Annotated in this window: 202 protein-coding genes, 1 tRNA gene, 1 pseudogene and 2 riboswitches; of the genes and pseudogenes, 84 read left to right on the top strand and 120 right to left on the bottom strand. The window is 70.9% G+C overall.

Annotated features, from left to right (window positions below; all coding sequences use genetic code 11):
- Together HCN51_RS22855 and HCN51_RS22850 are read right to left on the bottom strand one after the other, a co-directional pair.
- Positions 1-201 (bottom strand): roadblock/LC7 domain-containing protein (locus tag HCN51_RS22855; RefSeq protein WP_168011501.1); only part of this gene is annotated, 201 nt, incomplete at its 3' end.
- 15 nt (positions 202-216) lie between these two features.
- A complete protein-coding gene (locus HCN51_RS22850; protein WP_168011500.1) occupies positions 217-2,970 on the bottom strand; it encodes a nitrate- and nitrite sensing domain-containing protein in 2,754 nt (917 codons plus the stop codon).
- 622 nt (positions 2,971-3,592) lie between these two features.
- Here HCN51_RS22850 and HCN51_RS22845 point away from each other — a divergent pair.
- From HCN51_RS22845 to HCN51_RS58150, 7 genes are all read left to right on the top strand, one after another.
- On the top strand, positions 3,593-4,594 hold the full coding sequence (locus HCN51_RS22845) for an ABC transporter substrate-binding protein (protein ID WP_168011499.1): 1,002 nt from the start codon (positions 3,593-3,595) through the stop codon (positions 4,592-4,594).
- Entirely contained in the window at positions 4,591-5,403 is an 813-nt protein-coding gene (locus HCN51_RS22840) for an ABC transporter permease subunit (protein ID WP_168011498.1), read from the top strand. The genes HCN51_RS22845 and HCN51_RS22840 overlap by 4 nt, the downstream gene beginning before the upstream one ends.
- 43 nt (positions 5,404-5,446) lie before the next feature.
- A complete protein-coding gene (locus tag HCN51_RS22835; protein ID WP_168011497.1) occupies positions 5,447-6,250 on the top strand; it encodes an ABC transporter permease in 804 nt (267 codons plus the stop codon).
- 76 nt (positions 6,251-6,326) lie between these two features.
- Complete coding sequence (locus tag HCN51_RS22830) at positions 6,327-7,562, top strand: flavin-dependent oxidoreductase (RefSeq protein ID WP_240973123.1); 1,236 nt, start codon at positions 6,327-6,329, stop codon at positions 7,560-7,562.
- A 160-nt stretch (positions 7,563-7,722) separates the two neighbouring features.
- Positions 7,723-8,493, top strand: a complete 771-nt coding sequence (locus tag HCN51_RS22825) for an ABC transporter ATP-binding protein (protein WP_206067459.1) — start codon at positions 7,723-7,725, stop codon at positions 8,491-8,493.
- Positions 8,494-8,536: 43 nt separating this feature from the next.
- Positions 8,537-9,388 (top strand): DUF4429 domain-containing protein, encoded by an 852-nt coding sequence (locus tag HCN51_RS22820; RefSeq protein ID WP_168011496.1) that lies wholly within the window; start codon positions 8,537-8,539, stop codon positions 9,386-9,388.
- Between the two features lie 95 nt (positions 9,389-9,483).
- A complete protein-coding gene (locus HCN51_RS58150; RefSeq protein WP_206067458.1) occupies positions 9,484-11,046 on the top strand; it encodes an alpha/beta fold hydrolase in 1,563 nt (520 codons plus the stop codon).
- 110 nt (positions 11,047-11,156) lie between these two features.
- On the opposite strand, the gene HCN51_RS22810 is transcribed toward HCN51_RS58150, so the two are convergent.
- Positions 11,157-11,792, bottom strand: coding sequence for an NAD(P)H-binding protein (locus HCN51_RS22810; protein WP_168011495.1), 636 nt, complete (start codon positions 11,790-11,792; stop codon positions 11,157-11,159).
- Entirely contained in the window at positions 11,789-12,244 is a 456-nt protein-coding gene (locus HCN51_RS22805; RefSeq protein ID WP_168011494.1) for a DUF6640 family protein, read from the bottom strand. The genes HCN51_RS22810 and HCN51_RS22805 overlap by 4 nt, the downstream gene beginning before the upstream one ends.
- Positions 12,245-12,346: 102 nt before the next feature.
- Between HCN51_RS22805 and HCN51_RS22800 the strand changes: the two genes are divergently transcribed.
- The 4 genes from HCN51_RS22800 to HCN51_RS22785 all read left to right on the top strand — a co-directional run bounded on the left by HCN51_RS22800 (position 12,347) and on the right by HCN51_RS22785 (position 15,568).
- Complete coding sequence (locus HCN51_RS22800; protein WP_168011493.1) at positions 12,347-12,985, top strand: TetR/AcrR family transcriptional regulator; 639 nt, start codon at positions 12,347-12,349, stop codon at positions 12,983-12,985.
- 206 nt (positions 12,986-13,191) lie between these two features.
- Entirely contained in the window at positions 13,192-13,668 is a 477-nt protein-coding gene (locus tag HCN51_RS22795; protein WP_168011492.1) for a helix-turn-helix domain-containing protein, read from the top strand.
- A gap of 30 nt (positions 13,669-13,698) precedes the next feature.
- Positions 13,699-14,361 carry an alpha/beta fold hydrolase gene (locus tag HCN51_RS22790; protein WP_168011491.1) on the top strand — a complete coding sequence of 221 codons (663 nt, stop codon included), beginning with the start codon at positions 13,699-13,701 and terminating at the stop codon, positions 14,359-14,361.
- Positions 14,362-14,791: 430 nt separating this feature from the next.
- Positions 14,792-15,568 (top strand): MerR family transcriptional regulator, encoded by a 777-nt coding sequence (locus HCN51_RS22785; RefSeq protein WP_168011490.1) that lies wholly within the window; start codon positions 14,792-14,794, stop codon positions 15,566-15,568.
- 442 nt (positions 15,569-16,010) lie between these two features.
- Here the strand turns inward: HCN51_RS22785 and HCN51_RS22780 are convergent, their stop codons facing one another.
- The 6 genes from HCN51_RS22780 to HCN51_RS22755 form a co-directional block, all read right to left on the bottom strand.
- A complete protein-coding gene (locus HCN51_RS22780) occupies positions 16,011-16,541 on the bottom strand; it encodes a GTP-binding protein (protein WP_230465528.1) in 531 nt (176 codons plus the stop codon).
- A gap of 28 nt (positions 16,542-16,569) precedes the next feature.
- Positions 16,570-16,977: a DUF742 domain-containing protein gene (locus HCN51_RS22775; RefSeq protein ID WP_225272260.1), complete on the bottom strand. Its 408-nt coding sequence runs from the start codon at positions 16,975-16,977 to the stop codon at positions 16,570-16,572.
- A 21-nt stretch (positions 16,978-16,998) separates the two neighbouring features.
- Positions 16,999-17,421 carry a roadblock/LC7 domain-containing protein gene (locus HCN51_RS22770; protein ID WP_020546551.1) on the bottom strand — a complete coding sequence of 141 codons (423 nt, stop codon included), beginning with the start codon at positions 17,419-17,421 and terminating at the stop codon, positions 16,999-17,001.
- Positions 17,418-20,735: a nitrate- and nitrite sensing domain-containing protein gene (locus tag HCN51_RS22765; protein ID WP_168011489.1), complete on the bottom strand. Its 3,318-nt coding sequence runs from the start codon at positions 20,733-20,735 to the stop codon at positions 17,418-17,420. The genes HCN51_RS22770 and HCN51_RS22765 overlap by 4 nt, the downstream gene beginning before the upstream one ends.
- Before the next feature lie 176 nt (positions 20,736-20,911).
- Complete coding sequence (locus tag HCN51_RS22760) at positions 20,912-22,309, bottom strand: aminobutyraldehyde dehydrogenase (RefSeq protein WP_168011488.1); 1,398 nt, start codon at positions 22,307-22,309, stop codon at positions 20,912-20,914.
- 43 nt (positions 22,310-22,352) lie between these two features.
- Positions 22,353-23,624: a glycosyltransferase gene (locus HCN51_RS22755; RefSeq protein ID WP_168011487.1), complete on the bottom strand. Its 1,272-nt coding sequence runs from the start codon at positions 23,622-23,624 to the stop codon at positions 22,353-22,355.
- Between the two features lie 125 nt (positions 23,625-23,749).
- On the opposite strand from HCN51_RS22755, the gene HCN51_RS22750 reads away from it, so the two are divergent.
- Positions 23,750-24,355, top strand: coding sequence for a TetR/AcrR family transcriptional regulator (locus tag HCN51_RS22750; RefSeq protein ID WP_168011486.1), 606 nt, complete (start codon positions 23,750-23,752; stop codon positions 24,353-24,355).
- On the opposite strand, the gene HCN51_RS22745 is transcribed toward HCN51_RS22750, so the two are convergent.
- From HCN51_RS22745 to HCN51_RS22730, 4 genes are read right to left on the bottom strand one after another with little or no spacing between them, the layout of a single operon-like run.
- The gene (locus tag HCN51_RS22745; RefSeq protein WP_168011485.1) at positions 24,349-25,398 is read right to left on the bottom strand and encodes a polyamine ABC transporter ATP-binding protein; all 1,050 of its coding nucleotides are present in this window, start codon (positions 25,396-25,398) and stop codon (positions 24,349-24,351) included. The two genes, HCN51_RS22750 and HCN51_RS22745, sit on opposite strands and share 7 nt — an antisense overlap.
- Positions 25,385-26,164: an ABC transporter permease gene (locus HCN51_RS22740; RefSeq protein WP_080042378.1), complete on the bottom strand. Its 780-nt coding sequence runs from the start codon at positions 26,162-26,164 to the stop codon at positions 25,385-25,387. The genes HCN51_RS22745 and HCN51_RS22740 overlap by 14 nt, the downstream gene beginning before the upstream one ends.
- A complete protein-coding gene (locus tag HCN51_RS22735; protein WP_346433753.1) occupies positions 26,157-26,996 on the bottom strand; it encodes an ABC transporter permease in 840 nt (279 codons plus the stop codon). Before HCN51_RS22735 ends, HCN51_RS22740 begins: the two co-directional genes overlap by 8 nt.
- A gap of 39 nt (positions 26,997-27,035) precedes the next feature.
- Positions 27,036-28,157: a polyamine ABC transporter substrate-binding protein gene (locus HCN51_RS22730; RefSeq protein ID WP_080042379.1), complete on the bottom strand. Its 1,122-nt coding sequence runs from the start codon at positions 28,155-28,157 to the stop codon at positions 27,036-27,038.
- A 520-nt stretch (positions 28,158-28,677) separates the two neighbouring features.
- Between HCN51_RS22730 and HCN51_RS22725 the strand changes: the two genes are divergently transcribed.
- Together HCN51_RS22725 and HCN51_RS22720 are read left to right on the top strand one after the other, a co-directional pair.
- Positions 28,678-29,448 carry a hypothetical protein gene (locus tag HCN51_RS22725; protein ID WP_168011484.1) on the top strand — a complete coding sequence of 257 codons (771 nt, stop codon included), beginning with the start codon at positions 28,678-28,680 and terminating at the stop codon, positions 29,446-29,448.
- Positions 29,445-30,404: an SIS domain-containing protein gene (locus tag HCN51_RS22720; protein ID WP_168011483.1), complete on the top strand. Its 960-nt coding sequence runs from the start codon at positions 29,445-29,447 to the stop codon at positions 30,402-30,404. Before HCN51_RS22725 ends, HCN51_RS22720 begins: the two co-directional genes overlap by 4 nt.
- Before the next feature lie 51 nt (positions 30,405-30,455).
- Here the strand turns inward: HCN51_RS22720 and HCN51_RS22715 are convergent, their stop codons facing one another.
- The 4 genes from HCN51_RS22715 to HCN51_RS22700 are packed head-to-tail and all read right to left on the bottom strand — an operon-like array spanning position 30,456 to position 34,456.
- The gene (locus HCN51_RS22715; protein WP_168011482.1) at positions 30,456-31,022 is read right to left on the bottom strand and encodes an ATP/GTP-binding protein; all 567 of its coding nucleotides are present in this window, start codon (positions 31,020-31,022) and stop codon (positions 30,456-30,458) included.
- Entirely contained in the window at positions 31,003-31,371 is a 369-nt protein-coding gene (locus HCN51_RS22710) for a DUF742 domain-containing protein (protein ID WP_080042383.1), read from the bottom strand. Before HCN51_RS22710 ends, HCN51_RS22715 begins: the two co-directional genes overlap by 20 nt.
- Before the next feature lie 14 nt (positions 31,372-31,385).
- Positions 31,386-31,808 carry a roadblock/LC7 domain-containing protein gene (locus tag HCN51_RS22705; protein ID WP_080042384.1) on the bottom strand — a complete coding sequence of 141 codons (423 nt, stop codon included), beginning with the start codon at positions 31,806-31,808 and terminating at the stop codon, positions 31,386-31,388.
- Positions 31,805-34,456, bottom strand: a complete 2,652-nt coding sequence (locus HCN51_RS22700) for a sensor histidine kinase (protein WP_346433752.1) — start codon at positions 34,454-34,456, stop codon at positions 31,805-31,807. Before HCN51_RS22700 ends, HCN51_RS22705 begins: the two co-directional genes overlap by 4 nt.
- A gap of 340 nt (positions 34,457-34,796) precedes the next feature.
- Between HCN51_RS22700 and HCN51_RS22695 the strand changes: the two genes are divergently transcribed.
- The 5 genes from HCN51_RS22695 to betA are packed head-to-tail and all read left to right on the top strand — an operon-like array spanning position 34,797 to position 41,293.
- Positions 34,797-35,837, top strand: coding sequence for a quaternary amine ABC transporter ATP-binding protein (locus tag HCN51_RS22695; RefSeq protein WP_346433751.1), 1,041 nt, complete (start codon positions 34,797-34,799; stop codon positions 35,835-35,837).
- Positions 35,834-37,750 carry an ABC transporter permease gene (locus tag HCN51_RS22690; RefSeq protein WP_168011480.1) on the top strand — a complete coding sequence of 639 codons (1,917 nt, stop codon included), beginning with the start codon at positions 35,834-35,836 and terminating at the stop codon, positions 37,748-37,750. Before HCN51_RS22695 ends, HCN51_RS22690 begins: the two co-directional genes overlap by 4 nt.
- Entirely contained in the window at positions 37,747-38,724 is a 978-nt protein-coding gene (locus HCN51_RS22685; RefSeq protein WP_168011479.1) for an ABC transporter substrate-binding protein, read from the top strand. The genes HCN51_RS22690 and HCN51_RS22685 overlap by 4 nt, the downstream gene beginning before the upstream one ends.
- Complete coding sequence (locus HCN51_RS22680) at positions 38,709-39,665, top strand: ABC transporter substrate-binding protein (RefSeq protein ID WP_346433750.1); 957 nt, start codon at positions 38,709-38,711, stop codon at positions 39,663-39,665. The genes HCN51_RS22685 and HCN51_RS22680 overlap by 16 nt, the downstream gene beginning before the upstream one ends.
- On the top strand, positions 39,662-41,293 hold the full coding sequence (gene betA / locus HCN51_RS22675) for a choline dehydrogenase (RefSeq protein ID WP_168011477.1): 1,632 nt from the start codon (positions 39,662-39,664) through the stop codon (positions 41,291-41,293). Before HCN51_RS22680 ends, betA begins: the two co-directional genes overlap by 4 nt.
- A 13-nt stretch (positions 41,294-41,306) precedes the next feature.
- Here the strand turns inward: betA and HCN51_RS22670 are convergent, their stop codons facing one another.
- A complete protein-coding gene (locus HCN51_RS22670; protein WP_080047187.1) occupies positions 41,307-42,077 on the bottom strand; it encodes a TetR/AcrR family transcriptional regulator in 771 nt (256 codons plus the stop codon).
- A 78-nt stretch (positions 42,078-42,155) separates the two neighbouring features.
- Between HCN51_RS22670 and HCN51_RS22665 the strand changes: the two genes are divergently transcribed.
- Both HCN51_RS22665 and HCN51_RS22660 read left to right on the top strand, forming a co-directional pair.
- Positions 42,156-43,094 (top strand): ATP-binding cassette domain-containing protein, encoded by a 939-nt coding sequence (locus HCN51_RS22665; RefSeq protein ID WP_168011476.1) that lies wholly within the window; start codon positions 42,156-42,158, stop codon positions 43,092-43,094.
- Positions 43,091-43,903: an ABC transporter permease gene (locus HCN51_RS22660; protein WP_168011475.1), complete on the top strand. Its 813-nt coding sequence runs from the start codon at positions 43,091-43,093 to the stop codon at positions 43,901-43,903. Before HCN51_RS22665 ends, HCN51_RS22660 begins: the two co-directional genes overlap by 4 nt.
- A gap of 9 nt (positions 43,904-43,912) precedes the next feature.
- Here HCN51_RS22660 and HCN51_RS22655 read toward each other — a convergent pair whose 3' ends face one another.
- Positions 43,913-44,362 (bottom strand): MarR family winged helix-turn-helix transcriptional regulator, encoded by a 450-nt coding sequence (locus HCN51_RS22655; RefSeq protein ID WP_168011474.1) that lies wholly within the window; start codon positions 44,360-44,362, stop codon positions 43,913-43,915.
- Positions 44,363-44,436: 74 nt separating this feature from the next.
- Here HCN51_RS22655 and HCN51_RS22650 point away from each other — a divergent pair, with 74 nt between their 5' ends.
- Complete coding sequence (locus HCN51_RS22650; protein ID WP_168011473.1) at positions 44,437-45,237, top strand: nitroreductase/quinone reductase family protein; 801 nt, start codon at positions 44,437-44,439, stop codon at positions 45,235-45,237.
- A 49-nt stretch (positions 45,238-45,286) separates the two neighbouring features.
- On the opposite strand, the gene HCN51_RS22645 is transcribed toward HCN51_RS22650, so the two are convergent.
- The 7 genes from HCN51_RS22645 to HCN51_RS22615 form a co-directional block, all read right to left on the bottom strand.
- Complete coding sequence (locus tag HCN51_RS22645) at positions 45,287-45,865, bottom strand: GTP-binding protein (protein ID WP_230465534.1); 579 nt, start codon at positions 45,863-45,865, stop codon at positions 45,287-45,289.
- The gene (locus HCN51_RS22640; protein ID WP_080042390.1) at positions 45,846-46,208 is read right to left on the bottom strand and encodes a DUF742 domain-containing protein; all 363 of its coding nucleotides are present in this window, start codon (positions 46,206-46,208) and stop codon (positions 45,846-45,848) included. Before HCN51_RS22640 ends, HCN51_RS22645 begins: the two co-directional genes overlap by 20 nt.
- Before the next feature lie 26 nt (positions 46,209-46,234).
- Entirely contained in the window at positions 46,235-46,657 is a 423-nt protein-coding gene (locus HCN51_RS22635; protein WP_043616017.1) for a roadblock/LC7 domain-containing protein, read from the bottom strand.
- A gap of 21 nt (positions 46,658-46,678) precedes the next feature.
- Positions 46,679-49,546: a nitrate- and nitrite sensing domain-containing protein gene (locus tag HCN51_RS22630; protein ID WP_168011472.1), complete on the bottom strand. Its 2,868-nt coding sequence runs from the start codon at positions 49,544-49,546 to the stop codon at positions 46,679-46,681.
- A 252-nt stretch (positions 49,547-49,798) separates the two neighbouring features.
- Complete coding sequence (locus HCN51_RS22625) at positions 49,799-52,024, bottom strand: [protein-PII] uridylyltransferase (protein WP_168011471.1); 2,226 nt, start codon at positions 52,022-52,024, stop codon at positions 49,799-49,801.
- A gap of 100 nt (positions 52,025-52,124) precedes the next feature.
- Complete coding sequence (locus HCN51_RS22620; protein ID WP_080042393.1) at positions 52,125-52,463, bottom strand: P-II family nitrogen regulator; 339 nt, start codon at positions 52,461-52,463, stop codon at positions 52,125-52,127.
- Positions 52,460-53,812, bottom strand: coding sequence for an ammonium transporter (locus tag HCN51_RS22615; protein ID WP_168011470.1), 1,353 nt, complete (start codon positions 53,810-53,812; stop codon positions 52,460-52,462). Before HCN51_RS22615 ends, HCN51_RS22620 begins: the two co-directional genes overlap by 4 nt.
- A gap of 210 nt (positions 53,813-54,022) precedes the next feature.
- On the opposite strand from HCN51_RS22615, the gene HCN51_RS22610 reads away from it, so the two are divergent.
- On the top strand, positions 54,023-54,949 hold the full coding sequence (locus tag HCN51_RS22610; RefSeq protein ID WP_168011469.1) for an ABC transporter substrate-binding protein: 927 nt from the start codon (positions 54,023-54,025) through the stop codon (positions 54,947-54,949).
- Positions 54,950-55,018: 69 nt separating this feature from the next.
- Here HCN51_RS22610 and HCN51_RS22605 read toward each other — a convergent pair whose 3' ends face one another.
- Positions 55,019-55,780: an MOSC domain-containing protein gene (locus HCN51_RS22605; protein WP_168011468.1), complete on the bottom strand. Its 762-nt coding sequence runs from the start codon at positions 55,778-55,780 to the stop codon at positions 55,019-55,021.
- Positions 55,781-55,814: 34 nt separating this feature from the next.
- Positions 55,815-56,567, bottom strand: coding sequence for an alpha/beta fold hydrolase (locus HCN51_RS22600; protein ID WP_206067456.1), 753 nt, complete (start codon positions 56,565-56,567; stop codon positions 55,815-55,817).
- A 130-nt stretch (positions 56,568-56,697) separates the two neighbouring features.
- On the opposite strand from HCN51_RS22600, the gene HCN51_RS22595 reads away from it, so the two are divergent.
- Positions 56,698-57,267: a TetR/AcrR family transcriptional regulator gene (locus HCN51_RS22595; RefSeq protein WP_168011467.1), complete on the top strand. Its 570-nt coding sequence runs from the start codon at positions 56,698-56,700 to the stop codon at positions 57,265-57,267.
- Positions 57,268-57,351: 84 nt separating this feature from the next.
- On the opposite strand, the gene HCN51_RS22590 is transcribed toward HCN51_RS22595, so the two are convergent.
- From HCN51_RS22590 to HCN51_RS22570, 5 genes are all read right to left on the bottom strand, one after another.
- Positions 57,352-58,293 carry a sigma-70 family RNA polymerase sigma factor gene (locus HCN51_RS22590; RefSeq protein WP_080042398.1) on the bottom strand — a complete coding sequence of 314 codons (942 nt, stop codon included), beginning with the start codon at positions 58,291-58,293 and terminating at the stop codon, positions 57,352-57,354.
- A 106-nt stretch (positions 58,294-58,399) separates the two neighbouring features.
- Positions 58,400-59,548 (bottom strand): imidazolonepropionase, encoded by a 1,149-nt coding sequence (gene hutI / locus HCN51_RS22585; protein ID WP_168011466.1) that lies wholly within the window; start codon positions 59,546-59,548, stop codon positions 58,400-58,402.
- Complete coding sequence (locus HCN51_RS22580) at positions 59,545-60,870, bottom strand: formimidoylglutamate deiminase (protein WP_168011465.1); 1,326 nt, start codon at positions 60,868-60,870, stop codon at positions 59,545-59,547. The genes hutI and HCN51_RS22580 overlap by 4 nt, the downstream gene beginning before the upstream one ends.
- On the bottom strand, positions 60,861-62,258 hold the full coding sequence (locus HCN51_RS22575; protein WP_168011464.1) for an allantoate amidohydrolase: 1,398 nt from the start codon (positions 62,256-62,258) through the stop codon (positions 60,861-60,863). The genes HCN51_RS22580 and HCN51_RS22575 overlap by 10 nt, the downstream gene beginning before the upstream one ends.
- A 33-nt stretch (positions 62,259-62,291) precedes the next feature.
- Positions 62,292-62,978 carry an SDR family oxidoreductase gene (locus tag HCN51_RS22570; RefSeq protein ID WP_168011463.1) on the bottom strand — a complete coding sequence of 229 codons (687 nt, stop codon included), beginning with the start codon at positions 62,976-62,978 and terminating at the stop codon, positions 62,292-62,294.
- Positions 62,979-63,145: 167 nt separating this feature from the next.
- Between HCN51_RS22570 and HCN51_RS22565 the strand changes: the two genes are divergently transcribed.
- Complete coding sequence (locus HCN51_RS22565; RefSeq protein ID WP_346433749.1) at positions 63,146-64,102, top strand: ATP-binding cassette domain-containing protein; 957 nt, start codon at positions 63,146-63,148, stop codon at positions 64,100-64,102.
- A gap of 34 nt (positions 64,103-64,136) precedes the next feature.
- Complete coding sequence (locus tag HCN51_RS22560; protein WP_080042403.1) at positions 64,137-64,886, top strand: ABC transporter permease; 750 nt, start codon at positions 64,137-64,139, stop codon at positions 64,884-64,886.
- Here HCN51_RS22560 and HCN51_RS22555 read toward each other — a convergent pair.
- From HCN51_RS22555 to HCN51_RS22545, 3 genes are all read right to left on the bottom strand, one after another.
- A complete protein-coding gene (locus HCN51_RS22555; protein WP_080042404.1) occupies positions 64,866-65,711 on the bottom strand; it encodes a MurR/RpiR family transcriptional regulator in 846 nt (281 codons plus the stop codon). The two genes, HCN51_RS22560 and HCN51_RS22555, sit on opposite strands and share 21 nt — an antisense overlap.
- 46 nt (positions 65,712-65,757) lie before the next feature.
- Positions 65,758-67,407, bottom strand: a complete 1,650-nt coding sequence (gene hutU / locus HCN51_RS22550) for a urocanate hydratase (protein ID WP_168011462.1) — start codon at positions 67,405-67,407, stop codon at positions 65,758-65,760.
- A 69-nt stretch (positions 67,408-67,476) separates the two neighbouring features.
- Positions 67,477-69,201 carry an ABC transporter ATP-binding protein gene (locus tag HCN51_RS22545; protein WP_346433748.1) on the bottom strand — a complete coding sequence of 575 codons (1,725 nt, stop codon included), beginning with the start codon at positions 69,199-69,201 and terminating at the stop codon, positions 67,477-67,479.
- Between the two features lie 216 nt (positions 69,202-69,417).
- Here HCN51_RS22545 and HCN51_RS22540 point away from each other — a divergent pair, with 216 nt between their 5' ends.
- The 4 genes from HCN51_RS22540 to HCN51_RS22525 all read left to right on the top strand — a co-directional run bounded on the left by HCN51_RS22540 (position 69,418) and on the right by HCN51_RS22525 (position 74,139).
- A complete protein-coding gene (locus HCN51_RS22540) occupies positions 69,418-70,794 on the top strand; it encodes a DUF4331 domain-containing protein (RefSeq protein WP_168011460.1) in 1,377 nt (458 codons plus the stop codon).
- A gap of 152 nt (positions 70,795-70,946) precedes the next feature.
- On the top strand, positions 70,947-72,146 hold the full coding sequence (locus tag HCN51_RS22535) for a tetratricopeptide repeat protein (RefSeq protein ID WP_168011459.1): 1,200 nt from the start codon (positions 70,947-70,949) through the stop codon (positions 72,144-72,146).
- On the top strand, positions 72,143-73,582 hold the full coding sequence (locus HCN51_RS22530; protein ID WP_206067453.1) for a nickel/cobalt transporter: 1,440 nt from the start codon (positions 72,143-72,145) through the stop codon (positions 73,580-73,582). Before HCN51_RS22535 ends, HCN51_RS22530 begins: the two co-directional genes overlap by 4 nt.
- A gap of 86 nt (positions 73,583-73,668) precedes the next feature.
- Positions 73,669-74,139, top strand: coding sequence for an SRPBCC domain-containing protein (locus HCN51_RS22525; protein WP_168011458.1), 471 nt, complete (start codon positions 73,669-73,671; stop codon positions 74,137-74,139).
- Here HCN51_RS22525 and HCN51_RS22520 read toward each other — a convergent pair.
- The 4 genes from HCN51_RS22520 to HCN51_RS22505 are packed head-to-tail and all read right to left on the bottom strand — an operon-like array spanning position 74,136 to position 76,657.
- Complete coding sequence (locus HCN51_RS22520; RefSeq protein ID WP_168011457.1) at positions 74,136-74,828, bottom strand: nucleotidyl transferase AbiEii/AbiGii toxin family protein; 693 nt, start codon at positions 74,826-74,828, stop codon at positions 74,136-74,138. The two genes, HCN51_RS22525 and HCN51_RS22520, sit on opposite strands and share 4 nt — an antisense overlap.
- Entirely contained in the window at positions 74,828-75,151 is a 324-nt protein-coding gene (locus HCN51_RS22515; protein ID WP_240973120.1) for a hypothetical protein, read from the bottom strand. Before HCN51_RS22515 ends, HCN51_RS22520 begins: the two co-directional genes overlap by 1 nt.
- A 3-nt stretch (positions 75,152-75,154) precedes the next feature.
- Positions 75,155-75,907: a hypothetical protein gene (locus HCN51_RS22510; RefSeq protein ID WP_168011456.1), complete on the bottom strand. Its 753-nt coding sequence runs from the start codon at positions 75,905-75,907 to the stop codon at positions 75,155-75,157.
- 45 nt (positions 75,908-75,952) lie between these two features.
- Entirely contained in the window at positions 75,953-76,657 is a 705-nt protein-coding gene (locus HCN51_RS22505; protein ID WP_080042413.1) for a FadR/GntR family transcriptional regulator, read from the bottom strand.
- Between the two features lie 124 nt (positions 76,658-76,781).
- Between HCN51_RS22505 and HCN51_RS22500 the strand changes: the two genes are divergently transcribed.
- The 8 genes from HCN51_RS22500 (at position 76,782) to HCN51_RS22465 (ending at position 84,374) form a co-directional block, all read left to right on the top strand.
- On the top strand, positions 76,782-78,152 hold the full coding sequence (locus HCN51_RS22500; RefSeq protein WP_168011455.1) for a type I glutamate--ammonia ligase: 1,371 nt from the start codon (positions 76,782-76,784) through the stop codon (positions 78,150-78,152).
- A gap of 9 nt (positions 78,153-78,161) precedes the next feature.
- Positions 78,162-79,505, top strand: coding sequence for an aldehyde dehydrogenase family protein (locus tag HCN51_RS22495; protein WP_168011454.1), 1,344 nt, complete (start codon positions 78,162-78,164; stop codon positions 79,503-79,505).
- A 2-nt stretch (positions 79,506-79,507) separates the two neighbouring features.
- Complete coding sequence (locus HCN51_RS22490) at positions 79,508-80,272, top strand: 3-oxoacyl-ACP reductase (protein WP_346433747.1); 765 nt, start codon at positions 79,508-79,510, stop codon at positions 80,270-80,272.
- A 14-nt stretch (positions 80,273-80,286) separates the two neighbouring features.
- The gene (locus HCN51_RS22485; protein ID WP_168011453.1) at positions 80,287-80,976 is read left to right on the top strand and encodes a gamma-glutamyl-gamma-aminobutyrate hydrolase family protein; all 690 of its coding nucleotides are present in this window, start codon (positions 80,287-80,289) and stop codon (positions 80,974-80,976) included.
- A gap of 73 nt (positions 80,977-81,049) precedes the next feature.
- Positions 81,050-81,147: riboswitch (glycine riboswitch) on the top strand.
- Positions 81,148-81,244: riboswitch (glycine riboswitch) on the top strand.
- A gap of 34 nt (positions 81,245-81,278) precedes the next feature.
- Positions 81,279-82,364 (top strand): glycine cleavage system aminomethyltransferase GcvT, encoded by a 1,086-nt coding sequence (gcvT, locus tag HCN51_RS22480; RefSeq protein WP_168011452.1) that lies wholly within the window; start codon positions 81,279-81,281, stop codon positions 82,362-82,364.
- Complete coding sequence (gene gcvH, locus HCN51_RS22475) at positions 82,361-82,750, top strand: glycine cleavage system protein GcvH (RefSeq protein ID WP_168011451.1); 390 nt, start codon at positions 82,361-82,363, stop codon at positions 82,748-82,750. The genes gcvT and gcvH overlap by 4 nt, the downstream gene beginning before the upstream one ends.
- A gap of 54 nt (positions 82,751-82,804) precedes the next feature.
- Positions 82,805-84,181, top strand: a complete 1,377-nt coding sequence (locus HCN51_RS22470; RefSeq protein ID WP_080042420.1) for an L-serine ammonia-lyase — start codon at positions 82,805-82,807, stop codon at positions 84,179-84,181.
- A gap of 16 nt (positions 84,182-84,197) precedes the next feature.
- Positions 84,198-84,374 (top strand): type II toxin-antitoxin system Phd/YefM family antitoxin, encoded by a 177-nt coding sequence (locus tag HCN51_RS22465; RefSeq protein ID WP_168011450.1) that lies wholly within the window; start codon positions 84,198-84,200, stop codon positions 84,372-84,374.
- Positions 84,375-84,504: 130 nt separating this feature from the next.
- On the opposite strand, the gene HCN51_RS22460 is transcribed toward HCN51_RS22465, so the two are convergent.
- Together HCN51_RS22460 and HCN51_RS22455 are read right to left on the bottom strand one after the other, a co-directional pair.
- Entirely contained in the window at positions 84,505-84,999 is a 495-nt protein-coding gene (locus tag HCN51_RS22460) for a hypothetical protein (RefSeq protein ID WP_168011449.1), read from the bottom strand.
- Positions 85,000-85,021: 22 nt separating this feature from the next.
- Positions 85,022-85,621: a DUF6286 domain-containing protein gene (locus HCN51_RS22455; RefSeq protein WP_168011448.1), complete on the bottom strand. Its 600-nt coding sequence runs from the start codon at positions 85,619-85,621 to the stop codon at positions 85,022-85,024.
- Positions 85,622-85,758: 137 nt separating this feature from the next.
- On the opposite strand from HCN51_RS22455, the gene HCN51_RS22450 reads away from it, so the two are divergent.
- Complete coding sequence (locus HCN51_RS22450) at positions 85,759-86,946, top strand: amino acid deaminase/aldolase (protein ID WP_168011447.1); 1,188 nt, start codon at positions 85,759-85,761, stop codon at positions 86,944-86,946.
- 49 nt (positions 86,947-86,995) lie between these two features.
- Here HCN51_RS22450 and HCN51_RS22445 read toward each other — a convergent pair whose 3' ends face one another.
- Positions 86,996-87,328, bottom strand: a complete 333-nt coding sequence (locus HCN51_RS22445; protein WP_080042424.1) for a DUF3618 domain-containing protein — start codon at positions 87,326-87,328, stop codon at positions 86,996-86,998.
- A 150-nt stretch (positions 87,329-87,478) separates the two neighbouring features.
- Here HCN51_RS22445 and bcp point away from each other — a divergent pair, with 150 nt between their 5' ends.
- The 3 genes from bcp (at position 87,479) to HCN51_RS22430 (ending at position 88,613) form a co-directional block, all read left to right on the top strand.
- On the top strand, positions 87,479-87,952 hold the full coding sequence (gene bcp, locus HCN51_RS22440) for a thioredoxin-dependent thiol peroxidase (protein WP_168011446.1): 474 nt from the start codon (positions 87,479-87,481) through the stop codon (positions 87,950-87,952).
- A gap of 112 nt (positions 87,953-88,064) precedes the next feature.
- Positions 88,065-88,550: an HNH endonuclease gene (locus HCN51_RS22435; protein ID WP_168011445.1), complete on the top strand. Its 486-nt coding sequence runs from the start codon at positions 88,065-88,067 to the stop codon at positions 88,548-88,550.
- Positions 88,541-88,613: transfer RNA gene (locus HCN51_RS22430), tRNA-Leu, on the top strand. The genes HCN51_RS22435 and HCN51_RS22430 overlap by 10 nt, the downstream gene beginning before the upstream one ends.
- 15 nt (positions 88,614-88,628) lie before the next feature.
- Here the strand turns inward: HCN51_RS22430 and HCN51_RS22425 are convergent.
- Entirely contained in the window at positions 88,629-89,102 is a 474-nt protein-coding gene (locus HCN51_RS22425) for a hypothetical protein (RefSeq protein ID WP_168011444.1), read from the bottom strand.
- Between the two features lie 191 nt (positions 89,103-89,293).
- Here HCN51_RS22425 and HCN51_RS22420 point away from each other — a divergent pair, with 191 nt between their 5' ends.
- From HCN51_RS22420 to HCN51_RS22405, 4 genes are all read left to right on the top strand, one after another.
- The gene (locus tag HCN51_RS22420) at positions 89,294-90,439 is read left to right on the top strand and encodes a sensor histidine kinase (protein ID WP_206067502.1); all 1,146 of its coding nucleotides are present in this window, start codon (positions 89,294-89,296) and stop codon (positions 90,437-90,439) included.
- Positions 90,440-91,093, top strand: coding sequence for a response regulator transcription factor (locus tag HCN51_RS22415; protein WP_168011442.1), 654 nt, complete (start codon positions 90,440-90,442; stop codon positions 91,091-91,093).
- Between the two features lie 126 nt (positions 91,094-91,219).
- Positions 91,220-91,972 (top strand): ABC transporter ATP-binding protein, encoded by a 753-nt coding sequence (locus HCN51_RS22410; protein WP_346433746.1) that lies wholly within the window; start codon positions 91,220-91,222, stop codon positions 91,970-91,972.
- Between the two features lies 1 nt (position 91,973).
- Positions 91,974-94,454 (top strand): FtsX-like permease family protein, encoded by a 2,481-nt coding sequence (locus HCN51_RS22405; protein WP_168011440.1) that lies wholly within the window; start codon positions 91,974-91,976, stop codon positions 94,452-94,454.
- A 195-nt stretch (positions 94,455-94,649) separates the two neighbouring features.
- On the opposite strand, the gene HCN51_RS22400 is transcribed toward HCN51_RS22405, so the two are convergent.
- The 5 genes from HCN51_RS22400 to rph form a co-directional block, all read right to left on the bottom strand.
- The gene (locus HCN51_RS22400) at positions 94,650-94,919 is read right to left on the bottom strand and encodes a hypothetical protein (protein ID WP_080042431.1); all 270 of its coding nucleotides are present in this window, start codon (positions 94,917-94,919) and stop codon (positions 94,650-94,652) included.
- Entirely contained in the window at positions 94,916-95,824 is a 909-nt protein-coding gene (locus tag HCN51_RS22395; protein WP_168011439.1) for a toxin glutamine deamidase domain-containing protein, read from the bottom strand. The genes HCN51_RS22400 and HCN51_RS22395 overlap by 4 nt, the downstream gene beginning before the upstream one ends.
- A gap of 115 nt (positions 95,825-95,939) precedes the next feature.
- Positions 95,940-97,730 carry a molybdopterin-dependent oxidoreductase gene (locus tag HCN51_RS22390; RefSeq protein WP_168011438.1) on the bottom strand — a complete coding sequence of 597 codons (1,791 nt, stop codon included), beginning with the start codon at positions 97,728-97,730 and terminating at the stop codon, positions 95,940-95,942.
- Between the two features lie 47 nt (positions 97,731-97,777).
- Complete coding sequence (rdgB, locus tag HCN51_RS22385; protein WP_168011437.1) at positions 97,778-98,368, bottom strand: RdgB/HAM1 family non-canonical purine NTP pyrophosphatase; 591 nt, start codon at positions 98,366-98,368, stop codon at positions 97,778-97,780.
- Positions 98,365-99,084 carry a ribonuclease PH gene (gene rph / locus HCN51_RS22380; RefSeq protein ID WP_080042435.1) on the bottom strand — a complete coding sequence of 240 codons (720 nt, stop codon included), beginning with the start codon at positions 99,082-99,084 and terminating at the stop codon, positions 98,365-98,367. Before rph ends, rdgB begins: the two co-directional genes overlap by 4 nt.
- Positions 99,085-99,137: 53 nt before the next feature.
- On the opposite strand from rph, the gene HCN51_RS22375 reads away from it, so the two are divergent.
- Complete coding sequence (locus HCN51_RS22375) at positions 99,138-100,391, top strand: MFS transporter (RefSeq protein ID WP_346433745.1); 1,254 nt, start codon at positions 99,138-99,140, stop codon at positions 100,389-100,391.
- Positions 100,392-100,398: 7 nt separating this feature from the next.
- Here the strand turns inward: HCN51_RS22375 and HCN51_RS22370 are convergent, their stop codons facing one another.
- The 3 genes from HCN51_RS22370 to HCN51_RS22360 all read right to left on the bottom strand — a co-directional run bounded on the left by HCN51_RS22370 (position 100,399) and on the right by HCN51_RS22360 (position 102,904).
- On the bottom strand, positions 100,399-101,151 hold the full coding sequence (locus HCN51_RS22370; protein WP_168011435.1) for an MBL fold metallo-hydrolase: 753 nt from the start codon (positions 101,149-101,151) through the stop codon (positions 100,399-100,401).
- Positions 101,148-101,972 carry a glutamate racemase gene (murI, locus tag HCN51_RS22365; protein WP_168011434.1) on the bottom strand — a complete coding sequence of 275 codons (825 nt, stop codon included), beginning with the start codon at positions 101,970-101,972 and terminating at the stop codon, positions 101,148-101,150. Before murI ends, HCN51_RS22370 begins: the two co-directional genes overlap by 4 nt.
- Positions 101,973-102,112: 140 nt before the next feature.
- Positions 102,113-102,904 carry a thioesterase family protein gene (locus HCN51_RS22360; RefSeq protein WP_168011433.1) on the bottom strand — a complete coding sequence of 264 codons (792 nt, stop codon included), beginning with the start codon at positions 102,902-102,904 and terminating at the stop codon, positions 102,113-102,115.
- A 102-nt stretch (positions 102,905-103,006) separates the two neighbouring features.
- Between HCN51_RS22360 and HCN51_RS22355 the strand changes: the two genes are divergently transcribed.
- Positions 103,007-103,333 carry a hypothetical protein gene (locus HCN51_RS22355; protein WP_168011432.1) on the top strand — a complete coding sequence of 109 codons (327 nt, stop codon included), beginning with the start codon at positions 103,007-103,009 and terminating at the stop codon, positions 103,331-103,333.
- 85 nt (positions 103,334-103,418) lie between these two features.
- Complete coding sequence (locus HCN51_RS22350) at positions 103,419-105,371, top strand: DUF3352 domain-containing protein (RefSeq protein WP_168011509.1); 1,953 nt, start codon at positions 103,419-103,421, stop codon at positions 105,369-105,371.
- 57 nt (positions 105,372-105,428) lie between these two features.
- Here the strand turns inward: HCN51_RS22350 and HCN51_RS22345 are convergent, their stop codons facing one another.
- The 5 genes from HCN51_RS22345 to clpS all read right to left on the bottom strand — a co-directional run bounded on the left by HCN51_RS22345 (position 105,429) and on the right by clpS (position 108,061).
- Positions 105,429-106,376, bottom strand: coding sequence for a PLP-dependent cysteine synthase family protein (locus tag HCN51_RS22345; RefSeq protein ID WP_080042442.1), 948 nt, complete (start codon positions 106,374-106,376; stop codon positions 105,429-105,431).
- Position 106,377: 1 nt separating this feature from the next.
- The gene (locus tag HCN51_RS22340; protein WP_168011431.1) at positions 106,378-106,650 is read right to left on the bottom strand and encodes a MoaD/ThiS family protein; all 273 of its coding nucleotides are present in this window, start codon (positions 106,648-106,650) and stop codon (positions 106,378-106,380) included.
- A gap of 141 nt (positions 106,651-106,791) precedes the next feature.
- Positions 106,792-107,193, bottom strand: a complete 402-nt coding sequence (locus HCN51_RS22335) for a M67 family metallopeptidase (RefSeq protein WP_080042444.1) — start codon at positions 107,191-107,193, stop codon at positions 106,792-106,794.
- Positions 107,194-107,202: 9 nt separating this feature from the next.
- On the bottom strand, positions 107,203-107,727 hold the full coding sequence (locus HCN51_RS22330; protein WP_346433744.1) for a DUF2017 domain-containing protein: 525 nt from the start codon (positions 107,725-107,727) through the stop codon (positions 107,203-107,205).
- A 40-nt stretch (positions 107,728-107,767) separates the two neighbouring features.
- On the bottom strand, positions 107,768-108,061 hold the full coding sequence (clpS, locus tag HCN51_RS22325) for an ATP-dependent Clp protease adapter ClpS (RefSeq protein ID WP_080042446.1): 294 nt from the start codon (positions 108,059-108,061) through the stop codon (positions 107,768-107,770).
- Positions 108,062-108,107: 46 nt separating this feature from the next.
- Between clpS and HCN51_RS22320 the strand changes: the two genes are divergently transcribed.
- The 3 genes from HCN51_RS22320 (at position 108,108) to HCN51_RS22310 (ending at position 110,718) form a co-directional block, all read left to right on the top strand.
- Complete coding sequence (locus HCN51_RS22320) at positions 108,108-109,391, top strand: nicotinate phosphoribosyltransferase (RefSeq protein WP_206067447.1); 1,284 nt, start codon at positions 108,108-108,110, stop codon at positions 109,389-109,391.
- A gap of 15 nt (positions 109,392-109,406) precedes the next feature.
- On the top strand, positions 109,407-109,976 hold the full coding sequence (locus HCN51_RS22315; protein WP_168011428.1) for a nicotinamidase: 570 nt from the start codon (positions 109,407-109,409) through the stop codon (positions 109,974-109,976).
- Positions 109,977-110,115: 139 nt separating this feature from the next.
- A complete protein-coding gene (locus HCN51_RS22310) occupies positions 110,116-110,718 on the top strand; it encodes a hypothetical protein (RefSeq protein ID WP_168011427.1) in 603 nt (200 codons plus the stop codon).
- Positions 110,719-110,737: 19 nt separating this feature from the next.
- Here HCN51_RS22310 and HCN51_RS22305 read toward each other — a convergent pair whose 3' ends face one another.
- From HCN51_RS22305 to HCN51_RS22270, 8 genes are all read right to left on the bottom strand, one after another.
- Complete coding sequence (locus HCN51_RS22305; RefSeq protein ID WP_168011426.1) at positions 110,738-111,115, bottom strand: STAS domain-containing protein; 378 nt, start codon at positions 111,113-111,115, stop codon at positions 110,738-110,740.
- Between the two features lie 183 nt (positions 111,116-111,298).
- Positions 111,299-111,523: a hypothetical protein gene (locus HCN51_RS22300; protein WP_080042451.1), complete on the bottom strand. Its 225-nt coding sequence runs from the start codon at positions 111,521-111,523 to the stop codon at positions 111,299-111,301.
- Between the two features lie 260 nt (positions 111,524-111,783).
- Positions 111,784-113,535 (bottom strand): DEAD/DEAH box helicase, encoded by a 1,752-nt coding sequence (locus HCN51_RS22295; RefSeq protein ID WP_346433743.1) that lies wholly within the window; start codon positions 113,533-113,535, stop codon positions 111,784-111,786.
- Positions 113,536-113,659: 124 nt separating this feature from the next.
- The gene (locus HCN51_RS22290; protein ID WP_168011425.1) at positions 113,660-114,706 is read right to left on the bottom strand and encodes a hypothetical protein; all 1,047 of its coding nucleotides are present in this window, start codon (positions 114,704-114,706) and stop codon (positions 113,660-113,662) included.
- An 82-nt stretch (positions 114,707-114,788) separates the two neighbouring features.
- Positions 114,789-116,174, bottom strand: coding sequence for an MFS transporter (locus tag HCN51_RS22285; protein WP_168011424.1), 1,386 nt, complete (start codon positions 116,172-116,174; stop codon positions 114,789-114,791).
- Positions 116,175-116,201: 27 nt separating this feature from the next.
- Positions 116,202-117,173 carry a zinc metalloprotease gene (locus tag HCN51_RS22280; RefSeq protein ID WP_168011423.1) on the bottom strand — a complete coding sequence of 324 codons (972 nt, stop codon included), beginning with the start codon at positions 117,171-117,173 and terminating at the stop codon, positions 116,202-116,204.
- A 77-nt stretch (positions 117,174-117,250) separates the two neighbouring features.
- Positions 117,251-117,508: a DUF3039 domain-containing protein gene (locus tag HCN51_RS22275; RefSeq protein ID WP_168011422.1), complete on the bottom strand. Its 258-nt coding sequence runs from the start codon at positions 117,506-117,508 to the stop codon at positions 117,251-117,253.
- A 91-nt stretch (positions 117,509-117,599) separates the two neighbouring features.
- Entirely contained in the window at positions 117,600-119,195 is a 1,596-nt protein-coding gene (locus HCN51_RS22270) for an MFS transporter (RefSeq protein WP_168011421.1), read from the bottom strand.
- A gap of 160 nt (positions 119,196-119,355) precedes the next feature.
- Between HCN51_RS22270 and HCN51_RS22265 the strand changes: the two genes are divergently transcribed.
- A complete protein-coding gene (locus HCN51_RS22265; RefSeq protein WP_168011420.1) occupies positions 119,356-119,964 on the top strand; it encodes a TetR family transcriptional regulator in 609 nt (202 codons plus the stop codon).
- Positions 119,965-119,967: 3 nt separating this feature from the next.
- Here the strand turns inward: HCN51_RS22265 and HCN51_RS22260 are convergent, their stop codons facing one another.
- On the bottom strand, positions 119,968-120,546 hold the full coding sequence (locus tag HCN51_RS22260) for a YqgE/AlgH family protein (protein ID WP_080042458.1): 579 nt from the start codon (positions 120,544-120,546) through the stop codon (positions 119,968-119,970).
- A 111-nt stretch (positions 120,547-120,657) separates the two neighbouring features.
- On the opposite strand from HCN51_RS22260, the gene HCN51_RS22255 reads away from it, so the two are divergent.
- A complete protein-coding gene (locus tag HCN51_RS22255) occupies positions 120,658-121,185 on the top strand; it encodes a hypothetical protein (RefSeq protein ID WP_168011419.1) in 528 nt (175 codons plus the stop codon).
- Between the two features lie 16 nt (positions 121,186-121,201).
- On the opposite strand, the gene HCN51_RS22250 is transcribed toward HCN51_RS22255, so the two are convergent.
- The gene (locus HCN51_RS22250; protein ID WP_168011418.1) at positions 121,202-121,813 is read right to left on the bottom strand and encodes a TetR/AcrR family transcriptional regulator; all 612 of its coding nucleotides are present in this window, start codon (positions 121,811-121,813) and stop codon (positions 121,202-121,204) included.
- Positions 121,814-121,904: 91 nt separating this feature from the next.
- Between HCN51_RS22250 and HCN51_RS22245 the strand changes: the two genes are divergently transcribed.
- The 4 genes from HCN51_RS22245 to HCN51_RS22230 all read left to right on the top strand — a co-directional run bounded on the left by HCN51_RS22245 (position 121,905) and on the right by HCN51_RS22230 (position 126,310).
- Entirely contained in the window at positions 121,905-122,651 is a 747-nt protein-coding gene (locus HCN51_RS22245; protein ID WP_168011417.1) for an IclR family transcriptional regulator domain-containing protein, read from the top strand.
- 73 nt (positions 122,652-122,724) lie between these two features.
- Entirely contained in the window at positions 122,725-124,203 is a 1,479-nt protein-coding gene (gene glpK / locus HCN51_RS22240) for a glycerol kinase GlpK (RefSeq protein WP_168011416.1), read from the top strand.
- Positions 124,200-125,759: a glycerol-3-phosphate dehydrogenase/oxidase gene (locus tag HCN51_RS22235; RefSeq protein WP_206067443.1), complete on the top strand. Its 1,560-nt coding sequence runs from the start codon at positions 124,200-124,202 to the stop codon at positions 125,757-125,759. Before glpK ends, HCN51_RS22235 begins: the two co-directional genes overlap by 4 nt.
- A 47-nt stretch (positions 125,760-125,806) precedes the next feature.
- Positions 125,807-126,310 carry a hypothetical protein gene (locus tag HCN51_RS22230; RefSeq protein ID WP_080042463.1) on the top strand — a complete coding sequence of 168 codons (504 nt, stop codon included), beginning with the start codon at positions 125,807-125,809 and terminating at the stop codon, positions 126,308-126,310.
- 122 nt (positions 126,311-126,432) lie between these two features.
- Here HCN51_RS22230 and HCN51_RS22225 read toward each other — a convergent pair whose 3' ends face one another.
- From HCN51_RS22225 to HCN51_RS22210, 4 genes are all read right to left on the bottom strand, one after another.
- On the bottom strand, positions 126,433-127,842 hold the full coding sequence (locus HCN51_RS22225) for a malic enzyme-like NAD(P)-binding protein (protein ID WP_168011415.1): 1,410 nt from the start codon (positions 127,840-127,842) through the stop codon (positions 126,433-126,435).
- Positions 127,843-127,919: 77 nt separating this feature from the next.
- Positions 127,920-128,549 (bottom strand): cytidylate kinase-like family protein, encoded by a 630-nt coding sequence (locus HCN51_RS22220; protein WP_168011414.1) that lies wholly within the window; start codon positions 128,547-128,549, stop codon positions 127,920-127,922.
- A gap of 9 nt (positions 128,550-128,558) precedes the next feature.
- On the bottom strand, positions 128,559-129,500 hold the full coding sequence (locus HCN51_RS22215) for a tetratricopeptide repeat protein (RefSeq protein ID WP_168011413.1): 942 nt from the start codon (positions 129,498-129,500) through the stop codon (positions 128,559-128,561).
- Positions 129,484-130,035, bottom strand: a complete 552-nt coding sequence (locus tag HCN51_RS22210) for a MarR family winged helix-turn-helix transcriptional regulator (protein ID WP_080042467.1) — start codon at positions 130,033-130,035, stop codon at positions 129,484-129,486. Before HCN51_RS22210 ends, HCN51_RS22215 begins: the two co-directional genes overlap by 17 nt.
- A gap of 228 nt (positions 130,036-130,263) precedes the next feature.
- Between HCN51_RS22210 and HCN51_RS22205 the strand changes: the two genes are divergently transcribed.
- From HCN51_RS22205 to HCN51_RS22195, 3 genes are all read left to right on the top strand, one after another.
- A complete protein-coding gene (locus HCN51_RS22205; protein ID WP_168011412.1) occupies positions 130,264-132,060 on the top strand; it encodes a hypothetical protein in 1,797 nt (598 codons plus the stop codon).
- A gap of 28 nt (positions 132,061-132,088) precedes the next feature.
- Complete coding sequence (locus HCN51_RS22200; RefSeq protein ID WP_168011411.1) at positions 132,089-132,760, top strand: DUF4230 domain-containing protein; 672 nt, start codon at positions 132,089-132,091, stop codon at positions 132,758-132,760.
- 153 nt (positions 132,761-132,913) lie between these two features.
- Entirely contained in the window at positions 132,914-133,066 is a 153-nt protein-coding gene (locus HCN51_RS22195) for a hypothetical protein (protein WP_168011410.1), read from the top strand.
- Between the two features lie 302 nt (positions 133,067-133,368).
- On the opposite strand, the gene HCN51_RS22190 is transcribed toward HCN51_RS22195, so the two are convergent.
- From HCN51_RS22190 to HCN51_RS22180, 3 genes are all read right to left on the bottom strand, one after another.
- Positions 133,369-134,472, bottom strand: coding sequence for a terpene synthase family protein (locus HCN51_RS22190; protein ID WP_168011409.1), 1,104 nt, complete (start codon positions 134,470-134,472; stop codon positions 133,369-133,371).
- A 155-nt stretch (positions 134,473-134,627) separates the two neighbouring features.
- Positions 134,628-135,962 (bottom strand): PI-PLC domain-containing protein, encoded by a 1,335-nt coding sequence (locus HCN51_RS22185; RefSeq protein ID WP_240973117.1) that lies wholly within the window; start codon positions 135,960-135,962, stop codon positions 134,628-134,630.
- 298 nt (positions 135,963-136,260) lie between these two features.
- On the bottom strand, positions 136,261-136,824 hold the full coding sequence (locus HCN51_RS22180; protein ID WP_168011408.1) for an NUDIX hydrolase: 564 nt from the start codon (positions 136,822-136,824) through the stop codon (positions 136,261-136,263).
- A gap of 144 nt (positions 136,825-136,968) precedes the next feature.
- On the opposite strand from HCN51_RS22180, the gene HCN51_RS22175 reads away from it, so the two are divergent.
- Complete coding sequence (locus HCN51_RS22175) at positions 136,969-137,343, top strand: hypothetical protein (RefSeq protein ID WP_168011407.1); 375 nt, start codon at positions 136,969-136,971, stop codon at positions 137,341-137,343.
- A gap of 30 nt (positions 137,344-137,373) precedes the next feature.
- On the opposite strand, the gene HCN51_RS22170 is transcribed toward HCN51_RS22175, so the two are convergent.
- Entirely contained in the window at positions 137,374-137,994 is a 621-nt protein-coding gene (locus HCN51_RS22170) for a TetR/AcrR family transcriptional regulator (RefSeq protein WP_346433742.1), read from the bottom strand.
- A 135-nt stretch (positions 137,995-138,129) separates the two neighbouring features.
- On the opposite strand from HCN51_RS22170, the gene HCN51_RS22165 reads away from it, so the two are divergent.
- Positions 138,130-138,504 (top strand): nitroreductase/quinone reductase family protein, encoded by a 375-nt coding sequence (locus HCN51_RS22165; protein WP_168011405.1) that lies wholly within the window; start codon positions 138,130-138,132, stop codon positions 138,502-138,504.
- A 188-nt stretch (positions 138,505-138,692) separates the two neighbouring features.
- On the opposite strand, the gene HCN51_RS22160 is transcribed toward HCN51_RS22165, so the two are convergent.
- Positions 138,693-139,874, bottom strand: a complete 1,182-nt coding sequence (locus HCN51_RS22160; RefSeq protein ID WP_168011404.1) for an acetyl-CoA C-acetyltransferase — start codon at positions 139,872-139,874, stop codon at positions 138,693-138,695.
- Between the two features lie 86 nt (positions 139,875-139,960).
- Here HCN51_RS22160 and mce point away from each other — a divergent pair, with 86 nt between their 5' ends.
- The 3 genes from mce to HCN51_RS22145 all read left to right on the top strand — a co-directional run bounded on the left by mce (position 139,961) and on the right by HCN51_RS22145 (position 143,237).
- Positions 139,961-140,386 (top strand): methylmalonyl-CoA epimerase, encoded by a 426-nt coding sequence (gene mce, locus HCN51_RS22155; protein WP_168011403.1) that lies wholly within the window; start codon positions 139,961-139,963, stop codon positions 140,384-140,386.
- Between the two features lie 200 nt (positions 140,387-140,586).
- Complete coding sequence (locus tag HCN51_RS22150) at positions 140,587-141,879, top strand: DivIVA domain-containing protein (protein ID WP_080042482.1); 1,293 nt, start codon at positions 140,587-140,589, stop codon at positions 141,877-141,879.
- 137 nt (positions 141,880-142,016) lie between these two features.
- On the top strand, positions 142,017-143,237 hold the full coding sequence (locus HCN51_RS22145) for an AI-2E family transporter (RefSeq protein ID WP_428981546.1): 1,221 nt from the start codon (positions 142,017-142,019) through the stop codon (positions 143,235-143,237).
- A 1-nt stretch (position 143,238) separates the two neighbouring features.
- Here the strand turns inward: HCN51_RS22145 and HCN51_RS22140 are convergent, their stop codons facing one another.
- On the bottom strand, positions 143,239-144,024 hold the full coding sequence (locus HCN51_RS22140; protein WP_168011401.1) for an alpha/beta fold hydrolase: 786 nt from the start codon (positions 144,022-144,024) through the stop codon (positions 143,239-143,241).
- 176 nt (positions 144,025-144,200) lie between these two features.
- On the opposite strand from HCN51_RS22140, the gene HCN51_RS22135 reads away from it, so the two are divergent.
- Positions 144,201-144,674 carry a CAP domain-containing protein gene (locus HCN51_RS22135; protein ID WP_168011400.1) on the top strand — a complete coding sequence of 158 codons (474 nt, stop codon included), beginning with the start codon at positions 144,201-144,203 and terminating at the stop codon, positions 144,672-144,674.
- On the opposite strand, the gene HCN51_RS22130 is transcribed toward HCN51_RS22135, so the two are convergent.
- The 5 genes from HCN51_RS22130 to HCN51_RS22110 form a co-directional block, all read right to left on the bottom strand.
- Positions 144,675-145,433 carry a glucose 1-dehydrogenase gene (locus tag HCN51_RS22130; RefSeq protein WP_168011399.1) on the bottom strand — a complete coding sequence of 253 codons (759 nt, stop codon included), beginning with the start codon at positions 145,431-145,433 and terminating at the stop codon, positions 144,675-144,677.
- 115 nt (positions 145,434-145,548) lie between these two features.
- Positions 145,549-151,782, bottom strand: coding sequence for an RHS repeat domain-containing protein (locus tag HCN51_RS61445; RefSeq protein WP_168011398.1), 6,234 nt, complete (start codon positions 151,780-151,782; stop codon positions 145,549-145,551).
- 31 nt (positions 151,783-151,813) lie between these two features.
- Positions 151,814-155,029 (bottom strand): LamG-like jellyroll fold domain-containing protein, encoded by a 3,216-nt coding sequence (locus tag HCN51_RS22120; protein WP_346433741.1) that lies wholly within the window; start codon positions 155,027-155,029, stop codon positions 151,814-151,816.
- Positions 155,030-155,268: 239 nt separating this feature from the next.
- On the bottom strand, positions 155,269-155,973 hold the full coding sequence (locus tag HCN51_RS22115; RefSeq protein ID WP_168011397.1) for an alpha/beta fold hydrolase: 705 nt from the start codon (positions 155,971-155,973) through the stop codon (positions 155,269-155,271).
- A gap of 12 nt (positions 155,974-155,985) precedes the next feature.
- On the bottom strand, positions 155,986-156,276 hold the full coding sequence (locus HCN51_RS22110; RefSeq protein ID WP_080042489.1) for an ATP/GTP-binding protein: 291 nt from the start codon (positions 156,274-156,276) through the stop codon (positions 155,986-155,988).
- 92 nt (positions 156,277-156,368) lie between these two features.
- Here HCN51_RS22110 and nucS point away from each other — a divergent pair, with 92 nt between their 5' ends.
- The 5 genes from nucS to HCN51_RS22085 all read left to right on the top strand — a co-directional run bounded on the left by nucS (position 156,369) and on the right by HCN51_RS22085 (position 161,188).
- A complete protein-coding gene (nucS, locus tag HCN51_RS22105; RefSeq protein ID WP_080042490.1) occupies positions 156,369-157,031 on the top strand; it encodes an endonuclease NucS in 663 nt (220 codons plus the stop codon).
- Positions 157,032-157,134: 103 nt separating this feature from the next.
- Positions 157,135-158,436: a carotenoid oxygenase family protein gene (locus tag HCN51_RS22100; protein WP_168011396.1), complete on the top strand. Its 1,302-nt coding sequence runs from the start codon at positions 157,135-157,137 to the stop codon at positions 158,434-158,436.
- 5 nt (positions 158,437-158,441) lie between these two features.
- A complete protein-coding gene (locus HCN51_RS22095) occupies positions 158,442-158,990 on the top strand; it encodes a GNAT family N-acetyltransferase (RefSeq protein WP_168011395.1) in 549 nt (182 codons plus the stop codon).
- A gap of 38 nt (positions 158,991-159,028) precedes the next feature.
- Complete coding sequence (locus HCN51_RS22090; RefSeq protein WP_168011394.1) at positions 159,029-160,501, top strand: aldehyde dehydrogenase family protein; 1,473 nt, start codon at positions 159,029-159,031, stop codon at positions 160,499-160,501.
- Between the two features lie 144 nt (positions 160,502-160,645).
- The gene (locus HCN51_RS22085; protein ID WP_240973116.1) at positions 160,646-161,188 is read left to right on the top strand and encodes a TetR/AcrR family transcriptional regulator; all 543 of its coding nucleotides are present in this window, start codon (positions 160,646-160,648) and stop codon (positions 161,186-161,188) included.
- A 121-nt stretch (positions 161,189-161,309) separates the two neighbouring features.
- On the opposite strand, the gene HCN51_RS22080 is transcribed toward HCN51_RS22085, so the two are convergent.
- From HCN51_RS22080 to HCN51_RS22065, 4 genes are all read right to left on the bottom strand, one after another.
- Positions 161,310-161,627: an STAS domain-containing protein gene (locus HCN51_RS22080; protein ID WP_168011393.1), complete on the bottom strand. Its 318-nt coding sequence runs from the start codon at positions 161,625-161,627 to the stop codon at positions 161,310-161,312.
- A gap of 82 nt (positions 161,628-161,709) precedes the next feature.
- Positions 161,710-162,879, bottom strand: a complete 1,170-nt coding sequence (locus HCN51_RS22075) for a sensor histidine kinase (RefSeq protein ID WP_168011392.1) — start codon at positions 162,877-162,879, stop codon at positions 161,710-161,712.
- Positions 162,880-163,989, bottom strand: coding sequence for an ABC transporter permease (locus tag HCN51_RS22070; RefSeq protein WP_168011391.1), 1,110 nt, complete (start codon positions 163,987-163,989; stop codon positions 162,880-162,882). It abuts the gene before it with no gap.
- The gene (locus HCN51_RS22065; protein ID WP_168011390.1) at positions 163,986-164,882 is read right to left on the bottom strand and encodes an ABC transporter ATP-binding protein; all 897 of its coding nucleotides are present in this window, start codon (positions 164,880-164,882) and stop codon (positions 163,986-163,988) included. Before HCN51_RS22065 ends, HCN51_RS22070 begins: the two co-directional genes overlap by 4 nt.
- A gap of 159 nt (positions 164,883-165,041) precedes the next feature.
- On the opposite strand from HCN51_RS22065, the gene HCN51_RS22060 reads away from it, so the two are divergent.
- Positions 165,042-165,632, top strand: coding sequence for a cob(I)yrinic acid a,c-diamide adenosyltransferase (locus tag HCN51_RS22060; RefSeq protein ID WP_168011389.1), 591 nt, complete (start codon positions 165,042-165,044; stop codon positions 165,630-165,632).
- 407 nt (positions 165,633-166,039) lie between these two features.
- Here the strand turns inward: HCN51_RS22060 and HCN51_RS22055 are convergent, their stop codons facing one another.
- From HCN51_RS22055 to thrC, 24 genes and pseudogenes are all read right to left on the bottom strand, one after another.
- Positions 166,040-166,405 (bottom strand): DUF2550 domain-containing protein, encoded by a 366-nt coding sequence (locus HCN51_RS22055; RefSeq protein WP_346433740.1) that lies wholly within the window; start codon positions 166,403-166,405, stop codon positions 166,040-166,042.
- Positions 166,406-166,450: 45 nt separating this feature from the next.
- Positions 166,451-166,852: a F0F1 ATP synthase subunit epsilon gene (locus HCN51_RS22050; protein WP_080042501.1), complete on the bottom strand. Its 402-nt coding sequence runs from the start codon at positions 166,850-166,852 to the stop codon at positions 166,451-166,453.
- Positions 166,853-166,921: 69 nt separating this feature from the next.
- Complete coding sequence (gene atpD, locus HCN51_RS22045; protein ID WP_168011388.1) at positions 166,922-168,370, bottom strand: F0F1 ATP synthase subunit beta; 1,449 nt, start codon at positions 168,368-168,370, stop codon at positions 166,922-166,924.
- Between the two features lies 1 nt (position 168,371).
- A complete protein-coding gene (locus HCN51_RS22040; RefSeq protein WP_080042503.1) occupies positions 168,372-169,274 on the bottom strand; it encodes a F0F1 ATP synthase subunit gamma in 903 nt (300 codons plus the stop codon).
- Between the two features lie 3 nt (positions 169,275-169,277).
- Positions 169,278-170,927, bottom strand: coding sequence for a F0F1 ATP synthase subunit alpha (gene atpA, locus HCN51_RS22035; RefSeq protein ID WP_168011387.1), 1,650 nt, complete (start codon positions 170,925-170,927; stop codon positions 169,278-169,280).
- 24 nt (positions 170,928-170,951) lie between these two features.
- Positions 170,952-171,761, bottom strand: coding sequence for a F0F1 ATP synthase subunit delta (locus HCN51_RS22030; protein WP_168011386.1), 810 nt, complete (start codon positions 171,759-171,761; stop codon positions 170,952-170,954).
- Positions 171,761-172,315, bottom strand: coding sequence for a F0F1 ATP synthase subunit B (locus HCN51_RS22025; protein ID WP_206067440.1), 555 nt, complete (start codon positions 172,313-172,315; stop codon positions 171,761-171,763). The genes HCN51_RS22030 and HCN51_RS22025 overlap by 1 nt, the downstream gene beginning before the upstream one ends.
- A gap of 34 nt (positions 172,316-172,349) precedes the next feature.
- Positions 172,350-172,580 (bottom strand): ATP synthase F0 subunit C, encoded by a 231-nt coding sequence (gene atpE / locus HCN51_RS22020; RefSeq protein WP_103955992.1) that lies wholly within the window; start codon positions 172,578-172,580, stop codon positions 172,350-172,352.
- 72 nt (positions 172,581-172,652) lie between these two features.
- On the bottom strand, positions 172,653-173,447 hold the full coding sequence (atpB, locus tag HCN51_RS22015; RefSeq protein WP_168011385.1) for a F0F1 ATP synthase subunit A: 795 nt from the start codon (positions 173,445-173,447) through the stop codon (positions 172,653-172,655).
- A gap of 67 nt (positions 173,448-173,514) precedes the next feature.
- Complete coding sequence (locus tag HCN51_RS22010; RefSeq protein ID WP_230465544.1) at positions 173,515-173,730, bottom strand: AtpZ/AtpI family protein; 216 nt, start codon at positions 173,728-173,730, stop codon at positions 173,515-173,517.
- A gap of 65 nt (positions 173,731-173,795) precedes the next feature.
- Entirely contained in the window at positions 173,796-174,218 is a 423-nt protein-coding gene (locus HCN51_RS22005) for a Cg1360 family ATP-synthase-associated protein (RefSeq protein ID WP_168011384.1), read from the bottom strand.
- Positions 174,219-174,360: 142 nt separating this feature from the next.
- Positions 174,361-175,653: an MraY family glycosyltransferase gene (locus HCN51_RS22000; protein WP_168011383.1), complete on the bottom strand. Its 1,293-nt coding sequence runs from the start codon at positions 175,651-175,653 to the stop codon at positions 174,361-174,363.
- A gap of 57 nt (positions 175,654-175,710) precedes the next feature.
- A complete protein-coding gene (locus HCN51_RS21995; protein ID WP_168011382.1) occupies positions 175,711-176,976 on the bottom strand; it encodes a serine hydroxymethyltransferase in 1,266 nt (421 codons plus the stop codon).
- Between the two features lie 63 nt (positions 176,977-177,039).
- Positions 177,040-177,408 (bottom strand): hypothetical protein, encoded by a 369-nt coding sequence (locus HCN51_RS21990; RefSeq protein ID WP_080047197.1) that lies wholly within the window; start codon positions 177,406-177,408, stop codon positions 177,040-177,042.
- Entirely contained in the window at positions 177,408-179,843 is a 2,436-nt protein-coding gene (locus HCN51_RS21985; RefSeq protein WP_168011381.1) for a hypothetical protein, read from the bottom strand. Before HCN51_RS21985 ends, HCN51_RS21990 begins: the two co-directional genes overlap by 1 nt.
- Positions 179,844-179,931: 88 nt before the next feature.
- Positions 179,932-180,579, bottom strand: a complete 648-nt coding sequence (locus tag HCN51_RS21980; RefSeq protein ID WP_168011380.1) for an L-threonylcarbamoyladenylate synthase — start codon at positions 180,577-180,579, stop codon at positions 179,932-179,934.
- A gap of 9 nt (positions 180,580-180,588) precedes the next feature.
- A complete protein-coding gene (prmC, locus tag HCN51_RS21975) occupies positions 180,589-181,443 on the bottom strand; it encodes a peptide chain release factor N(5)-glutamine methyltransferase (RefSeq protein WP_080042514.1) in 855 nt (284 codons plus the stop codon).
- On the bottom strand, positions 181,440-182,492 hold the full coding sequence (gene prfA, locus HCN51_RS21970; RefSeq protein WP_168011379.1) for a peptide chain release factor 1: 1,053 nt from the start codon (positions 182,490-182,492) through the stop codon (positions 181,440-181,442). The genes prmC and prfA overlap by 4 nt, the downstream gene beginning before the upstream one ends.
- 89 nt (positions 182,493-182,581) lie before the next feature.
- The gene (gene rpmE / locus HCN51_RS21965; protein WP_043616312.1) at positions 182,582-182,800 is read right to left on the bottom strand and encodes a 50S ribosomal protein L31; all 219 of its coding nucleotides are present in this window, start codon (positions 182,798-182,800) and stop codon (positions 182,582-182,584) included.
- Positions 182,801-182,927: 127 nt separating this feature from the next.
- A pseudogene (locus tag HCN51_RS21960) lies at positions 182,928-183,433 on the bottom strand (response regulator transcription factor).
- Positions 183,434-183,442: 9 nt separating this feature from the next.
- Complete coding sequence (locus HCN51_RS21955) at positions 183,443-183,646, bottom strand: hypothetical protein (RefSeq protein WP_168011364.1); 204 nt, start codon at positions 183,644-183,646, stop codon at positions 183,443-183,445.
- Positions 183,647-183,779: 133 nt separating this feature from the next.
- Positions 183,780-185,825 (bottom strand): transcription termination factor Rho, encoded by a 2,046-nt coding sequence (gene rho / locus HCN51_RS21950; RefSeq protein WP_168011378.1) that lies wholly within the window; start codon positions 185,823-185,825, stop codon positions 183,780-183,782.
- A gap of 457 nt (positions 185,826-186,282) precedes the next feature.
- Entirely contained in the window at positions 186,283-187,212 is a 930-nt protein-coding gene (gene thrB / locus HCN51_RS21945; RefSeq protein ID WP_168011377.1) for a homoserine kinase, read from the bottom strand.
- A 28-nt stretch (positions 187,213-187,240) separates the two neighbouring features.
- Positions 187,241-188,299 (bottom strand): threonine synthase, encoded by a 1,059-nt coding sequence (thrC, locus tag HCN51_RS21940; RefSeq protein WP_080042519.1) that lies wholly within the window; start codon positions 188,297-188,299, stop codon positions 187,241-187,243.
- Positions 188,300-188,540: 241 nt separating this feature from the next.
- Between thrC and HCN51_RS21935 the strand changes: the two genes are divergently transcribed.
- Positions 188,541-189,941, top strand: coding sequence for a glycosyltransferase family 2 protein (locus HCN51_RS21935; RefSeq protein WP_346433739.1), 1,401 nt, complete (start codon positions 188,541-188,543; stop codon positions 189,939-189,941).
- A gap of 210 nt (positions 189,942-190,151) precedes the next feature.
- On the opposite strand, the gene HCN51_RS21930 is transcribed toward HCN51_RS21935, so the two are convergent.
- Together HCN51_RS21930 and HCN51_RS21925 are read right to left on the bottom strand one after the other, a co-directional pair.
- Complete coding sequence (locus HCN51_RS21930; RefSeq protein ID WP_168011375.1) at positions 190,152-191,780, bottom strand: glycosyltransferase family 2 protein; 1,629 nt, start codon at positions 191,778-191,780, stop codon at positions 190,152-190,154.
- Positions 191,777-192,865, bottom strand: coding sequence for a glycosyltransferase family 2 protein (locus tag HCN51_RS21925; protein WP_168011374.1), 1,089 nt, complete (start codon positions 192,863-192,865; stop codon positions 191,777-191,779). The genes HCN51_RS21930 and HCN51_RS21925 overlap by 4 nt, the downstream gene beginning before the upstream one ends.
- 251 nt (positions 192,866-193,116) lie before the next feature.
- Here HCN51_RS21925 and HCN51_RS21920 point away from each other — a divergent pair, with 251 nt between their 5' ends.
- Genes HCN51_RS21920 through HCN51_RS21905 form a run of 4 tightly spaced genes read left to right on the top strand, consistent with a single transcriptional unit; the run spans position 193,117 to position 198,727 of the window.
- Positions 193,117-193,554 (top strand): hypothetical protein, encoded by a 438-nt coding sequence (locus tag HCN51_RS21920; protein WP_080042522.1) that lies wholly within the window; start codon positions 193,117-193,119, stop codon positions 193,552-193,554.
- Positions 193,551-195,050 (top strand): glycosyltransferase family 2 protein, encoded by a 1,500-nt coding sequence (locus tag HCN51_RS21915; RefSeq protein ID WP_168011373.1) that lies wholly within the window; start codon positions 193,551-193,553, stop codon positions 195,048-195,050. Before HCN51_RS21920 ends, HCN51_RS21915 begins: the two co-directional genes overlap by 4 nt.
- Positions 195,047-196,990, top strand: a complete 1,944-nt coding sequence (locus tag HCN51_RS21910; RefSeq protein ID WP_168011372.1) for a glycosyltransferase — start codon at positions 195,047-195,049, stop codon at positions 196,988-196,990. The genes HCN51_RS21915 and HCN51_RS21910 overlap by 4 nt, the downstream gene beginning before the upstream one ends.
- A gap of 60 nt (positions 196,991-197,050) precedes the next feature.
- The gene (locus HCN51_RS21905) at positions 197,051-198,727 is read left to right on the top strand and encodes a glycosyltransferase family 2 protein (protein ID WP_168011371.1); all 1,677 of its coding nucleotides are present in this window, start codon (positions 197,051-197,053) and stop codon (positions 198,725-198,727) included.
- Here HCN51_RS21905 and HCN51_RS21900 read toward each other — a convergent pair.
- From HCN51_RS21900 to HCN51_RS21885, 4 genes are all read right to left on the bottom strand, one after another.
- The gene (locus HCN51_RS21900) at positions 198,724-200,019 is read right to left on the bottom strand and encodes a homoserine dehydrogenase (protein WP_168011370.1); all 1,296 of its coding nucleotides are present in this window, start codon (positions 200,017-200,019) and stop codon (positions 198,724-198,726) included. The genes HCN51_RS21905 and HCN51_RS21900 overlap by 4 nt on opposite strands.
- Positions 200,016-201,398 carry a diaminopimelate decarboxylase gene (lysA, locus tag HCN51_RS21895; protein ID WP_168011369.1) on the bottom strand — a complete coding sequence of 461 codons (1,383 nt, stop codon included), beginning with the start codon at positions 201,396-201,398 and terminating at the stop codon, positions 200,016-200,018. The genes HCN51_RS21900 and lysA overlap by 4 nt, the downstream gene beginning before the upstream one ends.
- Before the next feature lie 126 nt (positions 201,399-201,524).
- Positions 201,525-202,133: a DALR anticodon-binding domain-containing protein gene (locus HCN51_RS21890; protein ID WP_168011368.1), complete on the bottom strand. Its 609-nt coding sequence runs from the start codon at positions 202,131-202,133 to the stop codon at positions 201,525-201,527.
- Positions 202,134-202,143: 10 nt separating this feature from the next.
- The gene (locus tag HCN51_RS21885) at positions 202,144-203,958 is read right to left on the bottom strand and encodes a hypothetical protein (RefSeq protein WP_240973115.1); all 1,815 of its coding nucleotides are present in this window, start codon (positions 203,956-203,958) and stop codon (positions 202,144-202,146) included.
- A gap of 107 nt (positions 203,959-204,065) precedes the next feature.
- Between HCN51_RS21885 and HCN51_RS21880 the strand changes: the two genes are divergently transcribed.
- Positions 204,066-205,703, top strand: a complete 1,638-nt coding sequence (locus tag HCN51_RS21880) for an asparagine synthetase B family protein (RefSeq protein ID WP_168011367.1) — start codon at positions 204,066-204,068, stop codon at positions 205,701-205,703.
- A 264-nt stretch (positions 205,704-205,967) separates the two neighbouring features.
- Entirely contained in the window at positions 205,968-207,680 is a 1,713-nt protein-coding gene (gene treS, locus HCN51_RS21875) for a maltose alpha-D-glucosyltransferase (RefSeq protein ID WP_080047201.1), read from the top strand.
- On the opposite strand, the gene HCN51_RS21870 is transcribed toward treS, so the two are convergent.
- The 3 genes from HCN51_RS21870 to HCN51_RS21860 are packed head-to-tail and all read right to left on the bottom strand — an operon-like array spanning position 207,667 to position 211,162.
- Complete coding sequence (locus tag HCN51_RS21870) at positions 207,667-209,934, bottom strand: ABC transporter permease (protein WP_168011366.1); 2,268 nt, start codon at positions 209,932-209,934, stop codon at positions 207,667-207,669. The two genes, treS and HCN51_RS21870, sit on opposite strands and share 14 nt — an antisense overlap.
- The gene (locus tag HCN51_RS21865; protein WP_080042531.1) at positions 209,931-210,659 is read right to left on the bottom strand and encodes an ABC transporter ATP-binding protein; all 729 of its coding nucleotides are present in this window, start codon (positions 210,657-210,659) and stop codon (positions 209,931-209,933) included. The genes HCN51_RS21870 and HCN51_RS21865 overlap by 4 nt, the downstream gene beginning before the upstream one ends.
- A complete protein-coding gene (locus HCN51_RS21860) occupies positions 210,656-211,162 on the bottom strand; it encodes a PadR family transcriptional regulator (protein WP_080042532.1) in 507 nt (168 codons plus the stop codon). Before HCN51_RS21860 ends, HCN51_RS21865 begins: the two co-directional genes overlap by 4 nt.
- Positions 211,163-211,292: 130 nt before the next feature.
- On the opposite strand from HCN51_RS21860, the gene HCN51_RS21855 reads away from it, so the two are divergent.
- From HCN51_RS21855 to HCN51_RS21840, 4 genes are read left to right on the top strand one after another with little or no spacing between them, the layout of a single operon-like run.
- Complete coding sequence (locus HCN51_RS21855) at positions 211,293-212,540, top strand: ABC transporter substrate-binding protein (protein ID WP_346433738.1); 1,248 nt, start codon at positions 211,293-211,295, stop codon at positions 212,538-212,540.
- A gap of 7 nt (positions 212,541-212,547) precedes the next feature.
- Positions 212,548-213,876 carry an ABC transporter substrate-binding protein gene (locus tag HCN51_RS21850; protein ID WP_168011365.1) on the top strand — a complete coding sequence of 443 codons (1,329 nt, stop codon included), beginning with the start codon at positions 212,548-212,550 and terminating at the stop codon, positions 213,874-213,876.
- Positions 213,877-213,888: 12 nt separating this feature from the next.
- The gene (locus HCN51_RS21845) at positions 213,889-215,268 is read left to right on the top strand and encodes an ABC transporter permease (protein WP_080042534.1); all 1,380 of its coding nucleotides are present in this window, start codon (positions 213,889-213,891) and stop codon (positions 215,266-215,268) included.
- Positions 215,265-216,176, top strand: coding sequence for a carbohydrate ABC transporter permease (locus HCN51_RS21840; protein ID WP_080042535.1), 912 nt, complete (start codon positions 215,265-215,267; stop codon positions 216,174-216,176). Before HCN51_RS21845 ends, HCN51_RS21840 begins: the two co-directional genes overlap by 4 nt.
- Positions 216,177-216,351: the final 175 nt, after the last annotated feature.

The raw sequence follows: 216,351 nt of genomic DNA, 5'->3' as shown, positions 1-216,351 counted from the left end.
GGCCGCGCCCTGCGTCAGGGAGACCAGACCCGACGCGATCGCGGCGAGCTGATCGGCCCGATCGGCCGGAAAACCCGCCGACGCCGCCAGCGGCAACCCGTCGGACGAGACGACCACCGCGTGCGCCACGCCCGGGACCGTGCTGACGAAGTCCGTGATCAGCCAGTCGACGCCGCGTGCCGCGTGGCTGAGGTCGTTCATGCGCCCTCCTCTCTCTCACTCTGCTTCGGGCCCGCCGGCGGGAGCGCCCGGCCCTCGCTGATGTCGTCGCGTGCCGCGCGGAAGCCCTGCTGGAAGCTGGACAGCCGGTTGCGCACCCGGTCCGGGGAGACCGACGGCAGCGGGATCACGCCCTGCGGGGAGGCCGCGGTGTCCGCCGAGCCGGGCACCAGGTTGGCCTTGGGCACCCGCTTGGGCAGCCCGGCCGCCGTCGCGCCGTCGCGTACCGGTTCCACCACTGCCTCCGCCGCGCTCCAGCCCGCGTCCGCTTTCGAGGAGCCCCAGCTCGCGCCGTTCGTGTCGCGGCCGAACCAGGCGGACTCGACGGCGGCGAAGATCGGCAGGTAGTCGTCGCCGGCGGACGCGGGCGGTGCCGCCGGCATGGGGTCGGTGCCGGGGTCGGGCTCGGAGTCCTGCAAGCCGAAGCCCGGCCGTTGTGGCGGGTTGGTGTCCTGGCTCCAGCCACCTGGGGGCGGCGCGGGCACGGGCCGCCGGGGCAGGCTCCGGTCGCCGTTCTGGGCGGGGCCACGTGGCGGCGTCCAGATGTCGCCGCTCTGGAAGCCGGTGCGCGGCTCGGCCGGCCACGCGGAGGGGTCGGGCTGCCAGGAGTCGGGCTGCCAGGGGCCGCCCCAGTTGCCGCCGCCTTCGGGGTTCGACGGGAACGACGGGTGCCCGGGGCCCATCTGGAACGTGGGCTGCGGCCAGTCGGTGGCCGGCGGGGCGGGATGCGGCCCCGCGTACGGCTCGCCGCCCGGCTCCCCTGCCCCGGCTCCCGCTCCGGCGAAGGCCGGCGGCTGGTCGCCGGAGAACGGCGGTGGCTGGTTGCCCGAGAAGGACGGCGGCTGGTTGCCGGAGAAGGACGGCATCCCGGCGAAGGCCGGAGCCCAGCATGTTCTCGGGGATCAGCACCATCGCGGTCAGCCCGCCGGAGCTGTGCGGGCGCAGCTGGACGCGGATGCCGTGCCGGTGCGCCAGCCTGGCGACCACGAACAGGCCCATCCGCCGCGAGACGGACACGTCCACGCTGGGCGCCTCGGTCAGCCGCTCGTTGGACTGGACCAGCTCCTCCTGGGTCATGCCGATGCCGGAGTCGGTGATCGACAGCATCACGCCGCCGCCGTCGATCCGGCTGCCGGACACCGTCACCCTGGTCTCACGCGGCGAGAACGACAGCGCGTTCTCCACCAGCTCGGCCAGCAGGTGGATGACGTCGTTGACGGCCTGCCCGGCCACCGACACGCCGTCGGGCACCTGGAGCACGACCCGCTCGTAGCTCTCGACCTCCGACAGGGAGGCCCTGGCCACGTCGACGAGCTTGACGGGCTGGCTCCACCGGCGGGGCGGGTCCTGGCCGGCGAGGACCAGCAGGTTCTCGCTGTTGCGCCGCATGCGGGTGGCGAGGTGGTCGAGCTTGAACAGGTTGCCGAGCCGCTGCTCGTCCTGCTCGCCCTGCTCCAGCCCGTCGATCAGGGTGATCTGCCGCTCCACCAGCGTCTGGCTGCGCCGCGACAGGTTCACGAACATCGCGTTGACGTTGGACCGCAGCCGCGACTCCTCACCCGCCAGCCGGACCGCCTCGCGGTGCACCTCGTCGAACGCCCGCGCCACCTCGCCGATCTCGTCGTGAGTGTCCACGCCTATCGGCACCACGGGGCCGACGCTGCCGTCACCGCTCTCGCGCAGCTGCCGGACGGTCTCCGGCAGGCGCTGCCCGGCGATGTCCAGCGCCTCGCGGCGCAGCCGGCGCAGCGGCCTGATGAGCGAGCGGGCGATGAGCGAGATGATCGCGAGCACCACGATCAGCAGGAGCAGGATGAGGACGCCGGAGATCAGCGCCGAGCGGTTGGCCCCCTCCTCCAGCGCTCGGGCGCGCAGGATGACGGAGGAGGACAGCTCCTTCTCCACGGTCCGCAACGCGTCGATCTTGCCGGTGCTGACCTCGAACCAGGTGGCCACGTCCCGGTCGGGGCGCAGGCCGATGCTCAGCTCCTTGCCCTCGGACGCCTGCGCCATGGCCCGCAGCCGGAACAGGTCGGTCTGGTCGACGTCGCGGCCCACGACGGTGTTGCGGTAGAGCTCGAGCTGGTCGAGATTGGCGAGGACGCCGAACAGCGTCTCCTCGCTCTCCTCGCGCGACTTGGCGTCGGTGAGCGCGTCGAGCTCGCCGCTGTCGAAGCCCTTCTTGTCCAGCGCGCTGGCCAGGATGCCGCGCTGCTTGGACGCCTGCTCCTTGGCCCGCGAGATGGCGGACATGGCGCTGGCGCTGTCGGCCACCTGGTCGTCCACCGCGACCTGGCCGACCTGGTCGTGGAACTGCAGCAGCCGCGCGATGATCTGCGAGTACTTCTCGATCATCGGCAGCGGCTGGATCTTGCCCTTGACGGCCGTCTCGCGCAGCGTCGGCACCTCTTCGAGCCGGCGCAGCACCGGGCGCACGGCCTCGGCGTGGGTGTCGGTGAGGGCGAGCGCGCGCTGCTTGGCGCCCTCGATGAGGCTGTTCACCTCGTTGTGGGTGGTGTTGAGCTGCGCCTCGCGGTCCTTCGGCCGGCCCTGGGCGATGTAGAGGGCGGTCTCGTCGCGTTCGAAGGCCAGCTCGTGGGTGACGGCCCCGAGCTGCTCGCTGAGCTCGGCGACCTCTCTGAGGGTCTGGTACGTGTTGGCGTCACTGAGTGAGGTGACGACGCTCAGCCCGCCCAGGCCCACGGCGACGGCCGTCGGGACGACGATCAGCGCGACGAGGCGCGATCGCACATGCCAGTTGCCCAATCCGAATCTCTTCGATGGCGGATCGGACAGCCGTCGCTTCTGATGGCCGTGCGGCTCGCGGTCAGCGGAAGCTTCAGCGCTCTGCGTTCTCACTTGCCTTCGCAACCTCTCGCCCTTGGGGGGGATTTCTCGGGGACATGCGGGGTTTCACGTAGGGCAATTGCGTTCCGTCGAGATAAGCGTCATTTGAGCACACGAGTCGACCATGGCCAACCACTACTAGTGCCTTGATGAGGTGTTTATCCCTAGATGTCCAGAAAATCTGGCGGAATCGGTAAATGGCCTTCTACCAGCGGATATGCGGCAAGGATCGATCGTTCCGCGAGCCCCATCCTGACTCGCAGAAAAGATCGTGTGAACACCACGTCAGTAACCGCGGCCCCGCAGTCACCTCCTTTCCCAAACCGGACAAACGCCAACTTTCTTACGGGTCGTCAAATTTTCACGATATAGCGGCAATCGGACATTGCAACCACAAGTGTTATCTTCGCGATAATGACCACCTATTAGGTGCTACGGTCAATCCCTGTTGTGCGTCAGGCACACAGCCCCCGGGAGCAGAAGCCACCCGGTCCCCCCCTGGCTCCATCTGAAGGGAGTCCCTGACATGAGGCTTGGCCGTTCCGCCAGAGCCGCCATCATCGGGTTCGCTTTGACACTCGGCGCCGTGGCGTGCAGCACGGGCACCGAAACCGCCGCCAGCGCCCCGCCCTCCGCCTCCGCCGGCGGCGGCCTGGAGAAGACGAAGCTCAAAGTCGCGACCCTGCCCGCCATCGACAGTGCCGCCATCTACGTCGCCATCGACCAGGGCCTGTTCAAGCAGGAGGGCCTCGACGTGACGCCCGAGGTCGTCCAGGCCGCGCCCGAGGCCATCCCCATGCTGGTGAAGGGCGAGATCGACGCCATGTTCGGCAACTACGTGTCGATGTTCGCCGCCCACGACAAGCAGGCGCTGAAGCTGCGCATCCTGGCCGAGGGCTCTCGCGCAGCCCCCGACTCGCTGAGCATCATGGCCCTGCCCACCTCGCCCATCAAGACGCCCAAGGACCTGGAAGGCAAGACGATCAACGTCAACGTCCTGCACAACTTCCAGGAGCTCGCGCTCACGCAGGTGCTCAAGGCCAACAACGTCGACCCCGCGACCATCAAGTACGTCCAGGTGACGTTCCAGAACATCATGCCCTCGTGGAAGGGCGGCCAGATCGACGCCGCCTACCTCGGCGAGCCCATGGTCACCGCCGCCACCTCCACCATGGGAGCCCGCAAGATCCTCGACCCCGCCTCCGGCCCCGCCGCGGAGTTCCCCATCTCCGGCTACGTCAGCAGCCAGGAGTGGTACGACAAGAACCCGAAGACGGCGGCCGCCTTCCAGCGCGCCATCCACAACGCGGCCAAGCTCATGGAGAACAACCGCGAGGTGGTGGCCAAGGTGCTGCCGAACTTCACCCAGATCGACGCCGCCACCGCGGCCACCGTGACCTTCCCGTACTTCTCCAGCAGCGACAACCCGGTCCGGCTGCAACGGGTCGCCGACTGGATGTGGGAAGCCAAGTGGCTCTCGAAGCAGATCGACGTCAAGTCGCTCATGTCGCCCACCACGTCCGGGTGAGCACTGAGACCCTGCCCCGTCCCCGCCCGGCGGCGTCCTCCCGCTGGTACCGCCGGGCGGCCGGGGCCCTCGCCTTCGCCGCCCTGATCGAGCTGGTCAGCAGGACCGGGCTGGCCGACCGCGAGTTCCTGCCGCCCGCCTCCGAGATCGTCGGCCGGGCCGTCGCGCTGCTGCTCGACCCTGCCTTCCGCGCGCACGCCCTGACCAGCCTGCTCGCGTGGGCGATCGGCTTGTGCCTCGCGGCCCTGCTCGCCGTGCCGCTCGGCCTGCTGCTCGGCAGCGTGCCGATCATCGACGCGGCCACGCGCTCCGTCGTGGAGTTCCTGCGGCCGATCCCGTCCGTGGCGCTGATCCCGCTGGTCGCGCTCGTGATCGGCACCGGCCTGCAGCACCGGATCACGCTCGTCGTCTACGCCTCGCTGTGGCCGATCCTCTACAACACGATGTACGGCCTGCGCGGCGTCGATCCCCTGGCCAAGGAGTCCCTGCGCGCCTACGGCTTCGGCCCCCTGGCGGTGCTGCTGCGCGTCTCGCTGCCGTCGGCCGCGCCGTTCATCACCACCGGCTTCCGGCTGGCCGCCGGCGTGGCGCTCATCCTGACCGTCAGCACGGAGATCGTGGCCGGCCGCGGCGAGGGCATCGGCGTGTTCGTCTTCTTCGCCGGCATCGCCGTGCCCGCGCGCATGACCGACATCCTGGCCGGGGTGTTCTGGGTGGGGCTGTTCGGCGTCGCGGTGAACGCGCTGCTGGTGGCCGTGGAGCGGCGGGCGTTCCGCTGGCACCACGCCCGGCTCGGGGAGCGGTCATGAGGCCGGCGTTCCGCCGGCACCACGCCCGGCTCGGGGAGCGGTCATGAGGGGGCGCGGCATGCGGGCCGCCGTCTTCCGGACGCTGGTGCTGGTCGTGCTCGTGCTGCTCTGGGAGGCCGCCACCCGGCTCGCGGCCAGCGCGTTCTTCCCGCCGCCCAGCACGATCGTGACCCGCATGCACGCCATGTGGTTCTCCGGCCCGGCCGGCCAGGGCTTCCTCACCGACCTGGCCGTGGCGAACATCCTGCCGAGCCTCGGCCGGATGGCGCTCGGGTTCGCCGGGGGCGCGCTGGCCGGGGTCGTGCTTGGGCTCGCGGTCGGGCTGTCGGCGCGGGCGTACGACTACCTCGACGGCGTGCTGCAGTTCCTGCGCGCCATCCCACCGCCCGCGCTGGTGACCGTCTTCCTGGTGGTGTTCGGGTTCGGGCTGCGGATGCAGCTCGCGTTCATCATGTTCAGCATCGTGTGGCCGGTGCTGCTCAACACCGCCGACGGAGCCCGCTCGGTCGAGCCGCTGCACCTGGACACGTGCCAGGCGTTCCGGCTGTCGCGCGCCGAGCGGCTGCTGCGGGTCGTGCTGCCCTCCGCGCTGCCCAAGATGTTCGCCGGGCTGCGGCTGGCCCTGTCGCTGTCCCTGATCGTCATGGTCTTCTCCGAGCTGCTGCCCGGCACCACCAACGGCATCGGCTTCCAGCTCACCGACGCGTACGCGACCTTCGACCTGCCCGCCATGTGGGCCGGGATCGTGCTGCTCGGCATGCTGGGCTACCTGCTCAACGAGCTGTTCCTGATCGCCGAGCGCCGCGTGCTCGGCTGGCACCACGCCGCCCAGCAACTCGTCGACTAGAGTCCCCGACGGGGACGACATCGGGAACGGCGTCTGGCACGGCATCGGGGACGGCAGCGCATCCGGGGGCATGACCATGAAGACGATGATCGTGGGCGGGGGCATCGGGGGTCTCAGCACGGCGCTGAGCCTGCACGCCGCCGGTCTTGACTGCGTGGTGATCGAGGCGGCCCGCACGCTGCGGCCGCTCGGCGTGGGCATCAACGTGCAGCCGCACGCCGTACGCGAGCTGTCCGAGCTCGGGCTCGGCCCCGCGCTGGCGGAGCTGGGCGTGGAGACGACGTTCATGTCGGTGGCCGACCGGCACGGCAACATCATCATGGCGCTGCCACGGGGGCGGTCGGCCGGCTACCGGTGGCCGCAGTACAGCGTGCACCGGGGCGAGCTGCAGATGCTGCTCCTGGCGGCGGTCGAGCGGCGCATCGGGCCCGTGCGCACCGGCGTCCGGTTCGAGGGCTTCGAGCAGGACGGCGACGGCGTGCTCGTCACGCTCCGCCAGGACGGGCGGGTGTCGCGGGAGCGGGTGGACGTGCTGGTCGGGGCCGACGGCGTGCAGTCGTCCGTACGCGCCCGGCTGCACGACCCGGCCGGCGACCCGCTGCGGTGGGGCGGCATCAGGATGTGGCGCGGGATCGGCGAGAGCGACCAGGTGCTCGACGGGGCCACCGTGCTGGCCGGCGGCTCGAACTCCGCCGCGAAATTCGTCACTTATCACATCTCGGCGCGCAATCCGCGGCTGCTCAATTGGGTGGCCGAGGTAAAGGTGGCCGAGCCGGGCATCGTCGCCGACGCGGATTGGTCGCGCACCGGCAGCCACGCCGATGTCGCCCGGCATTTCGCATCGTGGAAGTACCCGCTCGTCGACATCCCGGCATTACTCGCCGCCACGAAGCGGATACTCGAATACCCGATGGTCGACCGCGACCCGCTCCCCCGCTGGGGCGAGGGCCGCGTCACCCTGCTCGGCGACGCCGCCCACCCCATGTACCCCATCGGCTCCAACGGCGGCTCCCAGGCCGTGCTCGACGCCCGGTTCCTGGCCCGCTGCCTGGCCACGCACGACGACCCGGCGGCGGCGCTGGCCGCGTACGAGGCGGAGCGGCGCCCGCCCACGTCGGCGCTGGTGCTCGCGCACCGCTCGCTGCCCATCGAGAAGACGATCAGCCTGGTCACCGAGCGGGCACCCGGCGGGTTCCGCCACGTCAGCGACGTGCTCACGGCCGAGGAACTGGCCGCCATGGAGGCCGCCCAGCGCGGCATCTCCGACGCCGACGTGCGGGCGCTGAACGAAAGGGAGTCGTGGAGTGTTTGAGCCTGTGGCTCCCATGACAGGCCCGATCGTGCGAGAGTAAGATCGCGCCAGAATAGGTTTACCTGACTGACATGTCCAGCATTTACCGCTCCGCTAGAGTCAATTCCGACTCTCAAAGAGTTGCCCGTGCTGACCGCGGTCTCGCCCCCTAGGAATTCCATTGCTCGAGATAGACAACCTTTCCCATGTGTACGGCGGCGGTACTCCCAACGCGCACCACGCCATCGAAGGACTCAACCTGAGCGTCGCCGCGGGCGAGCTGCTCTGCATCGTGGGGCCCTCGGGCTGCGGGAAGTCGACGCTGCTCCGCTCCATCGCCGGCCTCATCCAGCCGACGGGCGGGCAGGTCAGGGTGGAGGGCAACCTCGTCCGCCAGACGCCGGACAACCTCGCCGTGGTCTTCCAGGACTACAGCCGCTCCCTGTTCCCCTGGATGTCGGTCGCCGACAACGTCGCGCTGCCGCTGCGCCGCAAGAACATGGACAAGAAGCAGCGCCGCGAGGCCGCCGCCGAGGCACTGGAATCCGTCGGCCTGGCCGGCGCGGGCCGCAAGTACCCGTTCCAGCTCTCCGGCGGCATGCAGCAGCGGGTCGCGATCGCGCGCGCCCTGGCCTACCGGCCGACGCTGATGCTCATGGACGAGCCGTTCGGCTCCGTCGACGCACAGACCAGGGAAGACCTGGAGGACCTCGTCCTCAAGGTGCGCGGCCACCACCAGATGACGATCGTGCTCATCACCCACGACATCGACGAGAGCGTCTACGTCGGCGACCGCGTGGTCGTGCTGTCGAAGGCGCCCGCGCACGTGGTGGGCGACCTGAAGGTCGACCTGCCCGCGCCCCGCGACCAGATCTCCACCCGCGAGCACCCCGACTTCGTGCACCTGCGCGCCGAGGTCGGCCGCCTCGTCCGCGGCCACGCCACCGTGTAACGCCCCTCGCGTACGCTGGGGTGCCCTCGCGTACGCTGGGGTGATGGAGGATGTCTTAGCGGGCCTCGGCGGCACCTGGACCTTCAGGTCGGAGACGCTGACCATCACCCCGGGGCAGCGCGGCGCGCCCCGGCTCGTCGCCGCGCTCGGCGAACGCGTCGTTCCCTACGCGGCCCTCGCCGACGTCACGCTCACCCGAGGCCGGCGCCGCACCGTGGTGCTGCGCGTGGTGCCCCGTCAGGGCGCCGATCCCGTGCTGACCGCCGCGGCCGGGCAGCTCAAGGCGTCCGCCGACCCGTTCCGGCTGGTCCTGCCCGCCGCCAAGGAGACGCTCGCCGACTACTACGCCGACGAGCTGCGCGCCGCCCTGACCGGCCGCGACCCCGCCGACCGCTTCCTCATCGCCGCTCCCCCGGTGCCGCGCGCCTTCAAGGGCTGGGACGGCGCCGCCTCCTTCGACGGCGACGCCGTCACCTTCACCTGGTTCTGGTCCGGAGCCTCCGCCGCCAAGTACGCGGCCGGCGACCAGCGCTACCGCGTCACCGACCTCGACGGCGTCGAGTGGCACGCCCCCGAGGGGGCCAGCGGCTCGCTCCGGCTGAAACTGCGCGGGCGGCGCATGCCCTCCGACCCGAACAAGGATCCCGCCTCCGTCACCTTCAGCCTCGGATGGGGGGCCACCCACCACTCGCTGCCGTTCGCCGCCGCCGTCCTGGCCGCCATCCCCTCCCCCTCCCCCGCCGCCTCCGCCCCTTCGCGCCGTCCGCAGGCTTCGGTGGATCGCGGGCTCCAGGTGGCCGAGCTGATCGCCAAGCTGGGCGAGCTGCGGGACGCGGGGGTGCTGTCGGAAGAGGAGTTCCAGGCCAAGAAGGCTGAACTGCTGTCACGCATCTGAGCGTGCCGTCCGGTGCTGGATCGGCCGGACGGACGAGCCGGATCGGCCGTTCGGCCGAATCCCTGTGACGTCGTACGCGAGCAGCATGGTCGACCGTGAACCACGCACTGCTCGCGCTCCTCCTGACCCTGCCCCCGGCACCCGCGCCCGCGCCGGCGTCCGCCTTCACGCCCTCGTTGCCGCCCGGCTACACCGCCGGCTCCGCGCCCGCCCTCACCTCTGACTCCGCGCCCGCCCTCACCCCCGCCTCCGCTTCCGCCCCCACCCCCACCCCCACCTCCGCGTCCGCCTTCACACCCCCGCCCATCTCCTGGCGGCCGTGCGGTGAGCGGCAGCAGGCCGAGTGCGGTTCCGTGGAGGTGCCGCTCGACTGGGACGTCCCGGCCGGCCGCACGATCAAGCTGTCCGTGGCGCGCCGCAAGGCCACCGGCGATCGGATCGGCACGCTGTTCTTCAACCCGGGCGGCCCCGGCGGCCAGGCGGCGATGCTGGTGCGCGACTACCCCCAGTACGCGGTCAGCGCCGAGTTGCTGCGCCGGTTCGACGTGGTCGGCATCGACCCGCGCGGGGTGGGCGAGAGCGCGCCCGTCACCTGTGACCGCCCGGTCCACGACCCGTCCGTGACGCAGTTCCCGGAGACCAGGGCCGGCTACCGGGAACTGGTCGCGCACAACCGGGCCGTCGGCCGGAGCTGCCTCGCCGCCACCGGCCCGCTGCTGCGCGAGATCGACACCACGAGTGTGGCCCGCGACTTCGACGCCGTCCGAGCCGCCCTGGGCGAGTCGAAGATCAGCTTCCTGGGCAAGTCGTACGGCACCATGCTCGGCACCGAGTACGCCCGGATGTTCCCCGGCCGGGTCCGCACGATGGCCCTCGACGGCGCGGTGGACCACAGCATGGATTCCGACCGGCTGGTCACCGACGCGGCGGTGGCCGTCGAGGACTCTTTCGACCAGTTCGTCCGCTGGTGCGCCGCAACGCCGGCGTGCGCGCTGCACGGCCGCGACGTCGCCCGGCTGTGGGACGACCTGCTCCTCAGAGCCGAACGCGAGCCCATCCCCGTCAAGGGCGGCCGCCCGCTGACCGGCGAGGAGCTGCGTCACGTCACCTACGTCTTCCTCAACCAGCTCCCCGAGTACGGCAACGGCCTGGCCAACGCCCTCGTCCAGGCGGAGCAGGGGGACGCGCAGATCCTGGCGTCCATGCGCGCCTCGGTCCTGGACGACGCGGCGAGCACGTCGGCGTACCGGTCGATCCTGTGCCTGGACATCGCGCCCGGCGTCACCGGCTACCGCGACCTGCGCGCCCGGCTCGACCGCGTCAGGCGGCTCGCCCCGCACATGAAGGGCACCTCGGAGTTCTGGGACATGACGGCGGGCTGTCTCGGCTGGCCCGTCCGGCCGACGAACCCGCAACGCCCGCTGCACGTCCGCGGCGTCCCGCCGGTGCTCGTGGTCGGCAACACCCACGACCCCGCCACCCCGCTGTCGTGGGCACGCAGCCTGTCGTCCCACATCGACGGCTCCGGCCTGCTCGTGAACGACGAGAACGGCGGCAACGGGCACAGCGCCTACCTCAGGACGTCCTGCGCCACGTCCCGCATCGACGACTACCTGACCTCGGGCACCCTGCCCCCAGCGGGGACGGTCTGCCGCTAGCTGCACCCACCCGGTGGGGCGCCGGCACGGGTGACCGGTCGCTGACCTGTCAGGTCGCCGGCACGGATGGTCGATCGCTGACCCGATGGGTCGCCGGCACGGGTGACCGGTCACCGGCCGCCGAGCTCGACGATGGCCCTCCACGTCGCCCGATCCTCCAGGTGACCGAGCAGGTAATGCGCGAGGTCGGCCCGCGACAACGCGCGGGCGCGTGGCAGGGGCCCGTCGGCGGATATCCGGTAGGTCCCCGTGAGCGCCCCGTCGGTCAGCCTCGGCGGCCGGACGATGGTCCAGTCGAGGCCGCTGTCTCTGACGATGCCCTCCATCCGGGTCATGTCGGCGTACATGTGCCTGTAGAGCGGCCGCACCGCCCCTCCGATCAGCAACCGGCGCCACAGCGGCGCCGAGGGGGACAGCGCGAGGGCGGCCGACGTGACGCAGGCCAACCGGCGCACCTCACCGTCCCGCATGGCCGCGATGACCCCGATCATGCCCTGCGAGTAGACCGTGGTGGGCCGCCGGTGCGCGCTCCCCAGGCACGACAGCACGGCATCGTGCCCCGCCACCTCCCGCCCCCAGCCGCCTTGGGGCTCCAGCACGTCCCCATGCACGACCGTCAGGCGGTCGCGCCCAGGGATGGCGGCGGGGTCGCGGACCAGGGCGGTCACGTGGTGCCCGGCGTCGAGCGCCTGCGCGACGAGCTGTGCCCCCGTGCCCCCGCTCGCCCCGAGCACGAACAGCCTCACACGCTCACCCGCCCCCGCCGCGCCGCCGACGCGAGGAACACCGCGACCGCCAGGACGACGAGCGTGACCAGGGCCATGAACATCTGTCCGTGCAGGCCGAGGACGAACTGCGTCTCGTCCCTGAACTCCGGGTCGTAGGTGGCGGTGCCGGGGAACAGCAGCGCGGGGAACATGCTCGCCCACGGCACCGCCACGATCCCCGCCGCCCACAGCAGCCGGGAGTGCGTGTCCCCGCGCCGCCCGGCCAGCAAGGCGAGGGCGAGTCCGCCGAACGCCAGCGACGTGACGATGTACTGCGCGTCGTGGAACTTCGCGTGCGGCGGCCAGGCCGGATTGAACAGGTGCTCGTGCGCGGTGTCGTACAGGACCAGGTCGAACAGCAGGGCGCCCAGGGCGGTCTCGACCGCCATGAGCGCGATCAGAACCCTGGGCAGCGTCCAGTGCCGTGTCATGCGCATCCCCTTCAAATGTAGTGGCTACATCACTATAGTCACTACATTGATAGAACATTTACAACGATGTAGCGACCAACCCCCACCCCCTACGCTGGGACCATGCACCAGACCTCGCCCCCGACCCGGCGCGACCGCAAGAAGCAGCAGACGCGGCAGTCCATCGGCGAAGCGGCGATGCGGCTCTTCCTCGACCGCGGCTTCGACGCCGTCACGGTCGCCGACGTCGCTCGCGAGGCCGACGTCGCCGTCCAGACCGTCTTCAACCACTTCCCGACCAAGGAAGACCTGTTCTTCCAGGAACGCGACGCCTACGTGTCGCTGCCGAGCACGGCCGTCCGAACCCGCCGCCGCGAGACGGAATCGGTCGCGCAGGCCCTGGCCCACGGCTACCTGCGGCTGCTCGCCGACTACCACGTGGCCGGCCTGCTCGGGCACGGTGTCGAGTACCAGCGCACCCTGGACGCCAGCCCCGCCCTGCGGGGCAGGGAGCTGGAGCTGCGCCAGGAACGCGAGCACCTGCTCGCCGCCGCCCTGACCGAGGAACCGCCGCCGCTGGGCGAAGGGCTGCGCCCGAACCTCATGGCCGCCTTCGCCTCGGCGGTCGATCGCGTCCTGGACACGGAGATCCGCCGCCGCCTCCTCTCCGGCGAACCGGCCGAGCAGGTGCAGGCGGCGGTGGAGCCGAGGGTCACGGAATTGTTCGGCGCCGCCGAAGCCGCCTGCCGAAATACTTCGTGACTTCGTGTTCACGCCTTCGCGCCTTCGTGCCTTCACGCGTTCGTGCCTTCACGCCTTCACGCCTTCACGCGTTCGCGCCTTCGAGACGAGACCGGGCTCCCCCTGATTGCCGTTCGGCAAGGTAAACGTCTCGCCGGAGCTCGAATTGGCTTACTCCACGCGAATTCCTCGGATAATGCGTCAGAGCCGCAACTTAATCTCGTCCTATGGTTCGCGTCAGGGCGCATGAGCGGCGCCTCAAGAGCGGCAAGGTCACCCGAGTCAGATCCCACGAGCGCCGCGCCCCCGGCCCGTCCTCCACCTCGTCCAGCCTGTTCCTGATCGTGCCGGGCGTGCTGGTCTTCTTGGGGCTCGTGTTCGTCGGCGTCCAGGCGCTGGGCCCTTCCACCCCGGTCGCCTCCGAGACGGAAAAGCCGGCGCATTCCCAAACCGCCGCGCCGGCCGCCCTCCCGCCCGGCCCCGAAGGAGTTCTGGCCGGCAAGCTCCGGCAGGCCCGTACGAATATCGGCCTGTCACAAAGCGAGGTGAGTGCGCGCACGGGAATCGCCGAATCGACCATCAACGATTTCGAGCAGGCCCGCGCCGCCCCGAGCGCCGACACCCTGAAGAAGCTGTCCAACGCCTACCAGCTCTCGCTCAACGAATGGACCGCACTCGAAATCGCACGGGCCGAGCTCCGATGAGTTAGCGCGCCGCCGGCAGTCTCCATCATCATGACAACCTTCGCCCTCATCCACGGCGGCGGCGCAAGCGCCTTCGACTGGCACCTTGTCGAGAAGGAGCTGCGCGAGCGCGGGCATGACACGGTCGCGATGGATCTGCCCATGTCCGATCCCAAGGCCACTCTCTGGGACTATGCCGACGCGGTCGTCCAGGCAGCCGGCGGGCGCGGCCCGCTGGTGGTGGTCGCCCATTCCTGGAGCGGCTTCGTCGGCCCGCTCGTCTGCGCCCGCACCAACGTCTCGGCGCTCGTCCTCCTCACCGCCATGATCCCAACCCCGGGCGAGACACCGGCGGCCTGGTGGGAGCAGAGCGGCTGGCACTCGCCCGGCATCGAGGACGAGTACGAGCTCTACTTCCACGACGTCCCCCGCGATCTGGCCGACCGGGTGCTGACCCATGACCGCGCACTCAGGACGGACCTGGACATGGACCTGGCCTGTTCCGAGCCCTGGCCCCTGACCGCCTGGCCGGACGTCCCCACCAGGTACCTGCTCTGCCGCGACGACCGCCTCTTCACACCCGAGTTCGTACGGCAACACGCGAAGGAACGCCTCGGCCTCATCCCCGACGAGATGCCCGGAGGACACATGGCGATGTTGTCCCGACCAGGCGAGCTGGCCGACCACCTGCTACGGGCCCTCCCCACCGGCTGACACTGAGGACGGCCCGGGCGAGCAGACCGACCAGCCAGCACGGGCCCTCCCCACCAGCCGGCCGCGCCAATTACCGCCACTGCCCGCACCAATTTCCCACCGGCCCCCATCAATGACCGGCTGGCCTGCGCCGTTCAAGGCCACGAGCACGGCGCACCATCCCCGCAGCGGCGCCATCCTCGTAGCAGCGCCATCCTCGTAGCAGCGCCATCCTCGTAGCAGCGCCATCCTCGTAGCAGCGACAAAAGCGATGAGAAGCGACAAATGCGCGCTACCCTCACCCCTGTGATCGCCCGACACCCGCACCCTGAGATGAGCACGAAGGCTGGCGGCGGCCCGAGCCCGCTCCCGTGCACGTCCGCCTGCGCCCTGATCAACGCGGTAGTGCGCGAGACCGTGCCTACCCACGATCCGGAGGTGCACTGAGCCGATGGCGGACGGGCTCACGATCGGCCAGGCGGCGGCGTTCGTCGGCGTCACGATCAAGACGGTGCGGCACTATCACCGGCTCGGCCTGGTCAAGGAGCCGGAACGGGACAGCTCCGGCTACCGGCGTTACCGCTCGGCCGACCTGCTCCGCCTGGTTCAGGCCCGCACCCTGGCGGGGGCGGGCGTGCCGCTGGCGGAGATCGGCGACCTGCTCGACGCCGACCCCGAGCGGTTCGCCGCCACGTTGGACGAGGTCCACCGCCGCCTCACCGAGCAGATCGAGGACCTGATGGCCCGCCGCGACACCCTCGACCGGCTCGCCCACGGCGACCGCGCCCTGCTCCCCGACCGTGCCTGCGCCGTCCTGGACCGCCTGGCCGATCTCGGCTTCAGCCCCGACTACGTGGCCACCCAACGCGAGGCGATGGTCCTGGCCAGAGCGCTCATCCCCGCGATCTTCGACAGCTTCCTGACCCAGCTCGAGCATTCACTGGACGATTCCGAGCTCATCGAGCTGACCAAGCGCGGCATCGAAGCACGATCCTGGAACCCCGACGACCCGAGGATCGAGGAGCTGGCGTCGGCGCTGGCGGACAAGCTGCTGTCCAACCGGGCAGCGCTGAAGATGCCCACCACCCCTGGGAACCGGTCGGACACCGCCGCCCGGTACGGCCTGGTCAATCACCATGGGGAGGAGCAGGAGCCGTCCATCGCCCGGCTGAACGCGCTGGTCGAGGCACGCCTGCGTGCGGCCGGCATCACCATCCCGTACCAGTGACGTCCCCGCCCGGCACGCTCGCCATCTCTCCGGGCTGGACAGCCGCTATCTCTCCGGGCTGGACAGCCAGCCGGCAGCCTGAGTAGTCGCGGCATCCCGGCCAGCGCCGACTCCCGTCCGGGGTGCCCATTCCTGTTCCCCACGGGGCAAGATCGTCCCTGGGAGGCCGTCCCTGCTAGGACGGCGTCTCAGCCATGCGGCTTCCCTGGGCGACAACTTTGCCAATGCCTCGACGGCAGGGTGGGCAGAAGACGGCCGACCACCTACACGGGCAAAGGGTGGTCACGATGGCGCCGTCAGGCGCGGGGGGTTGCGCCGCAAGGCGCCAGGCAAGGCGCCCGAGCGGAGCGAGGTCCGATCGGAGCGGGCATTCACCGGCAACCGCCCCATCGGGCAACGGGTGGGTGCCGCCTGTGTGGGAGGCGGCACCCGCGGGGACGGCCTAGACCGGGGTGTGCATGTGGCGGGTCAAGGCGTGTTCCACCAGCGTGATCAGGGTGGACTTGACTGATTCGCGTTGGCGGGCGTCGAGGCGGACGATCGGGATGTGGTCGCCGATCGACAGCGCCTCCCTGATCTCCTCCTCCGCGTGGGCGAAGTGGCCGTCCCAGCCGTTGATGCCGATGACGAACGGCAGCTTCGCCTCTTCGAAGTAGTCGATGGCGGGGAAGCTGTCGGCCAGGCGGCGGGTGTCGACGAGGACGACCGCGCCGATGGCGCCGCGGACGAGGTCGTCCCACATGAACCAGAAGCGGTGCTGTCCGGGGGTGCCGAACAGGTACAGGATCAGGTCACGGTCGAGCGAGACCCGGCCGAAGTCCATGGCCACGGTCGTGGTCGTCTTGTTCGGGGTGAGGGAGACGTCGTCGACGTGCGCCGAGGCGTCCGTCATGACCGCTTCGGTGGTGAGCGGCAGGATCTCCGAGACCGCTCCCACGAACGTCGTCTTGCCCACGCCGAAGCCCCCGGCCACGACGATCTTCGTCGAGGTTAGGCCGGGGCTAGAGCCTGCGAAGTCCACTGAGAACCCTTTCGAGCAAGTTGAGGTCCGGCTTTCCCGCGTCCAGCGCAGGCTGGTGCACGCGGATCAGGCCCTCCGACGCCATGTCGGCGATGAGCACCCGGACCACACCCAGAGGCTGGCGTAAAAGGGCGGAGATCTCGGCGACCGACCGGACGTTCCGGGTCAGGTTAATGATCGCCTGATACTCCGGACTTAGTAGGGAAATGTCTTGGTATTCCGACGTCACGGAGGACACGAGTGCCTCCATGGCGAACTTCATCCGCGGAGCGGTGCGCCCCCCGGTCACGGCATAGGGCCGTACCAGGGAACTCGGCTTCTGCGGACGGGGAGCCGCCGGATGCGGCGGAGTGCTATCACCAGCCCAACCCTGCTGACCTGACACCATTCTTCTCCTGTCACCGCCCCGCTATCGGGGGCGGGCCGCTTGCAGCTCAGCGCGTACGGCCGGAGTCAGTACCTGACCCGCCCGCTCGACCAGCAAGGTCATCTGGTACGCGACCAGACCCATGTCACAGTCGGGAGCAGCCAGGACCGCCAAGCAGGATCCATCACTGATCGACATGATCATCAAGAGCCCACGCTGCATTTCGATAACGGTCTGCGTCACCATACCGCCCTCGAAGACCCGCGCAGCGCCCTGGGTCAGGCTGATGACGCCGGACGCGACCGCGGCGAGCTGGTCGGCCCGGTCTTTGGGGAAGCCCTCGGAATAGGCCAGCGGCAACCCGTCGGACGACACCACGACCGTGTGGGCGACGCCCGGCACGTTGTTCACGAAGTCCGTGATCAACCAGCTTATGCCGCGCGCTCCCTGGCTCATTTCTCTCATTTGTCCTCCTGCTGATTCTCTTCACCGCGCGTGAACGCCCGGCCTTGCCGGACGCCCTGCTGGAAGCTGGAGAGCCGGCTGCGCAGCCGCTCGGGTGAGATCTGCGGCGCCGGTGACGTGGGCTGAGGCTCGGCGAGGCTGGCCGTGCCGGGCACCAGGTTCGCCTTGGGGACCCGGCGGGGCAGGCCCGACGGCGTGGTGCCGGCCTGCTGCGGCTGCGCGGCCGCCTGCGCGGCCTGGAAGCCGGAGTCCGCGGGCGACGACCAGGAGGGGGCGCTGACGCCCGACTGCCCGGGCTTGCGCTGCGGGAGCGCCGGCTTGCCGCTCGCGGAGGACGCGGCGGACGCGGCCGGTGGCTGCTGCGGCTCGCCGGGCACCGCCGGGTGCACGGCGGTGATCTCGTGCTCGCCCTCGGGCTCGTGGCGCTGCTGCAGGACCTCGGGATCCGGACGGCGGAACCAGTCGGACCCGACCGACGAGAAGATCGGCAGGAACTCCTCGCTCTGTTCCTCCAGCGGCGAGTTGCGCACCACGGGGAGCGGGCCGGTCATGTCCTGGGAGGAGTACTCGCCGGGGCCGAACGGGTTGTAGCCGGAGTGACCGTTCTGCTCGAACTGGTCGGCGGGCTTGGGCTCGTCGGCGAACGGGGAGCGGTAGGTGTCGCCGAACTGCGGCCGCTGCCGCTCTTCCGCGTCGAACAGGGACCTGCGGGGCAGCGGGTCGGCGAAGGACGTCCAGCGCTGGTCGTCCTGCTGCGGCTGCGGCGGGGGCGGCTCGGTGGCGAAGGACGGCCAGCGCGGCTCGTCGTCCTGCTGCATGGGCGGCGGCTGCTCGGCGAACGACGGCCACCGGTTCTCGGCGAACGGCGAGGGCTGCTCCGCAGGGGGCGCGGGCGGCTCCTCGGCGAAGGAGGACCAGCGCGGCTCGCCGAAGGCGGCGGGCTGCTGCGGGACGGCGGGCGGCTCCTCGGCGAACGACGGCCAGCGCGGCTCGTCGGCCTTCGGCTGCTGCTGATCGCCGAAGGGATCGCCGAAGCCCGGCCGGTCACCGAAGGAGTCGCCGAAGCCGGACCCCGACGCGGGCGCCGGCTGGTCGCCGAACACCGACGGCTGGTCGCCGAACGCGGACGGCTGCGGGTCGGGGGTGGCGGGCTGCTCGCCGAACGAGGGCCAGTTGCCCGTGCCGGGCGCCGGCACCGAGCCGGGCCACTGGGTGTCGACGATGTGGCCGGGCATGTCGTCGAACGACGGGTGCGAGCCGTTGCGCGAGGGCGGCTGCTGCTGGAACATGCTCGGGTCGAACGAGGTGAACGCTTCGTACTGGCCGCCCTGCTGCGGCAGCCCCTGCCCGTTGCTGATGAGCATGTCGGGCATGAACACCAGGGCGCTGAGGCCGCCGGTCTCGCGCATGCTGAGCTGGACGCGGATGCCGTGGCGCAGGGCCAGGCGGCCGACCACGAACAGGCCCATGCGCCGGGAGACGGACACGTCGACGACGGGCGGGTTGGCCAGGCGCCAGTTGGCCTCGGCCAGCTCCTCCTGGCTCATGCCGATGCCGAGGTCGTTGATCGTGACCAGGACGCCGCCCTCGGCGGGGGTGCTGGTGACGGTGACCTTGCTCTCGCGCGGGGAGAAGGAGATGGCGTTCTCGATCAGCTCGGCGAGCAGGTGGACGGCGTCGGTGACGGCGGGGCCGACGATGAGGGTGCCGGACGGGATCTGGATCTGGACCCGCTCGTAGTTCTCGACCTCCGACAGCGAGGCGCGGGCGATGTCGACCAGCGGCACCGGCTCGCTCCACTTGCGCGCGGCCTCCTGGCCGGCGAGGACCAGGAGGTTCTCGCTGTTGCGGCGCATGCGGGTGGCCAGGTGGTCGAGGCGGAAGAGGTTCGCGAGCCGCTGCTCGTCCTCCTCGCCCTGCTCCAGACCTTCGATGAGCTGGAGCTGCCGTTCGACCAGCGTCTGGCTGCGGCGGGAGAGGTTGACGAACATCGAGTTGACGTTGGCGCGCAGCTTGGCCTCGTCGCCGGCCAGCCGGATCGCCTCGCGGTGGACCTCGTCGAAGGCCCGGGCCACTTCCCCGATCTCGTCGCGGGTGTTGATGCCGATGGACGGCACTTCGGGCACCTGGGCGCCTTCGCCGGACTCGCGCAGGATGCGGACGGTGTCGGGCAGGCGGCTGGTGGCGACCTGGAGCGCTTCGGCGCGCAGCCGGCGCAGCGGCCGGACCAGCGAGCCGGCCACGCGGGTGGTGATGACCAGGACGAGGAGCAGCAGGACGAGGATGAGCGCGCCGGAGATGATGGCGTCGCGCTGCTCGGTGTTGCTCAGGTCGGTGGCGGTGGTCACGATCTTGCCGGCGAGGTTGCCCTCGACCTTGCGCATGGCGTTGACGGTCACCGTCGTGCTCTCGAACCAGTCGTTGAGGTCGCGGTTCGTGGTGACGTCGAGGTCGGTGATGCGGTTGCTCTGGCGGACCTGGGCCAGGGCGCGCTGGCGCATGGCGTCGGCGAGGTCGACCTGGAGGCCGCGGACGTTCTTGTGGTAGGCGTCGAGGTCGGCCTTGCTCGCCTCGGCCTCGAAGGAGGCCAGGTCGGCCTGCTGGGCGTTCCAGGAGCCGAGGAAGTCGGCCCAGTCGGCGCTGTCGACCCTGCGGTTGGGCTGCAGCAGCGTCACGATGAGGATGATCTGCTGCTTGGAGACCTCCTCCTTCATCCGCTGCAGCGAGCCGAGCGCGGCCACGTCGCCCTGGAGGACGTCGTCGTTGACGCCGTCGCCCAGGTCGGCCTGGATGCCGGAGAAGATCTCGATCATCGTGCTGTAGGTGCTGATCGAGGCCCGCGCGGGCACGTTGTCGACCATGGAGTCGCGCAGGCTGTCGAGGCCCTCCAGCCAGCGGCGGGTGTCGGCGACACCTTCGCGCACGCGCGCGGAGTGGGAGGCGTCGATGGCGTTGGCCGCGCTGAGCACGGCCTGCTTGGTCTTGTCGGTGGCCTGGCGCTGGGTCTTGAGCTGGACGAAGCGCCCGCCCCTGCGGCGGTCGGCGACGTACCACGCGGTGAGCGTGCGCTCCTTGGCGAGCTCGTGGTTGAGCGCGCCGATGCGCTGCACCAGCTCGGCCACCTGGGTGAGCCGGCGGTACTCGGCACTGGTGCCGATGGCGTCGGCCAGCTGGACGCCGGCGAGCAGCACGCCCACGACCGTGGGGATGAGGATCAGCGCGACCAGCCGGGAGCGCACACGCCAGTTGGCCAGCCGGAACCGTCCGCCTGTGTACTCCCCTGACCTCGTGTGCCTGGGGTCTTTCGTCCTCACTGAGTCTCGCAACCTCTCGCCGGTACGTGCTCGAAGAAAATCAGACACGCGTGGGGCGCATGGGATTCTGTCCGGCTGGGTAATTGGAACACAACCCGTACCAGATCGGCCAACCGAACATATCCCATCACGCGCACCCAAAGAGGCACTTTGGGTGCATATCGCCGTACGTGTTTTCAGGCCGGACGGAACGAGTCCCGCTCTACCGGAGCCGCGTGCTTGATCATCAGGTGTCGCGTCACTGAATACTCCTGCACTGCTTCCTGGCTCATGTCCTTGCCGAACCCGCTGCCCTTCACCCCGCCGTGCGGCGCCTCGCTGGCGATGGGCAGGTGATCATTGACCCAGGTCACACCCACATCGAGCCGATGCGAGACGCGCATCGCCCGCCCCACGTCACGTGACCACACCGACGAGGCCAGGCCATATCTAGTGTCGTTGGCCAGCCGGACCGCTTCGTCCTCCCCATCGAACGGGAGCGCTACCAGAACGGGTCCGAACAGCTCTCCCTGCACGATCTCGCTGGTCTGTGCGACATCGGTCACAAGGGTAGGCGGGTAGAAAAACCCGGGGCCCCCAATTGGGGAGCCGCCGTGCAGCACCCGCCCACCGGCCCGCTGCACGAACCCGTGCACCCGCTCCCGGTGCGCCGCGGAGATCAGCGGGCCGATGTCGGTGGCCGGGTCCCAGGGGTCGCCGACCGAGATTTCGGCAAGAGTTGCCCGAAGCGCCTCCACGGCTTCGCCGTAGATCTGCCGGGCGACGTAGACGCGGGTGGCCGCCGTGCAGTCCTGCCCGGTGTTGTACGTCGCCCCCATGGCCACGCCCCTGGCCATCTCCGCCAGGTCCGCGTCCTCGAACACCAGCGCCGGCGCTTTGCCGCCGAGCTCCAGGTGGACCCGCTTGAGCGTGGCCGCCGCGCCGCTCATCACGGCGCGGCCGGTCTCCGTCGAGCCGGTGACGCTGACCATGTCCACGCCGGGATCGGTGACCAGCGCCTGGCCGGCCTCGGCGTCACCGGTGATCGCCTGGACGAGGTGGTCGGGCGCGCCCGCCTTGGTGAACAGCTCGGCCAGGCGCAGCGTCGTGCGCGGCGTCTGCGGCGCCGGCTTGATCACCACGGCGTTGCCCGCGGCGACGGCCGGGCCGACCTTCCAGACGGCCATGACGAACGGGAAGTTCCACGGCGCGATCGACCCCACCACCCCGACGGGGCGGCGCTGCAGGACCGAGGTATAGCCGGGGCTGAACACCCCGGCGCCGGTGCCCTCCAGCGAGCGGGCCGCCCCGGCGAAGAAGCGCAGGTTGTCCACGGCGAACGGCAGCTCGCCGTCCCTGAACACCGCGGCCGGCTTGCCGGTCTCCTCCACTTCGAGCCTGGTCAGCTCCTCGGCGTCGGCCTCCACCAGGTCGGCCACGCGCAGCAGCAGCCGCTGGCGCTCGGCGGGCGTGGTCTGCGACCACTCCTCGAACGCGGCGCGGGCGGCCCGTACGGCCGACGCCACACCCTCCACCGGCGTATCCGGAATTTCGGCACACGGGAGGCCGGTGGCGGGGTTGATCAGTTCGCGCATCAGGAAGACTTCATCTCTCAGGGTCGTGCTCAGGACTGCGTGACTACTGGCCGAGCTGCTCGATCAGGTCGGCGGCCTTGCGCAGGCCGTCGCGGCGCCGGATCTCCTCGCCCGCGGCGGCCAGCCGCGCCCGCAGCTCGGTGTCGCCGAGCAGCTTCGCGACCGCCCCCTTCAGCTCCTCGTCGGTGAAGGTGTAGGTCGAGAGCCTGACACCATAGCCGAGTTCATCGACCCTCTGGGCGTTGTCGTACTGGTCCCAGAACAGCGGCAGCAGGATCATCGGCTTGCCGAAGTGCAGCGCCTCGGTGGTCGTGTTGTTGCCGCCATGGGTGATGACCAAGTCACACAATGGGATGATCTTAGTCTGCGGAAGGAACTCCGCGCCCCACATGTTGTCGGCCAGCTTGATCTCCTCGTGCAGCGGGCCCTTGGAGACGATGTACTGGTGCGGGGTCGTGGCCAGCACGTCGATCACCCGCTGCATCAGCTCCACGTCGGAGGAGCCGAGCGAGCCGAGCGAGAAGTAGATCAGGGCCTCGCCGTTGCGCTCGAAGGGCAGCGTGAAGTCCTCGTCGGTCTCGCGCACGGAGGAGTCGAGGCGGTGCCAGGTCGGGCCCAGGGGGCGCCGGTCGGTGTAGTCGAGGATCTCCGGGTAGACGTAGAGGTTCAGGTCGCCCTCGTGGATGAAGTCGAGGTCGGGCAGCGGCTCGGTGCCCTGCTCGACGCACCACGCGTTGAAGGCGGACCAGAGCTCGCGGTGGGTGCGGTCGTACTCGGCGCGGAAGGCGTCCCACTCGGAGCGGTCGTCGGCGGGCAGGCCGGAGAAGACCGGCGGGATGTTCTCGCCGCGCATCTCCAGCGGCTGGCAGGAGACGATGCGGACGAACTTCTTGCCCGCGGTGAGCAGCGCCGGGAAGGTGATCACGTTGTCCTCGATGATCACGTCGGGGTTCACGCGCTCGATGATGGCCTTGAGCTGCGGCTCGCAGTACTTGACTCCGTCGATCAAGCTCTCCCAGATGGGCTTGGTGACGGTCTCCTGCTGCTCCAGGGTGGACTTGCGGTACTCCGGCGCGGTCTCGCGGATGAAGTCCTTCCAGAACTGGCCGGGGTCCTGCTCCTGCTCCTCCTCGGCCGGCGGGGCCAGGTCGACCAGGTCCTCCTCGAAGCCGAGCGCTTCGAGCTTGCCCTTCCAGGACGCCTCGGCCGCGAAGACGACGCGGTGGCCGCGGCGGCGCAGGATGTCACCGATGCCGATGGAGTTGTTGGTGGGACCGTAGGCGCTTTCCGGCATGAACAGGAACGTGAGAGACATGGCGACTCCGGGGGAACTCGTCAATTTGAAGAGGAATTCAAAAACTGATCTAGCGGGAAGGTCAACTTAAGGGCACTATGGTCACGGCTAACTGAACAGCAGCCGAACGAGTGAAGGTGGTGAGGGTGGCTCAGCGCAAAAGCCGCGACGATCGGCGGCTCGACCTGATCGAGGCCGCACGCAGGGCCATCATCCGCCATGGCATCGACGGTGTACAGCTCTCGCACGTCGCCGAGGAGGCGGGCCTGACCTCGGGCGCCGTCCTCTACCACTACCCCGACCTCAGCGAGCTGCTCGTCGAGGCGCAGCACGCGGGCATGGAACGTTTCTACGAGCAGCGGCTGCGCCAGCTCGCCACGCTCACCGACCCCGTCGAGAAGCTGGTGGTCACCATCAGGTCGGGGCTGCCGACCGGGCCGCTCGACCCCGACGTGCGGCTGCTGAACGAGCTGGGCGGGGCCGCGGGCCGCAACCGCGTCTACGGCGTGCTGCTCACCTCTCTCTACGACCGGCAGGTGTCGATGTACCAGGCGATCCTCGACACCGGGGCCGCGCTGGGCGTGTTCAGGCTGAGCGCCGACTCGGTGACGATCGCCCGCAACCTGGTGGCCCTGGAGGACGCCTACGGCTACCGCATCACGGCCAGGCACCCCCTGATCGGGCCCGGCGAGGCGGCCGAGCTCATCCTGTCCTACGCCCGCGCGGCCACGGGCAACGACCTGAATCACTGACCGGCCGCCATGATCACGGCGTCCTCCGCGTCCCAGCGCACCTTGACCTTGGCGCCGGGACGCACGGAGGCGGCTCCCTGCACGGCCACGAGCACGGGCTTGGGGTGGCCGGGCACGTCCACGGAGATGTGCGAGACGCCGCCGTAGAAGCTGACGTCGAGCACCTCTCCGGCCAGGCCGCGGGTGGCGCTCGCGTCGGCCAGCTCGATCTTCTCGGGCCGCACCGCGAGCAGCGCGCCCGCGCCGGCCTCCAGCTCCTCCAGCGGGGTGCCGGCCAGCATGCCGAACTTCTCGCTCTTGATCCCGTCGAGGCCGCTGGCCTCCCCGCTGAAGAGGTTGTTGGCGCCGACGAAGTCGGCCACGAACGGCGAGCGCGGGCGCTCGTACAGCGAGATCGGCTCGTCCACCTGGCGCACGGTGCCGCGGTCGAAGACCGCGATGCGGTCGGCCAGCGACATGGCCTCCTCCTGGTCGTGCGTGACGACCACGAACGTGATGCCCACCTCGTGCTGCAGCCGCTTGAGCTCCAGCTGCATGTCGGCGCGGACCTTCTTGTCCAGGGCCGACAGCGGCTCGTCGAGCAGCAGCAACCGGGGCCGCTTGACGATGGAGCGGGCCAGCGCCACCCGCTGCCGCTGCCCGCCGGAGAGCTGGGCGGGCCGGCGCGCGGCGTGCGCGGACAGCCCGACCGTCTCCAGCACCTCGCCCACGCGCTGCTTGATCTCCTGGCGGGGCAGCTTCTCCCGCTCCAGCCCGTAGGCCACGTTCTTGGCCACGGTCATGTGCGGGAACAGGGCGTAGGACTGGAACATGAGGCTGATCGGCCGCCGGTTCGGCGGCCTGGACAGCAGGTCCTCGCCGTCGAGCGTGACCTTGCCCGCGTCGGGCGTCTCGAACCCGGCGATGATGCGCAGCAGCGTGGTCTTACCGCAGCCGGAGGGGCCGAGCAGGGCGAAGAACTCGCCCTGGCCGATCTCCAGCGAGACGTCGTCGAGCGCGGTGACGTCCCCGAACCTGCGGGAGATCCCGTCAATCTTGAGCACGCGTCTCCCCGATCTTGGTCAGGCGCTGCCCGGCGATCACGGCCGTGAAGCTCACGAGGAGCAGGATCGCGGCCAGCGCGTTGATCTTCGGGGTGACCCCGAATCGGATCATTGAGTAGATGACGATCGGCAGCGTCTGGTCGTTGTTGCCGATCGTGAAGAAGGCGATCACGAACTCGTCCAGCGACAGCGTGAACGCCAGCATCGCCCCCGCCACGATGCCCGGCATGAGCTGCGGCAGGGTGACCTTCATGAACGTCGTCACCGGCCCCGCCCCGAGGTCGCGCGACGCCTCCTCCAGCGAGGTGTCGGTGCCGGTCAGCCGGGTGCGCACGACGGCCGCGACGAACGCCATCGCGAACAGGCCGTGGGCCAGCACCACGGAGTACAGGCCGAGCGTGAGCTGGATCGTCCCGTAGAAGACCAGCAGCCCGATGGCGAGCACCAGGTCGGGCAGCACGGCGGGCATGAGCGCCAGCGCGTCCATGATCTTGGACTTGGTGTACCTGGCCAGGCCGACGGCCATCATCGTGCCGAGCACGGTGGCGATCACAGTGGAGCCGGTGGCCACGATGAGCGTGTTGACCAGGCCGTCCCTGATCCGCTCGTCCTCGGCCAGCACGCCGTACCACTTGAGGCTGAAGCCGTCGAAGCTGTAGGCGGACTCGCCGGAGTTGAACGACATGACGACGAGCACGACGATCGGCAGGTACAGGAAGACGAACGTGAGCCAGAACGGCACGTACAGCAGCTTCGGTCTACGCACGGCGCGCCGCCCAGGCCTGCACGATGAGCAGCACGACCAGCACCGCGATGAGCGCCAGCGACAGCGTGGCCCCGAACGGCCAGTCGCGCGCCGACAGGAACTGGTTCCTGATGAGGTTGCCGACCATGATCGACTTGTTGCCGCCCAGCATCTCGGGAATGACGAAGTTGCCGAAGCTCGGCACGAACACGAACAGGCTGCCGGTCAGCACGCCCGGCACCGTCAGCGGCAGCGTCACCTTGCGGAACGTGGTGAACCCCGACGCCCCGAGATTGGCCGACGCCTCGCGCAGCTGCGGGTCGAGCTTCTCGATCGCGGCGTACAGCGGCAGCACCATCAGCGGCAGGTACGAGTACAGCAGCCCCGCCACGATCGTGCCCTGGTTGTAGAGCAGCTCGTACGGCCCCAGCCCCACCTTCGCCAGCGCCGAGTTCACCAGCCCCGGCCCGCTGAGCAGGATCGTCCAGGCGTAGACCCGGATGATGAAGTTCGTCCAGAACGGCAGCACGATCGCCACCAGCGCCAGCGTCTTCCACTTCTTCGGGAGCTGCGCGATCAGGTACGCCGTCGGGTACCCGATGAGCAGCGCGACCAGCGTGGTGATCGCGGCGATCTTCAGCGAGTCGAGCAGCACGCTCAGGTAGAGCGGGTCGAACAGGCGCTCGAAGTTCTCGGTGGTGAACTCGTAGACGACACCGCCGAAGCGCCCCCGCTGGAAGACGGTGTAGCTGAACACCAGTGCCAGGGGCACCAGCATGAGCACGACCAGGTACGCGAGCCCTGGTGACAGGAAAACGAACGCGCCCAGCCAGCGTCCGCGGGGGCGGGACACTGGCTGGGTCTTGACCTCGGACTTCACAGCGGCAAGGGCTTAACTGGCCGTGACGTCCTGCTGGAGCCGGGTGTACTTGGTCGACGCCTGGCCCAGGTCGATGGCGGCCTCACCGTTGAGCAGCTCGGCCGGCGTGGTGCCGAGGAGCGAGCCCTTGGCGATCTTGACCTGCTCCATGGCGGCCTTGTTCGGCACCTTGTAGTTGATGTTCTCGGCGGCCCAGGAGTGGATCTCGGGGCTGAGGATGTAGTTGATCAGGGCGTGCGCGGCCTCCTTGTTCTTGGAGGACTTCATGATCACCATGGTGTCCACCCAGAGGTCGCTGCCCTCCTTCGGCACCGCGAACTTGATGTTGCCCTTCGGGTCGGTGGTGGGGCACCAGCCGTCCCACGCCTCGGCCATCACGGCCTCGCCCGACACCAGCCGGTCACCGAAGGTGGTGTCGTCGTAGCGCAGCAGGTGCGGCTTCTGCGCCATGAGCAGCTCCTTGGCCTTCTCGAGCTCCTCGTCCTTGTCGGTGTTGATCGAGTAGCCGAGCGACTTGAGCGCGGGCAGCGCGAGCCAGCGCTCGGTGGCCAGCATGGTGACCTTCTTGTCGGCCCAGGCCGGGGGCTTCAGCAGATCGTTCCAACTCTTCGGCTCGGACTTCACCAGGTCGCTGCGGTAGCAGATGCCCGTCGTGCCCCAGGTGTAGGGCACGGAGTACTTGTTGCCCTTGTCGTAGGAGAGCTGCGTGGCCTCGGGGTAGAGGTTGGCCAGGTTGGGGATCAGCTCGTGGTGGATCGGCTCCAGCAGGCCCTGCTCGTTGAGCGCCTGGGCGTACTGGCCGGAGACGAACGCCACGTCGATGCCGCTGTCACCGGGGGCGGTGAGCTTGGTCATCGCGACCTCGTTGGTGTCGTGCAGCTGGATCTGCACGTTCTTGATCTTGAGCTTCTCCATGGCCTTCTGGGGGAGCTCCTTGGGCGTGTAACCGTCCCAGACCGTGATTTGCAGGGACTGCTGCGACAGGTCCGCGTTGGGCTTGAGCTGGTCGGCCGCCGCCGGCGCCTGGTCAGCTGAGCTTGACGACGACCCACCCCCGCACGCCGCGACGGCAAGCGCGAGTCCGGCCGCCGCCGCGGCGGCCGGGAGACGACGGGTGAACCGGGTACGGGACACGGCCGCTACTCCTTCTGAAATTTGTGCTGTTTGAGGGGTCGCGCGACCTTACCGGACACAGCGGACCAGACCAGGAGTGTTGCAGCAGAAATCAACATGAGCAAGACTTTTGATGACATTGCTACCTGGAAGTTTGGTCCACGTGTTGAATTGGGATTCAATAAGTCGCCGCTTGATCTCTCTCGGTGAGAGGCCCCTCACCGCACGAGATCGAGGGCTCACCACCGCGCTCCTGGCGCGGTTGGCGGACGAGGTGCCGCCGCCCTTCGCCGTGCGACGCTTCCTCCCGCTGCCCACCTTCTCGCACGGTCCTGGAGATCTCCACACTGGGGCCCCAGGTGAACGGGATTTCGGATCGCACGTCGACCAGACGAACTACTCGGTCGTGGTCGGCGAACGCGTCGTGGTCAAGTGGCTCACGCCGCCGGTCCCCCTTCCGCATCCCACTCCTGACATCTTCGCGCACCTCGTTGATTCAGGATTCAACGACACAGCGCCTCCTTACGCCGCACTGACCGGAATGTTGCGGGGCCGCGAGCACCTGCTGGCACTGATCACCGGCTACCTGCCCGAGGCGCGGGACGGCTGGGAGTGGTGCGTGGACGAGGCGGTGGCCGGCTCGACCGCCTTCGCCGGCGAGCTCGGCCGCCTCACCGCCGACCTCCACCTCGCGCTGTCCACCTTCCCCCGCTCGCAGCAGGACGGTCCGGGCGACGCGGCGGGCAGGGCGGACGGGGCGCTGGCGGAGGCGCTGGAGCTGACCGGCGGCGACGACGGCGCCTGGCTGGCCTCCCAGGCGCGGGCCATGCGCCAGGAGCTGGCCCCCTTGCGGAACGGCATCGAGACCCCGCTGATCAGGATCCACGGCGACCTCCACGTGGGCCAGATCCTCCGGTGGCGCGACGGCTACGCCGTCATCGACTTCGACGGCAACCCCACCGTCGCCGGCGCCGACCTCCACCAGCCGGCCGCCCGGGACGTCGCCCAGCTCACCACGAGCCTCGACCACGTGGCCCAGGTGGCGATCAAGCGCAGGTCCATACCGCCGGACCACGCCACGGCCTGGGCGGGCAGGGCCCGACAGGCCCTCCTCACCGCGTACCGGGCCCGGCTGGCCGCGCGGCACCGGCCGGACCTGCTGGATGAGAGCCTGATCCGCCCGTTCGAGGTGGAGCAGGAGTGCCGGGAGCTGATCTACGCCGCCCGCCACCTCCCCCGCTGGCGTTACGCCCCCATGGGCGTCCTGCGCACCTGGTACGGGGCAGAAAAGCACAAGGAGAACATCGCGTGAATTCTGAGCTCTACCTCTCCGACCTGGAGTCCAAGCCGGAGCACCTGACCGCCCTGGCCGACTCCCTGCGCTCCGGGGACCCGTTCGGCGACCTGCCGGACGGCATCGACCGGGTGCTGTTCCTCGGCATGGGCAGCTCCCGCTACGCCGCCGGCGTCGCGGCGCTGCGCCTGCGCACGGCCGGCGTGAACGCGTACGCCGAGTACGCCTCCGCCGCCGCGAGCCTGCCCGGCACCGAGGGCACCCTGGTCGTGCCGATCTCGGCCACCGGCTCCAGCCGGGAGACCCTCGACGCGATCGCCCGGTACGCCGGCGGCCCCTCGTACGTGGCGGCGCTCACCAACCGGCCGGACTCCCCGCTGGCGCAGGCCGCCGACCTGGTGGTGGACCTGCGGGCGGGCGAGGAGCGCGGCGGCGTGGCGTGCCGGACGTTCCAGCACACCCTGGCCCTCCTCCTCGCCCTGGAGTCCAGGCTGACGGGCCGGGCGAGCGACCTGCCGGCCCTGCTCGACCGGGCCGCGAAGGCGTCGGCGGACCTGCTCGACCGCAGGGACGAGTGGCTGCCGCTGGCGCTGGAACTGCTCGACGGCCCGCACGGCGTCTACACGATCGCGCCCGCCGAGCGGCTGTCGTCGGCGGAGCAGTCGGCGCTGATGTTCCGCGAGGGCCCGCGCCGCCCGGCCGACGCGTGCGAGAGCGGCGACTGGTCGCACGTGGACGTCTACCTGACCAAGACGCTCGACTACCGGGCGCTGCTGTTTCCCGGCTCCCGCTACGACGAGCAGGCCATGGACTGGGTGCGGCAGCGCGGCTCCACCGTGATCACCGTGGGCCCCGAGGTCCGGGACGCGACGGCGGCGATCCGCTACGCCGGCGACGACGAGCCGGACGTCGCCCTGCTCACCGAGACGCTGGTCGCGGAGCTGGTGGCCGCCTACTGGTGGTCGGAACAGTGACCAGGCCGGGGCGGTGACCAGGCCGGGGCGGTGATCAGGATGGGGCGGTGATCAGTACGACCGCACGGTCAGCGCGTGCTCGACCAGCGTGATCAGGGTGTTCTTGACGGCCTGGCGGGCCCGCGCGTCCGTGCGGACGATCGGCACGTGGGCCGAGAGCGTCAACGCCTCCCGCACCTCGCTCTCGACGTGCGGGAACTCCCCGTCCCAGCCGTTCAGCCCGATGACGAACGGCAGCCCCGAGTCCTCGAAGTAGTCGACGGCGGGGAAGCTGTCGGCCAGCCGCCGCGAGTCGACCAGCACCACGGCCCCGATGGCGCCTCGCACGATGTCGTCCCACATGAACCAGAACCGCTGCTGCCCCGGCGTGCCGAACAGGTAGAGGATCAGGTCCTGGTCGAGCGAGACCCGGCCGAAGTCCATCGCGACGGTGGTGGTGGTCTTGCCGGGGGTGTGGCCGAGGTCGTCGATGCCGTGCGAGGCGTCCGTCATCACCGCCTCGGTGGTCAGCGGCATGATCTCCGAGACCGAGCCCACGAACGTGGTCTTCCCCACGCCGAACCCGCCCGCCACGACGATCTTCGTGGAGGTGAGCCGGCTAGAGCCTGCGAAGTCCACTCAGCACCCTTTCGAGCAGTCCCCTGTCGGGCAGCCCCGCGTCGAGCTGCGGCTGGTACACCTTGACCAGCCCGTCCGCCTCCATGTCGGCGACCAGCACCCGCGCCACGCCGAGCGGGACGCTGAGCAGCGCGGAGATCTCCGCCACGGAGCGCACCTGCCGGCACAGCTCGCTGATCGCGCGGTACTCGCGCGCGTACGTGGTGCCGAGCTGCGCCGACGTCGCCGACGACACCAGCGCCTCCATCGCCAGGTCCGTACGCGGGGTGGTGCGGCCGCCGGTGACGGCGTACATGCGGACGAGCGAACTGCGCTCCGGCTCCTGCTGCCCGTTGTGCCACGATGCCATGGTTCACTCCCCCTTCACCACGGGCGCGTGGCGGACAGCTCCGCCCGTACGGCAGGTGTGAGCACCTGTCCCGCGCGCTCCACCAGGATCGTCATCTGGTACGCGACCAGGCCCATGTCGCAGTCGGGCGCGGCCAGCACCGCCAGGCAGGACCCGTCGCTGATCGACATCACCAGCAGCAGCCCGCGCTCCATCTCGATCAGGGTCTGCGTGACCCCTCCGCCCTCGAAGACTCGCGCCGCGCCTCCGGTGAGGCTCACCAGGCCGGCCGCGATGGCGGCGAGCTGGTCGGCGCGGTCCTTCGGGAAGCCTCTGGAGTAGGCCATGGGCAGCCCGTCGGCGGAGACGACGACGGCGTGCGCCACGCCGGGGACCTCCTCGACGAAGGCGCTGACCAGCCAGTTGACGTCCCTGGCGGCCTGGCTGAGCTCCTTCATGAGTCCTCCTCGAGCTCGGCGCGTCCCTTGCGCATGCCCTGCTGGTAGCTGGCCAGCCTGCTGCGGAGACGATCGGGCGACACCGGAGGCCCGGGGACGGGTGGCGGCGGCTGCGGGCTCGCGGTGCCCGGTACCAGGTTCGCTCGCGGCGTGCGCTTGGGCAAGCCCGAGCTCGTGGTGCCGCTCTGGACCGGCTCCGCCGTCGCGTCCGCGGCCTGCCAGGCCTGGTCCGAGGGGGTGGTCCAGGCGGTGTCGCGGTGGTCGGCGGTGGGGGCGGGCTTGCTGAACCAGCTGCTGCCCTCCTCGATGGAGGCGTAGATGGGCAGGTACTCGTCGCCGGCGGGCGGGGCCGGCGGGGCGGCCGGCTCCGCCGGCGGCAGGTCGGCGGAGCTGGGCTGCGCCGAGCTGAACCAGGAGGACGGCTCGGGCGCGGGCGGCACGGTGTCGAACGACGGGTGCCCGGATGGCGGTCCGGACGGCGGCCCTCCGGGGGTGGCGAACGACGGGTACCCAGAGGGCTCGTACGAAGGCGGCCCAGATGGCGGCCCAGATGGCGGCCCGGACGGCGGGCCTGATGGCGGCCGGAGCACGGAGCCGGGCCGGGGCACGTCCAGCGGCCCTTCCTGGGGAACGTCCTGGGTCCCGTACGAGCCACCCTGCCGCGGCACCTGCACGCGCGGGTTCGCCCCAGGCACCGCGGTCAGCAGCATCGGCGGGATGAGCACCATCGCGGTGAGCCCGCCGATGTCCTGCCGCCTGAGCTGCACGCGGATGTTGTGCCGCAACGCCAGCCGCCCGACCACGAACAATCCCATCCGCCGCGACACCGACACGTCCACGACGGGCGGGTTGGCCAGCCGCCAGTTGGCCTCGGCCAGCTCCTCCTGGGCCATGCCGATGCCGTGGTCGGTGACCGACAGCATGAGGCTGCCGCCGTCGATGCGGCTGCTGGAGATGATCACCTTGGTGTCGCGGGAGGAGAACGACACGGCGTTCTCGACCAGCTCGGCCAGCAGGTGCACGACGTCGGTGACGGCCTGCCCGGCGATGGCGACGTCCGACTGCACCTGGATGCTGACCCGGTCGTAGCTCTCGACCTCGCCGAGCGCGGCGCGCACGATGTCCATCAGCTCGACCGGCTCGCTCCACTTGCGGGCCGCCTCCTGGCCGGCCAGGACGAGCAGGTTCTCGCTGTTGCGGCGCATGCGGGTGGCCAGGTGGTCGAGCTTGAACAGGTCGCCGAGGCGGGCGTCGTCGCGCTCGCCCTTCTCCAGCTTCTCGATCAGCGTGAGCTGCCGCTCGACGAGGGTCTGGCTGCGCCTGGACAGGTTGACGAACATGGCGTTGACGTTGGAGCGCAGCGTGGCCTCGTCGCCGGCCAGCCGGACGGCCTCGCGGTGCACCTCGTCGAAGGCGCGGGCGACCTCGCCCACCTCGTCCTTGGAGAAGATGCCGATGGGCGGGACCTCGGCGGTGACCACGCCGTCGCGCGACTCCCGCAGGTGCTGGACGAACTCGGGCAGCCGCCGGCCGGCGATCTCCAGGGCCTCGCCGCGCAGCCGGCGCAGCGGCCGTACCAGGGATCTGGCCACGCCGGTGGTGATGAGCAGGACGGCGACGAGCAGCGCGAGCACGGCGCCGGCGGTCAGGAACGCCCGGCCCCGCTCGTCGGCGCTGAGCGCCTCGCTGCGGGAGACGATGCCCTGGGCCTGGCGCTCCTCGACCTTGCGCATGGCGTCGATGACGACGGTGGAGGCGTCGAACCACTCCTTGGCGTCGTCGCGGTGCGCCTGGTCGAGGCCGCGCAGCGGCAGGCCCTTGGTGGCTCTGATCAGCACCAGCTCGCGCAGGAACAGCATGCGGTCGGCGGATCTGCCGTTGACGGTCTCGTCGAAGAAGCGCCGCTCGGCCGCGGTGGCCTCGGCGGCGAAGCCCTTGCGCTCGGTGGCCTCCACGGACTGCTGGCCGAGGAAGCGCTTGAGCTGGTCCTGGTCGAAGGCGCCCTCGACGAGGACGACGGTGACCAGCGCCTGCTGGTAGGACAGGCTCTCCTTGGCGCGGGCGAGGCCGTCGAGCATGCTCGTCTGGCGGAAGAGCTCGTCGTCCACGCTGCCCTTGACCAGCTCCTTGTGGACGGAGAGCAGGTCGTTCACGACCGTGGTGTAGAGCTCGACGGCCGGGCCGGGCAGCAGGTTTGCCTCCAGCGCCTGCTTGCGCAGGGAGGTGAGGTCGTCGAGGCGGTTGAGCAGGTTCTCGAGCTGGTCGGCGGTGCGGCCGGTGGACTCGGTCATGAGCTGCCCGGCGATACCGCGTACGGTCCTGGCGGCCAGGTCGACCTGGTCCATCTGGGAGCGCACCTCGGACAGGCCGTCGGCTGGCCGGTTGCGGGCGATGTACCAGGCGGTCCTGGCGCGTTCCCCGGAGACGAGGTGGGTGAGGCCGCCCAGCTCGGCGGACAGGCGCGCGAACTGGTTCGTCCGCGCGTAGTCGGAGGCCGCGGACGTGGAGGCGAGCACCTGGATGCCGCCCAGCAGCACGGCCGCGGCGGTGGGCACCATGATCAGGGCGACGAGCCGCGCGCGGACGCGCCAATTGCGCAGCCGCCAGCGGCTCTCGGCGCCCTGCTTGGCGCCCAGGTCTCTACTCACCGAACGCACCTCGCCCGGAATCGGCATATTTGAGGGATCTGTGTCCTGGGAGAAATCAGCAAGTGCCGGTTATTTGAACACATCACGTGGCCCGTGGCCAAGCGAACATAACGCGACAAATGATGGTTCGCGTGACTCATGAGGATAGAACCTGGCGCTCCATCCCGGAAGCACCCCAGGCGTGAAATAAACCTTTAACACAATAAATGTCCACTTATGGGCGATTAGCGCGTTCCAATCGGGTAACACGGTTGACGCTCCGCGATCTCTTGACAGTCACGGCGTTGAGAATCGCGCCATTGGCGACATATGTTGAGCGACGTCAAACGAGGAGGCGAGTGTGGGAGTTTCTCCCGACAACGCGGCAATCACCGTTGCGGGCCTGTGGAAGATCTTCGGCTCCAAGGCACAGAAAGTGCTGGACAGCGAGGACAGACACCTCGATCCCGCCGCGCTGAGGGAGAAGACCGGCTGCACCGCCGCCGTACGAGACGTGAGCTTCGAGGTACGCCCCGGCGAGGTCTTCGTCGTCATGGGCCTGTCGGGCAGCGGCAAGTCCACCCTCGTCCGCTGCCTGACCAGGCTCATCGAGCCGACCGCCGGTGAGATCAGGATCGGCGGCGAGGACATCCGCGCCGCCTCCCCCGCCCGCCTCCGGGAGATCCGCCGCCACCAGGTCAGCATGGTCTTCCAGCACTTCGGCCTGCTCCCGCACCGCAAGGTGATCGACAACGTCGCGTACGGGCTGGAGATCCAGGGCACTCCCAAGCCGGCCAGGCACGCGCGGGCGGCGGAGATCCTCTCGCTCGTCGGCCTCGACGGCTACGCCGACGCCTACCCCGACCAGCTCTCCGGCGGCATGCAGCAGCGGGTGGGGCTGGCCAGGGCGCTGGCCGTGGAGCCCGAGGTGATGCTGTTCGACGAGCCGTTCAGCGCGCTCGACCCGCTGATCCGGCGCGACATGCAGGCCGAGGTCGTGCGGCTGCACCGCGAGGTCGGCAAGACGATGGTGTTCATCACGCACGACCTGTCCGAGGCGCTCAAGCTGGGCGAGCGCATCGCGATCATGCGGGCCGGCGCGATCGTGCAGCTCGGCACCGCCGAGGAGCTGGTGGGCGCGCCGGCCGACGACTACGTGGCCGACTTCGTCCGCGACGTGCCCAGGAGCCACGTGCTGACCCTGCGCTGGATCTCCCGCGACCCCGAGCCGGGCGAGTCGCTGGACGGGCCCGAGCTGCCGGCCGGCACGCTGATCAAGGACGCGCTCGGCGCCGCCTCCACCTCGTCCCGGCCGATCAAAGTGGTGGACGGCGGCGAGCTGGTCGGCGTGGTGGACCGGGTGGACCTGCTCGCCTTCCTGTCGGGGCAGGCCGCGGCATGAGCAGCGCGGCGGTGCCGACGCCCTCGCGGCTCGCGGGCCTGCCGCGGTGGGTGGCGCCGGCGGGGGTGGCGGTGCTGTTCGTGGCGGCGTACCTGGTCTTCCGCGGCACGGCGACGCTGCCGCACGACAAGGAGGCGCCGCAGTTCCTGGCCGTCACGGAGCTGCGCGAGTGGATCGACGACCACCGCAACGACAACCCGCTCTTCCTGTACTTCCTCAACTACATCCGGCTCTTCGTGGGCTCGCTCTACGACCTGTTCGAGACCGTCCTGTACGGGCTCGGCTGGCCCGGCATCACCGGGATCATGGGCGCGCTGGCCTGGCTGGCCGGCGGCTGGCGGATCGCGTTGCTGGCGGTCGGCGGCGTCAGCGCGTTCGGCGTGCTGGGCCTGTGGGCGTCGAGCGTGGACACGCTGGCCCTGGTCGCGGTGGCGGTGCTGCTGTCGCTGGCGATCGGGATCCCGGTGGGCGTCTGGGCGGGGCTCTCGGGCCGCGCGCGGCGGGCGATCACCCCGGTGCTGGACGTCATGCAGATCATGCCGACGTTCGCGTACCTGGCGCCGCTCGCCCTGTTCTTCCACATCGGCGCGCCGGCCGGGGCGATCGCGACGATGATCTACTCGATCCCGCCCGCCATCCGCATCACGGCGCTGGCCGTCTCGGAGGTCTCGCCCACGGCGGTCGAGGCGTCCGCCTCGCTGGGGGCCACGCGCCGCCAGACGCTGTTCAAGGTCTATCTGCCGCTGGCCAGGTCCACGATCGCGCTGGCGATCAACCAGACGATCATGATGGCGCTGTCCATGGTGGTCATCGCGAACCTGATCTCGGCGCCGGGGCTGGGCGGCGACATCATCCGCGGCCTGTCCAGGGCCCAGGTCGGCATCATGCTCCCGGCCGGCATCGCCGTCGTGGTCATGGCGGTGCTGCTCGACCGGATGATGATGGCGCTGGCCCGCCGCGACCCGCACGCGAAGCTGCGCCGGACCGACCTCGCCGCCGCGGGCGTGCTCGCGGCGGCCGGCCTGGCGCTCATCCCGGTGCTGCCGAAGGTCTGGCCCGACAGCCTGACGATCAACATGGTCGCCGAGGTCAACGACGCCGTGCACTGGGCCGAGACCAACTGGTACGCGGTCACCACCTGGATCAAGGACACCACCTCCCACCTCCTGCTCAACCCCCTGGAGTCGCTGCTCACCACGGCCCCGTGGTGGCTGGTCGCGCTGGCCGTGCTGGCCGTCGCCTGGCGGGTCAGCGGTGCCCGCCCCGCGCTGGTCGCGCTGGGCTGCCTGCTGGCCATCGCGCTGCTCGGCGTGTGGGAGCACACCATGCAGACGATGACCACGGTCGCCGTCGCGGTGCTGGTCACGCTCGTCATCGGCCTGCTGCTCGGCGTCGCCGCGGCCCGCTCGCCGCGCTGGTCGGCCGTGCAGCGGCCGCTGCTCGACGCCGCGCAGACCATGCCCGCGTTCGTGTACCTGCTGCCCGCGCTGGCGCTGTTCGGGACGACCAGGTTCACCGCCATCTTCGCCTCCGTCATCTACGCGGTGCCGCCGGTGGTGCGCCTGGTCGAGGACGGCATCAAGGCCGTGCCCGCCACCGTCGTCGAGGCCGCCACCTCCGCCGGCTCCACCCCCGGGCAGCTCCTGTGGAAGGTGCAGCTCCCGATGGCCAGGCAGGCCATCCTGCTGGCGGCCAACCAGGGCATCGTGATGACGCTGGCCATGGTGGTCGTCGGCGGCCTGGTCGGGGCGGGGGCACTCGGCTACGACGTGGTCACCGGATTCTCCCAGCGCACCGACTTCGGCATGGGCTTCGTCGCCGGCATCGCGACCGTGCTCCTCGGAGTCATGCTCGACCGCATCACGCAGGGCGCCGACAGGCGCCCGTCCCCCCGAAAGAGGAAGTTCACATGAAGATTCGCCTGCTCGCAGGCCTCGTCGTGCTGGGGCTCGCCGCCGCGGGCTGCGGCGGGGCCAAGGTCGACAGCGGCACCACCGGCTCCTCCGCCCCCGCCGCCGGCTCCAGTGCCTCGGCGTCCGGCGCCGGCACCGTGAAGATCGCGATCAACCCCTGGGTGGGGTACGAGGCCAGCGCGAACGTCGTCGCGTACCTGCTGAAGAACGAGCTCGGCTACACCGTGGAGCTGCCCGAGATCAAGGAGCAGCTCGCCTGGGAGGGCTTCGAGACCGGCGACGTAGACGTCATCATCGAGAACTGGGGCCACCCCGACCTGAAGAAGAAGTTCATCGACGAGAAGAAGGTCGCGCAGGTGGCCGGCTCGACCGGCAACAAGGGCGTCATCGGCTGGTACATCCCCAAGTGGATGGCCGACGAGCACCCCGACATCACCGACTACAAGAGCCTCAACAAGTACGCGAGCCTGTTCAAGACCTCCGAGTCGGGCGACAAGGGCCAGCTGCTGTTCGGCGACCCGTCGTACGTCAGCAACGAGGAAGCCCTGATCAAGAACCTCAAGCTGAACTACAAGGTCGTCGTCGGCGGCAGCGAGGCGGCCCTGATCAAGAGCGCCCAGCAGGCGCAGGAGCAGAAGAAGCCGCTGCTGTTCTACTTCTGGGACCCGCACTGGCTGTTCAGCAAGACCGACCTGGTCCGGGTCAACCTGCCCGCCTACACCGAGGGCTGCGACGCCGACCCCAAGAAGGTGGCCTGCGACTACCCGGAGATGGACCTCGACAAGATCGTGAGCACGAAGTTCGCGCAGACCGGCGGCAAGGCGTACGAGCTGGTCAAGAACTTCCACTGGACGAACGAGGACCAGAACGCCGTGGCCGACGACATGACCAACAACGGCATGACCGGCGAGCAGGCCGCCAAGAAGTGGGTGGAGGCCAACACCGCCAAGTGGCAGGCGTGGATCCCGAAGTGATCACCTCCCGGCCGCGCGCGCTCTGCGGGCTGCTCGTCGTGACCCTCCTGCTGGGGGGCTGCTCCAGCGGTGAGCCGGAGACCGCGGCGAGCGCCAAGGGGACGGTCAACATCGACATCCACGGCTGGATCGGGTACGAGGCGCAGGCCGCGGTGCTGGCGTACCTGCTGGAGCACGAGCTGGGATACAAGGTCAACAAGCGGACCGCGAAAGAGGACCAGTCCTGGAAGGATTTCGAGACCGGCAAGGTCGATGTGATCGTCGAAAGCTGGGGTCACAACGACTGGAAGAAGGAGTACATCGAAGAGAAGAAGGTGGCGCTGTCGGCCGGGCTCACCGGCAACAAAGGGGTGATCGGGTGGTACGTGCCGGAGTGGATGGCCAAAAAGTACCCCGACATTACGGACTACCGAAACCTCAATAAGTACGCCTCCCTCTTCCGGACCGAAAAAACCGGAAATGCCGGACAGGTGCTCGACGGGGATCCGACATTCGTGACGAATGACGAGGCTCTCGTCAAGAACCTCAAGCTCAATTACCGGGTCGTCTACTCCGGCAGCGAGGCCGCGCTCATCAAGGCCGCCCAGGCCGCGACGAAGAATCGGACACCGCTGCTCATGTATTTCTACGAGCCGCAATGGCTGTTCAGCAAGGTCAAGCTCGTCAAGGTCGCCCTCCCGCCCTACGCCGTGGGCTGCGACGACGACCCGGCCACCGTCGCGTGCGACTATCCGCCGTACCTGCTGGACAAGATCGTCAGCCGGCGGTTCGCGGAGCGCGGCGGGCAGGCGTACGAGCTGGTGCGCAACTTCACCTGGACCAACGACGACCAGAACGCCGTGGCCGCCGACATGGTCAACGAGAAGCTGAGCGCCGAGGACGCCGCCGAGCGGTGGGTCCAGGAGAACAAGATCGTGTGGAAGGACTGGATCCCCCGTTGAGGTTCGACTACGTCATCGTGGGCGGCGGCTCGGCCGGCTGTGCCCTGGCCAACCGGCTGAGCGCCGACCCCTCGACGTCCGTGCTGGTGCTGGAGGCCGGGCGGCCCGACTACCTGTGGGACGTCTTCATCCACATGCCCGCCGCGCTGATGTTCCCCATCGGCAGCCGCTTCTACGACTGGAAGTACGAGTCCGAGCCCGAGCCGTACATGCACGGGCGGCGCGTCTACCACGCCCGCGGCAAGGTGCTGGGCGGCTCCAGCAGCATCAACGGCATGATCTTCCAGCGCGGCAACCCCCTCGACTACGAGCGCTGGGCCGCCGACCCCGGCATGAAGCACTGGGACTACGCGCACTGCCTGCCGTACTTCAAACGCATGGAGAACTGCCTGGCCGACCCCGGCACCGACTTCCGGGGCGGCGCGGGCCCGCTCAAGCTGGAGCGCGGCCCCGCGCGCGGCCCGCTGTTCGAGGCGTTCTTCGAGGCGGTGCAGCAGGCCGGGCACCCGCTGACCGACGACGTCAACGGCTACCGCCAGGAGGGCTTCGCCGCCTTCGACCGCACCATCCACCGGGGCCGCCGTCTCAGCGCCGCCCGCGCCTACCTCCACCCCGTCCGCCGCCGCCCCAACCTGACGGTCAGGACCCGCGCGTTCGTGGAGAAGGTGCTCTTCGAGGGCACCCGCGCGGTGGGCGTGCTGTGCGACGGCAAGCGCGTCGACGCCAAGGAGGTCATCCTCTGCGGCGGCGCCATCAACACCCCGCAACTCCTCCAGCTCTCGGGCGTGGGGCCGCGCGCCCTGCTGGAGCCCCTCGGCATCAAGGTCGTGCACGACCTGCCGGGCGTCGGCGAGAACCTTCAGGACCACCTGGAGGTCTACGTCCAGCACGCCTGCAAGCAGCCCGTCTCGCAGCAGCCCTCCCTCGCCCTGTGGCGCCGCCCCCTCATCGGCGCCACCTGGCTCTTCCTGCGCCGCGGCCCCGGCGCCACCAACCACTTCGAGGCCGGCGGGTTCATCCGGTCCAACGACGACGTCGCCTACCCGAACCTGATGTTCCACTTCCTGCCGATCGCCGTCCGCTACGACGGCTCCGCCCCCGCCGGCGGGCACGGCTACCAGGTGCACATCGGCCCCATGTACTCCGACGCGCGCGGCTCCGTCCGCATCACCTCCGCCGACCCGCGCCGCAAGCCCGCCCTGCGCTTCAACTACCTGTCCACCGAGCAGGACCGCCGCGAATGGGTCGAGGCCATCAGGCACGCCCGCCGCATCCTGTCGCAACCCGCGTGGGCCGACCTCGACGGGGGCGAGCTCTCCCCCGGCCCGTCCGTCCAGACGGACGAGGAGATCCTCGCCTGGGTCGCCAAGGACGGCGAGACCGCACTCCACCCGTCGTGCACCTGCCGCATGGGCACCGACGACCGGTCCGTGCTGGACCCGGAGACGATGCGCGTGCACGGCGTGGACGGCCTGCGCGTGGTGGACGCCTCGGCCATGCCGTACGTGACGAACGGCAACATCTACGCGCCGGTCATGATGCTCGCCGAGAAGGCCGCCGACCTCATCCTCGGCAACACCCCGCTGCCACCCGAGCCGGTGGAGTTCTACCGGCACGAGCGGGCGTAGCGCCCCACCGAGGCTACTGGCCGGCCTTGCGGCGGTTGACCAGGGCCTCGATGCCGTCGAGCACGCGTTGCAGCCCGAACTCGAAGGCGTGCTCCGGGCTGTAGGCCGCGTTCAGCGCCTCGCCCGCGGCCTGCCCGACCCGGGCGGCCGTGGGGTAGCGGGTGGTGTCGGCGATCCGGCTGAGGAAGGGGGCGTGCGCGGCCCACCACTGCTCGTCCGTCAGCCCCGTCAGGCTCTCCGCCTGCGCCGCCTCCACCGCGCCCCTGGCCGTGCCGTGCACGAAGCCGGTGATCAGGGTGATGACGGAGTCCATCTCCAGGTCCGACAGGCCGATGCCGTCGACGGCGGCCAGCTCGTAGTCGTACTTCGCGGTGACGTTGGGGCCGAGCACCGGGCGGTTGGCGGCCACCTGGAGCAGCCACGGGTGGCGCAGGTAGAGCGCCCAGTTCTCCCTGGCGATCTGCTCCAGCCGGCCGCGCCAGCCGCCCGGCACGTCGGCGGGCCTGGCGGTCTCGCCGTAGACCGTGTCGAGCATGACGTCGAACAGCTCCGGCTTGCCCGGCACGTACGTGTAGAGCGACATCGTCCCCACGCCCAGCCGCTCGGCCACGCGGCGCATGGACAGCGCCTGCAGCCCTTCGGCGTCGGCCACCTCGATGGCGGCGCGCACGATGCGGTCGACGCTCAGCTCCGGCTTGCCCTTGCGGCTGGTGCGCTCGCTGGTGCGCCAGAGCAGGGCCAGGCTGCGGGCGGGGTCGCCCTTTCCCGAGTACTCAACAGTCACCTTCGTACGGTACACCGTACGGTTGCCGACTTTGGTCGTATTGTGTACGGTACGGCGTACGATTCGGAGGGTGACAGCATGACGGCAGTACTCGCGCAAGGACTGCGCAAGACGTACGGCGACCAGGCCGCGCTGGACGGCATCGACCTCGACGTGCCCCGAGGCACGGTCTGCGGCCTGCTCGGCCCCAACGGGGCGGGCAAGACCACCACCGTGCGCATCCTGACCACGCTCCTGCGCGCCACGGGCGGGCGCGCGGAGGTGGCCGGCTTCGACGTGACCACCCAGCCCCGGCAGGTACGCCGCCACATCGGCCTGGTCGGTCAGCACGCGGCGGTCGACGAGCTGCTGACCGGCCGACAGAACCTGGAGCTGTTCGGCCGCCTCTACCACCTGAGCGCGGCCGAGGCCCGATCGCGGGCGTCGGAGCTGCTGGAGCAGTTCGGGCTGCGACACGAGGGGCCGGCCAAGGAGTACTCCGGCGGCATGCGCCGCCGGCTCGACCTGGCGGCCGGCATGATCCTCGCACCGCCCGTGCTCTTCCTGGACGAGCCCACCACGGGCCTCGACCCGCGCAGCCGCGCGGAGATCTGGCGCACGGTGCGCGAGCTGGTCGCGGGCGGCACCACGGTGCTGCTGACCACCCAATACCTGGAGGAGGCCGACCAGCTCGCCGACCGCATCTCCGTGATCGACGCCGGCCGGGTCGTCGCCGAGGGCACGCCGGACGAGCTCAAGTCCAAGCTCGGCGGCGACCGGCTCGACCTGGTCGTGCACGACCCCGCGCACCTGGCGCGGGCCGCCGAGATCATCGGCCGGGCGGCGTCCGGGCCCGCGGAGATCGACCGCGACACCCGGCACGTGAGCGCGCCGGTCAGCGAGCGCGTGCAGGCGCTCACCGGCGTCCTGACCGCCCTGGCCGCGGCCGGCATCGAGGTCGAGGACGTCGCGGTGCGCCGCCCCACCCTCGACGAAGTCTTCCTCAACCTCACCGACGCCTCCGGAGGCACCCGATGACGACCACCGTGGAAGGCCCGCTCACCCGGCTGCGCCGGCCACTCGCCGACGGCTGGACGGTCGCCCGCCGCGACCTCGTCCACTGGGCGAACCAGCCCATGACGGTGGTGTTCGGGATCGCCTTCCCGATCATGATCACCCTGGCCTTCGGCTACCTGTTCGGCGGCGCCGTACGGGTGCCCGAAGGGGCGGACTACTTCGCCTTCCTCATGCCCGGCATGTACGGCATGACGATGCTCTTCGGCCTGAGCGCCACCATGATCGCGGTCACCACCGACGCCTCCAAGGGCGTCACCGACCGCTTCCGCTCCATGCCCATGGCCCCCTCGGCCGTCCTCATCGGGCGGGCCATCGCCGACCTGCTCAACTCCGTCCTCGTCCTGGCCGGCCTGCTCGCCTGCGGCCTCGCCGTCGGCTGGCGCCCCGCCACGCTCTCCGGCGCGCTCGCGGCCGCCGGCCTGCTGCTGCTCCTGCGCTTCGCCCTGCTGTGGGCCGGCATCTACCTGGGCCTGCTCACCAAGGACCCGGGCGGTGTGGTGGCGATCCAGACCCTGGAGTTCCCGATCGGCTTCCTCTCGAACGCCTTCGTCGCCCCCTCCACCATGCCGGGCTGGCTGGGGGCGGTCTCGGAGTGGAACCCGCTGTCGTCCACGGTCGCGGCGACCAGGCAGCTGTTCGGCAACCCGGGATGGGGCGGGGAGTCGTGGGTGGCCCAGCACGCGATCCTGATGGCACTGCTGTGGCCGGCCCTCATCACGGCCGTCTTCTTCACCCTGTCCGTCCGCCTGTACCAGCGCCTGGACCGCTGACCCGGAGGCTCACCCCGACAGTGCCTGCTCGTAGGCGAGCAGCGTGTTCACGAACATGCGGCGCTGCTCGGGCGTGAGCGGCTCCAGGGCCTGGCGCCATGCCTTGGCGCCGTAGCCGAGCCATTCGTTGATCGCGCCCTGGTGCCGGTCGGCGATGCTGACGATGGTGCGGCGCCGGTCGGCGTCGTCCTCGCGGCGGGCCAGGACGCCCTTCCTGCTGAGCTCCCCCACCATGAGGCTGACCGTCGCGGGGGCGACCTCCAGCCGGGCGGCGAGCTCGTTGACCGTCATCGCGCCGTCGAACAGCAGGTAGGCCAGCAGTGACAGGTGCCGGGGGGCGAGCGAGAGCTCGCGCAGCTCCTCCGGCACCTTCAGGCGTTTGGCCCGCCCCACCATGCGGGGCATCAGGAGCAGCAGTGTCCTGATGCCGTCGTCCACGCTCAAGCCGTCAGTTGACATCCCGAATACCTTGCTGTCTAAATTAGCTTTGGTTGCAAAGCAAATACATCTGGGTCCATCCAAAGGATAGTGAGTTGACGGACTTCAACCAGCAGGTGATCGAGGAGTTCCGGGCGAACGGCGGCAAGGTGGGCGGCATGTTCGAGGGCGCTCCCCTCGTGCTGCTGACCACCGTGGGCGCGAAGACCGGGCGCAGGCGGACGAACCCGGCCGTCTACCTGCGCGACGGCGAGCGCATCCTGGTCTTCGCCTCCAACGCGGGCGCCGCCACCCATCCGGCCTGGTACCACAACGTCCTGGCCGAGCCGAGGGTGACGGTCGAGCTGGGGACGGAGACGTTCGCGGCCAGGGCGGTGCCGCTCGAAGGGGAGGAACGCGAGCGCATGTACGCCCGCCAGGCCGCCCTCGACCCGGCCTTCGCTTCGTACCAGGAGCAGACCGAACGCGTGATCCCCGTCGTCGCGCTCTACCCGGAGCGGGAGCGGCTGCGGGCGTTCGGGGACGAGCTGGTCAGGATCCACGACCACCTCAGGGGCGAGCTGGCCAGGCTGCGGGCCGGCGAGGCGGGCGCAGGAGACGACCTGCGTACGCACTGCCTGGCCTTCTGCGAGGCGCTGACCTTCCACCACTCGGGCGAGGACCGCGTGGCGTTCCCGCACCTGGAGCGGCTGTTCCCGGAGCTGAAGGCGGCTCTCGACCGGCTGCGCGAGGAGCACGCCGTGCTCGCCCGGCTGGCCGGGGAGCTGCGCGCGGCCTCCGACCCGGCGACACTCGACCGCGTCGCGACGGAGATGGAGGCCCACTTCGCCTACGAGGAGGAGCGGCTCGTGCCGGTGCTCAACTCCCTGGAGGAGGTGCCCTGGGCCGTGCGTTAGTGGACGGCCATGGCGCGCAGGCGTACGAGGAGGTGCCCTGGGCCGTGCGTTAGTGGACGGCCGTCGCGCGCAGGCGTACGACGTGCTCGACCAGCGAGATCAGCGTCGCCTTGACCGACTCGCGGTTGCGGGCGTCGGTGCGCACGATCGGCACCTGCGGCGAGAGCGCCAGCGCCTCCCTGACCTCCTCGTCGGAGTGCGGGAACTGCCCGTCCCAGCCGTTCACGCCGATGACGAACGGCAGCTTCGCCTCCTCGAAGTAGTCGATGGCCGGGAAGCTGTCGGCCAGGCGGCGCGTGTCGAGCAGCACCACGGCGCCGATCGCGCCGCGCACCAGGTCGTCCCACATGAACCAGAAGCGGTGCTGGCCGGGCGTGCCGAACAGGTACAGGATCAGGTCGCGGTCGAGCGAGAGCCGGCCGAAGTCCATCGCCACGGTCGTGGTCTGCTTGTTCGGCGTCAGACCGAGGTCGTCGATGCCCGCGGACGCGTCGGTCATGACCGCTTCCGTGGTGAGCGGAAGGATCTCGGACACCGCCCCCACGAACGTCGTCTTCCCGACCCCGAAGCCGCCGGCGACGACGATCTTCGTCGACGTCAGACCGGCGCTAGAGCCTGCGTAGTCCACTGAGCACCCTTTCGAGCATGTTGAGGTCTGGCTGTCCCTGGCTGAGGCGTGGCTGGTGCAGGCGGACGAGCCCTTCGTCGGACATGTCCGCCACGAGCACCCTCGCCACGCCCAGCGGGACGCGGAGCAGGGCCGAGATCTCGGCGACCGACCGGAACGACCTGCACAACTGCATGATGGCCTCCTGCTCGGGGGTGAGCAGAGCCATCTCGTCGTCCGGGATCGACATCGACGAGATCAACGTCTCCATCGCGAGGTGATAACGCGGCTCGGATCTGCCGCCTGTCACCGCGTAAGGACGGAACAGGGGCTCTTCGTCCCCGGTCCCGTCAGCGCCGTACACGGCCCTCTCCCATCAGTTCCATCACATCACCGGGTCCTGGCGGCCTGGAGCTCCGCGCGCAGGGCCGGTGTGAGCGCCTGCCCCGCCCTGTCTACCAGCAACGTCATCTGATACGCCACCAGGCCCATGTCACAATCCGGACCCGCCAGAACCGTCAGCACCGACCCGTCGCTGATCGCCATCACCAGCAGCAGGCCGCGCTGCATCTCCACGACGGTCTGCGTCACCGCACCGCCCTCGAACACCCTGGACGCACCCACGGTCAGGCTCAGCAGACCGGCGGAGACCGCGGCGAGCTGGTCGGCCCGGTCCGGAGGGAAACCCTCCGAGGCGGCCAGGCAGAGCCCGTCCGCCGAGACCACGACGGCATGCGCGACTCCGGGCGTGTTGCGTACGAAGTCGGTGATCAGCCAGTCGAACCTGTGCGCCTCATGGCTAAGGGTTGTCACGCATCCTCCCCGGCGGGACGCTTACTCACTTCGTTCCTCCTGTCCACGTACTTCCTGGCGACCCCGGCGGACACCCTGCTGGAAGCTGGCCATCCTGCTGCGCATCCGGTCGGCTGAGACCGGGGGCGCGGGCGCCTGCCGCTGCGGCTGCTGCGCCGGCGCGGGCTGGCTCGCCGTGCCCGGCACCAGGTTGGCCTTCGGGGTCCGCTTGGGGAGCCCGGCGGCGGTGATGCCGCCGAGGCTGGGCTCGCTGGCTTTGGCCGCCGCCTGCCATCCGGCATCCGCGGCCGTCCGCCACGCTTCCTCCCCAGAGGGTACGGCTTGCGCGGAGCCGGACTCACCACCAGGCCCGTCCGCACCGGGCCGCTGCGGCCCGCCCTCGCCCGGTGGCCTGCGGAACCAGGCCGACTCCACCGACGCGAAGATCGGCAGGAACTCCTCCTGCTCCTGGTCGAGCGGCGACACGTCCACCGACGGCGCGGGATCCGGCTGCCGGACGTCGTTCGTGGGGTACGCCGGAGGCGGCGTCTGGAACGCGCCATTACCAGACGGTTGCGAAGGCGCGCTCGGGAACGAAGGGTAGGACCCGGAGTCCTGCGGGAGCGGCCGGCCCCGGTAGGAGCCGCCGTCGGTGTCGGCGGTGAACCCGTTGATGCCTCCGTTGACGCCTCCGTTGATGCCTCCGTTGATGCCCGTGGCACCGGGGTCGGAGTTGAACGCCCCGCGCCTGGGCAGGCCGGGCGTGCTGTCGTACGTCCGCGGCGCGTGCCTGCCGGGGCCGGCCGTGGGGGGGCCGCTGGCGAAGGAGCCGCTGTCGAACGGGGCGGCGGGCTCCGAGGGCGGCCCGGCGTGCCGCGGGCGGCCGTTCTCGACCGGCGGCGGTCCCTGCCTGGCCGGGCCGCCGTCGAAGGAGTCGAAGCTGCCGAACGACCGGAACGTCCCGTTCGGGCTGGGCGGCGCGAACGGGCCGGGCTGGCTGGGCACGGTGCCGCCGCCGAACGCGGGCCGCTGCGGCAGCGGCTGCTGCTGCGTCCCGTCGGCGATGAGCGTGGGCGGCAGCAGCACCATGGCGATCAGGCCGGCGCCCTCGCCCTTGCGCAGCTGCACGCGGATGCCGTGGCGCAGCGCCAGGCGGCCGACCACGAACAGGCCCATGCGGCGGGAGACCGACACGTCGACCACGGGCGGCTCGGCCAGGCGGCGGTTGGCCTCGGCCAGCTCCTCCTCGGTCATGCTGATGCCGGTGTCGCTGACCGACAGCAGCGCGCCGCCGCCCTCGATGAGGCTGCTGGTGACGGTGACCTGGGAGTTGTTCGGGGAGAACTGGATGGCGTTCTCGACCAGCTCGGCGACCAGGTGGACGAGGTCGTTGGCGCAGCTCCCGAGCACGGACGTGGCGCGGTGCACCTTCACCTGGACGCGCTCGTACCCCTCGACCTCCGACAGGGCGGCGCGGACGACGTCGACGAGCTTGGCCGGCTGGCTGCGCCGGCGGGTGGCCTCGTGGCCGGCCAGGACCAGGAGGTTCTCGGAGTTGCGGCGCATGCGGGTGGCCAGGTGGTCGAGCTTGAACAGGTCGGCCAGCCGCTTGCCGTCCTCCTCGCCCTTCTCCAGGCCGTCGATCAGCGAGATCTGCCGTTCGACCAGCGTCTGGGTGCGGCGGGAGAGGTTGACGAACATCGAGCTGATGTTGCTGCGCAGCTCGGCCTCCTCGCCCGCGAGGCGGACGGCCTGCCGGTGCACCTGGTCGAAGGCGCGGGCCACTTCGCCGATCTCGTCGTTGCCCTCGACCTCGATGGGCGCGACGTCGCGGACGGTCGTGTCGCCGCTGACGCGTAGCTGGCGCACCACGTCGGGCAGCCGGAAGCCGGCGACCTCCAGCGCCTCGGTGCGCAGCCGGCGCAGCGGGCCGACCATGGAGCGGGCGATGGCGACGGTGAGGAGCAGCACGACGATGAGCAGCGCGACGATCAGGATGCCCGCGATGATCGCGTTGCGGGTCTCGGCGGAGCGCAGCTCCTGGCTGCGCAGGCCGACCCGGCCGGCCAGGTCCTTCTCGATGCCCTGCAGCACCTCGATGGCGGCGGTGTTCTCGTTGAACCAGTCCTCGCGCTCGGCGCGCGCGGAGATGAGGTTGTCGGTGATGCGGGCGCCCGGCTCGCGGCTGCTGACCAGCGTGATCGCGCGGGCCTTGGTGAGCTGGACGTTGACGTACTCCCGCTTGGACGTCAGCGCCTTCGACAGCTCCAGGCCGATCTCGACGCCGGCCTCGGCGCCGACGGAGGCGATGTCGGCCTGCTGGCGGGCGTTGGAGGCGATGAAGTCCTCGACGTCCTTGGCGTCCGTGTTGTTCGGGTTGTACGAGTTCTGGATCAGCTGGACGCGCTGGCGGGACATCTCCTCCTTGGCCGACGCGAGCGCGCTCAGGGCGCGGAACCCACCGATGATCTGGGTGTCGTCGGACAGCAGGGCCAGCTCGTCGTGCAGGTTGAGCAGGGTGTCGGTGAGGAAGTTGTACCGGATGGTCTCGGTCTGGCCCTCGTCCCTGATCTTCTTCAGGCGGCTCAGGTCGTACTTCGCCTGGGCGGCGGCCTTGACCACGCGCGGGCCGTAGGAGTCGTCCATGGTGGCGAGGTCGGCGCTCACGGTCTTGACCAGCGTGTCGACGGCGGCCTGGCGCTGCTTGTAGGCGGCGGCGAGTTGCTTGCGCATCGCGCGGTTGGCGCCGATCCAGCCGCCGGTGTCACGCTCCAGGCCGAGTGCCTGGACGAGGTCGCGGATGTGACCTGCCTGCTCCGTCGCGGTGGCGGTGCGGTCGTAGACGTCGATGCTCTGCACCGACTCCACCACTCGTGTTCCCCCGAGCACGACGGCGGCGATGGTGGGCACCAGGATGAGGGCGGTGAGCCGCCACCTGACGCGCCAGTTCCTCAGCCCCAGACGCGACAGCGGCCGCTTGCCGCGGTCCTGTCGCGCGGCTGGGCCACTGCCCGAATTCCCCGTAGTCACCGCTCCCGCTACCCCTCAATCGTCCCGTCCGCAACGGGTCATAAGCCGTCCACAAGGTATCCGCAGCATCTGACTTAACAGGCATATCGGACACAATTGTTACAAACGTGACCGGTAGTTGTGTGCTGTTGGTTATCGCAGTGCGGCAAGGACTTGATCGCGGACTTGTGCCCTTTGCGCGTCGTCGCTGAGGGGGCGACCAGCGCGGTCCACAACGTAGAAGACGTCCACTGCCTCCGCGCCGAGAGTCTCTACGCGAGCGGCCCTCACGTCAAGACCGCACTCGCCGAACGCCCGCCCGATGCGCCACAGGAGTCCCGGCCTGTCATGGGCCCTGACTTCCACCACAGTGGCCGTCGCGGAGGCGTCGTCGACCAGCGTCACCCGAGGTGGAGCCACGGGTACGCGCGGCGGCCTGACCGAGCGCGTCCGGCGGGCCAGCCGCTGCTCGATGTCAAGACGCCCAGCAAGGACGAGACGGAGGTCGGACTCCAGCGTCGCCGGGTCCGGCGGGGAGCCGTACTCGGGGATGACCGAGAACTCGATCACCGCCGTGGACCCCGCGGAGGCGGACGAGGCGGAGCGCACGACGAGCCGGTGCGCCGACAGCACGCCGGCCGCGCTCCACAGCAGCCCCACCCGGTCGGGGGCGACGACCGTGACCGCGCCGCCGTTGACGCGCACGGCGCCGCCGCCGTGCCGGGCCAGCGCGGCCTGCTCGGCCGAGAGCGTCGGCGGCTTCGGCGGCGGCGAGCCCGCCAGCACCGACCTGACCCGGCGCACGAGGTCGGCCACCAGGCCGGCCTTCCAGGAGTTCCAGGCCGCGGGGCCGGTCGCGTTGCCGTCGGCGACCGCCAGCGCGGCCAGCAGGTCGAGCACCTCGCGCGAGCCGACGGTCGCGGCGACCTTCTCGATCGTGACCGGGTCGTCGAGATCTCTGCGCGTGGCCGTCTCGGGCAGCAGCAGGTGGTGGCGGACGACGGTGGCCAGCGTCTCGACGTCGTGCGGCGGCAGGCCGATCCGGGTCGCGATGTCACGCACGACGACCTCGCCCGTCGCCGAGTGGTCGCCCGGCCAGCCCTTGCCGACGTCGTGCAGCAGCGCTCCGATGAGCAGCAGGTCGGGGCGGGAGACCTCGCGGGTGTGGCTGGCGGCGTTCGCGGCGGCCTCGATCAGGTGGCGGTCGACCGTGAAGCGGTGGATCGGGTTGCGCTGCGGGCGGTGCCGTACGCGCTCCCAGTCAGGAAGCAGCTTGACAAGGATGCCCGCCTGGTCCAGCTCCTCCCACACGGGCACGGCGGCGCGGCCCGCGCCGAGGATCGACACCAGCGCGTCACGGGCCTCGTCCGGCCACGGCACCGGCATCGGAGCCGACTGAGCTGCGAGGACGGACACCGTCGCGGGCGCGAGCGGCAGCCCCGAGTCGGCCGCCGCGGCGGCGGCGCGCAGCACCAGCACCGGGTCCTTGCGCGGGTCGATGCCGCGGGCGAGCACCACCTCGCCGCCGTGCTCGACCACGCCGTCGGCCAGCGGGCGGCGCCCGCGCGGGGCCGGCCCTGACACCAGCCTGTCAACGGTGCGCCAGGTCGCGTCGAAGGCGTGGGAGATCGTGCGGCCGGCCTCGGCGAGCCGGCGCATCAGCGCCTCGGCGTCGAGCAGGCCGAGCAGCCCGGCCACGGCGTCCTGCTCCTGCAGCACCAGCCGGTCGGTGCCGCGGGCGGTGACGACGTGCAGCGCGTGCCGCACGTCGAGGATGAACTCGTACGCCTCCCGCGCCCGCGGGCCGGGCGCCGAGGCGACCCAGGCGGCGGCCACGGCCTGCATCGCCTGGACGTCGCGCAGCCCGCCGCGCCCGTCCTTCAGATCGGGCTCCAGGAGGAAGGCCAGCTCGCCGCTGACCTGGGCCCGCTTGTCGGCCGCCTCGCGCAGCTCGCCGAGCCTGCGCCGGGAGTCGGCGCGCCATTCGGCCAGCACCGCCTCCCTGGCCTTCCTGGTCAGGTCGGGGTCGCCGGCCACGTGCCTGGCCTGGATGAGGCCGAGCACGGCCTTGAGGTCCTGCCGGGCGACGGAGACGGCCTCCTCGACCGTGCGTACGGAGTGGTCGAGGTTGACCGCCGAGTCCCAGATCGGATACCAGATCCGGTCGGCGATCCGCGCCACGTCGGCCCGGCCGTTGTGCAGCAGCACCAGGTCGAGGTCACTGCCGGGCGCCAGCTCTCCCCTGCCGAGGCTCCCGACGGCCACCAGTGAGACGTGGTCGCCGTCGCTCGCCGTGCGGAAGAGATCCTTGAGCCAGCGATCGGTGTCCGCGGTCCGCTCCTTGCGGGCCGCGGCGTACGAACGGGCCTCTCCCCTCACTGTCGTGCCCCCTTGCCGAGCTCCGCCAGGACGCCGTTGTCCTGGCTTCGCCACGGATCCATGAAGAACCTGTTCACCCGGACACCTTTGGCCGGCCTCATCACAGGGCTTCCGGACCCCTCTCTCCGGTACGCACCCGGATGACCGTGTCGACAGGAACGGACCAGACCTTGCCGTCGCCGATCTTGCCGGTGTGCGCCGCCTTGACGATGACGTCGATCACGTCCTCGGCGTCATCCTCGTCGGCGAGGACTTCCAGGCGGACCTTCGGCACCAGGTCCACCTGGTACTCGGCGCCGCGGTAGACCTCGGTGTGGCCGCGCTGGCGGCCGTAGCCGCTCGCCTCGCTGACCGTCATGCCCTTGATGCCGAACTGTTCGAGTGCGGCCTTCACGTCATCGAGCTTGAAGGGCTTGATGATCGCCGTGATGAGCCTCATGCGTCCACCTTCTTAGGAGCCGGGGCGGCGGGGCCGTTGGAGGAGCTCACGCCCGAGGCGTAAACGGTGCCGAGGTCGTAGCCGGTCTCGGCGTGGGTGGCGATGTCGACGCCGGTGACCTCGGCCTCCTCGCTGATGCGGAAGCCCATGGTCTTGTCGATGATCTTACCGATCACCCACGACATCACGAAGGAGTAGCCGCCGACCGCGACCGGGCCCAGCACCTGGAGGCCGAGCTGGCTGATCTGCCCGCCCTCGATCAGGATGCCCTTGTTCTGGCCGGGCAGGAACGGGTAGGCCGCGACGAAGCCCAGCGCGACGGCGCCGATGACACCGCCGACCAGGTGCACGCCGACCACGTCGAGGGAGTCGTCGAAGCCCAGCTTGTACTTCAGGCCCACGGCGTAGGCGCAGCCCACGCCGGCGAGCAGGCCGATGACGACGGCCGCCCACGGGTCCACGAAACCACAGGCGGGCGTGATGGCGACCAGGCCGGCCACCGCGCCGGAGGCGACGCCGAGCGTGGTCGCGTGACCGTCGCGCAGCTTCTCCACCACGAGCCACGCGCCGGCGGCGACGGCCGTGGCGACCTGGGTGTTCATGAACGCCAGACCGGCGGTCTGGTCGGGGGCCAGCTCGGAGCCGGCGTTGAAGCCGAACCAGCCGAACCACAGCAGGCCGGTGCCGAGCAGCACCAGGGTCAGGTTGTGCGGCCGCATGGGCTCCTTGCGCCAGCCCTGGCGCTTGCCGAGGACGAGGGCGAGCGCGAGCGCCGCGGCACCGGCGTTGATGTGCACGACCGTGCCGCCGGCGAAGTCCTCGATGCCGAGCTGCGTCAGCCAGCCGCCGCCCCAGACCCAGTGGGCCACGGGGAAGTAGACGACCGTGGCCCACACCAGGGAGAACAGCACCCAGGCGCCGAACTTGGCCCGGTCGGCGATGGCGCCGCTGATCAGCGCGACGGTGATGATGGCGAATGTGAGCTGGAAGGCGGAGAACACCATCAGCGGGAAGTTGTCGGCGGCGGCGGCCTCGGCCGTCACGTTGCCACCCTCGACGATCAAGCCCTCATAGACAGCGTTGAAGACCCCGCTCAGACCGACGTAGTCGAGCCCTCCGATGATCTGGTTGATACCGCCGCCTTCGCCGGCGGTGTCGAACGCTAGGGAGTAGCCGTAGAGGACCCAGGCGATCGTCACGACGATGATGGCGACGAACGACATCATCATCATGTTGAGAACGCTCTTGGCCCGGGTCATACCCCCGTAGAAGAACGCGAGGCCCGGAGTCATCAGCAGCACCAGGGCGGTGCAGACCAGCATCCAGGCGGTAGTGCCGCTGTCGATCATCGAAGCGACCCTCCTTCTTACATGTGACGTGTGGCCACAGCGTGTTCGCCTGGGGTTTCGTGGCTCGACCAGGCGTGTTTCACATTCGTGAATCTCGCCGCGCGGGTGTTTCGCGTTCGTTTCGGGCTTCTCACAGGGCCGTTTTTGTCGTCGCTAAATCGGACATGCGATACTTAGGCTTGCCTTACCTAAGCGATCAAGGACTACTTCATGCGCCTCCGCCTGGCCATCGCCGCCATGCTCCCCCTGTTGACGCTGACCGCGTGCGGGACCTCGACCACCACCCAGGACGCCGGCCCCACCAGGACCGTCAAGCACGCCATGGGCGAGACCAAGGTGCCCATGACCCCGCAGCGCGTCGTCGTGCTCGACACGGACAAGCTCGACACGATGGTCTCCCTCGGCCTCACCCCCGTCGGCGCGGCCCAGGCCCAGGAGAACCAGACCTGGCCGGAGTACCTCGGCGCCTCCCTGGCGGGCACCAAGCCGGTCGGCACGCTCCAGCAGCTCAACATCGAAGCCATCATGGCGCTCAAGCCCGATCTCATCCTCGGCTCCAAGTTCCGGCAGGCGGCCTTCTACGACAAGCTCTCGAAGATCGCCCCGACCGTGTTCACCGAGAAGGTCGGCATCACCTGGAAGGAGAACTTCCTGCTCGACGCCGAGGCGCTGGGCAAGAAGGACCAGGCACGGCAGCTCCTGTCCGCGTACGAGACGCGCGCCAAGGAGGTCGGCGCCAAGTTCTCCAAGCTGCAGGTCGGCATCGTGCGTTTCATGCCGACCGAGATCCGCCTGTACGGGCCGGAGTCGTTCAGCGGCATCGTGCTGGGCGACGCGGGCATCCCGCGGCCGCAGGCGCAGCAGCTCGCCGACCAGGAGGACAAGCGCTTCGGCAAGATCAGCCAGGAGAACATCGCCAAGGGTGACGCCGACGCGATCTTCTACACGGCGTACGGCGAGGCGGCGGCCAAGTCGCAGGCCGAGGTCACGGCCGGGCCGCTGTGGAAGAACCTCAAGGCGGTCAAGGCGGAGCACGCCTTCAACGTGGACGACGAGATCTGGATGACCGGAATCGGCGTCACGGCGGCCGGCAAGATCCTCGACGACCTCGACAAGTACCTGACGCCGCTCGTCTGAGCCGCCCTCATGGGCGCCGCTCGTGCGCGCCGCACCGGGGGGCGTCCCGGTGCGGCGTCCCGGTGCGGCTCAGGCGAGCCGTACCTCGTCGCCCTTTCTGATGACACCGGGCCGCAGGACCCGCGCGTACACGCCCGCGCACGCCTGCGGCCCCATGTCGAACACCGGCACCCGGTTGTGCCTGGCCACGGTCCGCAGCGCGTCGGTGTCGCGCTCCAGCTCCCCGTGCGCCAGCGTCGGCACCGCGCAGCGCGGGCTGGCCACGATGACGTGCAGCACGACGTCCGCACCGACGTGCAGCTCCCGCCCGGCCCAGTCGTTCTCCACGAACCCGTCGGGCTCGGTGGCGATCACCAGGTTCGGCCGGTAACGCAGGGCCTCGACGTGCCCGCGCGGGCCGAGCGCGCCGATCCGCTCGACGGTGGAGGTGGTGATCAGGTGGAGCGGCGCGAAGTCGAAGAACGTGCCCTCGGGCGAGCCCGCCCCGATCGTGGTGATGGTGTGCGGCACCTCGGCCTCGATGCCCTCGGCCAGCACCCGCTCCGGCACCGACCGTTCCAGCTCGGCGCCCTCCGGCGGCACGTCGATCACCCGGACCTCGCGTCCGAGCAGCTCGGACAGCGTGGCGTCGTCCGGCACCCGCGCGCCCTCGACGGTCAGCAGCGCGCGCCAGAGCCGGGGGTTCTTGGCGCTGGCGATCTTCCCGGTGGCGACGTCGAGCACGGCGCGCGCCCGGTCCCCGGCGAGCCCCCGCTCGGTCACCGGGCTCTCGTCGACCTCTTCCCCCAGCATGGATTTGACCGGATAACGGCGCAGTGTCTCGACCCGCATGCCGCCGATCTTACGTGTGGGCCCAGAACCGCTCTTACGTGTGGGCCCAGAACCGCCGCAGGTGAGGCACCAGCTCGGCGGCCCGCTCCTCGGGGAAGAACAGCCGCCCGCCCTCGATCTCCACGATCTCCCTGACGCCGGGGATCGTGTCGCGCAGCCAGCGCGCCCAGCTCACGTCGAAGAACGGGTCGCCCGTGCCCCACACCAGCAGCGTCGGCACGGTGAGCACGGTGAGCTGCGGCTCGATGGCGATCATGTCCTTGGCGTCGATGCCGGCCAGCAGCCGCTCGAACGCCCGCCCGCCGCCCGGCTTGCTCAGGATCGGCCTGATGTAGGCGTCCACCACCGCCTTCGGGTCGTGGATGCGCTCGTAGCCCTCGCCGAGAGCGGTCTGGGCCAGCAGCTCGGGGTGGTCGAGCAGCACCTCGGTGAGGGCGGCCAGCTCTCCCTTGGCGGCCAGCTCGACGGTGGGCTTGAACGGCTCGGGCGGGGTGTTGGTGTGCACGTCGCAGTTGGTGAGGGTGAGCGTGCGCAGGCGTTCGCGGTGCCGTACGGCGAAGATCTGGCACACCGCGCCGCCGGTGTCGTTGCCGACGAGGTCGATCCCGGTGAGGCCGAGGTGCTCGCACAGCTCCTCGACGGCCTCGGCCAGCGCGGGCAGCGACAGGTCGTCGCGCGGGTCGCTGCCGCCGTGCAAAGGCAGGTCGATGGCGATGCAGCGGCGCTCGCCGCGCAGCTCGGCGATGACGTCGCGCCACAGGTGGGAGCCGGTGCCGACGCCGTGCACGAACAGGGCCGGCCGGCCCCTGCCCCTCGTCCACGTAATTGATGCCGTCCATGGGTGATCCCCTCGTTTACAAACCGACTGTCGGTCTATGAAATTACCGACCGATAGTCGGTTTGTCTAGAGTGGGTCCATGAACCTCAAGGCGGAGCGCGGCGCGGCCACCCGCGACAAGGTCCTGGCCATCGCCACCCGGCTGTTCGCCGAGCGCGGCTACGACGACACCTCGATCGAGACGGTGCTGCAGGAGTCAGGGCTGAGCAGAGGAGCGCTCTACCACCACTACGCGGGCAAGGAGACCCTCTTCGAAGCCGTGCTGGAGGCCACGGAGGCGGCCGTGGGCGCGAAGATCGTGCAGGCGGTGCGCGGCGCCGAGAGCCCCGAGGCGGCCCTGCGCATCGGCATCCGCACCTGGATCCGGCTCGCCGGCGACCCGGTCATCCAGCGCATCGTGCTCATCGACGCGCCCGCCGTGCTGGGCTGGGAGCGCTGGCGCGCCCTGGAGGAGCGCTACTCGTTCGGCATGCTGAAGGCCGCGCTCGACGCCACGAAGGCGGTGCCGGCCGCGTACGTGGACCTGCACGCGCACATGCTGCTGGCCGCGATCAACGAGAGCGCGCTGCTGGTGGCGCGGGGCGGCGACCACGCCACGGCCGAAGCCGCCGTCGAGGAGTTCCTGCGCCGGCTCCTCCGCACCGACTGAACACCGGAAAACCAGGACGGGCCGCCGCCGACGTACCACCTCCCCAGGTGCGTCGGCGACGGCCCGTCCGTGAAGATCGGGACGTCAGGCGGCCGCGGTGGCCATCTTCCGCAGGCGGGCCAGCGCGTCACGCTCGATGCGGCGGGCCCGGTCGCGGCCGATGCCGTAGCGCTCCCCCACCTCGGTCAGCGTGTGCTCGCGCCCGTCGACCAGCCCGTAACGCCAGCGCAGCATCTCGCTGGTGGCGCCTTCGAGCCCGGTGAGCCACTGGTCGAGCCGCTCCCGCTCCAGGATGTCGATCGCCTGCTGCTCGGGGTCGGCCCACGTCTCGTCGGCGATCATGTCGCCGAGCTCGGTCTCGTCCTCGTCGCCCACCCCGAGCTGGAGCGAGACCGGGTCGGAGGCCCAGCGGCGCAGCTCGCGCACCCGCTCGATCGGCAGGTCGAGGATCTCGGCGAGGTCGTCGTCGGTGGGCTCGGCGTCGAACTCGGCGAGCATGTCGCGCCGCACCCGCATCAGCCGGGTCATCTGCTCCCCGGCGTGCGTGGGCAGCCGCACCGGACGGGCCTGCTCGTGAATGGCCCGCCCCACCGACTGCCTGATCCACCACGTGGCGTAGGTGGAGAACTTGTAGCCCCGGCGGTAGTCGAACTTCTCCACCGCACGGACAAGGCCCAGGTTTCCTTCCTGGACCAGGTCGATGAGCGGCATCCCCCGCCCCGAATATTTCCTGGCCACCGCCACCACGAGGCGCAGGTTGGCCTGAATGAACTCCTCCTTGGCCCGCTGGCCCGAGATGGCCAGGCGCTCCAGCTCCTCGTCGGCCGCGTCCCCGATGCGCGGCTCCGAGCCCCCGCTGTCGAGCAGCTGCTCGGCGAAGAGACCCGCCTCGATCCGCTTGGCGAGCTCCACCTCTTCCTCCGCCGTGAGCAGCGGGACCCGGCCGATCTCGGCCAGGTATGTCCCCAGCAGATCGCGATCAGCGACGTGCTGCTCCTGCGTGCGACTCCCCGTAGGCCTTGCCATCCCCAGGCACCTCGTTCCGCAGCTGCGTTCTATACCCGGCCAACGTCCGGCCAGAAGCAAAGATTCCCTCAACAACTACGCCTGCGGGATGGTTCTGGATGTCCTCCTAAAGGAGGAGACCGCCGTGAAACACCTGGTGAACGAGGGGAACGCCGGGCCGGTAGGCCAGGTGGACGTAGGAGGGGGCGTCGAGGACGACGAGGTCCGCGCGAGCTCCGCGCCGCAACCAGCCTACGTCCGTACGGCGCAGCGCGCGGGCCCCGCCGTACGTCGCCGCCCTGATCGCCTCCAGCGGCGTCATCCGCATCTCGCGCACGGCCAGCGCCACGCAGAACGCCATCGACGAGGTGAACGAGGAGCCCGGGTTGCAGTCGGTGGCCAGCGCCACGGTCACGCCCGCGTCGATGAGCCGCCGCGCGTCCGGGTACGGCGAGCGGGTGGAGAACTCGGCGCCCGGCAGCAGCGTCGCCACCGTTCCCGACGAGGCGAGCGCGTCCACGTCGGCCGCGCTCAGGTGCGTGCAGTGGTCGGCGGAGGCGGCGCCCAGCTCGCACGCGATGCGCACGCCGGGGCCCTCGCCGAGCTGGTTGGCGTGCACCCGCACCCCCAGCCCGGCCTTCAGCCCGGCCGACAGGATCTCCCGCGTCTGGTCCCCGTCGAACGCGCCGCGCTCGCAGAACACGTCCACCCACTTCGCGTACGGGGCGCACGCCTCCAGCATCTCCCCGGCCACGAGCCGCACGTAGGAGTCGGCGTCGATGTCGGCGGGCACCACGTGCGCCCCCAGGAAGGTGGTCTCGTCGGTGAGCGTGGTGGCGATCTCCAGCGAGCGCCGCTCGTGCTCGACGGTCAGGCCGTAGCCGCTCTTGATCTCCACGGTGGTGGTGCCCTGCGCGCGCATCTCGCGTACCAGGGAGAAGGCGTGCGTGGCCAGCTCGGCCTCGCCGGCCGCGCGGGTGGCGGCGACCGTGGTCCTGATGCCGCCGCCGGTGTACGGCTCGCCGGACATGCGGGCCTCGAACTCGGCCGTGCGGTCGCCGGCGAAGATCAGGTGGGCGTGGCTGTCGACGAAGCCGGGGATGACGGCCCGGCCGCCCGCGTCCACGCGCTCGTCGGCGGCGGGGGCCTCCGCGGCGGGGCCGGTCCAGGCGACGAGGCCGTCCTCGATGACGAGCGCGGCGTCGGCGATCTCCTCCCGCTCGGGGTCGCCGGTGTAGAGCAGCCCGATCCGGTCGATCAACGTGGTGGTGGTCATCTCAGCTCCTCGATCGCCTTCTTCAGCAGGGCGGCGACGTCGCCCAGCACGTGCCTGCCCTGCGCGACCACGCGCCGCCCCCCGGACACCACGGAGTGCACGTCGGCCGCCGAAGCCGCGTACACCACGGCCTCCAGCCCGGACGTGCCCGCCGTGCGGACGGAGTCGAGGCGTACCGACACCAGGTCCGCCCAGGCGCCGGGCACGAGCTGGCCCGCGCCCGGGAAGCCGAGCGAGGCGTGGCCCGTGCACGTGGCGGCGGCCAGCAGGTCGGCGGCCGACCAGTGGCCGCGTCTCCTGCTGGCCAGCCGCTCGTTCAGCTCCATGCCCCTGGCCTCCTCGAACAGGTCGATCACCGCGTGGCTGTCGGAGCCCAGCGTGATCCGCGCGCCCCGGTCGGCGGCGGCCCTGGCCGGGCCGATGCCGTCGGCGAGGTCGCGCTCAGTGGTGGGGCACATGCACAGGTACGTGCCCGACTGCCCGAGCAGCTCGACGTCCACGTCGGTCAGGTGCGTGGCGTGCACGGCGGTCGAGCGCGGCCCCAGCGCCCCGCGCTCGTGCAGGAGCTGCACGGGCGTGGCCGCGTACATCTCCACGCACGCCGTGTTCTCCGCCCGCTGCTCGGACACGTGCACGTGCAGCGGCGCCGCGTGCCGGTGCGAGAACTCCGCCACGACCGGCATCTGGTCGGGCGGCACCGCCCGTACGGAGTGGATGGCGGCGCCGATCTCCACGTCGGGCTGCCCCTCGTAGGCCGCCGCCAGCAGCTCGGCGCGGGCCGCCCACCGCTCGGAGTCGCCGTCGCTGAAGCGCAGCTGCACCTCCGACAGGGGCACGCCGATGCCGCCCGACAGGTAACAGGTGTCGAGCAGCGCGATGCGCAGCCCCGCGGCGCGGGCCGCCCGGATCAGCGCGTGCCCCATCGCGTTGGGGTCGTCGCCGTACGGGCGCCCGCCCTGGTCGTGGTGCAGGTAGTGGAACTCGCCCACGCACGTGACGCCCGCCAGCGCCATCTCGGCGTACACGGCCGTGGCCAGCCGCTCGTAGGAGTGCGGGTCGAGGCGGCCGGCGACCTCGTACATGCGCTCGCGCCAGGTCCAGAAGTCGCCCTCGCCGCGCTGGGTGGCGCCGCGCAGCGCGCGGTGGAAGGCGTGGGAGTGGGCGTTGGCCAGGCCGGGGATCGTCAGCCCGGGCAGGCGCTCGGCCGAGCCCGGCGGGCCCTGCTCGACGCGGGTGATCCTGGTGCCGTCGATCTCGACGAGCACGTCGCCCGCGACCCCGTCGGGCAGCCAGGCCCACTCGCACCAGTAGGTCAGCGACACAGCTCCTCCAGCACGTCCGCGAGTGCCACGACTCCCGCCTCGCAGTCTGCCCGTTCGGCGTGCTCATCGGGGGCGTGGGACACGCCGGTGGGGTTCCTGACGAACAACATCGCGCTCGGGACGCCTGCGGCGGCGAGGATCCCGGCGTCGTGGCCGGCGCCGGTCGGCAGGATCGGCGCGGGCGTGTCGCCCCCGGCCGCCCTGGCGACCCGGTCCCTGAGCGCCGCCTCGAACGCGACGACCGGCGTCCACGACTCCTCCCGCACCACCACCCCACCGGTCCCCGCCGACCGAGCACGCCCAGCCGGATCACCGGCGCCCGCCCGTGTGGCGAGCGCCTGCGCATCGCCCGCACCCGCCGCACGAGCGGGTGCCGCCGCGTCGTCCAGACCCGCCGCACGGGCGGGTGCCGCCGCGTCGTCCAGGCCCGCCGCAGCACGGGCAGCAGCAGCCGCGTCGTCCGGGCTCGCCTGCGGGGCGAGTGCCGGCCAGGTGGCGCCGGCGGCTTCGGCGAGCTCGGCCACCAGGGCGCGCACCGCGCGCTCGTCGGGGCCGCGCGCGTCGAGCCAGGCCGAGGCCAGGCCGGGGATGGCGTTGGCGTTTCCGGGCGAGACGCGGACCTTGCCGACCGTGGCCACCACCCCGCGCCGCTCGGCCGCCTCCCGCGCCGCCAGCACCATGCGGGCCAGCGGCAGCATCGGGTCGTCGCGGTCGGCCAGCCTGGTGGTGCCCGCGTGGTCGGCCCGCCCACGGAAGTCGAACCGCCACCGCCCGTGCGGCCAGATCGCGCTCGCCACCCCCACGGGCCGCCCCTCGCCGGCCAGCCCGCGGCCCTGCTCCACGTGCAGCTCGACGAACGTGCCGACGCAGGCCAGCGTCTCGTCGTCGCGCCCCAGCGCGTCGGGCCGGCGCCCGGCCCGCTTCAGCACGTCGGCGAGGGTGTCGCCGTCGTCGTCGGTGAGCGCGAGCGCCCGCTCGGGCGCGAGCACGCCGGTGAGCAGCCGCGACCCCACGCACGGCACGCCGAACCTGGCGCCCTCCTCGTCGCTGAAGCAGGCCACGCCCACGGGGACGGCCGGCGTCACGCCCCGCTCGCGCAGCAGGTCGAGCGCGGCGAAGGCGGACACGACGCCGAGCGGGCCGTCGTACGCGCCGCCCTGCCGTACGGAATCGAGGTGGCTGCCGGTGACGACGCCGGGGCGCCGCGGCGAAGGGGTGCCCCACCAGGCCCAGAGGTTGCCGTTGCGGTCTTCGCGCAGGTCGAGCCGGCGCCGCCCGGCCTCGCCCGCGAACCATTCGCGTAGCTCCAGGTCTGCTCGCGACCATGCGTCCCGTACGTAGCCGCCGGTCTCCGGATCTCGTCCCACGTGCGCGAGTTGCTCAAGCATGCGGCCAACTCTAGTGAATGGATCCATTCACTTTTAGTTGACTGGCCCTCCTCTGGGGCGCAGGGTCAGCTCGGTGAGGTGCGCGTCGGGCCCGGCCATGACGGCGGCCAGCACCGCCCTGGCCACGGTTTCCGGTTCGAGGTATTTCTCGGGCTCGAACGCGCCTCCCTCGAAGGCACGTACGCCGCGCTGCATGTCGGTGGCGATCCGGCCGGGGTAGATGGTGGTGACGCGGAGCGCGGGCTCCTCCAGCCGCAGCGCGTCGGCGAACGCCTTGAGCGCGAACTTGCTGGCCGCGTACGACGCCCAGTCGGGGTTGGCCCGCTGCCCCGCGCCCGAGTTGACGCACACGACGTGGCCCCCGGCCCGCCGCAGCGCGGGCAGCAGCAGCCGGGTCAGCTCGGCGACCGCGATGACGTTGACCTCCATCGTGCGCCGCCACACGTCGGCGCCCTGGTCGGCGATGCGGCCCAGCACGCTGATCCCGGCGCTGTGCACGAGGACGTCGAGCCGTTCGACGCCTTCGACGTCGGCCGCCGAGACCCGGGTCAGCTCCACCGGCCAGGGCCGGGAGCCGGGCAGCTCGCCGGCCAGCGCCGCGAGCGCGGCCGCGTCGCGGCCGCCGAGCAGCACGTCGTGGGTGGGGGCCAGCGCCCTGGCGACGGCCGCGCCGACACCTCTGGAGGCGCCTGTGACCAGCGCCTTCGGTCGATCAGTCATAGGAGGAGCTTATTGATCCCGCCGCACCGCCCCGAAGAGCCCGCCGCACCACCGCGAGAAGCCCGCCGCACCACCCAGAAAAAGCAGGAGATATCGGCCGGGCCGCGTGGCAGTATGGCCCGGCTCGACCGGCTGCACCGAAGGCGACCCCCAGCGACCCAAGGAGCATGATGATCATCGAGGCGCAGGGCCTGCGCAAGACGTTCACCACCAGGAGCAGGAAAGGCACCCAGACCGTCGAGGCCGTGCGCGGCGTGGACCTCGAGGTGAAGAAGGGTGAGATCTTCGGGGTGCTCGGGCCGAACGGCGCGGGCAAGACCACCACGATCAGGATGTTGTCCACGCTGATCGCGCCCGACGCGGGCACGGCCACCGTCGCGGGCCACGACCTGCTGAAGGAGCCCGCCGACGTGCGGCGCAACCTCGGCTACGTCAGCCAGGCCGGCGGGGTGGAGGACACGACCAGCGCGCGGGCGCAGATCATGATGGCGGCGAGGATCCACGCCGTCCCCGACCCGGGGCGCGCGACCGCCGAGGTGCTGGAGCGCTTCGACCTGGCCGAGCTGGCCGACCGGCCCGGCCGTACGCTGTCGGGCGGGCAGAAGCGGCGCGTGGCCATCGCCATCGGGCTCGTGCACAACCCGCCGCTGCTCTTCCTCGACGAGCCCACCACCGGCCTCGACCCGCAGAACCGCGCCAACCTGTGGGAGCGCATCAGGCAGCTGCGCGAGGCGGGCACGAGCGTGCTGCTCAGCACCCACTACCTCGACGAGGCCGACGCCTTGTGCGACCGGCTGATGATCGTGGACCACGGCCTGGTCGTGGCCGAGGGCACCCCGTCCGACCTCAAGCGCGAGGTCTCGGGCGATGTGATCACGCTCAGGCTGGACGAGCCGGAGCGCGCGGCCGAGACCGTCGGGCCGCTGGCCCGCGAGACCCGCGTGGACGACGACCTGCTGCGCGTCTACGTGGACGACGGCGAGCACACGCTGCCCGTCCTGCTGCGCGCGCTGGAGGAGCGGGGGCTCGGCCTCAGCTCCATCGCCCTCGACCGCTCCACACTGGACGACGTCTTCCTGGCCAAGACCGGCCGCACCCTTCGCGACGCGGGAGCCGGCGCATGATCCGCCACGCCCTTCGCCCTACGGGAGCCGACGCATGATCCGCCACACCCTCCTGTTCACCGGTTACGAGCTGCGCAAGTCGTTCAGCAACCCCGTCTGGCCGCTGTTCGGGATCATGCAGCCGGTGCTGTACCTGCTGATGTTCGCGCCGCTGCTGAAGACGATGACGCCGGGCGGCACGACGGTGGAGGCGCTGCGCATGTTCACGCCGGCGTCCATGATGATGATCGCCGTCTTCGGGTCGCTGTTCTCCGGCTTCGGCCTGATCGCCGAGCTGCGCAACGGCTCGCTGGAGCGCTACGCCGTCAGCCCCGCCTGGCGGCCGGCCATCGTGCTCGGCCGGGTGGCCAAGGACATGGTGGTGCTGGTCCTCCAGGCGGTGCTCGTGCTCGTCGTGGCCATCGCCATGGGCGTGCGGATCGGGGCCGTGGAGCTGGTGCTGGTGCTGCTGCTCATGGCCGCGACCGGGTTGTTCGCCTCGGGCCTGTCGCAGGGGCTGGCGCTGACCGTGCGGGACGAGAACGGCATGTCGCAGACGCTCAACCTGTTCATGCTGCCGATCATGCTGCTGGCCGGGCTGTTCGTGCCGATCTCGTTCGCGCCCGACTGGATGAAGCTGCTCGCGCCCGCCAACCCGCTCTACCACGCGGTCGAGGCGGGGCGGGCGCTGTTCGACGGGCGGCTGGGGGACGCGTCGATCCCTATCGCGTTCGGCGTGTTCGTCGTGCTGGCGGTGCTCACCACGATGTGGTCGATGCGCTCGCTAAGCAAGATCGCCGGGTAGGCCCCCGGGGAGGAACGTGCCGGTCTCCTCGGTCATCCGCTCGTACTCGTCGAGCCTGGCCTGGGTGCGCAGCGGCGCCGCGTCGGCCATGGCCTCCACCAGGGCCATGGCCAGCGCGAGCGGCGCCGCGTGCGAGTCGAACACGAGCCGGTCGCCCACGGGCGCGTCCAGCACGATCTCGGCGGGGAAGTCGGACTTGTCGGTGATGGCGGCCACCCGGAGACCCAGCTTCTCGGCGTACTCCAGCCCGTGCAGCGCCTCGGCCGGGTAGCGCGGCAACACGACGGCCACCAGCCACTCGGCACCGGCCCGACGGGCCGCGTGCAGCCCGTCGACCAGCTCGGAGCCGCCGTGCGTGAGCAGCCGCACGTCAGGGTGGATGCGCCGGGCGTAGTACGCGAACGTGGTGGCCAGCCCGCACGAGACGCGCAGCCCGAGCACCGGCAGCGGCTCGGTGGCGGCCAGCTGCTCGCCCAGCTCCTTGAGCGGGAACGCCGCCAGCCGCTCCCTGACCAGGGCGAGGTTGCGGATCTCGCAGTCGATCGCGCCGCGCAGCAGGTTCTCCTGCGGCGCCTCCACGCCACCGCCGAGCACCAGCGGCCGCAGCGCCTGGCGCAGCTCGGGGTAGCCGCCGAACCCCAGCACCATGGCGAACCTGGTCACGGAGGGCTGGCTGACGCCCGCCCGCTCGGCCAGCTCCACGCTGGACAGGAAGATGGCCTCATCCAGGTGCTCGGTGAGGTAGTGCGCGATCCTGCGTTGTACGGGCGACAGCCTCCGGCCATCCAGGAGCACGTCGAGCCCACCGTGATATCCGTCCGCCACGCCACCTCCAACGCCGCGTACCCGGCATTCTCATCCCGTTGCAGAGTCACGACTCCCGCATCGGAATACGTACACCCTTGTCGTCGGCGACGCGCGCCGCCTCCTCGTAGCCCGCGTCCACGTGCCGCATGACGCCGGTGCCGGGGTCGTTGGTGAGCACGCGGTTGAGCTTCTCGCGGGCCAGGGCCGTGCCGTCGGCCACCGTCACCTGGCCGGCGTGGATGGAGCGGCCGATGCCGACGCCGCCGCCGTGGTGGATGGAGACCCAGGCGGCGCCGGAGGCGGTGTTGAGCATGGCGTTGAGCAGCGGCCAGTCGGCGATCGCGTCGGAGCCGTCGGCCATCGACTCGGTCTCGCGGTAGGGGGAGGCGACGGAGCCGCTGTCGAGGTGGTCGCGGCCGATCACGATCGGGGCCTGGAGCTCGCCGGAGGCGACCATGTCGTTGAAGCGCTCGCCGGCGACGTCGCGCTCGCCGTAGCCGAGCCAGCAGATGCGCGCCGGCAGGCCCTGGAAGTGCACCTTCTCCCCCGCCTTGGTGATCCACCTGGCCAGCGCCTCGTTCTCGGGGAACAGCTCCAGGATCGCCCGGTCGGTGGCGGCGATGTCGGCCGGGTCGCCGCTCAGCGCGGCCCACCGGAAGGGGCCCTTGCCGGCGCAGAACAGCGGCCTGATGTAGGCGGGCACGAAGCCGGGGAAGTCGAAGGCGCGCGCGTAGCCGGCCAGCTTCGCCTCGCCCCTGATGGAGTTGCCGTAGTCGAACACCTCCGCCCCCGCGTCCTTGAAGCCGACCATGGCCTCGACGTGCCTGGCCATCGAGGTGCGGGCGCGCTCGGTGAAGCCGGCCGGGTCCTTGTCGCGCTCGGCGGCCATGTCCTCGAAGGCGACGCCGAGCGGCAGGTACATCAGCGGGTCATGGGCGGAGGTCTGGTCGGTGACGATGTCGATCTCGGCGCCGCGGGCCAGCAGGTCGGGCACGGCCTCGGCGGCGTTGCCGACCACGCCGATCGACAGCGGCCTGCGGGCGTCGCGGGCCTCGTACGCCAGCCGCAGCGCCTCGTCCAGCGAGGCGGCCTCGACGTCGAGGTAGCGGTGCTCGATGCGGCGGGCGACCGAGCGCGGGTCGCAGTCGACGCAGATGGCCACGCCGCCGTTCATGGTGATGGCCAGGGGCTGGGCGCCGCCCATGCCGCCGAGCCCGGCGGTGAGCGTGATCGTTCCGGCGAGCGTGCCGCCGAAGCGTTTGGCGGCGACGGCGGCGAACGTCTCGTAGGTGCCCTGGAGGATGCCCTGAGTGCCGATGTAGATCCAGGAGCCCGCGGTCATCTGCCCGTACATGGTGAGGCCGGCCGCCTCCAGCCGGCGGAACTCCTCCCACGTCGCCCAGTCGGGCACCAGGTTGGAGTTGGCGATGAGCACCCGGGGCGCCCACTCGTGGGTGCGGAAGACGCCCACGGGGCGCCCCGACTGCACCAGCAGCGTCTCGTCGCCCTCCAGCGTGGTCAGCGTCCTGACCAGCGCGTCGAACGAGGCCCAGTCGCGCGCCGCCCGGCCCGAGCCGCCGTAGACGACCAACTGCTCGGGATGCTCGGCCACCTCGGGGTCCAGGTTGTTCTGGAGCATGCGCAGCGCGGCCTCCTGCGGCCAGCCCTTCGCGGTGATCGTGGTGCCTCGCGGGGCGCGGACGGTCCTGCTCATCGGTGGTCCTCTCCGTGAATGAACCCATTCACGGAGAGACTAACCCGGAATGCCGGCCGCGGGGGATGCTCAACCGCTCACCAGGAACTGGGTGGCCGCCAGCTCCCGGTACAGCTCGTCGCCGCCCACCAGCTCGTCGTGCGTGCCCACGGCCCGCACGCCGCCGCCCTCCATGACCACGATCCGGTCGGCGCCCGTCACCGTGGACAGGCGGTGCGCGATGACCAGCACCGTCGTCTCCCGCGCCACCTCGGCGACGACCTCGCGCAGCCGCAGCTCGTTGACCGCGTCGAGCTGCGAGGTGGCCTCGTCGAGCAGCAGCAGCCTGGGTTTGCGCAGCAGCGCCCTGGCGATCGCCACGCGCTGCCGCTCGCCGCCCGACAGCAGCACGCCCCGGTGCCCGACCGGCGTCTCCAGCCCTTCCGGCAGCCGGGCCACGAGGTCGTCGAGCCGCGTCCGCGCGATCGCCGCGCGCAGCTCCTCCTCCGTGGCGTCCTTGGCGGCGAACAGCAGGTTCTCCCGCAGCGTGCCGGCCAGCACGGGCGCGTCCTGCTCGACGTAGCCGAGCGCGGCGCGCAGCTCGGCCAGCGGCCAGTCGCGGATGTCCCGCCCGTCCACCAGAATGTTGCCGGACTGGTGGTCGTAGAAGCGCTCCAGCAGCGCGAACACCGTGGACTTGCCCGCCCCCGACGGCCCCACCAGCGCGGTCAGGCCGCCCGGCGGCACCTCGAAGCTCACGCCGTCGTGCACCAGGGGCCGGTCGTCGCCGTACCGGAAGACGACGTCCTCGAAGCGCACCCCGGCGGGCCGCCCGTCGCGCGGCGCCGCGACGCTCACCGGCTCGGCCGGCAGCTCCTCGATCTCCTTGATCCGCTTCATCGCCGCCAGCCCCTGCTGGAGCTGCACCCCGCCCTGGACGAGCTGCCCGATCGGCGGCACCAGGTAGAACAGGTACAGCAGGAACGCGATCAGCGACGACACCTCCAGCGTGCCGGAGGCGACCCGCGCGCCGCCCACCGCCAGCACGGCCAGGAACGCGATCTGCACCGCCATCCACGTCGCCACCCCCGCGAGCGACGTCCAGCCGGCGACCTGCAGCCCGCGGTCGCGGGCGCGCGTCGCGGCCTCGGCGACCACACCGATCTCCCGCTCCTCCGCGCCGCTGGCCTTGACCGTCCGGTACGCCTGCAGCGCCCGGTCCAGCACGGCCCCCATCTCGCCCATGGCCTCCTGGGCGTGCGACTGCGCCCGCTGGATGCGCGGCATGATGAGCGCGACCAGCCCGCCGATCAGCGCCACGATCAGCAGCGTGACCAGCAGCAGCACGCCGTCCATCGCCGCCATCATGATGATCGCGCCGACCAGCATGAACGCCGCGCTGACGGACTCCACGATGCCGTTGGTCAGCACGGCGCGCAGCAGCGTCGTGTCGCCGGTGACGCGGGAGAGCAGGTCGCCGGGCTTGAGCCGGTCGACGTCGGCGACCTTGAGCCGCAACATCCGGTCCACCAGCCGGCGCCGGGCGCCGAGCACGATGCCCTCGCCCGTGCGCTCCATCAGGTAGCTTCCCCCGGCCGAGACCACCGCGCCCACCAGCACCGCCACGGTCAGCCAGATCAGCGGCCCGGCCATCGAGCCGCCCTGGCCGAAGGCGTCCACCACGTACTTGGCCAGCAACGGCATCGACAGGCCCGCCGCGGAGCCGATGAGGCTCAGTAACCCGCCCAGGACCAGGATCTTCCGGTAGGGGCGGACGTAGGCGAGCAACTCCTTGACCACCGCATCCCCTTTCACGATATTGCTCAACTTCTCCTCAACGAACGGGACGCCACGATCGGCACCCGCACGCCAGGGTCAACCTAAATTGACGACCAAAGTATGTCAACTTTAGTTGACCCTCCTTCTTGAGGAGGAGACCGACATCCGGCGGCGGCCCACGGACGAATAGGGCGTCGAGGAACCCGGCCGGAACCTCGAACGTCACGATCAGCCCTTCCGAAAGGACCGAACATGGAGCTCCGGATCAACCGGCGCGCTCTGGTCGGACTCGGTCTCGCCGTAGCGGTCGCCGCCTCGTCGATGGCCGTGCTCCGCACTGATTCCGGTGTCGCTTCCTCACACCGCGAGGCCCCCGCCATCTCCAACGACCCGCAGCACGACAACACCGACGTGTACGCGTTCGTCAGCCCCGACAAGCCCGACAGCGTGACCCTCATCTCCAACTGGATCCCGTTCGAGGAGCCCAACGGCGGCCCGAACTTCTACCCGTTCGCCGTGAAGTCGCGGCACAACATAAAGATCGACAACGACGGTGACGGCAAGACCGACATCACGTACGAGTGGACGTTCCGCAACGAGGACAAGCGCGGCAACGACACGTTCCTCTACAACAACGGCCCCGTCACCTCGCTCAACGACGAGAACCTGCTCTTCCGCCAGCGCTACACGCTCAAGCGGATCACCCCCGGCGGCTCCAAGACCCTGGTCAGCGACGGCATCGTCGCCCCCAGCAACGTCGGCGCCGCCTCCATGCCCAACTACGCGACCCTGCGCAACCAGGCCATCAGGAGCCTGCCGGGCGGCGGCAAGACCTACTCCGGCCAGGCGGACGAGGCCTTCTTCCTCGACCTGCGGGCCTTCGACCTGCTCTACGGCGGCGACCTGTCCGAGGTCGGCCAGGACACGCTGAAGGGCTACAACGTCAACACCGTGGCCCTCCAGGTGCCGCAGGCCGACCTGGCGCTCAAGGGCGACCCCAAGCGCAACCCGGTCATCGGCGTCTGCTCCACCACCGACAAGTTCAACGGCAGCTCGTACGTGCAGGTCTCCCGCCTGTGCAACCCGCTGGTGAACGAGCTGGTGGCGGCCGCCGGCATGAAGGACGCCTACAACGCCCTCGACCCGTCGCAGGACGCGGACGTGAAGGCGCTGGTCAACCGGGTCACCAACCCCGAGCTGGCCAGGCTCCTCGAAACCTTCTACGGCATCAAGGCGCCCGCGACCCCGCGCAACGACCTGGTGCAGATCTTCCTGACCGGCCTCGCCAAGAACAACGGCCCCATCAAGGCCGACCTCAACGCGCAGTCGCTCAACAAGGACGCCGGCAAGCAGCGCGGCTCCGAGCAGCTGCGGCTGAACATGTCGATCCCGGTCACCAAGGACCCGAACCGGCTCGGCGTCCTCGGCGGCGACCTCCAGGGCTTCCCGAACGGCCGCCGTCTCTCCGACGACGTCGTGGACATCGAGCTGCAGGCCGTGGCCGGCGCCGCCCAGAGCGGCAAGCTCATCCCCGGCCTGACCGACAAGGTGGACGCGAACGACAAGCCCTTCGACAAGACGTTCCCGTACATCCCGCTGCCCAGCAACGTGGCCGTCAACCAGCGATGACTCCTGACCGGCCGGTTCCCTCTCCAAGCCGGCCGGTCCTCCCCCGGCGGCAGACCACCCGTCTCCCATCGTCTGCCGCCACACCAGGGCCGGCCGGCCGTGCTCCCCGTCACGGCCGGCCGGCCCCACTCCCAGCTCTGGAGCCTGTGCCCATGCGCGCGTTCGCGATCTTCGCCGGCATCGCCCTCGTCGGGGCGGCGCTCTTCACGATCGTCTCCTTCACCTCCGCCCCCGCGACCCCGCCGGCGGCCGGGCAGCCGCACCGCGAGACCCTCCAGGAGCGGCTCAGGCGCCTGCCCGGCGACCACCGCGCCTGGGCCGCGCTCGGCCTCCAATACGTCGACCAGGCCCGCGTCACGGGCGACCCCGCCTACTACACCAAGGCCGAAGGCGCGCTGGCCACCGCCGCCAAGCTCAACGACGGCGACGACACCGTCCTGACCGGCCAGGCCGCGCTGGCCGCCGGCCGCCACGAGTTCGCCGACGCCGTCCGCCTGGCCCGGCGCGCCATCGACGCCAACCCGTACGGGGCCCCCGCCTACGGCATCCTCGCCGACGCCAGAACGCAGCTCGGCGACCTCAAGGGCGCCAAGGAGGCCGTGGACCGGATGCTGGGCCTGCGCCCCGGCGTGGCCGCCTTCGCCCGCGCCTCCTACGCGGCCGAGCTGCGCGGCGACCGGGACGGCGCACGCAGATACCTCGAATACGCCCACGCCGACGCCTGGTCGCCGGCCGACCTCGCCTACAGCCGCTACTACCTGGGCGAGCTGGCCCTGCACGCCGGCGACCTGAAGACCGCCTCCGACTGGTACGCCAAGGCGCTGCGCGCCTACCCCGCCTACACGCCCGCCCTCGCCGGCCAGGCCAGGGCCGCCGCACTCGCCGGCCGCCTCACCGAGGCCCTCGACCTGTACGACACCGTCGTCCAGCGGCTCCCCCTGCCCCAGTACCTCATCGAGCAGGGCGAGACCCGCATCAAGGCCGGGCAGCGGGCCGACTGGACGCTGCTCGAAGCCCAGCGCAAGCTCTTCCAGGCCGCCGGCGTGCGCGACGACCTGACGTGGGCCGAGTTCCTGGCCGACCACGGCGACCCCGCGCAGGCCGTCGTGCACGCCAGGGCCGAGTACGCCCGCAACCCCAACCTCGTCGCCGCCGACGCCCTCGCGTGGGCGCTGTTCAAGGCGGGCAAGCCGGCCCAGGCCCTCCGGTACGCCAAGCAGGCCACCGCCACCGGCTGGCAGAACCCGCTCATCACCTACCACCGCGCCAGGATCGAGCAGGCCCTGGGCCGCTCCGCTCGCGTGGACCCCGACTTCGACCCGACGCTGCCGGCCCTGGCGAGGTTCTCATGAGACTGCTCCCCCTCATCCTGCTCCTCACGCTGGGCACGACGGTCCTGCTCACGGGCCCCGCCCAGGCAGAGACGGCGGTGCACCCGCTGGGGCGTTTCACCGTCAACCACTACAACGGCCTGCGCGTCTCGCCCGACCGGATCACCAACCACGCCGTCGAGGACCTGGCCGAGCTGCCCACCCTCCAGGCCAAGGCGCAGGTGGACGCCGGCTACGCGACCCGCCGCTGCGCCGCCCTGGCGCGGGCCCAGCGGCTGGAGGTGTCCGGCCGGGTGGTGCCGTGGCGCGTGCGCACCGCCGCCTTCGCCTACGCCTCCGGCGAGGGGGGCCTGCGGACCAGCCGCCTGTCCTGCGAGCTCGTGGCGGAAGTTCGCGCCTCGGGGGCCGTGAGGTTCACCGACGGGTTCGACCAGGACAGGATCGGCTGGCGGGAGATCACCGCGACCGGCGACGGCGTGCGTCTGACCGGCTCCTCGGTGCCCGCGAGCAGCGCCAGCCAGGAACTGCGCACCTACCCGCGGGACCTCCTGGCGGACCCGCTCGACCAGCGCGTGGCCACCTTCACAGCGGCCGGCCCCGCCCTGGGCACTCCTTCCACGACGGGCCCGGCCGCTGGGGGAAGCGGGCTCGGGATCGAGGTCGGCGGCCCCATCGGCGAGGCACTGTCCGCCCTGGACCGCACGTTCACGGGCCTGATCGGCTCGGACGCGCTGACGCTCCCGCTCGGGCTGCTGGCGGTGGGCCTGGCCGTGGTGCTCGGGGCCGGGCACGCGCTCATCCCCGGGCACGGCAAGACCATCATGGCGGCGTACCTGGCGGGCCGCCGCGGCCGCCCGCGCGACGCCCTGGTGGTGGGCGCGACCGTGACGGCCACGCACACGGCGGGGGTGCTGGTGGTGGGCCTGCTGCTGACGGCGTTCACGGCGCTGGCCGGGGAGTCGGTGCTGGCCTGGCTGGGGGTGGCCAGCGGCGTCCTGATCGCCGCCATCGGCCTGCGCCTCCTCCTCAACCTCCGCCGCCCCACCGCGCACGGCCACGGCCACGGCCACGGGCATGGGCATGGGCATGGACACGCGCCCGGCTACGGCCATGGACATGAGAACGCCGCCCCCACCGAACGAGCCGGCCTGATCGGCCTCGGCATCGCGGGCGGCCTCGTCCCCAGCCCCTCGGCCCTCATCGTCCTGCTGGGCGCGATCGCCCTCGGCCGCACGTGGTTCGGCGTGGCGCTGGTGACCGCGTACGGGGTCGGCATGGCCGCCACCCTCACCGTCACGGGCCTGCTCCTGGTCAAGCTCGTGGACCGCCTGGAGCACCGCGCCTCGGCCGGCCGCCGCCTGGCCGCCCGCCTCTCGGGCCTGGCCCCGCTGGGAACGGCCGCCATGGTCGTCCTCCTGGGCATGGGCCTGGCCCTCCGCTCGGTGGCCGCCCTATAGCCCGCCCGACCGATGCCTTCCGCTCCCCCGCCTGGTCCATATGCCTGAGAGGACCCGATACAGAACGGCATAGGAGCACGCGCACCATGAGCCAGGACACCATGAACGCCACTTTGACCGTCGCCGTCCCCGCCGCGAAGCTGTTCGCGGCGCTGGCGGACCCGGCCACGCACGCCTCGATCGACGGCACCGGCTGGGTGCGGGAGCCCGTCGACCGGGCGCCGCTGACCGAGGCGGGGCAGGTCTTCCGGATGAACATGCACCACGACAACCATCCCGACGGCGACTACCGGACCGCCAACCAGATCCAGGTCTTCGAGCCGCCGCACGCCATCGGCTGGCGGACGGGGACGGAGGGCGACGACGGCGAGCTGCGGTTCGGCGGCTGGTGGTGGCGGTACGACCTCGTGCCGCTCGACGAGTCGAAGACGGAGGTGACGCTCACCTACGACTGGTCGGCGGTGCCGCAGCCGATCAGGCAGCGCATCCAGTTCCCGCCGTTCGGCCCTGAGCACCTGATCGATTCGCTGCGGCACCTGGCCGATTTGGTCTCCTAGTCGATCTCAGGCAGGTCGGGGTGGTCGTAGTCGGCGTCGCCGTCGTCGGCCCGGCGCAGCTGGATGTCCTGCAGCCACGCCTGCGCGAACCTCCGCACCTGCCTGATCTGCTCCTCCCCGAGCCCGTAGCTCTCGAACTCCTCGTCGCTGATCGAGTCGACGAAGCTCAGCCTCGTCGCCAGCTCGTAGATCGAGAAGTAGTCGTTGTGCGGCTTGGCAAGCCCTTCGAGCCCGCGGAAGGTGTAGAGGTGCCCGACCGCGGCGACGTCGATGATGTCGCGTGCGTAGCTGCGCTCGTGCAGGGCCCGGATCTTGAGCCCGATCGCGTCTTCCACGCTGAGCACCCGCAGCTCGCCGCACGTGGCCGGGTGCTGCTGGAACGCCTCGCGCAGCAGGTCGAACTCGCACTCCTCGCCGGTCTGCGGATCCTCGATCATGAGGCGGGCGGAGCGCGGCGACACGCTGATGATCGTGGCGTGGAGGCCCGCCGCTTGGAACGCTCCAATCACGCCCGCCACCACCTCGGCCAGCGGTAACTCCTCGGCCGTGGCGAAGTCGAGGTCTTTGCTGGGCCGGTCGGTGAAGCCGTGCGCCTTGATCGCGTAACCGCCCGCGAGCACCAGCCCGTACCGCTCGCACACGGGCGACACCGCTTGCAGCAACCGCTCCTGGAAGGGCGGGAAGTACATCAGGCGACCGTCTCCCGGCGCAGGCTGAGCTTCTTCTCCAGCGCTCGCCGGTAGCCGGGCCCGAGCCCTCTGCGCAGCTCCGGCCAGTCGTTGACCAGGTGCTCGGCGTTGAGGTAGGTCTCGTAGTCGCTCTTGCGGCCGGCGGTGATCACGATGCGGTACATCGACATCCGGATCATGGGCTTGGCGAGGTCGAACTCGGTCATCCCCGACCACGCCAGGTACGGCGGCAGGGGGACGACCCCTTCGGCCGGGCCATGGAGGTCGGCCAGCGAGTCGGGGATCTTCTCGTCCAGGCCCGCGTACAGGTCAGGAAGTGCCATGACTCAAGTATGCCGACGGCCGCGCCGAGTGGAAGGCAGATCATGACGCCCGGAGAGAAACTCCTGGAAGGCGATCTTCGCCTTGATCACCGGCCGCCGCCACCGCTCCTCGCGGTGGATCGCCTTGGCCATCTTGCGGGGCGACTGCTTGGCGAAGAACCAGTGCGCCCAGGGCGATCCGGGCCGGGCCAGGCGGATGGCGCCCACCAGCAGCATCGGCGGGACGAACAGCCCGGCCATCCCCGTCCAGATCTTGCCTTTGAGCAGGGTGACGACGGCCAGTGCCAGGTTGGCGACGATGAGCGCGGCGGGGTTGACGGGGGTGCCGTAGTTCCAGGTGAGCGGGCGCAGGCCGATGAGGAGCAGGCCGGTGACGGCGACGGCGATGAAGACGGCGTCGACGGAGGTGCGGCCCTCCTCTTCCCAGTACACGTCGTGCAGGTGCAGGATGAGCGCGAACTCGTCGAGGACGAGGGCGGAGCCGACGCCGAAGACGGAGGCGGCGACGGCGGTGCCGACCTGGGAGCCGGGCGAGACGATGAGCGTCACGCCGCCGACTAACATCAGCACGACGCCGAAGACGACGTGGTGGATGTGCATCTCGCCCACGTTGACGTTGCGGAACCAGCCGACCTTCGCCCGGATGAGGCGGACGTTGATGCGGGTAGCGATGAAGGCGGCGATGAGCATGATGAAGTAGCAGAACAGCGGGAGCCGTCCCGTGGCGACGATGCTTTGCTGGAACCAGTTGCCCATGACCCTGGTTTCGATGGTACGAGTCGCGCGGACGTACCCGGCCTCTCAGGACAGGAAGCCACGTAAGAGGGCGGCGGTGCCCTCCAGGTGTTCGGCGACCGCCCGCCGGGCGGCCTCGGGGTCGCCGGCGAGGATGGCGTCGACGATGGCGCGGTGCTGGACGGCGGCGTGGTCGAGGTTGACCTGCAGCATGGGGATGGCGTTGAGCAGGTCGCTGACGCGGGAGCGGGCGTCGGCGCAGGTGGTGGCGAGCAGGGTGGAGCCGGTGAGCTCGGCGATGGACAGGTGGAAGGCGGTGTCGAGGCGGCGGTAGTCGTCGAGGCCGGCCTGGTTGAGCTCGGCGAGCCTGCGGGTGAGCACGTCCCGCTTGTCGTCGGGGAGGCCGGCGGAGGCGAGCACCTGGGCGGCGCCGCACTCGACGGCGAGCCGGAAGGTCAGGGCGTCCGACAGCTCGGCCGTGCCCATCTTGTTGACGGCCTGGCGCAGGTCGCCGGCGTCGGGGGTGGGCGGGACGTAGGTGACGAACGCGCCGCCGTAGCGGCCGCGCCGCACGTCGAGGTAGCCCGCCTCCGACAGCGCGCGGATGGCCTCGCGCAGCGTCACGCGGCTGATGCCGAGCTGGACGGCGAGCTCGCGCTCGGGGGGCAGCTTGTGCCCGGGCGGGACGACGCCCAGCTTGATGGCCTGGAGCAGCCGTTCCACGGTCTCCTCGAAGGCGTTGCCGGCCCTGACCGGGCGCAGCACCGTCATCAAACGCGCCGACTCGTCCAAGGTGTCCTCAGGTCTTGACAAGCGATCCCGCCATGCTGATCAATGGTCTGAGACTAGCCCAATTAACGGGAAAGCGCTTCAGTCCAGATCGGAGCTGCGCAGCGTGGACGATCGAGCGAGCACCGGGTTCCTGTCCGTCGCCGAGCTGCGCGACGAGGTGGCGGCGGGCCGCATCGACACCGTGCTCCTGGCGATCGCCGACATGCAGGGCCGGTTGCAGGGCAAGCGGCTGTCGGCGCGGTACTTCCTCGACGAGGTGCTGCACCACGGCTCCGAGGGCTGCAACTACCTGCTCGCGGTGGACGTCGACATGAACACCGTCCAGGGCTATGAGATGTCGTCCTGGGATCGCGGGTACGGCGACTTCGTGATGAAGCCCGACCTCGGCACGCTGCGCCGGGTGCCCTGGCACGAGGGCACCGCGCTGCTGATGGCCGACCTGGCGTGGGAGGGCGGCGGCGAGGTGACCGCGTCCCCGCGCCAGATCCTGCGCAGGCAGCTCGCCCGCCTGGCCGACCGGGGGCTGGCCGCCTACGTGGGCACGGAGCTGGAGTTCGTGGTCTACGACGACAGTTACGAGGACGCGTGGCGGCGCGCGTACCGCGACCTGACGCCCGCGAACCTCTACAACGTCGACTACTCCCTGCTCGGCACGGCCCGCGTCGAGCCGCTGCTGCGGCGGGTGCGGCGCGAGATGGAGGGGGCGGGCCTGTACGTGGAGTCCGCCAAGGGCGAGTGCAACCTGGGCCAGCACGAGATCGCCTTCCGCTACGACGAGGCGCTGCGCACCTGCGACAACCACGTCATCTACAAGACCGGCGCGAAGGAGATCGCCGCGCAGGAGGGCCGGTCGATCACGTTCATGGCCAAGCCGAACCAGCGTGAGGGCAACTCCTGCCACATCCACATCTCGCTGCGCAGCGTGGAGGGGGACCTGGTGATGGCGGGCGACGGCCCGTTCGGGTTGTCGCCGCTGGGGGCGCGCTTCGTCGCGGGCCAGCTCGCGTGCCTGCGGGAGCTGACCCTCCTGTACGCCCCCAACATCAACTCCTACAAGCGGTACGTGCCGGGCAGTTTCGCCCCCACGGCCGTCAAGTGGGGCGTGGACAACCGGACGTGCGCGTTGCGGCTGGTGGGCCGTGGCAGCTCGCTGCGGGTGGAGAACCGGGTGCCGGGCGGCGACGTGAACCCGTACCTGGCGGTGTCGGCGCTGGTCGCGGCCGGCCTGTACGGCATCGACGCGGAGCTGCCGCTGGAGGACCCGTACGAGGGCAACGCCTACGACTCGGGCGCCGAGACCGTGCCGCACACGCTGCGTGACGCGCTGGCGCTGTTCGAGGGGTCGAAGCTGGCCAGGGAGGCGTTCGGCGACGACGTGGTGGCGCACTACGCGAACAACGCGCGGGTGGAGCTGGCCGCCTTCGACGCGGCGGTGACGGATTGGGAGCTGTTCCGTGGTTTCGAGCGGATGTGACGGGAACGCATGAAGATCGTCAACCCGGCGACGGAGGAAGTGATCGCCGACGTCGAGCTCGCCGACGCGGCCGAGGTCGATCGGGCCGTGGAGCGTGCCAGGCGGGCGCAGGCGGCCTGGCGGGAGGTGGCGCCGGGCGAGCGGGCGCGGCTGCTGCGCAGGTTCGCCGGCCTGGTGGACGAGCACGGCGAGGAGCTGGCGCGGCTGGAGCTGGCCAACGCCGGGCACACCATCGGCAACGCCCGGTGGGAGGCCGGCAACGTCCGCGACGTGCTGCACTTCTACGCGGGCGCGCCCGAGCGCAACCACGGCAGGCAGATCCCGGTGCCCGGCGGCGTGGACGTCACCTTCCAGGAGCCGCTGGGCGTGGTGGGGATCATCGTGCCGTGGAACTTCCCCATGGTGATCATGATGTGGGGCGTGGCTCCGGCCCTGGCGGCGGGTAACACGGTGATCGTGAAGCCGGCCGAGTGGACTCCGCTGACCGCGCTGAGGCTGGCAGAGCTGGCCCTGGCGGCGGGCCTCCCCGAGGGGGTGCTCCAGGTTCTGCCTGGGGTAGGGGAGGTCGCGGGAGCCCGCCTGGTGGAGCATCCCGGCGTCGCCAAGATCGTGTTCACCGGCTCGACCGAGGTGGGCAAGGAGATCGCCTCGAAGGCGGGGCGTCACGTGAAGCGGCTGACGCTGGAGCTGGGCGGCAAGTCCGCCAATATCGTCTTCGCCGACGCGGATCTCGAAAAAGCGGCCAAAACCGCGCCTTATGCGGTGTTCGACAACGCCGGGCAAGACTGCTGCGCCCGCTCCAGGATCCTCGTCCAGTCCAGCGTGTACGACGCGTTCATGGAGCGCCTGGCCGAGGCCGTCCACGGCGTCAAGGTCGGCGACCCCCTCGACGAGGCCACCGAGATGGGCCCCCTGATCAGCGCCGAGCACCTCAAACGCGTCCGCGGCTTCGTCGACGGCGCCCCCCACCTCCAGGGCTCCTGCCCCGAGGGCAAGGGCTACTGGTTCCCGCCGACCGTCCTGACCCCCGAGGTCACCGACCGGGCGTTCACCGAGGAGATCTTCGGGCCGGTCGTGTCGGTCGTCAGGTTCGAGGACGAGGCGCAGGCCGTACGGATCGCCAACGACACCCCGTACGGGCTGAGCGGCTCCATCTGGACCCGCGACGTCGGCCGGGCGCTGCGCGTGGCCAGGGCCGTCGAGTCGGGAGCCCTGTCGGTCAACTCCCACTCCTCGGTCCGCTACTGGACCCCGTTCGGCGGCTTCAAGCAGTCCGGCCTTGGCAGGGAGCTCGGCCCTGACGCGCTCGCGGCGTTCACCGAGACCAAGAACGTCTTCATCTCCTGGGAGTGACAGTGCAGCGGTTGCAGGATCGGGTGGCGGTCATCACCGGCGCCGGCAGCGGGATCGGGCTGGCCACGGCCCGCCGCTTCGCCGACGAGGGCGCCAGGGTGGTCTGCGCGGACATCGACGAGGAGGCGGGCGTCAAGGCCGCGGCCGAGGTGGGCGGCCTGTTCGTCAAGGCCGACGTCACCAGCGAGGACGACGTCGTGCGCATGTTCGCGACGGCGCACGACACCTACGGCAGCGTGGACATCGCCTTCAACAACGCCGGCATCTCGCCGCCCGACGACGAATCGATCCTGGAGACCGGCCTCGACGCTTGGCGCCGCGTCCAGGAGGTGAACCTGACCAGCGTCTACCTGTGCTGCAAGCACGCCATCCCGTACATGCGGCGGCAGGGCAAGGGCTCGATCATCAACACCGCGTCGTTCGTGGCCGTCATGGGCTCGGCGACCTCGCAGATCTCCTACACCGCCTCCAAGGGCGGGGTGCTGGCGATGTCGCGGGAGCTGGGGGTGCAGTTCGCCAGGGAGGGCATCCGGGTCAACGCCCTGTGCCCGGGCCCGGTGAACACGCCGCTGCTGCGGGAGCTGTTCGCCAAGGATCCCGAGCGGGCGCAGCGGCGGCTGGTGCACGTTCCGGTGGGCCGCTTCGCCGAGGCGTCGGAGATCGCGGCCGCGGTGGCGTTCCTGGCCAGCGACGACGCCTCGTTCATCACGGCCAGCGAGTTCCTGGTGGACGGCGGCATCTCCGGTGCCTACGTCACGCCGCTCTAAGAGGGAGGACGGTCGTGGGCCCCGTCATCGGCATCACGTCCTACGTCGAGACCGCCTCGTTCACGGTGTGGCAGGACACCCGGGCGGCGCTGCTGCCGTACTCGTACGTGGAGCAGGTCGTGCGCGCGGGCGGCCAGCCGGTGCTGCTGCCGCCGGCCGGCTCGCCGGCCGGGCTGGCCGGCCGCCTCGACGGGCTGATCCTGGCCGGGGGCGGTGACATCGATCCGGCGAGGTACGGCGCGGAGCCGCACGAACGCAGCGGCTACGTCCGGAAATTTCGGGACGAGGCGGAGTTCGCCCTGCTGGCGGCGGCCCTCGACGCCGGGCTGCCGTTCCTGGGCATCTGCCGCGGCCTCCAGGTGCTCAACGTGGCCCTCGGCGGCAGCCTCCACCAGCACCTGCCCGACCTGGTCGGCCACACCGACCACTGCCCGGGGCCGGGCCGCTTCGGGCACCTGCCCGTCACCCCGGTCCCCGGCACCCGCCTGGCCAAGGTGCTGGGCGAGGAGCCCGTGGCGGTCGCGCACTACCACCACCAGGCGGTGGACCGCCTCGCCCCCGGCCTGACCGTCACCGCCACCGCCGCCGACGGCACGATCGAGGCCGTGGAGAGCACGTCGGGAGCGTTCACCATGGCCGTGCAGTGGCACCCCGAGGCGGCCGAGGAGCACGCTCTGTTCGAGGCGCTCGTCCAGGCGTGCTGACGGCGCCGGATCCCGTACGGCCCAGAACGCGACAACAGCCCCGTAACGGCACTAGGCTGACGGACATCACCGACGAAACCGCGCGGGAGAGTGCCCTGACAGCCGGTCAGGGTCCCTGAAGGAGCAAGCCCTCCCCGCGAACCTCTCAAGGCAAAGGACCGCGCGGACGAGGTGTCCTCTGGAAAGCAGGCCCATGGGGCCTCGCCGAAGGTGAAAGTCCGGCAAAAGTCGGGTGAAGCTCTCAGGCATCGATGACAGAGGGGGAGGATGCTGGCATCCACTCCTGTCCTGAGGTGCGACAAATGTCCCGACCGACACCGCTACGAGACGTTCACGAGAGCCTCGGCGCCACGCTCACCGACTTCGCCGGATGGCTCATGCCGCTGCGGTACGGCAGCGAGTCCGCGGAGCACCGGGCCGTCCGCGAGGCGGCCGGGCTGTTCGACCTCTCCCACATGGGCGAGATCTTCCTGACCGGCCCCCAGGCCGGCGAAGCGCTGGACTACGCGCTGGTCGGGCACCTGTCGGCACTCGCACCCGGACGCGCCAGATACACGATGATCGTGAACGAGCGGGGCGGCGTCCTCGACGACCTCATCGTCTACCGGCTCGGTGACGAGGAGTTCATGGTCGTGGCCAACGCCTCGAACTCCGAGAAGGTCGCGCAGGAGCTGCGGGAGCGGGCCAAGCCGTACGAGACGGTCGTGACGGACCGGTCGGCGGAGTACGCGCTCATCGCCGTCCAGGGCCCGCGCTCCCAGGAGATCCTCGCCACGCTCACCGACGCCGACCTCGCCGGGCTCAAGTACTACGCCGGCCTGCCCGGCCAGGTGGACGGCCGGCGGGCGCTCATCGCCCGCACGGGGTACACCGGCGAGGACGGGTTCGAGCTGTTCGTGGCCAACGAGGACGCCGTGCCGCTGTGGCACGCGCTCACGGCCGCCGGGGAGCCGTACGGGCTCAAGCCCGCGGGCCTGTCCAGCCGCGACACGCTCAGGCTCGAAGCCGGCATGCCGCTGTACGGCAACGAGCTGAGCGCGCAGCTCACCCCGTTCGACGCGGGGCTGGGCAGGGTGGTGAAATTCGACAAGCCGGGTGACTTCGTCGGCAGGTCTGCGCTCGAGGCGGTCAAGGACGACCAGCCACGACGCAGGCTCGTCGGCCTGGTCGCGCGGACCCGCCGGGTGCCGCGCCACGGTTACCCGGTCACCAAGGACGGCGCCGTCGTCGGCGAGGTCACCAGCGGTGCGCCTTCCCAGACCCTGGGAAAGCCCATCGCGATGGCCTACGTGGACACCGGCGCCGATTCAGGCCTGGCTGTGGACATCCGGGGCAGCCATGAACCTATGGACCTGGTCGAGCTGCCCTTTTACAGGAGGAACAAGTGAGCAACATCCCTGACGACCTGAGCTACACCAAGGAGCACGAGTGGGTGGCCGGGCTGGACGACAGCACCACCGTGACGGTCGGCGTCACGGCGTTCGCCGCCGACTCCCTTGGTGACGTCGTCTACGTGCAGCTCCCCGAGGTCGGCGCGAACGTCGAGCAGGGCGACTCCGTCGGCGAGGTGGAGTCGACCAAGTCCGTGAACGAGATCTACTCCCCGGTCGGGGGCGAGATCACCGAGGTGAACCAGGCCGTCGTCGACGACCCCAGCCTCGTGAACAGCGACCCGTACGGCGAGGGCTGGATGTTCAAGGTGCGCGTCGAAGGCGACCCTGAGGACCTGCTCTCGCCGGAGGAGTACACCGCTCTCACCTCAGGCGAGTCCTGATCTGTCCGCCGGGGCCCCGCGCGGGCCCCGGCCTCTCATGAAGGGCGCACATCAATGGCGATCAGCGTCTTCGACCTCTTCAAGATCGGCATCGGCCCGTCGAGCTCGCACACCGGCGGCCCGATGGCCGCCGCGCACAAGTTCGTCCGGGCCCTGCACGAGGACGGCCTGCTGGAGCGCGTCGCCCGCGTCGAGGCCATCCTGTACGGCTCGCTCGGCCTGACCGGCAAGGGCCACGGCAGCGACAAGGCGGTCCTGCTCGGCCTGTCCGGCGAGAAACCCGAGCTGGTGGACGTCGACACCGTCGACGCCCGCATCGCCGCCATGCGCGAGTCGGGCACCGTCAAGCTGTACGGCACCCACGAGATCCCCTTCGTCGTCGGCGAGCACCTCGTCTTCGAACGCAAGATCACCCTTCCCGAACATCCGAACGGCATGCGCTTCACCGCCTACGACGCCTCCGGCGAGCGGCTGCGCGAGAAGGTGTACTTCTCCGTCGGCGGCGGCTTCGTGGTGGACGAGAAGGCCACCGGCGCCGGCCGCATCAAGGCCGACGACACCGTGCTGCCCTACCCGTTCACCACCGGCGAGGAGCTGCTCAAGCACTGCTCGAACACCGGCCTGTCGATCTCCGCCCTGATGCTGCAGAACGAGATGGCCTTCGGCCGCAGCGAGGAGGAGATCCGGCAGGGCCTGCTCAACCTGTGGCGGGTCATGTCCGAGTGCGTGCGCCGCGGCATCTCCAGCGAAGGCGTGCTCCCCGGCGGCCTGAAGGTCAAGCGCCGCGCCAACCAGCTCTACCGCCGCCTCCAGACCGAGCCCGCGGAGAAGGACCCGCTGCAGGCGATGGACTGGGTCACGCTGTTCGCCCTGGCCGTCAACGAGGAGAACGCCGCCGGCGGCCGCATCGTCACCGCCCCCACCAACGGCGCCGCCGGCATCATCCCCGCCGTCCTCACCTACTACACCCGCTTCGTCCCGCACGCCGACGACGACGGCGTGGTCCGCTTCCTCCTGACGGCCGGGGCGATCGGCGTGCTGTTCAAGGAGAACGCCTCCATCTCCGGCGCCGAGGTCGGCTGCCAGGGCGAGGTCGGCTCCGCCTGCTCCATGGCCTCCGCCGCCCTCACCGAGGTGCTCGGGGGCACGCCCGAGCAGGTCGAGAACGCCGCCGAGATCGGCATCGAGCACAACCTGGGCCTGACCTGCGACCCGATCGGCGGCCTCGTCCAGATCCCCTGCATCGAACGCAACGCGGTCGCCTCCAACAAGGCCATCACGGCCGCCAGGATCGCGCTGCGCGGCGACGGCCGCCACTACGTGGCCCTGGACAAGGCCATCAAGACGATGCGGGACACGGGGCGGGACATGCTCGACAAGTACAAGGAGACGTCACGGGGCGGGCTCGCGGTCAACGTGATCGAGTGCTGAAGAGACCGCTCGCGCCGTGGAGATCGTCTTCAAGGGCGGCTACGCTTTGCCGGTGGCCGCCGACGAGTACGAAACCCATGGGGAGACGGCCTACCTGCTCCAGTCCCCTGCCAACGCCCGCCGGTTGATGGAGTCCTACCACGCGGCGGCCGAGGGCCGGCACGGGCTGCACGAGCTGCTGGACGACGAGTGAAGGTCCGCGCACTGGCATTCAGCCGACCGGCAGCTCCTCAAGCACGTGCCGGCCGGCGCCTGCTCGCGGCGCATCACCGCTGAGCATCGCCTGATCTGCCTCCCGGCCCGCTACCACCACTGAGCGGCGCTCAACGCCGTACGTGCAGCCGTACCACCGTGGGCGTTTCGTCGTCGCGGACCTCGCGGCGGATGCGGCCCACGATGTCCTGGTCCAGCTTGCTGACCACCGCGCCCACGTCGGCCGCCGCCGGGCACGACAGGCCGATGCGCAGGCGGTCCTCGGCGACCCGGACGCCCGCCCTGCTCAGCCCGTCCACCCCCTTGAGCCCGACGAACAGCATGGCCGTGCCCGTGCCGTTGTGGGTGCCGCGGCGGCCCCAGCCGAGGCCGACGAGCAGCCAGCGCAGCGTCATCATGGCGAGGAGCAGCAGGCCGAGCGCCAGGAACCACAGCGGCCACGGGTCCTCCGCCAGCGCCTTGTGCGCCGGGGCGGGCAGGAGCTTGGCGGTGGGCGGCAGGCCGAAGAAGCGGTCGTGGCCGCGCAGCCACGCGTAGACCCCGGCGCCCAGCAGCGTCGCCCCCACGGCGGCCAGGCCGACGCGGTGGCCGCCGTACTGGCGCATCACCGGATCCTCCAGTAAGACATCAGGCGCCCCTCCTGCGCAGGCGGACCACGACCTCGCCGGTGCCCAGCGTGCCCACGCCGGCCAGGCGGTCCCCCACGGCCGTGCCGACCTGCCTCAGCATCTGGCCCGAGCTTTCGGCGCCGGTCGTGACCGTGACCTCGATGGTGCGGCGGCGCAGGCGTACGCGGGCCTTGTCCACGCCCGCCACCTGCTGCGCCGCCGCGCACAGGGTGCGGCGCAGGCCGGAGCGGGTGATACCGATGACGATCAGCGGGTCGGACGTCTCCACCGGCACGAGCGAGCAGCGGCCGGGCACGATCGCGAGCAGCAGCATCAGCGTGCCCGCCACCGCCGGCAGCAGGGCCACGGAGGCGGTGTCCTGCCAGGTGGTCCGGCCGGCGAGCGCCACCGCCTCGTCCACCGGGACCCAGCCGAGCGGCGCGCCGAGCAGCGCCGACACCACCTCGGCCGCGGTCGCCCCCAGCCCGGCGGTCAGCGTCAGCGCGACCAGGGCTCCCGGGAGGGTGCGGGCCGGCCTGAGCACCCTGCTCGCCCGTCGCAGCCCGGTGTCCCGAGGGGCGACGACGGCGCCGGGCAGTATCTGCTGAAGCGTGGTCATCACAACGACAGACGTACATGGAGGGCGCATGGGCTGAACCGCACCCTCGCCGCCGATTTGCCCGAACATTACGGGGACGGCGGCAAACACGAACAACCCTCATGTTCTTTTGCCCCTTATGCGGTTACGCTGCCGGTATGGATGACGGCCAGCGCTACGACCGCGCCACAGCGGCCCTCGAACCACCGCTCGCGATCGTCGACCTCGCCGCCCTGCGCGCCAACGCGGCCGACCTCGTCCGCCGGGCCGCCGGCAAGCCCATCAGGGTGGCCAGCAAGTCCATCCGCAGCCGGCCCCTGCTCGAACGCATCCTGGCCATGGACGGCTTCCGCGGCGTCATGGCGTACACGCTGCCCGAAGCCCTCTGGCTGGCCGCGAACGGCTTCACCGACATCCTCGTCGCCTACCCCACCGCCGACCGCCACGCGCTGGCCGCCCTCGCCGGGGACGCCCGCGCCGCCGGGCGCGTCACCGTCACCATCGACTCCCCCGCCCACCTCGACCACATCGAGGCCGCCGTCAGCGGCGTGCACCCGCGCGCCGAGCTGCGGCTCTGCCTCGACATCGACGCCGCCTACGTCGCCCTCGGCCGAAGGATGGGCGCGCTGCGCTCCCCCGTCCGCGAGCCGCACGAGGCCGCCGACCTGGCCGCCGCCGTCGCCAAACGGCCGGGCTTCCGGCTGGTGGGGCTGCTGGCGTACGAGGCGCAGATCGCCGGCGTCGGCGACGCCCCGCCCGCGAACGCCGCCCGCACCCGCCTCATCAGGATCATGCAGACCCTGTCGGCGCGCGAGCTCGTCCTGCGCCGCGGCCGCGTCGTGAACGCCGTGCGCCGGCACGCCGACCTCGAGTTCGTCAACGGCGGCGGCACCGGCTCCGTCGACCTCACCGCCCGCGAGAAGGCCGTCACGGAGCTGGCGGCGGGCTCCGGCCTCTTCCATCCGCGGCTGTTCGACTTCTACCGCCGCTTCACCGGGCGCCCGGCCGCGATGTTCGCCCTGCCCGTGGTGCGCCGCCCCGCCCCCGGCGCGGTGACCGTGCTCGGCGGCGGCTACATCGCCTCCGGCCCGGCCGGCCCGTCACGGGCGCCCCAGCCGTACCTGCCGGCCGGCCTGCGCTACGCGCCCGAGGAAGGCGCGGGCGAGGTGCAGACGCCACTGCTCGGCCCCGCCGCCGACGACCTGCGGATCGGCGACCGCGTGTGGTTCAGGCACGCCAAGGCGGGCGAGCTGTGCGAGCACTTCGACGCGCTGCACCTCGTGGACGGCGACACCGTGACCGAATCGATCCCGACGTACCGCGGCGAAGGCCGCACGTTCCTCTGACGCGCCCTCAGCCCTCCGACGCGCCCTCAGCAGCTGACGCGCACCCCCCTTAGAGGCGCTTGCGGCGGCGCCGCCACAGCACGATGGCCGCCCCCACGACCAGCACCGCGCCGACCCCGATGAGCAGCGGCCCCAGCTCAGGCCGCTCCTCCTCCCACACCCGCTCCTGATCGTCGCCGTACTCGACCGGCCGCGGCGTCACCCCGAGCGCGTCACCCACGGACGCCACGAAATGCCCTGCCCTGCTCTTGACGTCGGCCACCGTGCGCTCGGCGACCCGCTTGGGGCTCACCCGGTCGGCAATGGCGTCGACCGTCTGCGCCAACTCCGCGCGGGTCCGCGCGATCCGCCGCTCCAGCTCGTCGGGATCGGTGTCAGCCATGGCTCTCCTTTCGACCGTACGCGTGCGTGCCCCGCACCGCGTGCCGAGCGGGCTCCGTCCGTTCTGGTCGTGATCAGTCTGTCAGGTCGGCGCGCCGTCCGGCACAACGGCCGGGCCGGTAGGTTGGCGGGAAGAACCCAGGAGGGCCCATTGACCGAGACCAGACTCACACCGGGCGACGCCGCGCCCGAGTTCACGCTACCCGCTGCCGACGGCGGCACCATCTCGCTCGACACCTACCGCGGCAAGCGGGTGATCCTCTATTTCTACCCCGCCGCGATGACTCCCGGCTGCACCAAGCAGGCCTGCGACTTCCGCGACAACCTCGCCCAGCTCACCGCCGAGGGCTTCGTCGTCCTCGGCGTGTCGAAGGACAAGCCGGAGAAGCTGGCCAAGTTCGCCGAGCGCGACGCCCTGACCTTCCCGCTGCTGTCCGACCCCGACCTGACCGTCCACCAGGCGTACGGCGCGTACGGCCCGAAGAAGCTGTACGGGAAGGAGATGGTGGGGGTGATCCGCTCGACCTTCGTCATCGACGGCGACGGGAAGGTGGAGCAGGCGCTCTACAACGTGAAGGCCACGGGGCACGTCGCTTCGCTCAAGAAGAAGCTCGGCCTGTCCTGATCGCCCGCGGGCCCTTGGCAGTCACAAGGGCCCGCCTTCCGGACCATTAACGCAAAGCTCCCCAATTGGCTTTCCGCCCGCGAATGTCGGAGCCTTTTTCTAAGCTTTGCCCGTGGCAGCATATGTCAAGTATTCTCGCGAGTTGCTCTCCGAGGCCGCCGCCGAGTCACTGAGCGTCGCCGACGTGCTCAGGCGCCTGGGAGTCAAGTGGACGGGCGGCAGCCACGCCCACATCAGCCGCCGGCTGAAACACTTCGGCATTGACACCTCGCACTTCGTCGGTCAGGCGCACGGCAAAGGGCGGCGTTCCGTCACCCTTCGGTCCTACCAGGAAGTTCTCGTGCTGCGACCGCCTGGTTCCATCCGCGAGAAGGCTCCGGCGCTGCGGCGGGCTCTGTGTGAAGCAGGGGTCCCGTACGCGTGCGCAGGCTGTAGGATTGGCGGCACGTGGCAGGGAAGGCCGCTGACGCTCCATGTCGACCACATCAGTGGCGATTGGCTGGACAACCGAATGGAGAATCTCCGCTTCCTGTGCCCGAACTGCCATTCCCAAACCGATAATTTCGCTGGCAAGGGAAAGGCAAAAAAGGGGTCGTAGCCCAATGGCAGAGGCGCAGTCTTTAGGTGGCTGTTAGTGTGGGTTCGAATCCCACCGGCCCTACAAATACCTTCTCGCCTAACCTGTCCAGGTGGGCTCGCCGGGGTCCACCTCGGCGGGCGGTGGCAGGACGCAGAGCCCGCGGTCGTCGATCTCGTAGCACGGCATCCGCAGCTCGGGCCCCCACTTGCGGTGGTGGCTCCACCCCGGGGCCTCCGTCCACATGTCGTAGCGGCCGTGGTCCTCGCGCAGGTCGTTGAAGGCGGCGACGGTGACGCCGCCGAGGATGCCGCCGACGAGCAGCCCGATCAGGCCGGCGGCCGTGACCTGGGTGCGGCGGCGGCGCAGGAAGTCGCCGAAGGGCGTGGCCGCGCGTTCGCCTGGGGCGGGGATGGGCTGGGTGGGCGGGAGGTAGGTGTAGGGGCGGTCGGCGTGCTCGCCGTACTTGAGTGGACCGGGCTCCTGAAGCTCCTGTGTCGGCTCCGACGGGGTCGGGTCGCGCGGCGCTTCCTCTTCGCCGCGCGACCCGGCGTCGCGATCATGATCCGCCATCACGATCTCCCTTTACTCGCCCCACTGGGGCGCTCCCAGTCATAGAGACTGCCAGAGTCACCGTAAGCCCCATGTAAGAGCTGGTCGATGTAAGACCTGGGTCGTACTCTCACTTCCGCCTCCAGGCGGACCAATGTCCGGCTCGCGCTACGTATCGTGATGATGTGTTCGGCAGGGTACGGGCGTGGTCCATGCGCCACTCGAAGCTGGCGGGTGTCCTCCGGGTGGCTCCCTTGGGGGTGTTGTGCGCCTTCATGGCGATTCCGTACGCGTCGGTGACGCCGCCGGAGGGGCACGTCTACCTGCGGGTGGGCGGTTATCTGGCGCTGGCGGCGGCGCTGGTCGTGCCGTTGTGGTGGCGTGACAGGCTGCCGTTGGTCACGTTCGCGGTGGTGTCGCTGATCAGTTTCGGGCAGTGGGTGGCGGACGTCGATCCGCAGCCCGCCAACTTCGCGGTGCTGGTGGCGTTGTGGGGGGTGGCCTGCCAGTGCGCGTTCCGGTGGGCGCTGGCGGCGTGCCTGGTGGCGGAGCTGGGGGTGTTCCTGGCGCTGCTCAACTGGGAGGTGCCGACGTTCGGGATGTTCTTCAGCGGTTCGATCCTGGTGGTGACGGTCTGGGTGACCGGCCTGTACGCGAACACGCGCCGGCGCTATCTGGAGGGCCTGGAGGAGCGCGCGGAGCGGGCGGAGCGCGAGCGCGACCAGCAGGCGAGGATGGCGGCGGCGGCGGAGCGGGCGAGGATCGCCCGTGAGCTGCACGACGTGGTGGCGCACAACGTGAGCGTCATGGTGGTGCAGGCCGACGGCGCCGGTTATGCCCTGGACAGCGATCCCGAGCAGGCCCGCCTGGCGGTCAGGAACATCTCGAAGACCGGCCGGGCGGCGCTGGCCGAGATGCGCCGGCTGGTGGGCGTCCTGCGCGAGAACGAGGGCGGGAGCACCGACTACACGCCGCAGCCGGGCCTGGGGCAGCTGGAGGAGCTGGTCAGGGGCTCGGCGGTGCCGGCGAGCCTGCGGGTCGGCGGCGCGCCGGCGGAGCTGCCGGAGGGCCAGCAGCTCACGGTCTACCGCATCGTCCAGGAGGCTCTGACGAACGCGCTCAAGCACGGCGGCCCCGGCGTCGAGGCCGCCGTGGAGATCGACTACCTGGGATCGGAGCTGGTCGTGCGGGTGACCGACAACGGCCGGGGCGCGGCGGCCCCGGCGAGCCCCGGCGGGCACGGCCTGATCGGCATGCGCGAGCGGGTCGGCATGTACGGCGGCGCCGTCTCGGCGCGGCCCCGGCAGGGCGGCGGCTTCGAGGTGCTGGCCAGGCTGCCCATGGCGAAGGCGGCGTAGATGATCCGGGTGATGCTGGTCGACGACCAGGAGCTGTTGCGGGCGGGCTTCCGGATGGTGCTGGGGGCGCAGCCGGACATCGAGGTGGTGGCGGAGGCGGGAGACGGCGTCACGGCGCTGGAGCTGCTGAAGAGCGTCGAGGTGGACGTCGTGCTGATGGACGTCCGCATGCCGGGCATGGACGGCGTCGAGGCCACCCGGCACATCGTGGGGCCGAAGGTGCTCATCCTGACCACGTTCGACCTCGACGAGTACGCGTTCGCGGCGGTGAAGGCGGGCGCGGCCGGGTTCCTGCTGAAGGACGTGCCGCCGGCCGACCTGGTCAACGCCATCAAGGTGGTGCACGCGGGCGACTCCGTCGTCTCGCCGGCCACGCTGCGGCGGATGCTCGACCGCTTCGCCGCGCAGCTCCCGTCCGAGGAGCCGCCGGCGTCGGCGGCCGACCTGACGCCGCGTGAGCGGGAGGTGCTGCTGATGGTGGCGCGGGGCCTGTCCAACATGGAGATCGCGGGCCGGCTGGAGGTGGCGGAGGCGACGGTGAAGACGCATCTGGGGCGGGTGCTGTCCAAGCTGGGGTTGCGGGATCGGGCGCAGGTGGTGGTGTACGCGTACGAGGCCGGCCTCGTGGTGCCGTCACACCGGCCGCAAGCCTAAAATCGGCCGAAAGTCTGACGCGGGGTCATCTGCCGGCGCACACGAAGTCCCTCCTCAAGGCCCACGGAAAGCGAGATTTCCGCTTCTAGCGTGAGTCGCGGCTGCGAATCACGACAAGGAGTGAAAGTGACGCTCATCGAGACCCGGCGCCAGGCCCCGCCCGCCGTGGTGGCGACCGATCTGACCAAGGTGTACGGCCAGGGGGACGCCGAGGTGCACGCCCTGCGCGCAGTGAACGTGTCCTTCGCCACGGGGGCGTTCACCGCCATCATGGGGCCGTCGGGCTCCGGCAAGTCCACGCTCATGCACTGCCTGGCGGGCCTCGACGCGGCCACGTCCGGCACGGTGCACATCGGGGACGTGGAGCTGACCGGCCTGAGTGACCGGCAGCTCACGCTGCTGCGCAGGGAGCGGATCGGGTTCATCTTCCAGGCGTTCAACCTGCTGCCCACGCTCACCGCCGAGCAGAACATCCGCCTGCCCCTCGACATCGCCGCCCGCCAGGCGGACCAGGTGCTGTTCGACCGGGTGATCGAGACGGTGGGGCTGCGGGACCGGCTGGCGCACCGGCCGACGGAGCTGTCCGGCGGCCAGCAGCAGCGGGTGGCGGTGGCCAGGGCGCTCATCAGCAAGCCTCAGGTGATCTTCGCCGACGAGCCGACGGGGAACCTGGACTCGCGCAGCGGCGCCGAGGTCCTGTCGTTCCTGCGGGCCTCGGTGCGCGAGCTGGGCCAGACGATCGTCATGGTGACGCACGACCCGGTGGCGGCCTCGTACGCCGACCGGGTGGTGTTCCTGCGCGACGGCGAGCTGGTCACCGAGCTGGCCGCGCCGACGCCGCAGAGCGTGCTGGACACCCTCGTCCGGCTGGAGGCGTGAGGTGCTGAGGACCGCGCTGGCCGGGCTGCGCGCGCACCGACTCAGGCTGCTGCTCACGTCGCTGGCGATCATGCTGGGGGTGGGGTTCATCGCGGGCACGTTCGTGCTGAACGACACCGTGCAGGCCGGCTTCGCCCAGCGGGTCACGGCCGACGCGGGCAAGGTGGGCGTGGCCGTGCTGCCCGCCAAGGCGGACGGGACGATTCCGCGCAAAGTGCTGGAGCGCATCCGCGCGCTGCCGGGCGTGACCGACGCCCAGGGCCTGATCAGGGCGAGCGCGCCCGTCCTCGGCAAGGACGGCAAGGCCGCCGGCAACCTGCCCACCACGGCCCTGTCCATCGTCCGCGGCCCGCTCGACCGCACCGACGTCGTCTCCGGCACCGGCCCGGGTACCGACGACGGAGCCGCCGTCCTCGACGAGAACACCGCCAAGGCCCAGGGCTTCAGGATCGGCGACACGATCACGGTGCTCGACCCCGGGCAGGGGCGCCACTCGTTCCGGCTGGTCGGCCTGATCGACACCGGCGTGGACCAGATGCTCGCCTACACCGGCGCGGTCGGCTTCACGCCGGCCGTCGCGCGGCGCATGACGGGCGCGAAGGGGTTCGCGGAGATCGACGTGGCCGGCGCGGTCACGAAGCAGGCCGTCGCGGCGGCCACCGGCGGCGCCTACAAGGTCAAGACGGGCGCCGAGCTGGCCGACGACCTGGCGAGGGCCGCCGGCGTCGAGACGAAGATGTTCACGCTGGGGCTGCTGATGTTCGGCGTCGTGGCGATGATGGTGGCCGCGCTGGTCATCTACAACACCTTCAACATCCTCGTCGCGCAGCGCACGCGCGAGATGGCGCTGCTGCGCTGCATCGGGGCGACGCGGGGGCAGGTGTTCGGCTCGATCGTGCTGGAGTCGGCCGCCGTGGGCCTGCTGGCGTCCGTGCTGGGCCTGCTCATCGGGTACGGCCTGGCGGCGCTCACGCTGACCGTGCTCGCCGCGTTCGACGCCCCGCTGCCCACGGACGCGGGCGTCTCGCTCACCCCGGTCACGATCGCGATCGGGCTGGCCGTGGGGCTGGCCGTCACGGTGTGCGCGGCGCTGCTGCCGGCCCGTTCCGCCACCCGCGTGCCGCCGATCGCGGCGCTGCGCAGCCAGCCGGAGGAGCGGACGTTCCGTGCCGGCCTGGTGCGGGCGGGATTCGCGGCTCTGTTCCTGGTCGCGGGTCTCGGCACGACGGGCGCCGGCGTGTTCGTGCTGGGGCCTGGGGAGGCGGCGCTGTTCGTGGTCATGGCCGGGGGCGCGCTGACCTTCCTCGCGGTGCTCGTCCTGGGGCCGGTGCTGGTGCGGCCGCTGAGCGCGGTGGTGGGCTGGGTCCCGAGGCGGCTGTTCGGCGTGCCGGGCCGGCTGGCGGTGGACAACTCCGGACGCAACCCGAAGCGGGCCGCCACCACGACGGTCGCGCTGACGATCGGCGTGACGCTGATGACGCTGATCACGGTCGTCACCGCGTCCACCCGGCTGACGATGACGGTCAAGCTGGACGAGCAGTTCCCCGTGGACTACCTGCTGGCCAGCCAGGAGCGCGACTCCGTCATCCCCAGGTCCGTGGCCGAGGAGCTGCGGGGCCGGCCCGAGCTGGCCTCGGTGGCGCAGATCCGCGAGGTCGAGGCCACGGTGTCGGGCAAGCGCGCCGACGTGGGGACGTTCAGCGGCGGGATCGAGCCGTACGTCACCGCCGGCTCCATGAAGGCGTTCGGGGCGGGCCAGGTGGCGCTGGACGACGTGACGGCCGAGCGGCTCGGCGCCCGGCTCGGCGGCACGGTGACGATGCGGACCAGGCACGCGGGCACCGTCGCGCTGAAGGTGGTGGCGCTGCTCGACGGCAACCAGTCGTCGCTGCCGCCGGTGACGGTCGCGGAGCAGGCGTTCGAGTCGTACTTCGGCGCGGTGCCCGACTCCCGCGTGATGGTCACCATCGCGGACGGCGTGCCGCCGGAGCGGGCCCGCGCGGTCGTGGACGCCGCCGCCGCGCCGTACCCGACCGTGCAGGTCAGCAGCTCGACGGAGGTACGCGGGCAGTTCGACGAGACCCTCGACATGATGCTTATGATCATTACGGGGTTGCTCGGGCTGGCGATCCTGATCTCGTTGCTCGGCATCGCGAACACGCTCTCGCTCTCCGTCCACGAACGGACCAGGGAGTCCGCCCTGCTGCGGGCCCTCGGGCTCACCCGGCCGCAGTTGCGGCGCATGTTGTCCGTCGAGGCACTGATCCTCGGGCTCATCGGGGCGCTGGTGGGGGTCGTGCTGGGCGTGGTGTTCGGGTGGGCGGCGATGCGGGCGATGGTGGACGGGGCGCTCTTCACGGCGCCGGTCGCGCAGATCGTGCTGTTCGTCGTGCTGTCGGGGGTGGCGGGCGTGCTCGCGGCGGTGCTGCCCGCCCGGCGGGCCGCGCGGGCCTCGATCGTGGGGTCGCTCGCCACGGGCTGATCCCGGACGAAGATCGTGGGGTCGCTCGCTACGCGGCGATCCCGGACGAACGACCCGAAGCCGAATAAATACGAAATACCCGGATAGAGGGAACGTGCGGGTCGGGCGTCTTATGGGGGCGGCGCCCGGCCCACCCTCACGGGGGTCAGGCCCCTCCCCCATGCACCACCCGGGGCCGGCCTTCCCCCGCGGACGTCAGCGGGGGGTGCGGCCCGGCCAGAGCTCGGCCACCGTCTCCGGATCCAGCAACGGCCTGGCCACCACCTCACCCGTGAACCGGTCGATCACCACGCACCCGCCCCCCACCGTCTCCGGCAGCCGGGCCGGATCATCGGGCTCCAGATCCCGCACCCACGCCACGTACCCGCCGTCGAACCCGAACACCCCTACCGGCAGCGACTCCCCCGGCGACCGCACCCCGTTGTAGTACTCCTCGGCCAGCGCCCTGGCCTCCTCCAGGTTCATCGCGGCCGCCCCCGGCGATCGAGTATCACGCAGAACACCCCGGTCACGGTCCGGTACGGCGGCTCCACCGACATGTGCCCCCGCTGGGCGTCGATCCAGATGACCTCGCCCTCGAAGTTGACCGCGTTCCAGGCGTGCGAGCCGCCGCCCGGCCAGCGCACCACGATGACGGCCGCCGCGCCGTGCCCGGCGTCGAGCAGCCGCCGCGCGATCAACGGGTAGGCGTGCCGGCCCTGGCCGGCGTACTGCAGGCGGTGCCCGGCCCACTCCTCGATCCTCGCCACGCTGCCCTGCTCGCCGGTCAGCACCGGGCGGCCGATCCGGTCGTACTCGGGCAGCCTCGGCGCGGCCGTCGCGGGCTCGCCGTGCCAGGTGGACAGCACCGCCAGCGCGCAGTCGGCGGCGTTCGACGAACGGAACGGATCGTCCGCGGGCCCGCCGCCGTTCACCAGCCGCACCCACGTGCCGCGCGGGTCCGGGAAGCGGGCGCCGGGCCGCAACGCCTCCTCGAGGTCCCGCTCCACCTGCGGGTCCGGCTGCGCGAGCCCGCCCGGCACGCCGTACGGGCGGCTGTCGGCCAGCCTCGGCGGCCGGCCCGGCCCGTCGAACCAGTCGGGCTCCACGGCGGAAACGACCTCCGGCCCCGAGCCGCCGTCCCACACCAGGCCACCCGGCTCACTCCCGGCTCGTCTCCGGCCGCCCCACCCCTCACCGAGCCCATCACGGAGCCCATCGCCGGGCCCATCGCCGGGCCCATGACCGGGCTGGCCAGCGGGCTCGTCAACGGCCCGGGCCGGGCCGGCGGCCAGCTCGTAGTCGAGCCACCGCACACCATCGGCCACCACGGGGTTGTACTGCCCATCCTGAAGGGCCCACCGGACACTCGGCTTGCGCTCGCGGAACACGGCCTGCCTCCTGTCATGCTCGACGACCGATCGTAGAGGCGGCACCGTGTCAAGGGGGCGAACTCGGCGGAGAATCTCCAACCCCGCCACCTGCGAAAACACCCCAAACCAGGGCTCAGGCCACCGATACGGTGACCGAGTGCCAGCCGGTCGCCCCGTCGGGCGCGGGCGCCGCGCGCCGGTCCGTCTGGGTACGCCCGGCGGCGTCGGTGGCCCGCACCTCGATCGTGTGCCGGCCAGGAGTGGCGGCCCAGTCGATCGCCCACTGCCGCCACGTGTCGGGGCCGGGCACCTCGGCCAGCCGCGCCTGACGCCACTGCCCGCCGTCCACCCGCACCTCCACCGCGTCCACCCCGGTGTGCTGCGCCCACGCCACCCCGGCGATCGTCGTGTCGCCCGCCTTCAGCGAGCCGCCGTCCTTCGGCACGTCGATGCGCGACTGCGTCTTAATCGGGCCCTTCGCCGACCAGCCGCGCGGCGTCCAGTACGCCTCGTCCCGGTCGAACCTGGTCACCTTGATGTCCACGACCCACTTGGTGGCCGAGACGTACCCGTACAGGCCCGGCACCACCTGCCGCACCGGGAAGCCGTGATCGACGGGCAGCGCCTCACCGTTCATCGCGACCGCGAACAACGCGTCCCGGCCGTCCATCACCACGTCCACCGGAGTACCGCAGGTGAAGCCGTCGGCCGAGGTGGACAGCAGCATGTCCGCGTCCGCCCGCAACCCGGCCCGGCGCAGCACGTCGGCCATCCGCGCGCCCAGCCACCGGGCGTTGCCGACGTACGGGCCACCCACCTCGTTGGACACGCAGGTCAGCGTCACATCCGCCTCGGTGAGCGGCAGCTTCAGCAGGTCGGCGTACGTGAGCTCGACGGGACGATCCACCATGCCGTGAATGCGCAGCGTCCAGTCGGCCGGGTCCACCTGGGGGACGACGAGGGCGGTGTCCACGCGGTAGAAGTCCCTGTTCGGCGTGACGAACGGCGACAGGCCCCCGATCCGCAGGTCCGCACCGGCGGGAACGGCCTTCGCGGGCACCGCCGGCCGGGGCAACGCCACCCCGACCCTTGCCGCGTCCACGGCTTGCCGCCCACCGAGCTGCCGCCCCAGCACCACCCCCACCCCGGCCACCACCACGCCCCCGGCCACCCCGGTCAGCAACCGCCGCCGATCGAACCCGGGCGCTCCACCCCCCGCCCGCATCACCGCCGGCCGCTCAGCCTCGCCCTGCGCGGACGCACCGGGGACAGCCTGACCGCTCGCCACAGAACCGTCAGAAGGGGCCACGCGAGCCGCAGCGTCCCGAACCCCAGCCTCCCGGAGCGGGACGTCACCGGCCGCAGGTACAGCGTCCTTGGACGCATCAGCGCGAGGCCCGGAGGCAGCGGCCTGGGACGCGTCCGCGTGCGGCGCGGCAGCGGGAGGCTCGGCGGCCTGCGGCGCGGTGGTTGTGGCAGAGGTGGCGAGGCCGCGGTGGAGGAGCCGGCGCAGCGCCCAAGCCCCCACCGCCACCCCCACCAGCGTCGGCACCACGTCCAGGGGCGCGGCGTCCGGGCGGGTGAGGACGGCGGTCACGCCGATGGCGCCGATCACGGCGAAGCCCGCGTAGCCCCAGGCGGGGCGGTGGCGGGAGAGGGTGCCGAGGAGGGCGGCCAGGGCGGCGAGGACCACGAGGACGCCGCCCAGCAGCACGGCCTTGTCGTTCGAGCCGAACGCCCTGATGGCGAAGTCCTTGACGGGCAGGGGCGTCAGGTCGACGGCCGCGTCGCCGACGGCGACCACGGGGAACGTCGTGGGGCCGACGATCCCGGCCACGAGTTGCGCGACCCCGAGGGCGACGGCTCCGGAGACGAGCCCGACGAGGGCCCCCGCCCACGCGGGGACCGGTGAGTTGCTCTGCACAGGAACGACGGTACGTCCCCCTGGGCCGGGCAATTCTTACGCGGGGGTTACGACGCGAGCAGGTCCCGCACCATGGGCGCGAGTGCGCGGAAGGCGCGGCCGCGGTGGCTGATGGCGTCCTTCTCCTCGGGCGTCAGCTCGGCCGTGGTGCGGCTCTCGCCTTCGGGGACGAAGATGGGGTCGTAGCCGAACCCGCCGGACCCGCGCGGCGTGCGGACGAGGCCGCCCTGCAGCGTGCCCTCGACGACGCGGGACTCCCCGGACGGCAGGGCCAGCGCGGCGGCGCAGGCGAAGGAGGCGGTGAGCTTGTCGGAGGGCACGTCGGAGACCTGGGCGAGGAGCAGCTCCAGGTTGGCGCGGTCGTCGCCGTGCCGGCCGGCCCAGCGGGCGGAGAAGACGCCGGGCATGCCGTTGAGAACGTCGACGCAGAGCCCGGAGTCGTCGGCCACGGCGGGCAGGCCGGAGCCCTGGGCGACGGCGTGCGCCTTGATCAGCGCGTTTTCCTCGAAGGTGACGCCGGTCTCGGCGATCTCGCCGATGGCGGGGAACTCTTCGAGCCCGACGATGTCGAAGCCGGTGAGGATGCGGCGCAGCTCCTCGATCTTGCCCGCGTTGCGGGTGGCCAGCACGATCTTCATGACTCCAGGGCCTCCTGCTGGATGAGCGTCAGCTCCTCGCAGCCGGCCACGGCGAGGTCGAGGAGCCGGTCGAGCACCGCGCGGTCGAACGGCGCGCCCTCGGCCGTGCCCTGCACCTCGACGAACGTGCCGTCGCCGGTCATGACGACGTTCATGTCGGTCTCGGCGGCGACGTCTTCGGTGTAGCAGAGGTCGAGCATCGGGACGGAGCCGACGACGCCGACGGAGACGGCGGAGACGGAGCCGATCAGCGGGTCGCCGGGGCACATGCGGCGCTCGCGCATCCAGGCGACGGCGTCGGCCAGCGCGACGTAGGCGCCGGTGATGGCGGCCGTGCGGGTGCCGCCGTCGGCCTGCAGCACGTCGCAGTCGAGCAGAATGGAGTTTTCGCCCAACGCTTTGTAATCGACGCAGGCGCGCAGTGAGCGGCCGATCAACCGGGAAATCTCGTGGGTGCGCCCGCCGATTTTGCCGCGGACCGATTCACGATCGTTACGGGTATTGGTCGCGCGGGGCAACATGGCGTATTCGGCCGTGACCCAGCCCTGCCCGCTGCCTCTGCGCCAGCGGGGCACGCTGTCCTGCACGGATGCGGCGCACAGCACGCGGGTGCCACCGAATTCGACCAGCACGGACCCCTCGGCGTGCGCCAGCCAGCGCCTGGTGATGGTGATCGGGCGCAGCTGGTCGGGGTTGCGGCCATCCTGTCGGGACATGCAGATCACCCTATCTCCGGGGCGCGACACTCTTGACCAAATGTGTCCGCCACATGGATCCTTACGCAATGACAACGGGGGTGTTGCGAAACCCTGACTTCCTCCGGTTCCTCAGTTCGCATGTGGCGAACGAACTCGGGGCGAATATCTCACGCGTGGCCCTTCCCCTGGTCGCCGTGCTGGTGTTGCACGCCGGGCCCGCGGAAGTGGGGGTGCTGTCGTCGCTGCAGACGGCGGCGTTCTTGGTGATCGGCCTGCCCACGGGGGTGTGGGTCGACCGGATGCGCAAGCGCCGGGTGATGATGGCGTCCGACCTGGTGAAGTTCGTGGCGCTGGGGAGCATCCCGGTGGCGGCCACACTCGACGTGCTGACCATCGAGATCATGTTCGGGGTGGCGGTGGTGGCGGGGGTGTCGCAGGTCTTCAACGACGTCGCCGACCAGACGTACCTGCCGAACCTGGTCAGCACCACGCAGCTCAGCGACGGCAACGCGAAGCTGGAGGTGGTGCGGTCGGGGGCGTTCCTGGCGGGCCCGGGCGTGGGGGGCGCGCTGGTGCAGCTGCTCGGCGCGCCGCGCACGATCGTGGCGACCGCGATCGGCGCGCTGGCGTCGGTGGTGCTGCTGCTGTCCATCAAGGTGCCGGACAAGCCGCCCGCCGACATCGAGCGCGGGCCGCTGTTGCGGGGCATCCGCGAGGGCCTGGTGTACGTGTGGCGCGACCGGCTGTTACGCGGCTTCATGGCGTCGTCGGCGATCAACAACCTGTGCGTGAGCGGGGTGCTGGGCCTGTCGGTGCTGTTCCTGGCCGAGACCGTCAAGCTGGCGCCGGGGGCGATCGGCCTGCTGCTCATGTCGGGCGGCATCGGCGGCGTGCTGGGCGGGCTGAGCGGCGCCTGGCTGTCGAGGAGGCTGGGCAGCGCCCGGGCGACGTGGACGGCCATCCTGGTCGGCGCCCCGGCCGGCCTGCTCCTGCCGATGACGCAGGCCGACTGGCGGGTGGCGTGCTTCGCGGCGACGTCCATCATGATCTCGTGGGCCGCGGCCATGTCGAACGTCGGCCAGACCACCTACCGCCAGACCGTCACCCCCGACCACCTGCTGGGCCGGGTCAACGCGTCGGTGCGCTTCGTGACGTGGGGGGTGATGCCGCTGGGCGCGCTGGTCGGCGGCCTGGTGGCGCAGCAGATCGGGGTGCGGGAGTCGCTGTGGCTGCTGATGCTCGCGCGGGTGACGGCGTTCGTGCCGCTGGCGTTCTCGCCGCTGCCGCGCGTCCGCGACTTCACCGAGCTCCAGGCCAACACGTGAACGCCCGTCAGGTGAGGTCGTAGACGGCGCCGCTGCGCGCCAGCTCCACCGGCCCCGAGTAGCCGCCGCCCAAGGCTTCTTCCAGGACTGTGGCCTGGTCGTTCCACGGCACGAGGTGGGTCAGCACGAGCTTGCCCACGTCGGCCTTGGCGGCGTGCTCGGCCGCCTGGCGGCCGGTCAGGTGCAGGCCGGGCGGCAGGTCGGGGCCCTCGACGAACGACGCCTCGCACAGCAGCAGGTCGGTGCCGGCGGCCAGCTTGACCAGCTCGTTGGACTCGCCGGTGTCGCCGGAGTAGGCCACGCTCGCGGCGCCGTTGGCGACGCGGAACCCGTAGGCCTCGACGGGGTGGTTGACCAGGCCGGCGGTGAGGGTGAACGGCCCGATCTCGTACGAGCCGGGCGTGAGCGCGACGAAGTCGAACGCGGTCTCCAGCCCCGGCTCCTCCGGCATGCCGTAGGCGGCGGCCAGCCGGGCGGGCGCGCCGGCGGGCGCGTAGACGGGTAGGGCGGGGTACGGCGCCGCGGGCCCGTAGGTGCGAGCGACGTGGTAGCCGCAGATGTCGAGGCAGTGGTCGGCGTGCAGGTGCGATAGGCAGATGGCGTCCACGTCGTACAGGCCGATGTGACGTTGGAGCGCGCCCAGCGACCCGCTGCCGAGGTCGAGCAGCAGCCTGAACCCGTCGGCTTCGAGAAGGTAGCAGGACGCGGGGCTGTCGGGGCCGGGGTAGCTCCCGGAGCAGCCGACGATGGTCACCTTCATGTGGGCCTCCCGTTATAGGTAGTACCCCCCACTGGTGCGACTTCGACCACATCGATCTCCGGGCCCAGGAAGCGTCGCCCGAGCCGGGCGAAGAGCAGGGAGTCGCCGGTGGCGCGGAAGCGGTGCCGGGGGGTGGCCTCGCTTCCCGCCGCCAGACCGCGGTCGTGCAGGATCCGGTAGACGTCCTTGGCCGTCTCGTCGGCGCTGGAGATCAGCGTCACCCCTTCGCCGGCGACGTAGGAGATGGCGCCGGTGAGCAGCGGGTAGTGGGTGCAGCCGAGGATGAGCGTGTCGCACCCGGCGGCCCTGATGGGCTCCAGGTACTCGCGCACGGCCTCGATGACCTCGTCGCTCATCGTCTCGCCGCGCTCGACGTAGTCGACCAGGCGCGGGGCGGCCACGCCGGTGAGCTGGACGTCGGGCGCCGCCGTGAAGGCGTCGTGGTAGGCCATGGAGTCGATGGTGGCCCTGGTGGCGATCACGCCGACCCGGCCGTTGCGGGTGGCGCGGACGGCGCGCCGGGTGGCCGGCATGATCACTTCGACGACGGGCACGTCGTACCGCTCGCGGGCGTCGCGCAGCACGGCGGAGCTGGCGCTGTTGCACGCGATCACGAGCATCTTGACGTCCTGCTCGACCAGGTGGTCCATGACCTCCAACGCGTACGCGCGCAGCTGCGCGAGGCTTTTGGGCCCGTACGGCTGGTGGGCCGTGTCGGCCACGTAGGTGATGGATTCGTGAGGGAGCTGGTCGATGATCGCGCGTGCGACCGTCAGGCCGCCGACCCCGCTGTCGAAGATCCCAATACTCGCGTCCGGCACGCTCTAGAGGGTAGGCGACCTGCACGATCAACACTGCGTAAGAATGCTCACACTGTGCCGCGTGTGGCGGAAAATGATGTTGCCTTGCTCACAGCGGGCCCGTGGAAGGCACCCAGAACGCGCTCATAAAGCGCGATATTTCACCCTCTTCCGACCCGGGCGAGCTGACGGGACTGGGCGACGAGCCGCCCGGTCGAGTCGCGCACCTCCACCTCCTCGTCGAACCAGCCGTCGGAGACCAGCCGGCCGCTGCCGAGCAGCGTCAGCCACCCGGGCGCGGGCAGCGCGCGCAGGTGCCAGGTGAGGTCCACGGTGGGCGCCCAGCCCCGCCCGCCGGCGGAGAACACGACGGGCGGCAGCGCGTCCACGGCCAGCGCCAGCACGTACGGGTCGGGGTCCTGCGGCTCGGCCATCCTGAAGTACGCCCGCGACTCCGGCCGGCCGGTGGGCTCGCCCTTGAGCCAGCCGATCGTGGGCGGGTCGAAGAGCAGGTCCATCTGGGCGTTCAACGTCATGCCGGACTCGGGTTTCGGGTCGGGCAGCTTGGCGCAGTCCTCGATCGCGGGCATGCCGTGCGCGGGCGCGTCGCTGTAGACGGGCTCGACGTCGGCGAGCGTGGCCGTCGTGATCAGCCCCTCGATCTGCGCCACGCCGTCCTGCACCAGCGTCGCCCTGGCGAACGCGGCCGTCCGGCCCGCCTTCAGCGGCTCGATCCTGACCTGCGCGGGCCCCGCGACCGGCGCCTTCAGGAACTGCGCCGTCTGGCTCACGGGGTGCTCGAACGGCGAGGCGTCCACCGCCGCGCGCAGGATCACGGCCATGAGGTAGCCGCCGTTGAGGGGGCCGCCGATCGCGTATCCGGGGTCGAGACACACGTCGTAGGTGTTCTCGTCGACCCTGATCGCCTGCGTGGCCTCGTCGAACTTGGTCATCCGCCCTGCCTCATATCTGGAACTATGTTCTAGACACTCTAGAGCATTCTTCCCTCAGCGCGCCTACCTGCGAAAACGTGATTCGGCTGACAACGTTTGATCATGGCAAGTGTCACCGAACTCATCGGACAGTCCGTTTGGGACTCCAACGGGGTGTGGGTCGGTTTCGTGGTGGACATCCGGGTCGTCAGGCACAGGGGCGAGCTCCAGCAGAGCCACACGGTCTACGGCCTGGTCGTCTCCAGCCGCCGCGCCCCGCTCCTGCTCGGCCTCACCCGTGATCGCCAGGGCCGATCGGCCTGGTTCTCCCGCACGCTGGCGCGCCTGGTCTACGCGGGCTGCACGTTCGTCCCCTGGGAGAACGTCATGGACTACGGGGACGGCGAGGTGCACATCGATGTCCTGAGAAAAGAGCTGAACCGGGTCTAATTCCAACTTCAGCACATTGCAAGCGCTCGTCTAGCAACATCAGCTACTTTCTGTGTGGTCAAAAGTCCACATTGTGAGTTGAGTGATGTCTGCGAACAATCCCCCCTATGGCCAGGATCCCGACCGGACCACGGCGTACAACTGGAACCAGGGGCAGCAGCCGGAGCAGCAGCCGACGGCTCAGTATCCGGGCCCGCCCTACCCGCCGCAGCAGCCGTACCAGCAGCAGCAGTACGGCCAGCCGCAGTACGACGCTCAAGGTCAGGGTGCCTACGGCCAGCAGGCGTCCTACGGCCAGCAGCCCCCCTACGGCCCCCAGCAGGGCCAGCCGCAGTACGGGCCGCAGCAGCCCTCCTACGGCGGCGCGCCCCAGTACGGCGGCCAGCAGCCCCAGCAGGGCTGGCAGCAGGAGCAGGGCGGCTGGCAACAGCAGCAGCAACCGCAGCAGGGCTGGCAGCAGGAGCAGGCCGGCTGGCAACAGCAGCAGGCACACCAGCAGCAGGGCGGCTGGCAGCAGGAGCAGGGCTGGCAGCAGCAGGCCCAGTACGAGCAGGGCGGCTGGCAGCACCAGGGCCCCGAGGGCTTCGGCCAGCCGGAGCCGGCGAAGAAGGGCCGCAAGGGCTGGGTGATCGCGATCGCGGCGGCACTCGCCGTGGTCCTGCTCGGCGGCGGCGCCGTCTGGGCCGTGGGCACCTTCGGCGGCGGCGGCACGCAGCCGAACGACGTGCTGCCCGCGAACTCGATCGCCTACGCCCGCCTCGACCTGGACCCGGCCGCGAACCAGAAGCTGGCGCTGTTCCAGCTCGCCAGGAAGTTCACGGTCACCAAGGACTCCTTCTCGGGCGAGGACCCGCGCAAGGCGCTGTTCGACCTGATCAACGAGCAGGACGCCGACAGCAAGCTCGACTTCGCCAAGGACGTGGACCCGTGGCTGGGCAGCCGGGTCGGCTTCGCCGCCGTCCCCTCCGGCAAGGAGGAGCCCGACTTCGCGGTGGCCGTGCAGGTCAAGGACCAGGAGGCGGCCAAGGCCGGCATCGCCAAGCTCATGGACGGCGACAAGTACGGCCTCGCCTTCCGCGAGGACTACGCGCTGCTCAGCTCGACGCAGGCGCTGGCCGACAAGTACGCCAAGACCGAGGGCAGCCTGTCGGACAACGCCGAGTTCAGCGAGGACATGGGCGCGGTCGGCGAGCAGGGCGTGCTGTCGTTCTGGGCCGACATGGGCGGCCTGATGGAGCTGGCCAAGAAGACGATCCCGGCCGACCAGCAGGCGGCGGTCGACCAGGTGAAGGACGCCAGGTTCGCCGGCGCGCTGCGCTTCGACAGCGCCTACGTGGAGCTGGCCGGCGTCGTGCGCGGCGCCAAGGGCATGACCCCGCAGGGCGACCTGCCCAAGGCCAACCTCGGCACCCTGCCCGCCTCCACGGCCGGCGCGCTGTCGATCTCGGGCCTCGACCAGGTCGTCACCAAGCAGTGGGCCGAGATCGAGAAGCAGGCCACGGCGGCCGGCAGCACGCAGATCAGCCAGATGTTGCAGCAGGCCAAGACCCAGTTCGGCCTGGAGCTGCCCGGCGACCTGGCCACCGTCTTCGGCAAGAACCTCACGATCGCCGTGGACGGCGAGGGCCTGGACAGCGACCAGATCAAGGGCGGTGTGCGGGTCATGACCGACCCGGCCAAGGCGCAGGCCGTCATCGACAAGGTGCAGGCGGCGCTGACCCAGCAGGGCGCGACGGCCCCGCAGATCGCCAAGGTCTCCGGTGACGGCGTCTTCACGGTGGCGACGACCGACGAGTACGCCAAGAAGCTGGCCGCGGAGGGCACGCTGGGCGACTCGGAGACGTTCCAGACCGCGATTCCCAACGCGGCCGACGTGAACTACGCGCTGTTCGTGGACCTCGACAAGGTGGAGAAGCTCTACCTCGCCTCCATGGACGGCGACGACAAGGCCAACCTCCAGGTGCTGCGCGCGGTGGGGCTGAGCGGCACGCAGACCGACACCGAGGCGACGTTCTCGCTGCGGCTGCTGTTCAACTAGGCGAGCTACAACGAAAGGGCGGCCGGTCGACGAGGACCGGCCGCCCTTCGCGCGTTCTCAGGCCCAGAGCTGGCCTTCCAGCCGCTCCTCCGCCTCCTCCAGGGTGCCCTCGTAGGCGCCCGTGGACAGGTACTTCCAGCCGCCGTCGGCCACGACGAACACGACGTCGGCCCGCTCGCCCGCCTTGACGGCCTTCCTGGCCACGCCCAGCGCGGCGTGCAGCGCGGCCCCGGTCGAGACGCCGGCGAAGATGCCCTCGGAGGCCAGCAGCTCGCGGGTGCGGCGCAGCGCGTCGGCCGAGCCCACCGAGAAGCGGGTGGTCAGCACCGACTCGTCGTAGAGCTCGGGGATGAACCCCTCGTCGACGTTGCGCAGCCCGTAGACCAGCTCGCCGTACCGCGGCTCGGCCGCCACGATCTGGACGCCGGGCACCCGCTCGCGCAGGAACCGGCCGACCCCCATGAGCGTGCCGGTCGTGCCGAGCCCGGCCACGAAGTGGGTGACCGTGGGCAGGTCGTCGAGGATCTCGGGACCGGTGGTCTCGTAGTGGGCACGCCAGTTGGCCGGGTTGCCGTACTGGTAGAGCATCACCCAGTCGGGGTGCTCGGCGGCCAGCCCCTTGGCCACCCGCACGGCCTCGTTGGAGCCGCCCGCGGCGGGCGAGGAGATGATCTCCGCGCCCCACATGCGCAGGAGCTGGCGGCGCTCCTCCGAGGTGTTCTCCGGCATCACGCAGATCAGCTTGTAGCCCTTGAGCTTGGCCGACATGGCCAGCGAGATGCCGGTGTTGCCGCTGGTCGGCTCGAGGATCGTGCAGCCCGGGGTGAGCAGGCCGTCCTTCTCCGCCTCCTGGATCATCCAGAGGGCCGGGCGGTCCTTGATCGAGCCGGTCGGGTTGCGGTCTTCCAGCTTGGCCCAGATCCGCACGTCGGCGGAGGGGGACAGCCTCGGCAACCCGACCAGGGGCGTGCGGCCGACCGAGTCGATCAGTGAGTCGAAACGCATGTCACCCGCCGGCGACTGCGGGAAGCACGGTCACCGTGTCGCCGTCGGACACCGGCGTGCCGAGGCCGCCGAGGAAGCGCACGTCCTCGTCGTTGAGATAGACGTTGACGAAACGGCGCAGGCTGCCGTCGTCGACGAGGCGCTCCTTGATGCCGGGGTGACGGGCCTCAAGGTTGGCGATCAGCTCTTCGAGCGTCGCGCCCTCGGCGTTCACGGCCTTGGCACCGTCGGTGTAGTTACGCAGGATGGTCGGAATGCGAACCTCGATGGCCATCTCGGTCAGTCTCCTCAGGTCAGGTCGTCGTCCCATCGGCATGCAACACCGATGGCTGGATGCGGATTCCGAGTCAGCGACAGTCGTAGACGACGACAGCAGGAGTGTGGGCGAAGAGGAAGCTCTGCACCGGCCTGACCATCATGGGAGAAACCTTACCTCTTCCTCCGTGACGACACCGTCGAGGATGCGGTAGGAGCGGAACTCCACCTCGTGCTCGTCCCTGGTGGAGACCAGCACGTAGTGGGCGCCGGGCTCGGAGGCGTAGGAGATGTCGGTGCGCGACGGGTACGCCTCAGTGGCCGTGTGGGAGTGGTAGATGACGACCGGCTCCTCGTCGCGGTCGTCCATCTCCCGCCACACCCGGAGCTGCTCCAGCGAGTCGAAGCGGTAGAAGGTGGGGGAACGCTCGGCGTTCTCCATCGGGATGAATCGCTCGGGCACGCCGTCCTTGCCCGCGATGACGCCGCACGCCTCGTCGGGGTGGTCGGCCCGGGCGTGCGCGACGATCTTGTCAACCAGTTCCTGCGAGATCGACAGCATGCCCGGAAGTTACCAGAGCGCCCGGAGCAGGCTGTCCTGGAGGTAGGTCAGCCAGTCGTAGGTCACGTAGGCCGGGTAACGGGGGTCGTCCTCCGACATCACGGCGATCTCGTCGTGCACCTCTTCGGTCACGTCGAGCTTGGTGCCGAGCGTCAGGCGCAGGTCGTTGAGCGCGCGCAGCCACGCCTGCGCCTGCTCGGCCGTCAGCTCGAAGCGGCCCGAGCGGGCGGTCTCGTGCACCGTCTGCGCGTCGGCCCGCTTGCCGTCGCGCAGCGTCGCCTCGGTGTAGCGGCGGAACTCCACCGACTCCTTCTCGTCCTCGTAGGCCGACGGGAACAGCCTGGCCAGCACCGGGTCGGACGGCGCCGCGCCGTCACCGATGCCGAGGGCCCGCTCCAGCGGGTCGTCGCTGGTGCGCCCCGGCGAGACGATGCCGAGCATCATGGAGACGAGCGAGCGCAGCAGCGAGACCTCCGGGGCCTCGAACTCCGCCACGACGCCGCCGTCCTTCCCCCGCGAGAACCCCGAACTCACCGGTGCCGCCTCACTGACCTGCTCGTAGATCTCATACGACTCACTTGACCGAGTCCGGCTGGACCGTCGCCCACAGGCCGTAGGAGTGGAGAATCTGCACATCCCTTTCCATCTCCTCGCGCGTGCCACTGGACACGACAGCCTTGCCCTTGTGGTGCACGTCCAGCATCAGTTTCTCGGCCTTCTCCCGGGTGTAGCCGAAGACCGTTTGGAAGACATAGGTCACGTAGGACATGAGGTTGACGGGGTCGTTCCAGACGATGGTCACCCATGGCAGATCGGGCCGGACGTCCGATGACGGACGCTCGACGGCGATTGGAGAGGTGCTACCCACATCCCCGAGTCTGCCCTATCTGGGCCGTAGTCTTCGAGTCGTGACAATGACCATGAGCACTGCGTTGCTCACAGATCACTATGAGCTGACGATGCTGCAGGCCGCTCTGCGGAGCGGCGCTGCCCACAGACGGGCGGTCTTCGAGGTGTTCGCCCGCCACCTGCCGGGAGGCCGCCGTTACGGGGTTGTCGCCGGAACGGGACGTGTCCTCGACGAGCTCGAACGCTTCCGTTTCGGTGACGATGAACTCACCTACCTTCGCGAGCGCGGGGTCGTGGACGAGGCGACTCTGGCGTTTCTGGCCGATTACCGCTTCTCCGGGAACATCTACGGCTATCGCGAGGGCGACCTCTATTTCCCCGCCTCCCCGATCATGGTGGTGGAGGGCACGTTCGCCGAGGCCGTGCTGCTGGAGACCGTCACCCTGTCGATCCTCAACCACGACTGCGCGATCGCCTCCGCCGCCTCCCGCATGACCAACGCCGCCTGCGGGCGGCCGCTCATCGAGATGGGCTCGCGCCGCACGCACGAGGCCGCCGCGGTGGCCGCCGCCAGGGCCGCCTACATCGCCGGGTTCGCCTCCACCTCCAACCTGATGGCCGGACGCCTGTACGGAGTGCCCACGGCCGGTACGGCGGCGCACGCGTTCACCCTGCTGCACGACTCGGAGCGGGCGGCGTTCGAGGCCCAGATCGCCTCGCTGGGGCCCGAGACCACACTGCTGGTCGACACCTACGACGTGCCCGCCGCCGTGCGCACGGCCGTCGAGCTGGCCGGCGACAAACTCGGCGCGGTCCGCATCGACTCGGGCGACCTGGCCGCCGCGGCGCAGGAGGTGCGCGAGCAGCTCGACGCGCTCGGCGCCTTCGACACCCGCATCCTGGTCACCTCCGACCTCGACGAGTACGCCATCGCCGCGCTCGCCGCCGCCCCCGTCGACGGCTACGGCGTCGGCACCTCTCTGGTGACCGGCTCGGGCGTGCCGACGGCGGCCCTGGTCTACAAGCTGGTGGCGCGGGAGACGGCCACGGGCAAGCTGGAGGCGGTGGCCAAGCGGTCGGTGGGCAAGCCGTCACGCGGGGGCCGCAAGGAGGCGTACCGGCTGCTCGACGAGCACGGCCACGCCGAGACCGAGCTGATCACCACCAGCGGCCTCGCCCCCGAGGGCGGCATCCCCCTGCTGCACGAGCTGGTGCGCGACGGCGAGATCGTCGGCCGCGAGCCCCTGACCGCCGCCCGCGACCGGCACGCCGCCGCCGTCGCCACCCTCCCCCAGGAAGCCCTCCACCTCGGACGCGGGTACGCGGCGATCCCCACGGAATTCGCCTGACGTATCGTGCTGCCTATGAGCACCGCGTTGATCATCGTCGATGTGCAGAACGACTTCTGCGAAGGTGGCAGCCTGGCCGTGGCCGGGGGCTCCGAGGTGGCGGCGGCGATCACACGCCACTTGGCCGAGCACGGCTACGACCACGTCGTGGCAAGCCGCGACTACCACATCTCCCCCGGCACCCACTTCGCCGAGACCCCCGACTACGTCTCCACCTGGCCCGCCCACTGCGTGGCCGGCACGCCCGGCGCCGACTTCCATCCGTCGTTCGACGTCTCCGCGGTGGAGGAGGTCTTCAGCAAGGGGGCGTACGAGGCGGCGTACAGCGGCTTCGAGGGCACGTCGGGCGACGGGGTGCCGCTGGCCGACTGGCTCAGGGAGCGCGAGGTGCGCGAGGTCGACGTGGTGGGCATCGCCACCGACCACTGCGTGCGCGCCACCGCCCTCGACGCCGTCAAGCTGGGGCTGGCGGTGCGGGTGCTGCTGGACCTGACCGCCGGCGTGACTCCGGCGACCACGAAGGCGGCGATCGCGGAGCTGCACAAGGCGGGCGTGGTGCTACGGGGGGCGCCCGCCCTCGGCTGAAAGCCGGCCCTCGAGGGCGATCACGAAACGTATCCGCTGTGCAACGCTGCGGTCATGTGATATCGAAGAGGACGAACCCACTCCGGATTCGGAGTACCACGGAGAGTGACAACTCTTTCATCTCGTGGGAGGTCCCTCGATGCTGCCCATCTCCCTGGGCATGGCATGGCTCCTGCTCGGCCCCCTCTGCCTGTGGCTGCTCGTCAAAGGGAGCAACCCCGAGCGGGCGGGCGCGGTCGCGACGCTGGCCCTGCTGGAGGCGGGGACGATCGCGATGAGCGTGCTCCCGCACGCCGCCGCCCCCGCCACCCGCCCGGCCGCCGCGCACACCTTGCGGGCGCCGCCCGCCCGCTCCGCCGCCCCCAGGCCGCGCTCCGGCTCCACCCCCAAGCAGGCCGGGCCGGACTCCCACTCCCCGATGCCGGCTTCCTGTGACGAGCGGGCGCAGGTCCCCCGGGTCGCCCGGAAGCAGCCCGGCGGGTCGCTCCTGCTGAGCTGGCCGGCCACGCCGCACGAGTGCGACCGCGCCGTGGTGGCCCTGCGCACCCGTGACAGGAAGCTGCTCATCTGGCTGCGGACGACCCGGCGCGCCGCACGCCAGGAGACCCGGCCGGGCGTGCTCACGCTGCCCGTCCACGTCAGGAGCGGCACGGCGTCGCTGACGGTCCCGTTACACGGCAAGACGCGCTACACCGCGATCGACGGCCGCAGCGGTCACCGCATCCCGCGATCGGCGGCCTGAAACGGACCGAGAGGAGGGGTCAGGGCGGCGCGACGGCCATCCGCAGCGCGTCGTCGAACACGGCGAAGACCTCGAACGCGTGCCGCAACCCGGTGATCGACAACACCCGGGCCATCACCCCCTGCACCCCTCCGAGCAGCAGCCTCGTGCCTCTCGCCTCGCACCGGTGCATGATGTCGATGAGTTCGTTCATCCCCATGGAGTCGCAGAACGAGACTTCGCCGAGATCCAGGATCAGGAACGATTTGGCGGGCAGCTCCCAGATGCGCTGCAGGTGCTCCCTGAGGATGGGCAGCGCATTCACGTCGAGCTCGCCTTCGAGCCTGATGATGATGGCGTTTCGAGAGAGGCCGGAAGTGACGCTGAGCGTCGACTTTCGGGTGGCCTCAGACGACATGGGCAAAGTCCTTCTGCATATCCGCAAGACAGCCAAGAGTGGTTGTTGCCGCTCCCGTCGAGCTTCTAACAGAAGGCCACTGCTCTGTGGCCAAATGCGCAGAGTCACGCTTCGTGACCATCGGACCGGCGCCCGGCCCGCACCCTTTGACCTGCGAAGACGCGCTTTATCGCACCTTCGCCGTCATACCGCCCGATAGGTGATCAGGTACGCGAGGGTAAGGACGGCGAGGACCCCGAGCAGGACGCTCGTGCCGCCGATGACCATGATGGCGTGCGACTGGCGGAACACCTTGCGCATCGCCGCCACCGTCAGCCCGATCAACGCGGTCAGGATGACGAGGGACACCTGCCTGGGCTCGAAGGCCGTGAAGATCCCCGCCACGAATGCGAGGGACAGCGCCTGCATTTTCTTCCTTCCTCCCACCGGGCCGCGCCGAATTGCCCCGATTCGACGAATCGAGCGGGCGCGTTTTCACCCGAGAAAACCGAATGAGCGCCTCTCTACCCTCATTCGGTGAACCCAGGCGAAGCCGGTGCACAGGAATTGCGGCCCGTTGAGTCTCCCCTGTCTCCTCCGTGCCTTCCCGCTCAGCTCTGTGCCTTCCCGCTCAGCTCTGTGCCTTCCGCTCAGCTTTGTGCCTTCCGCTCAGCTTTGTGCCTTCCCGCTCAGCGGCGCTGGGTGGCCCAGCGGCGGATCATCGCGATGCGCTCCTGGATCTGCTCCACGGTGGCCTGCGCGATCGGCGGGCCGCCGCACGCCCGCCGCAGCTCGGAGTGGATCACCCCGTGCGGCTGGCCCGTGCGATGGTTCCACGCGCCGACCAGGCCGTTGAGCTCGCGCCGCAGCTCGGCGATCTGCTCGTGCGGCGCCAGCTCCTGCTTGGGCGCCTCGACCTGCTGCTTGCGCTTGGCCGCCTGCTGCTCCGACTGCCGCTTGCGCAGCAGCTGGGCCACCTGGTCGGGCTCCAGCAGGCCCGGCAGGCCGATGAAGTCCTCTTCCTCGGCCGAGCCGACCTCGGCGCCGGTGCCGAACTCGCCGCCGTCGAACAGCACCCGGTCGAACGTGGCCGAGGTCTCCATCGTCTCGAACGGGAGCTCGTCGCCCAGGACGTCAGGGTTGTCCTGCTTGCGGTTGGCCTGCTCCAGCAGCGAGTCGTCGAGGCCGTCCTCGGGAGGCCGCTTGTTGAGCACGTGGTCGCGCTCGACCTCCATCTCGTTGGCCAGGCCCATGAGCGTGGGCACCGAGGGGAGGAAGACCGAGGCGGTCTCGCCGCGCTTGCGCGCCCGCACGAAACGGCCCACGGCCTGGGCGAAGAAGAGCGGGGTCGAGGTGGAGGTGGCGTAGACCCCGACGCACAGGCGCGGGATGTCGACGCCTTCCGAGACCATGCGCACCGCCACCAGCCAGCGGTCTTCCGACGCCGCGAACGCCTTGATCTTCTTCGACGCGCCCGGGTCGTCGGACAGGACCACCGTGGCGCCCTCGCCGGTGATGTTGCGCAGGTGGCGGGCGTAGGCGCGGGCCGTCTCGTGGTCGGTGGCGATGACCAGGCCGCCCGCGTCGGGCACGCCCCTGCGCACCTCGGTCAGCCGGCGGTCGGCGGCCTGCATGACCTGGCGGATCCAGTCGCCCTTCGGGTCGAGCGCGGCCCGCCACGCCTGCGAGAGCTGGTCTTTGGTGAGCGGGGTGCCGAGCGTGGCGGCGATCTCGTCGCCGGCCCGCGTGCGCCACTTCATCTCGCCGGAGTACGCCAGGAAGATGACCGGCCGCACGACGCCGTCGTCGAGCGCCGGGCCGTAGCCATAGGAGTAGTCGGCGACGCTGCGCTTGAGGCCCTCGGCGTCCTCCTCGTAGGCCACGAAGGGGATCGGGTTGTCGTCGGACCGGAATGGCGTGCCCGTGAGCTGCAGGCGGCGCGTGGCCGGCTCGAACGCCTCGCGGATGCCGTCGCCCCACGACTTGGCGTCGCCGGCGTGGTGGATCTCGTCGAAGATGACCAGGGTCTTGCGGTTTTCCGTGCGCGCCCTGTGCAGGGCGGGGTGCATCGCCACCTGCGCGTACGTCACCGCCACCCCCGTGTAGTCGCGGGAGGTGGCGCCCTGGCTGTTCTTGAACTCGGGGTCGATCGCGATGCCCACCCGCCCGGCCGCGTCGGCCCACTGGCGCTTGAGGTGCTCGGTGGGCGTCACGATCGTGACCGCCCTGATCACCCCGTTGGCGAGCAGCTCGCTGGCGATGCGCAGGGCGTAGGTCGTCTTGCCCGCGCCCGGCGTCGCCACGGTGAGGAAGTCACGCGGCTCGCGCCTGAAGTAGAGGTCGAACGCCTCCTGCTGCCAGGCGCGCAGCTTGGGGGCGGTGCCCCACGCGGCCCGGTCGGGATAGGAAGGCGATAGGTGGGACGCGGCGAAGGTGCTCACCGCATCACCTCTGGGGTTCGTGTGCTTCGCTCTCTCACAGTGACCCAAGAGTAATCGGGCCCACCGACAAGACGTGCCGTGAGCCAAGGATTCTGGCCAAGGTCTTCCTCACGTGCTATGCGGCTTATCGGAAGCTCGTCATCACCGCGTCGAGCGCCTGCCTGTGCCGGGTTTCCTCAGGTTGGAGCAGCCCGACGAGCAGCACGGGGCGCGACTCGCGGGTGAGCAGCATCACTCTCAGGTACGCCGGGCGGTTCGTCCCGCCCGCGTATTCCGCTCGTAGCGCACGGGTGTGGCCGCCGGGCAGCCGCCGGTCCTCGACGACCGTCACGCGGTCGCCCCTCAGCAGCAGCCTGGAGTACAGGCCCGCCGCCTCCTCCGTGGCCTTCCCCGCGTCCTTCACCGGACCCTGGACCGGCCTGGCCATCACGAGGCCGCCGCGCCCGTCCCGTACGACCGAGGTGAACCCCGTGACCGGCGGCACCGCGCCCGCGCTCCAGCCCTGCGGCAGCGTCGCCGCCACCCCGGCCAGCGCGTCGCTCAGCCTCCCCGTGTCCGCCGCCCGCGGCGCGGTGACCCGCGCCGTCGCCGCCGTCGCGCCGGCCGCCAGCCCCGTACCGGCCAGCAGCGCCGCCAGCACGACCAGCACGCGCTGCCACGGCCGCTCCCCGTGCGGGCCTGCCCTGCGCGCCCCCGGGTCCTTGGGAGAGCCGTGGAGGCGGGCGGACGGCGGGAGGCTGTCGTCCGCGCTCCTGCTGGTGATGCGCGGGTTCCACGCGGGCTCCTCGAACGCGGGCGCCGGCTCCTCGATGGTGGCCTCCGCCTCCAGGTCGAGCGGATGCGGCCGCCGCCCCGGCCCTCCCCGAGCGGGGCCTCCACGCGCCTGCGCGGGCGGCGCCTCCCAGGCAGGGCCTCCGCGTGCCTGTCCCCGCTCGGGCGGCGATCCTCGGGTGGGGTCGCCGCGGGACTGGTCCTGTCGTCGCCAGGCCGGGTGCTCGGGCTCCTCCGCGTACGGGCGGCCGCGGCGGCCCCAGGCGGGTGGCGGCTCGGCCGGGCGGCCCGCCGCCGCAGGGCCCTCCTCGTCGGGGGACGCGGGCCCCGTGTCCTCCGGAGGACTGCGGCGATGCCCGGGCCCCTGCCGAGGGGGCCAGACACGGTGATCACCCTCCATGACACCTCCTTGCCCGCTGTCCTATCACTCCCCGCCACGGCGAACAGGAGAACCGTGATCGCTGGGGCGGGAGTGACGGAATTCAGCGGACGCGGCCGGCGAGCAGCACCGCGCTCAGCGAGATGACCGCCATGAGCCCCGAGATGACGAGGAACCCGGTGGCGATCTGGGCGGAGGAGTGCCCGATCACGTTGATCAGCGCGCCGCCGATGCCGATGGACAGCGCCGAGCCGAGCTGGTCGGTGACGGAGAGGGCGGCCGAGTTCGCGCCCTGCTCGTTGACCGGCGACTGCTTCATGGCCGTGACGGTGATCGTGGTGATGCCGTACCCCATGCCGAAGCCCCCGACGACCCACGCGGGCACGGAGATCCAGCCGGTCATGCCGGGCACGACGGCGAGCAGGCAGATCAGGATCGCGACGGTGACGCAGCCCGCGCCGAGCCTGATCCTCTTGTACGCCTCCCCGGCCTGCCTGCTCTGCAGGTACGACCCCGCCGACCAGCCGAGCGCGCCGGTCGTCAGCGCGATGCCCGCCGACGCCGTGTCGAAGCCCTTGACGTGCTGCAGCGCCAGCGGGATGTAGGCGTTCACGCCGAAGAAGGCGGCCGAGAAGAAGCCGCGCATGAGGACGGTCGTGGACAGCCCGCGCCGCAGCCGCAGCGCGCCCGGCGGCATCAGCCGGTACAGGCCGTAGACCAGCAGGGCCAGGCCCGCCACGGTCTCCACGCTCGCCGTGCCGGCCGCGACGTGCAGCCGGTCCACGCCGTGCAGCAGCAGCCCGGCCCCGCCGGCCGTGGCGGTGGCGGCCAGCGTCATCTCGACGGGCCTCGACCGCGGGCCGGTGCCCGGCTGGGCCTCGCCCGACGAGCCCATGCGCAGCGCCGGGACGAGCATCGCGAGGGCGGGGATCACCAACGGGACGATGCCGTAGAAGACGTACCGCCAGCCCCACTGCTCGCCGACGAACCCGGCCACGGACGGCCCCACCATCGCGGGCACGACCCAGGCGGCCGAGACGGCGGCGAACGCCTTGGGGCGCACCTCCATGGCGTACACGCGGGCGATCATCACGTACAGGGCCACGATGGAGGCGCCGCCGCCCAGCCCCTGCACGGCCCGCGCCACCAGGAACATCTCGGCCGAGCCCGCCGCTCCGGCCAGGCCCATGCCGGCCGCGAACAGCACCACGCCCACCAGGAACGGCAGCGGGTAGCCGCGCCGGTCCGACCAGAGCCCGGCCACGACGTTCATGAACAGGCTGGCGATGAGGAAGGCGGAGAAGCTCAGCCCGTACAGGTCGAGGGCGTCGAGCTCGGTGGCGATGGCGGGCATGACGACACCGACGGACATGCCCTCGAACGCGATCAGCGTCACCACGAGCAGGATGCCTAAGGTGGCCGTGCGGTACTCGGGGCCGAGGATCCCTGCGGGCTTGTGGGGAGTGTCAAGTGCCTTTGGTGCTGTCACCCCGACATCGTAGACGTGGCGGACATGTCAGGCGGCGGGCGTGCTGCGGTAGGCCGCCCACATCTCGTGCATCCGGTCGGCCTGCCCGACCGTGAACTCCCACATGCACCGGTCGTGCGCGTAGTCCATGTAGTTGTGCGCGGGGTCCCGGCCGCCGTCGCCCGGGCAGGTGTCCTTGCCCTGCGGGCAGCCCTCCGTCGGGGCGGCCTCGGGCGCGGTGTCGTCGATGCCGTCGCCGGGCGCCTTGCAGCCGTTCTCGAACGTGTGGAACAGGCCCAGCCAGTGGCCGATCTCGTGCACTCCCGTGAAGCCCTTGTTGTAGTCGCTCATCGCCCCGCCGGGCAGGCTGCGCCAGTCGATCACCACGCCGTCGAGCGCGGGGGCGCCCGCGTACCAGTAGGGGTAGCTGGCGAAGCCCAGCATCAGCTCGCTGAGCTGGGCGATGTAGAGGTTGAGCGTGCCGGGGCCGCCCGTGTGCAGCGCGCTCTTCATGGCGCGTTCGTGGCCGACGGGGTCGGCGAACCAGGAGGGCTCCTCCTTGACCGAGATGCCCTCCAGGCGGAAGCGCACGCCGGTGTCCACGCCGCCGAACTTGCCGCCGTACGCGGAGTTGAGCGCGTCGATCTGGGCCTGGACCGCGCTGTCGGTGACGCGCCGGACGGGGCCGGGGGAGATGACGTGGACGCGGGTGGGCACGGTGATCTCGCTCGGCGGCGTCACCCCGCTCAGCCGCTCACCCAGCTCGGCCATCACCATGGCGACGTCCTGCGGCTTCGGCGACCGCGGCCCCGGCCGCCCGGCCCTGCCCGCGCCCGCACGCATGTGCGCGGCCGACGACGCGTGGACGGCGGATGCCGGCGCGTGGGCGGACGATGCCCGGGCGGGCGGCGGCGGTGTGGTGGCGCAGCCGGGCGCCTGGGCGGCGGCGGGCCGGAGCGGCGGGACGAACCCGGCCGCGAGCAGGCATGCCAACGAGACGGCGGTCGCGCGCCGGGCCATGTGGTCCCCCACTACGGTAAGAGCTGGTCTGGCTACAGACCGTAACTCGACCCGTACGGATTACCGCACAGCAACACTCACTGCTTGTCGTCGCCCTCGCCGCCACCCGCGGGCAGACCTTCGTAGATCTCCTTGCACTCCGGGCAGACCGGGTACTTCTTCGGGTCGCGGCTGGGCACCCAGACCTTGCCGCAGAGAGCGCGGATCGGCGTGCCGGTCACCATGCTCTCGGTGATCTTGTGCTTGTCCGCGTAGTGGGCGAACCGCTCGTGATCGCCGTCGCCGTGCGACGTGCGCGGAGTGGTCTCCTGCTCAGGGAGGATCTTCGTGCTCACCCCATTGAGTTTATGCCCGCCCGCGACCGGCCCCCGCAACGCCGTACGGCCCCCGCCCTGGGCAGAGCGGAGGCCGTAGCGAAACTGACCGTCAGCCGACGTGGACGGCGGCGCCCTCGGTCTTCCTGCCGGCCCTGACGAAGACCGTCAGGGCGGCGGTGAGCACCGCGATGCAGGTGCTGACCAGGAAGGCGACGTGCATGCCGTCCATGAACGACAGGTGGACGGCGTCGCCGATCTGCTGCGGCAGCCCGGCGGGCGCCTGGCCGAAGGCGGCGGCCTTCTCCAGGAGCGCCAGCTGCGCCGGCGGGATCTCGGCCGCGGCGGGGCCGAGGTGGCCGGGCAGCGTGTCGGAGATCTCGGCGGCCATCACGGCGCCCAGGATCGCGGTGCCGAGCGCGCCGCCGACCTGCATGGCCGACTGCTGCAGGCCGCCGGCGACGCCGCTGAGCTCGACCGGCGCGTTGCCGACGATGATCTCGGTGGCGCCCACGAAGACGGGCGAGAGGCCGAAGGCCAGCAGCACGAACGGGATGCCGCTCTCGATGAACGAGGCGTCGATGCCGAGCCGCGACATGAGGAACATGGCGAGGGCGGTGACCAGCAGGCCGGCCGCCATCGTGATCTTCGGACCGAACCGGCCGAGCGCCATGCCCGCCAGCGGCGAGGCGACGATCATGCCGGCGCTCATCGGCAGCATGCGCAGGCCGGCCTCCAGCGGGGTCAGCCCGTGCACGCCCTGGAAGAAGAAGCCGAGGAAGAACATCGCGCCGAACATCGCGAACGCGACCATCATCAGCAGGAAGGTGCCGATGGAGATGGACGGGTTGGCGAACAGCGACAGCGGCACCAGCGGCTGCCTGGCCCTGCTCTGCCAGAAGACGAAGGCGGCGATGAGCACCACGAACGCGCCGACGAAGGTCAGCGTCGTGCTGTCGCCCCAGCCCCACTCGGGGGCCTTGATGATGGTCCAGACGAGCGAGAACATCGCGCCGGACAGCAGCACCACGCCGAGCCAGTCGATGCGGGCGAACGTCTGCGAGCGGTTCTCCTTGATCAGCAGCACGCCCATGACCAGCGCGATGACGCCGACGGGCGCGTTGATGAAGAAGACCGACTCCCAGCTCACCTTCTCGACCAGCACTCCGCCCACGATCGGGCCGGCGGCGCTGGACAGGCCGATGATGGCGCCCCAGGCGCCCATCGCCTGGTTCAGCTTCTCACCGGGGAAGGCGCCGCGCAGCAGCGCCAGCGCGGCCGGCTGCAGCAGCGCGCCGAACAGGCCCTGCAGCACGCGCAGGCCGATCAGCGCGCCGATCGGCGAGACGCCGGGAATGATGTCGGCCAGCTCGGCGCTGAGCCCGATGCCCACCGAGGACAGGGCGAAGCCCGCCACGCCGATGAGAAAGACCCGCTTGTGCCCGAACAGGTCGCCGAGCTTGCCGGCGGTGATCAGGAAGACCGCGAGCGCGAGCAGGTAACCGCTGGTCACCCACTGCAGGTCGGAAAGTGTCGCCTTCAGGTCGGCCTGGATGACCGGGTTGGCGATGCCGACGACCGTGCCGTCGAGCATCACCATGATCACGCCCAGGCTCACCGCCAGCAGGACAAGCCACGGGTTGCCCCCCGTCCCCGGCTTGCCAGGGCCGGACGACGGCGGCGCGTCGACCGCCTTCGTGTCAGCCATGAATCCCCCTCAAGTACCCGTACCGCCCCGCACCGGGGCATAGATCTCGTAAGTCTCAGGTAATCTACTGTCAGTCTGTGACGTGTGACAAACGACTTTTATTAGTCGCCCTATGACTTATGGCACACTGTGACAGAAAGGTTTCGAGGGAGTGACCACAGTGGGTCTTCGGGAACGCAAGAAGGAGAAGACGCGCCTGGCGATCCTCGACGCGGCACTGGACTTGTTCCTCGAACAAGGATACGAGTCGACGACCGTCGAGCAGATAGCGGGGGCCGTCGAGATCTCCCCTCGCACCTTCTTCCGCTACTTCACCGGCAAGGATCACCTGGTCCTGCTCTTCCACGACCACGCGGAAGATCTCATGCTGGAGGCTCTGGCGAGCCGGCCGCCCGACGAGCCGCCGTTCGCCTGCCTCATGCAGGCGATGCGCGCCGTCCTGGCCGATCTCCAGGAGGCGACGCCCGAGGACGCCGCGCGCTTCCTGAAGCTGCGGCGGCTGCTGGACGAGCATCCGCGCCTGGTCGGGCTGTCGGTGGCCAGGGGCGCCCGCACCGAGCAGCACCTGGCCGAGGTGATCGCCGCCCGCCGGGGCGTGGACCCCGCTCAAGACCAGCTCACGCACCTGATCGTGGCGTGGGCGATGTCGACGATGCGCGTCGGGTTCGAGTGCCCGCGCCGCGAAGGCACGTTCGAGGAGGTCCAGCACAGGATGGCGGAGAGCATCGCCCTGGCCGAGCGCTCCCTGCGGCCGGGCTGGGACCTGTAACCGCTAGTTCATCGTGGGGTCGTCGGGGCAGGTCGCCACGAAGGCCAGCTCGCCGCGCTGGCGCCGCAGCACCTGCCGCCACAGCGAGGTCGGGTCGGCGTGGAAGGTGTCGCCGACCTCGGAGTCCACGACGTACCAGGCGCCCTCGGCGATCTCGCTCTCCAGCTGCCCGGACGTCCAGCCCGCATACCCCGCGAAGATGCGCATCTGCGCGATCTCCCCTTGCAGGATCTCGGGCGGCGCGTCGAGGTCGACCGTGCCGAGCCGGGCCACCGCGTCGGTGCCCGCGTGCAGCCGGCGCCACCCCAGCGGCTCCTCCCCGCTGGGCACCGCCGCCAGCGCCAGCGCGCTGTCGGTCTGTACGGGCCCGCCCTCGAAGAGCACGGAGGGCCCGGTCACCAGGGGATCCCACACAGGCAGCACCTGTGTCACCGAGATGTCGCTGGGCCGGTTGAGCACGACGCCCAAAGTGCCGCCGTCGTGGTCGTGTTCGAGAATCAGCACGACGCTACGCCGGAAGTTGGGGTCGTCGAGAAGTGGCGTCGCCACCAGCAACCCGCCGACGTAGATCGCTTCCGCCATACCTCCATCATGAAGTACCTGCGGGGGTGCGCGCTCCCCCGGAGTGTCGATGTTACTTTTCGTGCCCGCTTGGGAACTTTAGGTAGCGGAGATCGCTCGTGGGAGAAACATATGCGTATCAGCATTCGCCTCGTCCTGGCCGCCCTGCCCCTGGGCGCCATCGCGCTGCTCCCCTCCGTCTCCGACGCCCAGACGGGCGACTGGCCCTGGCCGCGACACGACTCCGGTGACCCGTTCACGATGACCGTCGACGACGTGGGCTGCCGCTCGGGCCGGGTGGCCGTGCGGCTGCACAACCAGACCCGCCAGCTCGCCCGCTTCGACCTGAAGGCCGACGGCACCAGCGTGGCGAGCGGCTCGATCCCGGCCCGCAAGACCGTCGTGCGACACGTGCCGGTGGGCAAGGGCAGCGGGGCCGAGATCGAGGCGTACTCGGTCAGCGACCACGACCCGGAGACGCTCATCGACTCCAGCCACGTCGAGAACGACTGCCCGTGGGGGCACCGCCGGCACGGGCGCCTGCCGTACACGGGCCCGCCCGCCGATCTCATGGGGAAGCTGGCCACGGCGGGCGGCCTGGTGGTGATGGGCGGGATCCTGTGGTGGTACGGCTCGATCTGGCCCCGATCCGGCATGTGACAGACCAGCGCTTCCGTCACACGACGAACGCCCCGGCCCGGGCGGCGGCCAGCGTGCGGGTCACGGAGCGCTCGGCGACCACCCGCGTCACCGGCTCCCTCGTGACCACCAGCCGGTAGTAGAGCGGGGCCGAGATGGCCCTGATCACCTCGGCCCCGTCGGTGCCCTCAGGCAGCTCGCCCCGCCGCACGGCCAGGTCCACGACCTTGGCCCACTCCTCGATGCGGCGCGAGTAGAAGGCCCGCAGGGCCTGCGCCGCCTGCTCGTCGCAGGTGGCGGCGGCGATCACGGCCTGGAACGTGGCCCCGAGCCGCCCGTCGTTGACCGCGTCGAGCACGGCCAGCGCGTTGGCCCGCAGGTCCTCCTCGACGCTTCCCGTGTCGGCGTGGTCGGAGGACTGGTTGGCCAGCTCGTTCATGAGGTCGGCCACCAGCCCGGTGGTGCTCCCCCAGCGCCGGTAGACGGTGGTCTTGCCGACGCCCGCCCTGGCCGCGACCTGGTCCATGGTCAGGCCGTGGAAGCCGCGCTCGACCAGCTCGTCCTGGGTGGCCTCCAGGACGGCCGCGCGTACTCGGGCTGTGCGGCCCCCGGGCCGCACGGTTCCCGCCGAGCGGGAAGGTTGGTCCATCTAGTCTCCTCGTGCAGGACTCCAGCTTACAGGCACACTTTTCCCGTTAACAGGGTGTTCGGCATTGCCGAACTGCGTTAGGGTTCCCGTTGTGGGAGAGACGATTCAATCGGTGGAGCGCGCCGCCGCGATCCTACGGCTGCTCGCCTCCGGTCCACGGCAACTCGGGGTGGCCGAGCTGGCCCGCGCCATGGGCCTGCCGAAGGGCACGCTGCACGGCATCCTGCGCACCCTGGTCCACGTGGGTTTCGTCGAGCAGGACGCGGCCACCGGCAAGTATCGCCTCGGCGCCACGCTGCTCCATCTCGGCAGCAGCTACCTCGACGTCAACGAGCTGCGCACCCGCAGCATCAACTGGGCCGACGCGCTGGCCGGCCGCAGCAGGGAGAGCGCCTGGATCGGCACCCTGCACGAGGGCCACGTCCTGGTCATCCACCACGTCTTCCGTCCCGACGACAGCATGCAGACGCTCCAGGTGGGCACGTACCTGCCGACCCACGCCAGCGCCCTGGGCAAGGTGCTGCTCGCCCACGACCCGTACGGCGAGCACGCCCAGCCCCTGGAGCCCCGCACCAAGCACACGATCACCGACCCGGCGGCCCTGGAGGCGGAGCTCGACCAGGTCAGGGCGCGCGGCTGGGCGGCCGAGATGGAGGAGCTGACGGAGGGCGAGGTGGCCATCGCCGCCCCGATCAAGGACCGGCGCGGCATCGTGGTCGGCGCCATCGGCATCCGCGGCGCGGTCGAGCGGCTGGCCACCGACGGCCGGCTGGACATGCAGTTCGTCTCCTACGTACGCGACGCGGCGCGGGCCATCACCCGCGACCTCGCCCGATGACACTTGAACAAGCTCCGACGGACCACATACCATTCGTTCGGCATTGTCGAACCATAAGTCTTGCGAGGAACCAGTGCCTCGACCGCACTACGTCGCAGCCATCGACCAGGGCACCACGTCCAGCCGGTGCATCGTGTTCGACGAGGCCGGCAACATCATCTCCGTCGCCCAGCGCGAGCACCGCCAGATCTTCCCCAAGCCGGGCTGGGTCGAGCACGACGCCGACGAGATCTGGCAGAACGTCCGGGCCGTCCTGGCCCAGGCCGTCAGCGGCGCCGGCATCGACGACGCGCAGATCGCCGCCCTGGGCATCACCAACCAGCGCGAGACCACCGTCCTGTGGGACCGCGCCACCGGCCGCCCCGCCTGCCCCGCCGTCGTGTGGCAGGACACCCGCACCGACGCGCTCACCCGCGCGCTGGCCGAGCACGAGGGGCTGTTCAAGGAGAAGGCCGGGCTGCCGCTGCACACCTACTTCTCCGGGCCCAAGATCCGCTGGCTGCTCGACGCGTACGGGCTGCGGGAGCGGGCCGAGCGCGGCGAAGTGCTGTTCGGCACGATGGACAGCTGGCTGCTGTGGAACCTCACCGGCCGGCACATCACCGACGTCACCAACGCCAGCCGCACGATGCTGATGAACATCCACACCCTGGAGTGGGACGACGAGCTGCTCGCCGCGATGGGCGTGCCGCGCGCGATGCTGCCGGAGATCCGCCCGTCCTCCGAGGTCTACGGCCACACCGAGGCCGGCGTCCCGGTCGCCGCGGCGCTCGGCGACCAGCAGGCGGCGCTGTTCGGGCAGACCTGCTTCGAGCCCGGCGAGGTCAAGAGCACCTACGGCTCCGGCAGCTTCCTGCTGATGAACACCGGCTCCGCGCCGGTCGTCTCCAAGCACGGCCTGCTGACCACCGTCGGCTACCGCATCGGCGACGGGCCCGCCACGTACGCGCTGGAGGGCGCCATCGCCGTCACCGGCTCCCTGGTGCAGTGGCTGCGCGACAACCTCGGCCTCATCTCCAGCGCCGCCGAGATCGAGACGCTGGCCAAGACCGTCGACGACAACGGCGGCTGCTACTTCGTGCCGGCCTTCTCCGGGCTGTTCGCGCCGCACTGGCGCTCCGACGCGCGCGGGGTGATCGCGGGGCTGACCGGGTTCGTCAACAAGGGGCACATCGCGCGGGCCGTCCTGGAGGCCACCGCGTGGCAGACGCGCGAGGTCGTGGACGCCATGAACGCCGACTCCGGGCTCGACCTGACGACGTTGCGGGCCGACGGCGGCATGACCGCCGACAACCTGCTCATGCAGACGCTCGCCGACGTGCTGGCCGTGCCGGTGATCCGGCCGATGGTGGCCGAGACGACCGCGCTCGGCGCCGCGTACGCGGCGGGCCTGGCCACCGGCTACTGGCCCGACCTCGACACGCTGCGCGCCAACTGGCACAAGGCCGCCGAGTGGCGGCCCGCGATCGACGAAGCGGCTCGCGACCGCGAGTACCGCAACTGGAAGAAGGCCGTGGCCCGCACCCTGGGCTGGGTCGAGCAGGAGGGATGACGGCGATGACGACCGCGATCGGCACCGATCGGGCGGAGGTCCGGCAGGAGCTCTCCACCACCACCTACGACCTGCTCGTGATCGGGGGCGGCATCCTCGGCACGTCCGTGACCTGGATGGCCGCCCAGGCGGGGCTGCGGGTGGCGATGGTCGACGCCGGCGACTTCGCCGGGGCCACCTCCAGCGCCTCCTCCAAGCTCGTCCACGGCGGGCTGCGTTACCTGCAGACCGGCAACGTCAAGCTCGTCGCCGAGAACCACCGCGAGCGGCGCGCCCTGGCCGCCGACATCGCGCCGCACCTGGTCAAGCCGCTGACGTTCCTGGTGCCGATCTACAAGGGCGGGCCGCACGGGGCCGCCAAGCTGGGTGCGGGCGTGTTCCTGTACTCGGCGCTGTCGGTGTTCGGCGACGGCATGGGCAAGGTGATCACGCCCCACCAGGCGCTGGCCAAGGTCCCGGCCCTGCGGACGGAGGGCCTGCGGGCCGCCGCCGTCTACGGCGACCACCAGATGAACGACAGCCGCGTCGCCGTCATGACCGTGCGCGCCGCCGTGGACGCCGGCGCGACCGTGCTCAACCACGCCGAGGTCGTGGGGCTGCGCAAGACGTCCGGCAGCGTGACCGGCGCCGAGCTGCGCGACCGGCTCGACGGCACCGAGTTCGGCGTGTCCGCCCGGCTCGTGCTCAACGCCACCGGCCCGTGGGTGGACCACCTGCGGCGCATGGAGGACCCGTCCGCCGAGCCGAGCATCCGCCTGTCCAAGGGCGCCCACCTGGTGCTGCGCCGGCACGAGCCGTGGAAGGCGGCGCTGACCACGCCCATCGACAAGTACCGCGTCTCCTTCGCCATCCCGTGGGAGGACCACCTGCTGCTCGGCACCACGGACGAGGCGTACGAGGGCGACCCCGGCCTGGTCAGCCCCACCGAGGCGGACATCGCGCAGATCCTCGACGAGGCCGGCCACTCCGTGCGCGACGAGCAGCTCCGGCGCGAGGACATCACCTATGCCTTCGCCGGCCTGCGCGTCCTGCCCGGCGGCCCCGGCCAGGTCACGGCGGCCAAGCGCGAGACGGTGCTGACCCGCGGCTCCGGCGGCATGCTCTCGGTGGCCGGCGGCAAGTGGACCACCTACCGGCACATCGGCAAGCACGTGCTCGACATCCTCGCCCACCTGCCGGGCCGCCCCCTGGGCGACGACCTCGCCGACATCCTGCCGGCCGTGCCGCTGCCCGGCCTGGCCAGCCCCGACGCGGTCGCCATGCGGCTGTGGACCGACCGCGACCCGGGCACCCGCATGGACCCGCTGGTGGCCAGGCACCTGGCCACGCACTACGGGTCGATCGCGTTCGAGCTGGCCCGGCTCATCAGGGACGACCCCGCGCTCGGCGAGCGCATCCACCCCGACGGGCCCGACATCTGGGCCCAGGCCGTCTTCGCCCGTGACCACGAGTGGGCCGCCACCGTCGACGACGTCGTCCGCCGCCGCACCACGCTCACCGTACGCGGCCTCGACACCCCCGACGTCCGGGCCAGGATCGCCGCGCTGCTGGCCTGACCCGCCCCGGCAGGTGGCCAGGCGCCCCGCCTGGGCAGGGGGCAGGCATGCGCACTCCCATCAACGAAGCCCTGCTCAGGCACTTCAAGGACCTGCGTGACGGCGACCACGGCCACGCCGTCACGCGGGAGGACAAGGAACGCGTGTTCGCCAGGGCCGTCGAGCTCCTCGACCCCGTGGCCCGGCACGCCCTCGACGAGGTCAACGCCGACCTGCTGCTCGGCACCGGCGAGGTGGTCGCCAGCGGCGTCACCCGCTCCCGCGAAGGGGGCCTCAACGCCATGTGGTCGCTGACGTGGCCCCGGCAGCGCGAGAGCGGCGTGCAGCCGATCGCGGTGGTCGCCCACTTCGGCTGCGACTTCCACCACCCGCACCTGCGCGGCAACACGGTCGGCGACTGGCCGCTGAACGTCTTCGACGAGACGGACGCCGCCGGCCAGCTGGACACGCTGCGCGTGATCGCCGCCGGCGACGCCCACAACCTGGTCTTCCAGGAGAGCTACCGCCTGATGCCCGCCCTCACCGCTTCTGACGCGGCGGGCCGGGGCTGACCGCGGAACCCGGCCAGGTGTGCGCCGTGGCGGCGGCCGGCCCCGTGCGGGTTGGAGGCGTCTTCCTGGAGGCCCGGAGCCCTGGTCGGCGGGTGGGGTGACCTGGGCCGTGCCGTGAAAGATCAGGCTTCTGTGAAGCCGCGCGCCCGGCCGCCGGCCGACTCGCGGACGGCGGCGGCCACCGCGGTGGCCACGTCGGGGTGGAAGACGCTCGGGATGATGTAGTTGGGGCCCAGCTCCTCGGGCGTCACGACGGCGGCCAGCGCGTTCGCGGCGGCCAGCAGCATCTCCTGCGTCACGCCGCTCGCCTGCGCGTCCAGCAGCCCCCGGAACACGCCCGGGAAGGCCAGCACGTTGTTGATCTGGTTGGGGTAGTCGGAGCGGCCCGTCGCGACCACGGCGGCGTGCTCGCGGGCGTCGTCGGGCGAGACCTCCGGCTCCGGGTTGGCCAGGGCGAACACCACCGCGTCGTCGGCCATCGTGGCGATGTCGTCGCCCGTCAGGATGCCCGGCGCCGAGACGCCCACGAACACGTCGGCGTCCTTGACGGCACCGCGCAGGTCGCCGGAGTAGCCCTCGGCGTTGGTGTGCTCGGCGATCCAGCGCAGCGACTCGTCGAGGTCGTCGCGGCCCTTGTGGACGGCGCCGAGGTAGTCGCAGACGACGATGTTGCGGGCGCCGGCGGCCAGCAGCAGCCGCAGCACGGCGTTGCCCGCCGCGCCCGCGCCGGCCATGGTGATCTTGACGGCCTCGATGTTCTTGTTGACGACCCGCAGCGCGTTGGTGAGCGCGGCCAGCACGCAGATGGCGGTGCCGTGCTGGTCGTCGTGGAAGACCGGGATGTCGAGCAGCTCGCGCAGCCGCCGCTCCACCTCGAAGCAGCGCGGCGCGCCGATGTCTTCGAGGTTGATGCCGCCGAAGCCGGGCGCGATCACCTGCACGGTGCGGACGATCTCGTCGACGTCTTGGGTGTCGAGGCAGATCGGCCACGCGTCGATGCCGGCGAAGCGTTTGAACAGCGCCGCCTTGCCCTCCATGACCGGCAGCGCCGCCTCCGGCCCGATGTTGCCCAGCCCCAGCACGGCCGAGCCGTCGGTGACCACGGCCACCGTGTTGCGCTTGATGGTCAGGCGCCGCGCGTCTTCCTTGTTGCGCGCGATCGCCATCGACACGCGCGCCACGCCCGGCGTGTAGGCCATGGACAGCTCGTCGCGGTTGCGCAGCGGCACCTTCGACTTCATCTCGATCTTGCCACCGAGGTGCATGAGGAACGTGCGGTCGGACACCTTGTGGATGACGACGCCCTCGACGGCCTCGAGCTGGTCGACGATGGCCTGGGCGTGGTCGGTGTCACGGGCCGCGCAGGTGACGTCGATGCGGAGCTTCTCGTGCCCCGCGTTGGTGACGTCGAGGGCGGTCACGACGCCCCCGGCCGACTCTACGGCGTGGGTGAGCTGGCTGACGGCCTTGCCGCCGGCCGGCACCTCGAGACGCACGGTGATGGAGTACGACACACTCGGGACGGTCGCCACGTCAATCGCTCCTTCGGGACTGACCAAGAATGCATCCATGTTAGGGGCAGTTGACTGTGGCCTGACTCGGCGCTCGGTCAATCGAGCGCCTCGGCCGCCGTGACGATCAGCTCGACACACGTCGTCACCGGGATCGTGGTGCTGTCGAGAACCAGGTGGTACAGGCACGGATCGGCGGGGTCGGCACGGTAGAAGTGCCGCACGTAGGCGGTGCGGGCGCGGTCGTTGTCCTCGATGACGCGGCGGGCCTCGCGCTCGCTCAGCTCTCCGAACGTGGCCGTCTGGCGGACGCGGCGCGCGAGCGGGGCGTCGAGCCTGACGTGCAGCGCGCCCGGATGGTCGGCCAGCACCAGCGCGCCGGCCCGGCCCAGGAACACGCCGCCCTGGCCGCGGGCCGTCTCCTTCAGCATGCGCTCGGTGCGCCGGACGAACTCCTCGGGCGCCAGCGGCATCGCCCCCGGCACGTACATGTCGACGCCGCCGAACGTGACCGTCGGAAGCCGCACCGCCCCCGCGAACAGCCGGCTCAGGCCGTGCTCGGCCCGATCGTCGTGGGCCAGCGCCTCTTCCAGCGGGCAGCCCAGCTCCTCCGCCACGGCGCTGGGGACGGCCCGGTCGACGAAGGGCACACCGAGCCGCTCGGCGACGGCCGGGCCGATCTGGCTGCCGGCCGTGCCGTATGTCGCCGATATCGTGACGACCCGCATGGCTCCAGGTTAGAACAGAGCGCTCGCCAACGCTCTGCGCGCTTTGGCCAAAGATGGGTCTTCCGCCGGCAATGCTTCGAAAAGCCCGAGCAGGTGCCGCCTGGCCCGATCGCGCTCGTCGCCGGAGGTGCGCTTGACCACCGCGATGACCCGCGCGAACGCCTCGTCGACCGAGCCGGACAACATCTCCAGGTCGGCGGCGAGCAGCTGCGCCTCGATGTCGGACGGGTCTTGCGCGCGCCGCTGCACCTCGGCCGGGTCGGCCTCGGACGTGCGCTTGATCAGGTTGACCCCGGCGAGGCCCATCTTGGCGTCCTCGTTGCCCGGCGCGCGGGCCAGCAGCCGCTGGTAGGCCGCGATCGCCGCGTCGAAGTCGCCCTGGTCGATGGCCTGCTCGGCCGCCACCAGGTCGGGGTCGACAGGCGGCCCCGCGGGCGCCTCCTGCCCCTCCTCGCCCGCGGCCGGAGGCCGGGCACCCGGATTGGCCTGGTAGAACTGCTCGACCGCGCCCATCAGCTCGTCGAGCCAGCGGCGCACCTCCTGCTCGGGCAGCACCTGCTGGAAGCCGGTGACGGCCTGCCCCTGGAAGATCGCCAGCACCGTCGGCACCGCCTGCACGCGCAGCGCCTGCGCGATCTGCGGGCTCGCGTCGACGTTGACCTTCGCCAGCACGACCCTGCCGCCGAGGTCGCCGACGACCTTCTCCAGCACCGGGCTGAGCTGGGCGCTGCCCGGCGCCCTGGGCGACCAGAGGTCGAGCACGACGGGCACCGTCATGGACCGGTCGATGACGTCGGTCGTGAACGTCTCCTCGGTCACGTCGACGACCGAGGCCGACGAGGCCGCCTGGGGACCTGCCGCCTCCCGCCGGGCCTGCGCCTCCAGAGCCTGCTTACGCGCGCCCAGGTCCACCGCTCCGTAGAGGGACCCGGGCCTAGAGAAGTCCGCCATGCCCTTCATCTTGCCGCATGGACGGGGCCGCGAAGTCACCCGCCGCCACCCTGAGGGTGCGCAGCTGGTCGAACATGCGGTGGAGTTCGTCCTCGGCGTACATCGTCAGGCCGAACTCGGCGGCCATCAGGTCGGCGGTGGCCCGGCGCACGACGTCGCGGCCCGCCTCGGTGATCTCCGCCAGCACGCCGCGGCCGTCGCGCGGATTGGGCAGCCGCCGGACGAACCCGGACTTCTCCAGCCTGTCCACCGTGTTCGTGACGCTCGTGGGATGAACCATGAGACGCTCCCCGATCTTGGACAGCGGCAGCGCCCCGGTCTTGCTGAAGGTCAACAGGACCAAACCCTCGTACCTGGCGAAGGTCAAGTCGTATGGCTTCAGGAGCGAGTCAAGTTGCGACAGCAGGATCTGGTGCGCTCTCATGATCGAGGTAACGGCTGCCATGGCGGCGGAAGGCCCGAAGTGAGAGCGCCAGCTCTCCGCGGCGCGGTCGATCGGGTCGAACGGCAGGTTGAGCGGCTTCGGCTGCGACACAGCGCTACGGTAGCGCGCCGCTCGTCCCGGTTCGTCTGGTCACTCTGAGCGACAGGCTTCTTTGCTTGACCAAGAATCCGGACATCAATCATCACGCTCAGTTATGGTTCTCCTACGTATGGTGACGCGGATGCCAAGTCCAGCGGCCGTGGGGACGGCCGGGACCACGCGTGATCCGCCTCGCCAAGGGGCACGGGGGATGCTTGATGAACTTCAACGGGGAAAAGGGTGCGTGAGCACGCGGGCGTTTCACGAGAGGAGCTGAAGCACAGCGCGGCCGTCACGGTTGCCGTGCTGCTGGCTGTCGGCCTGTTCGCGGCGTGGAACGTCCTGATTCCAGGCGTGGACGCGTGGGAGAACATCGTGGCCGCGGTCATCGGCTCGCTCCGGCTGACCGGGCCGGTGGCGGCGGCCTTCGCCGCCTGGGTGGCACTGCGCAAACGCCGGGCGTTGCGCGGGCGCTCCCTGACGACGTGGCGGGCGCTCAAGGCGCCGCTGGCGATCGTCATGGTGGTGGTCGGCTCGTTCGGGGCCACGGTGCTGGTGCTCGCCGTCAAGACGGTGCTCACCGACCAGGCCGGCCGGCTGAGCCTGACCGGGCTGACCATGGGCATGGCGGGGCTGGCGCTGTACTCGGTGATCGGCTGGGTGGCCGGCTGGGTGCTGCCGCGCCCGTTCACCCCGCCGCTGGCCGGCCTGGCCTGCTACGGGCTGTTCTCGTGGCTGGCCGACGACCGCGGCTGGGCCGACAAGCTCGCGCCCGGCACCGGCGAGCCGTACGACCTGTTCCAGGGCCTGAACGGGGCCCCGTTCTTCGACCAGACGATCTGGCTGCTCGGCATCACGGCGGCGCTGCTGCTCGGCTGGGCGGCGCTGGTCACCAGGCAGGCCCTGGTGCTGGCGTGCGCGCTGCTGTCGGTGCTGGCCGCCGGCATGGGCGTGTCTCGGGTCCTGGCCCAGCCGAAGCCGGCCGCGGCCGTGGACATCGCCTACGCCTGCCAGGAGTGGCCGATCACGGTGTGCGTGCACCCGGGCATGCGGGCGGGGCTGACCGAGCTGGGGGCCGCGTTCACGCAGATCGCCTCCCGGCTCGCGGGCACTCCCGCCGCGTTCACGCGCGTGGAGCAGCGCCCGCTGGACGACCCGCTCAAGCCGTCGAACGGCCTGGCGCCGGTGCACGTGCCCGACCTGTCCGCGGGGTTCGCGGAGGAGGCCGCCCACGAGTACATCGAGGCGCTGGCCCCCCGGTGCGCGAGCGCCGTCGCGGAGGGCTACCGGCAGATCGTCGTCGCCTGGCTGCGCGGCGAGCCGCTGCCCGGCACGCCGCTGCCCGAGCACCACTACGCGACGGCGGCGTTCTCCTCGTGGAGCGAGCACCAGCGCAGGGAGTGGCTGCGCATGTTCTACAGCGACTTCCAGGGCTGCCGGCTGTCGAGCACGCACTTCGGCGGCGGCCCGTCGCACGCGCAGCTCCCGCCGTCGGCCCGGCCGAGCCCCGAGACCAGCCACGGCTACCCGGTGTACCCGGGGCCCGCCGGCAGCGCGCCGGCCACCTCCACGCCCGGCGGCTCGGTGCCGGGGAACTCGGCGCCGGGCATGCCGGGCGCCGGCTCCGCGCCCGGCGAGCCGCGTGGCGACTGGACGCAGGAGGCTCCTCCCGCCGACCGGTGGACGCCCGACACGGCGGGTGTGAGCTGGCCGGTGTTCGACTCGGGGCAGCCGCAGACGCCCGCGCAGGCCCAGGTGCCCGTGGAGGCCCCGGCTCCCGCGCAGGCCCAGACTCCTGTTGAGGCCCCGGATCCCGCTCCGGCAGCTGCGCAGGATCCCGCACAGGCGCAGGGTCCCGCGCGGGTGCAGAACGCCGCGCGGGCGCGGGGTCTCGGCAGGTCGCCGGCCTCCGCGCAGCTCCCCGCCGCCCACCGGCCCGGCCTCCCGCAGCGGCACCGGCACCAGCGCGCGGAGCAGGGCCCGCCGGAGAACGCTCACGGACTGGTGGCGAAGATGTCACCAAAGAGCTGGCACTGATGATCGCCCAGCGGGTAGTCATGCTCGCATGACGACTTCGCGAACGGCGCCGCCCGAGGTGACCTCCGGGCGGCGCCGCCGGTGGCGATATCTCGCAGGCTTATTGGTGCTGGTGGCCCTGCTCGTCGTGGGCGGCCGGCTCGTCTGGTCCTGGGTCGACCCGCTCGGCGAGCGGAGCATCGACCGCAGCCAGCCGGTGCTGCTGCAGTCCATCAAGGACCTGAGCCGGTTCGAGGCGGCTACGGGCAGCTTCCAGGTGGTCGTGGACCTGGAGAAGGACGCCAACTTCCTGCCCGACGCGATCAAGGGCACGCGCACGCTGTTCGTCGGGGCGGGCGGGGTGGACGCCTACGTCGACTTCTCGGGCGTGGCGGCGGGCGCCGTGACCGTCTCGCAGGACCGCACCCAGGCGACCGTACGGGTGCCGCGCGCCCAGCTGGAGAAGCCGAACATCGACAACAGCCGCTCGTACGTCTTCGCCCAGCAGCGCGGCCTGTTCGACCGGGTGAGCGACTTCCTGTCGGGCTCTCCCACCGACCAGCGGGAGCTCTACCTCCTGGCCGAGAAGAAGATCAGCGAGGCGGCCGTGGCCAGTGACCTGCGGGCCAGGGCCGACGCCAACACCAAGGCCATGCTGTCCGGCCTGCTCAAGTCGCTCGGCTTCACGAAGGTCACGGTGAAGTTCACCGACGAGCCCTAAGCATCCTCACCTGCGCCTTAGACGTCCGGTGCGCCTCCCTAAGTACCTCCCTATCTGCGCTTATGCCGAGAGATAAGGCATCCGCCCGATGTGAGGGAGGGGGCCTTAGGACGAACCTTGAGAGTGCAGGGAACGAGACAAGGGAGCAGTCGGATGAACGCCGAACTCGAATACTCGGTAATGCAGTACCACGCGGCCGAGCTGCGCCAGGCCGCCGCCGAACAGCGGCGCGTACGTGAGGCGAGCAAGGCGCGGCCGGCCGAGCGCCGTCACCGCTCGGTCTTCGCCCGCTTCCTCGTCTCATGACCGCCCACAAGCAGCCCGGCCGCATCCTCCCTCGCGGCCGGGCTGAAACGCCCCCTTAGGGGGCTTGAGGTGCCCCGGCCCGAATTCCTGGTCGAGCCGGCGGCGCGACGCCACGAGGCCCCGGTCCCATTCCTGGTCGGACCGGGGCTTCGCGCATGCCCACCCCCTGAACCGGACGCGTCCGGCCGGGAATCCCCGTATCGGACCTGGACCCACACCCGGGTCTGACCCACACCCGGCCTGGACCCACACCCCGGGCCAGGATCCGCCTGTTGGGTCGGGATCCGGGTGGCGTCCACGGCTCAAAGAGGCTGGCGTTGCATGCCCTGGTCGCTGGGCGCGGGCGCCGCGCTGGAGTGCCAGGCCGGCACCTCGATCCCCCACGCCTGGGCGGGCACGGCGTCGGGGTCGAGGTAGCGGCTGGAGCGCCGGTGCCAGGCGCACGCCCCCGCCTGCCAGTCCCGCAACCCCTGGGCGTACCGGACCAGCCTGCCCCGCTCCTCCGGATCCAGCCCGCTCCCCTCCACCAGCGCCGGCAGCCCGCTCGCCGCCGCCTCGAACTGCCGCAGCCGGGACGTGCGCAGCTCGTTCACCCGGTCGGCGGCCTCCTGCGCCCCGCACCCGAGGAAGCGCCGCACCACCAGCACCCCGTTGTCGTGCGCCCCCTCGTCGCCGACCTCGCGGCGGTAGGAGTACAGGTCGTTGAGCAGGTGCACCCCGTCGGCGAACGTGTCGCGCAGCACCCTGACCGCCCGTGTGCCGACGACGTCAGCGGGCAGCTCGGCACCGCCGACCCGCTCGGCCAGGTCCGCCGCCCAGGACGCGCCCCCTGAGGCCCGGCGCAGGCCGATGAGCTCGATGGGCGTGGGGACGCGCCCGCGCCGGACGTTCTCCAGCTCTTGCAGGCGCCCCCGCATGAGCTCCCGCGTGCGTGCGGCGAACCTGCCGCGCCACTCCGGTGAGGACCGCGCGCAGGTGCGGGACCAGAGGTCGGCGAGCGCGCGCTCGGCCGCGTTCGACGGGCGCGGCGTGGGAGAGGAGCCGGATGACGGGGTGAACAGGCTCAGCCGGTGCAGGTACGCCCGCGCCTTGCGATACGCGCGCGGCCGTCCGAACGCCTGCGTGAAGTGGTCGTCGAACCAGTAGGCCCACACGTACCAGTCGGAGGCCAGCTCCAGCTCCTGCGGGGCGGCGTCCGGATGCCCGTACGCCGCCAGCAGCGGGATCGCCATCGCCCCGAACCACGCCTCGTCCCAGACCCCCTGCCCGAGCAGGCCCATCTCCCTGGCCCAGGACGTGGAGTGCGCGCGCGCCGCGTCGGCGTGCGGGCTCAGGCGGGCCGCACCCGGCTGGTAGGGGACGGGGAGCACGAACGCGGCGTGGGTGGTGCCGGGGACAGGGGGCATGCTGGGGACCCTCCGCTCGGGCAGGTGCTTTCGGCGAGAACGGAGACCTCTGGGGGACGGCGAGGCTGGAGGAGTGGACGCTCTTCCTGCGACACTTGCGCTTTTCTGGTTACTGTGACTCCATTATGCACACGAAGAGCAACGGTGCGTAACCTTCACTCCACCGCACCGGACTCCGTGAGGAGGTCCCGGTACCAGCCGTCGAACGGCCGGTCGGTCGCCGGATAGCTGGCCAGGGGGTCGGTGGCGTCGGCCGCCGAGTCGAAGCCCCAGGCCCGCGCGAGCTTGCCCGCCTGCCGGGCCGCCGTGACGAACGCCTTCTCGCCCGCCGGCGCCGCGTAGAACAGCGCGTCCTGCTGCAGCTCCGCGCTGTCCCCCTTCTGGAACTCGTCGAAGGCGACCTGCGGATAGCGCACGCGCTCCCCCGCGACCCTGTCGGTGTCGACCCGCAGCGTCTGCCCCGGCGTCGGGCCGTCCGCGCCGGTCCACACGCGGACACGGGACGTGCCGCTGGCCGAGGCGGCCTTGTCGAAGCGGGGGTCGGCGGTCTTGGCGTTGCCGCTCCACGTGACCGCCATGGCACCCGCGTCGAGGACGCCGCTCCACTCCCAGTTCTGGCTGGAGCTCTGGCTGCGGTGGATCTCGCGCAACCGCGTGCCCGCCGGATCCGTGAACCTGATCGTCGGCAGGACCCCGTCGTCGTACTTGCGGCTGGCCGACCAGGTGATCTCGCCATTGGCGCTCAGCCGGCCCACCCGGTACCAGAGGGTGGTCGCGCTCTGGGACTGGTGGACCTCGACCAGGTCGCCGTTGTCGTTCAGCGCGACGGCGGGGGTGACGCCGCTGTCGTACCGGCCGTGCCGCAGCCACGTGATGCGGCCGTCGGAGCCGTACCTGCCGGTCCAGTACCACAGGTCGCCCCCGCCGGACCCGTGCACCTCCACGACCTGCCCGCGCCCGTTGATCGCCACCGCCGGGTCGTAGCCGGTGTCCCGCTTGTACGCGGCCCGCGTCCCGCCGTGCCCGGAGATCACCGCGAGCACGCGCCCGCGCAACGCGTCCACGGACGGCGCGCCCGCCGTCGCCGGGTACTCCTCCGCCCGGTAGAGCCGCGCGCCGAACACGGAGGTCAGCTCGTCGTTGAGCGCGGCCAGGTTGCCGGCGGCGTAGGAGGTGTTGTCGGTCAGATCGTCCTTGAGGTCGAGCGCGACGACGATCGGCGCGGCGTCAGGATGCCGCTCGGACCAGGAGTCGACGACGCCGAGCCAGTCCCGCAGGAGGTTCGAGGCCGGGTTCCCCGCGTGGTCCACCTCGTCACCCGGGGAGTCGTGGCCGACGGCGTAGTCGCGGGAGGTGGCGTAGCCGTTGTCGTGGATGTCGAGTTCGACGAAGCGAACACCCTGGTCGAGCTGGGAGGCGATCGAGCTCCGCGCACCACCGAGGTTGCCCGAGTAGCTGTTGTGCGTGGCGCGGAAGATCGCCGAGGTCAACGGCCCGTCCGCGGTTGCTGCTCTTGCTTCTGCTGTTTCGGCTGTGGCGGCCCTCCCACCCGTCAATAAGGTGGAGGCGGCGACGATCATCACGGCGGAAACCACTCCGAGGCGAGACACTCCCTGATCTTCATCCAGGCAGCCCCCGCCGACAACACCATCACCCCGAATTCGCGCCCCGGTCGCCCTCCTTTCACGGCGGCGTGGCCGATCTCTTGACGGGGCTCATCTCACGGCGGCGCCGCCGATTTCCTGACGGGGCTCATCTCACGGCGGCGCCGCCGATTTCTTGATGGGCTCATCTCATGGTGGCGACCCGTTCCGACAGCCGCGCCGTCTGCAGATCCGCCACCTCACGCCAGGCGAACGCGGCCACCTCCTCCATCTGCAGCCGCACCCGCCCCAGACCGCTCCCCCAGCACACGAACCGGAAATCGGCATGCAGATGCGCCGGCTCCCCCTTCACGGCGTCGGCCACGATCTCATGCACGTCCACGTCCACGGGGATGTCCACATGATTGGTGTCGTACGGAGGTGAGCGCCGTACCTGATGCCCCGGGATGCCGGTCTCCTCCTCCAGCTCCCGCAGCGCCGCCCCGTACAGACTGTCGTCCTCGGGCTCGAGATGCCCGCCCGGCAGCAACCACCGGTTATGCGTCCGGTGATGGACCATCAGTACCCGCCCCGCGTCGTTCAGCACGGCGGCGCTCACGGTCACGTGCAGCGGCGTCGTCGTCCGCGCGGCCAGATCCTGCCCACCGGCCAGCGCCTCGACGAGGTGAGCGACCTCGGGAGCGCTGGCGGGGTGGACGTCGAGATAGCGGGCCAGCAGGCCACCGATCTCCTCACGGGTGACGGTCATGCCCCCCATGCAAGTGGCCAGGACACCCCACCGCAATCGACTGCCCGAAACACCCCGTTATCCGAGGTGTCGTACGGCTCCACCGGCGATACGTTTCCCTCCATTCACATTGTGGCGGGCGTACCGAGAGCCGATGATGCCCGTATGCGCAAGCGGATGCTGGTGTGGGGTGGGGCCGTGGTCGCGGCGGTGGCGTTGGCGGCGCTGATCGTCTACTTCGTACGGGTCGGTCTCGACAACGCCGACAAGCTGGCCAGCGTCATCGGCCTCTTCGTCGCGGTCGCCGGGCTGGCGGTCGCGGTCTACGGTCTCCGCAGTCAGCCCCAGCAGCCGGACGACGCGGCCAAGCCCGGCACGTCGGCGTCGGCGTCGGGGACGAGGTCGGTGGCGATCGGCGGCGACAATTCGGGCGTCATCTCCACAGGCGACGGCGCCACCAACATCCAGATGCGGGCCGAGGCGTCCGGCCAGGGGCGCATCTACCAGGCCGGCGGCGACCAGACGATCAACGAGAAGTGACCGCCGCGCCGCTGCGACCATGACCACGGGTCAGGTGGCGGTCCGGCGTGCTTCGAGCGCGTCGAGGATCAGGTCCAGGCCGTAGCCGAACTCGCTGGCGTAGTCGTAGCCCGGCCGCATGGCGTGTTCGACGATCATCTCAGTGAGGTACGGCAACTCGCCCGCGGGCAGGCTCCGCAGGATGTCGCCGGACACTTCCGCCACGTCCTGCGGTGTCGTCAGTGGCAGGTTCGCCTCTTGGAGGACGTACCCGCCGATGTAGGCGTCGATGAGCGAGACGGCGTGCGCGGCCATCGGCAGCGTGAACCCCGCCTTCCTGAGCACGCCGAGCACGGCGTCGTGGTGACGCAGCGTCGCCATGCCGGGGTTGCGGCGCGAGTCCAGGAGACCGAGCGCCCAGCTGTGCCGCGCCAGCACCGCACGCGCGGAGTTGGCGCGCGCCCGGATCGCGTCGCGCCAGTCGTCCCATCCGTCGCCGGGCAGCTCGATCGCCGCGAACACCATGTCGACGACGCCGTCGAGGATGGCGTCCTTGTTCGGCACGTGGTGGTAGAGCGACATCGCCTCCACCCCCAGCTCCGCCGCGACCTTGCGCATCGTGATCGCCTCCACGCCCCCGCGGTCCGCGACCCGGATGGCGGCTTCGAGCACGGCGGCCCTGCTGAGCGGTTGTTGCGGCGACGGCGACACTACGGCTCCGGAGCACGAAGGGGTTGACAGCCTTACGAGCGTAAGTCAGCCTTACACCTGTAAGCCACCTTACGAGCGTAAGAGAAGGAGCTCGCGATGCCGATGCCGAAATGGTGGGGGCACGTGAACAAGCGAGTGTTCAACCCGCGCGCGATCGCCGGCGGGAAATGGCCGGTGCTCATCCACGTCGGCCGCGTCTCCGGCACGACGTACCACACGCCTCTGGACGCGCATCCGGTCGCGGGCGGGTATCTGTTCGTGCTGGTGTACGGGTCAGGGTCGGACTGGGTGCGGAACGTCATGGCGGCCGACGGGGCCCGGCTCAGGGTCGAAGGGAAGGAGGTGGAGCTCACGGCTCCGCGACTGATCGGGAGGGACGAGGCCTTCGGGGCCATGCCGGAAGGGGTGGCTCGGCCGCCCAGGGTGCTGCGGATCAGTGAGTTCTTGCGGATGGATGTGGTTGAGGGGTGAGGGTGGGGGCCCTGGGTGCGCCTGCTTCGCGCGACGCGCCGTCAGCCCTGATGGAACGGCTCACGCGAAGCCCCGTGTCGGGAGGCCCCGTGTCGCGAAGCGCCCCCTGCGAGGAGCGCAACCGGCGTAGCCCCGCTGTCGGGGCGGGCTCCCAACGGCCAACCCGGTGAACGGGATTGGGGCGGGCGTCAGGGGACGGTGATGAGGAGGGCGTCGCCTTGGCCGCCGCCCCCGCACAGCCCGGCCGCGCCCAGCCCGCCGCCGCGCCGCTTCAGCTCGTGAGCCAAGGTCAGCACGATCCGCGCCCCGGAGGCCCCGATGGGGTGGCCGAGGGCGATGCCGCCGCCGTTGACGTTGACCTTGTCGAGGGGGACGCCGAGTTCTTTGGCGGATTGGAGGACGACGCTGGCGAACGCTTCGTTGATCTCGATGAGGTCGAGGTCGGCGGCGGTGACGCCCTGCTTGGCCATGGCGTGTTTGATGGCGTTGGCGGGCTGGGACTGGAGGGAGGCGTCGGGGCCGGCGACGTTGCCGTGGCGGCCGATCTCGGCGAGCCAGGGCAGGCCGAGTTGTTCGGCCTTGGTCTTGGACATGACGACGACGGCGCAGGCGCCGTCGGAGATCTGGGAGGCGGAGCCGGCGGTGATGGTGCCGTCGGCGGCGAAGGCGGGGCGGAGCTTGGCGAGGGTCTCGACGGTGGTGTCGCCGCGTACGCCTTCGTCTTCCTTGACGATGAGGGGTTCGCCGCGTCGCTGCGGGATTTCGACGGGCACGATCTCGTCTTCGAAGATGCCGTTCTTGGTGGCGGCGGCGGCGAGTTGGTGGGAGCGGGCGGACAGGGCGTCCTGCTCTTCGCGGCCGATGCCGAGGCGGGTGTTGTGGCGTTCGGTGGATTCGCCCATGGCGCACTGGTCGAACGCGCAGAACAGGCCGTCGTGGGCCATGGAGTCGACGACCTGGGAGCCGCCGTATTTGACGCCTTTGCGCAGGCCGGGCAGCAGGTGGGGGGCGTTGGTCATGGATTCCATGCCACCGGCGACGACGATGTCGAATTCGCCGGCCCTGATGAGCTGGTCGGCCAGGGCGATGGCGTCGAGGCCGGACAGGCACACCTTGTTGATGGTGATGGAGGGGACGGTCATGGGGATGCCGGCGTTGACGGCGGCCTGCCGGGAGGGGATCTGGCCGGCGCCGGCCTGGAGGACCTGGCCCATGATCACGTATTCGACGGCTTCGGGCGCGACTCCGGCCCGTTCGAGGGCGGCCTTGATCGCGATGCCGCCGAGCTCGACGGCCTGGAGGCCGGACAGGGAGCCGAGGAGCTTGCCGATGGGGGTACGAGCTCCGGCGACGATGACGGAACTGGACATGACAACGGCCTCCTGTGCTCGCGCGTCCGGTCTTTTGACACGATACCCACGAGTACGCCGTCGCTCGCCATGGAGGTAGGCCACACATGTTCATGCGGATCGACCACATCGGCATCGCTTGCCGCGACCTGGAGGAGAAGATCGAGCTCTTCTCGTCGCTGTTCGAGCTGGAGGTCGTGGCGAGGGAGGTCAACGAGGAGCAGGGCGTCAAGGAGGCGATGTTGCACGTCGCCGACGGCGAGGGTGGGGGCTCCTACATTCAGCTGCTGGAGCCGCTCTCGGAGGACTCGCCTGTGGGAAAATTCATCGCGAAGCGGGGCGAGGGCGTCCATCATGTGGCGTTCGGGGTGCCCGACGTCGAGGGGGCCATGGCCACGATCGGCGGGAAGGGCGTGCGACTGCTGGACGAGCGGCCCCGTCACGGGTCCATGGGGTCGCGGATCGCGTTCCTGCACCCGAAGGATGTGGGTGGGATGCTGACCGAGCTGGTTGAAGCGGCCAAGCAGCAATAAACCCGCACAAAACGTAAATAAGGTTCATATGTAACTAGTCACGCAGAAAGATGGACGGGGCTTCGCAGGTGGCACCAGCGGAGTACGCTTGACCTTCCACCGGACATGGGGCCTGCCGAGAGGCCAGGCTCCTGGTACGGATGCCCCGAACCCCCCGTCCGGCCCGTGTAGCCGTCTCGACAACCCAGGATCGAGCCTCCATGCAGTCCGACATCGACGCCCAGCTCAACAACTTCTTCGAGGACGCCCCCGCACGCGAGTTCGACGTGGTGCTCCGGGGTTACGACCGGCACCAGGTCCACGATCACCTCAAGCAGCTCGACGGGGAGCTACGTCAGGCCCGCGAGCAGGTTGCCAGCCTCCAGCGCGAGCTGTCCGACTCCCAGCGCCAGCTCCAGGAGCAGGAGCGGCCCACCTACTCCGGCCTCGGCGCCCGCATCGAGCAGCTCCTGCGCCTGGCCGAGGAGCAGGCGACCGAGCTCGTGCAGGCCGCCAGGTCCGAGGCCAACGAGATCAAGGCCGCCGCCAAGGTCGAGGCCGCCGACGTGCGGGCCGCCGCCGAGGCCGAGGCCGCCGAGAAGCGCGCGCAGGCCGCTCGCGAGAGCGACGAGATGCGTACGACCGCCGAGCGCGAGGCCGAGGACATCCGCTCGACCGCGCGCCGCGAGGCCGACGAGCTGACCAACACCACCGAGCGGGAGGCCGCCAAGCTGCGCGCCACCGCCGACCACGAGGTGGCGGAGAAGCGGGCCGACGCCGAGCGGGAGATCGCCAAGCTGCGCACCACGACCGAGCGCGAGGTGGCGCAGCTGCGCGCCTCGACCAAGCGTGAACGTGACGAGGTGCTGACCACCGCCAAGCGGCAGGCCGACGAGATGCGCGCGCAGGCGCAGCGGGTGCTGGAGGAGTCGGAGGCCAAGCGGGCCCAGGACGAAGCGGAGTTCGAGATCCAGCTCGCCTCCCGCCGCGAGGAGGCCGAGCGCCAGGAGGCCGAGCGCCACGCCACCGCGCAGGCCGCCACGCAGAAGCTGGTCGCCGAGGCCGAGCAGCGCGCCGCCACCGCCGAGTCGCGGGCCACGAAGGCCACGCAGCAGGCCGAGCAGACCCGCCGCGAGGCCGATCTGCACGCCAAGCAGCTCGTCGCGAACGCCCGCAAGAGCGCCGAGACCATCGTGTCCGAGGCCAAGAGCAGCGCCGAGACGATCGTCACCGAGGCGAAGAACGAGGCCGAGCGCACCCGTTCGGCGATGCAGCGCCAGGTCGACGAGCTGACCCGCCAGCGTGACAGCATCACCAGCCACCTGGCCCAGCTCCGTCAGCTCCTCGGCGGCGCCGCCCTGCCGGGCATGGACCCTGAGCCCGCGGTCACCGCGGCTCCGCCGAAGCCCGCGCTCGCCGCGCCCGCGGCCGAGCCGCCCGCTCCGGCCACGACCCCCGCTCCGAAGGTGGAGGTCAAGAAGGCCGACGACGACGCGGAGTGGTGGCAGGAGTAACGCCGGTTGATCGCAGACGGGGCTGAATGACGGCTGGGGAGAGCCTGGCGGCCGCAGGGTCGCTAGGCTCTCTCTTTGCCGTCGGACGTGTACGAAGTGACACGAGTCCGTCATGCTGTGTCGCCGATCCCCCTGGAGTGTCCCCTTTGTCCGCAGACGTCGAGCCGGCGCCCGAGCAGGAAGAAGCCCGCCGCAAGGAGCCCGAGCCTCGGGCCGAGCAGGCCGGCAAGCCCGAGGGCGAGCAGGCCGACAGGCCCCAGGGCGAGCAGGCCGGCAAGCCGCAGACCGAGCAGGCCGGCAAGCCGCAGGCCGAGCCGTACGGGCTGCCCGGCAAGCCGCTGGCCCGCGGCCCCTTCCTGTTCGGCCTGGTCGGCGGCCTGGGGGTGCTGACGGCGATCGCGCTGGCCCAGATGATCGTGGCCTCGCTGAGCACGATCATCCTGATCGTCGTGGCGATGTTCCTGGCCGTGGGCCTGAACCCGGCCGTGGAGGCCCTGCAGCGGCGCGGTCTGGCCAGGCGGGGCGCGATCTCGATCGTGTTCGCCGGGGTCATCGTGGCGTTCGCGTTGTTCGGGCTGGCGATCGTGCCGCCGGTCAGCAAGCAGCTCACCGAGTTCATCGACGCGGTGCCGGGTTACATCACGGAGCTGAGCAACCATCCGACGCTGCGCCAGCTCGACCAGGACTACCAGATCCTGCCGCAGCTGCGGACGTTCGTGACGAGCACGCTGGGCCCGTCGCTGGCGACCGGCATCATGGGCGCGGGTCTGGTGGTGCTGAACGGCGTGTTCACCACGGTGACGCTGCTGGTGCTCATGCTGTACTTCCTCGGCTCGCTGCACACGATCAAGGACTACCTGCTCAAGCTCGTCCCGGCCTCGCGCCGGACGCGGACGCGCGCGATCTCGGAGGAGATCCTTTCCGGCATCGGCGGGTACGTGGCCGGCAACGTGCTCATCTCGGTCATCGCGGGCGTGGTGACGTGGATCTTCCTGTCGATCGCCGGAGTGCAGTACGCCCTCGCGCTCTCCCTGGTGGTGGCGCTGACGGACCTGATCCCGCTGGTGGGCGCGACGATCGGCGCGGTGCTGGTGACGGCGGTGGCGCTGCTCGACTCGTGGCCGGCCGGCATCGCGTGCGCCATCTTCTTCCTGGCCTACCAGCAGGTGGAGAACTACTTCATCTATCCCAGGGTGATGAAGCACTCCGTGAACGTGACGCCGGCGGTGACGGTGATCGCCGCGCTGTTCGGCGGCGCGCTGCTCGGCATCGTCGGCGCCCTGCTGGCCATCCCGGTGGCCGCGGCGATCTCGCTGATCATCCGCGAGCTGGTGCTACCTAGACAAGATCGCGTCTGAGCTAGCGCCGCATCCCGCCGAACTCCGCCTTCAGGAACTCGATCACGGCCGCGTTGAACGCCTCCGGCTGCTCGACCGCGCTGAGATGCCCGGCCCTGGGGATGATCTCGACCTTGCCGATCGGCGCGGCCTGGGCCATGGCGTCGGCGTCGGCGGCCGGCGTCAGCTCGTCCTCCTCCCCCACGATGATGAGCAGCGGCACCTTGAGCGCGTTCAGCGTCTCGAACGACTCGGACCGGGCGGCCATGGCACGCTGCGCCCAGGCCACGGCCTTGGGCGGCGCCGACTGCACCAGCCCCTTGACCCGGCCGAACACCATGGCCCGCCGCTCCCTGGTGGTCCGCCCGATGAGCGCCGGCAGCACGTCGCTGACCAGCACGTCGTTGCCGCCGGACAGGACGGCCTGCGCGATGCGTTCCCTGTTGTCGCGCGCCTGGGGCGGGTCGGCGGCGGCCTTGGTGTCGGCCAGGATCACTCCGAGCACGCGGTCGGGGTGCCGCCGGCAGAACGCCATGGTCACGTAGCCGCCCATCGACAGCCCGCCGACGACCGCCCGGTCGATGCCCTCCTCGTCGAGCAGCCTGGCGACGTCGTCGGCCATGAGGTCGAGCGAGGGCTCGTCCTCGCCCAGCCGCGACCCGCCGAAGCCGCGCAGGTCAGGGGTGATGACCCGGCAGACCTTGGCCAGCCCTTCCCGCTGGGCCAGCCACATGGCCGACGAGAGCGGGAACGCGTGAAGCAGGACAACCGGGATCCCGGTCCCGGCAGATCTCGTGTAGAGCTGCACGGACCACACGGTAACCCGGTTCACGGCGACAATCACTCAATGGCCCATGCCGATCGTTCCTGACTGTGCCGACAAAAGCCATACACAACCATTATTCGCCATAAATCTGACATTGCCCGTCGAATAATTCACGCGCACAATCCAGGCAGAGCGACATTCACCCCGAGGTGACAGGCATGACAGGTCCCACAGATATGGCGGGCACCCGTCCCGCGCTCCCCGACGCCACCAACGCCGACTTCCTCCTCCAGGCGCTGCGCGAGACGAACCTGCGCCGCGAGCGCCACCACGCCCCACCCCTGACCATGGACGCGCTGCTGGTCGACTACGCCAAGACCAGGGCCGCCGCGCACTCGCGGGGGCAGGCGGGCGAGGTGCGGGCCGGCACCGGCGAGAGCGTGTTCAGGAGCGTGGGGCCCGGCATGGGCGAGGCCGCCGACGCGGTGGCCGCCTGGTACGCCGAGCCGTACGACTGGGACGACCCCCACCCCTCCGGCTTCAGCCGGCTCCTCTGGAAGGGCTGCAAGGCGATGGGCGCCGCCCGCGTCGCCGGTCAGGGCCGTGACGACGACGAGACGTTCATCGTCTTCGTCTTCGAGCCGCCCGGCGACGTGCCGGGCGAGTTCGAGGAGAACGTGCTGAGGGCCTGATCAGATCGCGGTCGCGCCGCCGTCGACGAACAGCACCTGCCCCGTCATGTACGCCGACGCCGCGCTCGCGAGGAACACGGCCGGCTGCGCCATCTCCGCCACGGTCCCCCACCGCCGCATCGGCACGCTGGCCACCGTCGCGGCGCCCGACGTCTCGTTCTCCCAGAGGTTGCGGTTGAGGTCGGTGGCCGTCCAGCCGGGGCACAGGGCGTTGACCCGCACGCCGGAGCCCGCCCACTCGACGGCCAGCGTCTTGGTGAGCGCCACCAGCCCCGCCTTGGCGGCGGCGTAGGGGGCGAGCAGAGGCGCGCCGAGCGCGGCCACGGACGCCACGTTGATGACGACCCCGTCGCCCCGGCCGAGCAGGTGCGGGGCGACGGCGTGGCAGACGGCCATGGCGGAGTCGAGGTTGAGCCGCATCAGCTTGTCCCAGCCGGACAGCCGCAGGTCCTTGAACTCGACGAGGAAGTTCGACCCGCCGGCGTTGTTGACGACGATGTCGAGGTGCCCGAGCCCGTCGATGGCGGCGGCCACGGCGCAGGCGGCGGCCTCGCGGTCGGTCAGGTCGGCGGGGATGACGACGGCGCGCCGGCCCAGGGCCTCGATCTCCGTGGCCACCTCGGCCAGCGTCTCGGCGGAGCGGGAGACGAGCGCCACGTCGGCGCCGGCCTCGGCGTAGGCGAGCGCGATGCCCCGGCCGATGCCCTTCGACGCCCCGGTGACCAGAGCCTGCTTACCGCCGAGATCGAACGCGCCCACGCCGCCTCCTCCGTAGCCAGAAACCGAACAAGATTCTATGGACATCTCCCCACGAAGCGCCACCGGCGCGGGACCACGAAGGTCCCGCGCCGGTGGGTCGAACGTGCGGACAGGCTCAGCCGAGCCCGCCGAGGAGGGTGTCGAAGAAGTCGGCGATGTCGTCGCCGAGCTTCCCGCCCCGCATCCCCAGGTGCGCCACGGCTCCCCGCTTGGTGTTGACCTCCATCTCGATCTTCTCGGGCTTGAAGATCTGCTTCTCGGCCTGTCCGCTGCCGCCGCCCCGCGGCAGGTTCGACGGCGGCCGGCCCTGCGGGTACATCCGGCCGTTGCCGTACACGGTGTACGACTGGGTCGGCTGCACGCTGCCGTCGTTGCGGTAGACCTGACTCGGCCTCGGACGTGCCGGCTGCCTGGTCGCCTTCGGCGGTGACTGCCGCTGCACCGAGCGGTGGCTGGTCGGCCGGCTCGCCGGGCGCGAGCGCGCCTGCTGGATGCCCCTGGGCAGGTGGCCGTTGCGGCGGTTGTACCGCTGCCTGTTCAGCACCCGCTTCTTGGCCGCCGCCGCCTGGCGCGCCTTCTTCGCGGCCTCCCGGCGGGCGGCCGCCGCCGCGCGGCGCTTGGCGGCCGCCTCGCGGGCCCGGTCCGCCGCCTCGCGCGCCCGTTTCCTGGCCGCGGCCAGCCGCTTGCGCTTGGCCTCGGCCGCGGCCCGCTTCTTGGCCGCCTCCCTGGCCCGCTTCTTGGCCTCTTCCCTGGCCCGCTTCTTGGCCTCCTCCAGCGCCTTCTTCCTGGCGATTTCCCTGGCCCTGCGGATGGCGGCCTGCCGCGCGGCCCGCTGCGCCGCCTTCTTGGCGAGGTAGCGGGCGCCGACCCGGACGCCGATGGCCACCACGACCCACACCCACTGCCCGTCGGGGTCGCTCATGGCGACGGGACTGTTGTTGGCGTAGGCGTAGGCGTTGAGCTGCTGCGGATCGACGTCGTCGATGATCGGGTCGACCGACAGGAACCGGCCGAGCTTGGGGTCGTACTCGCGGGCGCCCAGGTGGACGAGCCCGGTCGTCGCGTCCTTCGTGCCGCCCACGAACCCGCGCTGCCCCGGCCACCACGGCGGTGGCGACCCGCGGTCCTCGCCGAACGGCGTGGTCCTGCGCACCGCCAGGTCGCCGGTGCCGGCGTTCACCGCGGCCTGCGCGGTGCCCTGGTGGTCACTGGCCAGGAAGAAGACCTGGTTGTCCGGGGTGCGCACCGCGATGGGCTCGTCGTTGATCGTGTAGTAGCGGGTCTGCTCGACGGTGTCCTTGGCGTAGTCGAGACGCAGCTCCATGTCGTCGATGTAGAGGGTGGCGTCGGTGGGCGTCTTGCGGATCAGCCGGTCGCCCTCCGCGTCGTAGACGAACGACGTGGTCTTGCCCGCCTCCGTCACCGACTCCAGGTTGCCCTCGGCGTCCCACACCAGGGTCTGGTCCGAGGTGCCGACCTTGCGCCGGGTCGTGTTGCCCGCCGCGTCGTACTCGAACAGGTCCTGCCCCACGCTCTGCAGCGCGTGCGGCTGCTTGCCGCCCGGCTCGGGGTAGGTGTAGTCGCGCACCGTCTGGCCCGCGCTGCCGAACGCGTGCTTCGTCTCCTTGATCCGGTTACCGGTGGCGTCGTAGGCGTAGCTGACCGCGTAAGGCGCCACGCCGCCGATCTTGTCGGACTGCGGGGTGCCACTGGCGCAGTCGTCCGTCGCCGTCCACGCCGAGGTCAGCCGGCGCAGATGGTCGTAGGTGAAGCACTGCGTGTCCTGGCTCGCCCTGTCGGCGATCTTGGTGATGTTGCCGATGGCGTCATAGGTGTAGTTGACGTCCATGTCGGTCTTGCTCGTGCCCTCGCGGTCCAGCCGCATGCTGGTCAGCCTGCGCGTGGACTCGTCGTGGGTGTAGGTGAGCCAGGTCTTCTTCCCGTTGTCGCCCAGCTCGTACTGCAGGGTCTCGCCGAGCTTGGAGTAGCGGGTCGCGCTCACGTACGCCGACAGGCCGGTGACCTTCGTCGGCTGGTTCAGCTCGTCGTAGGTGTAGACGACCTGCTCCTCGGCCAGCCCGCCGCCGGCCGGGAAGCTGATCGACTGCACCTGGCCGTCGACCGTGTAGCGGGTGTTGAGCTGGTAGGAGCCGGCCAGCTTGCCCTCCCGCTCCGGGATCGTGACGGTCTCGCGCAGCGGGCGGTAGTCGACGTCGATGTTGTTGATCTCCGCCTTGTACGCCTGCCCGTCCACGTACCGGATGCTGGCGTTCATGTGGCCCTTGGCCAGGGCGTCGTACTTCCACTCGGCCAGCAGCGGCCCGGTCGCGGAGCCCTCGCGCATCTCCGTCTTGCGGCCCAGCGTGTCGTAGCCGTACCAGAGGGTCCGGCCGCGCGAGTCCGTCGTCGTGACGATCTCGTCGGCGTCGTTGTACGTCATCGTCGTGACGCCCTTGTCCGGGTCCTCGGTCTTGATCTCCCGGCCGCGGAAGTCGTAGTGGTGGCGCCACACGTTCCCGGCCGAGTCGGTCACCGTGGACAGGCGGCCGGCGGCGTCGTAGGTGTACTTGGTGGACTCGTACTCGCCGGTCGGGGTCGCCCCCTTGTACTGGCGCAGCTCGACCAGCCGGTCCTCGGCGTCACCGATGCGGGTCGTCGCGGTGCCGCCCGGCGGCGGCGTCACGTGCACCCGGTCGCCCTCGTCCTTGGCGGTGACCCGGTACTTCTCCACGCCCTTCGCCTTGAGCACCTGGGCGTTGACGTCGCCCACGCCGTCGAAGGTGGAGACCACCTGGTTCGGCACGTCGGCGTCGGCGACCGCGAGCAGGTCGGTGGACGGCGCGCCGGTGGCGAAGTAGCCGGTGTTCTGCTTGTACTCCTCCCCTTGCGAGTTGTAGAAGGTGTCGGTGATCGTGCGGCCGTCCCGCAGGGCCGGGTCCTGCGTCTGGTCGTCCTTCGGCGCGGGCTCCTGCGTCTGGCGCTCGCGCATCAGGCCGTCGTACAGCTCGTGGCTCTCGGTGTAGCCGCCGTCGGCGCGCAGCGTCCTCGTGGTGACGACGCTCGGGCCGTCGGCCCGCATCGTGTAGGAGTACTCGGTGCTGGGCGACTGGCCGCCCGCCTTGCTGCGGTCCGGCTGCCACACCTTGATCAGCCGGCCGACCGCGTCGTACTCCATGTCGGTGCGGCGGTTGTTGGTGTCGAGCTCGGCGACGGGCTCGCCCCACGCCGGCTCCAGGAACGTGCGATCGACGTGGCCGAGCTGGTTCGTCTCCTTGATCTCGGTCGCCAGCGCGCCCGTGGCCGGGGTGTAGGTGGTCACGGACTTGCCGCCGACCGTGTCGGTCTCGCTCGTCTCGCGGCCGTAGACGTCGTACGTGTGCGTGGTGTCGGTGATCGTCGTGCCGTCGGCGCTGACGACCTGCTGCACCGTGGTCACGTCGCCCTTGCTCGGCGCCTGCCCGTACGCCTTGCCGTCGTACTGGACCTTCTCGTCGGAGATCACCTCTCCGGCGGCCAGCGTGGAGACGGACGCGGAGCAGGGCGCGGCCACCTTCTGGACGCGGCTGGTGTAGTCGAGCATCCAGCTCGTGTCGTTGCGGGCGTAGGTGTAGCGGGTGCACCGGTCGTCGTCGGTGCTGGCCAGATCGCCCTTCTCCTCGACCTGGGTGAGCAGGCCCTTGGTGTCGTACGAGCGCTCCTCGCCGGTGCGCCGCCACTTGCCGCCGGGCAGCGCGGTGCGCGTCGCCATGGACGCGGCCTCGACCACGTAGGCGGCCTTGGTGACGCCGCCCTGCGTGGACTCGGCGGTCTTCACCGACCACGGCGTCTCGACGGTGGCCTTCAGCAGGGCGCCGCCGTCGCCGTCGTACAGGATCTCCTCGCGCTCGAAGCCGGAGTACTGGTCGAGGTCGTCCACCTTCACGCCCTCGGTGTCCTCCACCTGGACGCTGCGCTTGGTGCCGTCGGCCTGCTTGTCGCCGTGCATGCCGCGGAAGTAGCGGAACTCCGTCAGCGTGCGCTTGGTGTCCTGCCCGTCGCCCTCGCGCACCCGGACCCGGCCGAACCCGCGGAAGTCCGACCACGTGCGGTGCTCGGGCTTGACGAGGATGTTGTCGGCGTAGCGCCAGGCGGCGCCGCCCAGGTACTCGTAGCTGGTGACGACGGCGGGCGAGGCCGCGACGCGGTCCACCTCGACCGTCTGCTCCACCACGTACTTGTGGAACCAGTCGGTGACCTCGCCCTCATTGGGCGGGGCCCAGCGCTGCGGGAAGCACAGCTTGGTGTTCTTGTCGGCGGCGGGCAGCGCGCCGGCCTGGCACTCCGCGGCCTTGTAGTTGACCCGCAGCTCGCCGCCGGTGCCGTTGTCGACGGCCTGGACCCGCCACTTGACCAGTGGCGCCCGGCCCTCGGTCGCGTCCACCCGGTTGGGCAGCTGCACGCCCTTGAACGTGGTCTTCGGCAGCGTGATCGTGCCGCCCACGTGGCCGGTCTGCTGGATGGAGGCCAGCCACAGGGACGGGCTCAGCCCGTCACCGGTGGCGGGGAACTGGTGGGTCAGCGCCCACGAGTCCACCGCGTAGTACTGCCCGGACGCGTTGAGCACCTGCGTGGTGACCTTGGTCAGCCGCTTGCGGGTGAAGAACGTCGGCGTGAGCCGGTCGGTGCACTTCACGCCGGAATCGCAGATCTGGTCGAACGGCACGTCCGGCCAGTGGCTGGCGGTCTCCTTCTTCAGCTCGGCCGGCGCGCACGTGACCGTGCCGCTCGGCAGGCAGCGCTCGGCCACCTCGAAGGTCACCCGCGCCGCCGGGTTCTTGGTGAACAGCTCGGTGCTCAGGTAGCCGTAGTCGATGCGGTTGAGGTAGGCGTGCCGGTCGTACACCGTGCCCAGCTCGGGCTTGGAGTTGCGGCCGTAGTAGTTCTTCTCCTGCGTGTACCAGTAGGTGATCGCGTTGCCGTGCGTGTCCACGGCGTAGTCGAGGTTCCACCGGTACGCCTGCTGGCACCAGGCGTTGGCCGGGGTGCTGTTGTAGCAGGGCTCGCCGCTGTTGTTGCCGAACACCGGCACCGTCTGCACCGACTTCGTCTCGGCCTTGCCGCTCACCCAGCCGGGCAGCCGGTTCAGTCCGAAGGTGTACTGGGTGCCGTCGGCGCTGGTGACCCGCCAGTACTCGCCGTTGTTGTCCCCGTTCGTGGCGCCGGTCAGCGCCTCGATCCTGGTGCCGTCGTCGCGCTTCGGCCGCCACTGCTTGGTCGTGGCGTCCTTGATCAGCTCGATCGACGAGCCGGCCAGCGACAGCACCGCGTTGTCCTGGTCCCAGCACAGGTCGCCGGTCTTCTTGCCGTCGATCATGCAGGACTTGTAGCGGCGCTCGATGTAGCCGCCGGGGCTGAGCTCGAAGCCCTCACCGGCCCACGACGCCTGGTTGTTGGTGGCGGCGGTGCGGCCGTCCACGCTCTGTGAGGAGTAGTCGAGCGACAGCTCCGGCTCGTCGCCGCCCAGCGCGGGCGGCGTGCGCAGGTCGTAGCTCCAGGAGAAGTCGCCGGTCTGGGTGCCCACGCTCCAGTCGGACGAGGCCGCCAGCGAGGTGGCCGAGTGGTCACCGGACTGGCCCGAGGGGGCCGCGGCCAGCGCGTACACGGCGCCGGTCTCGACCGCGGCGGTCAGCGTGCCCGCCTTGGGGTCGTTCGTGCTCTTGACCGGCTCCGGCTGCGGGCAGCTCGCCGTCGCGGTGGCCGACTTGAGCGCGCACTCCTGCAGCTTGACCATGCCGAGGCGGGCGCCGTAGTCGCCGCCGTAGGCGTAGCGGAAACCGGAGTAGTCGATCTTCAGCTCGGTCTTCCTGCCGCCCGCCTTGGCGGCCACCGCCACGCCCTGGCCCGGCGACACCCGCATCGCCAGGCCGAGCCGGTCGGTGTCGAGCAGCTCCACCGACACCGGGTCGCTGCCCTCATCGGCCGCCACCCGCACCGGGAACCCGGCCACGGACTTGGACTTGGCCAGCTCCGCCTTCTGCGGCTTCGGCCAGGTCACACCCGGCGGCGCCTTCCATGCCTGCTTCTGCACCGGGTCGGCCGACGGCGGCTGCACCGGCACGCTCGTGCCCTTGACCGGGGTCTCCTTCTGCACCGCCGGGGCCGAGCGGGGCTCGGCCGCCGCGGGCACGGCGTTGACCAGGGGGAGCACGAGGACCATCGAGAGGGTGGCCGCGAGGCGGCGCGGCCAGGGGGACTCGGGCCTGACCTCCTCCCGGAAACGGTTCCAGGAGGAGTCAGGAAGGTCGGGTTCGGGGTCGTGAGTGCGGATCCAACGGGATTCGGGCAGGTCTAACTCATCCTGCGGGTCCATCTACCTCTCCCAGCGGGGTGCGGAACGGGATTTACTGGGCAGCTAGCTGGGCGATCTGCTCGGCGCTCAGCACGCCGTCGTACGTGCGGACGTCATCCACGGTCCCCGGCCAGTAGCCGGTGAAGACGCCCGCGGCCTTCGTCCGGCCCAGTTGCAGCGGGCCGGTCGCGTTCCAGGTGCTCAGGTGGGGTGTGACGGTGGTGGCCGACAGCCGGCCGTTGATGTAGACGCGCAGCTCGCCGGCCAGCGCGTCGTACACGCCGGCGACGTGCGTCCACTCCAGCGGGTTCGGGATGGCGTCGGAGCGGGTCCGTACGAGGGCGGCGGTGTCGGTGTCGGCGGCGGACATGCCGAGCGTCCACCTGCCCTGCTCCTTGTCGAAGCCGAGCTGGAACCCGGCGGCCCGCCCGCCGGGCTGCGCCACCGCCGCGGTGTCACGGGCAGGCAGGTAGTCGAGCTGCGTCCAGGCGGCCACGGTGAAGCCGGACCTGGTGTTGACGGCGGGGCCGCTCGTCTGGGCGAAGCCGTTCACGCCGTCCAGCGCGAGCGCCCCGTCCAGCCAGCCGGGCGTCCAGGAGGCGGCTCCGGAGAGCGTCGCGGCGCTCGACCGGCCCGAGGAGTCGGCCGCCGACGTGCCGGACTCCTCGTCCAGCATCCAGTGGCCCACCAGCGTGGCAGCGCTGTTGACCAGATCGGCGACCTCGTCGGCGAACATCGCGCGGCCGTAGGCGCGCACCTCGTCGACGTCCCCGGTCCAGGGGTCCGAAGCCGCCCCGCCAGCCTTTCCGCGGCCGATCGTCAGGGGGCCCGTGGCGTTCCATGGTGCGGTGACGGTGGCGGTGCCCTCCTGCCTGCCGTTCACGTAGAGCGTGATCTGGCGGGTCGCCGAGTCGTAGACGCCGGCCAGGTGGGTCCACTCGTTCAGGCGCGGCGCGGCGGCCGACAGGGCGCGCACGACGGGCGCGCCGTCGGTGTCCGAGCCGGTCAGGCTCAGCGCCCACCGGTCGTCGGCCTTCGAGTACTGCAGGGCGAACGCGCCCGTCCGGCCGCCCTCCTGGGTGACGGCGGTGGCCGAGGCGGCGGTGCCGGTCAGGCGGGCCCAGGCGGTGACGGTGAAGTTGCGGCTGGTGTCGATGACGGGGCCGCCGGTCTGGGCGTAGGAGCCGGCCAGCTTGAGCGCGGAGCCGGTCTTGCCGGTCGTCCACGTGGCGCCGCTGAGCGTGGCCGGGTGCGCGCCGGCGGCGTCGGCGGCCGTGGTGCCCTGGCCCTCGTCCATCGGCCAGTGGCCGCTGGCCGGTTTGCCGGAGTTGATGTTGAAGACGTAGGTCCTGATCGGGCCGAGCTGGCCCGCGCGGTCCTTGCTGCGCACGGACAGCAGGTTCGGGCCGTCGTGGCGCGGGGTCAGCGCGATCGTGGCCGTGCCGTCCTGGCCGGGGGCGACCTCCGTCTTCGGCGTGGAGTCCAGGCCCCACAGGTACGCGGCCACGTCGGTGACGCCGTTCGGGCCGAAGGAGAACGTGCCGGGCAGGCCGACGCCGTCGCTCCAGCCGTTCTCGGTGAACTGCGGCGAGGAGACCTCCGGCTCCCTGCCGGGCGCGGTCGCGTCCACGGTGGCCTCGCACCAGGGGCTCCACGCGCTGGTGGCCTTGCCGTCCTCGGCCCGGACCCGCCAGCGGATCAGCGCGCCGTCGGCGTACAGGGTCTGCGGGATCGTGGCGGAGAAGGCGGTGCCGGTGGAGCCGAGCGGGGTGACGTACTCGCCGGTCTTGACGCCCGCGGCGTTGTACCACTCGAAGCGGCCCTTGACCGAGTTGTCGGTGTCCTTCAGCTTGGCCCACAGCTTGGGCGTGGCGGAGCTGATGATCGGGCGGCCGTCACCGGAGACGCACGGGCCGCCCGGGTCCGACCACACGTCGGCGGCCACCGGGGTGGACGGCACCGAGTTGTACTCGATGACCAGGCTCGGGTTGTTCTTGAACTTCTTCCACGCGTAGACGTCGGTCTCGCTGGTGGCTCTCAGGCCGATGGTGACGTTGGCCCAGCTCTTGGCGGCGGCGTTGACGACCTGCGGCGTGACGTCGAACTCGACGCCGCCGGGCAGGCAGCTCGCGCCCCAGCCCTTGGCCACGTTCTTGGTGTCGAGCAGCGTCACCCAGGAGGGCTGGTTGTTCCAGGTGGTGGACTTGCTGATGGAGTTGGTGGCCCACGCCTCGACCTTGCGGGCGCTGCACGAGTACGACCACGTCTCGTACGTGCGCAGCGTCGCCTTGATGATCTGCTTGCCGTGGATGGTCGAGCCGGTGTTCATCTGGAAGAACGAGCGGTTCTTCTGCGACTCGACGTGGCCGACCCGGGCGACGTCGCTGGAGTTGAGGTAGTTGGAGTTGGGCCAGTTGCTCCAGACGGCGGTCCACGCGTTGCGGGCGGCCGAGAAGTACGGGTCGAGGTAGACGGGGAACTCGGTCTTCGCGTCCGTCAGCATCTTCCTGTCGGGCTTGAGTCGCAGCTGCCTGCCCTTGAGCTGCACGCCCATGGTGGCCTCGCGGGCCTCGGGCGAGCGGCCCTCCTTGAGCGCCTTCGGGCTCGTGATGCCCTCGGAGTCCCACATCTTCGGGGTGGGGGCGACGAACAGCGTGCCGCCGTTGTCGTCGGTGGCCTCCAGGTTGCCCGCCTGGTCGGCCTCCAGCTTCACCCCCTGGGCCGAGAGCGGGTAGGTCAGCTCGGTCAGGCTCTCGGCGGCGGCCCGCGACTTGACGACGAGCAGGTGCGAGAAGCCGTCCACGTCGGCGGTGACCTGGAGGTCCACGCCGGGCATGACCTCGGCGTAGGTGGCGGTGTCGCCGCTCAGCGTGGGCTTGGGCAGCGGGCCGGTCCAGCCGAGCTCCATCGACTTGCCGCCGCGCGAGAGGCGGGCCAGCGGGGCGTCGCCGCCGCCGGAGAACGCGAGCCCGACCGCGGCGGCCACCGGCTCCACCGCGCCGTCGGGGCGCAGGCGCAGCGTGGTGTCCACGGGGACCCACCGGCCTTCCTTGCGCACCCGGATGGGCCGGACGTTCAGCTCCATCTTGAGGGTGCCGTCGGGCTGGGCGAAGACCGTGCGGGTCTCGCTGCGCATCGACTCCACCTCGACCGGTTGCCCGGCCTCACGGGCGGCGGCGACCGCGGCCCGCTCCTGGATCGGCCGCTGTTCCTGGATCAGCCCCTGTTTCTGGATCGGCCCCTGTTCCGGCTCCGTCTGAGCGGACACCGATTGGGGGACTGTCAAAGCTGTGATAGATAACGCTGCCGCGACCAGTCCATGCACTACCCGCATACGTGCCTCGCCCATGCCGAGCAGGGATTACGCTCGGGACGGAGGCCGCCCGGCGCGTCTCCACGATCTTCGATTGACGATCGGATTCTCACCTCCGCCCCGGCACGCGTCCATAGTTCTGGTCATTCTGCTCAAAGATTTCTTCATGACCGCACTATGAGCGGAAGTTTCCGTCAGACCTCCGTCGGGAGCGGCCAGGCGGCCGGATTGACCCGCTTGACGATCTCGTTCAGCACGATCCGCACGTACGGCTCGCCCACCCACAGATGCTTGGCGCCCTCGACCCCGATGACCTCCGCCTGCGGCACCCTGGCGAACCGGGCACGGGCCTCCTCAGGGCGCAGGTAGTCGTCGAACTCCGGCACCAGCACCGTCAGCGGCCGGCCGAACTCCGCCCACGCGTCGAGGTCGGCGTCGGTGGCCCTGTGCAGCGGCGGCGACAGCAGGATCGCACCCTCCACCAGCGGGTCGTGCGCCCACTTCAGCGTCAGCTCGGTGCCGAACGACCAGCCGACCACCCACACGCGGGGCAGGTCGTGGTACTCGGCGTACTCCAGCGCGGCGGCCACGTCGTACCGCTCGCCCTCGCCGCCGTCGAACGCCCCCTGCGAGGTGCCGCGCTCGGAGGAGGTGCCGCGGGTGTTGAAGCGCAGCACGGCCAGGTCGGCCAGCGCGGGCAGCCGGTTGGCGGCCTTCTTGTAGACGTGGCTGTCCATGAACCCGCCGTGGGTCGGCAGCGGGTGCAGCGTCACCAGCGTCGCGACGGGCGGCCGGTCGGCGGGCTGGGCCAGCTCGCCGACCAGGGTCAGGCCGTCGGCCGTGTGCAGCTCGATCGGCTCCCGCCGGGCGGGCAGCACCGTGGCCGCGCGAATCTCCACCGATAGGTCCCTTCAGTAGCGGGTGCGGCCCGGGCCGCGGTCGAGTCTCTTACGCCAGCAGGTCTGGTGCCAGTGGCGGCGCTCCTCGTCGCCCCCCGGCCAGTTGGGCCAGGCCACGAGGTGCGGCTGCCCGCTGCGGATCTCCTGGTCGCAGCCGGGGCACCGGTAGTTCTTCGTGGAGGAGGCGCCGGTGAGCATGCGCACCTTCCACTCCCCGTCGGGCCACTCCTCCACCTTGTCGAGGCCGGTCGGGAAGCCGAAAGGGCGGGAGGACTCCCTGCGGCGGGCACGGCGAGGGCTCATCGGCGACAGAGCCCGCTCGTGCTCGTACCTGCCACACTCACCCTTGGGAACGCCATGCGTCCAGTTTTCCAGAGGCACTAAGGTGGACGGTCATGCGGCTGGTCATCGCGCGATGCAGCGTGGATTACGTTGGACGGCTCACGGCTCACCTGCCGATGGCGCCGAGGCTCGTCCTGATCAAGGCGGACGGCAGCGTGAGCATTCACGCCGACGACCGTGCCTTCAAGCCGCTCAACTGGATGAATCCGCCGTGCAAGCTCAAGGAGGACGGCGAGACCTGGACGGTCACCCACGGCAAGACCGGCGAGAAGCTGGTCCTGACCATGGCGGAGATCCTCCACGACTCCAGTCACGAGCTGGGGGTCGACCCCGGGCTGATCAAGGACGGCGTCGAGGCCCACCTCCAGGAGCTGCTCGCCGAGCACATCACGACGCTGGGCGAGGGCTACTCGCTGATCCGGCGCGAGTACATGACGGCGATCGGCCCCGTCGACATCCTGTGCCGCGACTCCAAGGGCGCGACGGTGGCGGTGGAGATCAAGCGGCGCGGTGAGATCGACGGCGTCGAGCAGCTCACGCGTTACCTGGAGCTGCTCAACCGCGACCCGCTGCTGTCGCCCGTGCGCGGCGTCTTCGCCGCCCAGGAGATCAAGCCGCAGGCCCGGGTGCTGGCCACCGACCGCGGCATCGACTGCGTGACGCTCGACTACGACGCCCTGCGCGGCATCGAGCCGGAGAACCCCACCCTCTTCTAGCCGCCTCCCCTGGGCGAGGCGGCCCTTCTCACGCTCCGACATTCCTATATTGACAGGTCGCTGCTGGACGTTTTACGTTCGACCTATCAATATTGGAGGATCGATGGCACAGCCCTACTACCTCAGCGGCACCCTGGCCCCCGTCCCCGACGAGATCGACGCCCACGACCTGGCCGTCACCGGCGAGCTGCCCGCCGAGCTCACCGGCCGCTACTTCCGCAACGGCCCCAACCCCCGCCACGGCGAGGATCCCGGCCACTGGTTCACCGGCCACGGGATGCTGCACGGCGTGCGCCTGCGCGACGGCCGCGCCGAGTGGTACCGCAACCGGTGGGTGCGCACGAAGAAGTTCACCGACGACGCCCCGTTCGTCGGAGAGAGCGGCGTCGACCTGGCCGCCGTCACCGCCAACACGCACGTCGTCCGGCACTCCGGCCGCATCCTGGCGCTGGTCGAGAACGGCTTCCCGTACGAGGTGACGCCCGAGCTCGACACCGTCGGCCCGGTCGACTTCGGCGGCCGGCTCACCACCGCGATGACCGCCCACCCCAAGGAGGACCCGGTCACCGGCGAGCTGCACTTCTTCGGCTACGGCTTCTTCCCGCCCTACCTCACCTACCACCGGCTCTCGGCGGCCGGCGAGCTGGTGGAGAGCAGGCGGATCGACGTGCCTGGCTCGACGATGATGCACGACTTCGCCGTCACCGAGCACCACCTTCTCTGGCTCGACCTGCCCATGGTGTTCCGCCTGGAGCGCGGCGGCATGCCGTACGCGTGGGAGGACGACTACGGCGCCAGGATCGGCGTGACGCCCAGGGCGGGCGGCCCCACCCGCTGGTTCGAGGTGGACCCCTGCTACGTCTTCCACGTCGGCAACGCCTGGGAGGACGCTGACGGGCGCATCGTCCTCAACGCGGCCCGGTACACCCGCGACCGCTTCACGGCGCTCTGGGGCCGCATCGGCGGCGCCGAGGACCCCGCCGTGTCCGCCGCCGCGTCGGGGGCCGCGGCGCTGCACCGGTGGACGCTCGACCCGGCGAGCGGCGCGGTGAAGGAGGAGGCGCTGGACGACCGCGGGGTGGAGTTCCCCACGTTCAACGAGAGCCTGCTCGGGCGGCGCAGCCGCTACCTCTACACGGTGGCCGGCGACGGCGTGGTCAAGTACGACCAGCGCGACGGCGACTCGCAGGTCAGGAGGACCGGGGGCGACACGGGCGAGGCCGTGTTCGTGCCGGCCGAGGGGGCGACCGGCGAGGACGACGGGTGGCTGCTGTCCGTGGTGACCAGGGGCGACGCCTCGGAGCTGCTGGTGCTGGACGCCCGCGACCTGTCGGACGTGGCCTCGGTGCGGCTGCCGCGCCGCGTGCCGGCCGGCTTCCACGGGTCCTGGCTGGGCGAGGAGTGAGCGGGATGCTGATCCGAGCGGCCCGGTGGGAGGACGAGGCGGAGGCGATCGGCGACGCGCTGGCCAGGGCGTTCCACGACGATCCGGTGATCAGGTGGCTGCTGCCGGATCCTGAGGGCACCGCCGCCATGTTCGTCGCGCTGGCCCGGCACATGCACGCCGTCACCGACGTCGCCGGCGACGTCTCCGGGGTGGCGGTGTGGGATCCGCCCGGTCACCGGCCCGACGAGGAGGCCGGGATCCCGGGCCTGGTCGCCGCGATGGGGGACCGGGTGACGTACGGGATGACGCTTGAGGAGACGATGGCCCGCCACCGGCCCGAGCAGCCGCACTGGTACCTGGCGCAGCTCGGCACGGTGCCCGAGCTGCGGGGCACGGGCGTCGGCGGCGCGCTGCTGCGCGCGGGGCTGGCCCGCTGCGACGGGCCCGTCTACCTGGAGAGCAGCAAGGAGTCGAACGTCCCCTTCTACGAGAAGCACGGCTTCCGCGTCACCGAGCGCTTCACGCTGCCCGGCGGGCCGCCGGTCTGGGGGATGTGGCGACCTGCCCCCTGATCCTGGTAAGTGACGCCTTACCGGATTATGGTGACGCCATGACGACGCTGACGTTCGACTCCATCAACCCGGCGACCGGCGAGATCGTCGACAGTCACCCGAAGCAGACCCCCGACGCCGTGCACGAGGCGGTGGGCCGGGCGGAGGAGGCCGCCGCCTGGTGGGCCGCGCTCGGCCCGGCCGAGCGCCGGCGGCGGCTGCTCGACTACAAGGCGGTCCTCGCCCAGCACCTGAAGGAGCTGGCCACGCTCGTCCACCAGGAGACGGGCAAGCCGGTGGGCGATGCCACGCTGGAGCTCGTGCTCACGCTCACGCACCTCGACTGGGCCGCGCGCAACGCCCAGAAGGTGCTCGGCCGCCGCCGCGTGGCCACCGGCATGATCGGGCTCAACCTGGCCGCCACGCTGGAGTACCTGCCCCTCGGCGTCGTCGCCGTCATCGGCCCCTGGAACTATCCGGTCTTCACCCCCATGGGCTCCATCGCGTACGCGCTCGCGGCCGGCAACGCGATCGTGTTCAAGCCCAGCGAGCTGACTCCGGGCGTCGGCGTGCGGCTGGCCGAGCTTTTCCGCGAGTCGGTGCCCGAGCACCCCGTGTTCCAGACGGTGACGGGGCTGGGCGAGACCGGCGCGGCGCTGGCGGCCGACCCCCGCGTGAAGAAGGTGGCCTTCACCGGCTCCACCGCCACCGCCAAGCGGGTCATGGCCGCCTGCGCCGAGAACCTCACGCCGATCGTGGCCGAGTGCGGCGGCAAGGACGCGTTCATCGTCGATGCCGACGCCGACCTCGGGGCCGCCGCCGACGCCTGCCTGTGGGGCGCGATGGCCAACGCCGGGCAGACCTGTGTCGGCGTCGAGCGGGTCTACGTCGTCGACGCCGTCTATGAAAGTTTCATCCGCGAGCTGTCCGAGCGGGTGACGAAGGTGAAGGCCGGCGAGCACTACGGGCCGATCACCATGCCGGGTCAGGTGGACGTCATCAAGCGGCACATCGACGACGCCACGAAGTCGGGCCGGGTGATCGCCGGCGGGCCCGAGTCGGTGCGGGCGCCGTACGTGGACCCGGTGATCGTCGAGGACGTGCCCGAGGACTCCCCCGCCGTTCGGGAGGAGACGTTCGGCCCGACCATCACCGTGCGCCGCACCCGCGACGCCCAGGAGGCGTTGTCGCTGGCCAACGCGTCGGCGTACGGGCTGGGCGGCACCATCTTCAGCAGGAACGCGCGCCGCGCGGCGGAGCTGGCGCGCCTCATGCGCAGCGGGATGACCGCGATCAACTCCGTCATCTCCTTCGCCGGGGTGCCCGCGCTGCCGTTCGGCGGGGTCGGCGATTCGGGGTTCGGCAGGATCCACGGGGCCGACGGCCTGCGCGAGTTCGCCCGGCCCAAGGCCATCGCCCGGCAGCGCTTCGCGATGCCCGGGATGAACCTCACCTCGTTCAATCGAGGGCCCGCGGAGCTTGAGCGACTGGTCAGACTCGTCACGTTCTTGCACGGACGACGTAAAAGATAATCTTCTTACCCTTTCCCTTAACGGATCATCCGTCCATAATTGTGTGCTCTGGGGGCCACGATCATGTTGGACGGGTGGAATGTGAACCGGTCTTACCGGGGAATGTCGGCTGAGCAAAGGCTGGCAGACAGACGCGAGCGGCTGATGACGGCCGCGTACACGCTATACGCGAAGCCGGGTTTCACGGCGACGACCATCGAAAGGCTGTGCTCGGAGGCGCGGATCTCCAACCGCGCCTTCTACGAATGTTTCGGCGGGCGGGAGGAGCTCCTCCAGGCCCTGCACGAGCGCTGCGTGGAGGAAAGCCTGTCGGTCGTCGCCAAGGCGGTGGCGGAGGCCCCCCAGACGCTTGACGGAAGAGTCAAGGCCGGGATTCGCGCCTATATCGAATTCACAACGGCCGACTGGCGGCGGGCACGCATCATGCATGTCGAGGTGCGCAGGTCGGGAGACGTCCTGACACTCTCCCGTCAGCGCGCCGTGGCCTCGTTCGCGAGGTTGGTCGAGGAGGCGTCCGCGGATTTTCCGCTGGGCAGCGACTTGAATCGCCGCCTGGTCGCACTCGGAGTAATTGGGGCGTTACAAGAGTTGCTCATCGAATGGCTGCTCGCGGATGACCAGCCGGACATCGACGAACTCGTGGCGGTCGCCGTCCACATCTTCAACCGCAGCCTCGGCACCGCCTGAACGCGTTATCCACCGGCCATTCATCGGGCGTTTAGCAGAGTCGGCGGGCCGAAAACTACATTTTGTCTAAGCAGGGAAAGAGCGGGTGCCGGCTGATCGTCACCCGCTCCGATATGTCACCTCAGGCCACCGCGGCCGCCGGAGCCTCCACGTGCAGCACCCGATTCAGCCGGGTCACCGCGAGTATCCGCATGATCCTCGGTGGCACCCCCCGAAGAACAAGGCGGCGCTCGACGCTCAGCGCGCGCCTGTGCGCCCCCACGAGCACGCCGAGGCCGGTGGCGTCGATCATCTCCAGCTTGGAGAGATCGAGGATCAGGTCGCCCTCGCCCGCGTCGAGCGCTCTGTGCAGGCGCTCACGCACCGGCGCCGACGTGCCGGCGTCGAGCCGGGCCCCGATCCGTACCACCTGGGCACCCGGATTGCCCCGGACGCGCATGCCACCTCCTTGCTCGCGCACGTACGCACGTACCTACTCCCCTACCCACCAGGCCGGCTCTTCTACATTCCGGAGGTTTTTCCTACACGCCGGGCAGGGGCAGCGACACGACGGCGGCGAGCACGAAGTGCCCGCCGGCGGCCGGGCCCGCCCGCAGCTCGCCGCCCACGGCGGCCAGCCGCTCCCCCATGCCCGCCAGGCCGCTGCCCAGGTCCGCCGCCTGCCGGCGGGCCACCCCGTCGTTGCGCACGCGCAGCTCCGCCTCCCGCTCCGTGAAGCGGATGGTGATCTCGCAGAACGACGCGTCGCTGTGCTTCAGCACGTTCGTCACCGCCTCGCGCACCGCGTAGGCGAACACCGGCGCCACGCCGACCGGCAGCTCACGGTAGGGCAGGCGCACCTCGCAGCGGACCCCGGCCGCTTCGAGCACACCTTTCACGCTATTCACCTCAGCGGCCAAGTCAAGCTCGCGGTAGCCGCGCACGGCCTGCCGCAGGTCCTTGAGCGCCTTCCTGGTCAGGCCGTTCACCTCGGCCATCTCGGCCTTGGCGGCGGCCGCGTCCACGTCCGACAGGCGCACGGCCAGCTCCGTCTTCACCGCGATCGCCGAGAGCTGGTGGCCCACGAGGTCGTGCAGGTCCCTGGCGAAGCGCAGCCGCTCCTCGGCCAGCGCCAGCTTCGTGTGCGCCTCGCGTCCCCCGTGCACCTGCTCCGCCAGCGTCCAGATCCACACCCACAGCCGGTTGGACGGCGGCATCGCCGCGCACATCACCCCGAACATCAGCGCGTTGAGGAACACCACCTCCTCGAACGTCAGGTGCAGCCCGACGGTGAACAGGTTGTCCCGCCAGGTCACGGCCGCCGCCGCGACGCTGACCAGCCACGTGCCGGCCGAGATGAGCAGCGAGGTGCGCCGTGGCAGGTTCAGCGTGGCGATGGACAGCCAGGCCATGAGGATGAACCCCCAGGCCGTCAGGTCCGGCCCGCCCGCGAGGGCCGCGGTCAGCGCGAGGACCGCCGCCACCACCACCAGCCGGGTGGGGTGACGACGGTCCAGGATCGCCCGGATGATGCGCGGGCACAACCACGTGAACAGGGCCGCGGGGACGACCGCGAGCGCGGTGCGCCACCAGCTCAGCAGCCCCGCGTCGAGCCGGGAGGCGGCGCAGACGACGATGACCAGCCAGGTGGCGGCGATCCCCGAGACCAGGACGTGCCTGGTGTATCGCCGCGCCTGCTCGATCTCGTCCATCTACCGGCTGCGCAACACTTCGCCGAACTTCAGCCTGGCCCCCGTCCGCAGCACGGCCCGCTCGTACACGGTGGAGCCGATCTTCAGCACCACCACCACGGCCAGCGCCATCGCCACCATGGAGAGCCCGACCTGCCACATCGGCACCTCGGTCGCGGCCATCCGCACCGGCATGACCATGGAGGAGAACGGCGGCACGTACGACAGCACCGTGGCCAGCGTGCCCGTGGGCTCGTTGGTGACGTAGAACGACACGAAGTACGTCACCATGATCATCATGGTGAGCGGGGTCAGGACGGTGTTCACCTCCTCCTGGCGGGAGACCAGCGAGGCGAACGCCGCCGACAGCGTCGCGAAGAAGGCGTAACCGAGCACGAACCACACGAGCACCGCGACCACCAGGCCCACCATCCCCGGCGGGAAGTCGGCGGCCAGGCCGGAGACCGACGAGGCGGCCAGGCCGATGACCAGGATCGTGCCCAGGTTGATCAGGCCGACCACGCCCAGCCCGAGGATCTTGCCCCCGAGGAGCTGCCACGGCCGCACGGCGGCCAGCAGGATCTCCACGATCCGGCTGCCCTTCTCCTCGACCACCCCCATGGCCACCATCACGATCTGGCCCATGAGCAGCATGAACAGCAGCAGCACGAGCACGGTGGCGATGCCCTGCCGGGCCTCCTGGTACCGGGTGTCGGCGCCCACCGACTGCATCTCCAGCGGCGGGATGGCCACCCCCGCGGCGCCCAGCTTGAACTCCCGGTTGACACTCTGCAGCAGCACCCCGAGCTCGGTGTTGATCTCCCCGTCGGTGAGCACCCTGGCGTTGTCGACCAGCACCGCGTCCACGTCGCCGGCGAGCACGGCCTGCTTCGCCGCCGCCTCGTCGGCGAACTTGCGCCACTCGAACTCGATGTCCGGCGCGGCGGCGTGCAGCGGCAACTGCTGCGAGTTGACCAGCCCCAGCTTGTACGAGTCGCCCCCGCCCATGATCTTGGGCAGGAAGGACACCGCCCCGACCAGCAGGGCCGTGACGAGCAGGCCGATCACGAACGCCCTGGTCCTGACCTGCGTGCTGACCTCGCGCCTGGCGACCAGCAGCAAACCGTTCACGCCACGGCCTCCTTGAAGATCTCGGTGAGGGTCGGCTGCTCGACGCCGAAGTGCTCGACGTGACCGGCCTTCATGGCGCGGCGCAGGATCTCCTGGTCGTCGCCCTCGTCCGTCAGCAGGATCTGCCGGGAGCCGCTCACGGTCACCGTGCCGGGCAGGCCGTCGGCCCAGCCCGGAGCCGGGGCCCGGACGACGACGCGCAGCGTGCCGCTCTCGGCCGCACGCAGGTCGGCCACGGTCCCGGAGGCCACCATGCGGCCCGCCGAGACGATGCCCACCGAGTCGCACAGCCGCTCCACCAGTTCGAGCTGATGACTGGAGAAGATCACCGGCACGCCGCCCCTGCACCGCTCCTGCAGCGCCGTGGCCAGCGCGTCCACCGCGATCGGGTCCAGGCCCGAGAACGGCTCGTCGAGGATCAGCACCTCCGGGTCGTGCACCAGCGCCACGGCGAGCTGCACGCGCTGCTGGTTGCCCAGCGACAGCGCCTGCACCGCGTCGCCCCTGCGCTCGGTCAGCCCAAGCCGCTGCAGCAGGTCGTCGGTGGCCTTCTTCGCCGCCGGCGCGCTCAGCCCGTGCAGGCGCCCGAAGTACTCGATCTGCTCGGCGACCCGCATCTTCTGGTACAGGCCGCGCTCCTCCGGCATGTACCCGAACCGCTGCCGGTCGTCGTAACCGAGGGGCCTGCCCTGCCAGCTCACCGAGCCGGAGTCCGCCTGCAGCACGCCCATCACGATGCGCATCGTCGTGGTCTTGCCCGCGCCGTTCGCACCCACGAACCCGAACATCTCCCCCGGCCGCACCGTGAAACTGATCCCATCGAGGGCGACCTTGCCGCCGGGGGCGCCGGGGCCGCCCGCGAAACGCTTGCGCAGCTCGCTGATCTCGAGCATCAGGTCATCTCCTTCGTCATGGGTCAATAGTGGCTTCAGCCTGGTTCGCCCAGGTAGTCGCGGAAATCACCGCCCCGATGTGGACCCTGCGGAGGAATCCGATGACATTTGTCACCCCCGCACCGGGACCCCGGCCGGCCGCTTCACTACCCTGAAGCCATGACACGCGCCGACAAAGACAAACCCGTCGTTCTCTCCCACATCTACACCCGCGCGGGCGACGACGGCACCACGGCGCTGGTCGACATGAGCCGCACCACCAAGACCGACCCCCGGCTCGCCGCCTACGCCGACGTCGAGGAAGCCAACGCCCACCTCGGCCTCGCCCTCTCCCACGGCACCTTCCCCACCGCCCTCGCCGACGTCCTCGCCCGCATCCAGAACGAACTCTTCGACGTCGGCGCCGACCTCGCCACCCCCGTCATCCCCGACCCGGAATTCCCGCCGCTGCGGGTGGAACAGGGCTACATCGACCGCCTCGAAGAGCAGATCGACCGCTTCAACGCCGACCTCAAGCCGCTGCGCAGCTTCATCCTCCCCGGCGGCGACCCCGCCACCGCCGCCCTCCACGTGGCCCGCGTCACGGTCCGGCGCGCGGAACGTACGGCGTGGGCGGCCCTGGAGGCGCACGAGGACATGAACCCGCTGACGGCCAAATACCTCAACCGCCTCTCGGACCTGCTGTTCGTCGCCTGCCGCGTGGCCCACAACGGCAACGAACCCCTCTGGAAACCCGGCGCCACCCGCTGACCCTGACCACGGCCTCAGCTCGCCACTTCGGCGCGCAACCTCACTTCGCGCCCGGCGGACCGCCTCTACAAGCGCGGCTGACCCCACCGCCTCAGCGAGCCCCCTACGCGCGTCTCACCCCGCCGCCTCCACGGCTCCAGGCCGCCGCCTCTATGCGCGGCTCAAGGCCGTCGTCACGAGCCGCCGTACACGGCGCCGAGCTCCGACGCACACCACCTCACCGACGCGGCACATGTTGCGCGCCCGCGCGCGCGGCTTGCTCGCTTCGCATCGCAGCCGCGCGTTCGCATCTCACCACGCGGCCCAGGCCCGCTCCGGCTCACAACGCAACCCTGGCCTGCTCGCACGCCGCAATGCAGCATCCGCAGGCGCACGCCCTGCACGCCAGCCAGAGCGCGGAAGGCTAGCTAGGCGACGTCCAGATAAGCGCTGGGCGGGGCGGATTCCAGCCACGCCAGGAACCCGGTCATCGCGTCGGCGCTCATCGCCAGCGAAACCCCCCGCGTGCTCCCCGTGCAGTCCACCGCGAACAGCCCGCCGTCGATCTCGCGGCGGGCGGATACGACAAGGCCGCGTCTCGCGATTGCGTGACGCGGCCTGAGTCGGATGCCGAGCAGCGGGATCCAGTGGAGCTCGCCGTCGGCGTAGCGGGCTACCCCGCTCTGCCACCCGCGGTCTCCGACGCGCAGGCGACAGGGGACGCTGCCGCGGGAGCGGGCGAGCGTCACCCCGCGCAGCACGATGAGGGCGGCCAGCAGCACTACGAGAATCACAACCGTCGCCACCATGCCGCCCCCCTGAACGCTTCTTGCTATGTATTAAACCTCTTCGCCCGCCGCGCGCAGCCGGGCCCTGGCACGCTTGGCCTCGATTGCCGCGTCGGCGTCTTCCTGGTTGGCCTCGATCGAGGCCTGAGCCCGGTCGAGTGCGTCGCGGGCAGCCGCGACGTCGACCTCGGAGCCGAGCTCGGCCACTTCGGCGAGGACGGAGACTTCGTCGTCGGCGACGGAGATGAACCCTCCGTGCACCGCCGCCACCAGCTCCGGCTCGCCTTCCCGCTTCACGCGCAGCACGCCGCCCTCGACGAGGACGCCGAGCACAGGTGCGTGTTGCGGCATAATACCGATCTCGCCGTCCACGGTCTTGGCAATCACCATGTCGGCTTCGCCCGACCAGATCTCACGCTCGGGTGAGACAACCCCTACGCGTAGCTTCGCCACTTGTGTAGGTTCCTTTCCGATCAGGTGGTGGTACGGCAGATCAACCCCGTACCACCACCGTGGGGGCGATTAGCGACGCTCGAGTTCCTTGGCCTTGGCGATGGCCTGCTCGATGCCACCGACCATGAAGAACGCCTGCTCGGGCAGGTGGTCGTACTCACCCGCGCAGAGGCCCTTGAACGAGGCGATGGTCTCGTCGAGCGGCACGGTCTCGCCGGGCTGGCCGGTGAAGGCCTCGGCCGCGTACATCGGGTGCGACAGGAAGCGCTCGATGCGGCGGGCCCGCTGGACGGTGACCTTGTCCTCTTCGGAGAGCTCGTCGATACCGAGGATGGCGATGATGTCCTGGAGCTCGCGGTACTTCTGCAGGATCCGCTTGGTCTCCTGGGCCACCCGGTAGTGCTCCTCGCCGACGATCTGCGGGTCGAGGATGCGGGAGGAGGAGTCGAGCGGGTCCACCGCGGGGTAGATGCCCTTCTCCGAGATCGGCCGCGACAGCACGGTCTGCGCGTCGAGGTGCGCGAACGCGTTGTGCGGGGCCGGGTCGGTGATGTCGTCGGCGGGCACGTAGATCGCCTGCATGGAGGTGATCGAGTGACCGCGCGTCGAGGTGATGCGCTCCTGGAGCACACCCATCTCGTCGGCCAGCGTGGGCTGGTAACCCACGGCGGACGGCATGCGGCCGAGCAGGGTGGAGACCTCGGAGCCGGCCTGCGTGAAGCGGAAGATGTTGTCGATGAACAGCAGCACGTCCTGCTTCTGCACGTCGCGGAAGTACTCCGCCATCGTCAGCGCCGACAGGGCGACCCGCAGACGGGTGCCCGGCGGCTCGTCCATCTGGCCGAAGACGAGCGCGGTGTCCTTGAGGACGTCCGCCTCCTCCATCTCCAGCCAGAGGTCGTTGCCCTCACGGGTGCGCTCGCCGACGCCGGCGAAGCACGACGTACCACCGAAGTTGCGGGCGACGCGCCGGATCATCTCCTGGATGAGGACCGTCTTGCCCACGCCGGCGCCGCCGAACAGGCCGATCTTGCCACCCTGCACGTACGGGGTGAGCAGGTCGATGACCTTGATGCCGGTGACGAGCAGCTCGGTACGGGACTCGAGCTGGTCGAAGGCCGGCGACGGCCGGTGGATGCCCCACCGCTCGGTGATCTTGAGCGAGGAGGTGGGGACGTCGAGGGTCTCGCCGAGCGCGTTCCACACGTGGCCCTTGACGACGTCGCCGACGGGCACCGAGATCGGCGCGCCGGTGTCGGCGACCGCCTGGCCGCGGACCAGGCCGTCGGTGGGCTGCATGGAGATGGCGCGGACGAGGTTGTCGCCCAGGTGCTGGGCGACCTCGAGCGTCAGGGTCTTGGTCTCGCCGCCGAGGGTCACCTCGACCTTGAGCGCGTTATAGATGTCGGGCATCGCCTCGACGGGGAACTCCACGTCGACGACGGCGCCGGTGACACGTGCCACGCGGCCAGTGCCGGCCGCGGGGGCTTCTACAGTTTCAACAGCCTCTGCAGTCATTTCACTCTTTCCCCGCTGCGGCGTCAGCGAGCGCGTTGGCGCCACCGACGATCTCGCTGATTTCCTGGGTGATCTCGGCCTGGCGAGCCTGGTTCATCTGCTGGGTGAGCACCCGCATCAGCTCGTTGGCGTTGTCGGTCGCGGACTTCATCGCGCGCCGCCGCGCGGCCTCCTCGGAGGCCGCGGACTGGAGCAGCGCGGTGAAGATGCGCGACTCCACGTAGCGCGGCAGCAGCGACTCCAGTACGTCGCCGGCGGTCGGCTCGAACTCGAAGTACGGCGGGATCGCGGTGGACTCCGTCGCCTCGGTCTCTTCGACCTCCAGCGGCAGGACCCGCTTGACCACGACGTTCTGGGTGAGCATCGAGACGAACTCGGTCGAGACGATGTGGATCTCGTCGATCCCGTTCTCGTCCTTGAACGAGTCGATGAGCACGCCCGCGATCTCCTTGGCGTCGGCGTAGGCCGGCTTCCGCGAGAATCCGACCCAGCTGCCGCCCATCTCCCGGTTGCGGAAGGTGTGCCAGGTGACACCCTTGCGCCCGGTGACGAACGGCACCACGGTCATCCCGCGGCTCTCCAGCAGCCCGCGCAGGGCCTCGGCCTCGCGCAGCACGTTGGCGTTGAAGCCGCCGCAGAAGCCGCTGTCGCTGGTGACGATGAGGACGCCCGCCTTGGCGGGGTTCTCCTTCGCCACGGTCAGCGGATGGTCGACGCTGGCCGCGTTGCTGACGACGCCGGTGACGGCGCGCGTGATCTCGCGCTCGTACGGCAGCGCCGCCTGCATCCGCTGCTGCGCCCTCACGATCCGTGAAGAGGCGATGAGCTCCTGGGCGCGCGTGATCTTCGCGGTCGACTTGACCGAGTTGATCCGCCGCCGCAGCAGCCTTAGCTGGGCACCCATGTCCTACTTCTCCGCCGCCGGACGGACGACCTTCTTGATCTTCTCCTGGCCGACCTCGTCGGCCCCCAGCGGCGCCACCGGCTCGTCCTTGACCAGCAGCTCACCCGAGGAGGTGGTGAAGCCCTTCTTGAACTCCGTGATGGCGTCCTTCAGAGCGGTCACCGCGTCGTCGGACAGGTCGCGGGTCTCGCGGATGCCGTCGAAGATCCCCTTGTGCGAGGACTGGAGGTAGTCGAGGAACTCCTGCTCGAAGCGGCGGATGTCCTCGACCGGCACCTCGTCGAGCTCGCCGGTGGTGCCGGACCACACCGACACGACCTGCTTCTCGACGGGGAACGGAGAGTACTGGGGCTGCTTGAGCAGCTCGACCAGCCGCTGACCGCGCTCGAGCTGGGCGCGGGAGGCGGCGTCGAGGTCGGAGGCGAACGCGGCGAACGCCTCCAGGTCGCGGTACTGCGACAGCGACAGCTTCAGCGTACCGGCGACCTTGCGCATGGCCTTGACCTGCGCGGAGCCACCGACTCGGGAGACGGAGATACCGACGTTGATGGCCGGACGGACACCCGCGTTGAACAGGTCCGTCTCCAGGAAGCACTGGCCGTCGGTGATGGAGATGACGTTGGTCGGGATGAACGCCGACACGTCGTTGCCCTTGGTCTCGATGACCGGCAGGCCCGTCATCGAGCCACCGCCCATGTCGTCGGAGAGCTTGGCGCAGCGCTCCAGCAGCCGGGAGTGGAGGTAGAAGACGTCGCCGGGGAAGGCCTCACGGCCCGGCGGGCGACGCAGCAGCAGGGACACGGCGCGGTAGGCGTCGGCCTGCTTGGTCAGGTCGTCGAAGATGATCAGGACGTGCTTGCCCTGGTACATCCAGTGCTGGCCGATGGCCGAGCCGGTGTAGGGGGCAAGGTACTTGTAGCCGGCCGGGTCGGAGGCGGGGGCGGCGACGATGGTGGTGTACTCCAGCGCGCCTGCCTCCTCGAGGCGGGCCTTCACCTGCGCGATCGTCGAGCCCTTCTGGCCGATGGCGACGTAGACGCAGCGGACCTGCTGCTCGGGGTCGCCGGACAGCCAGCCCTCGCGCTGGTTGAGGATGGTGTCCACGGCGATGGCCGTCTTGCCCGTGCCACGGTCACCGATGATCAGCTGGCGCTGGCCACGGCCGATCGGCGTCATGGCGTCGATCGCCTTGATGCCGGTCTGCAGCGGCTGCTTCACCGGCTGCCGCTGAACGACGGTGGGGGCCTGCAGCTCAAGGGCACGCGTGCCCTCGGCCTCGATGGCGCCCTTGCCGTCGAGCGGGTTGCCCAGGGGGTCGACCACGCGGCCGAGGAAGTTGTCGCCGACGGGCACGGACAGGACCTCGCCCGTCCGGCGGACCGTCTGGCCTTCCTCGATGCCGCTGAACTCGCCCAGGATAACGGCACCGATCTCGCGCGTGTCGAGGTTCAGTGCCAGGCCGCGCGTGCCGTTCTCGAACTCGAGCAGCTCGTTCGCCATCGCCGAGGGAAGGCCGGAGACATGGGCGATGCCGTCGCCGGCGTCGACGACGGTCCCGATCTCCTCGCGCGCGGCGCCTTCCGGTTCGTACGCCTGGACGAAGCGCTCAAGCGCGTCCCGGATCTCGTCCGGCCGGATCGTAAGCTCCGCCATCTCTACTCTGTCTCCCTCTATCGCCTAGCCGGCCAACCGGCGGCGGACTTCTTCGATTCGTCCCACAATGGTGGTGTCGATGATCTCGTCGCCGATGCGGACCGAGAACCCACCGAGCACTCGCTTGTCCACCTCGACATTCAGGTGCACGTCACGCCCGTAGGAGGTGCGCAGCCAGGCTGCGAGGCGCTCCTTCTGCGCCGCGGTCAGCTCGACCGCGCTGCGCACCACCGCCACGAGGCGCTGGCGCTGCTGCGCCACGAGATGACCGACCTCTTCCAGGCCACTTTCCAGGCTACGCCCACGCGGGTGCACCACCAGCTGCGTGATCAGGCGCAGGCTGGACGGGGCGACCTTGCCCTCGAGCAGGTTGCGCAGCAGTTCGCGCTTGCCCTCCTCGGGGGCGGCCGCGTCGGCGAGCGCGCGGCGCAGCTCGGGGTTGGCGGCGACGATGCGGCCGAAGCGGAAGAGCTCGTCCTCCACCTCGTCGAGCCTGTTCTGGCTCTCCGCCTCCGCCGCCGCTGCGACGACGCCGAGCCGTTCGAGCACGTCGGCCAGGTCGCCGGCCCGGGACCACCGGGCCGAGACCGCGGCCTCGGCGGTGGCCAGGGCCGCGGCGCTCACCTTGCCGTCGAGCAGCGAGCGCACGACGCCCGCCTTCTGCTCGGCCGCCCTGGCCGGGTCGGACAGGGCGCGGCGCAGGCCGTGCTCGCGGTCGAGCAGATCCGCGACCGCGAACAGCTCGTCGGAGAGCGAACCGAGGTCGGCACTACCGGCGACCGCGTTGAAGCGCTCTTCGACTCCGGCCAGCGAGGTCCTGCTCAAACCGCGCATCAGCGCACCGCCTGCGCGTTGGAGCTCTCCAGCTCGTCGAGGAACCGGTCCACGATCCGGCTCTGGCGGGCCTCGTCCTCGAGGGACTCGCCGACGATGCGGCCTGCCAGCTCGGTCGACAGGCGACCGATCTCGGTGCGGAGCTGGGCGAAGGCCGCCTGGCGGTCGGCCTCGATCTGCGCGTGCGCGGCCTCGACGAGGCGGCGGGCCTCCGCCTGCGCCTCCTCGCGAAGCTCGGCCTTGATCTGCGCGGCCTGCTCGCGAGCTTCCTCGCGCAGCCTGGCCGCGTCGCGACGGGCCTCTTCGAGCTGCTCGGAGTAGCGCCGCTGCAGGGCCTGAGCCTCCGCCTGGGCCTCCTCCGCCCTCTTGATGCCGCCCTCGATCGCGTCGGTCCGCTCGGCCAGCGTCTTCTGGATACGCGGGACGAGCATCCTGCCGACGACGAAGAAGACGACGAGGAACGCGAAGATACCGACGACGAGCTCGTACGTGTGCGGGAGGAGCGGGTTGAACTCACCCTCCTCCGCCGCGAGGAGCGTAGCTGCCAGTTTCATTGGTGCAGCCTTTCGTCAGGGATTCTTCTGGTCTTTAGAGGTTCGCGAAGAGGAACGGCGCGACCAGACCGATCAGGGCGAGGGCCTCGGTGAGGACGAAGCCGAGGAGCATGTTCTGGCGGATCAGGCCGTACGCCTCCGGCTGGCGGGCGATGGCCTGCACGCCCTGACCGAAGATGATGCCGACGCCGATGCCGGGGCCGATGGCGGCGAGACCGTAACCGATGGCGGTGACGTTGCCGGAGACCTCAGCGAGAACGCTCATTACTGTTATTCCTTTACTGGACGGCCGGTGAAGCGGAGTCTCACCGGTCATGGATATTCCGGTATGTGGTTCTCAGTGTTCTGCGTGCAAGGAGCCACCGATGTACATCGATGCCAGCATCGCGAAGAGGAATGCCTGCAGGAACTGGATGAAGATCTCGAAGCCGGTGAAGATGATCGTCATGACCACACCGACGATGCCGACAGGGGCGCCCAGCGGCGTGAGCTTCTCGAACAGGAACCAGAAGCCGACCATGCTGAAGAACGCGAGCAGCATGTGCCCGGCGAACATGTTGGCGAAGAGTCGGACGGCGTGCGTGAACGGCGCGATGATCATGTTCGAGAGGAACTCGATCGGCGACAGCAGCACGTAGATCGCCTTGGGCAGCCCCGGGGGGAACATCATGTTCTTGAAGTAGCCGCCCAGGCCCTGGTGCTTGACGCCGAGCCAGATCTTGAGCACGTAGATCGAGATCGCGAGCACCGCCGGGAAGGCGATGTGCGAGGCCACCGGGAACTGGGCGATGGGCACGACGCCCGCCAGGTTCCAGACGAGGACCAGGAAGAACAGCGTCACCAGCAGGCCCATGAACCGGTCGGCGTCCTTGCCCAGGAACGGGCGGGCGACCTGGTCACGGACGAACATGTAGCCGTACTCGACGACGTTCTGCATGCCCCGGGGCACGAGCTTCGGCTTGGAGAAGGCGGCCCAGGTCAGGCCGATCACCAGGATCGCGCTGAGAACGGCCAGCAGGACCGGCTTGGTGAACCATTCGACCCCGGGAATGATCGGAGGCAGGTCGAAGAGTTCGTTCGGCGTCGGCGCGGTGAACTCGTCGCCGTGGGCTGGGGCCGTCAGCGTAATCACGCGGCGTTCCCTTCAACGTCGTAGTGGATCACAAGGGTTTCCTCGGCGAAGTTTTCGCTACGTCGGACTAGCGAGAGAACTTCCGGTAGGCCAGATAGCCGGCAAGCATCAGCCCCAGGACGGTGCCTATGGGGAAGAACGCGGACGTGTCGAGCCACCGGTCCAGCAACCAGCCGATCGCGCCATAGACGATCATCCCGGCGAGCAGATAGCTGGGGATCGACCACATGGCATCGGCGAAGTCGCGACCGTCTTCTTCCGGTCGGCGTTCCTGTGCGCTCATCGCGGCCCTGACGATAGCAGGCGAGTAGAGGACTAGTCATATCGGACCCCGTCCATGAACCAGCCTCATGAGTCGCCCTTACCGGGGACCTTGGCTTCGGGGTCGACGTAAAACATCTTGGTCTTGATGAAGCCGCGTACTTCGAAGCCCGTCCAGACGAGCGTGCAGACCACGACCGACCAGGCGAAAGCCTTGGAATTCCAGGCCGTGGTGTCACCGAAGACGCTGAGCACGATCGTGATGGCGACGACCTTGACGAGGTAGCTCAGCATCGCGGCGATCGCCATCATCTGCGGGGAGACGCGGGCGGCATAGGACACCGCTACCACGCTGATGCTGAAGAAAACCCCGACGAGCAAAGCGCCGATGGCGGCGCCGAGCGCTCCCTTGCCCTCAGCCATCAGGAACGCCACGACCACGGCGACCACTCCAACCAGCGCGGTCGGGATCGCGGCGCCTTTGAGTACGCGCACGTCGTTGGCCTGCATCGGTGCTCCATCAACGAGTTATCAAGCGAGCGTTTGCTACCTCCAGAACCGGTAAGTCTGGAGTCCCTGCTCGTGAAAGATATCACAAGCTCACGGAAGACCGCTTTTACCTGCCGTTTCTAGTTCCCGATCAAGGACGGCATCACGGACGGCTCGGGAAGACGGGAATGACCGGATTGCCCTCGGCCGTCGCGCGCTCGCGGGACGACCCGTCGGCGGGTGGCATCTGCGGTCTTCTGACCTGCGTATCCGGCAGGATCGGCGGCATCGGGCCGGTGGGCGGGCCGTCGTCGTTGTCGGGCTGCTTGTTGCGCTGCGCGGAGTGCGCCCCGCCCCTGCCCCGCCAGCGCGGGGCGGCCATGAGCACCAGCACGGCCAGCGCCAGGACGATGACCACCAGGAACCACAGCACCGGCACACCCACGCGCGCCAGCAGCACCACGCCGAAGGCGAACAGGAACGCCCACGCGTACATGATCAGCACCGAGCGGCGCTGCGAGTGGCCGATGTCGAGCAACCGGTGGTGCAGGTGGCCGCGGTCGGGGGCGAACGGCGACAGCCCCTGCGAGGTGCGGCGCACCACGGCGGTGATGAGGTCGATCAGCGGCAGGACCAGCACCGCCGCCGGCAGCATCAGCGGCAGCAGCACACCCACCTTGTTCACGCTCTCGATGGCGGCCGGGTCGAGCGGCGTCACCGTCACGATCGAGGAGGCGAGCACCAGGCCGATCAGCATCGCCCCCGTGTCACCCATGAAGATCTTGGCCGGGTGGAAGTTGTGCGGCAGGAACCCCAGGCAGGTGCCGATGAGCACGGCCGCGATGGCGGCGGTCGTGGTGATGTTGCCGGCGCTCATGCTCTGCGCCAGGAAGATCGAGTACGCCCACGTGGCCATGGCCGCGATGCAGACGATGCCCGCCGCGAGCCCGTCGAGCCCGTCGACGAAGTTGACCGCGTTGATCGTCACCACCACGACCAGGATCGTGATGACCGTGCTGAGCGTGTAGTCGAGGCTGGTCGAGCCGCCCCAGTCCTTCGGCAGCGGGATGTAGAGCAGCCGCAGGTTGAAGGCGACCAGCACCCCCGCCGCCGCGATCTGCCCGCCGAGCTTGATGAAGGCGTCCATGCCCCACCAGTCGTCGAGGAACCCCGTCACCGTGATCAGCCCGCCGGCCACGATCAGGGCCTTGACCACGTCGGCGTCGTAGCCGGCCAGCGCCTCGCCCGTGTGGGTGAGCTGCTGGGCGGTCAGCAGGCCGACGACCAGGCCGCCGTACATCGCCAGGCCGCCCAGCCTGGGCGTCGGCGTGGTGTGCACGTCGCGCTCGCGAACCTCGGGCATGGCGCCGATACGGATGGCGAAGCGGCGCACCAGCGGGACCAGCAGATACGTGACCGCCGCCGAGATGAGCGCCATGAACAGGTATTCGCGCACGAACCTAGTTTCCCGGATGCTCCGGCCAGCTGTGACCGGAAATCGACACAGAACCGCTTAATATTCGCTGAGATATGGACGATGGATGGCGAGAAGAGCCGCAACTCTTTCCCTGACCTCCTCTGAGCTGCCCGGATACCGCACCGCCCGGGTCACGAGCGAGCCGATCTCCTTGAGTTCCTGGGGCCCCATCCCCTGAGTGGTCACGCAGGGCGTCCCGACCCGGATCCCCGACGTGACCGCGGGCGGCTCCGGGTCGTACGGGACCGCGTTGCGGTTCAGCGTGATCCCCGCCGCCGCGCACCTGCGCTCCGCCTCCGCCCCCGAGACGCCCAGCCCGCGCAGGTCGATCAGCGCCAGATGCGTGTCCGTCCCGCCGGACACGGCCCGCATCCCCTCCGCCGCCAGCGCGTCCGCCAGCGTCCGCGCGTTCGCCACCACCTGCCGCGCGTAACCGGCGAACTCCGGACGCATCGCCTCCCCGAACGCCACCGCCTTCGCCGCCACCACGTGCATCAGCGGCCCGCCCTGCACGAACGGGAACACCGCCCGATCGATCTTCCCCGCCAGCTCGCCCGTGCACAGGATCGCGCCGCCGCGCGGCCCGCGCAGCGTCTTGTGCGTCGTGAACGTCACGACGTCCGCGTACGGCACCGCCGACGGGATCGCCCCGCCCGCCATCAGCCCCACCGGATGCGCCACGTCGGCCAGCAGCCACGCCCCCACCTCGTCCGCGATGCCGCGGAAGACCTGATAGTCGATCAACCTCGGGTACGCCGTCGCGCCGCACACGATGAGCTTCGGCCGGTGCCGCAACGCCAGATCCCGGACCTCGTCGAGGTCGATCAGTTCGGTGTCGCGCCGCACCCCGTACGACACGACGTCGAACCATCTTCCCGAGAAGTTCACCTTCGAGCCGTGCGTCAGATGGCCGCCGTGCGGGAGCGCCATGGCCAGCATCGTGTCGCCCGGCTGGAGCAGGGCGGCATAGGCGGCCAGGTTCGCCGAGGCGCCCGAATGCGGCTGGACGTTGGCGTGCTCGGCCCCGAACAGGGCGCGCGCCCGCTCCACCGCCAGCCGCTCCGCCCGGTCGACGACCTCGCAGCCGCCGTAGTAGCGCCGGCCCGGGTAGCCCTCGGCGTACTTGTTGGTGAGGGTGGAGCCCAGCGCGGCCAGCACGGCGGGCGAGGTGAAGTTCTCGCTCGCGATGAGCTGGATCCCGGCGCGAGCCCGGTCGAGCTCGTCGATCAGGATCTGCGCGATCTCGGGATCCCGGCTCCGCAACATTCCGAAGTCCGGACCGTAGTAGGGTTGCGCACCCATTTCTCCACAGTACGCCCTAATGTCCGTTTTTCCCAGAAACCGGAGATTCCCGGAAAATTCATCTCACCAGAAAGGCTGCGGCACATCCGTCGTCCGCACCCACCGCGGCGTGTCCTCCGCCGCGTCACTGATCGCCGTCAGCACCGCATGCCGGTAGAGCGCCAGACTCCTCCGCCACTCCCTGATGTCCTCCACGTACCGCTCCCCCACCGGCGCATCCCACGTCTGCGGGCTCCTGGCCAGCGAATACGCCTTGTCCAGGGCCGTGCTCAACGTCTCCAGCCGCGGCAGCACCTCCTCCCACGCCTCGACCAGCTTGGTGTAGTCGGGGTTGAACCGCCACGGATGCTGCACGCCGTCGGGGCCGGTGGGAGCGGGCGGCGGCGCCTCGTTCCGCCCCCTCGCCCTGGGGGCCGGCGGATCGGCGTACATCACGTCCCCCTCTCCGAGCGCATAGGCTCGCCCGCCCTCGACTCTCCTGCCCTCGACTCTCCTGCCCCCGGCTCTCCTGCCCCCGGCTCGATCGTCCCCGGCGGGCCGTCCGGCCCGACGTCCTCCGGCGCCCAGTGGCCGTGGCCGTACTCACCCGGGGGGATCTGGACGGAGGGCATGGGCTGGGGCTGGATGTCGCGGTGGTGGTCCATGACCGTTCGCAGAGCGTCGAGCGTCGGTGGGGTGGCATCGCCCGTGACGACCTCACCCCCGCCATCCCCCCACACCCCCGCTTCGGCCCCGGCCGTCACGTCGGCCGTCACGTCGGCTGCCACGTTGGCCGTCATGTCGGCCGCCACGTCAGCCGTCGCGTCGATCGACAGGCCGGCCGCGGCGCCGGCGGGCAGGTCGCCTGCCACACCCACCGTCACATCCGTCAGCGCCCCTGCCCGCACGTCCACCACGACTCCCGCGGCCCCGTCCGGCATCGGCCCAGCCGTCACGTCCGTCACCGCACCGGCCGTCACGTCCACCAGTGCGTCCACGGGCACGTCCGCCACGACGTCCGCTCTTGCGCCCGCTGGCACGTCCACCGTGACTCCTGCGGCCGCATCCGGCATCGCACCCGCCGTTACGTCCGATGCGGCGTCCGCCGTCACGCTCGCCGTCACGCCTGCCGTCGTGTCGTAGCCGGGCTCCACGTCGTAGGCGATCGGGAAGTTGTACGCGGATTCCGCGCCGCCGCTGCCCTGGGGCTGCGATGCCGAGCCCGCTCCGTAGCCGTCCTCCGCCTGCCCCGGCACGGGCACCCCGGCGCCGCCGCCCTGCCCAGCCCCGCCGGCGTGCCCGCCCCCGCCGTCCTGGCCGGCCTCGCTGCCCTGGCTTCCCTCTGGGGCGGTGCCTGGCGTGTCGGAGGTGCCGGTGGGGGTCTCGGCGGGGTTGGTCGGCGGGATGGCGACGGGCTCGCCCCGGCCACCGGACCCCTGCTCGGGCCGGTCGCCCGTGGGCTGATCGCCTGTTGCCCGGTCGCCTGCGGGCTGGTCGTCCGCTGGCCGGTCGCCGGCCGGCTGGGCCGGTGTGTTCGTGTCCGAGCCGCACCCGCCATCGCCCGGCGTCGCGGCGCCGCCTGCCGCCCCAGTGGCCGAGCCATCGCCCGGCACCGACCCTGTACCGGAGCCGCCGTCCGGCAGCGACCCCGTGCCCGCGCTACCGTCCGGCAGCGACCCTGTGTCCGAGCCGTCGCCCGGCACCGACCCCGTACTGGAGCCGCCGTCTGGCATTGACCCCGTGCCCGAGTTGCCGCTCGATGGTGAGCTGGCGTCGGGGCCGCCGTACAGGGTCGATTCTGTGCCTGTGGTCGGGTTGTTCGCGTCGATCGAGCCCGCAGGGCCGTCGGGACGGATGTCGCGTTCGGCCCATTCGCCCTTGCCGTACTCGCCGTCCGGGACCTGCACGCCGGGCATGTCCTGAGGGGCGATCTGCCTGTGGTCCTCGATGACCGTTTCGAGGGCGTCGAGGGTCGGGGGATGGGCGTCGGCGGAGATCACGTCGCTGCCGGCGCCCGCTCCGCCGTTGACATGCGTGGCGTTCGTGTCTGTGCCGTCGGCGGGGAGGTGGGGCATTTCGGCTGGTTGCACCTTCTCCGGGTGTTCCAGCATGTCCTCGATGACCGCCGCCTGGGGTGCGTCGAGCGGGACCTGGAGGACCTTCACTCCGTCGACCACCACGACGCGAGGCTTGGTGGGGTCCTGTACCTCTGCGGCGTCCTGGCCGTCCGAAGAGCCCTGGCCGTCCGTGGCGGGTGGGTTCGTGTCCTTGGCGGGCGGATCGGTGACGCCGCGGTCCGTTTCGCTTCCGTGATCGCGCCTGCTGCCCAGGTCGTCGTCCTTGGGCGTGTCCGCAGGCTGATCCCCGGTCTTGCCCTCGGTCCCGGTACGTCCCGCGTCATCGCAGGTCTTGCCGTCCGAGCCCGTCTTCCCATCGGAGCCGGTCTTGCCGTCCGAGCCCGTCTTCCCCTCTGAGCCCGTCTTGCCGTCCGAGCCGGTCTTCCCGTCAGTGTCGGGAGTTCGGTCCGAGCCCGTCTTCCCGTCAGTGTCCGGGGTTCGGTCCGAGCCCGTCTTCCCGTCCTCACCGCGTGGATCGTCGAACCGCCCCCGCCCCCCACGCGCATCCTTGGACTCGTCCCCAGCCCCGGCCCTAGGCGGCGGGTCGGCGCGTTTTTCCAGGACGGCGAGGCGCGCGTTGACGTCCTTGACCATCTTGCCCGCCAGGTCGGCCACCTGGACGGGCCGTTGGGCGGCGGTGACGGACAGGCCGGCGCGTTGCAGGGTGGCCCTGACGCGGTCCTCGGCGGTGCGCATTTCGGTGGCCGCGTGTTTCACCTCGGCCAGCAGGTCGCGGACCAGCTGGGGATCCATGCCGTCGTACTTGCCCATGGGCCGCTCCCGGACGTATCGCCGCTCCGGGCCTCACCGTAATCATGGCCCGGGCGGGATCGCACCCGGCATAAGCAGCGGGTATACGTCAGTCGTCGGTGGCGACGTAGCCGATGATGCCGCGCAGCTTCTCGACGGGGATGGCGCCGCGCCGCAGGAGGCGGGGCACGGCGGTGGTGAGGTCGAGGATGGTGGAGGGGGTGTTGTCGGTGGTCTTGCCGCCGTCGAGGTAGACCTCGACGGAGTCGCCGAGCTGCTCCTCGGCTTCGGCGGCGGTGGTGGCGGCGGGCGCGCCGGAGCGGTTGGCGCTGGAGACGGCCATGGGGCCGGTCTCCTTGAGCAGGTCGAGGGCGACCGGGTGGAGCGGCATGCGGACGGCCACCGTGCCCTTGGTGTCGCCCAGGTCCCACGAAAGGGCCCTGTTGGCCTTGCAGACGAGCGTGAGCGGCCCCGGCCAGAAGGCGTCGATGAGGTCCTGCCCGTAGGGCCCCAGGTCGTCCACGAGCGCTGTGGCGGCTCTGACGGTGCCCACGAGGACGGGCGGCGGCATGTCGCGTCCGCGGCCCTTGGCGTCGAGCAGCGCCTTGACGGCGTCGGGGGTGAAGGCGTCGGCGCCGATGCCGTAGACCGTGTCGGTCGGCAGCACCACGAGGTCTCCGCGGCGCACGGCCGCGGCGGCCTCCATCAGGGCAACGGTGCGCTGGTCGGGATCGGAGCAGTCAAAGCGTCGTGCCACGGCGTCATCCTAGTCCTGGCCCAGCCGGGCCGTGACGAAGCGGTCTCTTCTGGTGAGGTCCTGGCGCAGGCGTACGTCGCGCCAGCCGTTGTCCTCGGGGAAGGTCAGGTAGACGGCCCTGCCCTGCTCGTCGGCGTGCTCGACGGCCACCCAGCCACCGGGGCGCAGCAGGCGGCGGGCGGTACGCTCGACGGCGCGCACCTCGCCGAGCCCGTCGTCGCCGGAGCCGTACAGGGCTCTGGAGGGGTCGTAGTCGCGCACCTCGGGGTCGCGCGGGATCGCGCCCGGCGGGATGTACGGCGGGTTGGAGATGACCAGGTCGACCTTGCCGTTGAGCTCGGGCAGCGCTTCGGCGAGGTCTTCGGGGTGCAGGTGGGTGCGGCCCTGGCCGAGCTCGGAGATGTTGCGCTTGGCCCAGGTGTAGGCCGCCGGGTCGACCTCCACGGCGTGCACCTCGGCCAGCGCCACCTCCTGGGCGATGGACAGCGCGATCGCGCCGGAACCGGTGCCGAGGTCGACGACGAGGGGCGCGTTGACGTCCATCTCGCGCAGCGTCTCGATGGCCCAGCCGGCCATCACCTCGGTCTCGGGGCGCGGCACGAACACGCCGGGCCCGACCGCCAGCTCGAGGTAGCGGAAGTAGGCGTGGCCGGTGATGTGCTGCAGCGGCTCGCGGGCCTCGCGCCGGGCGACGCCCTCCCAGAACAACGCGTCGAACTCGGAGTCCTTGACGGTGTGGAGCTCGCTCCTGCGCACGCCGTGGACGAACGCCGCTATCTCCTCCGCGTCGGTGCGCGGCGAAGGGACGCCTGCCTCGGCGAGCCGGGCGGTGGCGAGCGCGATCTCGTCCAGCAGAAATGTCATGAGTGTTGTGCGAGCTTCTCCGCCATTTCGGCGTCGATGAGGGCCTGGGTGACGGCGTTCAGCTCGCCGTCGAGAACCTGGTCGAGGTTATACGCCTTGAAGCCGACGCGGTGGTCGGAGATGCGGTTTTCCGGGAAGTTGTAGGTGCGGACACGTTCGGAGCGGTCGACGGTGCGGACCTGCGACTTGCGTTCGGCCTGGGCGGCGGCCTCGGCCTCCTCCTGGGCGATGGCCAGCAGCCGGGCGCGCAGGATGCGCAGGGCCGACTCCTTGTTCTGGAGCTGGCTCTTCTCGTTCTGGCACGAGACGACGACGCCGGTGGGCAGGTGGGTGATGCGCACCGCGGAGTCGGTGGTGTTGACGCTCTGGCCGCCGGGGCCGCTGGAGCGGTAGACGTCGATGCGCAGGTCGTTGGGGTCGATCTGGACGTCGACCTCCTCCGCCTCCGGGTAGACGAGCACGCCGGCGGCGCTGGTGTGGATGCGGCCCTGCGACTCGGTGACGGGCACCCGCTGCACGCGGTGCACGCCGCCTTCGTACTTCAGCCGCGACCAGACGCCTTCGTCACCCTTGGCCCTGATGCCGACCGTGACGTCTTTGTATCCGCCCAGGTCGGAGGGCTGGCTGTCGATGATCTCGGTCTTCCAGCCGAGCCGCTCGGCGTAGCGCAGGTACATGCGCAGCAGGTCGCCCGCGAACAGCGCGGACTCCTCGCCGCCCTCGCCCGCCTTGATCTCCATGATGATGTCCTTGTCATCGTTGGGATCGCGCGGGATGAGCAGGTGCCTGAGCTTCTCCTCGAGCTGCGGGATGCGCTCCTCGATCTCGGCGGCCTCGGCGGCGAACCCTTCGTCCTCGCCGGCCAGCTCCTTGGCGGCCGTCAGGTCGTCGCGGGCCGCTTCGAGCTCGCGGTAGGTGCCGACGATCGGGGTGAGCTGGGAGTAGCGCCGGCCGAGCGTGCGGGCCTTGTTCTGGTCGGCGTGCACGGCGGGGTCGGCGAGCTGCAGCTCCAGCTCGGAATACTCCTTGAGCAACTCGTCGAGGTTCACCGTGGGTCCTTTTTCTGAAGAGATGGCCGTTTCACCAACAACGCCGACCCAGGGCGCACCGGGGTGCGTCCGGGCCGGCGTGGGTGGAGCTACTTGCCCGTGGCCTTCTTGCCGAAGCGCTTCTCGAAGCGGGCCACCCGGCCGCCGGTGTCGAGGATCTTCTGCTTGCCCGTGTAGAACGGGTGGCAGGCCGAGCACACGTCGGCGTGGATGACGCCGTTCTTGGCGGTGCTACGGGTGGTGAACGTGTTGCCGCAGGAGCAGGAGACCTGCGTCACGTGGTAGTCGGGGTGGATGTCGCGCTTCATCGCTGTCCTTTCGGGGTGCGGCCGCCGGGTCGCCTTCACGCATGGCGTGAACCGGAACCGCAAAATGGTCAGCTACCAGTGTGCCAGATCGTGTAACCATCCAAGGCCATCGGCCATTCCCCACGGGTCACCGTCCGAGGTAGGTGAGCACCGCGAGCACGCGCCGGTGGTCCTCCGGGGCGGGGCCCGAGGCGAGCTTGGTGAAGATGCCGGAGACGTGCTTCTCCACGGCGCCCTCGGTGACGACCAGGCGGGCGGCGATGGCGGTGTTGGAGCGGCCCTCGGCCATCAGGGCCAGCACCTCGCGCTCGCGGGCGACTCCTTCAGCAGGTAGCCGACGGCGGGGCCGATGAGGTCGCCCGCGTCGCGCTCCTCGACGTACTGCGACAGCACCAGGATCGGGAAGCCGGGCCGGGCCGCGCGGGCCCGCAGCGCCGCCCGCAGGCCCTCGTCGGTGTGCGTGGGCGGCATGCGGACGTCGACGATCGCCAGGTCCGGCTCGTGCTCGGATACGGCGGCCACGAGCGCGGGCCCGTCGCCGACGGCCGCGACGGTCTCGACGCCCCCGTCCGCGAGCAGCCGGGCCGGCCCCGCACGCAGCAGTACGGAGCCCTCCGCGACGACGACGCGCATGCCCCTTCGCTACCACTCGCACGGCAGCTCCGCGCGCACGACCGTGGGCCCGCCCACGGGGCTGTGCACGGCCAGCACGAAGTACCACGCCAGCCCGACCACCCCGCTGACCAGCAGGTACGGCACCGCCCACCACGTCATCGGGTCCACCAGCACGCCGAGCGGCCCCATCGGCCCCAACGGCACGCGATCCTTCAACGCCACCGTCCGCATGACGACAGCGTCCCCTGGCGGCGGCGCGGCGGGAATACGGCAGGCAACCTTCCGGGGGGGTGGGGCTAGCTCCACCCCCCGGGCACGCGAAAGGGGGCGGCAGGAGAACCTGCCACCCCCTTGAGCGCGGACGCTAGTCGCGGTCGTTGCTCACCGTGGTCTTCTGGACCTGGAGGAGGAACTCCGCGTTGGACTTCGTCTCCTTCATCTTCTCCAGAAGCAGCTCCAGCGCCTGCTGCATGTCGAGCGCGTGCAGGACGCGCCGCAGCTTCCAGACGATCTGCAGCTCTTCCTTGGCCATGAGGATCTCTTCCTTACGGGTGCTGGACGCGTCGACGTCCACCGCGGGGAAGATGCGCTTGTCGGCCAGGGAGCGGTTGAGCTTGAGCTCCATGTTGCCGGTGCCCTTGAACTCCTCGAAGATGACCTCGTCCATCTTGGACCCGGTCTCGACCAGGGCCGTGGCGAGGATCGTCAGCGAGCCGCCGTTCTCGATGTTGCGGGCGGCGCCGAAGAAGCGCTTGGGCGGGTAGAGCGCCGTGGAGTCGACACCACCCGACAGGATGCGCCCGGACGCCGGCGCGGCCAGGTTGTAGGCGCGGCCGAGACGGGTGATCGAGTCGAGCAGCACGACGACGTCGTGGCCCAGCTCCACCAGGCGCTTGGCGCGCTCGATGGCGAGCTCGGCGACCGTGGTGTGGTCTTCGGCGGGACGGTCGAAGGTCGAGTGGATGACCTCGCCCTTGACCGACCGCTGCATGTCGGTGACCTCTTCGGGCCGCTCGTCCACGAGCACGACCATGAGGTGGCACTCGGGGTTGTTGCGGGTGAGCGCGTTGGCGATGGCCTGCAGCACCATCGTCTTACCGGCCTTGGGCGGGGAGACGATGAGGCCGCGCTGGCCCTTGCCGATCGGCGAGACGAGGTCGATGATCCGCGTGGTGAGGATGTTCGGCTCGGTCTCGAGGCGCAGGCGCTCCTGCGGGTAGAGCGGCGTCAGCTTGTTGAAGTCGGGCCGGTTGCGGGCCTGCTCCGGGTCCATGCCGTTGACGGTGTCGAGGCGGACCAGGGCGTTGAACTTCTCGCGGCGCTCGCCCTCGCGCGGCTGCCGGACGGCGCCGGTGATGACGTCGCCCTTGCGCAGGCCGTTGCGGCGGATCTGGGCGAGCGAGACGTAGACGTCGTTGCTGCCCGGCAGGTAGCCGCTGGTCCTGACGAAGGCGTAGTTGTCGAGGATGTCGAGGATGCCGGCGATCGGGATGAGCACGTCGTCGTCGCCGATGACCGGCTCGCCCGCCTCGAAACGCTCGCGGCCGCGGCCGCGGTTGCGCTCCCTGAAGCGGCCCCTGCGGCTGCGCCCGCCGCGGTCGTCGTCGTCGCCGCCCCGCTGGTCGCCGCGCTGGTCGGCGCGGCTGCCGGAGTCGGCGGCGATGCGGTCGCGCTCGCCGCGGCCACCATCACGAGAGCCGTCACGTGAACCGTCACGAGAACCGTCACGGCCGTCACGGGAACCGTCGCGGACGCCGTCACGGCCCCCGTCGCGGCTGCTCTCGGCGCGGCCGCCCTCACCGCGGTCGCCGCCACGGTCACTCGCGCGGTCGCCGCCGCGGTCGCCGCGCTCGCGGCGCTCGCCGCGGCTGCGGCGCTCGCGCCGGCTCTCGCCGCGCTCGGAGCGCGACTCGCCCTGCTGCGTCTCCGCCGGCGGGGCCTGCTGCTCCACGACGGTCTCCGCCGGAGCGGCGGCGACCGGCTCGGGCGCGGCGGCCACGGGCGGCGCGGAGGCCACGTCGGCCGGCTGCGGAGCGGTCTCCTCAGCGGGCTTGTCGGCGGCCTTGGTGCGGGAACGTTCCCTGCGCGTACGGGTGGGCCGCTCGGCCGCGGGCGCCGCCTCCGCCGTCGGGGCGGGCGACTCTGTCACGGCCGTGGCCGTCGGTGCGCCGTCTCCGGAACCGCCACCCTGCTTCTCCTGGATGGCCGCGATGAGCTGGCTCTTCCGCATGCGCCCGGTCCCGCTGATGCCCAGCTCAGCTGCCATCTTCTGCAGCTCGGGCAGCACCTTGGCGGACAGGCCGGTGCCGGAGCGACGCGCACGCGGCTTGGCCGCTGCGCGGGTGGGGGTGTCGCCGGACGCCGGCTCAGCGCCTGATGCGTCGGAGAGGAGTTCGGTGGTGTCGCTCAACTAAAAGGTCCTTCCCAGGGGTCGGGCGCCGGATTTGTTCTTCCGGGCGTCCCGGAGGTGCTTGCGATCCGGCGGGACAGACCGGGTCGGGGTGCACTTTGCGATCTTCGGCTGTCGATGGAGACGGCCGCCACTCTTGGGGAGGGGTTCTTCCACGCCGCCGATGGCCCTTGGCGCGTGGCTGACACCCCCCAGATTGCTGTCGCCAACCAGATGTCGATGTGATTCGAACGCGCAGATCCCCGTCGTCGCCACCTCACGTCGAGCCAACCGGGTGTGGGCCAACCGGAGGCAACGGATTCCGGGGAGACAGCCGCGCTGCTTCCGCCTCGCGACGTGAAGCATGATGCAGCGATGTGTGGCTGACAAGCACGCACCCACCAAGGGGGCATCTGGTGCGGCTATCAGCCTAACATCACCAGCGCACACGGCTATTCCCTGAAGGTCTAAAGAGGCATCAGCGTGTCTCGGGGAACTGAACGTTCGCACCAACCGGGTCGACGTCCATTAGCTGGATGTGCCAGTCATTACCCACTTCTGGCGCGATCAAATCCTGCGTATCCGAGGTCGAAAACGCAAGAACCGTGGGACCCGCTCCCGAAACGACCGCGGGCACGCCCACTGCACGGAGACGTTCTACCAGATCCGCGCTGGCCCGCATCGCAGGCGCGCGGTAGTGCTGGTGGAGGCGGTCTTCGGTGGCGGCGAGCAGGAGCCCTCGCTCGGGCCGCTGGGTCAGCGCGGCGATCAGCAACGCGGCCCTGCCGGCGTTGAAGGAGGCGTCCTTGTGGGGCACGTCCTTCGGCAGCAGCCCTCGGGCGGCCTCCGTGGACAGCCGGGTCGAAGGGACCAGGGCGACCGGACGGATGCGCTGGTCGGGAGCCAGTTTCACCATATGCGGCAGCCCGTCGTGGTCGGACCACGAAACGGTCAGCCCGCCCGCCAGGCAGGGGGCGACGTTGTCGGGATGCCCTTCCATCTCGGTGGCCAGCGCGTAGACGTCGTCGTCCGAAAGGCTCTCGGAAAGCTCGCCGGACAGTTCGCTCTCGGCCAAAGCGCGCGCGGCGAGAATGCCCGCGCACACGGCCGCCGACGACGATCCCAGCCCCCGTGCGTGCGGGATGCGGTTGAGGCAGTGCAGGCGTATGCCTTCCGGCTGGGGAACTTTCATGCGATCGAACGCCATGCGCATGGCCTTGACGACCAGGTGCCCCTCGCCGGTGTCCACCTCCCCCGCGCCCTCGCCCTCCACGGTGACGTGGGCGCCGCGCTCCCCGGTGAGCGTGGCGCGCACCTCGTCGTGGAGGCTCAGCGCGAGCCCGAGCGCGTCGAAACCCGGCCCCAGGTTCGCCGACGTCGCGGGCACGCGAATGTCAACCGTCGTCATTCGTTCACTTTTCCCTCGTCAATCCCCGTCAGGCGAGGTTGAGCGCCGCCGCGGCGGCGTGGACGTCGATGGGGATGACCACCGGCGCGGGTGCCCCCGAAATGGCCCAGTCAGGGTCCTTCAGACCGTTGCCCGTGACCGTGCAGACGATGCGCTGCCCCGCCTCCACCATGCCCTGCGCGTGCGCCTGCAGCAAGCCCGCGACGCTGGCGGCCGACGCCAGCTCCACGAACACGCCCTCTTCCTGCGCGAGCAGCTTGTACGCGGCCGCGATCTGCCGGTCGGTCACCGCCTGGATCACCCCGCCGGAGTCGTCGCGGGCCGCGGTGGCCAGCGACCAGGAGGCGGGGTTGCCGATGCGGATGGCGGTGGCGATCGTGTGCGGGTGGGCGACCGGCGCTCCCCCGACGATCGGCGCCGCGCCGCTGGCCTGGAAGCCGAACATGCGCGGCCGCTTCGTCGACACGCCGTCCTCGGCGTACTCCTGGTAACCCATCCAGTACGCCGAGATGTTGCCGGCGTTGCCCACCGGGATGCAGTGGATGTCGGGCGCGTCGCCGAGCGCGTCGACGATCTCGAACGCCGCCGTCTTCTGCCCCTGCAGCCGGAACGGGTTGACGGAGTTGACCAGGGCGATCGGATAGCTGGACGACAGCTTGCGCGTCATCTCCAGGCAGTCGTCGAACGACCCCTCGACCTGCAGCAGCGTGGCACCGTGAACGAGCGCCTGGGCCAGCTTGCCCATGGCGATCTTCCCCCGCGGCACCAGCACGGCGCAGGTCAGCCCCGCGCGGACGGCGTAGGCGGCGGCCGAGGCCGAGGTGTTGCCGGTGGAGGCGCAGATGACCGCCTTGGCCCCCTCTTCGACCGCCTTGCTGATGGCCATCGTCATCCCGCGGTCCTTGAAGCTGCCCGTCGGGTTGGCCCCCTCGACCTTCAGGTAGACGTCACACCCCGTGAGGGCCGAGACGCGGTGCGCGGGCACCAGCGGCGTGCCGCCCTCGAGCAGCGTGATGACCGGCGTCTTCGCGGTGACCGGAAGACGCTCGCGGTACTCCTCGATGAGGCCACGCCACGACCTGCTCATTGATGACTCCCTACCTGCGCTGTTGGGCACCGAGTGTACGGGGTGCGCGCACGTGGCGCGGAGCCGCGTCCACGGGTCGGACTCGTCCATTGGACAGGGGCACTATTCAGGAAATGCTCAGCATCTCCCGATAAGGTCTCGGCAGGGGGTCATGACCATGAACGCGCGTCCTGCTCTGAGGCAGAACGACTATTCACCAGTGGTGGCACCGCGGCTCGGCGCCTGGTCACCCGCCCTTTCCGTGAGCGTGGTGATACCCGCGCACGGCGGGCAGGACAAGCTCGACCTGACGCTCGCCGCGCTGGCCGCGCAGACGTACCCGGCACACCTCATGGAGGTCCTGGTCGTCGACGACGGCAGCCGGCCGCCGATCCGGCTGCCGGAGATCCGCCCGGCGGGCACCCGCCTCATCCGGGTCGAGGACGGCTGGGGCATCTCCAACGCCGTCAACACCGGCGCGAAGGCCGCCGACGGCGAGATCATCCAGCGGCTCGACTCCGACATGGTGGCCTGCCGCGAGCACGTCGAGGCGCTGGCCCGCTGGCACCACGTGACCGACTACCTGGTCACGATCGGCATGAAGAAGTTCGTCGAGCCGCCGCACGTCACCCCCGAGCAGGTCTTCCGGGCGGGACACCTGGGAGAGCTGTTCGGCCTCGACACCGCCGTGCCGAGCTCGACCGAGGCGACGATCGCCAAGACGGACGGGCTGCGCAAGAGCCGCAACCCGTACCACGTGTGCACGGGCCCGACCTTCGCCCTTCCCAGGGAGGTCTTCCACGCCGTGGGCGGGCTCGATCCGTCCGTGATCCGCGGCGAGGACACCGAGTTCTCCTACCGGCTGGCCATGCACGGGGTGGTGTTCGTGCCCGACATGGAGGCCCAGGCCGTGCACCTGGGGCTGCCGTCGCAGCACCGCGACCGGGAGCGGGCGGTGCGGGCCGTGGAGCCGTACCTGGCGCACCGGATCCCGCTGCGCCGCGACCTGCGCAAGGACCGGGGGCGGCGGTGGCTGGTCCCGTACGTGGAGATCGTGCTCGACGTGACCGACACCAGCGAGTCGGTGGTGCGGCAGGCGGTGGCGGCGGCGCTGGACGGCAAGCTGCAGGACGTCGTGGTCACGCTCGTCGGGCCGTGGTCGCGGCTCTCGCCCGAGCGGTTCGGCCTGTCGGACCCGTGCTTCGAGCTGCGGCTCATGCGCGACCTGTTCGGCAACGACGAGCGCATCCGCCTGATCGACGAGGCCGCCCCGACGCCCGCGCCGACCCCGTTCCGCTACCGGGGGCCGGTGGACGTGCCGCTGCACCGGGCCACGCTGGAGCGCATGATCGAGTCGGTGCAGAAGGACCTGACCGGCGTCCTGATCGTGGATCTGCCGGACGGGCGCACGGCGCGGCTCGAACGCACCTCGGCCCTGGGGCGGGCGTGCCTGCTCACCTCGCCGGGCGACGATCTCGACGAGGTCATCGCGGCCACGCACGGGGTGCGGCACGAGCCGCCGGACCGGTTCTGGCCGGCGCCCGCGCAGCCCGAGCCGGTCACCATCCCCGCTCCGCCGCCCGCCGCGCCGGTGCCCCTGGCGGTGGAGCCCGCGGAGACGTCGTTGCTGCGCCGCCTGAAGTCGGCCCTGCGCCCCAACTGACGCCCCGCACCCCAACTGACGCCCCGCACCCCACCTGACGCCCCGCACCCCGGCTGACGGCGCTGCGCCGCCTGAAGCCGGCCCCGCCCCTCGCGCCCCAGGGAGTGCGGGGCGGGCACTTGTGTGCGCGGGGGGCGTGATCGCGGGCGGCGCGCTGTCTCCCACCGCCGCGGGACGACGGCGGGCCAGCCGTCCAGAGGCGTTCGTGGGTCAGCCGCGCAGGCGTTTGCGCAGGGCGCGTTTCATGGTGGTCGACACCAGGGTGCGCAGCCCCTGCTGGGCCCGGTTGACGGCGGCGAGCTGGCGGCGCAGGGCGCCCACCTCGCGGCGCAGCTCCACGGTGGACTTGCGCCACCGCGCGGCCTCCTCGCGCCACTTGGTGACCTGCGCCCGCAGCCGCTCGGCCTCCTTGGCCAGCCTGGCCGCCTCCTCCTGCGCCTCCACCCGCGCCCGGTACGCGCTCCGCCGCCCCTGCGGGACCCCGGGCTCGGTGGTGAACCCGTAGGTCTCGCCCTCGACCCAGGTGACGCCGGACACCTCGTCCACCACGTCGTCCAGGTCCTCGCCGGGGCCGGCGACGATACGGGCCCTGGCGAAGGCGGAGGCGCGTTCGAGCCGGGCCGACACCACGCCGTCGGCGTCGGATTCGTGGAGGAGGACGTTGACGAGGCCGAGCCCGTCGTCGCGGGCCAGGTCGAGCAGCCTGGCGAGGGTGTCCTCGCCGGGGGCCCAGCCGGCGGGCAGGCGCAGCACGAAGGGGACGGCGGGGTCCACGTCGGCCGTCTCGGCCAGGCGGACCCGGCCCTCGTGCCGGTAGTGGCCGTGGACGAGCACCAGCTCCAGGTTCGGGTCGAGGAGCGGGGCGCGCGGGTCGCGGTCGAGGGTGGACCAGGGGCCGGTGAGCAGCACCGACACGTCGGGCACGGTGCCGGCGAGCACGGCGTCCACGGTCGTGCGCACGGCGTCGTAGCCGCGCGTGCCGTCCACGACGACCGTGACGTACGGGACCTTCCACTGCCGCCCGGGATGCCCCCTGAGCCAGCGGTAGGCCGGGATGCGGTCGGCGACGAACGCGTGGCTGACCCGGTCGATGGGCTGCTTGTCGCGCATGCGCATCGTCGGCCCGAGGTGGTAGGCGCGGGCGGCGGGCTCGGGGACGAAGACGGCGCCCGCCTGCGCGAGCCGGTAGCCCATCTCGGTGTCCTGGCCGAGGATCAGCTCCTCGTCCATGGGCCCGGCGGCCTCGACGAGCCGGGCGCTGACCGAGGTGGCGCCGCCGACGTGCAGGCTGAAGGGCCGCTGCGGGTTGTCGGTGAGGCCGCCGGTGCGCTCGACCAGGTCGACGATCCAGGTGTGCGGCTCGGCCGGCTCGAAGTGCTTCTCCAGGTCGTCGGGCAGCTCGGCGGGCAGCTCGGCGCCGGTGAAGCGCAGGTAGCCGGTGACGACGAGGTACGGGGCGGCGTGGTGCCAGCGCATGTGGGCCTCGATCGCGCCGGGGGTGAGCACCACGTCGGAGTCGAGCCAGTGGATGACGTCGCCGGTGGCCCGCGCCAGGCCGGCGTTGCGGGCGGCGGCGCGGCCCGGCCGTTCGCAGCGGACGAGCTTGGCGGAGGTGCCGCCGGGCAGCCGCAGCGGCGGCGCGCTGCCGTTGTCGACGACGATGATCTCGGTCAGCTCCGCCGGGTACGTCTGCCTGGCCAGCGCCGCGAGCACCAGGTCGAGCTTGTCCTGGCCGCCGTAGGCCGGGATGACGACGCTGACCGTGAGCCGGGGCGTGAGGTGGTCGTCGGGGGCGAGCACCCGGTAGTCGTTCCCGCGCACCCTGCCGCGTACGGTCATGCGGCTTCCATCAGCAGGCTCGGGCGGAAGCCGCGCCACTGGTTCACGGCCACCTTGAGGAAGTGGGCCAGCGGGAGCTGCCAGGTGTGGTCGGCGCTGAGCCCACGGCGCAGGACGTAGCCGAGCCCGTGCGTCCGGTAGACGCGCGCGCCCGCCTTTTGCGCCGCCTTCAAGAATTCGAGATCTACCGCTCGCGGCAATCCAGGAAATCCGCCTATTTCCTGAAATTCGGCTCTCGACACCATGATCGTGCCACCCGCCACATGATCGGCCCAGACCTCGCTCGGATAACTCGCCCCGCTCGCGAACGTCGTCCGCCGCACCGTCGCCTTCAAGGGCTCCAGGTAGAAGAACTCCGCCGTGGTGCCCACTACGTCGGCCCCGCTGTACGACATCGCCATGAACAGGTCGGCCAGATGGCGGGGGCCGTACCAGTCGTCGTCATCCCATTTCGCCAGATAGTCACCGCTCGCCAGGGCCGCGGCCCGGTTCAGCACCTCGCCGAACGGTACGGCCGCGTCCGCCTCGACCCACCGCACCGGCAACGAGCAGGAGGCGACCGCCTCGCGTACCTGCTCGTGCCGCACCCCGTGCAGCCCGAGCAGCACCTCCGCGCGGACGTCCCGCTGCCGCTCCATCTGGGCGAGGGCCTGGCCGGCCAGGGCGGGCCGCTTGGTCGCCATGACGATGCTCACATGCGGGGCGCTCACGTGCGGGGCGGTGACGGGGTGGGCGAGGCGGCGCAGGCGTACGCTGTGCTCCTCCCGGCGCAGGTCGGCCAGCGAGCGCGCGGTGCCGTCGGCGGCGTGGCCGAGCCAGTCGCGGTCGGTGAGCAGCGCGGCGAGGGCGTCCGGCACCCACGGCGGCGCATGATCGGCCGTCAGCGGCACCCCGGCGGCGGCGGGCTCCATCAGCCCGTCGAGCGGCACCGGCCGGTCCGGCCACTCGATCTCCAGGCCCCGCAGCGGGCGCAGCGCGGCCACGTCGAGCGGCTGGCCGTCCACGGCCCAGCCGGTGTCGGCCCAATGCAGGCGGGCCAGCCCCTTCTCCGGCGTACGCGTGAAGCCGCAGGGGGTGACGGACATGGGTGATCCTGCTCCTTGACCGTTTCGAGAGGTGATCGGCGCCTACCTTACGCCCGTTTTACTGGCGAGTAGACGCGCATGCCAGATTCGGCAGGAGAGGTGATGCAGGTCCTGAGGCTGATGATTGGCTGGGAACCTTTGAGAACTTATGGCACGGTGGTGTCCCATGTTGATTAAGGTGTCAATACTCCCCTGATGTCCGTGAAGCCTCCGATGTCCTGCATGTTGTGACCCACGAAAGGTAAGCGCGGATGCTCTCGCCCCGCCGACTGGCGACGACCGCCGCACCCCTCGCAGCGCTGGCCCTCGGCGTGCTGGCGCTTCTCGTACTCGCCGACCTGATCACGCTCGGCGCCGCCGCGGCCGCCACGGCGTTCATGATCTCGCTGGCCGCGCTCGCCCTGCTCCTCCTCACCGTGCGCCGCATCGACGGCAAGGCCCACCGCATCGACCTGCGGATCAAGAAGCACGAGGCCGAGCTGGCCAGGACCACCGCCGCGCTGAAGACCATCGAGACCAGGCTCGACGTGCTCGTGCAGGCCGTCGAGGACTCCGCCGCACGGCGCGCCGACGACCTCGGCGCCATCCTGGCCTCGCTCGGCGAGGACCGCGTCAACGCCATGGCCCGCGCCCGCGAGGTGGAGGAGCTGCGCGAGGAGGTCAGAGCACTGGCGAAGGGCCGCGTATGACCCGGATCAGGCACAACGACTACGGCGTGCTGCGCCCGCCCGAGCCCGGCACGTGGCGGCCCAGCCTGAAGGTGTCGGTCGTCATCCCCGCCCGCGACTGCCAGGAAGCGCTCGAACGCACGGTGCCGGCGCTCGCCCGGCAGACGTATCCGGCCGAACTCGTCGAGGTGATCGTCGCCGACGACGGCAGCGAGCCGCCGCTGCACGTCCCTGAGGCGCGGGTCGTCCGGGTGGGCGACGGGTGGGGGCGCGGCGCGGCCCGGCAGGCCGGGCAGCTCGCGGCCACCGGCGACGTGATCCACTGGCTGGACTCCGACATGATCCTCGCCGACGACCACATCGAGGCGCACATGCGCTGGCATCACCTCATCGACTACGCGGTGGTGATCGGCGAGACGAGGTTCGTGGACGCGCCGGGCGAGGAGGGCGTCCAGAGCGCGTACACCAGGAAGATCCTCGATTCCACCGACCGGCTCAGGAACGCGGGCAGCAGCCCCTACCTGCTGCACACCGGCGCCTCCTCCTCCGTCCGCACGGACCTGCTGCGCGCGGCGGGCGGCGTGAACGCCGCCCTGAACATGGCCGAGGACACCGAGCTCGGCTACCGGCTGGCCCAGGCCGGCGCCGTCTTCATCCCCGACGCCGACGCCAGGGCGTGGCACGTCGGGCCCTCCACCGTGATGCTGCGCGAGAAGGAGGTGCACCGGCACAACTGGTCCTACCTGGGCGACCACCTTCCGGATCTGCGCTGGCTGCGCTCGCATCCGCGCCGCCACTGGCTGGTGCCGTACGTGCGGGTCGCGGTGAGCGCCACCACGTACGAGGAGACGCGCGCCGGCGTGGACTCGGCGCTGGCCGGCACGCTCTCCGACGCGGCGGTCACCCTCGTCGGCCCCTGGGGCAAGCTGACCGGCGAGCGGCGCTCGAACCTCGACGACCCCCTCCTCGACCTGCGGCTCCTGCACAACCTGTACGCGCACGAGCCGCGCGTCGAGTTCGCGGAGAGCGCACCCGGCTCCGCCGCGCCCGCGCCCTTCCTGCTCACGCTGCCCGCCGGATGGGTGCTCGGCGCCGGCACGCTCGCCGGGCTCGTCCGGCACGCCGAGCGCGACCTGCTCGGCCTGGTCAGCGTCGCGCTCGCGGAGGGCCCCGACGGGGTCGTGGCCGCCCGGCTGGAGCGCACGGCCGCCTTCGCCCGCGCCGCGCTCTTCCCCGGCGCGGCCGACGACCTGGTGGACGAGATGTTCGGGTCCGAGTGGGTCAGCGGCACCGAGCACGGCATCGTGCCCGCCTCGGAGGCCGAGCCGCTGGGCGGGGATCCCAAGTGGCGGGCGCTGGCCGGGGAGCGGCTGGCCGAGATCAGGAAGCTGAAGGCCGAGGTGGAGCGGCTGTCCGCCGAGGTCGAACGGCTCAGCGAGGCACCCGGTGAGCCCGTCGAGCGGGAGCCGCGCGGGCCGCTGAACTCGATCATGCGGCATTTCAGGAGCGCCGGATGATCGAGCGGTTGCTGGCGGAGCTGCCCGGCGCCCGGGTGTTCCTCGCCGGAATCGACTTCGGGAACCCCGTGAGCGGCCGGGACGGCGCCGTGGACCTCGACCGGCACCTGCTGGAGCCGCCCGCCGAGCCGGAGCGCGTCCAGGACGTGCTCGTGCTCGCCAGGACCCCCGCCGACGTGCGCAGGGTCGCCACCCTGCACAAGCTGCTGCCGCAGGCCGAGAGGGTGGTCGTCGCCGTGCTCGACACGCCGCCCGCGCACCCCGCGCCCGTCCCCACGCCCACCCCCGCGCACCGGTGGCGGGCGCTCGCGGACCTGCGGGTGTACCAGCCGAAGAGCAGGGTCTGGGTGGTGGACGCGCGTTTCTCCGCCGCCACGCCCGCCGGCCGTACGGTGACGGCCGTGGCCAGGGCGTTCGCCGGGCACCGCCTCGACGTGATCGCGGCCCCGGCGGCGGCGATCGCGGGCGTCGGCGCGGCCGACTGGCGGCCGGGCGATCCGAACGCGACGCCCGCCGAGGTGAGCGGGCCCGTCCCGGAGCGGGTGGGCGCCCCCGGCGGCGACGTGGTGCTGCGCACGATCACGGCGGACGCCCTGGCCCCCTCGGGTGACGCCGCCACCACCTCAAAGACCGGGGAGCGCGGCTGGGCCGGCGGCGAGACGCCCGTCGAGCGGCCCGCGCTGGAAGCTGTGAGCTGGGAACGGCTCGGCCGGCCCGGCATGGCGGACTCCCCGCTCGCCGACCCCGATGTGCTCGCCGAGCCGTCCATGATCCCGCCCGTGGACGAACGGCTGGTCAACCCCCAGGGCTTCGTCACCACGCCGTCGCGCGGCACGGCGTCCCTGGAGGAGCGTGACGGGCGCTGGTCGGTGGTGCTGGACGGCAAGGTCGTCACGTCGTTCGCCGAGTCCGGCGGCGTCACCGACGCCGACGTGGCCAGGCTGCGCCAGATCAGGGGCGTCGAGGTGGACTGGCGGCACGCGCACAGCGGCCCGCTGGCCGCCGTGCGGGTGCTGGCCGGGCTGAGCGCCGCCGGGGTGCCGCTGGTGGCGCGGGCGGTGCCGCGCTGGGCGGGCGCGCTCGGCGACGAGCTCGTGAACCTGCTCACCCGCGCCCCCGACCTGTCGGACGACCTGCGGCGCGAGGAGCACAGCATCCGCCTGCGCCGCGCCGCGCTGCGTACCCACGGCGTGGCCGCCCGCTGGGAGCAGCTCGGCGCGCCCGCGCCCGCTCCCCCGCTCACGTCGGTGCTGCTGGCCACCCGCCGAACGGACATGGTGGCGTTCGCGCTCGGCCAGATCGCCCGCCAGCGCGGCGCCCCGCTGGAGGTGATCCTCGCCCTGCACGGCGTGCCCCAGGGACATCCGGACGTGGCCGCCGCCATCGCCGCCTTCGACGGGCCACTGACCGTCTTCGAGGCCGACCGGCGGGCCGTGTTCGGCGAGGTGCTGAACCTGGCCGCCGCCAGGGCCTCCGGGTCGTTCCTGCTGAAGATGGACGACGACGACTGGTACGGGCCCGACTTCCTCGCCGACCTGCTGCTCGCGCACTCCTACTCGGGGGCGCAGGTCGTCGGCACGGTGCCCGAGTTCGTCTACCTGTCCTCCATCGACGTCACCGTGCACCGGCAGCAGGTCACCGAGCAGATCACCAGCTTCGTGGCCGGCGGGACGATCCTCGTCGAGCGGTCGGCGTTCCAGGCGGTGGGCGGGTTCAGGCCGCTGCCGCGCTCGGTGGACACGCAGTTCCAGGAGGCGCTCCAGGCCGCCGGCGGGCAGATCTACCGCACGCACGGGCTCGGGTACATCCTGCGCCGAGGCCCCGCCGCCCACCACACCTGGCAGGAGCCCATCGGGACGTTCCTGCAGCGCAACCGGCGCCAGTGGCGCGGCTTCCGCCCCAACGCCCTGATGTCCCTCGACGGAAGCCCCCTCCCGTGATGCCCGCCCTCGACGGAAGCCTGTCCCCATGACCTCCGCTCCCGACGGAAGCCCGCTTCCATGACGCCGCCGATTCCTCGCATCCCGCACAACGACTACGGCGTGCTGACCCCGCCCGCGCTCGGCGCCTGGGAGCCCACCCTCACCGTCACCGTCGTCATCCCCGCCCACGACCGCCAGGAGACGCTGAACCTCACGCTCGCCGCCCTCTCGGCGCAGAGCTACCCCGAGCACCTGCTGGACGTCATCGTCGTGGACGACGGCAGCGCCACGCCGCTCCACCTGCCCGGCCTCGCCCCCGCCAGGACCAAGCTCATCTCCAGCCCGCCCGGCGGCTGGGGGCGGGCCTGGGCGGTGCAGGCGGGCATCGACGCCGCCACGGGCGAGGTCGTGCTCGTGCTGGACGCCGACATGGTGCCGCACCGCCGCCACGTCGAGGCCCAGCTCCGCTGGCACCACCTCGCCCCGTACGTGGTGGCGCTGGGCTGGATCGACTTCACCGACGGCCCGCTCCCCACGCCCGAGCAGGTCGCCGACGCCCTCGCGGCGGGCACGGAGGAGCGGCTCTTCCCCCTGTCGCCGCACCGCCACGACTGGGCCGAGCAGATCATCCGCGACCACGACGGCCTGCGCACCGCGCCCAGCTCCCTCGCGACCAGGATCCACGTGGGGGCCACCGTGTCGTACCCGGCCGCGCTGCTGCGCTCGGCCGGCGGCATGGACACGTCCCTGGTGCTGGCCGAGGACACCGAGCTGGGCTACCGGCTCACGCAGGCGGGCGCCGTGTACGTCCCCGACCCCGAGTCGAGGGCCTGGCACGTCGGGCTGCCCACGGCCATGCGCGACCATCGCGCGCTGAAGCGGTACAACGACCCCTACGTCGCCGACCGCGTCCCGTACCGGCGCTACCTCCGTACGGACACGGGCCGGCAGTGGCTGGTGCCCTACGTGGAGGTGACGGTCGAGGCGGCAGGTCCCTATGAGGACGTACGGGCCACGGTGGACACCCTCCTGGCCGGCTCGCTCCCCGACGTCCGCGTCACCGTCACCGGCCCGTGGGACCTGCTCACCCCCGGCCGCCGCTCCCCCCTCACCGACCCGCACCTCGACCTGCGCCTCGTCCACGCCACCTTCGCCCACGACCCCCGCGTGCACTTCCACCCGCCCGCCACCGGCACCGCCCCGTTCCGCCTGCGGGTCCCTCCCGGCTGGGTCGTGGCGAGGGACACGGTGGAGCGCCTGGTGGCCCACATGGAGGAGCACGACCTGGGCTCGCTCTGCGTCGCCCTGGAGGAGACGGAGGCAGGCGTCACGACCGCCCGCCTCGACCGCACCGCCGCCCTGTCCCGCGCCACCCTGGTCGCCACGCCGGGCGAGCACCTGGACGACCTCGTGGACGCCCTGTTCGGCCTGGAATGGGTGGACGGCGAAACCTGGGGCTTCAACCGCCGCCCCGCCGTCTATCCGCCCCGCAGGCGCCCGCCGTCGGAGCTGGCGGCGGCCACGGCCCGGCACGAGAAGGAGCTCGCCCTCTACCGCAAACGCGTGGCCGCCTTGAGAGCCGAGCTGGCCCAGACCCGCAAGGAGGCCGCCAAGAACGGCCGCGACGCGGCCCGCTGGCGCGAGAAGGCGGAGGCATGGCGCCGCGAAGCGGTACGGCTGACCAGGGAACGCAACCGCACGGTGCTCAGACGCGCCGTCCGCCGCGTCCGCAACCTCGCCTTCCCCACCGACTAGCCCTGCTCGTCGCCCTCCACCCGCATCACGCTGGCCACCGCACGGACGATGTCGAGCTCGCGCAGGCCCGCCATCGTCGCCGACAGGGCCGCGTCGGTGGCGCGGTGGGTGACGATGACGAGCTGGGCGTCGTCGCCGCGGCCCTCCTGGCGGACCGTCTGGATCGACACGTCGTGCTTGGCGAACAGCTCCGCCACCTGGGCCAGCACGCCGGGCTTGTCGGCGACGTCGAGGGCCACGTGGCAGCGGGTGACGGTCTCGCCCATCGGGTGCACGGCCAGGTCGGCGTACGTGGACTCCTCGGGGCCGCGGGTGCCCGCGAGGCGGTTGCGGCCGACGGCCACCAGGTCGCCGAGGACGGCCGAGGCGGTGGGGGCGCCGCCGGCGCCCTTGCCGTAGAACATGAGCTGGCCGGCCGACTCCGCCTCGACGAAGACCGCGTTGTACGCCTCGCGCACCCCCGCCAGCGGGTGGGAGCGCGGGATCATGGCCGGGTGCACGCGCACGCCGAACGAGCGGCCGTCGTCGGAGCGGGCGCAGATGGCCAGCAGCTTGATGACGTAGCCCATGGCCTTGGCGGAGGCGACGTCGGTGGCGGTGATCTCGGTGATGCCCTCGCGGTGCACCTCGTCGGCGCGTACGCGGCTGTGGAAGGCGAGCCCGGCCAGGATGGCGGCCTTGGCGGCGGCGTCGAAGCCCTCGACGTCGGCGGTGGGGTCGGCCTCGGCGTAGCCGAGCGTCTGGGCCTCTTCGAGGGCGTCGGTGAAGGAGGCGCCCGTGGAGTCCATCTTGTCAAGGATGTAGTTGGTGGTGCCGTTGACGATGCCGAGCACGCGCTTGACGCGGTCGCCGGCCAGCGACTCGCGCAGGGGGCGCAGCAGCGGGATGGCGCCGGCCACGCTGGCCTCGAAGTAGAGGTCGCCGTTGCCGGTGCGGGCGGCCTCGTGCAGGGTGGAGCCGTCTTCGGCCAGCAGCGCCTTGTTGGCGGTGACCACCGACTTGCCCCTGGACAGGGCGGCGAGGATCAGCGAGCGGGCCGGCTCGATGCCGCCGATGACCTCGATGACGATGTCGACGTCGTCGCGGGTGACGAGCGCCTCGGCGTCGGTGGTGAGCAGGGCGGGGTCGACGTCGATGTCGCGCTTGCGGCCGAGGCGGCGCACGGCGACGCCCGCGAGTTCGAGCGGCGCGCCGACGCGGGCGGCCAGGTCGTCGGCCTGCTCGTGCAGGAGCCTGATGACCTGGGAGCCGACGACCCCGCAGCCCAGCAGAGCCACTTTCAGCGGTTTCACAGCTGCCCCCTCAACAGGTCGTCTTCGGTCTCGCCCCGCACGATCACCCGCGAGGAGCCGCCGGAGACGGCGACGACGGCGGGCTTGGGCAGGTAGTTGTAGTTGCTGGCCAGCGATCGGCAGTAGGCGCCGGTCGCGGACACGGCGATCAGGTCACCGGGGACGAGGTCGGCGGGCAGGTGGAGGTCGCGCACGATGATGTCGCCGCTCTCGCAGTGCTTGCCGACCAGGCGGCTGAGCATGGGCTCGGCGTCGCTGGCGCGGCTGGCGAGCACGGCGGTGTACTCGGCGCCGTAGAGCGCGGTGCGCACGTTGTCGCTCATGCCGCCGTTGACGCTCACGTACGTGCGCAGCCCCTCGACGTCCTTGATCGTGCCGACCTCGTAGAGGGTGATGCCGCCGGGGCCGACGATGGTGCGGCCGGGCTCCACGGTCAGGCGGGGCACGGGCAGGCCGGCGTCGACGCACACCTTGGTGACGATCTCGCGCAGGCTGTCGGCCAGCTCCTTGATGTCGGGGGCCTCGTCGCCCTCGACGTAGGCGATGCCGTAGCCGCCGCCGAGGTCGAGCTCGGGCAGCACGACGCCGTGCTCGTCCTTGATCTGCACGAGCAGCGAGGTCAGGCGCCGCGCGGCGACCTCGAACCCGGCGGTGTCGACGATCTGGGAGCCGATGTGCGAGTGCAGCCCGACGAGCTCGAGCTGCGGCAGGGCGAGGATGCGGCGGACGGCCTCGGCCGCGGCCCCGGTGTTGAGCGACAGGCCGAACTTCTGGTCGTCGTGCGCGGTCGCGATGAACTCGTGGGTGTGGGCCTCGACGCCGGTGGTGACCCTGATCATCACCTTGGGCCGCTTGCCGTGCTGCTCGGCGAGGTAGCCGAGCCGGGCGATCTCGTCGAAGGAGTCGACCACGATGTGCCCGACGCCGGCCTCGAGCGCCTTGGTGAGCTCGGCGACGGACTTGTTGTTGCCGTGCATGGTGATGCGCTCGGCGGGGAAGCCGACGCTGAGCGCGACGGCGAGCTCGCCGCTGCTGGCGACGTCGAGGCCGAGGCCCTCGGCCTGGAGCCAGCGCACGATCTCCTTGCACAGGAACGCCTTGCCGGCGTAGTGGACTTCGGAGCCGGCGAACGCGGTGGCGTAGTCGCGCATGCGCGAGCGCACGTCGTCCTCGTCGATGACGTAGAGGGGCGTGCCGTGCTCGCGCGCGAGGTCGCGCACGTCCACGCCGCCGACCGTGAGCGTGCCATCGGTCCGGGTCGACGTTCGGGGCCAGATCGCGGGGTTGATCCGGTTGAGGTCGGCGGGCGGGAGCGGCGGGCGCTCCTGGGGCAGCATCTCAGCGTGCCGGTCCCCGGCAGGATGGGCGAATCGACTCACCCGATCGAGGCTATCGGAAGCGCAAGTACGCCATGACCCTGTGACCACGTATCGAGACGCGATCAAGGCCCAGAAGGGATATTTTTACGATTTTTCGCCGTTTAGCCGGATATTTTCTGCGACCTCTCAGATCCGATCCGGCCCCGGCAGCACCTTCCGCACCACGTCCGCCACCCGCACCCGCGCCGCGTGCACCGGCCCCGGCTCCTCGTCCCCCACCGGCACGGCGGGCGCCCGCTCGTGCGCGTCGTGATAGGCGAGCGCGAGCCGCAGGAGATAACCCTCCCACCCCGGCTCCCTGCTGACCAGCCGCCCGGGCAGCTCAGCCAGCACCCGCAGCACCCACCGGTGCGGTGGGTCCGGCGGCGCCCCGCCGCCCGCCGGCACGCCGAGCCGCGCCGCCCACCGCAGCACGGCGCAGGCCCGCGCGTGCCCGTACCGCACCACGAAGCCGGGGTTGTCCCAGGTACGCGGGAAGTCCGGCCAGCCCGGCTCGAACGGCACCGGCGCGGGCTCCATGTCCAGGTACGGCTCGCTCAGCACGATCCGCAGGAACCCCTTCCCCCGGACCTTCACGGCCGCCACCCCGCCGAGCCCGCGCACCCGGGCGGCGAGCTCATCAGGAGGCAGGCGGCGGCGCAGAGCGGCGGCCGAGACGTACACGATCTCGCGCTCCCACGTGCCCTCGGGCACGGGCGGCTCCCCCAGCACCCCGGCCAGCTCCCCCGGCGTCATGGGGACGACCCTAGATGAGCGCGTGCGGCTCCGCCGAACCGTACTCGACCAGGTGCGCGGCCCCCAGGAGCCAGCGGTCCTCGTCGCGCACCCGCACGTAGCCGAACCGGTCGGCCGAGAAGACCTTGATCCCGTCCGTGCGGCACTGCCGCATCAGGACCTCGTCCCAGCCCTCGGTGAGGTCGGCGAAGCCCAGCTCGCGCAGCGCGTTGCGGCGGGCCAGCAGGGTGCCACCGGTGATCTCCGGCAGGTACGTGTACTCGGCCTCCGGCTGCTTGAGCAGCGTCGCCTGGGGCTTGCGCAGGTGGGCGTAGAAGGCGGCCTTGCCGACGATGTCGGCCGTGCTGAACAGGAACGCCCGCCGCAGGTCCGACAGGTAGTGGGGGCCGTAGACGTCGCGCGGGTCCATGACCGCGACGAGGTCGGCCTCGCACAGGTCGATGCCCGCGTTCAGCATCGCGCCCTCGGTCATCGCCGCGTGCGGGCGGCGGTAAATGACCTCCACGTCCGGCAGCACGTCGCGGGCCCGCAGCTCCGCCTCGGGCGGGCCGATGACGATGAGCTGGTCGACCCCCGACTGCTTGGCGACCTGGGCCAGCGCGTGCTCCATCAGGTACGGGTCGAGCACGGGCAGCAGCACGGAGGTGTTCAGGGTCGGCCGGGCACTGGGCAGGCCGATGGCATCGAGCAGCTCGTCGATGCGCTCGCTCATCGTGCCCATCGCGTACGCCCGCCGCAGCGCCACGTGCGCCCGCCGGTCGTCGGCCTCGGTGCCGATCGGCGTGCCGCAGGCGGCGATCTCGGCCAGCCGCCACTGCGGGGTGCCCGGCGGGCAGTCGGCGGCGGCGGGCCAGCGATAGGAGGTCAGGACGTCGGGGTACGACAGGTGCTCCGGCAGGAGCTGGTCGAGCGTGAGCACCCGGTCGATGCGGCCCCCCGCCAGCGGCAGCGGGTTGTGCACGCGGGGCTGCACGCCGAACTGGAGCCGGGGCCAGGCCACGGTGAGGTCGGCGGTGAAGCGGTGCTCGAACAGGTCGGCCGCGGCCGCGTACGCCGACACGTCGCCCTTGGTGTGCCAGAACACGGTGCGGATGCCGCGCTCGGCGCACCAGGCCAGCAGCGCCTTGAGGCCCTCGCCCGGCTCGCCGGTGATCTCCTCGGCCCACGGGCCCTGCGTGACGGACTCGACGACCAGCAGGTGCGGCACCTCCAGCGGCAGCACCCGGGCGAAGTCGCGGGGCGTGAAGCCGGTCGTCTGCCGCCACTCGTAGCGCAGCAGCGCCTCGGCGTGCGGGTCGGCGATCACGGCGGCCGTCAGGTGCGGGCGGGTGTTCGGGCCGGTCGGCACGCGGAACGGCTTGAGCTTGAACGAGGCGCCGTTGAGCGTCCTGGTGTTGCTGGTGGCCTGGAAGGCGGCTCCCGGGCGCTCGTCCTTGGGCTTGGCGGTGCCGGCGATCGGCTTGCGCTTGGGGGCGGTGGGGCGCTTGACGGGCTTGGCGGCGCCCTTGAGGCCCCTGGCGAGGCGGACCGGGTTGCTCTTGCCGCTCTTGATGGCGTCGCCGAGGCGGCTCCAGCGGGCGACCTTCATCGACGAGAGCTTCCACTGCGCCACCTCGGCCTGGAAGCGCTGCTCGGCCAGCTCCCTGCGCAGCTTGTCGGAGGTGGCCTGCTCGGCGGCGAGCAGCCGCTCGGTCTCGCTGAGCTGCTCGGCCAGCGCCTTGGCCGCCTCGGCGCTCTCCTGCGCCGCGGCCAGCTCGGCCTGGGCGGCGTCCAGCAGCCTGGCCAGCTCGGCGGCCCGCTCGGCCTGCGCGATCGCATCACGCAACGCCCGACGCGTGCTCTCCAGCTCGATAGACAAATCCGGACCTCCGCTCTCCTAGCCCGCCAAAGGATACTCTTTGGCGAGAAGCGTCTCGAAGGGATTGAGATCCGGTGCAGTTCAACGTGCGGCCCTACGTCTGCGGCGCTCTAGGCCGGATCGACACCGCCGTCCTCGGCAAGCTGATGGCGGCGGGCCCCAAGGTGCGGCCCGCCCTCCAGTCGGGCGACGCGGCCCTGTTCAGCTCCACGCCGCTGCCGCCCTACCACCGGGCGGGCGACACGTACGCCTTCGCCTGGGGCGAGCGCGGCCCGAAGGCGGCCGAGGACGAGTGGATCACGGTCGCGGAGACGTACGAGACTCCGGGGCTGATCGGCGACGGGCGGAAGGTGACGTTGCACACGGGCGCGCTGGGCCTGGTGGACGTCTACTACGTCCGGCTGGGCGAGGCGGTCTACTTCTCGTCCCTGATCCAGCCGCTGCTCAGCCTCGTGCCCGTGCGGATCGACTGGTCGGCGTGGGCCTCGATACTCCAGGTGACGTTCCCGCTGGGCGAGGCGACGCCGTACACGGAGGTCAAGAGGCTGCCGGGGGCGAGCGCGCTGACGTTCGAGCACGGCCGGCTGGCGACCGAGCGGCGGCTGCCGCGCTGGCTGCGGACGGAGCCGTACGAGAAGTGGATCAGCCCTCAGGAGATCGTGGAGCTGCTGCACGGCGTCTACGAGGGGTACGCGGGGCGCGACCTGCTGGTGCCGGTCAGCGGCGGCTACGACTCGCGGCTGCTGGCGAGCGTGGCCGTGGCGACCGGGTTCGACGTGGAGTCGTGGACGACGAGCCCCGACGACGGCACCGACACCGACATCGCCTTCGCCCGCGCGATCACGCGGGAGCTGGGCATCCCGCACCGGGTGATCACGCAGGACGCCGCCGACTATCCGGCCGACGCGATGGAGGTGGCGCGCCGGCTGGAGTACCTGACGCCGCACCACGCCTGGTACGCGCCCTTCGCCAAGGAGGTGCACGGCGCGGGCCGGATCCTGGTCGACGGGCTGGCGGGCGGGCCGCTGCTGAAGAACTTCATGGTCAGCGGGGCTGCGCTGGAGGCCACGACGCAGGCGGAGCGGTCGGCGGCCGTGCTGGCCTCGCTGTCGCTGGGGCAGCCGACGCAGCCGTTCCTGTCGAAGAAGGCGGCGCAGTGGATGGAGGAGACGGTGCGCGAGCAGTTCGAGGCGGCGACCTCGATGCTGCACGGGCACCGGGCGGAGCTGCCGCTGTCGGTGCTGCACACGAGGACGGTGCGGGGCATCGCGCGCTCGGCGGTGAACCTGGTGGGCCCGGAGGCGTCGTTCGCGGCGCCGTTCATCCACCCCGACTTCTTCGACGCGGCGCTGTCGGTCGGCGTGGCGCGCAAGGACAAGGGCCGCTTCTACCGCGAGGTGCTGTACGCGGCCAATCCGCGGGTGGCCGCTCTGCCCTCGACGAACGTGATCAAGCAGCCGCTCAGGCGGGTGCCGCTGCGCTCGACGGCCGCTCCGGCGCGCGGCTATGCGCACCGGATGCTGGAGGTTTTGGTCAACCGGATGCCGAGCCTGCTGTCGGATGAGCTGCACGAGGTGGTGGCGGGCGGGCCCGACGCGCTGACCAGGTTCAACGGCTGGAACGATCGATTCTGGGTGCGCGGTCTGGTGCTGTTGGGCCTGTGGCTGAGCGACTTCGAGAACGACCTCTCCGACCTGGCCACACCTTTTTAGTGAACTCTGGGTAACAGGGCGATTACATCCCGATCTCGCGGGTATTACACGTCGCACAGCAGAAGCGGGTTCCGGAAAGCCAACGGGCTGGTAGTGTTCGGCCCGTAAGCGCCGCACAAACGGGCACCAGATCACAAATCCGGTCCCGTTCGAGGGCAGTGGAGTTCGCAGGGATGACGACTCCACGCGGCGCGGTCACCAGATAACAACGCCGGGGCAACCGGTGACTTCGTCCTGCCCACATCTCTTCCTGTGAGCGACATCATGATCAACGCATCCCCATTGCCGGAGCCGATCTCCGAGGCCTTCGTCTCGGAGGACCCAGCCTGGTACAAGCGGGCGGTGTTCTACGAGGTTCTCGTCCGGGGGTTCAAGGACTCCAACGGGGACGGCACCGGCGACCTGCGCGGCCTCATCGAGAAGCTGGGCTATCTCGAGTGGCTGGGCGTGGACTGCCTGTGGCTGCTGCCCTTGTACGAGTCGCCGCTGCGCGACGGCGGATACGACATCTCGGACTACATGAAGATCCTCCCTGACTTCGGGGACCTGGGGGACTTCGTGGCGCTGATCGAGAAGGCCCATGAGAAGGGCCTGCGGATCATCACCGACCTCGTGATGAACCACACCAGTGACCGGCACCCCTGGTTCCAGGCGTCCCGTCACGACCCCGAGGGGCCGTACGGCGACTTCTACGTGTGGTCCGACCATCCCGGCGGCTACCCCGACGCGCCGATCATCTTCATCGGCGCCGAGGAGTCCAACTGGACCTACGACCCGGTGCGCAAGCAGTACTACTGGCACCGCTTCTTCCACCACCAGCCGGACCTGAACTATGACAACCCGGCGGTGCAGGAGGCCATGCTGGAGGTGCTGCGCTTCTGGCTGGACCTCGGCATCGACGGCTTCCGCCTCGACGCGGTGCCGTACCTGTTCGAGCGTGAGGGCACCGCGTGCGCCGGGCTCCCCGAGACGCACGCGTACCTGAAGAAGATCCGCGCGGAGGTCGACCGCCTCTACCCCGACCGGGTGCTGCTGGCCGAGGCCAACGGCTGGCCCGAGGACGTGGTGGAGTACTTCGGCGACCCGACCACGGGCGGCGACGAGTGCCACATGGCCTTCCACTTCCCGCTCATGCCGCGCATCTACATGGCGGTCAAGAAGGAGACCAGGGAGCCGATCTCCGAGATCATGTCCCGCACGCCCAAGCTGCCGGAGAACGCGCAGTGGGGCATCTTCCTGCGTAACCACGACGAGCTCACGCTCGAGACGGTGACCGAGGAAGAGCGCGACTACATGCACAAGGAGTACGCCAAGGACCCGCGCATGCGGGCCTACCTGGGCATCCGCCGCCGCCTGGCCCCGCTGCTCGACAACGACCGCGACCGGATCGAGCTGTTCACCGCGCTGCTGCTGTCGCTGCCGGGCTCGCCGATCATCTACTACGGCGACGAGATCGGCATGGGCGACAACATCTGGCTGGAGGACCGCGACTCGGTCCGCACGCCGATGCAGTGGAGCCCCGACCGCAACGCCGGGTTCTCCTCGGCCGACCCCGGCCGGCTCTACCTGCCCGCGGTCATGGACCCGATCTACGGCTACCAGGCGGTCAACGTGGAGGCCCAGCAGCGGCACGAGGGGTCGCTGCTGCACTTCACCCGCAAGATGCTGGAGATCCGCCGCCGGCACCCGGTGTTCGGCGTGGGCGCCTACACGGAGATGTGGTCGTCGAACCCGTCCGTGCTCACGTACGTGCGCGAGGACGGCGACGACATCATGCTGTGCGTCAACAACCTGTCGAAGTTCCCGCAGCCGGTGGAGCTGGACCTGCGGCGCTTCGAGGGCATGACGCCGGTCGAGGCCAGGGGCGGCGTGCCGTTCCCGCCGATCGGGGAGCTGCCCTACCTGCTCACCCTGCCGGGGCACGGCTTCTACTGGTTCGCGCTGAAGAAGCCCGAGGCCGACTTCAGCGAGAGGTGACCGGCACCTGGGCACGGGCCGCGCGGCGCGCCGGGATGAGCGCGACCGCGAGGGCCGTGCCCACGGCGACCAGCACCGCCACCACCAGCGTCAGGGGCGACGGCGCGCGGCCGATGCCCGCGCCGACGCCGCTGGTGTGACCCTGCCAGTCGATGAGCCCGGTGACGACCGAGACCCCCGCCGCGGCGCCCACGCCGACGCCCAGCACGACGAGCAGCCCCGTGCCGGTCACGAGCGTGGCCATGACCTGGCGCGGGGTCAGCCCCATGGCCTTGAGCACGGCCAGGTCGAAGGCGTGGTCGCGCAGGCCCAGGGCGCTGGCGGTGAGCAGGTTGGCCAGGCCGATCAGGGCCAGCACGGCGATCAGCGCCACGATCACCACCCGGATGACCGACAGCCGGTCGGCCGGGTTGACCGCGGCCTGCACGTCGAGGCCCTCCTGGGAGCTCGCCAGCAGCCGGCCGCGCACCTCCTGCGGGTCCGCGCCCGGCTTGAGCGCCAGCGCGTAGTACTCCGGCGGCACCGCGTCCTTGGCGGCCAGGCTGTCGAGCCCCACCGAGAGCACTTCGCCGTCCTGCTCGGGCTCGACGGTGCGGCCGACGATCCTGACGATCAGCGGGGTGCCGCCCACGGTGAGCCGCACCCGGTCGCCGATCTTGAGGCCGAGCAGGTCGAGCAATCCCTGCCCGGCGACCGCCTCGCCCTGGCGGGCGTACATGCGGCCCTCGGCCACAGGGAACGGGTAGGGGCTCGTGGAGCTGCCGATGGCGCGCACCCGCACCGAGCGGGCCTCGCCCGGCGCCAGCGCGTTCACGTCGGTGCCCGGGTAGACCTCGGCGACGTCCTTGTCCTGCGAGGCCAGGCGCTCGGCGACGGCCGGCTCCTCCTTGCCGGGCTTGACGTACAGGGCCGCGTGCTGGCCCACCTGCTCGGGGTGGGCCAGGAAGTTGTCGAGGGTGGCCCACACGCCGAGCCCGATCGTGATCATCATCATCGGCACGGCCAGCCCGAACGCCGTCAGGAACGCCGGGACCCGCCGCGTGAAGGCGTCGCGGGTGCCGAGGACGAGGGCGGGCGGCAGGCGGACGAGCAGGGCCAGGCGGGCCAGCCGGGACAGGTGGCCCCGGGGCGGCGCGGCGGGCGCGGCCGGGATCGGCGGCGTGCGGCCGCCCCGCCAGGCGGGCACGCCGACGGCGGCCAGCACCACCAGGGCCGTGCCCCCGACGATGGCCAGCACGGGCACGGGCGCCACGGAGGCGGCACCGAGCATCGCCGCCATCACGCCCCAGCCGGCGAGCGTGCCGATGGCCACGCCGAGCAGGCCGAGCGCGCCGTGCTCGGCCAGGAGCAGCAGCGCGAGCTGGCCCCTGGTGAAGCCCATGGACTTGAGCGTGGCCAGGTCGCGGAGCTGGCCGAGCACCCGGCCGCCGGCGGCGTTGGCCAGCGCGAGCGCGGCGGCCACCAGCCCGACCACGCCGAACAGCGCGAGCAGCGTGCCCAGCAGCCGGTTGTCCAGCTCCATGGCGGCCCTGACCTCGCGCCAGGTGTAGACGCGCTGCAGGCGGTCTTCGAGCAGCACGACCGCGCGCTGCGAGACGACCTGCGAGGCCTCGGGGTCGGCCAGGCGCAGCCCGGTGACCCACTCGCTGCGGCCCAGCATGGGCTCGACCCGGTCGAGCATGAGGGGCAGCACGTAGGCCAGGCCCGGCGTCCACTCGGGGTAGAAGCCCTGGTCGGCGGAGTCGGCGATGCCGCGCACGTACAGCGTGTGGCGCTCGCCGTTGATCGTGATGATGGTGAACGGCGCGCCGATGCGCAGCCCCAGCGAGCGGGCGAACGAGCGCTCGACCACCACCCCGTCGGGCTGCGACGGGTCGAGCCACCGGCCCTCGGCCACCACCGGGTGCGCCACCGCCGGCGGAGTGGCGGGCATGGCGCGCAGCGAGGCCGGCTCCTTCTTGCCGTTCTGGGCCACGGTGACGGGCGCGGAGCGGTAGGGGCCGGCGGTCTGCGTCACGCCGTCGATGCCGCCCAGCGGCACCTGGGGGCTGTCCTTGGTGTAGATCCAGACGTGGGCGCCGTCGGTCTGGGCCGACAGGCTGCGCCACGGGTTGGTGCTGTCCTCGAGGAGGGTGGCGGCGGTGATCAGCGCGGCCACGATGCCGGCCACGGCCAGCACGGTCAGCACCGCCTGCCCGGTCCTGGCCCGCAGGTCGGCCCTGATCCACCGGCCACCGGCCAGGAGCGTGCTCATCGGAGGTCGATCACCTCGCCGGCCGTCCGCGTGCGGCGGCGGGCGATGCGGCCGTCGTCCACGATCTCCCCGTCGAACAGCGACACCAGCCGGTCGGCCAGGCTCGCCACGCGGGCGTCGTGGGTGACCATGACGATGGTCTGGCCCTGCTTGTGCACCTCGCTCAGCAGGCGCAGCACGTCGCGCGTGTTGCGGCTGTCGAGGTTGCCGGTGGGCTCGTCGGCCAGCAGCAGGCTGGGCTCGTTGGCCAGTGCCCTGGCCAGCGCGACCCGCTGCTGCTCGCCGCCGGAGAGCTGGGCGGGCGCGGCGTCGGCGCGGTCGGTCAGGTTGAGAGCGGCCAGCAGGCTCTCGCGGCGCTCGCGGGCCACCTTGGGCGAGGCGCCGGCCAGCAGGGCGGGCAGCTCGACGTTGTCGCCCACCGTCATGTTGGCGACCAGGTTGAAGAACTGGAAGACGAAGCCGATCTTCTTGCGCCGCAGCAGCGCCCACGCGCTCTCGGAGAGCGTGTCGACGCGCTTGCCGTCGAGCCAGATCTCGCCGCTGGTGCGCGCGTCGAGGCCGCCCAGCATGTGGACGAGCGTGGACTTGCCCGAGCCCGACGGGCCCATGATCGCCACGAACTCCCCCGGCTCGACCTGGAGGTCCACCCCGCGCACGGCGGGAACGGGCACCGCGCCATCCTGGTAGATTTTGACCAGATTGACCGTTTTCACAACCGGGCTCATGCCAGATCCTCCTGGCAGCGTTCGAGCCAGTCAAGATCTGCCTGCAGATGCAACATGGCCCCTTCGATGAGCAGCATCGCCACCCGATCGGTCGGCGCGGTGCTGCTGAGCAGGTCGTTCAGGTCGCTCATGAGCGAAAGATAGTGGCGGCGCTGCCGGCTGATCAGCGCCATCCGGTCGGCGATGCCGGTGAGCGGGGCGAGCACGAGCTTCATGAAGAACTCGTCGCGCACCCTCGGGCCCTCGGTCGGCTCGTCGACCCAGGCTTCGAGCGACTCGCGGCCCTTCGCGGTCAGATAGTAGACCTTCTTGTTGGGCCGGTTGGACTGCTCGACGTCGACCGCCCGCACGAGGCCGTCCTTCTCCAGCCGCCCCAGCGTCACGTAGATCTGCCCGATGTTGGGCGAGGGATAAGCGCTGCCGAAGGTCTGCTCGAGCGCCTGTTTCAGCTCGTAGCCGTGGGCAGGCTCTTTCGCCAGGAGCGCCAGCAGGTGAGGCCGCACCGCTCTCCCTCCTCGCTCTGTTACGTACGCGTTACAGAGCAATCCGTTGACCTACAGATTACCGCTGTGCATAACATGAATGCATCTACCTAACACGTATGTAAAAAGACCTGAACACGGAGGAAACAGGGTGTTCCGCCTGCTGCCGATGCTTCTGGCCGTGACCCTGGCGGCCGGCTGCTCGGCGGCGGGCGACGAGGGCGGCGGCGAGACGGGGACGGGCGGAACAGGCCCGATCACCTTCGCCACCGGACGCGACACCACGGCGTACCTGCAACCCCTGCTGGATCGCTGGAACCAGGCCCACCCGGCCGAGAAGGTGACGCTGCTGGAGCTGCCCGAGGCCGCCGACGAGCAACGCGCGCAGATCGCGGCCAACCTGCAGGCCCAGAGCAGCCGGTACGACGTGCTGGGGCTCGACGTGGTGTGGACTGCCGAATTCGCGGAGAACGGCTGGATCATCCCCCTGGAGCGCGGGTTGTTCCCGCTCGACAGGTTCCTGCCGCCCGTCGTGGAGACGGCCGTCTACAAGGACAAGCTCTGGGCCGTTCCGTACACGAGCAACGCCGGGCTGCTCTACTACCGGAAAGACCTGGTCAAGAAGCCGCCCAGGACGTGGGCCGAACTTCGCGACCAATCACGCGAAATCACGAAAAAGCACGACATAGGAGGGTATGCGGGGCAGTTCCTGGCCTACGAGGGGCTCACGGTCAACTTCTCCGAGGCCGTGCAGTCGGCCGGCGGAGAGATCCTCAGCCGCGACGGCACCGAGGTGACCCTCGACCCGGCCAAGGGCGGGATCGCACTCGACTTCCTGCTCCAGGGGCTGCGCGAGGGGTGGATCCCGCAGGAGTCGCTGAGCTACAAGGAGGAGGAGACGCGCCTGGCCTTCCAGGAGGGCAGGCTGGCCTTCGCCCGCAACTGGCCGCACGCCTACGGGCCGGCCAGGGCCGAGCTGGGCGGCAAGCTGGGCGTGACCCGGCTGCCCGGCCTCGACGGCCCCGGCTCCAGCACGCTGGGCGGCGCCAACCTGGCCATCAGCGCCTTCTCCAAGCACCAGCACACCGCGCAGGAGTTCATCCGCTACTTCACGAGCCTGGAGAACGAGCGCCGGGTCCTCACCGAGGGCTCGTTCCCGCCCGTGTGGACCGAGCTCTACGACGACCCCGAGCTCATCAAGCGCTTCCCCTACCTGCCCGTGCTCAAGGAGAGCATCCTCGCCGCCCGCCCGCGGCCGGTGAGCGCGAACTACAACCAGCTGAGCCTGGTGATCGCCAGCTCGGTCGCCAAGGCGCTCGGCAACCCTTCCCCCGAGACCGCTGACGACGTCGCGGCCTCCATGAAGTCCGAACTCGAAGAGATCATCAGAACCCAGTGAGGCAGCCATGCGAAAAGGCAGAGCAGCAGCGATCCTGGCCGGGCTCGCGGTAGCCGTCGCCGCCTGCGGCAACGCGCCGACGACGACCGCGCCCACGGCGTCGGGCTCGGCGTCGGCGAGCGGCGGCGGCGGCTCCAAGCCGCTCCAGGGCGTCAAGCTCGAGGTGGCCGCGAAGTGGACCGGCGCCGAGCAGAAGAACTTCGAGCAGGTGCTCAAGGCCTTCACCGAGAAGACCGGCGCGGAGGTCACCTACGCCTCCACCGGCGAGGACACCGGCGCCTACCTCGGCCCGCGCATCCAGGGCAAGAACCCGCCGGACGTCGCGATCCTGCCGCAGCCGGGCCTGGTGCAGCAGTACGTCGAGCAGAACGCGCTCAAGCCGCTGACCCCCGAGGTGGTCAAGGAGGTCGACACCAACTACACGCCGTACTGGAAGGAGCTCGGCTCCGTCGACGGCAAGGTGTACGGCGTGCTGGTCAAGGCCGCGCACAAGTCGCTGGTCTGGTACCGGTCGCAGGCGTTCGAGGACGCGGGCGTGCAGCCGCCCACCAACTGGGACGAGCTGGTCAAGGCCGCGCAGACCGTCGCCGACTCCGGCACCCCGCCGTTCTCGTTCTGCGGCGCCTCCGGCTGGACGCTGACCGACCTGTTCGAGAACGTCTACCTGTCCACCGCGGGCCCGGAGAACTACGACAAGCTCTCCAAGCACGAGATCCCGTGGACCGACCCGACCGTGGGCGCGGCCCTGGAGAAGATCGCGCAGATCGCCGGCAAGGCCGACTACCTGGTCGACGGCACCTCCGGCACCATGCAGACCGACTTCCCCACCTGCGTGACCAAGGTCTACGGCACCGACAAGGCCGCCATGGTGATCGAGGCCGACTTCGTGGCCGTCGAGGCCGTGAACGCCGGCGCCAAGGTCGGCGAGGAGGCCAAGTACTTCCCGTTCCCGAAGGCCGGTGACACCACCCCGGTCGTGCTGGGCGGCGACGTGGCCGTGGCCATGAAGGACTCCCCCGGCGCGATGGCGCTGGTGCAGTTCCTGGCCTCCAAGGAGGGCGGCGAGGTCTGGGCCAAGCTGCCCGGCTACCTGTCGCCGAACAAGAACGTCTCGCCCGACAACTACCCGGACGAGCTGACCAAGCAGCTCGGCCAGACGATCGTCTCCGCCGGCGACGCCGTCCGCTACGACATGTCGGACCTGGCCCCGAGCGCGTTCGGCGCGACCGACGGCAAGGGCGAGTGGAAGGTGCTGCAGGACTTCCTGCGCAACCCGAGCGACGTCAAGGGCACCCAGGAGGCGCTCGAAGCAGAGGCCAAGAAGGCCTGGAAGTAAAGAGGTAAGGCCGTGACCGAACGGTTGAACGGCCGGCAGGACCCGCCCGCGGCCAGCTCCGCGGGCGGCACCTCCACCGGACCGGCTGAAACCCCCCGCACCAGAAAACGCCTCGGCCCCTCGCCGGCGGTCGCCATCGCCTTCCTCCTCCCCGCGGCCCTGCTGCTGGGGATCTGGGTGGTCTATCCGATCGTCTACTCCTTCGTCCGCAGCCTCTTCGGAGCACAGAACTTCTCCGAGTTCGTGGGGCTCGGCAACTACATCTCGATCTTCACCGACCCGGGCACGCTGACCACGATCCGCAACAACCTGATCTGGGTCATCGTCGCGCCGATCATCGTCACCACGCTCGGCCTGATCTTCGCGGTGCTGACCGAGCGCATCAAGTGGGCGACGGCGTTCAAGCTGATCGTGTTCATGCCGATGGCGGTCTCGCTCATGGCGGCCGGCGTCATCTTCCGCCTCGTCTACGAGCAGAGCCCGGACAAGGGCCTGGCCAACGCGGTGCTCACCACCGTGGCCGACACGTTCTCCTCCTCCCAGGGCTACCCGGCGGCCCGGCCGCGCGAGGGCGACCAGTCGCCGGTCGCGGCCCAGGACGGCGGGGTCGTCACCAAGCAGCCGGTCCAGGCCGGGCAGCCGGTGCTGATCCCGATCGTCGGCGTCAAGCCGGAGGTCATGCCGTCCAACGCGCAGACCGCCAAGACGCCCGCGGGCGAGGGTCTGTCGGGAGTCGTCTGGTTCGACTTCACGCAGGGCGGCGGCGGCCGCAACGGCGCCGTGGACGGCGCCGAGAAGGGCCTGCCCGGCATGACCGTCGAGGCGGTGCAGAACGGGCAGGTGGCGGCCACCGCGACGACGGCCGAGGACGGCTCGTTCCGCTTCGAGGGCCTGGCGCCGGGCTCCTACACCGTACGGCTGCCGAAGTCGAACTTCGAGGCGTCGTACGGCGGCCTGCAGTGGCTGGGCCCGACGCTCATCACCCCCGCCATCATCGGCGCGTTCGTCTGGGTGTGGGCCGGGTTCGCCATGGTGCTGCTGGCGGCTGGGCTCGCGGCGATCCCGCGTGACGCCCTGGAGGCGGCCCGCATCGACGGCGCCACGGAGTGGCAGGTGTTCCGCAGGATCACCGTGCCGCTGCTGTCGCCGGTCCTGCTCGTCGTCTTCGTGACGATGATCATCAATACGCTGAAGGTGTTCGACCTGGTGTTCATCATCGCGCCGGCCTCGGTGCAGCCGCAGGCGAACGTGGTCGCGCTGGAGATGTGGCGCGTGTCGTTCGGCGGCGGGAACAACCAGGGACTGGGCAGCGCGCTGGCGATCTTCCTGCTCGTTCTGGTCCTTCCCTTCATGATCATGAACATCCGGCGGTTCAGGAGGGGAGAGTCATGACGACCGCGACAGCGGCGGCGCCGTCCGCGAAGCCGTCCGGGCTGGAGTCGGGAGCGCCGCGCAGAGGTCTGGTCAGCAGGATCGTCGACCGGATCGGCAGTGGCGCCGTCCAGGTGATCATGATCCTGCTGGGCCTGTTCTGGCTGGTGCCGACGCTGGGCCTGCTGGTCGTCTCGCTGCGGACGAACCAGGTCAACAGCGCCGAGGGCTGGTGGACGATCTTCACCAAGCCGGCCGAGCTGACCATCCAGAACTACGCGAACCTGCTCGGCAGCGGGTTCACCGCGTCCTTCTGGAACACGGTCCTGATCACGGTGCCGACCACGGTGCTGGTGATCGGCATCGCGGCCATGGCGGCGTACGCGTTCGCGTGGATGGACTTCCCCGGCCGCGACACCGCGTTCCTCGTGGTCGTCGGCCTGCTGATCGTGCCCATCCAGATCGCGCTGATCCCCATCGCCTCGTTCTACGGCGCCACGGGGATCTTCGGCAGCATCCCGGGCGTGGTGCTGTTCCACGTGGCGTTCGGCCTGCCGTTCGCGATCTTCCTGCTGCGCAACTTCTTCGTCGGCATCCCGGCCTCGCTGCTGGAGGCCGCGCGCATGGACGGGGCGCCGGAGTGGAAGATCTTCGTGTCGGTGGTGTTCCCGCTGGGCAAGCCCGCCATCGCCTCGCTGGGCATCTTCCAGTTCCTGTGGGTGTGGAACGACATGCTCATCGCGCTGGTCTTCGCCGACACCGGCAACCAGCCGATGACCAAGTACCTGCAGTCTCAGATGCGGCAGTTCGGGTCGAACACCGACATCCTCTCGTCGGGCGCCTTCATGTCGCTGATCATCCCGCTAATCCTGTTCTTCGCCTTCCAGCGGTACTTCGTGCAGGGCATGATGGCCGGCTCCGTGAAGTGAGGTAGGCGGCCTCTCGTGCGCGTTACGGCGGGCGCCCCCTCTCGGGGGGGGGCACCCGCCGTAACGCCCATTCGGGCATTTTCGATGCTTTTTCATGAAGCGTCTTCTCGCTCTCACCGCAGCAGCCTTCCTCGCGCTTCCGCTCACCCCCCCCCCCCCCCCCCCCGCGGGCCCC

The sequence above is a fragment of the Nonomuraea composti genome (assembly GCF_012034275.1).
Lineage (GTDB): Bacteria > Actinomycetota > Actinomycetes > Streptosporangiales > Streptosporangiaceae > Nonomuraea > Nonomuraea composti.
Note: the sequence above shows the minus strand (reverse complement) of the source record. Positions and strands in the feature narration are given on the sequence as shown.

Bases quoted from the DNA above. Each gene is read 5' to 3' on its own strand.
- HCN51_RS22495 (WP_168011454.1), top strand. From the start codon at position 78,162: ATGAAGATCGTCAACCCGGCGACGGAGGAAGTGATCGCCGACGTCGAG.
- HCN51_RS22530 (WP_206067453.1), top strand. From the start codon at position 72,143: ATGAGACTGCTCCCCCTCATCCTGCTCCTCACGCTGGGCACGACGGTC.
- HCN51_RS22345 (WP_080042442.1), bottom strand. From the start codon at position 106,376: ATGCGTTTCGACTCACTGATCGACTCGGTCGGCCGCACGCCCCTGGTC.
- HCN51_RS22260 (WP_080042458.1), bottom strand. From the start codon at position 120,546: ATGGCGGAAGCGATCTACGTCGGCGGGTTGCTGGTGGCGACGCCACTT.
- atpE (WP_103955992.1), bottom strand. From the start codon at position 172,580: ATGAGCGTTCTCGCTGAGGTCTCCGGCAACGTCACCGCCATCGGTTAC.
- HCN51_RS22775 (WP_225272260.1), bottom strand. From the start codon at position 16,977: ATGGTGTCAGGTCAGCAGGGTTGGGCTGGTGATAGCACTCCGCCGCAT.
- HCN51_RS22690 (WP_168011480.1), top strand. From the start codon at position 35,834: ATGAGCAGCGCGGCGGTGCCGACGCCCTCGCGGCTCGCGGGCCTGCCG.
- rph (WP_080042435.1), bottom strand. From the start codon at position 99,084: ATGTCCCGACAGGATGGCCGCAACCCCGACCAGCTGCGCCCGATCACC.
- HCN51_RS22100 (WP_168011396.1), top strand. From the start codon at position 157,135: ATGGCACAGCCCTACTACCTCAGCGGCACCCTGGCCCCCGTCCCCGAC.
- HCN51_RS22220 (WP_168011414.1), bottom strand. From the start codon at position 128,549: ATGCGGGTCGTCACGATATCGGCGACATACGGCACGGCCGGCAGCCAG.
- HCN51_RS22060 (WP_168011389.1), top strand. From the start codon at position 165,042: ATGACACGCGCCGACAAAGACAAACCCGTCGTTCTCTCCCACATCTAC.
- thrB (WP_168011377.1), bottom strand. From the start codon at position 187,212: ATGACGACGGTTGACATTCGCGTGCCCGCGACGTCGGCGAACCTGGGG.
- HCN51_RS22180 (WP_168011408.1), bottom strand. From the start codon at position 136,824: ATGACCGTCACCCGTGAGGAGATCGGTGGCCTGCTGGCCCGCTATCTC.
- HCN51_RS22835 (WP_168011497.1), top strand. From the start codon at position 5,447: ATGAGGGGGCGCGGCATGCGGGCCGCCGTCTTCCGGACGCTGGTGCTG.
- HCN51_RS22215 (WP_168011413.1), bottom strand. From the start codon at position 129,500: ATGGCGGACTTCTCTAGGCCCGGGTCCCTCTACGGAGCGGTGGACCTG.
- HCN51_RS22660 (WP_168011475.1), top strand. From the start codon at position 43,091: ATGACGACCACCGTGGAAGGCCCGCTCACCCGGCTGCGCCGGCCACTC.
- HCN51_RS22255 (WP_168011419.1), top strand. From the start codon at position 120,658: ATGCGTATCAGCATTCGCCTCGTCCTGGCCGCCCTGCCCCTGGGCGCC.
- atpA (WP_168011387.1), bottom strand. From the start codon at position 170,927: ATGGCGGAGCTTACGATCCGGCCGGACGAGATCCGGGACGCGCTTGAG.
- HCN51_RS22300 (WP_080042451.1), bottom strand. From the start codon at position 111,523: ATGCAGGCGCTGTCCCTCGCATTCGTGGCGGGGATCTTCACGGCCTTC.
- HCN51_RS22605 (WP_168011468.1), bottom strand. From the start codon at position 55,780: ATGCGGGTCGAGACACTGCGCCGTTATCCGGTCAAATCCATGCTGGGG.
- HCN51_RS22710 (WP_080042383.1), bottom strand. From the start codon at position 31,371: ATGGCATCGTGGCACAACGGGCAGCAGGAGCCGGAGCGCAGTTCGCTC.
- HCN51_RS22335 (WP_080042444.1), bottom strand. From the start codon at position 107,193: ATGCTGTCGATCTCGCAGGAACTGGTTGACAAGATCGTCGCGCACGCC.
- HCN51_RS22800 (WP_168011493.1), top strand. From the start codon at position 12,347: ATGCACCAGACCTCGCCCCCGACCCGGCGCGACCGCAAGAAGCAGCAG.
- HCN51_RS21930 (WP_168011375.1), bottom strand. From the start codon at position 191,780: ATGACCGTACGCGGCAGGGTGCGCGGGAACGACTACCGGGTGCTCGCC.
- HCN51_RS61445 (WP_168011398.1), bottom strand. From the start codon at position 151,782: ATGGACCCGCAGGATGAGTTAGACCTGCCCGAATCCCGTTGGATCCGC.
- HCN51_RS22505 (WP_080042413.1), bottom strand. From the start codon at position 76,657: ATGACGGTGCTGCGCCCGGTCAGGGCCGGCAACGCCTTCGAGGAGACC.
- HCN51_RS22770 (WP_020546551.1), bottom strand. From the start codon at position 17,421: ATGAGAGAAATGAGCCAGGGAGCGCGCGGCATAAGCTGGTTGATCACG.
- prmC (WP_080042514.1), bottom strand. From the start codon at position 181,443: ATGACATTTCTGCTGGACGAGATCGCGCTCGCCACCGCCCGGCTCGCC.
- HCN51_RS22090 (WP_168011394.1), top strand. From the start codon at position 159,029: ATGACGACGCTGACGTTCGACTCCATCAACCCGGCGACCGGCGAGATC.
- HCN51_RS21890 (WP_168011368.1), bottom strand. From the start codon at position 202,133: ATGACGCCGGGGGAGCTGGCCGGGGTGCTGGGGGAGCCGCCCGTGCCC.
- HCN51_RS21915 (WP_168011373.1), top strand. From the start codon at position 193,551: ATGACCCGGATCAGGCACAACGACTACGGCGTGCTGCGCCCGCCCGAG.
- HCN51_RS21910 (WP_168011372.1), top strand. From the start codon at position 195,047: ATGATCGAGCGGTTGCTGGCGGAGCTGCCCGGCGCCCGGGTGTTCCTC.
- HCN51_RS22030 (WP_168011386.1), bottom strand. From the start codon at position 171,761: ATGCGCGGTTTGAGCAGGACCTCGCTGGCCGGAGTCGAAGAGCGCTTC.
- HCN51_RS22415 (WP_168011442.1), top strand. From the start codon at position 90,440: ATGATCCGGGTGATGCTGGTCGACGACCAGGAGCTGTTGCGGGCGGGC.
- HCN51_RS22450 (WP_168011447.1), top strand. From the start codon at position 85,759: ATGGATGACGGCCAGCGCTACGACCGCGCCACAGCGGCCCTCGAACCA.
- HCN51_RS22230 (WP_080042463.1), top strand. From the start codon at position 125,807: ATGCGCACTCCCATCAACGAAGCCCTGCTCAGGCACTTCAAGGACCTG.
- HCN51_RS22610 (WP_168011469.1), top strand. From the start codon at position 54,023: ATGCGCCTCCGCCTGGCCATCGCCGCCATGCTCCCCCTGTTGACGCTG.
- HCN51_RS22470 (WP_080042420.1), top strand. From the start codon at position 82,805: ATGGCGATCAGCGTCTTCGACCTCTTCAAGATCGGCATCGGCCCGTCG.
- HCN51_RS22280 (WP_168011423.1), bottom strand. From the start codon at position 117,173: ATGGCCCGGCGCGCGACCGCCGTCTCGTTGGCATGCCTGCTCGCGGCC.
- HCN51_RS22360 (WP_168011433.1), bottom strand. From the start codon at position 102,904: ATGACCAAGTTCGACGAGGCCACGCAGGCGATCAGGGTCGACGAGAAC.
- HCN51_RS22190 (WP_168011409.1), bottom strand. From the start codon at position 134,472: ATGCCCCCTGTCCCCGGCACCACCCACGCCGCGTTCGTGCTCCCCGTC.
- HCN51_RS22445 (WP_080042424.1), bottom strand. From the start codon at position 87,328: ATGGCTGACACCGATCCCGACGAGCTGGAGCGGCGGATCGCGCGGACC.
- HCN51_RS22375 (WP_346433745.1), top strand. From the start codon at position 99,138: ATGGATCCTTACGCAATGACAACGGGGGTGTTGCGAAACCCTGACTTC.
- HCN51_RS22845 (WP_168011499.1), top strand. From the start codon at position 3,593: ATGAGGCTTGGCCGTTCCGCCAGAGCCGCCATCATCGGGTTCGCTTTG.
- HCN51_RS22560 (WP_080042403.1), top strand. From the start codon at position 64,137: ATGATCCGCCACACCCTCCTGTTCACCGGTTACGAGCTGCGCAAGTCG.
- HCN51_RS22595 (WP_168011467.1), top strand. From the start codon at position 56,698: ATGAACCTCAAGGCGGAGCGCGGCGCGGCCACCCGCGACAAGGTCCTG.
- hutU (WP_168011462.1), bottom strand. From the start codon at position 67,407: ATGAGCAGGACCGTCCGCGCCCCGCGAGGCACCACGATCACCGCGAAG.
- HCN51_RS22540 (WP_168011460.1), top strand. From the start codon at position 69,418: ATGGAGCTCCGGATCAACCGGCGCGCTCTGGTCGGACTCGGTCTCGCC.
- HCN51_RS22150 (WP_080042482.1), top strand. From the start codon at position 140,587: ATGCAGTCCGACATCGACGCCCAGCTCAACAACTTCTTCGAGGACGCC.
- HCN51_RS22065 (WP_168011390.1), bottom strand. From the start codon at position 164,882: ATGCTCGAGATCAGCGAGCTGCGCAAGCGTTTCGCGGGCGGCCCCGGC.
- HCN51_RS22350 (WP_168011509.1), top strand. From the start codon at position 103,419: ATGTCTGCGAACAATCCCCCCTATGGCCAGGATCCCGACCGGACCACG.
- HCN51_RS22510 (WP_168011456.1), bottom strand. From the start codon at position 75,907: ATGGGCAACTGGTTCCAGCAAAGCATCGTCGCCACGGGACGGCTCCCG.
- HCN51_RS21955 (WP_168011364.1), bottom strand. From the start codon at position 183,646: ATGCGGACGGTGGCGTTGAAGGATCGCGTGCCGTTGGGGCCGATGGGG.
- HCN51_RS22535 (WP_168011459.1), top strand. From the start codon at position 70,947: ATGCGCGCGTTCGCGATCTTCGCCGGCATCGCCCTCGTCGGGGCGGCG.
- HCN51_RS21840 (WP_080042535.1), top strand. From the start codon at position 215,265: ATGACGACCGCGACAGCGGCGGCGCCGTCCGCGAAGCCGTCCGGGCTG.
- HCN51_RS22310 (WP_168011427.1), top strand. From the start codon at position 110,116: ATGCTGCCCATCTCCCTGGGCATGGCATGGCTCCTGCTCGGCCCCCTC.
- HCN51_RS22515 (WP_240973120.1), bottom strand. From the start codon at position 75,151: ATGGCACTTCCTGACCTGTACGCGGGCCTGGACGAGAAGATCCCCGAC.
- HCN51_RS22270 (WP_168011421.1), bottom strand. From the start codon at position 119,195: ATGGCTGACACGAAGGCGGTCGACGCGCCGCCGTCGTCCGGCCCTGGC.
- HCN51_RS22010 (WP_230465544.1), bottom strand. From the start codon at position 173,730: ATGAGCGCACAGGAACGCCGACCGGAAGAAGACGGTCGCGACTTCGCC.
- HCN51_RS22615 (WP_168011470.1), bottom strand. From the start codon at position 53,812: ATGATCGACAGCGGCACTACCGCCTGGATGCTGGTCTGCACCGCCCTG.
- HCN51_RS22420 (WP_206067502.1), top strand. From the start codon at position 89,294: ATGCGCCACTCGAAGCTGGCGGGTGTCCTCCGGGTGGCTCCCTTGGGG.
- HCN51_RS22575 (WP_168011464.1), bottom strand. From the start codon at position 62,258: ATGCTTGAGCAACTCGCGCACGTGGGACGAGATCCGGAGACCGGCGGC.
- HCN51_RS22025 (WP_206067440.1), bottom strand. From the start codon at position 172,315: ATGAAACTGGCAGCTACGCTCCTCGCGGCGGAGGAGGGTGAGTTCAAC.
- HCN51_RS22400 (WP_080042431.1), bottom strand. From the start codon at position 94,919: ATGAACCTGGAGGAGGCCAGGGCGCTGGCCGAGGAGTACTACAACGGG.
- HCN51_RS22110 (WP_080042489.1), bottom strand. From the start codon at position 156,276: ATGAGCCCTCGCCGTGCCCGCCGCAGGGAGTCCTCCCGCCCTTTCGGC.
- HCN51_RS22565 (WP_346433749.1), top strand. From the start codon at position 63,146: ATGATGATCATCGAGGCGCAGGGCCTGCGCAAGACGTTCACCACCAGG.
- HCN51_RS22200 (WP_168011411.1), top strand. From the start codon at position 132,089: ATGACGACTTCGCGAACGGCGCCGCCCGAGGTGACCTCCGGGCGGCGC.
- HCN51_RS21995 (WP_168011382.1), bottom strand. From the start codon at position 176,976: ATGGGTGCGCAACCCTACTACGGTCCGGACTTCGGAATGTTGCGGAGC.
- HCN51_RS22195 (WP_168011410.1), top strand. From the start codon at position 132,914: ATGAACGCCGAACTCGAATACTCGGTAATGCAGTACCACGCGGCCGAG.
- HCN51_RS21990 (WP_080047197.1), bottom strand. From the start codon at position 177,408: ATGTACGCCGATCCGCCGGCCCCCAGGGCGAGGGGGCGGAACGAGGCG.
- HCN51_RS22685 (WP_168011479.1), top strand. From the start codon at position 37,747: ATGAAGATTCGCCTGCTCGCAGGCCTCGTCGTGCTGGGGCTCGCCGCC.
- HCN51_RS22525 (WP_168011458.1), top strand. From the start codon at position 73,669: ATGAGCCAGGACACCATGAACGCCACTTTGACCGTCGCCGTCCCCGCC.
- HCN51_RS22085 (WP_240973116.1), top strand. From the start codon at position 160,646: ATGACGGCCGCGTACACGCTATACGCGAAGCCGGGTTTCACGGCGACG.
- HCN51_RS22075 (WP_168011392.1), bottom strand. From the start codon at position 162,879: ATGGACGAGATCGAGCAGGCGCGGCGATACACCAGGCACGTCCTGGTC.
- HCN51_RS22785 (WP_168011490.1), top strand. From the start codon at position 14,792: ATGGCGGACGGGCTCACGATCGGCCAGGCGGCGGCGTTCGTCGGCGTC.
- treS (WP_080047201.1), top strand. From the start codon at position 205,968: ATGATCAACGCATCCCCATTGCCGGAGCCGATCTCCGAGGCCTTCGTC.
- HCN51_RS22725 (WP_168011484.1), top strand. From the start codon at position 28,678: ATGTTGCGGGGCCGCGAGCACCTGCTGGCACTGATCACCGGCTACCTG.
- HCN51_RS22665 (WP_168011476.1), top strand. From the start codon at position 42,156: ATGACGGCAGTACTCGCGCAAGGACTGCGCAAGACGTACGGCGACCAG.
- HCN51_RS22705 (WP_080042384.1), bottom strand. From the start codon at position 31,808: ATGAAGGAGCTCAGCCAGGCCGCCAGGGACGTCAACTGGCTGGTCAGC.
- HCN51_RS22160 (WP_168011404.1), bottom strand. From the start codon at position 139,874: ATGTCCAGTTCCGTCATCGTCGCCGGAGCTCGTACCCCCATCGGCAAG.
- rpmE (WP_043616312.1), bottom strand. From the start codon at position 182,800: ATGAAGCGCGACATCCACCCCGACTACCACGTGACGCAGGTCTCCTGC.
- HCN51_RS22805 (WP_168011494.1), bottom strand. From the start codon at position 12,244: ATGACACGGCACTGGACGCTGCCCAGGGTTCTGATCGCGCTCATGGCG.
- HCN51_RS22340 (WP_168011431.1), bottom strand. From the start codon at position 106,650: ATGGCCATCGAGGTTCGCATTCCGACCATCCTGCGTAACTACACCGAC.
- HCN51_RS22830 (WP_240973123.1), top strand. From the start codon at position 6,327: ATGAAGACGATGATCGTGGGCGGGGGCATCGGGGGTCTCAGCACGGCG.
- HCN51_RS22135 (WP_168011400.1), top strand. From the start codon at position 144,201: ATGACAGGTCCCACAGATATGGCGGGCACCCGTCCCGCGCTCCCCGAC.
- HCN51_RS22175 (WP_168011407.1), top strand. From the start codon at position 136,969: ATGCGCAAGCGGATGCTGGTGTGGGGTGGGGCCGTGGTCGCGGCGGTG.
- HCN51_RS22315 (WP_168011428.1), top strand. From the start codon at position 109,407: ATGAGCACCGCGTTGATCATCGTCGATGTGCAGAACGACTTCTGCGAA.
- HCN51_RS22570 (WP_168011463.1), bottom strand. From the start codon at position 62,978: ATGACTGATCGACCGAAGGCGCTGGTCACAGGCGCCTCCAGAGGTGTC.
- HCN51_RS22520 (WP_168011457.1), bottom strand. From the start codon at position 74,828: ATGTACTTCCCGCCCTTCCAGGAGCGGTTGCTGCAAGCGGTGTCGCCC.
- HCN51_RS22305 (WP_168011426.1), bottom strand. From the start codon at position 111,115: ATGTCGTCTGAGGCCACCCGAAAGTCGACGCTCAGCGTCACTTCCGGC.
- HCN51_RS22250 (WP_168011418.1), bottom strand. From the start codon at position 121,813: ATGGACCAACCTTCCCGCTCGGCGGGAACCGTGCGGCCCGGGGGCCGC.
- hutI (WP_168011466.1), bottom strand. From the start codon at position 59,548: ATGACCACCACCACGTTGATCGACCGGATCGGGCTGCTCTACACCGGC.
- HCN51_RS21870 (WP_168011366.1), bottom strand. From the start codon at position 209,934: ATGAGCACGCTCCTGGCCGGTGGCCGGTGGATCAGGGCCGACCTGCGG.
- HCN51_RS22320 (WP_206067447.1), top strand. From the start codon at position 108,108: ATGACCATGAGCACTGCGTTGCTCACAGATCACTATGAGCTGACGATG.
- HCN51_RS22760 (WP_168011488.1), bottom strand. From the start codon at position 22,309: ATGCGCGAACTGATCAACCCCGCCACCGGCCTCCCGTGTGCCGAAATT.
- rdgB (WP_168011437.1), bottom strand. From the start codon at position 98,368: ATGAAGATCGTGCTGGCCACCCGCAACGCGGGCAAGATCGAGGAGCTG.
- HCN51_RS21850 (WP_168011365.1), top strand. From the start codon at position 212,548: ATGCGAAAAGGCAGAGCAGCAGCGATCCTGGCCGGGCTCGCGGTAGCC.
- HCN51_RS22455 (WP_168011448.1), bottom strand. From the start codon at position 85,621: ATGACCACGCTTCAGCAGATACTGCCCGGCGCCGTCGTCGCCCCTCGG.
- HCN51_RS22790 (WP_168011491.1), top strand. From the start codon at position 13,699: ATGACAACCTTCGCCCTCATCCACGGCGGCGGCGCAAGCGCCTTCGAC.
- atpD (WP_168011388.1), bottom strand. From the start codon at position 168,370: ATGACTGCAGAGGCTGTTGAAACTGTAGAAGCCCCCGCGGCCGGCACT.
- HCN51_RS22620 (WP_080042393.1), bottom strand. From the start codon at position 52,463: ATGAGGCTCATCACGGCGATCATCAAGCCCTTCAAGCTCGATGACGTG.
- HCN51_RS21925 (WP_168011374.1), bottom strand. From the start codon at position 192,865: ATGTCCGTCACCCCCTGCGGCTTCACGCGTACGCCGGAGAAGGGGCTG.
- HCN51_RS21905 (WP_168011371.1), top strand. From the start codon at position 197,051: ATGACGCCGCCGATTCCTCGCATCCCGCACAACGACTACGGCGTGCTG.
- HCN51_RS22370 (WP_168011435.1), bottom strand. From the start codon at position 101,151: ATGAAGGTGACCATCGTCGGCTGCTCCGGGAGCTACCCCGGCCCCGAC.
- mce (WP_168011403.1), top strand. From the start codon at position 139,961: ATGTTCATGCGGATCGACCACATCGGCATCGCTTGCCGCGACCTGGAG.
- HCN51_RS21865 (WP_080042531.1), bottom strand. From the start codon at position 210,659: ATGAGCCCGGTTGTGAAAACGGTCAATCTGGTCAAAATCTACCAGGAT.
- nucS (WP_080042490.1), top strand. From the start codon at position 156,369: ATGCGGCTGGTCATCGCGCGATGCAGCGTGGATTACGTTGGACGGCTC.
- HCN51_RS22080 (WP_168011393.1), bottom strand. From the start codon at position 161,627: ATGCGCGTCCGGGGCAATCCGGGTGCCCAGGTGGTACGGATCGGGGCC.
- HCN51_RS21985 (WP_168011381.1), bottom strand. From the start codon at position 179,843: ATGGGCAAGTACGACGGCATGGATCCCCAGCTGGTCCGCGACCTGCTG.
- HCN51_RS22290 (WP_168011425.1), bottom strand. From the start codon at position 114,706: ATGGAGGGTGATCACCGTGTCTGGCCCCCTCGGCAGGGGCCCGGGCAT.
- HCN51_RS22655 (WP_168011474.1), bottom strand. From the start codon at position 44,362: ATGTCAACTGACGGCTTGAGCGTGGACGACGGCATCAGGACACTGCTG.
- HCN51_RS22795 (WP_168011492.1), top strand. From the start codon at position 13,192: ATGGTTCGCGTCAGGGCGCATGAGCGGCGCCTCAAGAGCGGCAAGGTC.
- HCN51_RS22165 (WP_168011405.1), top strand. From the start codon at position 138,130: ATGCCGATGCCGAAATGGTGGGGGCACGTGAACAAGCGAGTGTTCAAC.
- HCN51_RS22005 (WP_168011384.1), bottom strand. From the start codon at position 174,218: ATGCAGGCCAACGACGTGCGCGTACTCAAAGGCGCCGCGATCCCGACC.
- HCN51_RS21920 (WP_080042522.1), top strand. From the start codon at position 193,117: ATGCTCTCGCCCCGCCGACTGGCGACGACCGCCGCACCCCTCGCAGCG.
- HCN51_RS22755 (WP_168011487.1), bottom strand. From the start codon at position 23,624: ATGTCTCTCACGTTCCTGTTCATGCCGGAAAGCGCCTACGGTCCCACC.
- HCN51_RS22425 (WP_168011444.1), bottom strand. From the start codon at position 89,102: ATGGCGGATCATGATCGCGACGCCGGGTCGCGCGGCGAAGAGGAAGCG.
- HCN51_RS22820 (WP_168011496.1), top strand. From the start codon at position 8,537: ATGGAGGATGTCTTAGCGGGCCTCGGCGGCACCTGGACCTTCAGGTCG.
- HCN51_RS22460 (WP_168011449.1), bottom strand. From the start codon at position 84,999: ATGCGCCAGTACGGCGGCCACCGCGTCGGCCTGGCCGCCGTGGGGGCG.
- thrC (WP_080042519.1), bottom strand. From the start codon at position 188,299: ATGAGCAGGTCGTGGCGTGGCCTCATCGAGGAGTACCGCGAGCGTCTT.
- HCN51_RS22590 (WP_080042398.1), bottom strand. From the start codon at position 58,293: ATGGCAAGGCCTACGGGGAGTCGCACGCAGGAGCAGCACGTCGCTGAT.
- HCN51_RS22095 (WP_168011395.1), top strand. From the start codon at position 158,442: ATGCTGATCCGAGCGGCCCGGTGGGAGGACGAGGCGGAGGCGATCGGC.
- gcvT (WP_168011452.1), top strand. From the start codon at position 81,279: ATGTCCCGACCGACACCGCTACGAGACGTTCACGAGAGCCTCGGCGCC.
- HCN51_RS22040 (WP_080042503.1), bottom strand. From the start codon at position 169,274: ATGGGTGCCCAGCTAAGGCTGCTGCGGCGGCGGATCAACTCGGTCAAG.
- HCN51_RS22235 (WP_206067443.1), top strand. From the start codon at position 124,200: ATGACGGCGATGACGACCGCGATCGGCACCGATCGGGCGGAGGTCCGG.
- HCN51_RS22355 (WP_168011432.1), top strand. From the start codon at position 103,007: ATGGCAAGTGTCACCGAACTCATCGGACAGTCCGTTTGGGACTCCAAC.